This window comes from Sphingomonas sp. GW821-FHT09B04 (assembly GCF_059418285.1).
In genome coordinates this window covers 108,396-332,524 of record NZ_JBWKPO010000002.1, presented here as the reverse complement: position 1 = coordinate 332,524, position 224,129 = coordinate 108,396, and the positions used below count along the sequence as shown (strand labels likewise).

At 66.3% G+C, this 224,129-nt stretch carries 223 protein-coding genes, 1 tRNA gene, 1 pseudogene and 2 riboswitches (2 of these 227 cut by a window edge); of the genes and pseudogenes, 118 read left to right on the top strand and 107 right to left on the bottom strand.

Features of this window, described 5'->3' with window-relative positions; genetic code table 11:
- Positions 1–17 carry the 3' portion of a hypothetical protein gene (locus AC07NK_RS07525; protein ID WP_495169966.1) on the top strand. Its footprint begins 259 nt before the window's first position, so the window shows 17 of its 276 coding nt (coding positions 260–276); its start codon lies off the left edge, out of view; its stop codon occupies positions 15–17.
- Positions 18–176: 159 nt separating this feature from the next.
- Here the strand turns inward: AC07NK_RS07525 and AC07NK_RS07520 are convergent, their stop codons facing one another.
- The 21 genes from AC07NK_RS07520 to AC07NK_RS07420 all read right to left on the bottom strand — a co-directional run bounded on the left by AC07NK_RS07520 (position 177) and on the right by AC07NK_RS07420 (position 23,899).
- On the bottom strand, positions 177–1,343 hold the full coding sequence (locus AC07NK_RS07520) for a deoxyguanosinetriphosphate triphosphohydrolase (protein WP_495169965.1): 1,167 nt from the start codon (positions 1,341–1,343) through the stop codon (positions 177–179).
- 49 nt (positions 1,344–1,392) lie between these two features.
- Complete coding sequence (locus tag AC07NK_RS07515; RefSeq protein WP_495169964.1) at positions 1,393–3,435, bottom strand: SPOR domain-containing protein; 2,043 nt, start codon at positions 3,433–3,435, stop codon at positions 1,393–1,395.
- A gap of 103 nt (positions 3,436–3,538) precedes the next feature.
- Positions 3,539–5,026, bottom strand: coding sequence for a cell division protein FtsZ (gene ftsZ / locus AC07NK_RS07510; RefSeq protein WP_495169963.1), 1,488 nt, complete (start codon positions 5,024–5,026; stop codon positions 3,539–3,541).
- 115 nt (positions 5,027–5,141) lie between these two features.
- Positions 5,142–6,404, bottom strand: coding sequence for a cell division protein FtsA (ftsA, locus tag AC07NK_RS07505; RefSeq protein WP_495169962.1), 1,263 nt, complete (start codon positions 6,402–6,404; stop codon positions 5,142–5,144).
- A 12-nt stretch (positions 6,405–6,416) separates the two neighbouring features.
- Positions 6,417–7,313: a cell division protein FtsQ/DivIB gene (locus AC07NK_RS07500; RefSeq protein WP_495169961.1), complete on the bottom strand. Its 897-nt coding sequence runs from the start codon at positions 7,311–7,313 to the stop codon at positions 6,417–6,419.
- On the bottom strand, positions 7,310–8,296 hold the full coding sequence (locus AC07NK_RS07495; RefSeq protein WP_495169960.1) for a D-alanine--D-alanine ligase: 987 nt from the start codon (positions 8,294–8,296) through the stop codon (positions 7,310–7,312). The genes AC07NK_RS07500 and AC07NK_RS07495 overlap by 4 nt, the downstream gene beginning before the upstream one ends.
- The gene (gene murB, locus AC07NK_RS07490) at positions 8,263–9,159 is read right to left on the bottom strand and encodes a UDP-N-acetylmuramate dehydrogenase (RefSeq protein WP_495169959.1); all 897 of its coding nucleotides are present in this window, start codon (positions 9,157–9,159) and stop codon (positions 8,263–8,265) included. Before murB ends, AC07NK_RS07495 begins: the two co-directional genes overlap by 34 nt.
- Complete coding sequence (locus tag AC07NK_RS07485) at positions 9,156–9,350, bottom strand: hypothetical protein (protein WP_495169958.1); 195 nt, start codon at positions 9,348–9,350, stop codon at positions 9,156–9,158. Before AC07NK_RS07485 ends, murB begins: the two co-directional genes overlap by 4 nt.
- A complete protein-coding gene (murC, locus tag AC07NK_RS07480) occupies positions 9,347–10,777 on the bottom strand; it encodes a UDP-N-acetylmuramate--L-alanine ligase (RefSeq protein WP_495169957.1) in 1,431 nt (476 codons plus the stop codon). The genes AC07NK_RS07485 and murC overlap by 4 nt, the downstream gene beginning before the upstream one ends.
- A complete protein-coding gene (gene murG, locus AC07NK_RS07475; protein WP_495169956.1) occupies positions 10,774–11,931 on the bottom strand; it encodes an undecaprenyldiphospho-muramoylpentapeptide beta-N-acetylglucosaminyltransferase in 1,158 nt (385 codons plus the stop codon). Before murG ends, murC begins: the two co-directional genes overlap by 4 nt.
- Positions 11,931–13,163 (bottom strand): FtsW/RodA/SpoVE family cell cycle protein, encoded by a 1,233-nt coding sequence (locus tag AC07NK_RS07470; RefSeq protein ID WP_495169955.1) that lies wholly within the window; start codon positions 13,161–13,163, stop codon positions 11,931–11,933. Before AC07NK_RS07470 ends, murG begins: the two co-directional genes overlap by 1 nt.
- Positions 13,160–14,470 (bottom strand): UDP-N-acetylmuramoyl-L-alanine--D-glutamate ligase, encoded by a 1,311-nt coding sequence (gene murD / locus AC07NK_RS07465; protein WP_495169954.1) that lies wholly within the window; start codon positions 14,468–14,470, stop codon positions 13,160–13,162. The genes AC07NK_RS07470 and murD overlap by 4 nt, the downstream gene beginning before the upstream one ends.
- Complete coding sequence (gene mraY, locus AC07NK_RS07460) at positions 14,467–15,537, bottom strand: phospho-N-acetylmuramoyl-pentapeptide-transferase (protein ID WP_495169953.1); 1,071 nt, start codon at positions 15,535–15,537, stop codon at positions 14,467–14,469. Before mraY ends, murD begins: the two co-directional genes overlap by 4 nt.
- A gap of 3 nt (positions 15,538–15,540) precedes the next feature.
- On the bottom strand, positions 15,541–16,920 hold the full coding sequence (locus AC07NK_RS07455) for a UDP-N-acetylmuramoyl-tripeptide--D-alanyl-D-alanine ligase (protein WP_495169952.1): 1,380 nt from the start codon (positions 16,918–16,920) through the stop codon (positions 15,541–15,543).
- Positions 16,917–18,332, bottom strand: a complete 1,416-nt coding sequence (locus AC07NK_RS07450) for a UDP-N-acetylmuramoyl-L-alanyl-D-glutamate--2,6-diaminopimelate ligase (RefSeq protein ID WP_495169951.1) — start codon at positions 18,330–18,332, stop codon at positions 16,917–16,919. Before AC07NK_RS07450 ends, AC07NK_RS07455 begins: the two co-directional genes overlap by 4 nt.
- The gene (locus tag AC07NK_RS07445) at positions 18,329–20,080 is read right to left on the bottom strand and encodes a peptidoglycan D,D-transpeptidase FtsI family protein (RefSeq protein ID WP_495169950.1); all 1,752 of its coding nucleotides are present in this window, start codon (positions 20,078–20,080) and stop codon (positions 18,329–18,331) included. The genes AC07NK_RS07450 and AC07NK_RS07445 overlap by 4 nt, the downstream gene beginning before the upstream one ends.
- A complete protein-coding gene (locus tag AC07NK_RS07440; protein ID WP_495169949.1) occupies positions 20,077–20,724 on the bottom strand; it encodes a hypothetical protein in 648 nt (215 codons plus the stop codon). The genes AC07NK_RS07445 and AC07NK_RS07440 overlap by 4 nt, the downstream gene beginning before the upstream one ends.
- A gap of 10 nt (positions 20,725–20,734) precedes the next feature.
- A complete protein-coding gene (gene rsmH, locus AC07NK_RS07435) occupies positions 20,735–21,685 on the bottom strand; it encodes a 16S rRNA (cytosine(1402)-N(4))-methyltransferase RsmH (RefSeq protein ID WP_495169948.1) in 951 nt (316 codons plus the stop codon).
- A complete protein-coding gene (locus AC07NK_RS07430; protein WP_495169947.1) occupies positions 21,682–22,152 on the bottom strand; it encodes a division/cell wall cluster transcriptional repressor MraZ in 471 nt (156 codons plus the stop codon). The genes rsmH and AC07NK_RS07430 overlap by 4 nt, the downstream gene beginning before the upstream one ends.
- 385 nt (positions 22,153–22,537) lie before the next feature.
- Positions 22,538–22,843: a hypothetical protein gene (locus tag AC07NK_RS07425; RefSeq protein ID WP_495169946.1), complete on the bottom strand. Its 306-nt coding sequence runs from the start codon at positions 22,841–22,843 to the stop codon at positions 22,538–22,540.
- A 63-nt stretch (positions 22,844–22,906) separates the two neighbouring features.
- Positions 22,907–23,899, bottom strand: a complete 993-nt coding sequence (locus AC07NK_RS07420) for a cysteine synthase A (protein ID WP_495169945.1) — start codon at positions 23,897–23,899, stop codon at positions 22,907–22,909.
- A gap of 134 nt (positions 23,900–24,033) precedes the next feature.
- Between AC07NK_RS07420 and AC07NK_RS07415 the strand changes: the two genes are divergently transcribed.
- Positions 24,034–24,456, top strand: coding sequence for a hypothetical protein (locus tag AC07NK_RS07415; RefSeq protein ID WP_495169944.1), 423 nt, complete (start codon positions 24,034–24,036; stop codon positions 24,454–24,456).
- Here AC07NK_RS07415 and AC07NK_RS07410 read toward each other — a convergent pair.
- On the bottom strand, positions 24,453–24,779 hold the full coding sequence (locus tag AC07NK_RS07410) for an Mpo1-like protein (RefSeq protein WP_495169943.1): 327 nt from the start codon (positions 24,777–24,779) through the stop codon (positions 24,453–24,455). The genes AC07NK_RS07415 and AC07NK_RS07410 overlap by 4 nt on opposite strands.
- 22 nt (positions 24,780–24,801) lie before the next feature.
- Here AC07NK_RS07410 and AC07NK_RS07405 point away from each other — a divergent pair, with 22 nt between their 5' ends.
- From AC07NK_RS07405 to AC07NK_RS07380, 6 genes are all read left to right on the top strand, one after another.
- On the top strand, positions 24,802–25,305 hold the full coding sequence (locus AC07NK_RS07405; RefSeq protein WP_495169942.1) for a DNA-deoxyinosine glycosylase: 504 nt from the start codon (positions 24,802–24,804) through the stop codon (positions 25,303–25,305).
- A gap of 36 nt (positions 25,306–25,341) precedes the next feature.
- Positions 25,342–25,758 (top strand): VOC family protein, encoded by a 417-nt coding sequence (locus tag AC07NK_RS07400; protein ID WP_495169941.1) that lies wholly within the window; start codon positions 25,342–25,344, stop codon positions 25,756–25,758.
- 50 nt (positions 25,759–25,808) lie between these two features.
- A riboswitch (cobalamin riboswitch) is annotated at positions 25,809–26,023 on the top strand.
- A 112-nt stretch (positions 26,024–26,135) separates the two neighbouring features.
- Positions 26,136–28,436 carry a 5-methyltetrahydropteroyltriglutamate--homocysteine S-methyltransferase gene (metE, locus tag AC07NK_RS07395; protein ID WP_495169940.1) on the top strand — a complete coding sequence of 767 codons (2,301 nt, stop codon included), beginning with the start codon at positions 26,136–26,138 and terminating at the stop codon, positions 28,434–28,436.
- A gap of 133 nt (positions 28,437–28,569) precedes the next feature.
- On the top strand, positions 28,570–29,337 hold the full coding sequence (locus AC07NK_RS07390) for an acyl-CoA thioesterase (RefSeq protein WP_495169939.1): 768 nt from the start codon (positions 28,570–28,572) through the stop codon (positions 29,335–29,337).
- Between the two features lie 120 nt (positions 29,338–29,457).
- Entirely contained in the window at positions 29,458–31,962 is a 2,505-nt protein-coding gene (locus AC07NK_RS07385) for a TonB-dependent receptor (RefSeq protein WP_495169938.1), read from the top strand.
- A complete protein-coding gene (locus AC07NK_RS07380; protein WP_495169937.1) occupies positions 31,962–33,425 on the top strand; it encodes a CehA/McbA family metallohydrolase in 1,464 nt (487 codons plus the stop codon). Before AC07NK_RS07385 ends, AC07NK_RS07380 begins: the two co-directional genes overlap by 1 nt.
- A 22-nt stretch (positions 33,426–33,447) precedes the next feature.
- Here AC07NK_RS07380 and AC07NK_RS07375 read toward each other — a convergent pair whose 3' ends face one another.
- Positions 33,448–34,143 carry a DUF899 domain-containing protein gene (locus AC07NK_RS07375; protein WP_495169936.1) on the bottom strand — a complete coding sequence of 232 codons (696 nt, stop codon included), beginning with the start codon at positions 34,141–34,143 and terminating at the stop codon, positions 33,448–33,450.
- A 22-nt stretch (positions 34,144–34,165) separates the two neighbouring features.
- Positions 34,166–34,387, bottom strand: a complete 222-nt coding sequence (locus tag AC07NK_RS07370; RefSeq protein ID WP_495169935.1) for a hypothetical protein — start codon at positions 34,385–34,387, stop codon at positions 34,166–34,168.
- 76 nt (positions 34,388–34,463) lie between these two features.
- On the opposite strand from AC07NK_RS07370, the gene AC07NK_RS07365 reads away from it, so the two are divergent.
- The 9 genes from AC07NK_RS07365 (at position 34,464) to AC07NK_RS07325 (ending at position 41,765) form a co-directional block, all read left to right on the top strand.
- Positions 34,464–35,684 carry a helix-turn-helix domain-containing protein gene (locus AC07NK_RS07365; RefSeq protein ID WP_495169934.1) on the top strand — a complete coding sequence of 407 codons (1,221 nt, stop codon included), beginning with the start codon at positions 34,464–34,466 and terminating at the stop codon, positions 35,682–35,684.
- Between the two features lie 29 nt (positions 35,685–35,713).
- Entirely contained in the window at positions 35,714–36,157 is a 444-nt protein-coding gene (locus AC07NK_RS07360) for a GFA family protein (protein ID WP_495169933.1), read from the top strand.
- On the top strand, positions 36,154–36,795 hold the full coding sequence (locus AC07NK_RS07355; protein WP_495169932.1) for a Vgb family protein: 642 nt from the start codon (positions 36,154–36,156) through the stop codon (positions 36,793–36,795). The genes AC07NK_RS07360 and AC07NK_RS07355 overlap by 4 nt, the downstream gene beginning before the upstream one ends.
- A gap of 151 nt (positions 36,796–36,946) precedes the next feature.
- Positions 36,947–37,129, top strand: a complete 183-nt coding sequence (locus tag AC07NK_RS07350) for a hypothetical protein (RefSeq protein WP_495169931.1) — start codon at positions 36,947–36,949, stop codon at positions 37,127–37,129.
- Positions 37,130–37,201: 72 nt separating this feature from the next.
- Positions 37,202–38,149 (top strand): class I SAM-dependent methyltransferase, encoded by a 948-nt coding sequence (locus AC07NK_RS07345; RefSeq protein ID WP_495169930.1) that lies wholly within the window; start codon positions 37,202–37,204, stop codon positions 38,147–38,149.
- Between the two features lie 358 nt (positions 38,150–38,507).
- Complete coding sequence (locus AC07NK_RS07340; RefSeq protein WP_495169929.1) at positions 38,508–39,812, top strand: Y-family DNA polymerase; 1,305 nt, start codon at positions 38,508–38,510, stop codon at positions 39,810–39,812.
- Positions 39,813–39,909: 97 nt separating this feature from the next.
- Entirely contained in the window at positions 39,910–40,296 is a 387-nt protein-coding gene (locus AC07NK_RS07335) for a hypothetical protein (RefSeq protein ID WP_495169928.1), read from the top strand.
- Positions 40,297–40,440: 144 nt separating this feature from the next.
- Positions 40,441–40,911 carry a carboxymuconolactone decarboxylase family protein gene (locus AC07NK_RS07330; RefSeq protein WP_495169927.1) on the top strand — a complete coding sequence of 157 codons (471 nt, stop codon included), beginning with the start codon at positions 40,441–40,443 and terminating at the stop codon, positions 40,909–40,911.
- A gap of 2 nt (positions 40,912–40,913) precedes the next feature.
- Entirely contained in the window at positions 40,914–41,765 is an 852-nt protein-coding gene (locus tag AC07NK_RS07325; protein WP_495169926.1) for a sigma-70 family RNA polymerase sigma factor, read from the top strand.
- Between the two features lie 12 nt (positions 41,766–41,777).
- On the opposite strand, the gene AC07NK_RS07320 is transcribed toward AC07NK_RS07325, so the two are convergent.
- The 3 genes from AC07NK_RS07320 to AC07NK_RS07310 are packed head-to-tail and all read right to left on the bottom strand — an operon-like array spanning position 41,778 to position 43,052.
- The gene (locus AC07NK_RS07320; protein WP_495169925.1) at positions 41,778–42,167 is read right to left on the bottom strand and encodes a VOC family protein; all 390 of its coding nucleotides are present in this window, start codon (positions 42,165–42,167) and stop codon (positions 41,778–41,780) included.
- Positions 42,130–42,468, bottom strand: a complete 339-nt coding sequence (locus AC07NK_RS07315) for an ArsR/SmtB family transcription factor (RefSeq protein ID WP_495169924.1) — start codon at positions 42,466–42,468, stop codon at positions 42,130–42,132. Before AC07NK_RS07315 ends, AC07NK_RS07320 begins: the two co-directional genes overlap by 38 nt.
- 44 nt (positions 42,469–42,512) lie before the next feature.
- Positions 42,513–43,052: an AAA family ATPase gene (locus AC07NK_RS07310; RefSeq protein ID WP_495169923.1), complete on the bottom strand. Its 540-nt coding sequence runs from the start codon at positions 43,050–43,052 to the stop codon at positions 42,513–42,515.
- An 81-nt stretch (positions 43,053–43,133) separates the two neighbouring features.
- Between AC07NK_RS07310 and AC07NK_RS07305 the strand changes: the two genes are divergently transcribed.
- Both AC07NK_RS07305 and aat read left to right on the top strand, forming a co-directional pair.
- Positions 43,134–43,880 carry a ParA family protein gene (locus AC07NK_RS07305; protein ID WP_495169922.1) on the top strand — a complete coding sequence of 249 codons (747 nt, stop codon included), beginning with the start codon at positions 43,134–43,136 and terminating at the stop codon, positions 43,878–43,880.
- Positions 43,877–44,632 carry a leucyl/phenylalanyl-tRNA--protein transferase gene (gene aat, locus AC07NK_RS07300; protein WP_495169921.1) on the top strand — a complete coding sequence of 252 codons (756 nt, stop codon included), beginning with the start codon at positions 43,877–43,879 and terminating at the stop codon, positions 44,630–44,632. The genes AC07NK_RS07305 and aat overlap by 4 nt, the downstream gene beginning before the upstream one ends.
- Before the next feature lie 35 nt (positions 44,633–44,667).
- Here the strand turns inward: aat and AC07NK_RS07295 are convergent.
- Both AC07NK_RS07295 and AC07NK_RS07290 read right to left on the bottom strand, forming a co-directional pair.
- Positions 44,668–44,901, bottom strand: a pseudogene (locus AC07NK_RS07295) (DUF2155 domain-containing protein); the annotation flags it as partial.
- Between the two features lie 197 nt (positions 44,902–45,098).
- Positions 45,099–45,491: an NADH:ubiquinone oxidoreductase subunit NDUFA12 gene (locus AC07NK_RS07290; RefSeq protein ID WP_495169920.1), complete on the bottom strand. Its 393-nt coding sequence runs from the start codon at positions 45,489–45,491 to the stop codon at positions 45,099–45,101.
- 146 nt (positions 45,492–45,637) lie between these two features.
- On the opposite strand from AC07NK_RS07290, the gene AC07NK_RS07285 reads away from it, so the two are divergent.
- Entirely contained in the window at positions 45,638–46,177 is a 540-nt protein-coding gene (locus AC07NK_RS07285; RefSeq protein WP_495169919.1) for a DUF6959 family protein, read from the top strand.
- Positions 46,178–46,451: 274 nt separating this feature from the next.
- Here the strand turns inward: AC07NK_RS07285 and AC07NK_RS07280 are convergent, their stop codons facing one another.
- The 3 genes from AC07NK_RS07280 to AC07NK_RS07270 form a co-directional block, all read right to left on the bottom strand.
- A complete protein-coding gene (locus AC07NK_RS07280; RefSeq protein WP_495169918.1) occupies positions 46,452–46,973 on the bottom strand; it encodes a DUF192 domain-containing protein in 522 nt (173 codons plus the stop codon).
- Entirely contained in the window at positions 46,927–47,490 is a 564-nt protein-coding gene (locus AC07NK_RS07275; RefSeq protein WP_495170347.1) for a cold-shock protein, read from the bottom strand. Before AC07NK_RS07275 ends, AC07NK_RS07280 begins: the two co-directional genes overlap by 47 nt.
- A gap of 107 nt (positions 47,491–47,597) precedes the next feature.
- The gene (locus AC07NK_RS07270; RefSeq protein ID WP_495169917.1) at positions 47,598–48,131 is read right to left on the bottom strand and encodes a regulatory protein RecX; all 534 of its coding nucleotides are present in this window, start codon (positions 48,129–48,131) and stop codon (positions 47,598–47,600) included.
- Between the two features lie 133 nt (positions 48,132–48,264).
- On the opposite strand from AC07NK_RS07270, the gene AC07NK_RS07265 reads away from it, so the two are divergent.
- Together AC07NK_RS07265 and AC07NK_RS07260 are read left to right on the top strand one after the other, a co-directional pair.
- Complete coding sequence (locus AC07NK_RS07265) at positions 48,265–50,040, top strand: fatty acyl-AMP ligase (RefSeq protein ID WP_495169916.1); 1,776 nt, start codon at positions 48,265–48,267, stop codon at positions 50,038–50,040.
- Positions 50,041–50,135: 95 nt separating this feature from the next.
- Complete coding sequence (locus tag AC07NK_RS07260) at positions 50,136–52,499, top strand: putative bifunctional diguanylate cyclase/phosphodiesterase (RefSeq protein WP_495169915.1); 2,364 nt, start codon at positions 50,136–50,138, stop codon at positions 52,497–52,499.
- Positions 52,500–52,652: 153 nt separating this feature from the next.
- Here AC07NK_RS07260 and AC07NK_RS07255 read toward each other — a convergent pair whose 3' ends face one another.
- On the bottom strand, positions 52,653–55,034 hold the full coding sequence (locus AC07NK_RS07255) for a putative bifunctional diguanylate cyclase/phosphodiesterase (protein WP_495169914.1): 2,382 nt from the start codon (positions 55,032–55,034) through the stop codon (positions 52,653–52,655).
- Positions 55,035–55,414: 380 nt separating this feature from the next.
- Between AC07NK_RS07255 and AC07NK_RS07250 the strand changes: the two genes are divergently transcribed.
- Positions 55,415–57,478, top strand: a complete 2,064-nt coding sequence (locus AC07NK_RS07250; protein WP_495169913.1) for an amidohydrolase family protein — start codon at positions 55,415–55,417, stop codon at positions 57,476–57,478.
- A gap of 19 nt (positions 57,479–57,497) precedes the next feature.
- Here the strand turns inward: AC07NK_RS07250 and AC07NK_RS07245 are convergent, their stop codons facing one another.
- Both AC07NK_RS07245 and AC07NK_RS07240 read right to left on the bottom strand, forming a co-directional pair.
- Positions 57,498–58,223, bottom strand: a complete 726-nt coding sequence (locus AC07NK_RS07245) for a LytTR family DNA-binding domain-containing protein (RefSeq protein WP_495169912.1) — start codon at positions 58,221–58,223, stop codon at positions 57,498–57,500.
- Positions 58,224–58,267: 44 nt separating this feature from the next.
- Positions 58,268–60,226 carry a TonB-dependent receptor domain-containing protein gene (locus AC07NK_RS07240; protein ID WP_495169911.1) on the bottom strand — a complete coding sequence of 653 codons (1,959 nt, stop codon included), beginning with the start codon at positions 60,224–60,226 and terminating at the stop codon, positions 58,268–58,270.
- Positions 60,227–60,410: 184 nt separating this feature from the next.
- Here AC07NK_RS07240 and AC07NK_RS07235 point away from each other — a divergent pair, with 184 nt between their 5' ends.
- Positions 60,411–61,310 (top strand): hypothetical protein, encoded by a 900-nt coding sequence (locus AC07NK_RS07235; RefSeq protein ID WP_495169910.1) that lies wholly within the window; start codon positions 60,411–60,413, stop codon positions 61,308–61,310.
- 11 nt (positions 61,311–61,321) lie between these two features.
- Here the strand turns inward: AC07NK_RS07235 and AC07NK_RS07230 are convergent, their stop codons facing one another.
- Positions 61,322–62,812 (bottom strand): alpha/beta fold hydrolase, encoded by a 1,491-nt coding sequence (locus tag AC07NK_RS07230; protein WP_495169909.1) that lies wholly within the window; start codon positions 62,810–62,812, stop codon positions 61,322–61,324.
- Between the two features lie 291 nt (positions 62,813–63,103).
- Between AC07NK_RS07230 and AC07NK_RS07225 the strand changes: the two genes are divergently transcribed.
- On the top strand, positions 63,104–64,090 hold the full coding sequence (locus tag AC07NK_RS07225; RefSeq protein ID WP_495169908.1) for a HupA family protein: 987 nt from the start codon (positions 63,104–63,106) through the stop codon (positions 64,088–64,090).
- Between the two features lie 68 nt (positions 64,091–64,158).
- Here AC07NK_RS07225 and nusG read toward each other — a convergent pair whose 3' ends face one another.
- The 6 genes from nusG to AC07NK_RS07195 all read right to left on the bottom strand — a co-directional run bounded on the left by nusG (position 64,159) and on the right by AC07NK_RS07195 (position 66,729).
- The gene (gene nusG, locus AC07NK_RS07220) at positions 64,159–64,695 is read right to left on the bottom strand and encodes a transcription termination/antitermination protein NusG (RefSeq protein WP_066576721.1); all 537 of its coding nucleotides are present in this window, start codon (positions 64,693–64,695) and stop codon (positions 64,159–64,161) included.
- 23 nt (positions 64,696–64,718) lie between these two features.
- A complete protein-coding gene (gene secE, locus AC07NK_RS07215) occupies positions 64,719–64,916 on the bottom strand; it encodes a preprotein translocase subunit SecE (protein WP_495169907.1) in 198 nt (65 codons plus the stop codon).
- Positions 64,917–65,121: 205 nt separating this feature from the next.
- The gene (locus tag AC07NK_RS07210; RefSeq protein ID WP_495169906.1) at positions 65,122–65,376 is read right to left on the bottom strand and encodes a hypothetical protein; all 255 of its coding nucleotides are present in this window, start codon (positions 65,374–65,376) and stop codon (positions 65,122–65,124) included.
- Between the two features lie 240 nt (positions 65,377–65,616).
- Entirely contained in the window at positions 65,617–65,868 is a 252-nt protein-coding gene (locus AC07NK_RS07205) for a hypothetical protein (protein WP_495169905.1), read from the bottom strand.
- A gap of 188 nt (positions 65,869–66,056) precedes the next feature.
- Entirely contained in the window at positions 66,057–66,629 is a 573-nt protein-coding gene (locus tag AC07NK_RS07200; protein ID WP_495169904.1) for a YqaA family protein, read from the bottom strand.
- 23 nt (positions 66,630–66,652) lie between these two features.
- Positions 66,653–66,729 (bottom strand) — tRNA-Trp (locus tag AC07NK_RS07195).
- A gap of 256 nt (positions 66,730–66,985) precedes the next feature.
- Here AC07NK_RS07195 and rplK point away from each other — a divergent pair.
- Complete coding sequence (gene rplK, locus AC07NK_RS07190; protein WP_495169903.1) at positions 66,986–67,417, top strand: 50S ribosomal protein L11; 432 nt, start codon at positions 66,986–66,988, stop codon at positions 67,415–67,417.
- A gap of 4 nt (positions 67,418–67,421) precedes the next feature.
- Positions 67,422–68,120, top strand: a complete 699-nt coding sequence (gene rplA, locus AC07NK_RS07185) for a 50S ribosomal protein L1 (RefSeq protein WP_495169902.1) — start codon at positions 67,422–67,424, stop codon at positions 68,118–68,120.
- A gap of 93 nt (positions 68,121–68,213) precedes the next feature.
- On the opposite strand, the gene AC07NK_RS07180 is transcribed toward rplA, so the two are convergent.
- From AC07NK_RS07180 to AC07NK_RS07160, 5 genes are all read right to left on the bottom strand, one after another.
- A complete protein-coding gene (locus AC07NK_RS07180) occupies positions 68,214–68,930 on the bottom strand; it encodes an anti-sigma factor family protein (RefSeq protein ID WP_495169901.1) in 717 nt (238 codons plus the stop codon).
- Positions 68,923–69,435, bottom strand: coding sequence for a sigma-70 family RNA polymerase sigma factor (locus AC07NK_RS07175; protein ID WP_495169900.1), 513 nt, complete (start codon positions 69,433–69,435; stop codon positions 68,923–68,925). The genes AC07NK_RS07180 and AC07NK_RS07175 overlap by 8 nt, the downstream gene beginning before the upstream one ends.
- Entirely contained in the window at positions 69,432–70,604 is a 1,173-nt protein-coding gene (locus AC07NK_RS07170) for a glycosyltransferase family 4 protein (protein ID WP_495169899.1), read from the bottom strand. Before AC07NK_RS07170 ends, AC07NK_RS07175 begins: the two co-directional genes overlap by 4 nt.
- Before the next feature lie 111 nt (positions 70,605–70,715).
- Positions 70,716–71,870: a PepSY-associated TM helix domain-containing protein gene (locus AC07NK_RS07165; RefSeq protein ID WP_495169898.1), complete on the bottom strand. Its 1,155-nt coding sequence runs from the start codon at positions 71,868–71,870 to the stop codon at positions 70,716–70,718.
- Complete coding sequence (locus tag AC07NK_RS07160; protein WP_495169897.1) at positions 71,870–73,948, bottom strand: TonB-dependent receptor domain-containing protein; 2,079 nt, start codon at positions 73,946–73,948, stop codon at positions 71,870–71,872. The genes AC07NK_RS07165 and AC07NK_RS07160 overlap by 1 nt, the downstream gene beginning before the upstream one ends.
- Before the next feature lie 186 nt (positions 73,949–74,134).
- On the opposite strand from AC07NK_RS07160, the gene AC07NK_RS07155 reads away from it, so the two are divergent.
- The 12 genes from AC07NK_RS07155 (at position 74,135) to AC07NK_RS07100 (ending at position 83,855) form a co-directional block, all read left to right on the top strand.
- Complete coding sequence (locus AC07NK_RS07155) at positions 74,135–75,853, top strand: DEAD/DEAH box helicase (protein WP_495169896.1); 1,719 nt, start codon at positions 74,135–74,137, stop codon at positions 75,851–75,853.
- Positions 75,854–76,026: 173 nt separating this feature from the next.
- Entirely contained in the window at positions 76,027–76,482 is a 456-nt protein-coding gene (locus tag AC07NK_RS07150; RefSeq protein WP_495169895.1) for a YaiI/YqxD family protein, read from the top strand.
- Positions 76,483–76,556: 74 nt separating this feature from the next.
- A complete protein-coding gene (locus tag AC07NK_RS07145) occupies positions 76,557–77,378 on the top strand; it encodes an alpha/beta hydrolase (protein WP_495169894.1) in 822 nt (273 codons plus the stop codon).
- A 150-nt stretch (positions 77,379–77,528) separates the two neighbouring features.
- The gene (locus AC07NK_RS07140; RefSeq protein WP_495169893.1) at positions 77,529–77,849 is read left to right on the top strand and encodes a DMT family transporter; all 321 of its coding nucleotides are present in this window, start codon (positions 77,529–77,531) and stop codon (positions 77,847–77,849) included.
- A 78-nt stretch (positions 77,850–77,927) separates the two neighbouring features.
- Positions 77,928–79,421, top strand: a complete 1,494-nt coding sequence (locus AC07NK_RS07135; RefSeq protein WP_495169892.1) for a L,D-transpeptidase family protein — start codon at positions 77,928–77,930, stop codon at positions 79,419–79,421.
- Positions 79,422–79,443: 22 nt separating this feature from the next.
- The gene (locus AC07NK_RS07130) at positions 79,444–79,752 is read left to right on the top strand and encodes a hypothetical protein (protein WP_495169891.1); all 309 of its coding nucleotides are present in this window, start codon (positions 79,444–79,446) and stop codon (positions 79,750–79,752) included.
- Between the two features lie 103 nt (positions 79,753–79,855).
- Positions 79,856–80,386 (top strand): regulatory sequestration protein YfiR, encoded by a 531-nt coding sequence (yfiR, locus tag AC07NK_RS07125; RefSeq protein WP_495169890.1) that lies wholly within the window; start codon positions 79,856–79,858, stop codon positions 80,384–80,386.
- The gene (dgcN, locus tag AC07NK_RS07120; protein WP_495169889.1) at positions 80,383–81,603 is read left to right on the top strand and encodes a diguanylate cyclase DgcN/YfiN; all 1,221 of its coding nucleotides are present in this window, start codon (positions 80,383–80,385) and stop codon (positions 81,601–81,603) included. Before yfiR ends, dgcN begins: the two co-directional genes overlap by 4 nt.
- Positions 81,603–82,094: an outer membrane lipoprotein YfiB gene (gene yfiB, locus AC07NK_RS07115; RefSeq protein WP_495169888.1), complete on the top strand. Its 492-nt coding sequence runs from the start codon at positions 81,603–81,605 to the stop codon at positions 82,092–82,094. Before dgcN ends, yfiB begins: the two co-directional genes overlap by 1 nt.
- A 314-nt stretch (positions 82,095–82,408) precedes the next feature.
- Positions 82,409–82,924 (top strand): 50S ribosomal protein L10, encoded by a 516-nt coding sequence (gene rplJ / locus AC07NK_RS07110; protein WP_495169887.1) that lies wholly within the window; start codon positions 82,409–82,411, stop codon positions 82,922–82,924.
- 54 nt (positions 82,925–82,978) lie between these two features.
- A complete protein-coding gene (rplL, locus tag AC07NK_RS07105; protein WP_495169886.1) occupies positions 82,979–83,356 on the top strand; it encodes a 50S ribosomal protein L7/L12 in 378 nt (125 codons plus the stop codon).
- Positions 83,357–83,456: 100 nt separating this feature from the next.
- Positions 83,457–83,855: a hypothetical protein gene (locus AC07NK_RS07100; RefSeq protein ID WP_495169885.1), complete on the top strand. Its 399-nt coding sequence runs from the start codon at positions 83,457–83,459 to the stop codon at positions 83,853–83,855.
- On the opposite strand, the gene AC07NK_RS07095 is transcribed toward AC07NK_RS07100, so the two are convergent.
- The 5 genes from AC07NK_RS07095 to AC07NK_RS07075 all read right to left on the bottom strand — a co-directional run bounded on the left by AC07NK_RS07095 (position 83,852) and on the right by AC07NK_RS07075 (position 90,317).
- Positions 83,852–84,979: a hypothetical protein gene (locus AC07NK_RS07095; RefSeq protein WP_495169884.1), complete on the bottom strand. Its 1,128-nt coding sequence runs from the start codon at positions 84,977–84,979 to the stop codon at positions 83,852–83,854. The two genes, AC07NK_RS07100 and AC07NK_RS07095, sit on opposite strands and share 4 nt — an antisense overlap.
- 161 nt (positions 84,980–85,140) lie before the next feature.
- Positions 85,141–86,472, bottom strand: a complete 1,332-nt coding sequence (locus tag AC07NK_RS07090; RefSeq protein ID WP_495169883.1) for a hypothetical protein — start codon at positions 86,470–86,472, stop codon at positions 85,141–85,143.
- Between the two features lie 198 nt (positions 86,473–86,670).
- Positions 86,671–88,080, bottom strand: coding sequence for a M16 family metallopeptidase (locus tag AC07NK_RS07085; protein WP_495169882.1), 1,410 nt, complete (start codon positions 88,078–88,080; stop codon positions 86,671–86,673).
- A gap of 1 nt (position 88,081) precedes the next feature.
- Positions 88,082–89,500, bottom strand: a complete 1,419-nt coding sequence (locus AC07NK_RS07080) for a M16 family metallopeptidase (protein WP_495169881.1) — start codon at positions 89,498–89,500, stop codon at positions 88,082–88,084.
- Between the two features lie 61 nt (positions 89,501–89,561).
- On the bottom strand, positions 89,562–90,317 hold the full coding sequence (locus tag AC07NK_RS07075; RefSeq protein WP_495170346.1) for a competence/damage-inducible protein A: 756 nt from the start codon (positions 90,315–90,317) through the stop codon (positions 89,562–89,564).
- A 46-nt stretch (positions 90,318–90,363) separates the two neighbouring features.
- Between AC07NK_RS07075 and AC07NK_RS07070 the strand changes: the two genes are divergently transcribed.
- The 4 genes from AC07NK_RS07070 to AC07NK_RS07055 all read left to right on the top strand — a co-directional run bounded on the left by AC07NK_RS07070 (position 90,364) and on the right by AC07NK_RS07055 (position 93,569).
- Positions 90,364–91,305: an MBL fold metallo-hydrolase gene (locus tag AC07NK_RS07070; protein ID WP_495169880.1), complete on the top strand. Its 942-nt coding sequence runs from the start codon at positions 90,364–90,366 to the stop codon at positions 91,303–91,305.
- A complete protein-coding gene (gene map, locus AC07NK_RS07065; RefSeq protein ID WP_495169879.1) occupies positions 91,302–92,129 on the top strand; it encodes a type I methionyl aminopeptidase in 828 nt (275 codons plus the stop codon). Before AC07NK_RS07070 ends, map begins: the two co-directional genes overlap by 4 nt.
- Positions 92,129–92,311: a hypothetical protein gene (locus tag AC07NK_RS07060; protein ID WP_066576812.1), complete on the top strand. Its 183-nt coding sequence runs from the start codon at positions 92,129–92,131 to the stop codon at positions 92,309–92,311. Before map ends, AC07NK_RS07060 begins: the two co-directional genes overlap by 1 nt.
- Before the next feature lie 133 nt (positions 92,312–92,444).
- Positions 92,445–93,569 carry a BaiN/RdsA family NAD(P)/FAD-dependent oxidoreductase gene (locus AC07NK_RS07055; protein WP_495170345.1) on the top strand — a complete coding sequence of 375 codons (1,125 nt, stop codon included), beginning with the start codon at positions 92,445–92,447 and terminating at the stop codon, positions 93,567–93,569.
- A gap of 15 nt (positions 93,570–93,584) precedes the next feature.
- Here AC07NK_RS07055 and AC07NK_RS07050 read toward each other — a convergent pair whose 3' ends face one another.
- Positions 93,585–95,399 carry a DUF885 domain-containing protein gene (locus tag AC07NK_RS07050; RefSeq protein ID WP_495169878.1) on the bottom strand — a complete coding sequence of 605 codons (1,815 nt, stop codon included), beginning with the start codon at positions 95,397–95,399 and terminating at the stop codon, positions 93,585–93,587.
- A 306-nt stretch (positions 95,400–95,705) separates the two neighbouring features.
- On the opposite strand from AC07NK_RS07050, the gene AC07NK_RS07045 reads away from it, so the two are divergent.
- Both AC07NK_RS07045 and glnA read left to right on the top strand, forming a co-directional pair.
- Positions 95,706–96,044 carry a P-II family nitrogen regulator gene (locus AC07NK_RS07045; RefSeq protein WP_495161501.1) on the top strand — a complete coding sequence of 113 codons (339 nt, stop codon included), beginning with the start codon at positions 95,706–95,708 and terminating at the stop codon, positions 96,042–96,044.
- Positions 96,045–96,115: 71 nt separating this feature from the next.
- The gene (gene glnA / locus AC07NK_RS07040; RefSeq protein WP_495169877.1) at positions 96,116–97,528 is read left to right on the top strand and encodes a type I glutamate--ammonia ligase; all 1,413 of its coding nucleotides are present in this window, start codon (positions 96,116–96,118) and stop codon (positions 97,526–97,528) included.
- Positions 97,529–97,615: 87 nt separating this feature from the next.
- On the opposite strand, the gene AC07NK_RS07035 is transcribed toward glnA, so the two are convergent.
- The gene (locus tag AC07NK_RS07035; RefSeq protein ID WP_495169876.1) at positions 97,616–98,242 is read right to left on the bottom strand and encodes a TetR/AcrR family transcriptional regulator; all 627 of its coding nucleotides are present in this window, start codon (positions 98,240–98,242) and stop codon (positions 97,616–97,618) included.
- Positions 98,243–98,340: 98 nt separating this feature from the next.
- Between AC07NK_RS07035 and AC07NK_RS07030 the strand changes: the two genes are divergently transcribed.
- From AC07NK_RS07030 to AC07NK_RS07005, 6 genes are all read left to right on the top strand, one after another.
- A complete protein-coding gene (locus AC07NK_RS07030; RefSeq protein ID WP_495169875.1) occupies positions 98,341–99,078 on the top strand; it encodes a 3-oxoacyl-ACP reductase family protein in 738 nt (245 codons plus the stop codon).
- Positions 99,075–100,235, top strand: a complete 1,161-nt coding sequence (locus AC07NK_RS07025; protein WP_495169874.1) for an MFS transporter — start codon at positions 99,075–99,077, stop codon at positions 100,233–100,235. Before AC07NK_RS07030 ends, AC07NK_RS07025 begins: the two co-directional genes overlap by 4 nt.
- A 45-nt stretch (positions 100,236–100,280) precedes the next feature.
- The gene (locus tag AC07NK_RS07020) at positions 100,281–103,064 is read left to right on the top strand and encodes a TonB-dependent receptor (RefSeq protein ID WP_495169873.1); all 2,784 of its coding nucleotides are present in this window, start codon (positions 100,281–100,283) and stop codon (positions 103,062–103,064) included.
- On the top strand, positions 103,064–104,113 hold the full coding sequence (locus AC07NK_RS07015) for a phytase (protein ID WP_495169872.1): 1,050 nt from the start codon (positions 103,064–103,066) through the stop codon (positions 104,111–104,113). The genes AC07NK_RS07020 and AC07NK_RS07015 overlap by 1 nt, the downstream gene beginning before the upstream one ends.
- Before the next feature lie 72 nt (positions 104,114–104,185).
- Positions 104,186–105,649 carry a PQQ-dependent sugar dehydrogenase gene (locus tag AC07NK_RS07010; RefSeq protein ID WP_495169871.1) on the top strand — a complete coding sequence of 488 codons (1,464 nt, stop codon included), beginning with the start codon at positions 104,186–104,188 and terminating at the stop codon, positions 105,647–105,649.
- Positions 105,650–105,687: 38 nt separating this feature from the next.
- On the top strand, positions 105,688–106,980 hold the full coding sequence (locus AC07NK_RS07005) for a M20/M25/M40 family metallo-hydrolase (RefSeq protein ID WP_495169870.1): 1,293 nt from the start codon (positions 105,688–105,690) through the stop codon (positions 106,978–106,980).
- Here AC07NK_RS07005 and AC07NK_RS07000 read toward each other — a convergent pair.
- The gene (locus AC07NK_RS07000) at positions 106,977–107,951 is read right to left on the bottom strand and encodes a quinone oxidoreductase family protein (RefSeq protein ID WP_495169869.1); all 975 of its coding nucleotides are present in this window, start codon (positions 107,949–107,951) and stop codon (positions 106,977–106,979) included. The genes AC07NK_RS07005 and AC07NK_RS07000 overlap by 4 nt on opposite strands.
- 88 nt (positions 107,952–108,039) lie before the next feature.
- Between AC07NK_RS07000 and AC07NK_RS06995 the strand changes: the two genes are divergently transcribed.
- Positions 108,040–109,464 (top strand): aldehyde dehydrogenase family protein, encoded by a 1,425-nt coding sequence (locus AC07NK_RS06995; protein WP_495169868.1) that lies wholly within the window; start codon positions 108,040–108,042, stop codon positions 109,462–109,464.
- A gap of 39 nt (positions 109,465–109,503) precedes the next feature.
- Here AC07NK_RS06995 and AC07NK_RS06990 read toward each other — a convergent pair whose 3' ends face one another.
- The 3 genes from AC07NK_RS06990 to AC07NK_RS06980 are packed head-to-tail and all read right to left on the bottom strand — an operon-like array spanning position 109,504 to position 111,952.
- Positions 109,504–109,863 (bottom strand): TFIIB-type zinc ribbon-containing protein, encoded by a 360-nt coding sequence (locus tag AC07NK_RS06990; protein WP_495169867.1) that lies wholly within the window; start codon positions 109,861–109,863, stop codon positions 109,504–109,506.
- Positions 109,864–109,913: 50 nt separating this feature from the next.
- Positions 109,914–111,686, bottom strand: coding sequence for an SLC13 family permease (locus AC07NK_RS06985; protein ID WP_495169866.1), 1,773 nt, complete (start codon positions 111,684–111,686; stop codon positions 109,914–109,916).
- 53 nt (positions 111,687–111,739) lie between these two features.
- Complete coding sequence (locus AC07NK_RS06980; RefSeq protein ID WP_495169865.1) at positions 111,740–111,952, bottom strand: hypothetical protein; 213 nt, start codon at positions 111,950–111,952, stop codon at positions 111,740–111,742.
- Positions 111,953–112,145: 193 nt separating this feature from the next.
- On the opposite strand from AC07NK_RS06980, the gene AC07NK_RS06975 reads away from it, so the two are divergent.
- Complete coding sequence (locus AC07NK_RS06975; RefSeq protein ID WP_495169864.1) at positions 112,146–112,343, top strand: hypothetical protein; 198 nt, start codon at positions 112,146–112,148, stop codon at positions 112,341–112,343.
- Between the two features lie 7 nt (positions 112,344–112,350).
- On the opposite strand, the gene AC07NK_RS06970 is transcribed toward AC07NK_RS06975, so the two are convergent.
- Entirely contained in the window at positions 112,351–113,487 is a 1,137-nt protein-coding gene (locus tag AC07NK_RS06970) for an alpha/beta fold hydrolase (protein WP_495169863.1), read from the bottom strand.
- Between the two features lie 59 nt (positions 113,488–113,546).
- On the bottom strand, positions 113,547–114,167 hold the full coding sequence (locus AC07NK_RS06965) for a S24 family peptidase (protein WP_495169862.1): 621 nt from the start codon (positions 114,165–114,167) through the stop codon (positions 113,547–113,549).
- Positions 114,168–114,265: 98 nt separating this feature from the next.
- Here AC07NK_RS06965 and AC07NK_RS06960 point away from each other — a divergent pair, with 98 nt between their 5' ends.
- Both AC07NK_RS06960 and AC07NK_RS06955 read left to right on the top strand, forming a co-directional pair.
- Positions 114,266–114,460, top strand: a complete 195-nt coding sequence (locus AC07NK_RS06960) for a hypothetical protein (RefSeq protein WP_495169861.1) — start codon at positions 114,266–114,268, stop codon at positions 114,458–114,460.
- Positions 114,457–114,771, top strand: coding sequence for a hypothetical protein (locus tag AC07NK_RS06955; protein ID WP_495169860.1), 315 nt, complete (start codon positions 114,457–114,459; stop codon positions 114,769–114,771). Before AC07NK_RS06960 ends, AC07NK_RS06955 begins: the two co-directional genes overlap by 4 nt.
- Here the strand turns inward: AC07NK_RS06955 and AC07NK_RS06950 are convergent.
- A complete protein-coding gene (locus tag AC07NK_RS06950) occupies positions 114,768–115,760 on the bottom strand; it encodes a hypothetical protein (RefSeq protein ID WP_495169859.1) in 993 nt (330 codons plus the stop codon). The two genes, AC07NK_RS06955 and AC07NK_RS06950, sit on opposite strands and share 4 nt — an antisense overlap.
- A 62-nt stretch (positions 115,761–115,822) precedes the next feature.
- Entirely contained in the window at positions 115,823–117,040 is a 1,218-nt protein-coding gene (locus AC07NK_RS06945) for a TIGR04063 family PEP-CTERM/XrtA system glycosyltransferase (protein WP_495169858.1), read from the bottom strand.
- A gap of 92 nt (positions 117,041–117,132) precedes the next feature.
- Here AC07NK_RS06945 and AC07NK_RS06940 point away from each other — a divergent pair, with 92 nt between their 5' ends.
- Genes AC07NK_RS06940 through AC07NK_RS06930 form a run of 3 tightly spaced genes read left to right on the top strand, consistent with a single transcriptional unit; the run spans position 117,133 to position 120,405 of the window.
- Positions 117,133–117,279, top strand: coding sequence for a hypothetical protein (locus tag AC07NK_RS06940; protein ID WP_495169857.1), 147 nt, complete (start codon positions 117,133–117,135; stop codon positions 117,277–117,279).
- Positions 117,272–118,645, top strand: coding sequence for a DUF5935 domain-containing protein (locus tag AC07NK_RS06935; RefSeq protein ID WP_495169856.1), 1,374 nt, complete (start codon positions 117,272–117,274; stop codon positions 118,643–118,645). Before AC07NK_RS06940 ends, AC07NK_RS06935 begins: the two co-directional genes overlap by 8 nt.
- A gap of 17 nt (positions 118,646–118,662) precedes the next feature.
- Complete coding sequence (locus AC07NK_RS06930) at positions 118,663–120,405, top strand: asparagine synthetase B family protein (RefSeq protein WP_495169855.1); 1,743 nt, start codon at positions 118,663–118,665, stop codon at positions 120,403–120,405.
- Here AC07NK_RS06930 and AC07NK_RS06925 read toward each other — a convergent pair.
- From AC07NK_RS06925 to AC07NK_RS06915, 3 genes are all read right to left on the bottom strand, one after another.
- The gene (locus AC07NK_RS06925) at positions 120,397–121,266 is read right to left on the bottom strand and encodes a dienelactone hydrolase family protein (protein ID WP_495169854.1); all 870 of its coding nucleotides are present in this window, start codon (positions 121,264–121,266) and stop codon (positions 120,397–120,399) included. The two genes, AC07NK_RS06930 and AC07NK_RS06925, sit on opposite strands and share 9 nt — an antisense overlap.
- Positions 121,267–121,351: 85 nt before the next feature.
- A complete protein-coding gene (locus tag AC07NK_RS06920) occupies positions 121,352–122,446 on the bottom strand; it encodes an MBL fold metallo-hydrolase (RefSeq protein WP_495169853.1) in 1,095 nt (364 codons plus the stop codon).
- Between the two features lie 76 nt (positions 122,447–122,522).
- The gene (locus AC07NK_RS06915) at positions 122,523–123,176 is read right to left on the bottom strand and encodes a DUF1013 domain-containing protein (protein WP_495169852.1); all 654 of its coding nucleotides are present in this window, start codon (positions 123,174–123,176) and stop codon (positions 122,523–122,525) included.
- A gap of 216 nt (positions 123,177–123,392) precedes the next feature.
- On the opposite strand from AC07NK_RS06915, the gene AC07NK_RS06910 reads away from it, so the two are divergent.
- The 4 genes from AC07NK_RS06910 (at position 123,393) to AC07NK_RS06895 (ending at position 125,658) form a co-directional block, all read left to right on the top strand.
- Positions 123,393–123,668, top strand: a complete 276-nt coding sequence (locus AC07NK_RS06910; protein ID WP_495169851.1) for a hypothetical protein — start codon at positions 123,393–123,395, stop codon at positions 123,666–123,668.
- Positions 123,669–123,729: 61 nt separating this feature from the next.
- On the top strand, positions 123,730–123,894 hold the full coding sequence (locus AC07NK_RS06905; protein ID WP_495169850.1) for a hypothetical protein: 165 nt from the start codon (positions 123,730–123,732) through the stop codon (positions 123,892–123,894).
- 2 nt (positions 123,895–123,896) lie between these two features.
- Positions 123,897–124,832, top strand: coding sequence for an aldo/keto reductase (locus AC07NK_RS06900; RefSeq protein ID WP_495169849.1), 936 nt, complete (start codon positions 123,897–123,899; stop codon positions 124,830–124,832).
- A gap of 1 nt (position 124,833) precedes the next feature.
- A complete protein-coding gene (locus AC07NK_RS06895) occupies positions 124,834–125,658 on the top strand; it encodes a phytanoyl-CoA dioxygenase family protein (protein ID WP_495169848.1) in 825 nt (274 codons plus the stop codon).
- Positions 125,659–125,681: 23 nt separating this feature from the next.
- Here the strand turns inward: AC07NK_RS06895 and AC07NK_RS06890 are convergent, their stop codons facing one another.
- Positions 125,682–126,800 (bottom strand): GGDEF domain-containing protein, encoded by a 1,119-nt coding sequence (locus AC07NK_RS06890; RefSeq protein ID WP_495169847.1) that lies wholly within the window; start codon positions 126,798–126,800, stop codon positions 125,682–125,684.
- Between the two features lie 120 nt (positions 126,801–126,920).
- Here AC07NK_RS06890 and AC07NK_RS06885 point away from each other — a divergent pair, with 120 nt between their 5' ends.
- The 8 genes from AC07NK_RS06885 (at position 126,921) to AC07NK_RS06850 (ending at position 139,586) form a co-directional block, all read left to right on the top strand.
- The gene (locus AC07NK_RS06885; protein WP_495169846.1) at positions 126,921–127,817 is read left to right on the top strand and encodes a LysR family transcriptional regulator; all 897 of its coding nucleotides are present in this window, start codon (positions 126,921–126,923) and stop codon (positions 127,815–127,817) included.
- Positions 127,818–127,959: 142 nt separating this feature from the next.
- Positions 127,960–129,177, top strand: a complete 1,218-nt coding sequence (locus AC07NK_RS06880) for an FAD-dependent oxidoreductase (protein ID WP_495169845.1) — start codon at positions 127,960–127,962, stop codon at positions 129,175–129,177.
- Positions 129,178–129,224: 47 nt separating this feature from the next.
- Positions 129,225–132,275: a TonB-dependent receptor domain-containing protein gene (locus AC07NK_RS06875; protein ID WP_495169844.1), complete on the top strand. Its 3,051-nt coding sequence runs from the start codon at positions 129,225–129,227 to the stop codon at positions 132,273–132,275.
- A gap of 131 nt (positions 132,276–132,406) precedes the next feature.
- Complete coding sequence (locus tag AC07NK_RS06870; protein WP_495169843.1) at positions 132,407–133,717, top strand: dicarboxylate/amino acid:cation symporter; 1,311 nt, start codon at positions 132,407–132,409, stop codon at positions 133,715–133,717.
- 11 nt (positions 133,718–133,728) lie between these two features.
- Positions 133,729–135,447 carry a gamma-glutamyltransferase gene (gene ggt, locus AC07NK_RS06865; RefSeq protein WP_495169842.1) on the top strand — a complete coding sequence of 573 codons (1,719 nt, stop codon included), beginning with the start codon at positions 133,729–133,731 and terminating at the stop codon, positions 135,445–135,447.
- Positions 135,444–137,174: a gamma-glutamyltransferase family protein gene (locus AC07NK_RS06860; protein ID WP_495169841.1), complete on the top strand. Its 1,731-nt coding sequence runs from the start codon at positions 135,444–135,446 to the stop codon at positions 137,172–137,174. Before ggt ends, AC07NK_RS06860 begins: the two co-directional genes overlap by 4 nt.
- A gap of 2 nt (positions 137,175–137,176) precedes the next feature.
- Entirely contained in the window at positions 137,177–138,031 is an 855-nt protein-coding gene (locus tag AC07NK_RS06855) for a dienelactone hydrolase family protein (protein WP_495169840.1), read from the top strand.
- Positions 138,032–138,083: 52 nt separating this feature from the next.
- A complete protein-coding gene (locus tag AC07NK_RS06850; RefSeq protein WP_495169839.1) occupies positions 138,084–139,586 on the top strand; it encodes a helicase HerA domain-containing protein in 1,503 nt (500 codons plus the stop codon).
- Positions 139,587–139,636: 50 nt separating this feature from the next.
- Here AC07NK_RS06850 and AC07NK_RS06845 read toward each other — a convergent pair whose 3' ends face one another.
- Together AC07NK_RS06845 and AC07NK_RS06840 are read right to left on the bottom strand one after the other, a co-directional pair.
- Positions 139,637–139,783: a hypothetical protein gene (locus AC07NK_RS06845; RefSeq protein WP_495169838.1), complete on the bottom strand. Its 147-nt coding sequence runs from the start codon at positions 139,781–139,783 to the stop codon at positions 139,637–139,639.
- Positions 139,784–139,870: 87 nt separating this feature from the next.
- The gene (locus AC07NK_RS06840; RefSeq protein WP_495169837.1) at positions 139,871–140,632 is read right to left on the bottom strand and encodes a TlyA family RNA methyltransferase; all 762 of its coding nucleotides are present in this window, start codon (positions 140,630–140,632) and stop codon (positions 139,871–139,873) included.
- An 82-nt stretch (positions 140,633–140,714) separates the two neighbouring features.
- Here AC07NK_RS06840 and AC07NK_RS06835 point away from each other — a divergent pair, with 82 nt between their 5' ends.
- Positions 140,715–141,263: a glycoside hydrolase family 108 protein gene (locus AC07NK_RS06835; protein WP_495169836.1), complete on the top strand. Its 549-nt coding sequence runs from the start codon at positions 140,715–140,717 to the stop codon at positions 141,261–141,263.
- Between the two features lie 40 nt (positions 141,264–141,303).
- The gene (locus AC07NK_RS06830) at positions 141,304–141,717 is read left to right on the top strand and encodes a holin family protein (RefSeq protein ID WP_495169835.1); all 414 of its coding nucleotides are present in this window, start codon (positions 141,304–141,306) and stop codon (positions 141,715–141,717) included.
- Between the two features lie 75 nt (positions 141,718–141,792).
- On the opposite strand, the gene AC07NK_RS06825 is transcribed toward AC07NK_RS06830, so the two are convergent.
- On the bottom strand, positions 141,793–142,947 hold the full coding sequence (locus tag AC07NK_RS06825) for a Yip1 family protein (protein WP_495169834.1): 1,155 nt from the start codon (positions 142,945–142,947) through the stop codon (positions 141,793–141,795).
- 86 nt (positions 142,948–143,033) lie between these two features.
- Between AC07NK_RS06825 and hslV the strand changes: the two genes are divergently transcribed.
- The 7 genes from hslV to AC07NK_RS06790 are packed head-to-tail and all read left to right on the top strand — an operon-like array spanning position 143,034 to position 149,505.
- Positions 143,034–143,585 carry an ATP-dependent protease subunit HslV gene (gene hslV, locus AC07NK_RS06820; RefSeq protein ID WP_495169833.1) on the top strand — a complete coding sequence of 184 codons (552 nt, stop codon included), beginning with the start codon at positions 143,034–143,036 and terminating at the stop codon, positions 143,583–143,585.
- Positions 143,586–143,623: 38 nt separating this feature from the next.
- Positions 143,624–144,004, top strand: a complete 381-nt coding sequence (locus AC07NK_RS06815) for a hypothetical protein (RefSeq protein WP_495169832.1) — start codon at positions 143,624–143,626, stop codon at positions 144,002–144,004.
- Between the two features lie 10 nt (positions 144,005–144,014).
- Positions 144,015–145,064 carry an aldo/keto reductase gene (locus AC07NK_RS06810; RefSeq protein ID WP_495169831.1) on the top strand — a complete coding sequence of 350 codons (1,050 nt, stop codon included), beginning with the start codon at positions 144,015–144,017 and terminating at the stop codon, positions 145,062–145,064.
- 23 nt (positions 145,065–145,087) lie between these two features.
- A complete protein-coding gene (gene hslU, locus AC07NK_RS06805; protein WP_495169830.1) occupies positions 145,088–146,380 on the top strand; it encodes an ATP-dependent protease ATPase subunit HslU in 1,293 nt (430 codons plus the stop codon).
- A 41-nt stretch (positions 146,381–146,421) separates the two neighbouring features.
- A complete protein-coding gene (locus tag AC07NK_RS06800) occupies positions 146,422–147,450 on the top strand; it encodes a hypothetical protein (RefSeq protein WP_495169829.1) in 1,029 nt (342 codons plus the stop codon).
- 34 nt (positions 147,451–147,484) lie between these two features.
- Positions 147,485–149,008 carry a fumarate hydratase gene (locus AC07NK_RS06795; protein WP_495169828.1) on the top strand — a complete coding sequence of 508 codons (1,524 nt, stop codon included), beginning with the start codon at positions 147,485–147,487 and terminating at the stop codon, positions 149,006–149,008.
- A gap of 59 nt (positions 149,009–149,067) precedes the next feature.
- Positions 149,068–149,505 (top strand): hypothetical protein, encoded by a 438-nt coding sequence (locus AC07NK_RS06790; protein ID WP_495169827.1) that lies wholly within the window; start codon positions 149,068–149,070, stop codon positions 149,503–149,505.
- Positions 149,506–149,520: 15 nt separating this feature from the next.
- Here the strand turns inward: AC07NK_RS06790 and AC07NK_RS06785 are convergent, their stop codons facing one another.
- Positions 149,521–150,189 carry a TetR/AcrR family transcriptional regulator gene (locus AC07NK_RS06785; RefSeq protein ID WP_495169826.1) on the bottom strand — a complete coding sequence of 223 codons (669 nt, stop codon included), beginning with the start codon at positions 150,187–150,189 and terminating at the stop codon, positions 149,521–149,523.
- A 127-nt stretch (positions 150,190–150,316) separates the two neighbouring features.
- Here AC07NK_RS06785 and AC07NK_RS06780 point away from each other — a divergent pair, with 127 nt between their 5' ends.
- The 3 genes from AC07NK_RS06780 to AC07NK_RS06770 all read left to right on the top strand — a co-directional run bounded on the left by AC07NK_RS06780 (position 150,317) and on the right by AC07NK_RS06770 (position 153,392).
- Positions 150,317–151,039 carry a sterol desaturase family protein gene (locus AC07NK_RS06780; protein ID WP_495169825.1) on the top strand — a complete coding sequence of 241 codons (723 nt, stop codon included), beginning with the start codon at positions 150,317–150,319 and terminating at the stop codon, positions 151,037–151,039.
- Between the two features lie 208 nt (positions 151,040–151,247).
- Complete coding sequence (locus AC07NK_RS06775; protein ID WP_495169824.1) at positions 151,248–152,168, top strand: DMT family transporter; 921 nt, start codon at positions 151,248–151,250, stop codon at positions 152,166–152,168.
- 39 nt (positions 152,169–152,207) lie between these two features.
- Positions 152,208–153,392, top strand: a complete 1,185-nt coding sequence (locus tag AC07NK_RS06770; protein ID WP_495169823.1) for an MBL fold metallo-hydrolase — start codon at positions 152,208–152,210, stop codon at positions 153,390–153,392.
- 16 nt (positions 153,393–153,408) lie between these two features.
- Here AC07NK_RS06770 and AC07NK_RS06765 read toward each other — a convergent pair whose 3' ends face one another.
- The 11 genes from AC07NK_RS06765 to AC07NK_RS06715 form a co-directional block, all read right to left on the bottom strand.
- Complete coding sequence (locus AC07NK_RS06765) at positions 153,409–154,035, bottom strand: DUF4198 domain-containing protein (protein ID WP_495169822.1); 627 nt, start codon at positions 154,033–154,035, stop codon at positions 153,409–153,411.
- A 17-nt stretch (positions 154,036–154,052) separates the two neighbouring features.
- Entirely contained in the window at positions 154,053–154,334 is a 282-nt protein-coding gene (locus tag AC07NK_RS06760; RefSeq protein ID WP_495169821.1) for a DUF3325 family protein, read from the bottom strand.
- Positions 154,331–155,938, bottom strand: coding sequence for a PepSY-associated TM helix domain-containing protein (locus AC07NK_RS06755; protein ID WP_495169820.1), 1,608 nt, complete (start codon positions 155,936–155,938; stop codon positions 154,331–154,333). Before AC07NK_RS06755 ends, AC07NK_RS06760 begins: the two co-directional genes overlap by 4 nt.
- A complete protein-coding gene (locus AC07NK_RS06750) occupies positions 155,935–156,252 on the bottom strand; it encodes a hypothetical protein (protein ID WP_495169819.1) in 318 nt (105 codons plus the stop codon). The genes AC07NK_RS06755 and AC07NK_RS06750 overlap by 4 nt, the downstream gene beginning before the upstream one ends.
- The gene (locus AC07NK_RS06745; protein WP_495169818.1) at positions 156,249–158,549 is read right to left on the bottom strand and encodes a TonB-dependent siderophore receptor; all 2,301 of its coding nucleotides are present in this window, start codon (positions 158,547–158,549) and stop codon (positions 156,249–156,251) included. Before AC07NK_RS06745 ends, AC07NK_RS06750 begins: the two co-directional genes overlap by 4 nt.
- 212 nt (positions 158,550–158,761) lie before the next feature.
- On the bottom strand, positions 158,762–159,925 hold the full coding sequence (gene purT, locus AC07NK_RS06740; RefSeq protein WP_495169817.1) for a formate-dependent phosphoribosylglycinamide formyltransferase: 1,164 nt from the start codon (positions 159,923–159,925) through the stop codon (positions 158,762–158,764).
- A gap of 230 nt (positions 159,926–160,155) precedes the next feature.
- Positions 160,156–160,548 (bottom strand): DUF1801 domain-containing protein, encoded by a 393-nt coding sequence (locus AC07NK_RS06735; protein WP_495169816.1) that lies wholly within the window; start codon positions 160,546–160,548, stop codon positions 160,156–160,158.
- An 8-nt stretch (positions 160,549–160,556) separates the two neighbouring features.
- Complete coding sequence (locus tag AC07NK_RS06730; RefSeq protein WP_495169815.1) at positions 160,557–160,964, bottom strand: DUF1801 domain-containing protein; 408 nt, start codon at positions 160,962–160,964, stop codon at positions 160,557–160,559.
- A complete protein-coding gene (locus AC07NK_RS06725) occupies positions 160,961–161,167 on the bottom strand; it encodes a hypothetical protein (protein ID WP_495169814.1) in 207 nt (68 codons plus the stop codon). The genes AC07NK_RS06730 and AC07NK_RS06725 overlap by 4 nt, the downstream gene beginning before the upstream one ends.
- A gap of 12 nt (positions 161,168–161,179) precedes the next feature.
- Complete coding sequence (locus AC07NK_RS06720; RefSeq protein ID WP_495169813.1) at positions 161,180–161,587, bottom strand: SRPBCC family protein; 408 nt, start codon at positions 161,585–161,587, stop codon at positions 161,180–161,182.
- Complete coding sequence (locus AC07NK_RS06715) at positions 161,584–161,907, bottom strand: ArsR/SmtB family transcription factor (RefSeq protein WP_495169812.1); 324 nt, start codon at positions 161,905–161,907, stop codon at positions 161,584–161,586. Before AC07NK_RS06715 ends, AC07NK_RS06720 begins: the two co-directional genes overlap by 4 nt.
- Positions 161,908–162,143: 236 nt before the next feature.
- Between AC07NK_RS06715 and AC07NK_RS06710 the strand changes: the two genes are divergently transcribed.
- The 3 genes from AC07NK_RS06710 (at position 162,144) to AC07NK_RS06700 (ending at position 165,099) form a co-directional block, all read left to right on the top strand.
- Complete coding sequence (locus AC07NK_RS06710) at positions 162,144–163,217, top strand: GGDEF domain-containing protein (protein ID WP_495169811.1); 1,074 nt, start codon at positions 162,144–162,146, stop codon at positions 163,215–163,217.
- Between the two features lie 73 nt (positions 163,218–163,290).
- Complete coding sequence (locus tag AC07NK_RS06705; RefSeq protein ID WP_495169810.1) at positions 163,291–163,836, top strand: helix-turn-helix domain-containing protein; 546 nt, start codon at positions 163,291–163,293, stop codon at positions 163,834–163,836.
- A 54-nt stretch (positions 163,837–163,890) separates the two neighbouring features.
- The gene (locus AC07NK_RS06700; RefSeq protein WP_495169809.1) at positions 163,891–165,099 is read left to right on the top strand and encodes an MFS transporter; all 1,209 of its coding nucleotides are present in this window, start codon (positions 163,891–163,893) and stop codon (positions 165,097–165,099) included.
- 37 nt (positions 165,100–165,136) lie between these two features.
- Here the strand turns inward: AC07NK_RS06700 and AC07NK_RS06695 are convergent, their stop codons facing one another.
- Positions 165,137–167,509, bottom strand: a complete 2,373-nt coding sequence (locus tag AC07NK_RS06695) for a TonB-dependent receptor plug domain-containing protein (RefSeq protein WP_495169808.1) — start codon at positions 167,507–167,509, stop codon at positions 165,137–165,139.
- 455 nt (positions 167,510–167,964) lie between these two features.
- Here AC07NK_RS06695 and AC07NK_RS06690 point away from each other — a divergent pair, with 455 nt between their 5' ends.
- The 7 genes from AC07NK_RS06690 (at position 167,965) to AC07NK_RS06660 (ending at position 174,774) form a co-directional block, all read left to right on the top strand.
- Positions 167,965–168,468 carry a sigma-70 family RNA polymerase sigma factor gene (locus AC07NK_RS06690; RefSeq protein WP_495169807.1) on the top strand — a complete coding sequence of 168 codons (504 nt, stop codon included), beginning with the start codon at positions 167,965–167,967 and terminating at the stop codon, positions 168,466–168,468.
- The gene (locus tag AC07NK_RS06685) at positions 168,461–169,162 is read left to right on the top strand and encodes an anti-sigma factor (RefSeq protein ID WP_495169806.1); all 702 of its coding nucleotides are present in this window, start codon (positions 168,461–168,463) and stop codon (positions 169,160–169,162) included. The genes AC07NK_RS06690 and AC07NK_RS06685 overlap by 8 nt, the downstream gene beginning before the upstream one ends.
- A gap of 123 nt (positions 169,163–169,285) precedes the next feature.
- Positions 169,286–169,801, top strand: coding sequence for a fasciclin domain-containing protein (locus tag AC07NK_RS06680; protein ID WP_495170344.1), 516 nt, complete (start codon positions 169,286–169,288; stop codon positions 169,799–169,801).
- A gap of 70 nt (positions 169,802–169,871) precedes the next feature.
- Positions 169,872–170,690, top strand: a complete 819-nt coding sequence (locus AC07NK_RS06675) for an outer membrane protein (RefSeq protein ID WP_495169805.1) — start codon at positions 169,872–169,874, stop codon at positions 170,688–170,690.
- 90 nt (positions 170,691–170,780) lie between these two features.
- The gene (locus AC07NK_RS06670) at positions 170,781–171,533 is read left to right on the top strand and encodes an MOSC domain-containing protein (RefSeq protein WP_495169804.1); all 753 of its coding nucleotides are present in this window, start codon (positions 170,781–170,783) and stop codon (positions 171,531–171,533) included.
- Positions 171,534–171,718: 185 nt separating this feature from the next.
- Positions 171,719–174,391: an aconitate hydratase AcnA gene (gene acnA, locus AC07NK_RS06665; protein WP_495169803.1), complete on the top strand. Its 2,673-nt coding sequence runs from the start codon at positions 171,719–171,721 to the stop codon at positions 174,389–174,391.
- Between the two features lie 92 nt (positions 174,392–174,483).
- Positions 174,484–174,774, top strand: coding sequence for a putative quinol monooxygenase (locus AC07NK_RS06660; protein ID WP_495169802.1), 291 nt, complete (start codon positions 174,484–174,486; stop codon positions 174,772–174,774).
- A gap of 89 nt (positions 174,775–174,863) precedes the next feature.
- On the opposite strand, the gene AC07NK_RS06655 is transcribed toward AC07NK_RS06660, so the two are convergent.
- Together AC07NK_RS06655 and AC07NK_RS06650 are read right to left on the bottom strand one after the other, a co-directional pair.
- Entirely contained in the window at positions 174,864–175,583 is a 720-nt protein-coding gene (locus AC07NK_RS06655) for a hypothetical protein (RefSeq protein ID WP_495169801.1), read from the bottom strand.
- A 52-nt stretch (positions 175,584–175,635) separates the two neighbouring features.
- Complete coding sequence (locus AC07NK_RS06650) at positions 175,636–176,568, bottom strand: right-handed parallel beta-helix repeat-containing protein (RefSeq protein WP_495169800.1); 933 nt, start codon at positions 176,566–176,568, stop codon at positions 175,636–175,638.
- A gap of 119 nt (positions 176,569–176,687) precedes the next feature.
- Between AC07NK_RS06650 and AC07NK_RS06645 the strand changes: the two genes are divergently transcribed.
- The 5 genes from AC07NK_RS06645 (at position 176,688) to AC07NK_RS06625 (ending at position 181,401) form a co-directional block, all read left to right on the top strand.
- Positions 176,688–177,695: a DNA topoisomerase IB gene (locus AC07NK_RS06645; protein ID WP_495169799.1), complete on the top strand. Its 1,008-nt coding sequence runs from the start codon at positions 176,688–176,690 to the stop codon at positions 177,693–177,695.
- A 9-nt stretch (positions 177,696–177,704) separates the two neighbouring features.
- A complete protein-coding gene (locus tag AC07NK_RS06640; protein ID WP_495169798.1) occupies positions 177,705–178,904 on the top strand; it encodes a mechanosensitive ion channel family protein in 1,200 nt (399 codons plus the stop codon).
- Positions 178,905–179,047: 143 nt separating this feature from the next.
- The gene (locus tag AC07NK_RS06635; RefSeq protein WP_495169797.1) at positions 179,048–179,512 is read left to right on the top strand and encodes a MaoC family dehydratase; all 465 of its coding nucleotides are present in this window, start codon (positions 179,048–179,050) and stop codon (positions 179,510–179,512) included.
- Between the two features lie 27 nt (positions 179,513–179,539).
- Complete coding sequence (locus tag AC07NK_RS06630) at positions 179,540–180,715, top strand: acetyl-CoA C-acyltransferase (protein ID WP_495169796.1); 1,176 nt, start codon at positions 179,540–179,542, stop codon at positions 180,713–180,715.
- Positions 180,716–180,840: 125 nt separating this feature from the next.
- Positions 180,841–181,401 (top strand): hypothetical protein, encoded by a 561-nt coding sequence (locus AC07NK_RS06625; RefSeq protein WP_495169795.1) that lies wholly within the window; start codon positions 180,841–180,843, stop codon positions 181,399–181,401.
- Positions 181,402–181,534: 133 nt separating this feature from the next.
- On the opposite strand, the gene AC07NK_RS06620 is transcribed toward AC07NK_RS06625, so the two are convergent.
- From AC07NK_RS06620 to AC07NK_RS06610, 3 genes are all read right to left on the bottom strand, one after another.
- Positions 181,535–181,861 (bottom strand): UrcA family protein, encoded by a 327-nt coding sequence (locus AC07NK_RS06620; RefSeq protein WP_495169794.1) that lies wholly within the window; start codon positions 181,859–181,861, stop codon positions 181,535–181,537.
- A gap of 87 nt (positions 181,862–181,948) precedes the next feature.
- Positions 181,949–182,431 (bottom strand): hypothetical protein, encoded by a 483-nt coding sequence (locus AC07NK_RS06615; RefSeq protein WP_495169793.1) that lies wholly within the window; start codon positions 182,429–182,431, stop codon positions 181,949–181,951.
- Positions 182,432–182,545: 114 nt separating this feature from the next.
- Positions 182,546–183,013, bottom strand: a complete 468-nt coding sequence (locus tag AC07NK_RS06610; protein WP_495169792.1) for an Lrp/AsnC family transcriptional regulator — start codon at positions 183,011–183,013, stop codon at positions 182,546–182,548.
- A 120-nt stretch (positions 183,014–183,133) separates the two neighbouring features.
- Here AC07NK_RS06610 and AC07NK_RS06605 point away from each other — a divergent pair, with 120 nt between their 5' ends.
- Together AC07NK_RS06605 and AC07NK_RS06600 are read left to right on the top strand one after the other, a co-directional pair.
- Positions 183,134–183,493: a VOC family protein gene (locus AC07NK_RS06605; protein ID WP_495169791.1), complete on the top strand. Its 360-nt coding sequence runs from the start codon at positions 183,134–183,136 to the stop codon at positions 183,491–183,493.
- Positions 183,494–183,568: 75 nt separating this feature from the next.
- Positions 183,569–183,937 (top strand): YkvA family protein, encoded by a 369-nt coding sequence (locus AC07NK_RS06600; protein ID WP_495169790.1) that lies wholly within the window; start codon positions 183,569–183,571, stop codon positions 183,935–183,937.
- Here AC07NK_RS06600 and AC07NK_RS06595 read toward each other — a convergent pair.
- Both AC07NK_RS06595 and AC07NK_RS06590 read right to left on the bottom strand, forming a co-directional pair.
- Entirely contained in the window at positions 183,928–184,350 is a 423-nt protein-coding gene (locus AC07NK_RS06595) for a GFA family protein (protein ID WP_495169789.1), read from the bottom strand. The genes AC07NK_RS06600 and AC07NK_RS06595 overlap by 10 nt on opposite strands.
- The gene (locus AC07NK_RS06590) at positions 184,343–185,575 is read right to left on the bottom strand and encodes a polyhydroxyalkanoate depolymerase (protein WP_495169788.1); all 1,233 of its coding nucleotides are present in this window, start codon (positions 185,573–185,575) and stop codon (positions 184,343–184,345) included. The genes AC07NK_RS06595 and AC07NK_RS06590 overlap by 8 nt, the downstream gene beginning before the upstream one ends.
- Before the next feature lie 153 nt (positions 185,576–185,728).
- Here AC07NK_RS06590 and AC07NK_RS06585 point away from each other — a divergent pair, with 153 nt between their 5' ends.
- Together AC07NK_RS06585 and AC07NK_RS06580 are read left to right on the top strand one after the other, a co-directional pair.
- Positions 185,729–187,516 carry an ABC transporter transmembrane domain-containing protein gene (locus AC07NK_RS06585; RefSeq protein ID WP_495169787.1) on the top strand — a complete coding sequence of 596 codons (1,788 nt, stop codon included), beginning with the start codon at positions 185,729–185,731 and terminating at the stop codon, positions 187,514–187,516.
- 87 nt (positions 187,517–187,603) lie between these two features.
- Entirely contained in the window at positions 187,604–189,148 is a 1,545-nt protein-coding gene (locus tag AC07NK_RS06580; protein WP_495169786.1) for an N-acyl-D-amino-acid deacylase family protein, read from the top strand.
- On the opposite strand, the gene AC07NK_RS06575 is transcribed toward AC07NK_RS06580, so the two are convergent.
- The 3 genes from AC07NK_RS06575 to AC07NK_RS06565 all read right to left on the bottom strand — a co-directional run bounded on the left by AC07NK_RS06575 (position 189,145) and on the right by AC07NK_RS06565 (position 191,748).
- Positions 189,145–189,669 carry a GNAT family N-acetyltransferase gene (locus tag AC07NK_RS06575; RefSeq protein WP_495169785.1) on the bottom strand — a complete coding sequence of 175 codons (525 nt, stop codon included), beginning with the start codon at positions 189,667–189,669 and terminating at the stop codon, positions 189,145–189,147. The genes AC07NK_RS06580 and AC07NK_RS06575 overlap by 4 nt on opposite strands.
- Before the next feature lie 85 nt (positions 189,670–189,754).
- Entirely contained in the window at positions 189,755–191,326 is a 1,572-nt protein-coding gene (locus AC07NK_RS06570; RefSeq protein WP_495169784.1) for an ABC-F family ATP-binding cassette domain-containing protein, read from the bottom strand.
- 122 nt (positions 191,327–191,448) lie between these two features.
- Complete coding sequence (locus AC07NK_RS06565) at positions 191,449–191,748, bottom strand: hypothetical protein (protein WP_495169783.1); 300 nt, start codon at positions 191,746–191,748, stop codon at positions 191,449–191,451.
- A 151-nt stretch (positions 191,749–191,899) separates the two neighbouring features.
- Here AC07NK_RS06565 and AC07NK_RS06560 point away from each other — a divergent pair, with 151 nt between their 5' ends.
- Together AC07NK_RS06560 and AC07NK_RS06555 are read left to right on the top strand one after the other, a co-directional pair.
- Complete coding sequence (locus AC07NK_RS06560; RefSeq protein WP_495169782.1) at positions 191,900–192,574, top strand: HPP family protein; 675 nt, start codon at positions 191,900–191,902, stop codon at positions 192,572–192,574.
- Positions 192,575–192,711: 137 nt separating this feature from the next.
- Positions 192,712–193,878 (top strand): saccharopine dehydrogenase family protein, encoded by a 1,167-nt coding sequence (locus tag AC07NK_RS06555; protein ID WP_495169781.1) that lies wholly within the window; start codon positions 192,712–192,714, stop codon positions 193,876–193,878.
- Here AC07NK_RS06555 and AC07NK_RS06550 read toward each other — a convergent pair.
- Together AC07NK_RS06550 and rnr are read right to left on the bottom strand one after the other, a co-directional pair.
- Positions 193,875–194,183, bottom strand: coding sequence for a hypothetical protein (locus tag AC07NK_RS06550; protein ID WP_495169780.1), 309 nt, complete (start codon positions 194,181–194,183; stop codon positions 193,875–193,877). The genes AC07NK_RS06555 and AC07NK_RS06550 overlap by 4 nt on opposite strands.
- A gap of 122 nt (positions 194,184–194,305) precedes the next feature.
- Positions 194,306–196,603, bottom strand: a complete 2,298-nt coding sequence (gene rnr / locus AC07NK_RS06545) for a ribonuclease R (protein ID WP_495169779.1) — start codon at positions 196,601–196,603, stop codon at positions 194,306–194,308.
- Between the two features lie 54 nt (positions 196,604–196,657).
- On the opposite strand from rnr, the gene glpD reads away from it, so the two are divergent.
- Positions 196,658–197,791, top strand: coding sequence for a glycerol-3-phosphate dehydrogenase (gene glpD, locus AC07NK_RS06540; protein WP_495169778.1), 1,134 nt, complete (start codon positions 196,658–196,660; stop codon positions 197,789–197,791).
- Positions 197,792–197,931: 140 nt separating this feature from the next.
- Complete coding sequence (locus tag AC07NK_RS06535) at positions 197,932–198,111, top strand: hypothetical protein (RefSeq protein WP_495169777.1); 180 nt, start codon at positions 197,932–197,934, stop codon at positions 198,109–198,111.
- Between the two features lie 44 nt (positions 198,112–198,155).
- Here the strand turns inward: AC07NK_RS06535 and AC07NK_RS06530 are convergent, their stop codons facing one another.
- The gene (locus AC07NK_RS06530) at positions 198,156–199,691 is read right to left on the bottom strand and encodes an aminoacyl--tRNA ligase-related protein (RefSeq protein WP_495169776.1); all 1,536 of its coding nucleotides are present in this window, start codon (positions 199,689–199,691) and stop codon (positions 198,156–198,158) included.
- An 85-nt stretch (positions 199,692–199,776) separates the two neighbouring features.
- On the opposite strand from AC07NK_RS06530, the gene AC07NK_RS06525 reads away from it, so the two are divergent.
- Positions 199,777–200,673, top strand: a complete 897-nt coding sequence (locus AC07NK_RS06525; RefSeq protein WP_495169775.1) for a DMT family transporter — start codon at positions 199,777–199,779, stop codon at positions 200,671–200,673.
- On the opposite strand, the gene AC07NK_RS06520 is transcribed toward AC07NK_RS06525, so the two are convergent.
- From AC07NK_RS06520 to AC07NK_RS06490, 7 genes are all read right to left on the bottom strand, one after another.
- Positions 200,670–201,299, bottom strand: coding sequence for a DUF938 domain-containing protein (locus AC07NK_RS06520; RefSeq protein ID WP_495169774.1), 630 nt, complete (start codon positions 201,297–201,299; stop codon positions 200,670–200,672). The two genes, AC07NK_RS06525 and AC07NK_RS06520, sit on opposite strands and share 4 nt — an antisense overlap.
- Positions 201,299–202,411 (bottom strand): serine hydrolase domain-containing protein, encoded by a 1,113-nt coding sequence (locus tag AC07NK_RS06515; RefSeq protein ID WP_495169773.1) that lies wholly within the window; start codon positions 202,409–202,411, stop codon positions 201,299–201,301. The genes AC07NK_RS06520 and AC07NK_RS06515 overlap by 1 nt, the downstream gene beginning before the upstream one ends.
- Before the next feature lie 216 nt (positions 202,412–202,627).
- Positions 202,628–204,196, bottom strand: coding sequence for an aminomethyl-transferring glycine dehydrogenase subunit GcvPB (gcvPB, locus tag AC07NK_RS06510; RefSeq protein WP_495169772.1), 1,569 nt, complete (start codon positions 204,194–204,196; stop codon positions 202,628–202,630).
- Entirely contained in the window at positions 204,193–205,551 is a 1,359-nt protein-coding gene (gene gcvPA, locus AC07NK_RS06505; RefSeq protein WP_495169771.1) for an aminomethyl-transferring glycine dehydrogenase subunit GcvPA, read from the bottom strand. Before gcvPA ends, gcvPB begins: the two co-directional genes overlap by 4 nt.
- A gap of 148 nt (positions 205,552–205,699) precedes the next feature.
- Positions 205,700–206,071 (bottom strand): glycine cleavage system protein GcvH, encoded by a 372-nt coding sequence (gcvH, locus tag AC07NK_RS06500; RefSeq protein ID WP_495169770.1) that lies wholly within the window; start codon positions 206,069–206,071, stop codon positions 205,700–205,702.
- A complete protein-coding gene (gcvT, locus tag AC07NK_RS06495) occupies positions 206,068–207,237 on the bottom strand; it encodes a glycine cleavage system aminomethyltransferase GcvT (RefSeq protein ID WP_495169769.1) in 1,170 nt (389 codons plus the stop codon). The genes gcvH and gcvT overlap by 4 nt, the downstream gene beginning before the upstream one ends.
- A gap of 158 nt (positions 207,238–207,395) precedes the next feature.
- Positions 207,396–207,534: riboswitch (glycine riboswitch) on the bottom strand.
- Between the two features lie 64 nt (positions 207,535–207,598).
- Complete coding sequence (locus AC07NK_RS06490; RefSeq protein WP_495169768.1) at positions 207,599–208,237, bottom strand: hypothetical protein; 639 nt, start codon at positions 208,235–208,237, stop codon at positions 207,599–207,601.
- A gap of 114 nt (positions 208,238–208,351) precedes the next feature.
- Between AC07NK_RS06490 and ispH the strand changes: the two genes are divergently transcribed.
- The 4 genes from ispH (at position 208,352) to AC07NK_RS06470 (ending at position 211,720) form a co-directional block, all read left to right on the top strand.
- The gene (ispH, locus tag AC07NK_RS06485; protein WP_495169767.1) at positions 208,352–209,317 is read left to right on the top strand and encodes a 4-hydroxy-3-methylbut-2-enyl diphosphate reductase; all 966 of its coding nucleotides are present in this window, start codon (positions 208,352–208,354) and stop codon (positions 209,315–209,317) included.
- A 4-nt stretch (positions 209,318–209,321) separates the two neighbouring features.
- The gene (gene thrB, locus AC07NK_RS06480; RefSeq protein WP_495169766.1) at positions 209,322–210,281 is read left to right on the top strand and encodes a homoserine kinase; all 960 of its coding nucleotides are present in this window, start codon (positions 209,322–209,324) and stop codon (positions 210,279–210,281) included.
- Positions 210,278–210,721 (top strand): ribonuclease HI, encoded by a 444-nt coding sequence (rnhA, locus tag AC07NK_RS06475; protein ID WP_495169765.1) that lies wholly within the window; start codon positions 210,278–210,280, stop codon positions 210,719–210,721. The genes thrB and rnhA overlap by 4 nt, the downstream gene beginning before the upstream one ends.
- A 108-nt stretch (positions 210,722–210,829) precedes the next feature.
- Positions 210,830–211,720 carry a hypothetical protein gene (locus AC07NK_RS06470; protein ID WP_495169764.1) on the top strand — a complete coding sequence of 297 codons (891 nt, stop codon included), beginning with the start codon at positions 210,830–210,832 and terminating at the stop codon, positions 211,718–211,720.
- A 125-nt stretch (positions 211,721–211,845) separates the two neighbouring features.
- Here AC07NK_RS06470 and AC07NK_RS06465 read toward each other — a convergent pair whose 3' ends face one another.
- From AC07NK_RS06465 to AC07NK_RS06455, 3 genes are read right to left on the bottom strand one after another with little or no spacing between them, the layout of a single operon-like run.
- A complete protein-coding gene (locus AC07NK_RS06465) occupies positions 211,846–212,019 on the bottom strand; it encodes a YegP family protein (RefSeq protein ID WP_075153369.1) in 174 nt (57 codons plus the stop codon).
- 52 nt (positions 212,020–212,071) lie between these two features.
- Complete coding sequence (locus AC07NK_RS06460) at positions 212,072–213,175, bottom strand: NAD(P)/FAD-dependent oxidoreductase (RefSeq protein WP_495169763.1); 1,104 nt, start codon at positions 213,173–213,175, stop codon at positions 212,072–212,074.
- Positions 213,172–214,116: an alpha/beta fold hydrolase gene (locus tag AC07NK_RS06455; RefSeq protein WP_495169762.1), complete on the bottom strand. Its 945-nt coding sequence runs from the start codon at positions 214,114–214,116 to the stop codon at positions 213,172–213,174. The genes AC07NK_RS06460 and AC07NK_RS06455 overlap by 4 nt, the downstream gene beginning before the upstream one ends.
- 49 nt (positions 214,117–214,165) lie before the next feature.
- Here AC07NK_RS06455 and AC07NK_RS06450 point away from each other — a divergent pair, with 49 nt between their 5' ends.
- The 8 genes from AC07NK_RS06450 to AC07NK_RS06415 all read left to right on the top strand — a co-directional run bounded on the left by AC07NK_RS06450 (position 214,166) and on the right by AC07NK_RS06415 (position 221,614).
- A complete protein-coding gene (locus AC07NK_RS06450; protein ID WP_495169761.1) occupies positions 214,166–214,636 on the top strand; it encodes an A24 family peptidase in 471 nt (156 codons plus the stop codon).
- 52 nt (positions 214,637–214,688) lie between these two features.
- Positions 214,689–215,714, top strand: coding sequence for a Flp pilus assembly protein CpaB (gene cpaB / locus AC07NK_RS06445; protein WP_495169760.1), 1,026 nt, complete (start codon positions 214,689–214,691; stop codon positions 215,712–215,714).
- Positions 215,714–217,339, top strand: a complete 1,626-nt coding sequence (locus AC07NK_RS06440; protein ID WP_495169759.1) for a type II and III secretion system protein family protein — start codon at positions 215,714–215,716, stop codon at positions 217,337–217,339. The genes cpaB and AC07NK_RS06440 overlap by 1 nt, the downstream gene beginning before the upstream one ends.
- A 17-nt stretch (positions 217,340–217,356) precedes the next feature.
- Positions 217,357–217,995 carry a CpaD family pilus assembly protein gene (locus AC07NK_RS06435; protein ID WP_495169758.1) on the top strand — a complete coding sequence of 213 codons (639 nt, stop codon included), beginning with the start codon at positions 217,357–217,359 and terminating at the stop codon, positions 217,993–217,995.
- Entirely contained in the window at positions 217,992–219,287 is a 1,296-nt protein-coding gene (locus tag AC07NK_RS06430) for a CpaE/TadZ family protein (protein WP_495169757.1), read from the top strand. Before AC07NK_RS06435 ends, AC07NK_RS06430 begins: the two co-directional genes overlap by 4 nt.
- Positions 219,288–219,338: 51 nt before the next feature.
- Positions 219,339–220,316 carry a type II secretion system F family protein gene (locus tag AC07NK_RS06425; protein WP_495169756.1) on the top strand — a complete coding sequence of 326 codons (978 nt, stop codon included), beginning with the start codon at positions 219,339–219,341 and terminating at the stop codon, positions 220,314–220,316.
- A 4-nt stretch (positions 220,317–220,320) separates the two neighbouring features.
- On the top strand, positions 220,321–221,316 hold the full coding sequence (locus AC07NK_RS06420; RefSeq protein WP_495169755.1) for a type II secretion system F family protein: 996 nt from the start codon (positions 220,321–220,323) through the stop codon (positions 221,314–221,316).
- A gap of 61 nt (positions 221,317–221,377) precedes the next feature.
- Positions 221,378–221,614: a hypothetical protein gene (locus AC07NK_RS06415; protein WP_495169754.1), complete on the top strand. Its 237-nt coding sequence runs from the start codon at positions 221,378–221,380 to the stop codon at positions 221,612–221,614.
- Here AC07NK_RS06415 and AC07NK_RS06410 read toward each other — a convergent pair.
- Together AC07NK_RS06410 and ppdK are read right to left on the bottom strand one after the other, a co-directional pair.
- Positions 221,611–222,141 carry a chorismate--pyruvate lyase family protein gene (locus tag AC07NK_RS06410; protein ID WP_495170343.1) on the bottom strand — a complete coding sequence of 177 codons (531 nt, stop codon included), beginning with the start codon at positions 222,139–222,141 and terminating at the stop codon, positions 221,611–221,613. The two genes, AC07NK_RS06415 and AC07NK_RS06410, sit on opposite strands and share 4 nt — an antisense overlap.
- A gap of 14 nt (positions 222,142–222,155) precedes the next feature.
- A protein-coding gene (gene ppdK / locus AC07NK_RS06405) for a pyruvate, phosphate dikinase (protein ID WP_495169753.1) crosses the window boundary here: on the bottom strand, positions 222,156–224,129 show its 3' portion. Its footprint extends 693 nt past the window's final position; only the last 1,974 of its 2,667 coding nucleotides appear in the window; the start codon falls outside the window, past its right edge; it ends in the stop codon at positions 222,156–222,158.

Here is a 224,129-nt window from a genome sequence, read left to right as displayed (position 1 = left end):
AAACGGCGCTGCGCTGAGCCTGACGAACACCCATTACGTCGTCATTCCCGCGAAGGCGGGATCCATTGCGGCTGACGGTTCGGTTCGTGCGAGACTTCAGCCAGAATGGATCCCCGCCTTCGCGGGGATGACGATCGGGGTGAGCGGATTGGGCCGTCCGAAAGCAGGCCGGGTTCCTAGAATCCCTCGGGCAGGTCGATCGAGCCGACCGCTTCGCGATACCGTGTGATCGCATAGCGGTCGGTCATACCGGCGATAAAGTCGGCGATGTGGCGGCTGCGCCAGGGCTCCTCGGCGGGCAGGCAATCGCCCCAACCCTCGGGCATCAGCGCGGGATCGGCCGAATAGGCCGCGAACAGCCCCGCGACGACCACCTCCGCCGCATCCGCCGCCGCAATCTGACGCGGATGGTGGTAGAGATTGGCATACATGAAGCGCTTGAGCGCACGCTCCTCCTCGCGCATCGCGTCCGAGAAGGCGGCCAGCGCGCGGCCGGCGGCGCGAACATCCTCGACCGTTTCGACGCCGGCCCCGGCAATTCGGTGCTGCGTTTCGGCAAGCAGATCGTTGACCATCGTCCCGATCTGCGCGCGGACCAACTCGCGCATCAGCCTTTTGGTGTCGGCATCGGGGAAGCGCGCCCGCACCGCGTCCCAGCCGCGCGCGACCAGCGGCACCGCGAGCAACTGGTCGAGCGTCAACAGCCCGGCGCGCAGCCCATCGTCGATATCGTGATTGTCGTAAGCAATATCGTCGGCGATCGCCGCGACCTGTGCCTCCAGCGATGCATGGCTGCCAAGGTCGAGCGGAAACGCGGCATCCGCCGCCGCCAGCGCCCAGCCCGGATGGCGGACGGGGCCATTATGCTTGGCCAGCCCCTCGAGCGTCTCCCAGCTGAGGTTGAGCCCATCCCAGCCGGGATAGGGGCTGTCGATCACCATCAGCGCGCGCAGCGTGTTGCCATTATGGTCGAACCCGCCCTGCCCGGTCAGCGCGGCCTTGAGCGCATCCTCCCCGGCATGACCGAAGGGCGGGTGGCCGATATCATGCGCAAGGCACAATGCCTCGGTCAGGTCCTCGTTCAGGCCAAGCGTGCGCGCAACGGCGCGGCCGATTTGCGCGACTTCGAGGCTGTGGGTCAGCCGGACGCGGAAATGATCACCATCGGGCGCCATGAACACCTGAGTCTTATGGCGCAGTCGGCGGAAGCTGATCGAGTGGATGATCCGGTCGCGATCGCGCTGGAACGCGTCGCGCGGCCCGCGCGCGGTGCCCTTCCCCTCATCGTGCAGCCGGCCGCGGCTGCGCGACGGGTCGCTGGCATAGGGGGCCAAAGGCCTCATGCGCCGGGGCGCTGCGATACGGCTCGAATCGGCATTGCCGCGCGATAGATCATTTCGCGGCGAGTTTCTCGATCTTCTGCCCCGCCTCGCTGGTCCAGGCGAAGGCCGAAATCCCCTTTTTTCCGATCGTGTTGACGAAGGCCTGCGCTTCCGCCGAAGTCTTGAACGGCCCCACCAGCAGCCGGTTGGTGAAACGCAGCGGCGTGGTCCAGGTCTGCCGCCCCTTGAGCTCGGCCGGCGCCTTGGCGAGCAACGCGCGCCACGCCTTGGGCAGGTCACTGACATTGGCGCCGCCCGCGACCTGAACCCAGGTGCGCGCGGGGTCGGTCTTGGCGGGATCGGGCTTCACCGGCTCCTTGCCCTTGCCTTTGGCGGGTGGCTTGACCGCGCCCCTGGCGGCCGGGGCCTTGGGATCGCCGGGCTTGGCCGCTGCGGCCTTCGCATCGGCAGCCTTGGGATCGACCGGCTTGCCGCGCGTCCCAGCCTTAGCCGGTTCGGGTTTCGCCGGTTCAGGCTTCGGCTTCTCGACCACCGGGCGCGGTTTGGGCGTCTCGACCTTCGCGACTTCGACCGGAAGAGCTGGGGGCGGCGCGGGCTGGACGACAACCGGCTCGGGTTCGGACCGGCCGGGCATCGGCTCGACCCCAAGCTCGGACGCGGGAATGGTGATCCCGGCGATGATGCGTGCGATCACATTGTCCTCGCCGCCGATACGCGGCGCGGCCGCGGCGCGGACCGGGGTCGGGTCGACGGCAGGCGGCGGAGCAGGTTCGGGCGCGGTGACGCTCGCCACCGCAGGGACTTCGGACGCGGACGGCTGGATCGGAGCGGGCTGCGCCGCCGCCACACGCTGAGCTTCGGCCACGCGCTCGACCTCGGCCAAACGTTGAGCCTCCGCCAGCCGCTCAGCTTCGGCGACACGGCGGGCTTCGGTCTCGCGTGCGGCAAGCTCGGCCGCAGCGCGTTCGCGGGCCTGCACCTCAGCAACACGGCGAGCTTCCGCGTCCTGCGCCATGCGTTGCTCGGCAGCGACGCGTTCGGCTTCGCGCTGCTGTGCGGCGAGCGCATCGCGTTCCTGTTGCGCCTTGAGTCCGGCGAGACGCGCCGCCTCACGCTCTTCCGCCTGTCTCGCGACGGCGCGGCGGGCCTCGGCCTCGCGGTTCGCCTGCCAGCCAAGCGGCTCACGCTCGCCGCGCCGCGCGCTGCGGCGCCGGTTTGCGTTCGCCTCGGCACCCGCTTCGATCGGCGCGGGAACGACGCGGCGCGGCACGTCGGCCGCCGCCATCGCGACGCCCGCTTCATGCCCCAGCCGCGGCAGCGACGGCGCAAGTTGCGCGTCAGCGATCCGCGCGGCGGTGCGGCGCAGCTCGCCGAAATGCACCGCGAACGCCTTGTCGGAGGCGGAGAGTGTCGGCAGCCGCCGAAAGAACGGCGCCAGCGCGGACCCGACGCCGCCCATCATGCTCGCCGCGATCTTGTCCGCCCCCGGCGCGTCTCCGTTCATCGCCATGATGAAGGCGCGCGCGCGCCAGCCCGCACGGTCGCTGCGACGGAGCAGCGGATCGAGCACCCGCATCGCCTCGCTTTCCTTCCCGCTAATGCCGAGCGACAGCGCGTAGCGGCGGATCGTCTCGTCGTCGGGCTCGTTGCGCATCGCGACGCGATAGTCACGCTGCGCATGGCCCTGCGCGCCGACCAGATCATAGGCGAGCGCACGGTCCGAGGCATAGGCATCCATCGCCAGCCCGCGCCCCTCGGCCTCTCCGAACAGTCGCAGCGCCTCGCCCGGACGCTCCTGCCGCACCATCACCATCGCCTGACCGGCGAGCACGCGCGGGTTTGCGGGATCGAGCGATTGCGCCCGTGCGAAGAACCCCGCCGCGGCAGCCGCATCGTTGAGCCGCGCGCTCATCTCACCCGCCGAGAGCAGCGCGCGCACGTTGCGCGGGTCGCGCGCGAGCGTCCGCATCTCCTCGGCCAGCCGGTCGGCGTTGGGCGTGGGGGGCGGCGCGACCTCCTGTGCCGTCGCCGGGGCGGCGGCACAGAGGGTCAGCGCGATCAGGGCCGAGCGAAGGCGGGTATCACGTTTCATGCGATCTCGCCGCTACACACGCACGCGCCTGAACCCAAACTGTCGAACCGCGACGCCATCGCCCAGGCGAGGCGCCGCAGCGACGAGGCGCGCAGCGTTTCGCTTACTGGTTGTTCTGGCGGTTGAGGAAGCGCGGGATGTCGAGCGAGTCCTTGCTATCCTCGTCCTTCGATCCGTTGCGCGCCGCGGCCATCCGCTCGAACAAAGTGCCGCCCGTGCGCGCCTTGGGCTCCTCGGCCGGGGCCGGCTCATCGCCGCCACCCGTCAGCCAGCGGCGGCGGATCGTCGGCTCAGGCGGCAGATCGTCAGCGGCGGCCGGCGTTTCCGGCACCACCGAGTCCGAACCCAGCACCAGCTCGTCCGCAGCCGCTTCCGGAAGCGGCGCTTCGAGCGTCAGCTCGTCCTCGACCGCCGCGGGCGGCGGGGTGGAGAAGCCAGGCTCGGCAGCAACCGAGGGGTCCTCGAACCGCGTCACCGGCTCAGGCGCAGGCGCTTCGGCGACCGGCTCCGGCTCGAACGACGGGGCAAAATCGGCCGGCGGCGGCGCCAGCGGGCGACGCACGGAGCCGAAGGAGAAGCTGCGCGCCGTGTCGGCGGCAGGCGCTGCGACCGCGGGTTTCACGCCATCCGCCTCGATCCCGGTCGCAACGACCGAAACGCGAATCTTGCCCTCCAGATCGTTGTTGAACGCCGAACCCCAGATGATGTTGGCGTCGTCATCGACCAGTTCGCGGATATGGTTCGCGGCTTCGTCCACTTCGAGCAGGCGCATGTCCTCACCGCCGGTGATCGACACGATCACGCCCTTGGCTCCGTTCAGCGACACGCCGTCGAGCAGCGGGTTGGCGATCGCCTGCTGCGCAGCCTCGATCGCGCGGCTGTCGCCCGACGCTTCGCCGGTGCCCATCATCGCCTTGCCCATCTCGCTCATCACCGAACGGACGTCGGCGAAGTCGAGGTTGATCAGGCCGGGCATGACCATCAGGTCGGTGATGCCGCGCACGCCCTGCTGCAGCACTTCGTCCGCCATCTGGAACGCTTCCTTGAAGGTCGTGTTCGCATTGGCGACCAGGAAGAGATTCTGGTTGGGGATGACGATCAGCGTATCGACATATTTCTGAAGCTCTTCGATGCCGGCCTCGGCCGACTGAGCGCGCTTCTTGCCTTCAAAGGCGAAGGGCTTGGTGACGACGCCGACGGTCAGAATGCCCATGTCGCGCGCGGCCTTGGCGATGACCGGGGCTGCACCCGTTCCGGTGCCGCCGCCCATGCCGGCTGCGATGAACACCATGTGTGCGCCATTGAGCGATTCCTGCACATGCTCGATCGTCTCTTCCGCCGCGGCGCGGCCGATCTCGGGCCGGCTGCCTGCGCCAAGGCCCTGCGTGATCTTCGCGCCGAGCTGGATGCGGTGCCCTGCAGTCGACTGCTTCAGCGCCTGCGCGTCGGTGTTGGCGACGAGAAACTCGACCCCCTGCACCTCGGCAGCGATCATGTTGGCAATCGCGTTGCCTCCGGCTCCGCCTACGCCGATGACGGTGATCCGCGGCGTCAGCTCGTCGAGGTCGGGCGGGAGGAAATCGATGCTCATGTTACCTATTCTCCTCAGGCCCCACGCCCCACGAGTGGCGCCTGCTTAATCCCCGTTTCTGCACGATGCCGATGAGCGGTGCCAGCGTAATTCACCGGTCATCAACAACATTTATTCAGTAATTGGCCCGAAATGCGGCGATCATCCGGTGGAACATTGCTTTTGGTGTCGCACGCGTAACGAGTTGATGGTTCTGTTGCAGCGCGCGCAGGTCGACCGGATCGGCCGCAGCGAAGCTCGCAAGACCCGCCAGCGTCGCGAATGCCGGCCCGGCATGCGCCTCCGGAAGCGCCGTGAGCCCGCGTGGCCGCCCGACCCGCACCGACCGGCCCAGCGCCTGCTGCGCATAGTCGGCAATGCCCTTCAATTCCGCGCCGCCGCCGGTCAGCACGATCTGGCGACCGACGGGATCCTCGAAGTTGAGCTTGGCGAGCTCGTTGCGAATTTCGGCCATCAGCCGATCGAGCCGCAGGCGGATCACCGCGATCAGCTGCGCGCGGGTAATGCGCCCGCCCTCCGACGTTTCCTCATCGGTGGCGATCGGCGCGACGTCGATCATGTCGTGATTGTCGCGCGGCGTCATGTTGGCGCTGCCGTAGAAGCACTTCATCCGCTCGGCCTGCCCGCGACGGGTGCCGAAGGCGCTGGCGATGTCGTCGGTGATGTCGGCCGACCCGCTCGGGATCGACGACAGCCCGGTGAGCACGCCATCCTTATAGACCGACACGTTGGTCACGCCCGCGCCGATTTCGACCAGCGCGACGCCCAGTTCGCGCTCTTCCTCGGACAGGCAGGCAAGTCCGGTTGCGACCGGCGCGGCGATGATCGACTTGACCTCAAGATGCGCCGAGCGAACGCACAGATCGAGGTTGCGCACCGGCGCGCCCTCGGTCGAGACGACATGGATATCGACTCCCATCCGTTCGGCGTGCAGCCCCTTGGGCTGTTTGACCCCGGCAAGACCGTCGAGCGTGTAGCGCGTCGGCTGTGCGTGCAGCACCATCCGCCCGCCCGGATTGATCGACTCCCGGCCCGCGCGCAGCAGATCGTCGATGTCCGACTGTTCGACGCGATGCCCGCCCAGATCGACTTCGAGCCGCAGGATGTCGGATACCAGACCGCCTGCCGAGAAGCTGACCCAGACATCCTCGATATTGGTGCCGGCGATCCGTTCGGCCTGCTCGACCGCCTCGCGCACCGCGATCTCGGTCGCATGCATGTCAGCGACATAGCCGCGCTGGACGCCGCGGCTCTCGCGCTGGCCGGTGCCGAGCACCACCAGTTCGCCGCCGTCCCCCTTTTGAGCGATCAGCGCCGACACTTTGGACGAACCGATGTCCAGTGCGGTGATCAATCCCTCGGGCGCTGTCTTTGCCATGTTCCCTACCCCCTACTCACTCACACCGGCGGTTTCGATCTGCCTGGGCGCCGTTTGTCCCGGCATCCGCACCACCAACCGCGTCGGATCACGCATATCGAACTTCAGATATCCCCGGCCAAGCAACCGGTCCGCTCCGTCCAGCTCGGCAAACTTCTTCAGCGCCCTGGCCGCCGATGCCTCACCCTCAGGCAGCGCCAGCCGTTCCCCCGTGTTGAACGACAAATCCCAGCGCCGGTTCCCGATCCAGGTCGCCGCCTTGACCAGCGGCTTGAGCGCGGGCGCAGCGTCGAGCAGCTGCTGATAAGCCGGCTGCTGGGCATAGGCGCCGTCGCCGATCACCAGCGGCAGATCGGGCATCGCCTCCGCCGAGACCGGCTCGAGCAGCACGCCTTCGCTGTCGATCAGCATCAGCTGACCCTGATGCTGCCACACCGCGGCCGCCTTACGCTCGACGATCTGGACAATCACCGTATCAGGCATCCGGCGTGAGACGCGCGCGTCGGCGACCCAGCCGATCGTCATCAGCTTGCCGCGCACCTCGTCGAGATTGACCAGCGGCATCGGCTGCGATTTCGCGCCAAAGGCGTAGTCGAACACGGTTTCCTTGTCGGCGCGCTTGATGCCGCTCACTTCGACATTTTCGACGCGGAAGCCCGCGCGTCCGATCCCTTCAGCAACAGCGGTGCCGACGATACCGGGCACGCCGAACAAGGTCGCAACACCCAACGCCGCGGCGACCGCGACCCCGGTGATGCCCCAGACGGTGATCTTGTGCAGCGTCGCTTCGCTGACGGGCAGCGCCGCAACCGCGAGGTCGAGAACGTTCGCCTGCTTCTTCTTGGGCTGTTGCGCGCGCCGCTTCGGCTTGACCGCGGGACGCCTGGCCGGGCTGGGCTTGCGGCTCATCCGTCCACCTCGACGGGCGCATCCGCCATTGCCTCGTCAACAATCGCCTGCACCAGCTGCGCATAGCTCATGCCGAGCTTCTTCGCCTGTTCGGGGACAAGACTGAGCGGGGTCATTCCCGGCTGGGTATTCACCTCGAGCAGGAACAGTCCCTCGACGCCGAGATGGTCGTCCCAGCGGAAATCCGATCGCGACGCGCCTTTGCAGCCGAGCAGCCGATGCGCGTCGAGCGCAAGGCGCTTGCACGCTTCGGTGATCTCGTCGGGGATTTCAGCCGGACAGATATGCTCGGTCAGGCCATCGGTATATTTGGCGTCGAAATCATAGAAGCCGCTCTTGGGCTTCAATTCGGTCACCATCAGCGCCCGTCCGCCCAGCACCGCGGTGGTCAGTTCGCGTCCGCGAATGAACGGTTCGGCGAGCAGTTCGTCGAACTCTTGCCAGGGGCCCGTCGCCTGCGGCGAGATCGGGTTGCCGTAATTACCCTCGACGGTGACGATCGCAACGCCGACCGACGAGCCTTCGTTGACGGGCTTGAGCACATAGGGGCGCGGCAGCGGGTCGCGCGCGTACAGCGCTTCGGTACGGACAATATGGCCGCCCGGCATCGGAATGCCCTGCGGCACCAGCGCCTGCTTGGTCAGCTGCTTGTCGATCGCGATGACCGAGGTCACCATGCCCGAATGGGTGTATTTGACGCCCATCAGGTCGAGCATGCCCTGCACCGTCCCGTCCTCGCCCGGCGTCCCGTGCAGCGCATTGAAGACCAGATCGGGGTTGGCGGCGGCAAGCTTCGCCGCGACGTCGCGACCCATATCGATCCGCGTCACCGTGTGACCAAGCGACTCCAGCGCATCGGCGATGCCCGCGCCCGACATCAGCGACACCGGCCGCTCCGCCGACCAGCCGCCCATCAGCACGACGATATGAAGGGGCTTCACCGCTACGCTCACTTGCTCACTCCAACACGCTGGATTTCCCATTCCAGCTCAATCCCTGAACTCGCCTTGACCTTGGCCCGGACCTCTTCACCCAGCTCCTCGATATCCGCACTGGTGGCGTCACCGGTGTTGAGCAGGAAGTTGGTGTGCTTTTCGCTGACCTGTGCGCCGCCCTTGCGCAGGCCGCGGCAGCCCGCCGCATCGACCAGCCGCCACGCCTTGTCGCCGGGCGGGTTCTTGAAGGTCGACCCGCCGGTCTTGCTGCGCAGCGGCTGCGATTCCTCGCGCGCGGCGGCAATGCGGTCCATCTCAGCCTGAATGGCCGCAGGGTCTCCCGGCTCGCCGCGGAAGGTCGCGCTGACCACCACGGCCCCCTCGGGCAGTTCGGAGTGGCGATAGGTATAGCCCAGCGCATCAACCGCCAGCGTCTGCCGCTCGCCCGAACGCAGCACGATCTCGCACTCGACCAGCACGTCCGCGGTCTCGCGGCCATAGGCGCCACCGTTCATCCGCACGAAGCCACCGACCGTGCCGGGGATCGAACGCAGAAACTCGACGCCCGTGATTCCGGCATCGCGCGCCGAGGAGGAAACGAGGATCCCGCTCGCCCCGCCGCCGCATTTGAGCGTCGTCGCGTCGACCCGCTCGACCTTCGCAAAGGGCTTGCCCAGCCGCACCACCACGCCCGGTACCCCGCCGTCGCGCACGATCAGATTGGAGCCGAGCCCCAGCGCCATCACCGCCACATCTGCATCCAGCTCGCGCAGGAAATCGGCGAGATCGTCCTCATCCGCCGGCTCGAACAGCCATTGCGCGGTGCCGCCGCTCTTGAACCACACCAGCGGCGCCAGCGGCGCATCGGCGGTGAGCTTGCCGCGAACCTTGGGGAGCAGCGCGGCGTTCACTTCACCCCCCACAATTTTTCCCATTGTTTCCAATACTTAAGATTTGCTTCAGCGGCTCTTTGGCCAGCCTGCTGGAGGTCGTTCACCTGCCCGCCCGCATCGAGCAGCTTCTGCGCCGCGTCGAGATGCGTCTTCTGCGCGCGAAGGATCTCGCGCTGCATGTCGGTGGCGAGGGTGAACCAGTCGCTCATACGGCCTGCTTGCGCTGCGCGTTCACGGCGTCGGCAAGGCCCGCGGCCCATTTCGTGATGTCCCCTGCACCCAGGCACACGATCAGGTCGCCCGGCTGGGCGATGTTCGCCACTTTCTCAGCCAGCGCCGCGGCATCGGCGATGGTCGCCGCCGAGCGATGTCCGCGTTCGCTGGTGCGCGCGACCAGCGCGTCGGCGTCGACGCCCTCGACCGGCGCCTCGCCCGCGGCATAGACCGGGGTGACGAACACCATGTCGGCGTCGTTGAACGCCTGCGCGAAGTCGTCCATCAGATTGCCGAGGCGCGAATAGCGGTGCGGCTGGACGACCGCGATCACCCGGCCCTCAACGCTCTCGCGCGCCGCCGACAGCACCGCCCGGATCTCGACCGGATGGTGGCCGTAATCGTCGATCACGATCGCCGGATTGCCGCTGTCGAAGCCGATCTCGCCGACCTTGGTGAAGCGCCGCTTGACCCCGCCGAACTTGGCGAAGCCGTTCTGGATGGTCGCGTCGTCGATGCCCATCTCAAGCGCCACACCGATCGCAGCGAGCGCATTCTGGACATTGTGACGGCCGGGCATCGGCAGCTCGATCCCCTCGATCGAGCGCGTAGTGCCGTCGCGGCTGCGGATGATCGCCTCGAAGCGGTTGCCGCCCGCATGCGGCGTCACATTGACCCCGCGCACATCGGCGCTGGCGGCAAAGCCATAAGTGACGATGCGGCGGTCGCGGACGCGCGGAATGATCGCCTGCACCTCGGGATGGTCGAGGCAGAGCAGCGCCGCGCCGTAAAAGGGCACGTTCTCGACGAACTCGACATAGGCGTCCTTCGCCTTGTCGAACGAGCCATAATGATCGAGATGCTCGGGATCGATGTTGGTGACGACCGCGATCGTGCCGTCGAGGCGCAGGAAGCTGCCGTCGCTCTCGTCGGCCTCGACCACCATCCACTCGCTGTCGCCGAGACGCGCGTTCGAGCCGTATTGGTTGATAATGCCGCCGTTGATGACCGTGGGATCGACCCCGCCCGCGTCGAGCAGCGCTGCGATCATGCTGGTCGTCGTCGTCTTGCCGTGCGTCCCCGCCACCGCAACGGTGGACTTGAGGCGCATCAGCTCGGCCAGCATCTCGGCGCGGCGCACCACGGGGATGCGGTTCGCATAGGCGGCCTGAACCTCCGGGTTGTCGCGCTTGATCGCGGTCGAGGTAACCACGACCGCAGCGTCACCCAGATTGTCCGCCGACTGACCGATCGCGATCGAAATGCCGCGCTTGCGCAGCCCCTCGACGACATAACCCTCGGCGCTGTCGCTGCCCTGAACCTTATAGCCGAGATTGTGCATCACCTCGGCGATGCCGGACATGCCGATCCCGCCGATGCCGACGAAATGGATGGTGCCGATATCCTTGGCGACGCCCTTCATGCGTAAGCTGCTTTCTCAATGGTAACGGGTTTCGCGTGCCCCTGCCCCGCCGAAGCCCAGTCGGCATCGATCGACTCCACCAGATCGGCCAGATCGCGCACCGCATCGGGCCGGCCAACGCTGCGCGCGCACGCCGCAGCATTCGCGAGCGCGTCCGGCTCCAGCCCCAGTTTCTGCATCTGCTTGGCGAGTTCCTGCGCAGTGAAGGCACGCTGCGCGATGGTCCGTGCACCGCCCGCTTCGCTGATCTCGCGCGCATTGGCGGTCTGGTGATCGTCGGTCGAGGAAGGCAACGGCACGAGGATAGCGGGACGGCCCGCCGCGGTCAGCTCGGCGATGGTCGAGGCGCCGGCGCGCGCGATCACCAGATGCGCCCAGGCGAGCCGTTCGGGCAGATCGGGCAGATAGGTCGCGATCTCGGCCGGGATGCCATGCTCGGCGTACTTCCGGCGAACCTCGTCGATGTCCTCGAGCCGCGCCTGATGCGTCACCTGAAGCCGGCGGCGGAAATGGACGGGCAGCAGCGCGAGGCCATCGGGGACGACCTGCGACAGGATCGACGCGCCCTGGCTCCCGCCGGTCACCAGCACGCGGAAGATGCTGTCCTCGTCCAGCGCCGGGTACGGTTTGAGGCGCAAGTCGAGCACCGCCTGCCGCACCGGATTACCCACCAGATGCGTCTTGATCGCATAGCTTTCCTTGAGCCGTTCGACATCGGCATAGCTGGTCGCGATCGCCGCGACCTTGCCCGCGACCAGACGGTTGACCCGGCCGAGCACGGCATTCTGCTCGTGGATCACTGCCGGCACTTTGGCCGAGAACGCTGCCATCAACGCAGGAAGCGAAGCATAGCCGCCGAACGCGATCACCGCCGATGGGCGGAACTCGCGATAGAGAGCGCGCGCCTGCGCCCGCCCCTTGCGCATGGCATTGGCCGCCTTGAGCCAGCCGATCGGGCCGCCCGAGAAGCGCGAGGCTGGAACAACGCGCGTCTCGATCCCGTCGAACAGGTCGGGGAAACGCACGCCGCGCTCATCCGAAACCAGCGCGACCTTGTGCCCGCGCCGCATCAGTTCGGTCGCCAGCGCCGCCGCCGGGACCATGTGCCCGCCCGTGCCGCCAGCCGCTAATACGTAACGCTTTCCCGAACTCATCAACCGCTTCCTCGAACCGTGTAGGGCGAGCGCTTCAAATACGGATTCCGCCGCGTGAACGCGAGCAATAGTCCCATGCCGATCGACAGCGCGACCATCGACGAGCCGCCATAGGAAATGAAGGGCAAGGTCATGCCCTTGGAAGGCGCAAGGCCGGTGTTCACCGCCATATTGATCAGCGCCTGAATCCCGAATTGGGCCGCCAGCCCGGCCGCGGCGAGCAGACGGAAATTGTCCTCCTCGTCGAGCAGCCTGACCAGCACCCGCAGGATGATCGCGAGATAGAGGATCGCGATGCCGATGCACGCGATCAGCCCGAACTCCTCGCCCACGACCGAGAAGATATAGTCGGTATGCGCCTCAGGCAGCTTGAACTTGACGGTGCCGCCGCCCGGCCCGGTGCCGGTCGCGCCGCCGCCGGTGAGCACCGCATGCGCCATGTCGGTCTGGTAATGCTCGGCCGCCGCCTTTTCGGGATCGGGAAACAGGAAGCTGTCGATCCGCGTGCGCGCAGTGTCGTAGAACAGATAGGCCGCGACCACGCCCGCAATCGCGCCGCCGCCCAGCACACCCATCGCGCGGGTCGAGATGCCTGCGAGCATCAGCAAAACGATCCAGACAAGCCCGAACACCATCGTCTGCCCGAAATCGGGCTGCTTCATCAGCAGTGCCGCGACCACGGCGGTCATCATACCCGTGAGCGGGATCACCGGAAGGTCGGCATCCTTGGAGCGCATCGACAGCAGCCAGGCGGTGGTGACGATAAAGAAGGGCTTGAGGAACTCCGACGGCTGGACGCTCGCAAAACCGAACCCGATCCAGCGCCGCGCGCCGTTGATCTCTGCGCCGAAAAAGGCTGCAACCGCAACCAGCACAATGCTGACCGCAGTGCCGACGATCGCCATGCGCCGCGCGAAGCTGACCGGCAGCATCGACACGACCAGCAGCACCGGCACCGACAGGCCGACCCAGACCGCCTGCCGCCAGAAATAGTGCATCGAGGCGAACTGCGTGCTGCCGTCCGAATAGCGTACCGCCGAAGCCGGTGACGCCGCGGCGACCGCGACCAACCCGATCCCGATCAGCAACACCGCGAGCAGCAACAGGATGCGGTCGATTTCCCAGAACCACAGGCCGAAGCTGGAGTTGCTTCCGCGGCTCAGCTTGTCCTCGACCTTCGCGCGCCAGCCCTTGCTGCGCACGACGGGCAGGTTCCGCCTCACATCGGTCATTGCAGCGCCCCCACCGCTTCGCGGAACTGTGCCCCGCGGTCTTCGAAATCCCTGAACTGGTCAAACGACGCGCAGGCCGGCGACAGCAACACCGTCTCTCCCGGCTGGGCCTGTGCCGCCGCAGCCTTCACCGCCGCGCTCAGCGTCCCGCACTGCTCGACCGGAAACTCACCCGCGAGCAACTGGGCGAACCGCTCGGTCGCGTCGCCGATCGTGTAGGCACGCACGACATGGCCGAAGCCGGGGCGGCATGCGTCGAGATCGTCGGTCTTGGCCAGCCCGCCGAGAATCCAGTGGATGCGGTCGAACGCCTGCAGCGCGGGCGCCGTCGAGGTCGGGTTGGTCGCCTTGCTGTCGTTGACGAACAGTACGTCGTTCCGGATCGCGACACGCTCCATCCGGTGCGGCAGGCCGGGAAAGCTGCGTAGCCCGGCTTCGATCGCATCCTGCGAAACCCCAAGCGCCTCGCACGCGGCGATCGCGGCGAGCGCGTTCTGCGCATTGTGCGGCCCTTGCAACGCGGACCAATGCGACTGGTCCATGCACATGCCCGCTGCAATCTTAGTCAGATCCTCGGCACGCCCTGAGCGCGCAACCTGCTTCGCGATCGCCTGCGAGGCCTCGTCGCCGATGCCGATCACCGCGGCATGCCCGCTGGACTGCATCGCGAACAGCCGCGCCTTGGACGCTGCATAGCCGTCGAACCCGTCATAGCGGTCGAGATGGTCGGGGGTGATGTTGAGCAACACCGCGACATCACAGTCGAGGCTCTGGGTCAGGTCGATCTGGTAGCTCGACAATTCGAGCACATAGACGCCGCCCGCAGGCAACGGCTCCTGCCCGAGAATCGGCAGCCCGATATTGCCGCCGAGCCGCGCGGGCACACCCGCGGCTTCGAGGATATGGTGGATCAGCGCCGTCGTCGTCGACTTGCCGTTGGTGCCGGTGATGCCGACAACCTTGTGCGCCGGAAGCTCGGCGCGCGCCTGCGCGAACAGCTCGATATCGCCGATCAGCGGTACGCCCGCTTCGCGTGCCTTCGCGGCGATCGGGTGCTTGTTGATCGGCACACCGGGGGACACGATGATGCCCGCGAAACCGGTCAGATCGGCCTCGACGGGATCGGCGAGCGTCAATGTGCCCGGCGACGCGGGATCAGGATAGAAGCTCGAGCGGACCGCGTCCTTGGCATCCCATGCGGTCACCTGAGCACCAGCGCCCAGCAGTGCGCGCGCTGTCGCCAGCCCGGACCGCGCCAGTCCCAGCACCGCAAAGCGTTTGCCGCGCCAGGATGTGCTGACGATCACCGCAGTTTCAGCGTGGACAGGCCCGCAAGCGCGAGCACGAAGGCGATGATCCAGAAGCGGATGACGACGGTCGGCTCGCTCCAGCCCATCTGCTCGAAATGGTGGTGGATCGGCGCCATCTTGAACACACGCTTGCCGGTGCGCTTGTACCAGAACACCTGGATGATGACGCTCATCGCCTCGACCACGAACAGGCCGCCGATGATGCCGAGCACCAGCTCGTGGTGCGCGACCACCGCGATCGTGCCGAGCGCGCCGCCGAGCGCGAGGCTGCCGGTATCGCCCATGAACACCGCTGCGGGGGGTGCGTTGAACCACAGAAAGGCCAGGCCCGCGCCGACGATCGCGCCGCAGAAGATGGCGAGGTCACCCGCCCCGGGCACGTGCGGAATGCCGAGATAATTGGCGTAGATCGCGTTGCCGGCGAGATAGACGATCAGCAGGAACGCCATGCTGGCGATGATCACCGGCATGGTCGCGAGCCCGTCGAGCCCGTCGGTCAGGTTCACCGCATTGCCGAACGCCACGATCGTGAAGGCGGCAAAGGCGATGTAGAAATAGCCGAGATCGACGCTGAACTGGCTGAAGAAAGGCACGTAGAGCACGGTGCCGTTCTGCTGGGTGATGACCCAGGCCGCGGCGCCCGCGATCACGAACTCGCCGAGCAGGCGGACCCGGCCGGAGACGCCGGCAGTGCTCGCCTTCCGCACCTTGTCATAGTCGTCGAGGAACCCGATCATCCCGAAGCCGAGCGTCACGAACATGCACGCCCAGACATAGGGGTTGGAGAGGTCCATCCACAGAAAGACCGACAGCGCCAGGCTGGTGAGGATCATCAGCCCGCCCATCGTCGGCGTCCCACGCTTGGCGAGGTGGCTTTGCGGCCCGTCGCTGCGGATCGGCTGTCCCTTGCCCTGACGGACACGCAGCCAGCCGATGAAGCGCGGACCGATGATCAGGCCGATGATCAACGCCGTCGCAACAGCCGCGCCGATCCGGAACGACAAATAGCGGATCAGGTTGAGGACACTCGGAAAGCCCAGCCATTCGGCGATCTCGTACAGCACTTGCTATGCCCTTCCGGCCAGCGCCGCGACGACCCGCGACAGCCCGACCCCGTTCGAACCCTTGATGAGAACCACATCGCCGGGACGGAGCATCGTCTCGATGCGCTCGCGCGCGGCTGCGGCGTCGGGCACATGGACCAATTCGATCCGCCCCTCAAGCGCGCGTGCAAGCGGCGCCATCCCTTCACCGACAAGCAGCAACGTTTCGACGCCTGCCGCGGCGATCGGCTCCGCGAGATCGGCATGGAAGGCCGCCGACTGCTCGCCCAGCTCACGCATCTCGCCCAGCACCGCGAGCCGCCGGGTGGCAGGCGCCGCAGCGAGCACGGCGAGCGTCGCGCGCATTGATGCAGGGTTGGCGTTGTAGCTCTCGTCGATCACCAGCGCTTCGCCGTCGCCGACCGTCGTCTTGAACCGGGCACCGCGGCCGGCGAGCCCACCCATTTCGGCAAGCGCGAGGCCGGCCTGCTCCAGATCGCCCCCCGCCGCATCGACCGCCGCCAGCACCGCCATCGCATTGGCGACCCAATGGTCTCCCTGCTGCGACAGCGTGAATCCCAGTGTCCGCTCGGATCCGATCTGCGCGGTGACATAGGTGCCGCCCGGCTGGCCGCGCACGACCTCGATCGCACGAACGTCGGCGCCCTCGCCCAGGCCGAAGGTGACGATCTTGGCTGCGTGCGGCTCTGCGGCTGCAATCAGCCGATCGCGATGCGGGCTGTCGAACGGCACGATCGCGGTGCCACCCGGCTCAAGCCCCTGAAAGATCTCGCCCTTGGCGTCGGCGATGGCCTCTTCGCTCGCAAAGAATTCGGTGTGTGCGGGCGCTATCGTCGTCACCAGCGCGATATGCGGGCGGACCATATGCGTCAGCGCCAGCAATTCGCCGGCATGATTCATGCCCATCTCGAACACGCCGAACTTCGCCTCGCGCGGCATCCGGGCAAGGCTGAGCGGCACGCCGGTATGGTTGTTGTAGCTCTTGACCGAGCGGTGCGCGCGGCCGGGCGCGATCCGCTCGAGGCATTCGAACAGCGCCTCCTTGGTCCCGGTCTTGCCGACCGATCCGGTGACACCGATGACGACGCCCGCCATCCGCTTGCGGCTGGCACGGGCAAGGTTCTCGAGCGCGACGGTGGTGTCGCCGACCAGAATATGGGGGTGCTGCGTCTGAGAGGACACGACCGCACCCGCCGCCCCGCTCGCGAAGGCCTGATCGAGGAATTTATGCCCGTCAGTGGTCTCGCCCGAGAGCGCCACGAACAACGCGCCGGGCCCGACTTCGCGGCTGTCGAACGCGACTGCGTCGATCTCGAACTCTCCGGAAGCGGTGCCGCCCGTCGCGGCGGCGATTTCGGCTGCGGTCCAGAGCGCCTCGCTCACGCCGCGGCCTCCCGCGCTACGGTGACATCGTCGAAGGGCAGCACCATGTCGCCGACAATCTGGCCCTGTTCATGCCCCTTGCCTGCGATCAGCACGATGTCCTGCGGCTCAGCCTTACCGACGCCCAGGAAGATCGCGCCGCGCCGGTCGCCGACCTCGAGCGCGCCGGGGCAACCTTTCAATATCTCGGCACGGATCGTCGCCGGGTCTTCGCTGCGCGGATTGTCGTCGGTGACGATGATCAGGTCCGCCCCCGCCGCTGCCGCCTGCCCCATCGGTTCGCGCTTGCCCGGATCGCGGTCGCCGCCGGCGCCAAAGACGAGGATCAGTCTTCCTGCCGCATGGGGCTTCAGCGCCGCAATCGCCGCTTCAAGCGCATCGGGTGTGTGCGCATAGTCGATATAGATCGGCGCGCCGGTCCGGCTGATCGCCGCACGCTCGAGCCGGCCGCGCACCGGCTGCAGCCGCGCGAGATCGGCCAGCGTCGCCGCGGCATCGCCGCCCGTTGCGATCACCAGCCCCGCCGCGATCAGCGCGTTCGCGGCCTGATATCCGCCGATCAGCGGCAAGCTGACACGATGTTCCTGCCCGTCCACCGCGATCACCAGCTTCTGGTCGAGCAGAGTCGGCTCGCGCGAAACCAACCGGATCGTATCGCCATGCTCGCCCACCGTGATTACGCGGTTGCCACGCATCCGGGCGATGTCGATCACACGTTCGGAATGGGGATCGTCTGCCCAGACCACCGCGGTGCCACCGGGGTCCAGCACATCGGCGAACAGGCGCAGCTTGGCGGTGAAATAATCCGCCATGTCCTGATGATAATCGAGGTGGTCGCGCGACAGGTTGGTGAACGCCGCCGCCGCCACCGGCAGCCCTTCGGTGCGGTATTGCGACAGGCCGTGGCTCGACGCCTCGAACGCCAGATGCGTCACACCCTCGCGTGCAAGGCCCGCGACGTTGGAGAGGAAGGTCACCACATCGGGAGTGGTGAGGCCCGTCGACACCGCTTCGTCCGCAGTGGTCACACCCAGCGTTCCGATCGATGCGGCGCTGTGCCCCGCCATACGCCAGAGCTGACGGACCATCTCGACCGTCGATGTCTTGCCGTTGGTGCCCGTCACCGCCACCGCGGTCTCGGGGAAGGGCGCGAAGAACCGCGCCGCGATCCGCGCGAATTCAGTGCGCGGATGATCGGTCGCGATGTGGACCGCGCCCTCGACCTGCGCCTCGGGCCGCGCGATCACCGCGATCGCACCGCTCGCTACCGCGTCGGGGATGAAGTCCTCGCCGTTGAAGCGCGTCCCGCGAAACGCACCGAATACGGTGCCGGGCGCCACTTTGCGGTGGTCGATGGCGAACCCGGTGACGATCGTATCTTCGGCGCCGCCGGTCAGTTCACCCAGCCTCACTCGTCCGCTCCCGGTGCGATGACCGGCGTCGCAGCCGCACCCTTGGCCTTGTTCTTGGCTTCAGCCTTCCACAGCAACGGCATCAGATCGGCGACATCGACGTCGCGAGTTTCGTCGGGCACCACGCCCAGCATCGCGCCGGTACGCATGATGACGCGGTTGACAACGGGGGCGGCGGTCCAGCCCGCGGTCGAGAAACCGAAGGTCTGGGCATTTCCGACAGGCGAATCGAGCATCACCAGCACCACATAGCGCGGCGCGTCCATCGGGAAAGCCGCTGCGAAGGTCGAGACGTTCTGGTTGCGCTTGTAACCACCCGCGCCGGGCACCTCGGCGGTGCCGGTTTTGCCACCGACACGATAGCCGGGGGCATCGGCCTTACGCCCGGTGCCCTGAGTCACGACAAGTCGGAGAAGCTGGCGCATCCGCGCGCTCGTCGCTTCGGAGACGACGCGGCGGCCCTGCGGCGCCTTGCCCGGCTCGATCCGGCGCAGCGTCGCCGGGCGCCACACGCCACCATTGACCATCGCCGCATAGGCGCTGGCAAGGTGGAGCGGCGTCACCGCGATGCCGTGGCCATAGGCGGTGGTCATCACCGTCGTCCGCGCCCAATATTTGGGCCACAACGGTGCGGCCTTGCCGCCCAGTTCGATATCGGGACGTGTATCGAAGCCGAGCTTGCGGAACATGCTCTCCATCCGCTGCTGGCCGAGTTCATCGGCGATCCGCGCGGTGGCGATGTTGGACGAGTGAACCAGCGTCTCGGGGATGTTGAGCCAGCGCTTCTGAGCGTGGTCGTCGCGGATGCGGAAGCCCCCGACCTGAAGCGGCGCGGTCGCGTCATAGCGTTTGGCCATCGACGACGCGACGCCGCTCTCGATCGCGAACGCCATGGTCAGCGGCTTGAAGGTCGACCCCAGCTCATAGACGCTCTGCGTCATGTTGTTGCGGAAGCTCTCGGGGTTTGAGCCCTTGATATTGTTGGGGTTGAAGGTGGGAAGCGACGCCATCGCCACCACTTCGCCGGTGGCGACGTCGAGAATAACCCCCGCCGCGCCCTTCGCGGTGAACGACGTCATCGCCGCGCCCAGTTCGCTTTCCAGCGCCGCCTGCGCGCGCAAGTCGACCGAAAGCGCCACCGGCTTGCCGCGCATCGCCGGGTCGGTCAGCTGCTGGTTCAGCGCCAGCTCCATGCCGGTCACGCCCTTGCCGTCGAAATCGAGATAGCCAAGGATATGCGCGCCAAGGTTCGCCTGCGGATAGAGCCGCTGCGGCTCGCGCGCGAATTCGATCCCCGGCTCGCCCAGCGCGTGCACCGCCGCCACCAGCTCGGGCACCGCGCGCCGCTGGAGGTAGGTGAAGCGCGAGTCGCTGCCGAGCAGCTTCGCATAGTCCGCCGCGCTCTTGCCCGGCAGCGTCGCCGCCAGCATCCGCGCCAGCTCGCTCTTGTCGCCGATCACCTTGTCGGGACGCACACCGATCGACCAGGCATCGATCGTCCGCGCGAGCGGCGCGCCGTTACGGTCGACCAGATCGCCGCGCAGGGGCACCAGCATCGCGTTGACGCTGGTCGCCGCGGCCGGCTCTGCGAACAGCGCGAGCAGTGCCAGCCTCCCGACGATCACCGAAACGCCCGCAGCGAACAGCAGCGCCAGGATCATCAACCGCACATGCGCGACAGCCATCGACGCCTGCCGGGTTCCCGGCCGCGTGCGATTGCGGGGCGCAGGGGCGACGAGAACGGTCACCGGGCGCGGCGTGCCTCGGCCCGGACGCCCTGCATCAGGTCGCCGAAGCTCGAATCCTTGAGCAAGCTGCGGTCGAGCATCGCCACGGCCTGTTCACGCTGAGTCTTCACCACGGGCTTGACGGGCTTGAGCGCGGCAACCTGCTGCGGCTTGCTCGTAGCGGCGGCGGAGGGAGTCTTCACCACTACGGCGGCGGCGACTTTGCCTGCGACCACCTTCTCCGCGACGGCCTTGACCGGTGCGGTCGCCACTGCAGGCGAAGCGCTCGCCGTCTGCACGGGTTCGGCGGTGGCGTCGGGCACGCCCTCGGGCACAACCATCGCCGCATAGCGTTCGGCCATGCCATCGCCTTCGAGCGCACGGAGCGAGGTCAGCGCGCTGTCGCTCGCGAGGAACTGATGCGGCGTCGGCGCGGTGTAGCGCATGACCTCACCATTCCAGCGTTCGAGCTGGGCAAGGTTGGCGCGCGTGTCGAACTCGGTTTCGAGCTGGCGGATGTCCTTGTGCGCCTTGGCGATGGCGCGCTCGACCGCTTCGACATGCGTGCGCTCGGCCGCAACCATCGACGACACGAGGTAGCAGCCCGGCGCGACGATCAGCCCCGCGGCATACCAGCCCAGTCCATTGAGTGCCTTGATTGCCATGTCCGCCTCCTCAACTCACCCACGCTTCCGCCGCGGTGCGCCGGGCGACGCGAAGCGTCGCGGACCGTGCACGCGGGTTCGCCGCAATTTCTTCTTCACTCGCGCGTACCGCCTTGGCCGGCGTCTCGAAGCTCGGCGCACGTCCCGCTGCCGCCATCGGACGATGCCGCGAACCGGCCGGCTCGCTGCCCGAGCGTTCGCGCAGGAACTTCTTGACCATCCGGTCTTCGAGGCTGTGGAAGGTCACCACCGCCAGCCGCCCGCCGGGCTTGAGCACCCGCTCCGCCGCCGCCAGCCCCTCGGCCAGTTCGTCGAGCTCGCGGTTCACATGGATGCGAATCGCCTGGAAGGTCCGCGTCGCCGGATCCTTCTTGTCGTGCGGCTTATAGCCCAACGCCTTGCGCACGACGTTCGCCAGCTCGCCGGTGCGCGTCAGCGGTCGTGCCGCCACGATCGCCTTGGCCACGCGGCGCGAACGCGGCTCCTCACCATAATGGAAGAGCACGTCGGCGATCTCCGCCTCGTCAGCCTCGTTGACGAAATCGGCGGCGGTCATCCCCTCGCCCGCCATGCGCATCGACAGCGGCCCGTCCTGCTGGAAGCTGAACCCGCGCTCGGCCCGGTCGAGCTGCATCGACGACACGCCGATATCCATGGCAACGCCATCGACCGGCGCCAGACCGCGTGCTTCCAATTCGCTGTCCAGCGCCGAGAAGGGCGCCTCGATCAGCACCAGCCGGCCTTCGCTGGCCGCGATAATGGATTGGCCGCCTTCGATCGCGTCCGGATCGCGGTCAAAGGCGGCCACCTCGGCTCCCCGCTCGAGGAACGCCAAACTATAGCCACCGGCACCAAAGGTGGCGTCGACGATACGCGAACCGGGCTCGATCGCGAGCGCGTCGACGGTTTCATCGAGAAGCACGGAGACGTGCGGGCGCGTGCCGGGCAGAGCGGCGCTCACAGCGACACCTTCTTCTCTTCGAGGTGATAGCGGCACGCCGCCTTCATGCTTTCGGGCAGCGACGGGTGCGCCAGCAGCGTGGCCGGGTCCCAGATCTCGACCACGGGCCCGACGCCATAGAAAAAGGCATAGCCCGACTTGCGGATGCCGGCGTGCTGACAGAGCATCCCCGGCATGACGAACCGGCCCGAAGGGTCGAAGGCGATATTCTCGCTCGGGCCCACGCCCTCGCGCCAGATGTTCGAATCCGCACGCCCGCGATCGCCGGCATATTCCAGCGAACGCGTGTTGAGCCGCTCCATCAGGGCATCGAAATAGGGCTCGTCATAGGCAATCAGACAGCGGTCGCTCTCATGGCTGGAGAGGATGGCGACGCGGGCGTCCTTGGTATCGGCGGGGAAGCCGCTGTTCTTCTCGAGCGTGGCGCGCAAAGTCGAGGGGATGGCGACACGACCCTTGTCGTCCACCAGCTGCAGCCCCACGCCTCTGTAACCCGTTCGGTTCACTCCCGCCCTCGCTTACGGCAGGCAAACCTTTCCCGTCCCCGGAAGCGCACGTCGCCGCGCGCCCCGGACCCGATTCCGGTTGACGATAAGGTTGCCCTGTTAACCAGCGGCGTATCTTAAGCGCCAATGGTTTTCAATGCCTGAACGCGGGAATCCACGGTACTTGGCCCCACTTTCTGCCTGAAACGGGACGTGTTTCAGCAATATTCGTCAGTTGATCTCGCTTTGTTCAACGCGACAACAGCACCATGCCCCGGCCGAATCTCCGCGCGCAGCATCGATCAACGGGGTTCGGGCGGATTGTGGGGCAATTTCCCGCCGTGCCGGTATCCGGCAGGCCCGCCCGTCACTTGGCGGGAATGGGATAGGGCGTGATTGCAGGCGCCGGGGTTTCCGCAGTGCGCGGCGCGATACCGAGCTCGGCGATCGGCTCGTCCTTTTCGAGGCTGGCATCGTTAGCGATGACGCCATCGGTCATGTTGGCGACCACCTCAGGCTTGGAGCCGCCTTCCGCCACCACCGGATCCTCCTTGTTCGCCAAAGAGAAGATCGCGCTCGCCACGCCGATCAGCAGCAGCACGGTCGCGAGACCGGTCACGCCGACAAGGACGCGCAACATGCTTTGTTTGGGATCGGTCGGGAGCGACTTCATAACGGTGTGGCATAAATGTAACGCCTTCGCCGCCGAATGTCGAACCCTTGTTTTACGCTTGCGTCAGGCGCGGTCGAGCCAGGCGGGCACCGGCAGTCCCTTGGACCGCAGCCAGTCGCCATTGTATAGCGTTGAAAGATAACGGAATCCGGTGTCGCACAGAATCGTCGCGATCCGCTTTCCCGGCCCCAGTTCGCGCGCCAGTCGCACTGCGCCAGCAACGTTGATGCCCGACGACAGGCCCAGGCACAGCCCCTCTTCAGCCAGCAGCCGCTCGACCCATTCCAGCCCCTCCTCGTCGGAGATGCGGAACTGGGTGTCGATCGGCGCGCCTTCGAGGTTGGCGGTAATTCGCCCCTGCCCGATGCCTTCAGCGACCGAACTGCCTTCGGCCTTCAGCTCGCCATGCGCATAATATTCGTAGAGTGCCGCGCCATGCGGGTCGGACAGCGCGATCGTCACGCGCTCGTCCTTTTCCTTAAGGCCCAGCCCCACCCCCGCGATCGTCCCGCCGGTGCCCGCAGCGCAGGTGAAGCCGTCGATCCGGCCCTCCATCTGCGTCCAGATCTCCTCAGCAGTCGAGACGATATGCGCCTTGCGGTTGGCGATATTGTCGAACTGGTTGGCCCAGACCGCGTTCGGCGTTTCCTCAGCGATGCGGCGGCTGGTGTGCACGAAATGGCCGGGGTTGGAATAGGGCGCGGCGGGCACGAGCACGAGCTCGGCACCCAGTGCGCGCAACGTGTCCATCTTCTCGCGGCTCTGCGTCTCGGGCATGACGATGATCGTCTTGTAGCCCTTGGCATTGCCGACCAGCGCGAGGCCGATGCCGGTATTGCCCGCAGTCCCCTCAACGATCGTCCCGCCCGGCGCGATCAGCCCGCGCGCCTCAGCGTCCTGGACGATGAACAGCGCGGCGCGATCCTTCACGCTCGCGCCCGGATTGGCGAACTCGCACTTACCGAAGATGTCGCAGCCTGTGGCCTCGCTCGGCCCCTTCAGCCGCACCAGCGGAGTGTTGCCGATCAGTGCGATGGTATCGTTTGCGACGTGCATAGGCCGACCATTTGCATGCCCTGCCCGGCGCGGCAAGCAAGCGATGCTTGGCGCGTGGCAACATCCGGACGCGCCTGCTTGACCCGATACCAGCCATTGACTACAACTGTAGTCACAAGATTGGGAGAAGGCGAATGACTCGTTTTGCGTATCTGGCGATCACCTCCGTCGCGGTGTTTGCCGCCATCCCGGGCAGCGCGCGCGAGACCGCGGACACGCGACTCTCCACAGCAGTCGAACGCGAGATGGCTGCGCAAGGGCCGATCGTTACCGCCGAGGACCGGGCGTTGATTGCGCGGAAATGCGGGTACGGCGCGAACGAGGCCAGGAACGACAACGTCAACATCGGCAACGACATGATGCATTGCGCCAATGGCAAGCGCATCCCGATGGACAGCGAACTCCGCGCGATGTCGAAGCGCGTGTCGGACCGGGCGAACCGGCACGTCGATCGCGCTTTGAAGAGCGCATCGGTCGCGCTCGCCATGGCCGAGGTCACGCAGGAAGCGACGGAACGCGCCATGAAGGAAGCGCGCCGGTCGCTGAAGGATCGCTAGACGACGCCTGCCTGCCTGAGATGCGGCCCCAGCCGCCCGCTCAGCCACAGGAAAAACATGCGATAGTCGCTGACCAGCGACCAGAGCGGATACGTGAAGGTCGCCGGCCGGTTCTTCTCCACCCCGAAATGCGCGGCCCAGGCAAAGCCGTAGCCCGCCATCGGGATGGCGAGGAACCACCAGCTGTTGAGCCAGATCCCCGCCGCCAGCGCGGCGAAGGTCAGAATCGTCCCGGCATAGTGCAGTGCCCGCGTCTCAGCCTTCGCATGTTCGCGAAGATAATAGGGCCAGAAGTCGGCATAGCGGGTGATCGCGCGCGCCATGGAGCGATGCTAGGACGGCGGCGTGGCGCAATCAACTCCCCGCAAATCGAGCTTCCCACCCGTCATCGACCGCGGTGTCCGCGTGCTGATCTGCGGCAGCCTGCCCGGTGATCGCTCGCTCGCCGCCCAGCAATATTACGCGCATCCGCAGAACCAGTTCTGGCGGCTGATGTCGGCGGTGGTCGACCACGACCTCACCGCTCTCGCCTATCCCGATCGACTCGCCGCATTGCTCGAGGCGCATGTCGGACTCTGGGACGTTGTCGCGACCGCGCACCGCCCGGGCAGCACCGATGCCGCGCTCAGCGGGATCGCGCCGAACGACATCGCCGCGCTTGCCGCGACGCTGCCTGATCTGCGCGCCATCGCGTTCAACGGCGGCACCGCGCTCAAACACGGGCTGAAGCACCTCGGCGCCACCGGCTACGCGACCGTCGCCCTCCCCTCGTCCAGCCCACTCCACACTATCGGTTTCGACGCCAAGCTGCCGGGCTGGCTGGAACTGCGCGACCATCTCCGTCATTGAGCGCGAGCGGCGCCCGCCGCACAATAGGAGAGAGCCATGACCCCACCCTTCACGATGCGCGGCATCGACCATATCGTGCTGCGCGTCGTCGACCTGCCCAAGATTCTGGCCTTCTATCACGACGTGCTCGGCTGCACCGACGAGCGTGAGCAGGCGGATATCGGCCTCTACCAGCTCCGCGCGGGCGCCTCGCTGATCGACATCGTCCCGATCGACGGCAAGCTGGGTGCGAAGGGCGGCGCGGCGCCCGGCGCGGAAGGCCGCAACCTCGATCATTTCGCGCTCGCGATCGAGCCGTTCGACCGCGAGGCGCTCGGCGCGCACCTCGCCGCCCACGGCGTCGAGATCCTCGAGGAAGGGCCGCGCTACGGCGCCGAGGGTGAAGGCCCGTCAGTCTATATCCGCGACCCCGAAGGCAATATCGTCGAGTTGAAAGGCCCTTCCAACAATTAAAGATATAAAGAAGTCTTTATATCATACTTGACACCCGGCCCCGTCGGCGCGATGCTGATGGGGTCGAAGGTGCTCCGGTCGGCTTGTCCGCGCCGGAGCTAAGATGGGAAGCCGGTGCCAGTCTTCGGGCTGAATTCCGGCGCTGCCCCCGCAACTGTAAGCGGCGAGCGGCGGTCGATACGTGTCACTGGGGTTCGCCCCGGGAAGGCCAGACCGTTCGCGTTGACCCGTGAGCCAGAAGACCTGCCCGCGACACGATAACGTCCACCGGCGGGGTGCCCGGTCTGGCCGCATGCGCAATGCGCGGCCGGTCCCTACCGTCCGCTCAAGCCCGCACGCGTCCGGCTTCTCCCCGCCTTCTTCGGGGTAGAAGATCAATGACCGTCACCATCGCCACACTCGGCTTTCCGCGCATCGGCCCGCGCCGTGAGCTCAAGCACGCACTCGAATCCTTCTGGTCGGGCAAGTCCGACGAAGCCACGCTGCTCGAATCCGCGGCAGGCCTGCGCACCGCTGCCTGGGCACGCCAGACCGCGCTCGGCGCCGACTGGCTGCCGTCGAACGACTTCTCGCTCTACGACCATGTCCTTGATCTCAGCGTAATGCTCGGCGCGATCCCCGCCCGCTACGGCGCGGCGGACGGCGAGGCGACGCTCGCCACCTATTTCGCCATGGCCCGCGGCACCACCGGTTCGCACGAAGGCTGCGCCCATTCGCACAGCCTCACCGCATGCGAGATGACCAAGTGGTTCGACACCAACTATCATTACATCGTCCCCGAGCTGTCCGCCGGGCAGAAGCTCGCGCTCGGTCGGCTCAAGGTGGTCGAGGAATATCGCGAGGCGAAGGCACAGGGCTATGAGACCCGCCCCGTCCTGCTCGGCCCGGTCAGCTGGCTCAGCCTGGTGAAAGCCACCGGCGTCGATCCGTTCGACTATCTCGACGAAGTGCTCGGCCTGTACGGCGTGATCCTCAACCACCTCGCCCATGCCGGCGCCGAATGGGTCCAGATCGACGAGCCGGTCCTCGTCACCGACCTGACCGAGCAGCAGCGCCGCGCCTTCACCCGCGCCTATGCCCGACTCGCGCGCTCGACGCCGCAGATCATGCTGACCACCTATTTCGGCGGGCTCGGCGACAATCTCGGCCTCGCCACTTCGTTGCCGGTCGCGGGCCTGCACGTCGACCTCGTCCGCGCGCCCGAGCAACTCGACGCGGTGCTCAAGGCCGCGCCGAAGACGCTGACACTCTCGCTCGGCGTGATCGACGGCCGCAACATCTGGCGCGCCGACCTTGCCGCTTTGCTCGACCGGATCGAGCCGTTGGCGGCGGAGCGTGACCTGATCCTCGCCCCGTCCTGCTCGCTGCTCCACGTGCCCGTCGACCTCGCGCTCGAAACCAAACTCGACGAAGAGGTTCGTCAATGGCTCGCCTTCGCCGTGCAGAAGGTCGAGGAACTCAACACCCTCAAGCGCGCACTCAACGAGGGGCGCGCCGCCGTCACCGCCGAACTCGCGATCGCCTCGCAAGCGGCTGCCAATCGCCGCACCTCACCGCGTATCCATGACGCCGCCGTCGCTGCGCGCATCGCCGCGGTTACGCCCGACATGCGCGAGCGCCGCTCGGATCACCCGACCCGCATCGCCGCGCAGGCAGCGGTACTCGACCTCCCCCTCTTCCCCACCACCACGATCGGCTCGTTCCCGCAGACCGCCGAGGTCCGTCGCGCGCGCGCCGAGTATAACCGCGGCAATCTCGATGCCGCGGCTTATGACGCGTTCCTGCGCGCCGAAACGCTGCGCACGATCCGCTGGCAGGAGGAAGCCGGACTCGACATGCTCGTCCATGGCGAGTTCGAGCGGAACGACATGGTCCAGTATTTCGGCGAACAGCTCGCCGGCTTCGCCTTCACGGTGAATGGCTGGGTCCAGAGTTACGGCTCGCGCTGCGTCCGCCCGCCGGTCCTGTACGGCGACGTTTCACGCCCGACGGCGATGACGGTCGAATGGTGGCGCTACGCCCAGAGCGTGACCGACAAGCCGGTCAAGGGGATGCTCACCGGCCCGGTGACGATCCTCAACTGGAGCTTCGTCCGCGACGACCAGCCGCGCGAAGCATCGTGCCGCCAGATCGCGCTCGCGATCCGCGACGAGGTGCAGGATCTCGAAGCCGCCGGCTGTCAGGCGATCCAGATCGACGAAGCAGCGCTGCGCGAAGGCCTGCCGCTGCGCTGCAAGGACTGGCAGCATTATCTCGACTGGTCGGTTGACTGCTTCCGCCTCTCCGCCGCCGGGGTTGCCGACGCCACCCAGATCCACACGCATATGTGCTATTCGGAGTTCAACGACATCCTGCCCTCGATCGGCGCGATGGACACCGACGTGATCTCGATCGAGACCGCGCGCTCGCAGATGGAGCTGCTCGAGGGCTTCGCGGCCTATGATTATCCCGCCGCGATCGGGCCGGGCGTGTACGATATCCACGCCCCGCGCGTCCCCGGCGAGGAAGAGATGGTCGCGCTGATGCGCCTCGCCCAGGCCCACCTCAGCCCGTCGCAACTGTGGGTGAACCCCGATTGCGGCCTCAAAACCCGCAAATGGGAAGAGGTGCGCCCCGCGATCGACGCGATGGTCGCCGCCGCCCGCACCCTGCGCGCCGAAGTGACGGTGGAGGCGTAAGCCTCTCCCCCTTCCCCTCGTCATTCCCGCGAAGGCGGGAATCCATTCAGGCTGACCGATCGGATCGAGCCGCGACGTCAGCCCCAATGGATCCCCGCCTTCGCGGGGATGACGGCGGGATTTAGGAGTACGAATGACAACCGCCCCCACCGACGAACCCATCGTCCGCCTGATCGACATGGTCTTTCCGGGCGACACCAATCACCATGGCACGCTCTTCGGCGGGGTGGCGCTCGCGCATATGGACAAGGTCGCGTTCCTCGCCGCCAGCCTCCATGGCCGCGCGCCCTTCGTTACCGCCGCCTCCGACCGGATCGACTTTGCCGCCCCGGCGCGCGCGGGCGAGATGGTCGAGGCATCGGGCCGCATCGTCCGCGTCGGCACCAGCGCGCTCGATGTCGAGATCACCCTGGTCGCTGAAGCGCCGGTCAGCGGCGAGCGACGGTTGTGCACGTGCGGCGTCTTCACCCTCGTCGCGGTCAAGGGGCCGGATACCCGCCTGCCCCTCCCCCCGCTCGCAGCGGGACCGGCCCCGGAACCCGGGGTGCTGCGCATGGCCGAGATGGTCTTCCCGCCCCAGACCAACCATTACGGCACGCTCTATGGCGGCGACGCGCTCAAGATGATGGGCAAGGCCGCCTTCATTGCCGCCACCCGCCACGCGCGCGCCGTCATGGTCATGGCCGCGTCCGACCGCATCGACTTCACTTCGCCGATCCGCGCGGGGGAAATGGTCGAGCTGGTCTCGCGCATCCGCATGCAGGGCCGCAGTTCGGTCGCGGTCGCCGTGGAACTCTGGGCGGAAGACCTGCTCACTGGCGAGCGCCGCCAGTCCGCCGCCGCAACCTTCACCATGGTTGCGGTCGGGCCGGATGGCCGTTCGACGCCGATCCCCGCCTGACGTCGCCAACCGGTCACGCGTCTGTAACCGCGCGGTCATCGCCCCGCCGCCAATGTGAAACCGGTTACCCCTAGGGCGCACCGGCAGCCACGCTGCCCGTAACATCCAAAGGGGACGACCATGACCATCCGCAAGGCGCTTGCCCGCGCCAGCGTTTCCGCGCTTCTGCTCTCCGTCAGCCTGCCCGCTTTGGCACAGGATCAGGCGACCGACGCCGCGCCCGAAGCCCAGGATGGCGAGATCATCGTCACCGGCCGCGCCGGCGCCGGCAATCGCACCAAGCTCGACACCAGCTATGCGGTCACCACGCTCTCGAACGACATGCTGCGCTCGCGTGCGCCGTCGAGCGTGACCGAGACGCTGAAGTCGGTCCCCGGCTTCTGGGTCGAGGCATCGGGCGGCGAAGGCTCGGGCAACGTCCGCGCCCGCGGCATCCCGGTCGACGGCTTCGGCTCGATCAACCTGCTCGAGGACGGCCTGCCCGTTCAGCACGACCCGGCGCTTGGCTATCTCAACGCCGATCAGGCCTTCCGCATCGACGAATCGATCGACCGGATCGAGGTCGTCCGCGGCGGCCCGTCGTCGGTCTTCTATTCCAACGCGCCGGGCGGCGTGGTCAACTACATCACGCGCCGCGCGATGACCGAGACGACCGGAAACGCCCGCCTGCTCTACGGCCCGACCGCGGACCTCTATCGTTTCGACGGCTGGGTCGGCACGCCGATCGCCGAGGGATGGTCGGTCGATGTCGGCGGCTTTTACCGCAGCGAGCGCGGCGTGCGCGATCCCGGCTATATCGGCAACAAGGGCGGCCAGATCCGTGCCGCGGTGCATGGCGAATTCGCCGGCGGCCGCACCTCGATCAGCTACAAGCACCTCGCCGATAACGCGATCTTCTACACCGGCATCCCGCTGTCCAAGGATTCCGAGGGCAAGATCGTCGGCCTGCCGGGCTTCGACCCGCATTACGGCACCACCGCCAGCGTCCAGACCCGCCGCCTGACGCTCAAGAGCGCCACCGGCCCGGTCGATTTCCGTCAGGAGAACGGCACGCGCATCCGCCTCGACCAGCTGAGCTGGATCACCGATTGGGAGTTCGGCGATGGCTGGAAGCTCAGCCACAAGCTGCGCTACCGCGACTCGAACACGGTGCGGAACGGCGTCTATCCCGCCTCGATCAGCACCGCGACGGCGTTCCTCAACACCTATCGCCCGCAGGTCCTGGCGGCCTTCCCGGGCGCCGCCAGCGTCCAGCTGCGCTATGTCGATAATGGCGAGGCGTTCAACGTCACCGGCCAGAACGGCAATGGCGACGTGTTCATCAACGCCGCCCGCCCGGTGACGATCGAGGAAAGCGAACTGCTCAACGACGTGCGCATCGCGCGCCGATTCGAAGCGGCGGGCACGCACGACGTCGCGGTCGGCGTCTATTACGCGCATATCGACGAGACCTTCCGCCGCTACTCGGCCTCGACGGTGCAGGACGTGTCGAACAACAGCCGCCTGCTCAACCTCGTCGCGCTCAACGCCGCGGGTCAGGTGGTCGGCTCGCTGACCGAGAATGGCGTCGCGCGCTACGGCTCGGAATTCGCCAATGGCTATGGCTCGCAGAGCACCTTTGCCGTCTATGCCTCGGACGAATGGCAGATCACCCCGGCGCTGCGCATCGACGGCGGCCTGCGCTACGAGGAAGTGACCACCCGCGGCGCGCAGGAAGGCAGCCGCACCGTCAATCTCGGCAACGCCGCGACGCTCGCCGACGACAGCGTGCTCACCGGCAACGGCGTGTTCACCCCCTTCGACCGCAAGTTCGACAAGCTCGGCTGGACGCTCGGCGTCGACTGGAAGTTCATGGACAATGCCGGCGTCTTCGCGCGCTACACCTCGGCCTTCCGCCTGCCCAGCGTCGGCAGCTTCATCACCAGCGCCACCGCCCAGCCGGTGACGCAGGGGATCGACATGTGGGAAGCGGGCCTCAAATATAATTCGCGTTTCCTCAGTCTCTACGCGACCGCCTTCCTCACCGACTTCGACTCCTACGGCATCGGCAACACGCGCTTCGACACGGCGACCAACGGCTATATCAGCCAGACCGTCTATACCGACACGCGCGCCTATGGCGTCGAGTTCGAAGGCGTCGTGCGCCCCGCGCCGTGGTTCGACTTCACGCTCAACGCGACCTGGCAGGAACCGACCTTCCGCAACCTGCGCTATGCCGAACTCGGCACCGCCAATGGTCAGCCGACGCTGATCAATCGCGACTATTCGGGCAACCAGCTGCTCCGCGTGCCGCGGCTCGCGCTGCGCGCCACCCCGGCGTTGACCCTGTTCGGCGACCGCCTGCGCGCGCAAGCCGATGTCGAATACTACGCCAAGCGCTATGCCGATGCCGCCAACATCTCGACGCTGCCGGCCTATACCGTGGTCAACGCCAGCGTCCGGCTGAAGGTCACCGAGAATATCCAGCTCTGGGCCTATGGCGACAATCTCACCAACACCATTGGTCTCACCGAAGGCAACCCGCGCGCGGGTGAGCTGACCAGCGGCCAGGCCAACGACCTGTTGTTCATCGGCCGCCCGATCCTCGGCCGCAACTTCCGCTTTGCCGTGGACTTCAAGTTCTGATGCGTCGGTTCCGTCTCCTGCTCGCGGCAATTGCGTGCCTCGCCATACCCGTCGCGGCGCAGGAGGCGGACCGCACCGTCACCGGCGAGATCACCGGTGCCGACCATCAGACCTACAAGGCGATCCCGTTCGACGTCCCCGCGGGCGTCGAACGGATCACCGTCCGCCTGACCTATGACAAGGCCAACAAGACCGTCGTCGATCTCGGCCTGTTCGACCCTGAGCGCTTCCGCGGCTGGAGCGGCGGCACGCGCGACCGCTTCACCCTGAGCGAGAGCGACGCCACCCCCGGCTATCTCCCCGGCTCGCTCCCGGCCGGGCGCTGGCAGGTCCAGTTCGGCATTCCCAACGCGCGCAAGGACGCCCGCAGCGCCTATCGCGTCGAGATCTTCTTCGACCGCGGCGCGGTCCGCAACGCCAGCGCCGCGATCGCCGACGCGCCGCTCAGGACCGGCCCCGGCTGGTATCGCGGCGACCTGCACATGCATAACGCCCATTCGGACGGCAGCTGCGACAGCCAGAGCGGCAAGCGCGTCCCCTGCCCGCTCTACCGCACCGTCGAGGCCGCGGCGCAAGCGGGCCTCGATTTCATCGCGGTCACCGATCACAATACCAGCTCGCATTTCTCCGCGCTGCGCGAGCTTCAGCCTTTCCATGACAAGCTGCTGCTGATCCCCGGCGCGGAGATCACCACCTTTGGCGGTCACGCCAACATTTTCGGCCAGTCGCGCTGGGTCGATTTCCGCGTCGGCAGCCCGACCGTGCCCGACATCGCCACGCTCCAGAAGGATGTCGCCGCGGCGGGGGCGATCCTCTCGGTCAACCACCCAGCCCTCCCTTCGGGCGAGGCGTGCATGGGCTGCGGCTGGGTCTGGCCCGACACCGATTGGAGCAAGGTCACGGCGATCGAGGCGATCAACGGCCTCACCACCCAGCCCCCACTCGCCGGGCTCGACTTCTGGTACGACAAGCTCAACCGCGGCTTCCGCATCACCGGCATCGGCAGCAGCGACAATCACGATCCCGACGCCGCGCGTCCCGGCAGTGCACCGATCGGTCGCCCGGCCACCGTGGTCCATGCCCGCGACCTCTCTCAACCCGCGATCCTCGACGGCATCCGCGCGGGCAACGTCTTCATCGACGTCGAGGGCAGCCGCAACCGCATGCTCGAGGTCGCCGTCATCTCGGGCAAGACGCGTGCAGCGATGGGCGAGACCGTCACCGACCCGGCCGCCACGCTCTCCGTCGAAGCGCGGATTACCGGCATACCCACAAGCACGGCGCAACTGATCGCCAACGGCAAGGAACAGGCCCGTGCGCCCTCGGCACCGACCGTTAGCTTCAGCATCCCCCGCACCGCCGCCTGCGGATGGATCGCAGTCAATGTCCTCGGCCCCGACGACCGCAAGCTGCTGATCGGCAACCCGGTCTATATCGACTGCAAGGCGGCGCCCCGGCGCTGAGAGCCGGAGCGCCGCCGCACCCTCAATATTCGTCGTGCAACCGCACCCAGCTCATCGTGCCGCCGGTCTCGTTGCGGCCCTTGGGGGCGAGGTCGAGCCAGTTCATCGCGCCCATCAGCAGCTCGGTGCCGCGGTGATACGTCGAGTAGCTGTGGAAGATCTCGCCCGCCTCGTTCTTCGCGAACACGCTGACCCCGAACATGTCGGCGCTGCGCTGGATCGTCGTCAGCCCGTAATTGTAGCGCGCGGTGCCCGCCTCGCGCTCCTCGGCGGTGAACGAGACGCAGAAGTCGTAGTTGAAGTCGTTCTCGCCCGACGACACCCAGGGGAAGCTCCACCCCATCCGCGCCTTCGCCGCCTCGATCTGCCCGACCGGCGCGCGTGACACCGCGGCAAAGGCAAGATCCGCCTGCTCGAAATGCTGCCGCGCCGGATCGACATGGTCCATCGTGTACGAGCAGCCCGCGCAGAGGTGATCCGACCCCGGCGTCAGCATGAAGTGATAGACGGCAAGCTGGCTGCGATCCCCGAACAGATCGCTGAGCGAGCGCGGCCCGTCCGGTCCCTCGAACACATAGTCCTTCTCGATCCTGACCCACGGCAGTCCGCGCCGCTCGACGCGCAGTTCGTCGAGCGCGTGGGTCATCGCGCGTTCCTTGTCGAACAGCGCCTTGCGCGCGGACATCCATTCCTCGCGCGTTACGATCTCATGGTGCATCGTCTTGCTCCTTCTTGGGGGATCAGCCGCGCCGGTTCAGCCAGGGCGGCAGGTGAAACAGGCTCATCAGCAGGTACATCGCGGTCATGCCGTCGACCGGCAGCAGCGTGGCGCCCGCCGCGCACATCGAAACCGGCGGCGCATCGGTCGCGCAGATCAGCGCCATCGCCGCGAACACCGGCGCCGCCGCCAGCCGCAGCCAATCGGTCGGCGTCTGCTTGTCTGCGGTTGCTGGCCTTGCCATGTTCGCGTCTCCGTCGGTTCGATCTGAACCTAGGTCCACGCGGCGCCGGGGTGAGAGTTACAAGTGTGACGCGATTATGGACTCGCTGATCAACGCCGCCGCCCGCGCGCTCGCCAGCGGCAATCCGCTCGCCGCCCTCGACCGCGTCGCATTGCGCGAGGATCCGTCCGCGCTGGCGCTGCGCGGCATCGCGATGGCGCAGCTCGGCGACCTCGCCCGCGCCCGCGACCTGCTGCGCCGCGCCGCCCGCGCCTTTGGTACCCGCGAACCCGTCGCCCGCGCCCGCTGCATTGTTGCCGAGGCCGAAATCGCGCTGGTCTCGCGCGATCTCGGCGAGCCCATGCAGCGGCTGGACGATGCGCGAGCAACGCTCGAAGCCCATGGCGACCGCGCCAATGCGGGCCATGCCGGCTATCTCAAGGCACGGCGGCTGCTGCTGGTCGGTCAGCTCGACGCAGCCGCGCGCACGCTCGAGGCGATCGATCCGGCCGCGCTTCCGCCTGCTTCGCGCGCCGCCGCATGGCTCGTCGCCGCGGGCATCGCCATGCGCCGGATCGAGGCCGCCCCCGCACGCGCCGCGCTCGATCGCGCGACAGCAGCGGCGGAGCAGGCCGGCATCCCCGCGCTCACCGTCGAAGTCCGCCACGCCGCCGACCGCTTCGCCGCGCCTGCTGCCCGGCTGCATACCCCCCAGGGGGAAGTGCTGGCCGATCTCGCCACTGTCGAGGCGCTCCTCGCCTCGGACGCGCTCGTCGTCGATGCCTGCCGCAATGCCGTTCGCACTGGCGCCATCACCGTCCCGCTCGCCAGCCGCCCGGTGCTCTTCACCCTCGCCCGCACCCTCGCCGAAGCCTGGCCCCGCGACGTCACGCGCCTCGCCCTGCTCCAGCGCGCATTCGGCGCGCGTGAGGCCGATGAGTCGCACCGCGCGCGGCTGCGGGTCGAGATCGGGCGACTGCGTGCCGAGCTCGAGCCGCTGGCCGAGATCAGTGCCACCGAAGACGGCTTTATCCTGCAACCCCGCGACAAGCGCCCCGTCGCCATCCTGATGCCGCCGCAAGAGGAAGCGCATGCCGAGATCCTCGCGCTGCTCGCCGATGGCGAGGCGTGGTCGAGCTCCGCGCTCGCGCTCGCGCTCGACGTCAGCCCGCGAACCGTCCAGCGCGGGCTCGAGGCGCTGGCGGCTTCGGGCAAGACCGACAGTTTCGGCCGCGGCCGCGCGTGCCGCTGGATGGCGCGACAGGTGCCGGGTTTCCCGACAAGCTTGTTACTCCCGGCGGTTTCGGGCGGCAGCTAATCCTCGTTCCGCACTCATGGAGCGACGACATGACCAATCCCTATACCGGCGGCTGCGCGTGTGGCGCGATCCGCTATTCGATCACGGGCGAGCCCGCGGCGATGAACCTCTGCCAGTGCCGCAGCTGCCAGCGCGAAAGCGGCACCGGGCATGGCGCGCATTTGACCTTCGCCGGCGCGGCGGTGACGCTCACCGGCACGGCGACGCTGTGGGAAACCACGGGTGTCGACGGCACGCGCAAGCAGCGCGGCTTCTGCCCGACTTGCGGCGCACCCGTCTTCATCGCGCTGCCCGACATGCCCCAGATCTTCATCGCCAGCGCAGCCAGCCTCGACGATCCGTCGCGCTACAAGCCTGAAGTGGTGTACTGGACCCGCAGCGGCCATGCTTGGGATGCGCTCGATCCCGCACTGAGGCGATTCGACAGATTGCCGCCCGAACTCACCCCGGCGTCGACAGGAGACGATGCATGAAGCACGCAGCAGCCGAAATCCTCCGCGAGTACGGGCCATTCCCCGGCGACGTCGGCGGCGTCAGCTTCGACGGCGCAACGGTATGGTTCGCCGCCGATGGACGGATCAACGCGCTCGATCCCGACAGCGGCGCGATCACCGGCGCGCTCGATGTCCCCGCCGACGCTGGCACCGCATTCGACGGCAAGCACCTGTTCCAGATCGCGGAGTCGGTGATCCGCAAGATCGACCCCGCGACGGGCGCGGTGCTCGCCACCATCCCCGCACCCGGCAATGGCGGCGATTCGGGTCTGACCTGGGCCGAGGGATCGTTATGGGTCGGCGAATATCGCGCCGGTCGCATCCACCGGATCGATCCGGAGACGGGCGCCATCCAGCGCACGATCCAGTCAGACCGGTTCGTCACCGGTGTCACCTGGGTCGATGGCGAGCTGTGGCATGCCACCTGGCAGGACGATGTAAGTGACCTCCGTCGCATCGACCCGGAATCAGGCAAGGTTCTCGAACAGCTCGACATGCCCGTCGGCACCGGCATCTCGGGCCTCGAGTCCGATGGCGCCGGGCAATTCTTCTGCGGCGGCGGCGGAAGCGGCAGGGTGCGCGCGGTGCGCCGGCCGGGCTATGCCGAGGCCGCCTGAGGCCGTCTTCCTGCTTTGCTAATGCCCGGGCGCCGCAATCGCCGTCGAAACCTAATGGCGCTGCCCGCTATCTGAAGCGGGCGGCGCACGGTGCGTTCGCGCCACGCGGCCGGTCTCGTGCCGCAGGACTCCAACCCCATGAGCGACGACCATGAATGTCGCACTCCTCCAGTTCGGGCTGCTCGTATTGGGCATCCTCAACCTCGCGTTATTGCTCCGGCTCGGCCGGCGGCAGCGCCGCCAGGCGCGGACCCACGCCGCGCTGGTCGAACGGCTGCTGCGCCGCCGGTCGCGGCTGGCCCGCGACGACGCATTTCCGGGCCGCTTTCGCTGACCAGCTTCTGGCGCGCCGTCGAGGGCGACGCGACTCCCCACTCCTGAATCTATCTCCATCGGAGTCACATCCATGTCGTACCGTTTCACCCCGCCGCTTGCCGGTATGGGATCCGCAGATCCGCGCCCTGCCAGCGCACGCCACGCCGCTGATGCCTATGACGCCACCGGCGCGCGCTACCTCCGCTATGCCGACGGCGCCAACAATCAGCCGCTCGAATTCTCCAGCCGCTACGCCTTTGCCGACCGCACCTTGTGGAGCCGGATCGAGGCGAGCCTGATCGCACTCCACGCCAGCGGCCGCCGCGCGATCCGCGTCCTCGATATCGGCTGCGGGCCGGGCACCTGGACGATGCGCACCGCGCGCCGCGCTGCGCAGCTCGGCTTCACTGCAATCGAGTGCCGCGGCATCGACCCCTCGCCCGGCATGATCGCGCTCGCGAAGCAGGCCGCGGCCGGGGTGGAGAGTTCGGCGATCGGCCTCACCTTCGAGGTCACGGACCTGCATTCCGCGCTGGCGTCCGAGGACGATCATAGCGCCGATCTGGTCCTGTGCCTCTATGGCGTCTTCAACCACCTTGCCGCCCCACTCCGTTCATCGGCGGCGCAGGCGCTGGCGCGGGTCAATGGCGGCACGCTGATCGTAACCGCGCGCAGCGTCGGCAGCCTGCCCACCATCTATGTCGCGGGCATCGAGCAGGCCGCGCATTATGTGCAGGATAATGACGCCGACCGGATGGAGGTCGACCTCACCGACGGCACCCACCTCGCCTTCGACTCGCACCTGTTCCGGGCGCGCGAGCTGGCGGCGCTGTTCGCGCCACACTGCCCGGTGCGCGAGTTGACCGGATTGGACCTGTTTCACAGCCGCTTCGCCTGCAATCCGGCATGGAACCCGGCGGGCGCCAACGGCGACGAGACCGCCGACCGGCTGGCACAGCTCGAACGGCTCTGGGCTGCGGACGCGGTCCTGATCGACAGCGCCGCACACATCATGCTCGTGGCGGAGCCGCACCTCTAGTCCATCACCCATGCTGCCCCCGGGCCGGTCGTGCGAGCGGCCGGCCCACCCCGAATCCGTCATCCCGGCCTTGTGCCGGGATCCACCGGGAGACAGGCGTAGGACTAGAGCTTCATGCCCAGCCCTTGCGGCACCGTGGACCCCGGCACAAGGCCGGGGTGACGGGTGGAGAGCGGCGAGCGGACCTCCTCAAACGACTTTCCTACACGCTCGGGATGCGCCTATTCTCGCTGCCGGCCCCGGTCCGCTCTTTGACAGCTTGAAACCCGATCTGCCTCGCGCACGCGTGGCAGTGTGCTTTTGGGACGTTTCGCGCGCCGCGCGTGACTCCTTCCCAATGTTCTATTATTGTTCCGCTATGGCGACGGCCCCGCTTCTCGACCTGCCTCCGCGGCCGCTGCGCTGGCTGTATCTCGACCTCAACAGCTTCTTCGCCGCGGTCGAGCAACAGCTGAACCCGGACCTGCGCGGCAAGCCGATCATCGTCGCCCCGGTCAGCAGCGACACCACCGTCGCGATCGCCGCCTCGGTCGAGGCGAAGAAGTTCGGCATCGGCACCGGCACGCCTGTGTGGGAAGCGAAGCGCCTGTGCCGCGACCTGATCGTCACGCCGGGCCAGCATGAGAAATATGTCGAGTTCCACAACCTGATCGTCGACGAGATCTGGAAGCACATCCCGGTCACTTCGATCGGCTCGATCGATGAAGTCGCCTGCCGCCTGCTCGACAACGAGAATGACCCCGAGACCGCGATCGCACTGGCGAGGCGGATCAAGGCCGGCATTCAGGCAAATGTCGGCGATTGCCTCACCTCCTCGGTCGGCATCGCTCCCAACCGCCTGCTCGCCAAGCTCGCCAGCGATATGCAGAAGCCCGACGGCCTCACCGTGCTGACTCAGGACATGCTCCCGCACCGGCTGTTCTCGCTCAAGCTGCGCGACATCGCCGGGATCGGCGCAAAGATGGAGAAGCGCCTCGCCCAGCAGGGCATCCTCGATATCGGCCAGCTATGCGAACGGCGCCCGCGTGACGCCGGCTCGGCCTGGGGCGGGGTCAATGGCGACCGGCTCTGGTATCTGCTCCACGGCTTCGACCTGCCCCAGAAGCCGACGCAGAGCCGCACCATCGGCCACAGCCACGTCCTGTCCCCCCGAAAGCGTGGCCTCGAGCCGACCCGCCTCACCGCCCGCCGCCTTGCGCTCAAATCCGCCAGCCGGTTGCGGCGCAAGGGCTATGTCAGCCGGCTGCTCGTCCTCCACGCGCGGTTCGAGGACGACAAGTCGACCTGGCGCACCTCGATCAAGCTGCCCTCGACGCAGGACAGCTTCACCGTCCTCCACGCCCTCGACTCGATTTTCCCGCGGCTGGCGGATGCGGGCCGCACCCGCGCCCATGGTTTTGCGATCCGGATGATCGGCGTGACGCTGGCGGAAATCGCGCCGCTTGAGGGCGAACAGGAATCGCTGTTCGCCGCACTCGACCCCAACGATCCGCTGGCCCGCGAGACCCGCACGCTCTCGCTCAGCAAGGCGATGGACAGAATCAACGAGAAGTTCGGGCGGCACGCGGTGTCGGTCGGACCGATGGACGGGAGCCGGGTCGATCGGGTCGGAACCAAAATTGCGTTCGGCCGCATCCCCGATCTCGACGAATTTCACGAGTGAATCCGGAAGCTTCCCGATTGCACCCAGAAACGCTTTCAACCGCGATACGACGTATCCCTTGACGTTAATTGGCGCATAAGCAAAAGCAGCGCCCGCTATGAAACTGCGCCCCCTCCCCGCCGCCATCGCGATCGTGCTGCTGCCGCTCGCGGCCTGCAAACCCGAGCCCGAAGTCGTAACCGACCGCGCGCCCGACCCCATGGAAACCGCGCTCAAGAACGCTCCGGCGGTCGAGCTGCCGCCGTCGATCAAGGCGTCGGTCTCGATGCGCTGCCAGCCGGGCAATGCGCTCGTGTTCGCCGAGTTCTTCCAGGGCGACAAGCTGGTCAAGGTCCGCACCGACAAGGCCGCGCCCTGGACCGACCTCAAGGCGCCCGAAGCCGGCCAGCCCTTCACCGCCGAGGGTGGCTACAAGCTCACCGGCAACGAGAAGTCGGCCACGGTCGAGCTTCCCGGCAAGGGCTCGCTCAGCTGCAAGGGCTGACCTTCCGGTCTTTCTCCAGTTCCAGGGGCCGGCGGCACAAACCGCCGGCCCTTTTTACATTCTGATCCGGTTTTTTTGCGGCCAATGTCACATCCGCCGCGCCCCGCTCGTCATGACAGTGCAACCCAATAAGGAGCACATGCCATGACGACCCCCAAGCTCAACCCGTTCGCCGCCGCCCCCAGTGTCATGAAGTCCTGGTTCGCGGCCTCCAACGCCATCCAGAGCAGCCTCGAGCCGTCGCTGATCGAACTGGTCAAGATCCGCGCCTCGCAGATCAACCAGTGCGCCAACTGCATCAACATGCACACCGAGGAAGCCCGCGCGCTGGGCGAGACCGAAAAGCGCATCTACCTGCTCTCCGCGTGGCGCGAGGCACCGGGCTACACCCCGCGTGAGCGCGCTGCGCTGGGCTGGGTCGATGCCTTGACTCGGCTCTCGGAAGGCCACACCCACCACGCAGCCTACGAGGCGCTTGCCGCCGAATTCAGCGAGGAGGAACAGGTGAAGCTGACCCTGATGATCAACATCATCAACGGCTGGAACCGCCTTGCGGTCGGTTTCGACCTGTGGGCCGAGCCCGCCGCCATCAAGGCCACGCAGGCCGCCGCGTGAGAATGAGCGACCATGAGGGCGCAGCGGCGAGTTTCGACCCGCTGCGCCCGAAGCTCATCCGCGTCGCCTACCGCATGCTCGGCTCGGTCGCCGATGCCGAGGATGCGGTGCAGGAGGCGTTCGTCCGCTGGATGGGCACCGATCGCTCGGCGGTACGTGAACCGGAAGCCTTTCTGCGCCGTACGGTCACCCGCCTGTGCCTCGACCAGCTCAAGTCCGCGCGCCACCAGCGCGAAACCTATATCGGCCCCTGGCTCCCCGATCCGGTGGTCGAGGAAGAGCCCGAGGAGGATGTTACCCTCCCCCTTATGCTCGCACTCGAACGCCTGTCCCCGCTCGAACGCGCCGCCTTCCTGCTTCATGACGTGTTCGGCGTCGAGTTCGACGAGATCGCCAGGACACTCGACCGCGACGCCGCCGCCTGCCGCCAGCTCGCCGCCCGCGCCCGGGCGCATGTCCGCGCGGGACGCCCGCGCTTTCAGGTCGAGCAGACCCGCGGGCTGGAGATCGCCGAAGCCTTCTTCAACGCCTCACGCACCGGCGACATGACCGCGCTCGGCGCGATGCTCGCGGCGGATGTTACCATGCATTCGGACGGCGGCGGAAAACGTCCGGCAGCGCGCATGGTGATCCTGGGCTTCAACCACGTCATGAAGCTGCACAAGTCGCTCGCGGTACTGTTCGGCAAATACGGCTCGAAGCTGGTGCGCACCTGCTTCGTCAACGGGCTGCCCGGCTTCGTCACGCTCGAAGCCGACGGTATGGTCCAGACCACCGCGCTGGAGATCGAGGACGGCATCGTCATCGGCATCTACCAGATGCGCAACCCGGACAAGCTGCGCCACCTGCATTAGGCGGCGAGGCGATCAATGCTGCTGGGCAATCTGGATCAGGTTGCCGCAGCTATCGTCGAACACCGCGACCGTCACCGGCCCGACGGTCGCCGGCGGCCGCACAAAGCGCACGCCGGCTGCTTCGAGCCGCGCGTGTTCGGCATGCACGTCCTCGACCCCGAATGAGGTCAACGGAATGCCGTCCTCAACCAGCGCGTCCTTCCACGGCCTCGCCGCCGGATGCGCATCGGGTTCGAGCAACAACTCGACGCCGTTCTCATCCCCCGGCGCGGTCAGCGTCAGCCAGCGATGCTCACCCATCGGGATATCGTGCTTGAGCACGAACCCCAATATATCGCGATAGAAGGCCAGCGCCTTGTCCTGATCATCCACCAATATGCTCGTCACGACGATCTTCAGCATTCTCGTTCTCCATGCCGCGCCCGGCAAGCGGACCGAGCCAGGTTCGCCACATCCGCCGCAGCGGTTTGCGTTCGAGGAAATGGTGCTTGGAGCGCCACTGCCATTCGACGCGGATCAGCCCCGCTTCCTCCAGCACCATGAGGTGCTTCGAGAGCGCCTGCCGCGAGATCGCGAGCCCATCCCAGCTCACCAGCCGCACATGGAGATCGAACAGCGTCTGGCCATCCAACTCGTCGAGTTCGGCAAGCAAGCGCCGGCGCGTCGGGTCGGCCAGCGCCTTGAAGAGCGGGTCAAGATCCACCCCTGACCTTCTGCAGGGCCAGATCGAATCATGCAACTGTTTAGTTACATGATATTTGCGAGAATGAACTCTACCCGCGATGAGACTGCGACAGCCGGCAGCTCTACGGGCCGATATCCCAGCTCCGCATAGACCCGTGCCATCATGTCGTGGGTGGCCATTGCTTCGGCCTCGTCCTGCTTGCGCTCGGCATCCTGCGCGTAGATCGCCGGCCAGTGCGGCGCGATGAACACGGTGCGGTTGTAACGAAACTCTGCCGCCGCGCGCTCGGCATGTCCCGGAACCGGCAACCCACACAACCGCAGATAGCCGATCACATCGGGGATGCCGCGATCCAGCACCACCGGGCCCGTCAGGCCCTGCGCCGCGCGGTGCGACCGCAACTCCCAATCCAGCATCCGCTCGGCAAATGCCTCCCGATCCGCCCAGGGCAGCGCGTCGCCACGGCTCGCAACCTGCTCCTGAATGATCGCCCGGCCCGCCTCGGGCATCGTCGCGGTCCCCTGAGCGGCAAGCGCCGCGATCAGACTCGACTTGCCCGACCCCGGCCCGCCCGTGATCACGAAGAGATGGTCTGTCGTCATCTTGTTATCTCCATCGGGAAGATTGATGATGGCCATGCCGAACGTCTTCGGCGTGTTGAGTATTTCGGGCGGAGGCAGGGCTTGGCGACGATCGCGATCTACAGCCTGAAGGGCGGCGTCGGCAAAACCACGCTCGCGGTCAATCTCGCATGGTGCGCGGCGACACTGTCGGCGCGTCGGACCTTGCTGTGGGATCTCGATCCGCAGGCGGCCTCCACCTTCCTGCTTGGCGGTGCAAGGGGCAAGGTTCAGGCGCAGTCGGTATTCACCAAAGACGTCGAGCCGTCAAAGCTTGCCCACACCACCGCAATCGATCGGCTCGACCTGATCGGCGCCGACGCGTCATTGCGCGGTCTCGACCTGTTGTTCCACGAGCTCGACAAGAAGAAGCGCCTCGCCAAGCTGCTTGGCCAGCTCGACAAGGCCTATGACCGGATGCTGCTCGACTGCCCGCCGGGTCTCACCGAAACCAGCGAACAGGTGATGCGCGCCGCCGACCTGATCGTCGTCCCCGTCATCCCTTCCCCCCTCTCCGAACGCGCGCTGGCTGAGGTCGAGGCGCATCTCGGCGGCAAGGGCAAAGTGCCGCTGATGCCCGTTCATTCGATGGTCGACCGCCGTCGCAAGCTCCACGCCGAAGCGCTGGAGCGGCATCCGAACTGGCCTGTCATCCCGATGGCAAGCGTGGTCGAGACCATGGCCGCACGCCGCTCACCGATCGGCGCCTTCGCGGGGCGCACGACAGGCGGCAAGGCCTTTGCCGATCTGTGGCAGGCGATCGAAAAGCGCCTCGCCAAACCGCCGAAATCGGCGTCAAAGAAGGCATGACCCGCCCCACGCCCCGTTCGTCAGATCTCGATCCCGATCTGGTGCTGCGTGCCTATGCGATGGGCGTGTTCCCGATGGCCGAGCATCGCGACGAAGCCAGCGTCTTCTGGGTCGAGCCGCGCCAGCGCGCGATCATGCCGCTCGACGGCTTCCACCTCTCGCGCTCGCTGCGCAAGACGATCGCGGGCGATCGGTTCCGCGTCACCGCCGATGCCGCGTTCGAGCAGGTGATCGCGCTGTGCGCCGAATCCGCACCCGACCGGCCCGATACCTGGATCAATCCGGCGATCGAAAAGGTGTTCGGGGAGCTCTATCGCCGTGGCTTCGCGCATTCGATCGAAACCTGGGACGGCGACCGGCTGGTCGGCGGCCTCTACGGCCTCGCGCTCGGCCGTGTATTTTTCGGCGAATCGATGTTCAGCCGCACGCGCGATGCGTCCAAGGTCGCGATCGCTGCGCTGGTCGCCCGGCTGCGGATCGGCGAGTTCGAGTTACTCGATTGCCAGTTCATGACCGACCACCTCGCCTCGCTCGGCGCAGTGGAAGTGCCGCGCGAGACCTATCTCTCGATGCTGTCCGTCGCGCTCGGCGAAGGTGCTGCCGGGCTCGCCTCGGGCGTTGCCGGGGTCTCGGCCGATTTCGGCGCGCTCGATGCCTTGGGCGAGCCGCCGCTGCCCGGCGCACCCGCGCTCACCTCTTCGCCACCCGTTTCGGGGAAGGTCATCGCGCAGCTCTTGACCCAGACGTCATAGACGGGGTGCTGCACGACGTTGAGCGCCGGGCGCTCCTTGTAGAGCCAGCCGGAAAAGGCGCGCTTCCACTTGCCGTCGCTCTCGCGCACATCGACCTGCGCAAAGGCGCCGGTATAGGGCTCGCCTTCCCACGGCGCGGTCTTCTCGCACGCGCGCAGCCGCAGGATCACATCGCCCGCGCGCACTGCCTGTCCGGGCTTGAGGGTGATGTCGCGCGCTTGTCCGTTACGCTTGTTGAGCAGGCCCAGCACCGCCACCCGCTCCGCCATCGGCGTCGCGCCGGCGGTCAGCGCAGCACTGTTCGCGGCATCGACAGTCACCACTTCCTCGCCGGGCCCTGCCTTGGGCGCGACGTCGACCGTGTCGGCAGCGGCAGTCTTGTTCTGCGGCGCGTCCCCGCCAAACCAGCCGCATCCCGCCAGCGCGAGCGGCGCCAGCGCCAAAACGGCGGGACGGAGCGAGGCCATCAGGCGCCGGGCGTCCAGGCTTCGTAGTCGCCGGTCGCGCCGATCCGTTTGCCGCCCGCTTCCAGCGCCCCTGCGGGGCGATAGGCCTGAGCGGTGCCGGTCAGATTGGGGACAGCGGGCTTCTCCCACTGGCGCACCGGAGGCAGCGCACGATCGGGCACGTCGTCGATCTGGTGGTGCAGCCAGCTGAACCACTCGGGCGGCACGCGGCTCGAATCGTTCGATCCCTTGTAGATCACCCAGCGCCGGGTCATCCCGTGCATGTTGGTGCCGCCCTGGTAATAGACGTTGCCGAGCGCGTCTTCGCCGACCTTGTCCTTGCCGCGCAGCCCCATCCAGGTGCCGAAGGTGGAGCCGTTCCACCAGGTGAAAATATTCGCCAGGATTCCCATGCCCCGCGCTTTACGCGGCAACAGCGGCGGCGGCAACGGGGGATGGTGGGGTTGAGTAGCTGAAGGCACTGATCGCTGCATGGGTCGTCGACGCCCATTTGCGGACATCGCTTCGATCTGCAAACCTCGCCGCAAAGGGCGATGCTATGAACGAACCGAAGCTTCTATATGAATCAACGAACTACGCTGTAGTCCAATTGCCGGGACGTGCATTTCCCGGGGTGGTGTTTCAAGGTGATAGCCTGCACGCGCTGATCGCCGATCTCCGCGCCGCTTCTGTTGAGTCCGATCCGGATGAAAGAGATTTCGCCTTTCGCGACATGATCGAGCGATTGAGCGGTGTGCAGAACAACTATGAGAGAGTGCTGGTCCAGGCGGGGATGCCACTCCCTTACAAGGCTCAGCGCGAGAAGTCCGCACCGGTCGCTCAGATCGTCGCTTCAGGTGTCCGCTATTATGGTCAGAATGACGAACGCGCGTTCTTCGAATGGCTTGAGCGCATGCCCTTCGTCCAAGCCTATCACGGCGTCGTTCGAGATCTCTTTATCGAGTTCAACCGCCTACCGAACGAGGCCGATTTATGGGAGATTATCGGGTTCTGCAGGCGATATGGGATCAACCTGAAACAACTTGAAAAATTTCTGACGGACGAGAATCGAGACTGGCTGTCCGGTGCGATTGAATGACAGCAAACCGCCAATAGCCAATAGCCCCACCTTGCAATGTTGGAATTGGTTTGCTTGCATCGACGGGCCGCATCGCGGCCGCTCTTTGATTTCGTCGATCCACGCGGTTGAACCGCACCGGTTGACACCCGTCCGACAAGGACGACGAAGTTGACAGAATAAATCGCGTTCCGCGTAACTTCGTCAACTTCGCGGCAGCGTCGGAAACCCACCGGATACCGATCGTTCCGAAGCCACCGTCAGCCGATGCCGGAGCCAGATATTCGGCACACCGTCACCGCCAGCTCACCTTGTCCCCCGGCGAAATCCCCAGCTCCGCGGCCTTGCCGCCCAGCACCTCCAGCACCGCCGCAACCGGTTCACCTGATCGAACCTGCTCCTCCGACAGCGGCACCGTATTCTCGCCGATATGCGCGATCGTGCCGTCGGCGCGGATGAAGATGATATCGAGCGAGGTCGGCGTGTTCTTCATCCAGAAGCTCGCCTCACGCGGCGCCCCGCCACCGGCCGGATAAGGCGCGAACAACATCCCCCCGTCGGCGGGGATGTCGGTGCGGTACATCAGCCCTTGCTGCTGTTCAGCCGGGGTCCGCGCGACATCGACTCTGAAGACGTGCTTCGCACTGCCGCTCTCAATGGTGACGACCGCCTTCGCCGCCGGCTGCTCGGAAGCGGTAGCGTTGCCCGCCTCGCCGCCCTTGCACCCCGGAACCAGTGCCAGCGCGCTCAGCGCCAGCAGCAGCGGAGCCCTACTCCGGCGCTTCCACCACGACCGCGAGCGGCCCCTTGTCGCCATCGACGATACGGGCACGAAGCGGCTGATCCGGTTCAACGTCATAAATCTCCGCCCGGCGCAGGGTTTCCATGTGCACGAATATATCCGCCGAATCGCCTTCGCGCACCAGAAAGCCATAGCCCTTGAGCCGGTTGAACCATTTGACCGTCACCGGCTCGAACGGACCCGCGGATTCGATCAGTTGAGTCCGGTCGCCCCGATCTCCAACGCCGTTGCGCGGTTTGGGCGGCTCGACCGCGTCGGTCAGGTCGATCGACAGGATTTCGAGCGCCTGCAACCCGCGCTCGCGGCGCAAGACGGTGCACTCGACTCGCGCGCCCTCGGGCAGGCTGCGGCGGCCATGCGGCTGAAGCACGGAGAAGTGAATCAGGATATCACCTGCCACCGGATCATCGGCGACGAGGAAGCCGAAGCCACGCGTGACGTCGAACCATTTGACCGTGCCCGAATATTGCTCCCCCGAGCTATGTTCATCGTCTGAGCGATCAGCAATCGGCAACACCGCGCCGGCCGGCACGGGCACAAATTCCCTCGACGCTCGTTGCGGGTCGATACGCATCCAGATACTTCCCCCTGACCCGCAACATTAACACAGCATTTCCAACAGATGCGAATCCTTTGTTACTAATCCTCGTCCAGCAACAACTCGACGCTTTCGCCGGGATTCATGCGGGCGATTTTCCAGGCCAGATCGGGTGAATGGCCGGCACGCACCATCGCTGCGACCTGCTTGACGACCTTGTCCCGCTCCACCTGCCCCTCTGCAAAGGGTCCGATCCGCCGTTTGCGCGCAAAGGCGAGTGCCGTTTCGTTCGCGCGACCTGCAACTTGTGGCGCAACCGCTTCGGCATCCCGTTCCCCCACCCCCGCATGGCGTAAGGCGTCATTCACGCGCCGCGCGCCCAGCCCGCGGCGCGCCATCGACGAAGCCTTTGATTCGGCGTAGATTCGATCGTTGACGTATCCCAATTCGGCGAAACGTTCCGCAATCGCGACGGGGTCCGCCGCGTCGCCTTCCCACCCCCGCTCACGCACCTTCCGCGCGAGGTAAACCGCCAGTTTTCCGCGGGTCGTCGCGAAGCGCTCGACATAGCGAAGCGCCAGCCGGTTCAGCGCGGCGGTGTCGAGCGGGGGCAGAGGGCGGTGTCGATGGGCCATTCGCCTTGTTTGTGCCACAGTGCCAACCGAATTTGAACGACAGTGCGTAGCAGAGCCGCCTGCATTTCTGATGTGGGGCCAATGTCATCAAGACGATGGGCGGCCGCCACGGTCAGGGGCACGGATTTAGGATATGACTTTGGACGTTAAAGATATGGTCGATGGGAATGGCGCGGTGCTGCTGCCGACCCCGACCGACGACGCGCTTCCCCGCCGTCTCGCGGATTTCGCGACGCTGGGCGATGCGCTGGACTATGCCGCGCAGGGACTCCGCGGGCTGAACTTCCACGATGCGCGCGGTGCACTCATGCGCGCCTATCCGTTTACCGAAATGCGCGCGGATGCGCTGTTGCAGGCGCGCCGCCTGATCGCCGCGGGCGTGAAGCCCGAAGACCGGATCGCGCTGATTGCTGAGACGGGTGCCGATTTTGCCGCGCTGTTCTTCGGCGTGATCTATGCCGGCGCCTGGCCCGTACCGCTGCCCCTGCCCACCAGCTTTGGCGGCAGCCAGCATTATATCGACCAGCTCTCGGTCCAGCTCGACAGCTGCGACCCCACGATGCTGTTCTACCCGGCCGAACTCGCCACGATGGCGGGCGAGGCCGCGCGCCTTAAGGGCGTCGAGGGAATCGATTGGGAGAGCTTCGCGACCCGCGCCGCGCCTGAGGCGGAACTGCCGCAGGCCAGGACCGATGACATCGCCTATCTTCAATACTCCAGCGGCTCGACACGCTTCCCGCATGGCGTCGCGATCACGCACCACGCGCTGCTCAACAATCTGTCGGCGCACAGCCACGGAATGAATATCCAGGACAGCGACCGCTGCGTCTCGTGGCTGCCCTGGTACCACGACATGGGGCTGGTCGGCTGCTTCCTCTCGGTCGTCGCCAATCAGGTTTCGACCGACTATCTCAAGACCGAGGATTTTGCCCGCCGACCGCTCGCGTGGCTCGATCTCGTCACCCGCAATCAGGGCACGACTCTCTCCTATTCGCCGACATTCGGCTACGATATCTGTGCGCGCCGCATGTCGAGCCAAACCAAGGCGTCGGAGCGGTTCGACCTCTCGCGCTGGCGCGTTGCCGGCAATGGCGCGGACATGATCCGGCCTGACGTGATGCAAGCGTTCGTCGACGCTTTTGCCGATGCTGGCTTCAAGGCTTCGGCCTTCCTGCCCAGCTACGGGCTTGCCGAAGCGACGCTGGCAGTCTCGATCATGCCTCCGGGCGAGGGCATCGTCGTCGAGCTGGTCGAGGAAACCCAGCTTTCGGGCGGCAGCCATGACGCCGCCGGTTCGTCGCGCCGCCCCCAGCGCTTCCGCGCCATCGTCAATTGCGGCAAGGCCGCGAAGGACATGAAGATCGAGATCCGCGAGGAAGACGGCACCCCGCTCCCCGAACGCGCGATCGGCAAGGTCTGGTGCAGCGGCCCCAGCCTGATGGTCGGCTATTTCCGCGATCCCGAATCGACCGCCGCCTGCCTCCAGGACGGTTGGCTCGACACCGGCGACATGGGCTATCTCTCGGACGGTTATATCTACATCGTCGGCCGGGCGAAGGACATGATCATCGTCAACGGCCGCAACCACTGGCCGCAGGATATCGAATGGGCGGTCGAGCAGCTTCCCGGCTTCAAGCAGGGCGACATCGCGGCCTTCGCGATCACCACGCCGGGCGGTGAGGAAACACCCGCGGTCCTCGTCCAGTGCCGCACCAGCGACGAGGCGGAGCGCGTCAAGCTGCGCGAGGAAATCCGCGAGCGTGTCCGCACCGTCACCGGCATGAACTGTGTGATCGAACTGATCCCGCCGCGCACGCTCCCGCGCACCAGCTCGGGCAAGCTCAGCCGTGCCAAGGCGCGCAATCTCTACCTCAACGGCGAGATCAAGCCCTACAGCATCGCCGCCTGAACGCGGTTGCCCCAAATCCGGAACGGCGGAAAAATTTCGCCGTTCCGCCTCGCACCTAACCACTCGCTAACCTGATCCGGGTTATTCGAGAGGGTGTGACGAGCCAGACAACCTCTCAATTCGCGCGACCGCGCATCGATGTGCGTGCGTTGCTCGGCCTGTACGACCCCGCGGACACCACCGACTGGGGCCCGATTCGCGCCGCCCAGATGAACGCCGGCAGCCAGCTCGCGCTGTTCATGCTGGCCGCTAATGTGATGGGGGCGGCGCTCATCACGCTCAATTTCGCGCCCAACTTCGCGTTTTGGAAGCTCGCAAGCTGGAGCGCGCTGGTCGCAGCGGTCGGCGTTACCGTCGCCTTTCGCCGCCTCGCGGTGCGGCACCGCACCGAACGGACCGCAACGCTAAAGGACGTGCGCGAAACCGTGCTCGACGGCATCTCGCTGGGAGCGGTCTGGTCAATCGCGCCGCTCTTCTTCGGGCCATCCGCCAATGCCGAGCAAGCCGCGGCAATGTGGATCGTGCTGTCGATCCTGATGGCCGCCTCCGCGGTCGCCATGGCCGCATTGCCGCTTGCGACAATCTCCTTCCTCGTCGTGCTGGGCGGATCCGCAGCGATTTCGCTCGCAGTCTCTACCGCGCCCGCGCTGGGCGCCGCCTCGCTCCTGTTCACCGCGTTGCTGATCATCGCCTGCTTCTCGCGCGGCAAGGCGCTGGTCGTGATTCGCGCTAACGAGATCGCACTCGCCGAGCGAGACGAGACCGTCAGCCTGTTGCTGCGCGAATTCGAAGACAAGTCCGCCGACTGGCTCTGGGAAACCGACGCGCAGCGCCGCGTGGTGCGCGCCAATCCGCGCTTCGCCGTTTCGCTTGGCGTCGATCCGATGGCGATCAACGGCATGCCGTTCCTTCAGGTGCTCGCGGGCACCGCGTGGGAAAGCGGCAATTTCTCGCAGGGGCTGCGCGAGATGGCCGAACGGATCAAGCTGCGCGAACCGTTCCGTGACCTGCTGCTCCCCGTCTATGTCGATGGTGTCGAGCGCTGGTGGGAAATGACCGGGTCGCCTCGCTTCAACGAGGAAGGCGGCTATGTCGGTTTTCGCGGGGTCGGGTCCGATGTCACAGAAGCCCGCGAATCCGCGAACAAGATCAGCCGCATGGCGCGCTACGATCCGCTGACTGCCCTGCCCAACCGGCTGCTGATCAACGAAGCGCTGAGCCTTGCCATGGCCGAGGCCGAGAAATGGGGCTCGCGCTGCGCCTTCATGATGATCGACCTCGACCGGTTCAAGGCGGTCAACGACACGCTCGGGCACCCGGTCGGCGACCGGCTGCTGACCCGCGTATCGGAACGGCTCAAGCAGTTGATGACCGCCAATGACGTGATCGGGCGGCTCGGCGGTGACGAGTTCGCCGTGGTCGTGCGCGACGCTACCGACAGCGCCGCAGTCGAACGGCTCGCGCACTCGATCATCAGCGTGCTCTCGCAGCCCTATGAAGTCGATCAGCACACGCTGTTCATCGGTGCCAGCGTCGGCCTCGCAGTCGGCCCGCGCGACGGGCGGACCGCGGAGATGCTGATCCGCTCGGCCGATCTCGCGCTCTACCGATCCAAGGATGCGGGCGGCGGCGTCTTCCACGCCTATGAACCCGAACTCCACGTCCAGGCCGAGGAACGCCGTGTGCTCGAAATGGCGCTGCGCGCCGCACTCGAGAATGACGAGTTCCATCTTCTCTATCAGCCGGTGGTGCAGGCCGGCAGCGGCAAGCTCACGGGGTTCGAGGCGCTGCTGCGCTGGACGCATCCCGAGTTGGGCAACATCTCCCCCGTCAAGTTCGTGCCGCTGGCCGAAGAAGCACGCCTGATCGCGCCGATCGGCGAATGGGTGCTGCGCGCGGCATGCATGGAAGCCGCGACATGGGACGACCCGATCCGCGTCGCGGTCAACGTCAGCCCCGATCAGCTCCACAATCCGGCCTTTGCCTCGTTTGTCGCCGCGGCGCTGCGCGACAGCGGTCTGCGACCCCAACGGCTCGAACTCGAAGTGACCGAAAGCGTCTTCATGCGCGAAGGTACCGCCGCGGTCCGCACGCTTGAGGCAATCCTCGACATGGGCGTCCACCTCAGCCTCGACGACTTCGGCACCGGCTATTCGTCGCTCGGCTACCTAAGCCGCACGCGCTTCTCGTCGATCAAGGTCGACCGCAGCTTCGTCCAGGGTGCGTCCAAGGGGAGCAAGGAGGCGATCGCGATCATCCGTGCCGTTGTCGCGCTTGCCGACAGCCTTGGCATGGCCACGACCGCGGAAGGGGTGGAGACCGAAGACGAGCACCGGCTGGTCCAGGCGCTGGGCTGCACCAAGGTCCAGGGCTATTATTTCGGTCGCCCGTTGCCGGTCGTCGAAGCCCGCGACCTCGCTATTCGCGACGCAAGCGGCGGCGCCAGCGTCGCCGCCTGACTGCCGGGCGATCCACGAGAGCATCAACCCGCCGCCACCCTCGTCTTGTATTGGGGTATCTGGTGCCACCAGCAACGGATCGGAAGCTAAGACCACGCGATGGCCCCGGGACGAGGCCGGGGTGACGGCGTTCCGCGCCTTCCGCGCGCGCGCCTAAGCCGCGGCCGAGCGCGCCGTCAGCGCCGCGTTCCGTCCCGGCATCTCCGGGGAGATCAGCCGCGCCCATTCCTCGACCCAGCCTGCGGGATCAGTGCACGGCGCTGGCCTGCGCGCCAGCACACCGCGCCTGTAGCGGCCGATCGATGCGGGTTTTCCGACCAGATAGCCCTGGATCTTGTCGCAGCCTTCGGCGAGCAGCAACTGCATCTGCGCCTCGGTCTCCACCCCTTCAGCGATGATCGACATGCCCAGCCCCTTGCCCAGCCCGATTACCGCGCGGACGATCGCAAGCGATTCCCGGCTGGTCGTCAGATGCTCGATGAACGAGCGGTCGATCTTTACCTCGTCGAACGGGAAGGCGCGGAAATAGGCGAGCGACGAATAGCCGGTGCCGAAATCGTCCATCGCGATGCCGACACCCAGCGCCTTGACCCGGCGAAGCGCCATCAGCGTCCCGTCGGGATCGCCGACCAGCAACCCTTCGGTCACCTCCAGATCAAGCCGGCGCGGACTTAGCTTCGCGTCGGACAGTGCCGACGCGATCACATCGGTAATGTCGGTCTGCGCGATCTGGGCGGGTGAGAGGTTGACGGAGATCTTGAGCGGCTGCCGCCAGCGCCCCGCCTCGCGGCACGCGGTGCGCAGCACCCATTCGCCGATCGGCACGATCATCCCGCCATCCTCGGCAAGCGGAATGAACTCAGCCGGCGGGACTTCGCCATGTTCTGGATGAGTCCAGCGCAGCAGCGCCTCGAACCCGATGACCGCGCCCGTCACCAGGCACGCGATCGGCTGATAGACGAGGCTGAGTTCCCCGCGTTGGAGCGCGAACTGAAGATCGTGCTGAAGCTCAAGCCGCCGGACCAGTTGCGCGTCCATGTTTGCGTCGAAGAAGCGCATCGCGCCGCGCCCCTGCGCCTTGGCACGATAGAGAGCGAGGTCGGCCTTGGTATGCAGTTCTTCCGCGGTCGCGGCGTTGTCGGGGTGGATCGCGATGCCGATGCTCGCGCCGGTGCGGATCGATCGTCCCGCAACCCGCATCGGCACCGCCAGCGCGTCCAGAATTTCGCGGGCGAGCGAGGCCGCACGATGCGGTTGATCGCCCCCGGGCTGGACGATCGCGAACTCGTCGCCGCCCAGCCGCGCCAGCGCCTCATGCCCGGTCATGCACTCGCGGATACGCCGGGTCACCTCAACCAGCAGCGCGTCACCCGTCGCATGGCCATGAACGTCGTTGACCGCCTTGAACCGGTCGAGGTCGAGGCAGAGCAGCGCGACCGGAGCCTCCTCGCTCGACCGCGTCAGCGCATCGGCAAGCAAATGGTTGAGGCTCAGCCGGTTGGCGGCGCCAGTCAGCGGGTCGTGCGCGGCAAGGTGCGCAACACGCGCCGCCGCCGCCGTCTGTTCGGATACGTCGCGCAACACCACCAGGTCGCGCTCGACTCCCAGCAACTGTCCTCGCCGGAACGCCATCTCCACATCGATCTGCTCGCCGTCGCGCGCGCGCAACTGCGTGTTGAAGAAACCGGGCCCGCGCCGCTGCGGCGCGTCGCTCGGCACCTCAGGCAGCAGTTCGGACAGGCTGAGCCCTTCGGGCGGGTGCACCGGATCATATCCCGCCAGCCCCCAGAAGGTGGTGTTGGCGTCCACAATCACGTCGTTCTCCAGAATCGCTAGCGCCTCCAGTGCGCTTTCGCTGAAGCTCTTGAGCCGCTCTGCCTCGTGCTGTGCGTGCCGCGCGATCCGCGCTTCGGCTAGCGCGGTGACTAGTCCAACCGCCAAAATCGCCGCCGCCAGCGTCGCGATCAATAGCGCCAGCGTTTCGGATTCGATCGTGCTCGGATCGATCATCAGCCCCGATTCCGGGTAGATCGTCACCGCAGCCATTGATCCGAAATGAATCGAGACGATCGCCAGCACCAGCCCGAGCGCGGGAAGCGCGGGAATCCGCCGCCAGCGTCGCTGCGCCCAATGGAACCCGGCATAGCTAAGCACAATCCCGACCCCGACCGATCCGGCGATCATCGAGGTGTCATAGGTGATCCGCCCGGTCGTCTGAAGCGCCGTCATGCCGGTCTTGTGCATTGCCGCCACCCCGACAGCGAAAATTGCCGGGGCCGCCAGACGCCAAACCATGCTCTTCGCAAAGAAGGCGCGCCATGCCGCAGTCGATGCCGCTACGCCGACCGCGATCGACAGGATCGTACGCAGCGGGTCATAGGCAGTGGGCAGATGCGGCTGATAGGCGAGCATTGCGATGAAGTGGGTCGCCCAGATGCCCCCTCCGGAAACGAAACCAAGCGCCGCAAGCCAGCGCAGCCGCCGCTGGGCGCGCATCTCGCCGATCTGGGCCGCAAGCATGAAGGCAGTCAGCATCGAGAGCAGGCAGACGACTGCCGCTACAACGACAAGTCCGAAGTCATGCTCCGTCGTCAAACAGGAAAGCACGCGCAGCACGGCCCCTCCCTAAAGAAGATCAAACTAGTATCAGGTTATTATCAACCAATGAAGACTTGACTGCATTAGAACTCAATCCATCGACTCGCGCTATTCCGGTATATGGATAGTAAAGATCGACGAAACCAATCTTGTCGGTAAGCATGTCCGCCGACGCAGCACGGACGAACCGGCCCACACCCCTGCAATGCTGCGACGCGTTCCGGAATTCGCCAAATGGAAGAATGTCGCCGGTCGAAGGCACGTTGCTTTTGCGGCACGAGCTTGTCACGCTCGTCTTCCCCGCCTCTGGAGATGTTATGCGCCTTGCCCTGATCGCCGCACTGCTCGTGTCCGCCGCCCCCGTTCTGGCACATGACGCGCCGGCGCCCGCCCAGGCATCGAAACCCGTCCCCAAGGAACAGTTGCTGCCCCCGCCGGCGGACGCGGTTCACTATGTGGTGGTGTCCGAAGCCGGCAAGCATGGCGACCAGTGGCGCTGGCAGCTTCCCGATGGCCGTACCGCCTATCGCTGGTCGCAAGAGCTGCGCGGCTGGATCACCGAGATGGATCAGGTGAGCAGCATCGCGCCCGACGGCACGATCACCGCGCTTACCGTTCGCGGCGTCACCATGTCGGGAGACGCCGCCGAGACCTTCCGGGTCGAGAATGGCCGCGCGATCTGGAAGACCGCAACCGATTCGGGCGAAGCGCCCGCGGGCGCCTGGTACATCCCCGCCGGTGGCGTCGACATTGCAGGCGCGCCGATGATCGACAAATTGGCGGCCGCGGGCGATGCCGGCATCGACTTCCTGCCAAGCGGCAAGGGCCGCATGACATTCGGCCAGACGCTGACCATCACCGGTCCTGGCGGCCCCAAAAAGGTCCAGCTCGCCTTCATGAAGGGTATCCTACCCTCGCCGGTTCCCGTCTGGCTCGACGCGGACAAGCGATTCTTCGCCAATATCGGCCATATCTCAGTCATTCCGGCTGGCTATGAAGGCGCGCTCAAGCAGCTTCGCGACGCGCAGGACGCGGCGACCGCGGCGGAGGTCAGGCGGATCGCACAACGCTTCCTCACCCCGGCCGCCAAAGCGCCGGTGCTGTTCGACAATGTCCGCCTGTTCGATGCCGACAAGGGCGCTTTCCTCGCCGATCGCGCCGTGCTTGCTCGCGATGGCAAGATCGTCGCGATCGGTGCCGCCGGCTCGGTAAGGGCACCCGCCGGCACGCGCACGATCGACGGCCGCGGCAAGACGCTGGTCCCGGGCATCTGGGACAGCCATCTGCATATTGGCGACGACTGGAATGTCCTCGCCAATGTCGCCAACGGCATCACCAGCTTCCGCAGCCCCGGCACCACCTTCGACCGCGCGGTCGATGCGACCAAGCGTCGCGCCGCGGGCACATTGCTGATGGGCGAACCCTTCATCTCGGCGATCATCGACAAAAAGGATCCCCTCGCAGCGCAGGGTGCCGAGGTGGTCAGCAGCGAAGCCGAAGCGATCGCCGCGGTCCGCCGGATCAAGGGTGCCGGCCTCTGGGGCGTCAAATTCTACACATCGATGAACCCGGCCTGGATCGCCCCGGCGGCGGCGGAAGCGCATCGCCTCGGCCTGCATGTCCATGGCCATGTCCCGGCGACGATGAAACCGAGCGAAGCCGTCGCTGCAGGCTATGACGAGCTGACTCACCTCAATTTCGTCGTGATGGAATCGATGCCGCGTGCGGTAATCGACAAGGCCAATACCCGCCAGCGGATGGAGGGTCCGGCGCGCTACTTCAAGGACGTCGACCTCGACGCCCCGCTGATGACGGGCTTCGTCGCCGATCTTGCGAAGCGCAAGACCATCGTCGATCCGACGATCGTCATTTTCGAGGGCTTCCTGACCCAGGACGGCGGCAAGCCGCATCCGGCCTACGCCCCCTATATGGGCATCATCTCCCCCGTGGTCGAACGCTCGGCCTTCACCAGCAGCGGCTATCCGCTCGTTGAAGGGCTGACCCGCGATGATTATCGCAAGAGCTATGCGAAGATGGTCCAGCTGGTCGGCAAGCTGCATAAGGCCGGCGTTCCGATCGTCGCCGGGACCGACGGCTGGGGGATCGAATTGATCCGCGAGCTCGAAATCTACCAGCAGGCCGGCTTCACCCCGGCACAGGCGTTGCAAAGCGCAACCATCCTCCCCGCCCGCGTGGTCGGCGCCGATAAGCGCACCGGATCGATCGCGGTCGGCAAGGAAGCCGATATGGTGCTGGTGGACGGCGACCCCTCGACCGAAATCGGCGCGCTCCGCCGCGTCGTCACAGTGGTCAGCGACGGCTATGTCATGGACGGCGACGCATTGCGCGAAGCGGCGGGCTACACCGGCCGGCCCAAATAGGGGGCGGCCACGGACGGGGCTATTGCAGCGTCTGCTGTGCCAGACTGTTCGCGTAACGGCTGGAAACCGGAAGCCGGCGGCCGTTGAGAAGTGCGACCTCGACGACGCCCTTCCGGTCACGCACCAGCAGGTCGATGTTGCGCCACGGCACCAGATAGGAGCGGTGGACTCGCACAAAGCCTGCCTTGCGCAACACGCGTTCGGCATTCCGCATCGTCTGCCGCCAGACGACGGTTCGTGTCTCGGTATAGAGCTCGACATAGTTTCCGGCCGCGGACGCGAACAGAATATCCGCCGGTTCGACCGGTGGATTGTCACCGCTGGGCGCGAGGTCGTGAAGCGACTCAGCCGACACCCGTACCGGGTACAGCGCCGCCCCGAGCAGCGCGACGCCCAGCAACGGCAGCCGGCTGAAGAACGCCCGTTCCGCGCCGGTGCCAAGCCACAGCGCCATGCCGCCGCTCGCCGCATAGGCAACACCGGCAAGGCCTAATCCCAGCGCGATCAGCTGCGATCGCTTCCGCGCTGGTCGGGCGAAGTGCTCAAAGGCCATCGCTCCGACGACCCACGGCCCCAGCGTCGCGATCGCCCAGACAAAGCTCCCGAGCAGCCCGGACCGCTCGTCGCTGAAGAACAGCTCGGAAAGCGTGCAATAGACGGCCCCCGCCGGGATCAGCGCCAGCGGAGCAAGACGCCGGGCCCCGGCGCGCCAGGATCGCGCGAAACGACCAACTATCTCTGTCATCGTCGTAACGTCCCTTTCGAGGCCTCATTCAACGGCATAGCATTTCAGAGCCGCGTCGTGAGCAGCAAGCGCCAATGCTGCCCCGTCACCGGTACAAGCGGGCCGTAGGGCGTTGCATAATAGCCCTTTCGGTCGAACATGTTCACCACCTGCGCCCTTAGCGAAACCTCGGCCCCGCCAAGTTTCACATCATATCGCGTCCCGAGATAGCCGAAGGGCACGGCGGAGACCTCAACCGCGCTCCGGCTGTCGCGGCGGCGCGACCCTTCGTACAGGATGTAGGTATCGATGCTCCAGCGATCCGTGAGCTTCTGCTCGAACGCGATCGTGGCGTTGAAGCTCGAGACGCCGGGCGCCTCGCGATTCACCAGCCCAGCATCGACCTGTTCGCCGGAAATCCGGGCGTGGACGATGTTGGCGCCGAGCACGACCGTCGTCGTCGGGGTCAGCTGGCCGGTCAGCGATGCCTCGATGCCGCGGTGGCGGACGGTGCCGACCGGGGCATAGATCGAATCCGATCGCAGGCCATAGATCGGCTTGCGGATGTCGAAGCCCGCGAGGATGAAGCCAAGCCGCGACGTCAGGTCGAACCGCGCACCGACTTCGTACTGCCGCGCTTCCACGGGCGGCAGCACCGCACCGCGATTCAGCGCAGCGTCGGGCGCAATCCCCGATTCCTCAAGGCCCGCGACATAGCTGGCGAAGAGATGCAGGCGCGACGTCGGATTCCACAGCGCCGACGCGCTGAAGAGCACCGATTTGTCGAGCTGCTCCGACTGCTCCCCGCGCGTATCGCGGAAAATCTTCTCATAGCGATTGCGATGCGCGCCCAGCCGCAGCTCGAAATCATCGCGGACCGACAGCTCATAGGTGGCACTCAGGATGCTCTGATTGACCTCGTCGCGGCTCAACGGCGCGTTCGTCGGGAAGTTCGGCTGCGGAACGGCAACCGGGTCGTCCCAGATGTCGAAGCTTCCCGCGGCAACCGCGATCGCATCTGCACGACGGCTGACCGAATTGCGCTGCCGGTACGCCAGCCCGACGCGATGGGTCGCTCCGGCAAAGTTGAAGGTCCGGAATGCCTTTACCTCGGTCGAGTCCGATCGGGCATCGGCTTCGGGCGTGTGATACAGCGTGCTGCTCACCCGCCCCGCCCCGTCGATCGACAGCACCGTCGTATCCGCGCGCGAGGAATCGCGGGTCGAGCGCACCGCGGAGGCCCCGAGCAACCAGTCCCCCGTCCGGTGCTCGATCAGCGCGCCATAATTGCCGCTGGTGGACCGCGACCTTGCCCATTCCGGGCTGTAATTATGCCGCGTCCGCAGCGGCGGTGGCGTCACCGCACCATCGGGCAGAATCGCAAGATCGCCATTGTTCGTCTGCCGGCTGAGACCACCGAAGACGCGCACCCGCGTCCCGGGCGCCGGCGACCAGCGCGCGACGGTGCCAACCTCGTACCGCGCCCCTTCCTGCCCGGTCGACCAATTCTCCTCCGGACTGATGAAGGTGTGCGCGACAATGCCGAGCTTGCCATCATCGCTCACCAGACTCCCAAGCGCCTCGACGCTGGGCGAACCGAACCCGCGCGTTCCCGCAGTGACGGACAGCGCGCTCTTCTGGCCCGGATCGCGCAGCTGATACCCGACCACCCCCGTCGGCAAGGGCAGGTCGAGCGCCGTCGCTGCAATGCCCACATTGATCGACGATCCAGACACCAGCGACTCCGACGGAAGCGCGTCGGGGTGAAAATAGAAGCCATCGATCCGGAATGCCCCGCCGGTCGAGATCAGGTTGAAGCCACGCGTCTGATAGGGGCTGTACAAGCCGACCTGATTGATCCCGACGGTCGCGCCAAACGCGTCTTCAGCCGATGTCGCCGCGCTGTCCCCGCTCTCACGGGTTTCACCGGGAGCCTCCGCCTCCTGCGCCGCCGCGGGGGCTGATGCGGCGGCGAACAGGGTGAAGGCAATCCCGGTGAAACAAGCCTGGATGGAAGATGACATGGGTGAAACGCCTCATTGGATCTGGTGCCGGGCAGCGCTGGCGCAACCGGCTCCCGGACCGCAATCGCGCAGGTGCGGTGGGACGAATCTTGTGACGAAGGGACGAATTCACGGTCACGCGAACCGCTATCCGCGCGCCAAATCAGAGCTTGCAATGTTGGAATGCGTTTCGGAACACTGGCAGATGGGCCGTCCGTTCAACCGACGCCAGGCGCAGGAGAATGACGCCTTCCTCGCCGCGCTGCGCCGCACCGGCAATGTGCGGGAGGCGGCACGCACCCTCGGCTTCCGCCACCCGACGATGATCAGGCGCCGCAACTGCGACGCCGCCTTCGCGGCGGAATGGGACGCGGCGCTCGCGCTGGCCCATGCCCACCTCAACGCTGCCAGGCCGGTGGAGAATCCGGAGCGCGAACCGTGCATCTTCCGTACCGCCGCGGGCCGTCTTCAGCTGCGTCGCGCCCGGCGGCGGCGGCTGGACCGGGAGGCGGAACAGACTTTCCTTGCCGCGCTCAGCGCCACCGCCAACGTCCGCCTGTCGGCCGCGGCGGCAGGGTTCACCCATTCGGCCTTCTACCACCGCCGCAAAGAGAGTCCCGCCTTCGCCCGCGAAATGCGGCTGGCGCTGGAGATGGGCTATGAACGGCTGGAGCTGGCGATGCTCGAAGCCGCCGATCCCGAAAGCTATCGCGACGACGCCTGGCGCCACAACGAACCGCCACCGATCCCGCAGCTCACCCCGAGCGAGGCCCTCCAGCTCCTCCACCTCCATCAAAAGGAAGTGCGCCTTCAGGCCGAACCCGATCACATCAAACGCCGCCGTGGAGAGAGCAGCGAAGCGCGGAGCTTCCGCCTCGGCGCGATGTACGAGGCGCAACAGCAGCGCGCCCGGGAAGCGTTCAACATCGCCGAAGCCGAACGCCGTGCGCGGGGGATACCCCATCTCTTCGGCCCCAAGATCCTTCCCCCGCCCGCACTCGATCAGGTCAAGGGTTGGAGCAAGGCCGATCCGGCAAAACGACCGCAGGATCGCGAGCTGCCGATGTTCGGCGGCTGGCGGATCGGGGACTGGAAGGGGAAATGAACCGGCTGGATTCAGTCCGGCAGGACAAAGGGCGGCAGTGTTGTCGCGGCCGCGCAGTTCCCGTCCAGCCCGCGCGTGGCCCCCGTGAGAAACAGCTTCCGTGCCAGGTCGTTCACGCAGTCGTTGGTCGGGGTATGGGTGCCCGGAAGCACGATATGGATGCCGTTCGGGAAATAGCGCAACGCGATCTCCCCCCAGCTCGGCGGCGTCACCGGATCGAGATTGCCCGAGACGAGTATCGCGGGGACTTGCGATCGAAGCGGACGATAATAGTCTTTCGGCACATCCCCCTTCGGCCACACCGAGCATGCGGCCATCTGGTTGCGCACACGCTGGGCGCTGATGAAGCTCCCCGCCGTCTCCTTTGCGACCTCCTCAGGCCGAATTCTCGAGACATCCTCTGTGCAGGTGAAGGAAAGCAGCAGGCCGGCGCGGATGCTCTGCGTGAACCCCCTGCTGCTCCGTAGTGCCGCCTCGGCGAACGGAACAAGGTCGCCTGCGCGCGCGCGTTTGAGGAGCAACGGCACGCGCCGCCCCGAATCGACCGAATAGAGCATCACGCGCAGCGCATCCGCGAAACCGGAAGCACCGAGGCGAACCTCGGTCGGGACCGCGGTCACCGGGTGGGGCACACGTACTCGGGCCGGTTCGGCGCGTAGCCGTTCGAGCACGGCCCGAAGGTCGCCGGCGATGTCGGGATAGGCAGCGCGGCACTGCGCGTCCGCCTGGCATTGCGCGACGAGCACGTCGAAGGCCCGCTGTGCCGCCGCGGCATGGTAAAGCGGCGCGCGGTTCTCGATCGGCACCAGACTGAAGAGCAGCGCCGCATGGACGCGCTTTGGGAACATCCGGATATAGGTGATCGCCGCGCGCGTCCCGTAGGAACCGCCCTCCAGATTTATCCTGCGATAGCCGAGCGCCTGCCGCAGCTCATCCAGATCCTTCATCGCGCTCATGGTCGTGTACTGGCGCAAGTCGGCACGCCGCTGGAGCGCATCACGGCAAGCGGCATAGCCCGCACCATCCGCCAGATAGCCGTTGAGATACCCCTGAAGATCTTCGTCCGAGCCGCCAAGGTTGCAATTGAGCGCCGTTCCCTCGCCGGTCCCCCGCAGGTCCAGCAGCACCACATCATGATTCTCGGATTGCCACCCGCCATGATAATATTGAGCCTGTTCGGTCGCCGGCTGGCCCGGCCCTCCGGAGAGAATGAAGACCGGCTCGCGCGGGCGGCTCGACCGCGAGGGCAGGATCACTACCCGCAGCGGGAGCATGCGCGATCGCGCGAGGCTGCGGTTCTCGGGTACCCGGAACGTGCCGCAGCGCGCATCCACATCCACCCGCTTACCCGCCCCCCCGTTCGCTTCCCTGGAGATGCGGCAAGGCGCGAGCGTCAGCCGGTCGTTGAGCGCAGGCGCCTTGCGTGGCGGAGGCGACGCCGCCGCCTGCGCCGTGCCGACGACCAGAAGGCTGACGATCCAAACCAGCAGGTGCCGTCGCATACGCCTCTCCCATCGATTCGAAGGGTCTCGCTTGAACATGCCACAACTTCGCGGTGGCCGCGCCCGCGCAAACACCTCGCGCCTCCAGCCCCTGGTCAGGTCACAGGTTGGACAAGGTCAAGCCGGAAATCGGCCTCAGGATCGCGCAGATCACCTTCCCCAAAATGTGATCGATTCAGCCATGATCGTGGCGATCGATTGAAGCTGACGCCCATTCACTTTCGCTATATCCGTGCCGAGCGATCGGCGGTTCCGGGGGGAACTCGCAGTCTTCTGAGAAGAGGGGGAGGAATGAGTAGGCTTAAGATTGTCGCGTGTGCGTTAGGCGTTGCAACCACGGCCTGTGGTGGCGGCGGCTCCCAGAACGGGAGCGGAACAATTATCGTCGCGAGCACCCCGACGCCAACGCCTGTATCGACAGTCCCCTATTTCCAGCTCGATTTATCCCGCTCGTTCCGGATGCCAACGATCGCGGCCGAGTTCCGGATGCTAAACCGCTACACTCAGAACACATCGCCTTATTACACATTCGAATCCGGCGAGGCCGTGATCACGGATATGAACGCCACGGTACTGAGCTGGGATCCCGAGAGTGGTGAACTGGGATTTTCAGGAAGAACAACAGAAATACTCAAGCGGCCTGAGCTATATCCGATCCACCCAGACAACGGCCTTAAATTTGCGAATTACTTCAGGACGACATCCGGGCACGCGACCCTATACGACTTCAATAGCCAGATCACTGCGCGCTTTGGATCTTATTCGAATCCCAAGTACATCTTCTCAGCGGTTGTCGAAGAATCATCTTCCTATTTCGAAAATCCGGCTAGGGCTAAGGTCAGTTCCAGCACGTACAAAACATTCATGATCGGCACCACCACGGTGCCCGGCGAGCTTCCAACAACGGGGACGGTTCGTTTCAACACCTCCTGGAACGCCAGGCTCGTTTCCCAGCACAGGGTGATGCCGATTGGCTGGACCTCCCAGCCGGTCCACGTCGACTTTGCCGCCCGCACTGTTCGCGGCAACATCCTGGCTGAGCAAACAGCGTATATCACCGGCACGGAGCCGCTTAAGATCCAGCTCGCTCTGGAAGCGAGTTACGATGCCTCTACGGGAAGGATCAGCGGCACGTTGCGCAATGCGGACGGTGCATTTTCAGGCCGCGTGCTTGGCTATTTCTATGGCCCCTTTGCCGCCGAGCTGGGACTGGCGATGCAAATGACCTGGGATAATGGAAAACAGCCGATCGCCGGTAGCCTGGTCGGGTGGCGCTAGCCGATCACCAAAACAAGAAGGCCGGAGCTTTCGCCCCGGCCTTCCGTAACTCTGCGATGTCGCGGTGATTACTTCGAGCGTTCGACCTGATCGAAGTCCAGCTCGACCGGGGTCGCGCGGCCGAAGATCGATACGCTGACCTTGACCTTGGACTTGTCGAAGTCGAGTTCCTCGACCACGCCATTGAAGCTCGCGAACGGGCCTTCCAGCACCTTGACTGCATCGCCGATCTCGTAATCGACCTTGATCTGCGTCTTCGGCGCGGCGGCGGCTTCCTCCTTGGTGTTGAGGATGCGTGCGGCCTCGGCCTCGCTGATCGGCTGGGGCTTGCCCGAGCTGCCGAGGAAGCCGGTCACCTTGGGCGTGTTCTTGACGAGGTGGTAGACGTCGTCGTTCATCGCCAGCTTGGCTAGGACGTAGCCGGGGAAGAATTTCCGCTCCGACTGGACCTTCTTGCCGCGGCGAACCTCGGTCACGGTCTCGACCGGAACCTCGACCGCCTCAACCAGCGCGTCGAGGCCAAGCCGCGTCGCGTCGGACAGGATCTGGTCCCGAACCTTGTTCTCGAAGCCCGAATAGGCGTGAATGATGTACCAGCGCGCCATGGATTATCCCGTTATTGGCTCAGTTATGCAGCCAGGCTGAGCAGGAAGTTGACGAGCGCGCCGAACGCGCGGTCAACGCCGAAGAAGAACAGGCCGAGCAGAGTCGCCATGATGAGCACCATCACGGCGGTCATCACGGTTTCCTTGCGGGTCGGCCAGACGACCTTCTTGGTCTCTGCCTGTACCTGACGCATGAATTCGAGCGGACTGGTCTTGGCCACCTGTTGCCTCGCAAATTGGTTGCCCGGCTTCGGGACAGGTTCCTCCGCCCGGCCCCTCTTGAGAGACCCGGCGAACACCCATCACGCTGTCGGATTGGGGCTGGTATCTAGCGAGTCGGGCGCGGCGGGGCAAGGCCTGTGTGCACGGACGAAAACGGGCGCCCGTATCAGGGCGCCCGCTGAGAGCCTTCACTGAATACCGGGTCTATGGGCTGTCGGGATCGTCGTCACCGCTCGCCAGCTCGACAATGCCCCAGACCATCAATCCTGCGACGATCGCGCCAATGACATAGATACCGGCTCCGACCTCGCTTTGCGCATTGCTGGCGCCGGACGCGGTCGATGCGCGGCTGGACTGCGGCGCGTTGGCGAGGCTGAGCGATTGCGCGGGCGATGCCTGCACCGCCGCTGCCGTAAACAGCGCCAGCGATGCGAACAACGCCGAGAGAAATTTGAGCATGTCCTTCCTCCTTCTTGGATCCGCGAAGACTCCGGACGCCGGATTGTCTTCAGACGCGATCTGACAGGAGGAGGCTCAACCTGCCGGCTACGCGCGCGTTCCGGCTGGTCGCTCGAAACGGGGCGAATGGCAGGCTGTGCAGGGCAAACCGTTCGCTAATGCAGCACGGTCATCTCGCGAGAACAAAAAAAATGGCGGCCTGAGCCGCCATTTTTCCCGACCATGATGATCGACAGCAGCTTAGTTGCTGTCCGAATCGCCACCGAAGATGTTGATCGCGCCGGTCAGCTCGAGCACTGCAACCACAGCGACGATGCCGCCGATGATGAACAGCGGGCTGATGCCTTCGCCCTGAGCGTTCGACTTCTTCGCGTCGGTCGCAGCGCGAACCGGCACGTTCTTCAGGCTGAGCGACTGCGCTGCCGAAGCGTGAGCGATACCGCTCATCGCCATCGTCGATGCTGCCACTGCAAGAGCAATCTTCTTAAACACGTTACTTCCCCTTCATGTGCACAAAGGCATGGCGCAGATAGCCGCGCTCGCCTAATTTCGCAAGCGCAATATTTCCGAAACAAACGGTGTAAGTGCGCAACTCATAACGCAATATTCATAATATTGGCTAACCCGATTCGCGAGCCTACCCGTTTTGACTGCACGGTCGGCAGTCACGGCATGAAAAACTAGATCAGCGCCACCACCGCGAATCCACCGATTAGCGCCGCCAGGACGATCCAACCAATCAGATTCAGCCGCTCCTCGAGCACCTTCTGCACAGGTTCTCCATATTTCTTGAGCAGGAACGCGACGAGGAAGAAACGCGCGCCGCGAGTGATGGTGCAGAGCAGGATGAACATGCCCAGCGGGTAATGCGAAAGACCGCTGGCGATCGTCACCAGCTTGAACGGGATCGGGGTCAGCCCCTTCACCAGAATCAGCGCCGCGCCGTACTTCTGATAGGCGGCGGTGAAGTCCTCGAACGCGCCGTGGCGGAAGAATTCGAGGACCTGATGCGCAAAGCCCGTCAGGAAATAGCCGATGGCATAGCCGAACAGGCCGCCCAGCACCGAGGCGATCGTGCAGATCGTCGCGATGCGGTACGCCTGATCGCGCCGCGCCAGCACCATCGGCACGAGCATTACATCGGGCGGAATCGGGAAGAAGCTCGATTCGGCGAAGGAGATTGTCGCAAGATAGCGGTTGGCGTGGCGATGGCCGGCAAGCCCCATCGTCCAGTCATACAGCGCGCGGAACATGTAGGGGAGATCCTCGGAAAGGATGGCAGGGGAGCTCGGACTCGAACCGAGGGCCTTCGGTTTTGGAGACCGACGCTCTAACCAACTGAGCTACACCCCTGTGCGGCCACCGCCCCTAAAGTTTGCTGTGCGGGAAGGCAAGAGGCGTGCGATCGAATCGCGACCACATCCTTCATGTCCGCTCAAATCCAACATGTATCCAACAATCAGCCGCGCTTGCCTTTGAGGCGCACTGGCGCTATGCGCGCCGCCTTCCAGAGCGACAGCATTGGAATTTGCGGGAGAGCGCCTCGGCACTCGCCTGTACCGCTAAACTTGAACCGGCCGGGGCGACCCGGCCAGCTAGAGAGTGAAACATGGCTAAGAAAATCACGGGCTATATCAAGCTCCAGGTGCCTGCGGGCTCCGCCAATCCCTCGCCGCCGATCGGCCCTGCCCTGGGTCAGCGCGGCGTGAACATCATGGAATTCTGCAAGGCGTTCAACGCGGCGACCGGCGAAGTGGAAAAGGGCACGCCCCTCCCCACCGTCATCACCGTCTATGCCGACCGCAGCTTCAGCTTCGAGACCAAGCAGCCGCCCGCGACCTACCTGATCAAGAAGGCCGTTGGCCTCAAGTCGGGCTCGAAGGAGCCGGGCAAGATCTCTGCAGGCAAGATCAAGCGCTCGCAGCTCGCCGACATCGCGACCGCGAAGATGAAGGATCTGAACGCGAACGATCTCGACGCGGCAACGAAGATCATCGAAGGCTCCGCTCGCGCGATGGGCCTCGAAGTGGTGGAGGGCTGATCACATGGCAAAGCTGACGAAGAAGGCCAAGGTCATGGCCACCGCAGTCGACCGCGAGAAGCTGTACGGCGTCGACGAAGCGATCGCGCTGGCGCAGAAGAACGCCACCGCCAAGTTCGACGAGACGATCGAAGTCGCGCTGAACCTGGGCGTCGACCCGCGTCACGCCGACCAGATGGTCCGTGGCGTCGTCACCCTGCCCGCAGGCACCGGCAAGACCGTGCGCGTGGGCGTGTTCGCCAAGGGCGCAAAGGCTGACGAAGCCCGCGAAGCCGGTGCGGACGTGGTTGGCGCGGAAGACCTGCTCGAGATCGTGCAGGGCGGCAAGATCGAGTTCGATCGCTGCATCGCGACCCCGGACATGATGGGCCTGGTCGGCCGTCTCGGTAAGGTGCTCGGCCCCAAGGGCCTGATGCCGAACCCGAAGCTCGGCACCGTCACCATGAATGTCGCCGAAGCCGTCAAGGCCGCCAAGGGCGGTCAGGTCGAGTATCGCGTCGAAAAGGCCGGCATCATCCATTCGGGCATCGGCAAGGCGTCGTTCTCGGCCGCCGACCTGCGTTCGAACTTCGATGCGCTGGTCGATGCGGTGGTCAAGGCCAAGCCGTCGGGCGCCAAGGGCAAGTATCTGCGCAAGGTCGCGGTCTCGTCCTCGATGGGCCCGGGCGTGAAGATCGACGTCGCCGAGGTTTCGGCGGTCTGATCCTCGCGACAGCGAAAAGAAGAAAGGGCCGGGAGCGATCCCGGCCCTTTCTGTTTGAGAAGCGCGCGACGCTCCGCCTCGGGGCCGTCGCGGTCAGCTTCGAACCAGTGTTTCCGCACGCGCGTCCATCGCGCCGGGTTCGCCGTCGCCGGTCAGCGCGTAAGACATGTCGTTGCGCCGCCAATAGGCCACCGATTGCAGCCCTTCACGCACCGCACTGGGGCGTTTGGGCGCATCGCTGCGCGACTTGAGCGCGAAGAGCGACAAACGCAGGCCGTCGCCCGTGGTCACCGCGACCTGAAGCGCCGGCCCCTCATCCGTGGGGAAGAGCTGGACATCGGTTACGCGCCAGTCGACGGGCAGCACGGGCAGGTCGATGCTGGTGCGACTCTCGATCTCCCGAGCGTCGAGCGTCGGCGCTTCGATCTGCGAGGGCATGTTGGCACGCATCATCGCGATCCGGTGCGAGCTGACGGCATAGTCGACATAGCCGGGCGTCCCCGCCGGCCATGCCAGCACCATCGACGCGGCGGCCGCCAGCGAGAGTCCGCCGAAGATCGCACCACGGCGGATGAACCGCTTCGACGATGCCATGCCCAGCCGCGACACCTGCGCGATCGCCGCGGGCGCGACCGGGCGCGGATCGTCAGCGAGCAGCTGTAGTGCAGTGCGATTACTCAGCTCCCCCATCACCCAAGCCGCACGATCGGGATCCTGCGCCAGCCGCGATTCGACCGCGAAACGCCGCGTGGGGTCGAGTTGGCCGTCGACATAGGCGTGGAGTTCGAACTCCGAAGACTGCTCAGCCATTTCCCCCTCCCACGATACGCAAGGGAGACGGCCCCTGTTCCAGTTGCTTCAATGAGTCGCGCGCACGCGACAGCCGCGACATCACCGTGCCGACCGGCACCTCAAGCACGTCGGCCACTTCCTGATAGGTCAGCCCCTCCACGGCGGTCAGGTGAAGCACCGTGCGGTGATGCTCGGGCAGGCTGGCATAGGCGCTGGCAATCCGCGACAGCCGAACGCGCTGCTCCTGCTCGAGGTCGGGATTGCGCTCCAGCGCTTCGGCGAGCCGGTCGTTACGGCGCGCCTCCGCCGCCTCGCGGCGCTTGCTCGAGATGAAGACATTATGGACGATCGCGAGCAGCCAGCCGCGGCGGCTGAATTCGGGCTTGAAGCTCTTCTTGCGCTCAATCGCACGCAGGATCGCGTCCTGCACGACATCGTCGGCATCCTGATCGTCGCGAGTCAGCGCGCGCGCATAGCGGCGCATCGCGATCAGTTCGCCGGGGATGTCGGCATCCGGGTTCACGCCGCGAGTTCCTGCAGCAACCGCGGTGCTGCGTCCACCCTGGCACGTCTGCGGGACAGGCAGCGGCGATAGTCCATCGCGACCCCGGCCAGTATGTCATCCCAGCGATAGCGCTCCGCTTCCTTGCTCGCCGCGGCACCCATTAGACGGCGCAACGACGCTTCCTGCATCAGCATCCGTGCCGCGCGCGCATAGGCAGCGGACGCGTGGGGAGCGACCAGCCATCCTGTGCGGCCGTCCGCGATCAGCGCCGCCGCGCTCGGCACATCGGCGGAAACGACCGCAAGCCCGCTCGCCATCGCCTCAAGATTCACGTTGCCGAACGCTTCGGTCACGCTGGGGTTGATCAGGATGTCGGCGCTTGCCACCGCGCGGCCCAGCGCCACGCCTTCCAGATGCCCCGCGAACACCGCATCGGGCAACCGCTTCTCGAGCCAGCCGCGCGCGGGTCCATGGCCGACGATGAGCGGCCTGACGGATTGATCCGAAGCCCGCAACGCATCGATCGTATCCGCGAACACGCCCAGCCCCTTCTCCTGCACCAGCCGCCCGAAAAAGAGCGGCACGACATCCTCAGGCATATAGCCGAAGGCCGCGCGAGTCGCTTCGTCGCGCAGCCCGGGGTGGAAGGCGGCGGGATCGATACCCCGACCCCAGACCGAGACACGGCCGGCACCGTGCTTGGCGGCAAGCTCCTCTGCGATCGGCAGGGTCGGCGCGAGGATGCGGTCGCAATCGCCATAGAAGCGGTCGAGATAGCGTTCGATCACCGGACGCAGGAAGCCCATGCCATAATAGGCGGGATAGGTTTCAAACCGGGTGTGCAGGCTCGCGACCACCGGGATACCCTGAGCTCGTGCCCATTTCTGCGCCTGTCGGCCGAGCAGGTCAGGCGCCGAAAGATGGACGATATCGGGCGCAAAGGCCTCAAGCTCCGCCCGTGTCGCGCGGGTCAGGCCAAGCGCCAGCCGGTATTCGGGGCGCCCCGGCAGCGCGAGCGAACGAACGGCGCGCACATCGCCCATGGATTCGAACGCCGGTGTCGGCGCGCGCGGGGAGAAGACGCGTACCTCCATCCCTTCCTTGCCGATCAGATGCGCCACCAGCCGGTTGAGCGCGCGGTTCGCGCCGTCGCGCACGCAGTCATAATTGCCGGAGAACAAGGCCACGCGGATCGGGCGGGCGGAGGCCCGGGCACGCGCTGTGCCGGTGGGAAAAAGCGGGGACGCGGAGACAGACATGCCCGGCATACGCGCGCCGGGGCAGGTTTATTCCCTTTGCTATCCAGTCACCCGGACAGAACGGTGTTGCCGTCGCCTGCGCAGCCACAGCATCCAGCCGGTGATGACGAGTGCTGTCGTGACGATTCCCGATACGAACACGAGCCAGCGCCCGACCGCACCGAACGCCTTCCCCGAATGCAGCGGATACTGCCAGGCGAAGAACTGGTCGCCCGCGCTCTCCCCATTGTCATGCCGCGTCGCGAGGACGCGGCCATCGGTCATCGCGACATAGGTCCACAGCCGCCCCTGATCGTCGCGATCGCGCGGGTCGAAGGTGCGCACGGCATAGGCGGCATGATCGGGCAGGACCCGCAAACTGTGCACCTGCGAGCGATCGGGCGTTACGGCTGCCATCGCCGCCTCGAGTCCGACCGGGCGCGCGGGCGGCTCGACATCGGGCCAATGTTCGTGAAGCCGCTCGTTGATCGGTGACATCAGCGCCACCGCGCTGCGGCTGTCGTCGGGCCAAGCCAGCGTCACGCCAGTCAGCGCAAGCACGAAGGTGACCGGCCACGCCCACATGCCCGGCGCACGGTGCCAGTCGAACAACCGGCGCAGGCTGCCCGGCTTGCCGGCGACCGCGAAGGCGCTGCGCCACTTCGCCAGCGCCGGCACCGCCAGCCACAGCGCGATGGCGTGATCGATCAGCCAGGCGAGCGACACCAGCCCGAAGAACCAGGTCATCCACGCGCCCGCGAGCAGATCGACATGCAGCCCGTAGAGGACATCCATCACATGCCGCCGGTCGAGCGATACCCTGCCGCTTTCGCGCCAGCCGAGCACGCGCCCGTCGCGCGGGTCGGCGAAGAGCTGGACGGGGCGCGGTTTCCCCTCCCCCACCGGCGCGCGGCCGAGCATCCAGATCGTGCCGCGCGGATGCGACGGCATCAGGATGTTGTTGGGCGCGAACCCCGGCAGCGCCGCCTGTGCCCGGGTGACGGCAAGGTCGATCGAGGCGTGCTGCACCGCCGCTGCGGGGATCGTCCGCAGATCCGGGTTCAGCCAGCTGTCGAGCTCGTCATAGAAGGTCACCGCCGATCCGGTGACGGCCAGCAGCAACAGCCACAGCCCGCCGAGAATTCCGAACCAGCGGTGCCAGATTCGCGCGAACGGCCGCCACCGGCGCGTTGCGGCAGGTGGCGGCAAGGTCATCAGTAGCGGAACGAGACGCTGAGGCGGATGTTGCGGCCCGGCTCGGGCAGACCGCGCACGATCTCATATCCAGCCACGTTGATCTGGCTGTAGTCGCCGACGCTGGCATGCGCGCGATATTGCTTGTCGAGCAGATTGTAGACCGCCGCTTGCAGCTCGATCATGTCGGTGCCGAACGGACGCCAGGTGCCCGAGATATCGACCACCGCATAACCCGGCTTGTCGATGAAATAGGTCTTGTTGACGAAGCCGAGCTGCTTCTCGCGGAACAGCACCTCGATGTCGTTGAGATCCTCATAGCGGGTCACGGTGGCGCGCAGGCTCAGATCCGACGAGGGTTCGAACGCGGCGGTCACCGCCCAGTTGTCGCCCACCGAATTGCCGAGCGCAATCTGCTCATACCCCTCGATCCGCTTGTCGTTGAGGCGCGAATCATAATGGTTGTAATAGCCCTCGATCGAGAACGGGCCGGTGCGATAGCCGGCGCGCAGTTCGAAGCCTTCGGCTTTGAAACTGCCGACATTCTCGTAATAGACTGCGTCCTGAATCGTACCGGGCGTGCGGATCGCACCGAGCTGGTCGAGTACGACGTCACGGATTTTGGTGCGGTAATAGACTGCGGAGGCGGTGATGCCGTTGCGGTCGTACTTCACACCGCCTTCGATATTCTCGACCCGCTCTGGCTTGAGACCGGGCGCAAGCGAGATGCGGCCGGGCCGCTTCTCGAGCGTGAAGCCGTCGCCGATCTCCTTGCCGCGAAACGCTTCGGCATAGCCGGCGTTGAGCGACAGGCCCGGCAGCACGTCGAGCGTCGCGCCCGCATTGAAGCTGACACCATCGCTGTCGATGCCATTGCGATAGGTCACCTGATCGAGGTCATAGGCATCATAGCGCGCGCCGAAGCTCAGCAGCAGCGGCTCAACCACGCGCCAGCGATCCTGGATATAGACGCCCATCAGCGCGCCCTTCTCCTCGAACCGGCTGACCGCCGGGTTCCACGCCCAGGGCTGCCACTTGGCGGGCGCGCCGAGATACTGGCCGACGACCCGGTCCGAGCGATGCTCGAACCCGACCGTCACGTCATGCCCGCCGCGGCGGATGCGCGCGCGGGCGTCGAAGCCCCAGCTTTCGATATCCGCGCCATAGAGACCCCAGCGGTCGGACCGGTCCTGCGTAAATTCGGTGCGCGTCCAATAGCCGCTTGCCTCAAGGTTGATACCAGCGCCGGTTTCAAAGCCGTAATTGGCGATCGCGGTCTTGCGCGTGCCCTCGACCCGAAACAGCCGGTCGGCCGCCAGCACCGGCCAATTGGGGCGCATACCGAATTCGCCCTCTTCCTCGCGCTGCTCATAGCTCAGCGTCAGGCGATGCCCGGCGCCGAGGTCGCCGCCGATCTTGACGAAGCCGAGCTGCTGCTTCGCCGCGGTACCGCGCAATGTGGTGCCGTTGCCATCCTTGAAGTCCTCACGATCGACATGCACGTACGAAGCGAGGATGCCGATATCGCCGGTCAGCCGCGCAAACGCGGTGCCCGACAGCTTGTAGCCGTCATTGCTGAACCAGCCGCCCTTGGCGATCACGCCGAAGTCGCGCCCCGCGCGCAATAAGTCGGTGGGATCGACGGTGCGGAAACGGATCGCGCCGCCGATCGCGCCGAAGCCCGAATCCGCCTCACCCGCGCCGGCCTGAACCTGTACCGTCTTGAGCAGTTCCGGCTCGATGCTGACGCGGCCGACATGGTGGAACAAGGTGCCGCGCTGCGGAGCCCCATCGATCGTCACATTGAGCATCGAATCCTCGAGTCCGCGGACATAGATCTTCTGCGCGATGCCGAGCGAACCGCCGACCGCGACCGAGGGGACATTGCGGAACAGATCGCTCAGGTCGTTCGCCTGCATCGCCTGAATGGCCTTGCGGTCCAGATCGACATCGGTCAGCGCGCCGACCACAACCACCACTTCATCGCTCTCCTCCGCCGCGGAAGAAGCCTGCGGCGCATCTTGCGCGCGGGCCTGCGGGATGATCGCGATCATGGCGGCGCTGAGCAGCAGCGCCGCGTAAGCGGTTTCAGTCTTCATGCTGGTTTCCCTGATTATTTCCCGGCGCGGTTAAGTGTTATTGCAACTCAAAGTCAATAAGACATGACCCTAAATTGCGTATCGCGCGACGCTCCGTCTCCGCCCCTCGCCAAACGCTCCATAATAGGCTAGGGGGCAGCACTTACCCGCGCCGTGCCCAATGGCCGCGCGACGATTGTGAGCTGCATGACCTTTACCCATCTCCCCACCAGCCTCGCCGAGGCGCTGGCCGCACGCGGCTATACCGACCTCACTCCGGTGCAGGCCGCCGTCACCGAAGAGACCGCCAAGGGCCGCGATCTCCTCGTCTCGGCGCAGACCGGCTCGGGCAAGACCGTCGCCTTCGGCCTCGCCATGGCCGACGATCTGCTCGACGACGGCAGCCTTCCCGCCCCGGGCCTGCCGCTGGCGCTGGTGATCGCGCCGACGCGCGAACTCGCACTTCAGGTCGCGAAGGAGCTGACCTGGCTCTACGCCTCGGCCGGCGGACGTATCGCCACCTGTGTCGGCGGCATGGACGCCTCGCGCGAGCGCCGCACGCTTTCCTATGGCACGCACATCGTCGTCGGCACGCCGGGACGTCTGCGCGACCATGTCGAACGCGGTGCGCTCGACCTCAGCAAGGCGCGCGTCGCCGTGCTCGACGAGGCCGACGAGATGCTCGACATGGGCTTCCGTGAAGAGCTTGAGGCGCTGCTCGACGCGACTCCGCCCGAGCGCCGCACGTTCCTCTTCTCCGCGACGCTGCCCAAGCCGATCGTCGCGCTCGCCCGCCGCTATCAGCGTGACGCGCACCGCATCTCGACCGTGGGCGAGGATCGCGGCCATGGCGACATCACCTATCAGGCGATCGCCGTCGCACCCGCCGATATCGAGCATGCCGTGATCAACCTGCTCCGCTTCCACGAGGCGGAGACGGCAATGCTGTTCTGCGCAACGCGCGACAATGTCCGGCACCTTCATGCCGGGCTGACCGAGCGCGGCTTCGCGGCGGTGGCGCTGTCGGGCGAGCATAGCCAGAATGAGCGTAACGCCGCGCTTCAGGCGCTGCGCGACCGCCGCGCACGCGTTTGCGTCGCCACCGACGTCGCTGCCCGCGGGATCGATCTGCCAACGCTCAGCCTGGTCGTCCATGTCGAGCTGCCGCGCGATGCCGAAACGCTTCAGCACCGTTCGGGCCGCACCGGCCGCGCGGGCAAGAAGGGCACCGCGATCCTGATCGTCCCCTATCCGCGCCGCCGCCGCGTCGAGATGACGCTCAAGCAGGCCAAGATCAACGCCGAGTGGCTCCCCGTCCCCGGCGCGGAAGATATCCGCGCCAAGGATCGCGAGCGGCTGATGACCAAGCTCATTGCCCCGATCGAGATCGAGGATGAGGACCGCGAGATCGCCGAGGCATTGCTGGCGGAGAAGACCCCGCTCGAAATCGCCGCAGCGCTGGTTCAGGCGCATCGCGCGTCGATGCCTGCGCCCGAAGAGCTGATCGACCGCTCGCCCGCCGAACGGGGCGCACCGGTCCATCGCCCGGGCTTCGACGACGTCGCATGGTTCCGTATGAACATCGGTCGCCGTCAGAACGCCGATCCGCGCTGGATCCTGCCGCTGATCTGCCGCCGCGGCCACATCACCAAGTCCGAAATCGGCGCAATCCGGATCGGTGCGGGGGAGACCCGCTTCCAGATCCCGAGCAAGCTTGCCGATCGCTTTGCCAAGGAGGTCGCCAAGACCGCCGGACAGGACGAGGACGGCGTGCTGATCGAGATGGCCGACGGCCCGCCCCCGCCGGGGACGCGTGGCGATCATGCTCCTCGCCACCACAAACCGCGTGACCATAGCCGGCCGGTCCATCGCGCGCGTCCCTCGGGACCGCCAAAGCCGCACCGCGGGAAGCCGCCCAAGAAGTAGCGCGATCCCTCTGCTCTTTCTCTCGTCATCCCGGCCTTGTGCCAGGATCCACCGCACCGCGTGGTAGTGGGCTTGCGGCTCTCGCCAGGCGCCATCCAAGAGCGACATGGGCCGCTGCACCCTGGACCCCGGCACAAGGCCGGGGTGACGAAGGGGGATTAGAGGAGCAGTTGATGGCCCACCCCCTCCACATCCTCGTCGACGCCGACGCCTGCCCGGTGAAGGACGAGGTATACAAGGTCGCGTGGCGGCGCGCGGTGTCGGTGACGATTGTCGCCAACGCCTTCATCCGCATCCCCGACCACCCGCTGATCGGGCGTGAGGTCGTGTCCGACGGGTTCGACGCGGCGGACGACTGGATCGCCGAACGGGCCGGGCCGAAGACCGTGGTGGTGACGGCCGACATTCTGCTCGCCGACCGCTGCCTCAAGGCCGGGGCGACCGTGCTCGCGCCTAGCGGCAAGCCGTTCACGACCAGCTCGATCGGCGCTGCGATCGCGACCCGAGCGATCATGGCCGATCTGCGCGCGGGCGGCGACCAGATCGGCGGACCGCCGCCGTTCCGCAAGGAGGACCGGTCGCGCTTCCTCTCCGCACTCGATGAGGCGCTGGTCCGGCTCGCCCGCTGACGCGTACCCATAGTGGATTCGCGTTCGTTACGGGTGCGTGATAGCCTCCGCGCTTCCTTTCCCCGGAGGCGCGCATGTCCGAAGAGCGGATCACTCACCCCGATGGCACCGGTATCAATCTGCATAGCTGGCCCGCGAGCGGCGCGCCCAAAGCGGTGGTCTTGCTCCAGCACGGCTTCAACGCGCACGGTGCGCATCTGAGCTGGGCTGCCGAGCAGCTGAATGCCGCCGGCTATGCCTGTTATGCGGTCGATCTGCGCGGGCGCGGTAAATCGGATGGGGAACGCTTCTTCGTCGATGATTTCGACAAATACCTCTCCGACCTCCAGCTCGCGTTCGATCGCGCGCGCGCCGAGCATCCCGGCCTGCCGATCTTCCTGATGGGCCACAGCGCCGGCGGGGTGATCGCCACCCGCTATGCGCTGCGCCACCAAAGCGAGCTCAAAGGGCTGATCTGCCACAGCTTCGCGTTCCGCGTGCCCGCGCCGCGCTTCCTGCTCAACCTGCTGCAATGGCTCAGCAGCCCGTTCCCGCGGCTCAAGGTACTCAAGCTCAAGAATGCGGATTTCTCGCGCGATCCGGCGTGGGTCGCGATGATGAACGCCGATCCGCTGATTGCCGACGAGAACCAGCCGGCCAAGACGGTGGGCGAGATGTGGAAGGCCGACAAGGTGCTGGAGGCCTCCTTCCCGAAGATCACCCTGCCGGTCCTGATCATCCACGGGACGCAGGATCACGCGACCCTGCCTGCCGGCAGCCAGATGTTCTTCGACAATGCCGGATCGGCGGACAAGACGCTCAAACTCTATGACGGCCATTATCACGACCTGCTCGCCGATACCGGCAAGGAAGGGGTGATGGCGGACATTCGCGGCTGGATCGACGCGCGGGTCTGAACCCGACGGTTAGCGCTAACCCTTGACTGACGGATATTGCGCCGCCAAATGCGCCGCACAACGCCGGTCGCTGACCGGCTCCATGCGCCGCCTCTTTCGGGTTTCCGGCCTGCGCGTGATGATACGAGCCCGCGACAGACTGGAAGTCTTATGGCGTGGGTCATCCTCGGCATTGCCGTTGTTACGGAAATCATCTGGGCGCTCAGCCTCAAATGGGCGGCGGGCGCCTCGACTTGGCACGCGTCGCTCGTTCCGGTGACGCTCAGCTTCGTCAACATGGCGCTGCTCGGCCTCGCGATGCGCGATCTGCCCGCGGGCACCGCTTATGCGATCTGGACCGGATTGGGCGCGGTCGGCGTGATCCTGATGGGGATCATGTTGTTCGGCGACCGCGTGTCGCTGGTGCAGGCCGGGTTCATGGCGTTGATTGTTATCGGAGTCGCGGGAACAAAAGCTTTCGCTCCGGCTTGAGCATCCCGGGCTGGGGACGGGTGACTTTCACGTGCGCGGCCTCTATCATTGGGCTTCGGTGAAAGGATAATGCTTTAGATGTTCGGACGATCGCGGTCGCATGGTGTTGCGGCGCTGCCCCTGCTCGGTCTTGCCCTCGGTGCGCCTGCGCTTGCGCAGCAGGTGCCCGTACCCCGGGCCACAGCCACGACGGCCCCGGCATCCCCGCAAGTCGCTCCCCCGCCGGTCCAGATCACCCCGGTCCAGATCCCGCTGCCGGTCCTCAGCCCGGAGCAGGCGCAGCAGGTCCGCCGCCTGATCGTGCAGGGCCGGATCGCGCAGGGGCTGCGTTATTCGACCGCCGAGGCCGAAGTGCTGCCCGCCGACGATCAGGGTCTGGTGCGCGCCGCGCTCGACTATGCCCGCGCGATCCATATCGGCCGCCTCGACACCGCCGACTTCCAGGAGGATTGGGCGCTGCGCCCCGCTGCCTGGGATCCGCTCCCCGGTTTTGCCAAGGCGGTCGCCGACAACAAGCTGTCGCAATGGTTCGCTGGTCTGACGCCGCAGTACGAAGGCTATGACAACCTTCGCAAGGGCCTCGCCCGCTATCGCCGGATCGAAACCACGGGCGGCTGGACCAGCATCGCCGCCGGCCCGGATCTGACCGTCGGGTCGAGCGGTCCGCGCGTCGCAGCGCTCCGCACGCGCCTCGCGGTCGAGGACAGCGAAATCACGGGCGCCGGCGACAAGTTCGACGCCGCGCTCAAGGAAGCCGTGGTCCGCGCCCAGCGCCGCTACGGTCTTGCCCCCACCGGCACCGTCTCCACCGGCACGCTTGCCGGGCTCAACGTCCCCGTCTCAAGCCGCATCCGCCAGATCATGGCGAATATGGAGCGGTGGCGCTGGATGCCCAAGGAGATGCCGGTCGACCGCATTCAGGTGAACATCGCCGCGGCACAGGTCGCGGTGTTCGAGGGCGATCGTCCGGTGATGTCGATGCGTGGCGTAACCGGCAAGCCCGGCGGCGGCGAGACGCCGATGCTCCAGTCGAGCATTCATTCGGTCGTGCTCAATCCGCCGTGGAACGTCCCCGCGGGCATCGCCCAGCGCGAATTGTTCCCCAAGGGCGCGGCCTATCTGGCGCGCAACGGGTTCAAGGTGATCGGCACCGGCGCCAGCCGCCGCCTGCAGCAGTCGCCGGCGCAATCGGCGCTCGGCCGGTACAAGTTCGACTTCAACAACCCGTTCGCGGTCTATCTCCACGATACGCCGAGCAAGGGCACCTTCTCGCGCTTCGACCGGCTCGCCTCGCATGGCTGCATCCGGCTCGAACGCCCGGATGACCTGGCGCGCCTGCTGCTCGAGGGCAGCACGCAATGGACCTCCGAAGCGATCGACGGGGCGCTGGCCAAGGGCGACACGGTACGCGCTGCGCTGCCCAACCAGGTCGCGGTGTACCTGCTCTACTGGACCGCCTATGCGAGCGGCACCGGCACGATGAACTTCCGCGGCGACCCCTATGGCTGGGACAAGACGCTCGCGACCAAGATCGAGAAGCGCTCCGCCGCCCAGGCGCTGGCTGCGCGCTGAACCTGTTTTCACGGAGAACCCAATGACCCGCCGCCTTCCGCTTGCCGCCGCCCTCCTCGCCGCCACCGCGCTCGCCGCATGCTCGGGCGGTTCGGACGCGCCCGATACGCCGGTGAACAACGGCGATAATGAGGTCGAGGTAATCGACGAGGCGCCGACACAGAATGTCGTGGAGCCCGAGCCCACGCCCACCCCCTCGCCGACGCCCGCACCGATCGTCCAGGACGACCGTGCGACCGACGAGCAGGTGCAGGACGATGCCGACGCGGTCGGCATGACCGCACGTCTGCCGCGCGATCAGAGTGGCAACGAAACCGCTCCGGTGGAGTGACGTTACCCGCTCTGGTTAACGGGAATCTGGTCAATCCGGGTTTGATACGCTAACGACACGCTATTGAGTGGAGCGGGTATCCGAACCGCTCGGGGGAAGTGGTGTGACGTTGACGGTGGCGCTCATTGCGATGGGCGCGAGTGTATCGATCGGTTTGAACGGCCTGATTGCCGAAACGCGCGTTCCGCCCGGCCAGCAAGACGTTATCGTCGCGCGTACCGTCGGTGGCATGATCAGCTATACCCGCTGGCCCGAGCCGCGCCCTGTGGTACGGCTCTGCGTCAGCGGCGCCACGACGTATACAAAGGGCTTTGGCCGCATTGGTCAGAGTAGCGGCCGGCAGGTGGTCACCCAGGTCGTCGCGCCCGGCGGCGCCACACAGGGCTGCGACGTTCTCTATTTTGGGACGCTCGCCGACGCGGACCGCCAGCGGATGCTGCGCTCGATACGCGACCTGCCTGTACTGTCGATCGCCGAAACCGATCCTGCATGCCGCGGCGGCACCATCTTCTGCCTGCGCATCCTTCCCGACCGGGTCGGCTTCCGGATGAGCATCGATGCGGTTTCACGCAGCGCAGTGCGGATCGACCCGCGCGTCCTGCGGATTGCCCTGCCCGATGGAGGCGCGTCATGAGCGAGGTCGCCGGCCTCCCCTCGCTGCGCCGTGTGCTCGCGCGGATGCACCTGCGCGTGACGCTGTTCGCGGTGGGTCTTACCGGCCTGACCGTGCTGCTCGCTGGTTTCGCCGCGATCGGCGCCTATGCAAGCCAGAACCTCCACCTGATCGGGCGTTCGGCGGGCTATACCGCCGCGCCTGCTATCGTGTTCGACGACCCGGTCGCGGCGCGGCAGAGCATCACCCCGCTTCTCGAAGCCGGCGTGGCCGGGATCGCCCTGCTCAAGCCCGACGGGACCGTCCTCGCCGCGGTTGAGCGCGAGGGCGAGGACAGCTCCATCGCCCGCTGGATCGCCGACCGGCTGTTCTTCTCCGCGCCGATCGAAGAACCGGTCATCCATCTCGGCACCCGGATCGGATCGGTGCGCGTGCATGGCGAAGGCAGCGCCGTCGCCAGCTACATCCGCGATGGCATTCTTGGCACATTGGTCTGTCTGGTACTGACCGGCCTCGCCGCATGGCTGCTCTCGCGGCGGCTGCGCGCCGACATCGTCGAGCCGCTCAATGCGATCGCCGACGCCGCGCATCTGTTCCGCCGCGACGAGACGCTCGACGCGCGCGTGCCACCGGCATCGATCCGCGAGGTCGAAGCGCTGCGCACGGACTTCAACGCCTTGATCGCCGAGCTTGGCGACTGGCGCCAGCATTTGCGCCGCGAGAACGAGACGCTGAACCACAAGGCGAGCCACGACGCGCTGACCAGCCTTCCCAATCGCGCGCAGTTCGAGCGGCGGGCGGCGGAGATGATGGCGGAAGCGCGCGCCGGCGACGCGAGCTTCGTCCTGCTCTACGCCGATGCCGACGGCTTCAAGCCGATCAATGATCGCCACGGCCATGCCGCAGGTGATCTGGTACTGGTCGAGACTGCCGCGCGTATCCGCAGCTGCCTGCGCGCGCGCGACGTCGCGGCACGGCTGGGCGGCGACGAATTTGCAGTGTTGCTCGCAGCACCCAGCGGCGCGGACGCTGCCGAACGCGTGACCAGCGAGATCGCCGCTCGCCTGGCGCAACCCATCCGGCTGCCTTCGGGCGCAGCGGTGACGATGACGCTGAGCATCGGCGCCGCAATCTATCCGGGCGACGGTCAGGATATGACCACGCTCATCAACCGGGCGGATGCGGCGATGTATGCCGCCAAGGGAAGCCTCCGCGCCCGTGAACAGGGAGTTTCGTGATGCCGTCGTTCGTGCGTACCAGTCTGCTCCTCGCGCTCGCAGCGCTCGTCCTTGGCGGCTGCCAGATGTCGAAGGACAAATCCCCCTGGACCCGTGCCCAGCGCGCAGTGTTCGTTGAGGAGGGCTTTGCGCAGACCGATCGTGGCTGGGAATTCAGCATCAACGACCGCTTGTTGTTCGAGACCGACGACAGCACCGTGCTTCCCCAACAGGTCGGATCGATCCGCCGCATTTCCGGCCGCCTGCTCGGTGTCGGGATCCGCCATGCCGCGGTCGAGGGTCACGCCGACGGCTCCGGCGGTGCCGAACACAACCAGCGCCTGTCCGAACGCCGTGCCGCCGCGGTGGCAGAGGTGCTGGTCGGGAGCGGCTTCGCGCAGTCCGCGGTCTCCACCGCGGGCCTTGGCGACCGCTTTCCGGTCGAAAGCAACGCCACCGTCGAGGGCCGCCGCGAAAATCGCCGCGTCGTCATCCTGATCGCCACGCCCTGATCCGGGCAACCTCCCGCCCCTCCGGTTGACTTTCACGCCATAGCCGCTATTGGCGCGCCTTCGCGTGGCCGGCTTGCCGGTCGTGCGTACCGTCCGAGACAGTGGGTGACCGGGTTTGCCGGTCTTAATTTCCCGCCAAGACGGGGACAGAGATTTATACCGGGTCCTTCCGTGCGATGGAGTGTCCGGGTCAGCCCGCCGGAGCAGTCCGGCCCTGACGATCATGCCCCTCGGACGAGGGGGTTGGGCATCCGCCCTGCCCTCGGCGTAACCGGCTCCAGCCCTTTGGGTTGGGGTATTTTGAGGAGACCGGCATGGATCGTGCTCAGAAGACCGAAGCCGTTGCCGAGCTGAACCGTACCTTCAACGAGGTCGGCGTGGTGGTCATCACCCGCAACCTCGGGATGACCGTCAAGCAATCGACGGACCTCCGCAACAAGGCACGCGAAGCCGGTGCGAGCTACAAGGTCGCAAAGAACCGCCTTGCCAAAATCGCGCTCGACGGCACCGATTATTCGGTGCTTTCGGACCTGCTCGTAGGTCCGACTGCGCTTGCCACGTCGAACGACCCCGTTGCTGCTGCAAAGGTCGTCGTCGATTTCGCCAAGACCAACGATCGTATCGAGATCGTCGGCGGCGCGATGGGAAGCCAGCTGCTCGACGCGGAAGGCGTGAAGGCACTCGCCTCGCTGCCCTCGCTGGATGCACTGCGTGCCAAGCTCGTTGGTCTTATCGTCGCCCCGGCGACCAAGATCGCGACCATCACCCAGGCTCCCGCGGCGCAGATCGCGCGCGTGCTCTCGGCATATGCGGAGAAGGAAGCCGCCTGAGGCGGCGTTCTTTCGCGACGTTATTTCGAACCAATCTGACTGAAGGAATTATACATGGCTGACCTGAACAAGCTCGTCGACGCTCTCTCGGAGCTGACCGTCCTCGAAGCCGCTGAGCTGTCGAAGCTGCTCGAAGAGAAGTGGGGCGTTTCGGCTGCTGCTGCGGTTGCAGCTGCTCCGGCCGCTGGCGGCGGCGCCGCTGCCCCGGCTGCTGAAGAGCAGACCGAGTTCGACGTGATCCTCACCGGCGACGGTGGCAAGAAGATCAACGTCATTAAGGAAGTCCGCGCCATCACCGCGCTCGGCCTGACCGAAGCGAAGGCTCTCGTCGAGGGCGCGCCGAAGGCCGTCAAGGAAGGCGTGTCGAAGGACGAAGCCGAGAAGCTCAAGAAGCAGCTCGAGGAAGCCGGCGCGACCGTCGAGATCAAGTAATCTCGAACGGCTGCACCCGCAGTCTTCAAGAAGGGGCGGTCCGGCAACGGGCCGCCCTTTTCTGTTGGCCCGACGGCGACCGCGGCCTAGGCATCGAAGCATGACCGAGGCCGCAACCGATCCAGCTCCCTTCCCCGCCAGCGTGGGACTTGGCGGAGATAGCGACGAGATCGCCGCGATCGAGGAGATCGAAGCCGAGTTCGGTGTGATGCTGGACTATGCCGATGCGCCGCAATGGCACACGGCGGGCGACGTGTTCCGCTCGCTGCTTGCGCAACTTCCTGCCGAACAATCGGACAACCCCGATACCTGGGACCGTTTCGTCCGCGCGCTTACCGATCAGAGCGGTATCGATCCTGCGGAGATTACACCGGACAGCCCGCTGATCGAAGAAGGGCAGATCTGGCGCGGCCTTGGCGCGGTGTCACGCATGCTGCTTCTGTTGGCAATCGGTATGGCGCTGGTCGTCATCCTCGGCGCCGTCATGCTCGCGCGCTAGACCTTGGGTACGTAGCGCTTCGCGGCGAGCCGCCCGAACCCCTCGCCCGCACGCTCGACCCAGAGCGGTCCCAGCCGGTCGCTCCCCGCCGCCGGCGCGGTGCCGACCATGAAGGAGTCGCGCAGCGTGCGGATGCTCAGCCCTGCATACCATTTGAGCGATATCGGCACGATCGGCACGAACATCGGCTTGCCCTGCACGGTCACCACCTTCATCTGGTCGCCGGGCAGAGTGACCTGAGCGTTGACCATCTGCACGGTGCCGGGGGCGACGCTGAACGGCTCCGATCCCGCCGCAATCCGCGCCGCGCCGTGGAAGTTGGCGATCTGCGCGTCCTGCTCCGCATTGGCGCCGAGCAGCCCAAGTACGGCGCGGATATTGTCCGCAGGCTCGGCCCCGCGATTCTGGATGAACAACTCAAGGTCCAGCGTCACCATTCCATCGCTGATCGCTGCGCGCACCGGACGAATTTCGGTCACCAGCGGCCCGTCCGGCGGCGGGACCGGCGGTACGGCGGACGCTGCCGGAGCAGGAGCCGCTGCCGGAGCCACCGGTGCAGCTGGCCGGACGGGCACCGTCGGCATCTTGTGACCAAGAGGTGGCGGACCGGGCGTCGGCGGCGAAACCGCGATCACCTCGTGAGCGGCCTCTCCGTCAGCCTCCGCATCGTCGCGGCGGCGGCGGCGGAGCAGCGCGAGCGTGCCCACGCCGATTACCAATAGCAGCGCGCCGCCCAGCGCTGGCCAGAGCCAGGCGGGACGACCTGACACGGGCGCGGGCTGTACGGTGTCGATCGGCGTCTGCGCTTGTGCGGGAGTTCCCGAAGCCAGGGGTAGCGGCGACGCAGGCAGCGGGGTCGCTTCTGGAGCGCGCGGCACGGCGGTTGCCGAAGGATCAGGCGCCTCGACCGGCGCGCGAACCGGCCGCGGCGTTGCAGCACGGGTCGCTGTCGGCGACGGAATCGGGATCGGCTGGACAATCGGCACCGGAGACGGAGCCGGCGTCGGCGCCGCGGTGGGACGTGGCGTCGGGGTCTGACCCGACGGCGGCAGATCGAAGTCCGGAACCGGCGGCGTGATGACGGTCGGCGCCGTCTGCGCGGCGGCCGGCGCGGCGAGAAGCATCAAGGGGATCAGCGCGGTCGTCGCGCGAAGAGAAAACGCAGTCACGCGCCGCCCGTTAGCATGATGCGCATGAACCGGGGCACCAAAAAATGCGTACAACCGGGCGTAAAACAGGCCCGCTCCACCGCGCCGGGGCGGTGGAGCGGGCCGCAGCTCCTGCCTCAAACCTTGGCCGGGACGCTGTGCAGGCGGGCCTCGATGTCGGCATACATCGCCGGATCGTCCTGCAGCGCGATCGGGACGAGATGCTCGCCGCCATTGACGCGGCCGATGGTAAAGGCGGCGGCCGTACGCCCCTCGCTTCCATCCGGCAGACGATAGCGCGCATCTGCGATCAATACGGGCGTGAAGCCCTTATCGCCCTCGCGCGTGTCGGCGTCGACCTGCTCGCGCGGCAGGGTCACCGCGGCATTGAGGCGCGTACCGTCGCCCGGCTCGATTCGCTCGGCGGGAACGACCTGGTCCGCGGGCGGATGCATGAGCAACTGCTCGATCTCGGCCGGCGCTGCATGGTTGCCGCCCAGCATGAATGCGCCGATGCGCACATCTTCAGCGGGCACGCCGCCCGCATTGGCGACAGTCAGCTCGAACTCGACCATCGCACCGCGGCGGCTCATCCCCGCACGCGTCGGACGCATCGCAAGCTCGAGTTGCGGACGCCCGCCCTGCGGCTTCGCACCACCCAGCACCGCGTTGATATCGGCCGCATCCGGTGCGACGAGTTCCGCATTCTCAAGCGCGGGCTGCGGCTCGTCGCTGTTCGCATCGGGCGCGGCCGGTTCGGCGCGCCTGATTTCGGGCTCAAGACGCGGCGCGACGAAGATCGGGGCAGCCGCAACCGGATCGGCAGCACGCGGCAGCGGCGCAGGCGCGCGTTCCGGTATGGGCTGCACAGCGACCGGTTCGGCCTGATAAGCGACCTCAACCTCGTCGTCGCCACGGCGGCGGAGGAGCAGGAATGCGGCGATCGCGGCAGCGGCAAGGCCGACTGCAGCCAGAATGAGCCACAGCGTACCGCCCCCGGTATCATTTGCGGGTTCGGGGGCAACCGCAGTCTCGGCGGGGGCTTCAACCGGAGCGATCGTCTCTGCAGGCGGCGGCGCAAGCTCGGCCGGAGCGGGCGTGCTGGGCACCGCCGCGACGGGCGCTGCGGCTTCGGGCGCGGTCACCGGGAGAGGTGCTGCAGCGGGACGTGCCGGAGCCTCGGCACGCGGTGCAGGCCGGGCAGCGCGAGGCTGGGCACGGGTCGCAGTCCGTTCGGTCCTTGCGACCGCGGCACGCTCGCGCGCTTCCTGCTGCGCCGCCTCGGCGACACCGGGCGCAATCCGGGTACGCGATTCGCCCGGTGCAGTCTGTGCCACCGGAGCCGATACCGGCGCCACCGGAGCAGGTGCCGGAGCGGGTGCCTGCTGGGCGGGCACTAGCACGGTCGGCGGGGTCACCGTCTCCTGCGCCAGCGCGGTTGCGGGAAGGGCAGTGGCCGCAAGAAACACGGCGATTGCCCGGCGGTGCGCATGACGCGCTCGGTTGATGTGTTGGGTCATAACGGGAGTTCAATGAATGGAACCCGCGATTCGCCGCGCCCCCGGCTCACAATTGCGGCGAGCCGTTGATTGACGCCGCTCAAATGAAAAACGGGAGCGGTATCGTACCGCCCCCGTTTCATTTCACTTCAATATCTGAATATTTGTTCAGGGAACGGTCACTGTCTTGAACTCGACACCCTTCAACTCCGGAAGTTCCTGAAGCTGTGGCGTAACGACCTTCAGGTCACCCACAACCACCAGCGTCAACTTATCGATCGGCAAGTTCTTCGCCGCATCGCTGATCTGCGCCGGGGTCACCGCGAGCGTTGCGGGGACATATTTGTCCATCCAGTCGCGCGGCAGGCCAAGCGAGTCCCGCGTCGCGAGCGAGTTGACCAGCGCGCCCGGGGTCGAGTTCTGAATCACGAACAGGCCCGCCATATACTGGCGCATGCCGGCCGCTTCCTCGTCGCCCGGTGGGGTCGCCTGCAGCGTGCGGATCTCGTGGAACACTTCCTTGAGCGCCGGACCGGTCACCGTGGTCGTCACGTCGGCGTTGAACGTCCACACCGCGTTGGTCGGATAGAAAGCGAGGCTCGATCCCGGCGAATAGGTATAGCCCTTCGCCTCGCGGATGTTGCGGGTGATGCGCGAGCTGAACGCCCCGCCCAGCAGCGCGTTGGAGACCCGCATCGGGATATCGCCCTGCGTCCCTGCGTTCGGTGCGGGATAGGCGATGCTGAACGTCGATTGCGGCGCGCCCGGTCGGTCGATCAGCAGCACCTGCGGACCCGGCTTCGGGCTCGGTGGCAGCGACAGCCGATCCGGACCCGCGGCCCAGCCGCCAAACGCCTTCTGGACCGCCGCCTTCACCGCCGCCGCATCGAACTTGCCGGCGATATAGAGATGCGAACGCTTCGCCCCGAAATTCGCCGCGTGCCACGCCTTGACCTGCGCAGTGGTGTACGCGCCGAACTGCTGCGGCGTCGGCAGCACCCGGCCATAGGGATGGCCGGTGCCATAATAAGCCCGGTCGAGCGCTGCATCAGCGAGCGTCCCCGGCTGGCTCAGCGCCACCGCAAGGCGGCGGTTCCAGTTCGCCTTGACCCGCGCCAGTTCGCTATCGGGATAGCCCGGCTTCTGCGCGACATCGGCGACCAGCGCGATCGCGTCCGCCGCACGCTCGGACAGCACGTTGAGCGTCACCGACGAGCTTTCGAGCGTCGAATTGGTGGCGAGCCCGCCGCCCATGTCGGCGGCCTTCTGCGCGATCTGCGCGCCGGTCATCCCGGCCGCGCCTTCCTTCATCATGTCGACGGCGAGCAGCGCCAGCCAGGTATTCTCGCCCTCGTTGAGCGACCCGGCATAGGTCTGCAGCGACACCACCACCTTCGGCGCGACGCCATAGGGGACCAACGTCACCTTCATGCCGTTGGCCAGCGTGAAGGTCTCCGAAGCCGGAACCGTGAACGCCTTTGGCGCCGGGATCGGCGGGGGCGTGGTCGGAAGCTCCTGCGCCAACGCGGGGCCAGCGAGCAGCGTTGCAGCCATCAGGCTTGCGATCATGCGGCGCATCTTACTTGGCTCCCGCGGGCTTGGGCGCAGCGGCGGGCGCCGCACCGGGATCGATCGCATAGATCGAACGGTTGGTGGAACGCAGATACTCCTGCGCGGTCTTCTGGATCAGCGCCGGCGTCACCTTGGCAAAGCCGTCCTCGATCGTGTTGACCTTCTTCGGGTCGTTGTCGAACAGCGCGTACACCGCGAGCAGGTCAATGAGGCCGATGCGTCCGGTCCCGTCGATCGTCGAATAGAGGGACGAACGCATCTTGGTCCGCGCGCGCGCCAGTTCCTCGGCGGAGACCGGCTTGGTACGCAGATCCTCGATCACGCTGTCCACCGCTGCCTTGATCTCGTCGCGGCTGCGATTGGCGTCATGCGTGAAGTTGAAGCTCCACAGCATCGGCCCCTGATAGTTGAACATCGTGCCCAGCGGGAAATTGATGCCCCCGCCCACCTCGCCGGCGATGCCGGTCTCGGCGACCAGCTTGCGATAGAGGCGGCTGTCCTGCCCCTTGACCAGCATCTGGTCGATCAGGCCCATCGCATACCATTCGGGCGTGCCGCGCGCGGGGACGTGATAGCCCGCCGCCCAGCCCGGCTTGGGCGCAAGGCGATCGACGCGGCTCTTGAACTTCTCCGCGGTCTGGCGCGGCTCGCTGATGTCGGGCAGCTTGACCGGCGCCGACTTGGCCATCCAGCCGAAATATTTGTCGACCATCGCGCGCGTCGCCGCATAGTCGATGTCGCCCGCGACGACGAGCACGGCGTTGGACGGCTTATAGAAGGCGTCGTGGAACTGGGTGGCATCGGCCACCGTCGCCGCCTCGATCTCCTTCAGGTCGCCGTAGAAGTTATGGCTGTTGTACCAGTTGGTGTTCGCCAGCATCGGCAGGTCGATCCACGGCCAGGTCGAATAGGGCTGATTGAGGACGTTGACCTTAACCTCATTGCCGACGACGCCCTGCTGGTTCTTCAGCACCTCGTCGTTGATCACCGGGCTCGCCATGCGATCCGCCTCGAGCCACAGCATCCGCTCGAGCGCGTTCGACGGGACTACCTCGAAATAATTGGTGAAGTCGAAGCGCGTCGATCCGTTGAGGATGCCGCCGGCATTGCTGATCGTGCCGATATGCACGCCCTTGGGCGCGTTCTTCGAACCCTGGAACAACAGATGCTCGAACAGATGGGCAAAGCCGGTGCGCTCGCGCGGCTCGATGCGGAAGCCGATGCCGTAATAGACCCCGACCGTGACGGTGGGCGAGATCGTGTCCTTCGCCAGCACCACGCGCAGCCCGTTGGGCAGCGTGTAATATTGCATCTCGACCGACAGCTTCTGCGGCGCCTGACGCGCCGCCGCGGGCGCTGCCGTCAGGCCGAGCGGCAATGCCGCCCCAGCCAGCGCAAGCGCCGCCACCCATCGCTTCGTCTTCATGAGAACCCCCTAACTGATACCGTGTGTTACGATATCAGCACAGCACGTCACGTAAAGGGGGCTAGATACCCCCTTTGACGACTTCGTATCCCGCTGCGGAGAGCCGCGCGCCAAGCTCGGCAGTGCAGGCATCGACCAGCGCCGCATCGGTCGCGCGGACGACGAAATTCGCACCTGTCCGGCCTTCGCGGAAAAAGGGATAGCTGCCGATCGCGACGCCCTCGAACGCCCGTTCGGTGTCGCCGAGCAGTCCGGCGATCTCGCTTTCCGCGGCCCAACTGCCGATCGTCGCGCTCACCACGGGCCGCCCGCCCTCAAGCGTGCCGGTCAGCGCGTCGAGCATCCCCGCCGTGATGTGCGGCACCCCAGCCAGGATGAAGAGGTTGCCGACGCGGATGCCCGGCGCGCCCGACATGCGGTTGGGGATCAGGTCGGCGCCGTCGGGCACGCGCGCCATGCGCAGCCGCGCCTCGGTCAGCCCGCCGCGCGTCTCGTAATAACGCTCCATCAGCGCGCGCGCCTCCGGATGAACCACCACCGGCACCCCCAGCGCTGCGGCGATCGCATCGACGGTAATGTCATCATGCGTCGGCCCGATTCCGCCGGTGGTGAAGCAATAGTCGTAGCCCGCACGGATCGCGTTCACCGCGTCGACGATGCGTTCCTGCACATCGGGCACGACGCGCACTTCGGCCAGCTGGATGCCCTGAACGTTGAGCCACACCGCGACTTGCGCGACGTTCTTATCCTGCGTGCGACCCGAGAGAATCTCATCGCCGATCACCACCAGTCCCGCGGTCCAGATACGCTCGCTCATGGCGGTGGCATAGACGGATGCAGCCTCCCCGCCTAGCGTCGCCGTCATGCTATCCGCCCTCGCCGCACTCGCGCTCGCCGTCACCAATTGTCAGACCGAGCTGGTCGTGCTCGGCACCTCGCAGGATGCGGGCACACCCCAGATCGGCCGCAATACCGATCCCGCCTGGCGCGATCCGAAGCTTCGCGCCTGGGCCGCCTCGCTCGCGCTGATCGATCACACGAGCGGCCGCCGCTATCTGTTCGATGCGACGCCGAACCTGACCGATCAGCTCCACTGGCTCGACACGCATCAGCCGAAACGAACGCCGGGCCTCGGCATCGATGGCATCTTCCTGACGCACGCGCACATGGGTCACTATACCGGCCTGATGTTCCTCGGCCGGGAAGCCGCGAACGCGCGTGGCGTTCCCGTCTATGCGATGCCGCGCATGGCCGGGTTCCTCAGGGAGAACGGCCCGTGGAGCCAGCTCGTCGCACTCGACAATATCGCGCTACGCCCGCTCGCCGCGAATACCGCAACACAGCTGCCCGGCGGAATCTCGGTCACACCCTATCTCGTCCCCCATCGCGACGAATATTCGGAGACGGTCGGCTTCGTCATCAAGGGCGGCGGGCGCAGCGCGCTCTATCTTCCCGATCTCGACAGCTGGGATAAATGGGACCGGCGGCTTGAGGATGTGCTGGCGGAGGTCGACGTCGCCTATGTCGACGGCACCTTCTTCGACGATAATGAGCTTGGCGATCCGGCGCGGATGAAGAGCGTGCCGCACCCGCGCGTTGCCGACACCGCCGCACGCCTCGCCAAACTCCGCCCCGATCTCGCCGCCAAGGTCCGCTTCATCCATCTCAACCACAGCAACCCGGCCCGCTTTACAGGCTCGAAGCAGCGCCGCGGGATCGAGCGCGACGGTCTCGGCTTTGCGCGGCTGGGCGAGCGCTACTGCCTCTCGCAACCGCGCGCCAAAACGCCTATATCGCGCCGATGACCGAATATGTTGCCGTAACCGAAGACACGAATTTCGCCCGCGACGGGTCGATCAAGCTCTATGGTCCCGACGGGTTCGCCGGGATGCGCGCCGCCGGCCGCCTCGCCGCGGATATTCTTGACGCGCTGGTGCCGCATGTCGTGCCCGGCGTGACGACGCAGGAGCTGGACGACATCGTCCGCAAGATGACGATCGACGGCGGCGCGGTGCCCGCGACGCTGGGCTATCGCGGCTACACGCATAGCTGCTGCATCAGCATCAACCATGTCGTCTGCCACGGCATCCCAAGCCCGAAGACGCTCAAGGACGGCGATATCGTCAATATCGACGTGACCCCGTTGCTCAACGGCTGGCACGGCGACACCAGCCGCATGTATCTTGTCGGCGACGTGCCGCTCAAAGCAAAGCGCCTCGTCGACGTCACCTATGAATGCCTGATGCTCGGGATCGAGATGGCCCGGCCCGGCAACACGATGGGCGATGTTGGTCACGTTATCCAGAAATATGCCGAGAAGCACCGCTACGGCGTGGTCCGTGATTTCTGCGGACACGGCCTCGGCCGCGTGTTCCATGACGCCCCCGAGGTCGTTCATGTCGGCCGCCCCGGCACCGGCCCGGAACTCCGCCCCGGCATGTTCTTCACGATCGAACCGATGATCAATATCGGCCGTCCCGATGTGAAGCTGCTCGACGACGGCTGGACGGCGGTGACGCGCGACCGCTCGCTTTCCGCGCAGTTCGAGCATTCGATCGGCATCACCGAGGACGGGTGCGAGATCTTCACGCAGAGCCAGCGCGGCCTGCACCAGCCCCCGTACGCGTAATGGCCGAGGGTAAATTCGAGCGTCACCGCCAACCCTGGCGTACCGACGAGGTGCAGAAGCTGCACACGCTCGCCAAGAAGGGCATGGCGCTGAAGGCGATCGCCAAGGCGCTGACCCGCAGCGAGGAATCGGTCAAGGACCGCGCCAAGGCCGACGGCCTGTCAATCGCGAAGCTGCGCTAGGTCCCTCCCCCACACGCACCCCGAGCCGTCACCCCGGCCTTGTGCCGGGGTGACGGTTAGTCTGGAGGCTCCACTGACTTCTTCACCCAACACCTACGACGCGGTCATCCTCGGCGCGGGCGCCGCGGGCCTGATGTGCGCCCTCACCGCCGGTCAGCGCGGTCGCCGCGTGCTGCTGATCGACCATGCCGATCAGGTCGGAAAGAAGATCCTGATATCGGGCGGTGGACGGTGCAACTTCACCAATCTCGGCATCGCGCCCGATCGCTATCTCTCCGCCAACCCGCATTTCGCCAAGTCGGCGCTGCGCCGCTACACCCAGCATGACTTCATCGCCTTGGTCGATCGCTACGGCATCGCCTGGCACGAGAAGACGCTGGGCCAGCTCTTCTGCGACGGTAGCGCGAAGCAGATCGTCGCGATGCTGCTCGCCGAATGCGAGGCGAGCGGGGTCGAGATCGCGCTCGGCCACGCGGTCCGCGACGTGTCGCATACCGCTGGCCAGTATCGCGTGACGGTCGGCGAGCGCGCAGCCACCGCCCCTGCCCTCGTCCTTGCTACCGGCGGGCCTTCGATCCCGAAGATGGGCGCCACCGGCTTCGCCTATGACCTCGCGCGCAAATTCGGGCTCAAGGTGGTCGAGCCGCGCCCGGCGCTGGTGCCGCTGACGCTCGGCGGAGACGAAGTGCTGTTCCGCGAGCTCTCCGGCGTCGCCGCCCCGGTCGAGGCGCGCGCGGGCAAGGCGAAGTTTCGCGAGGCGGCCTTGTTCACGCATCGCGGCCTCTCCGGCCCGGCAATCCTCCAGGTCAGTTCCTATTGGCGGCACGGCGAGCCGGTCGAGATCGACTTCCTGCCCGGACGCGGCTCCAGCTGGCTCACCGATGCCAAGCGCGCCCAGCCGCGCGCCACCTTGCGCAAGCTGCTCGGCGAGGTCCTGCCTAACCGCCTCGCCGACACGCTCGCCGACCAGCTGGCTCTCGACACCGAGCTCGCGAACACCGCCGACAAGAAGCTGGACGAGGCCGAGCGCCGCCTCGCCGCGTGGCGCTTCCACCCCAACGGCACCGAAGGCTATGCCAAGGCCGAGGTGACGATCGGCGGCATCAGCACCGCGGGCCTGTCATCCCAGACGATGGAAGCGCGCGACGTCCCCGGCCTCTACGCGATCGGCGAAGCGGTCGATGTCACCGGCTGGCTCGGCGGCTACAACTTCCAATGGGCCTGGGCGAGCGGTTGGGCGGCGGGTCAGGCGCTCTAACCCGCCCACTACGCATCACTTCGCCGACTCGATCCAGTCGTCGACCTTCTTCTCCAGCACCGGCATCGGCAGCGCGCCGGTGTCGAGCACCACGGCATGGAAGGCGCGGGGATCGAACTTGGCGCCCAGCGCCGCCTTCGCCTTGGCCTTCGCTTTGAGGATCGTCAGCTGGCCGACCTTGTACGCCAGCGCCTGTCCCGGCATCGCGATGTAGCGCTCGACCTCGGCGATCGCGTCGGTCTTCGGCATCGGCGAGTTGGCGAGCATATAGTCGATCGCCTGTTCGCGGCTCCAGTTCTTGGCGTGGAGGCCGCTGTCGACCACCAGCCGCATCGCGCGCAGCATCTCGTCGCTGAGGCCGCCCATCCGCTGGTACGGCTCCACCGCGACGTCGAGTTCCTTGTACAGCGTCTCGGCATAGAGCGCCCAGCCTTCAACGAACGCGGTATTCCCGCCGAAGCGCATGAACGCCGGCAGCTTGTCGTTCTCCTGCGCCAGGCTGATCTGGAAGTGATGCCCCGGCACCGCTTCGTGCAGGTAGAGCGTCTCCATGCCCCAAGTGTAGCGCACCGGCAGGTCGTGGGTGTTGTAAAAGAACACGCCGGGCCGCGACCCGTCCGGAGTGCCCTGGACATAGCTGCCGGCCGCATCGCCCTCGGCGCGATAGTCGGGCACCGGCCGGATCTCGAGCGGGGTCTTGGGGATCAACGAGAATTGCTCGCGCACGCGCAGGTCCACGCGCTTACCGATCGCCTCATAGCCCTCGCGCAGCGCTTCGGCGCTCTTGGGCTGGAAGCGCGTGTCGGTGCGCAGGAAGGTGAAGAATTCGGGCAGCGTGCCGGTAAAGCCGACCGCCTTCTTCTGCGCCTCCATCTCCGCCAAGATGCGTTTCACCTCGGACAGGCCGAGATTGTGGACATAGTCCGCGGTCAGCGGCAACGTCGTGTTGCTCTCGATCGCGTAATTGTACACCGCCGCGCCGCCGGGCAGCGCCGAGGTGCCGACGCTGTCGCGCGCGGCCGGAAGGTATTCGTTGGCGAGGAAGTCGCGCATCTTCTTGTGCGCCGGGATGATCACGTCCCGGATCTGCGCGGCATAGGCGGCGCGCAGCCGCGTCTGGTCGGCTTCGCTCACGCCTTCGGGGAACTTCTTGACCGGCGCGTAGAACACCGACTCCTCGACGCCCTGAGCGATCAGCTTGTCGAACTGTCCGATCATGTTGCGCACGACCAGCTTGGGCTGGACAATCTTGCGCTTCATCCCTTCGCGGAACAGCCCGATCACCCGGTCATAGGTCGCGGCATATTCGACGTTGCGCTTCAGGTTGTTGTCATAGTCGACAACGCTCTTGAACGGCGCGGCGCCCTGCCCCGATGCAAAGTCCGGATAGAAGGTCTGGAAACCGGTGAAATGGTCCATCGGCAGATATTTGCTCACGCCCATGATCGCGGGCGCGAAACCCTTGAGGCTGCGCTCCTGATCCACCTTGAATACGTCATAGGCGATCTTGCTGACGGCGCTGAGCTTGGTGCGGTCGATCCGCTTGAGCGCGGCCAGATCCTGCTCAGTCGCGGCTTTCTCCGCCGCGGTATAGGCATCGGTATAATAGTTGCCGAGCCTGTCGGCGTAGCGCAAATCGCCGCGGAAGATCGCCATCAGTGGCTGGCGCTTGAGCATCGCCTCGTCGCTGGCATGGAACAGCGCCTTGAGCCTGGCGTCCTCGGCGCTTTCGCCCGGCTGGGCGGCCGGGGCGTGCTGCGCAAGCGCGGGGGCGGAGAGAACGGCGCTGCCAGCAAGCAGGCCGGCAAGCATCAGGCGGGCGTAAAGCATATGGAGAAGTCCCCCGAACAGGTGTGATAGCAAACCGCTACACCCGGCCCATTCGGCCCGCAAGACTGCCCCGCAATCGCGCAGAATTCGGCGGCATCTGCTCATTTATCGGGCAGCTCAGGAGGCCCATTGCATCGCAGCCCAGCGGAATCGCGAGGCGGAGATTCTGGCACGCCTCGTGCAACCCGCGCGGTAAGGGGCGTTTCGCTTGATCCCACTGCCTGCCTTCGCCAGCATCGGCGCAGGACCGGGCGGAGTCGGGGCGAAGCAGAACAAGCCCCGCTTGAAACGAAGGAATGACAGGCCGTGAAAAAGATCGAAGCCATCATCAAGCCGTTCAAGCTGGATGAGGTGAAAGAGGCGCTGCACGAGGTCGGAGTTTCCGGCATCACCGTAACCGAAGCCAAAGGCTTCGGGCGCCAGAAGGGCCACACCGAGCTTTACCGCGGCGCCGAGTATGTCGTCGACTTCCTGCCCAAGGTGAAGCTGGAGGTTGTGGTCGAGGACGCGCTGACCGACCGTGTGGTCGAGGCGATCGCCACCGCCGCACAAACCGGCCGCATCGGCGACGGCAAGATATTCGTCACCGCGATCGAAACCGCGCTGCGCATCCGCACCGGGGAGCGCGACGACAACGCGATTTGAGTCACGTCATCGCAAGGTGACGCACCACCGTTATTTTCAAGAGATTTGAGTAAGAAAGGGGCTTGGTTCCAATGGCTAATACCGCCGCCGACATTCTGAAGATGGTCAAGGATCAGGAGATCGAGTGGATCGACCTGCGCTTCACCGACCCCAAGGGCAAGTGGCAGCATTTGACCATGGTGGCGAGCATCCTGGGCGAGGACGAGCTGACCGACGGCCTGATGTTCGACGGTTCGTCGATCGAGGGCTGGAAGGCGATCAACGAGTCCGACATGATCCTCAAGCCGGATCTCGACGCCGTCTGGACCGATCCGTTCAGCGCGACCCCGATGCTGATTCTGGTGTGCGACGTCGTCGAGCCTTCGACCGGTGAGCTCTATACCCGCGACCCGCGTTCGACCGCCAAGCGCTCGGAGGCGTATCTCCAGTCGCTCGGCATCGGCGACACCGTCTATGTCGGCCCCGAAGCCGAATTCTTCATGTTCGACGATGTCCGCTTCGAGAACACCTATTCCTCGAGCTACTATCAGCTCGACGATATCGAACTGCCGGGTAACTCGTCCAAGCAGTATGAGAGCGGCAATATGGGCCACCGCCCGCGCGCCAAGGGGGGCTATTTCCCCGTCGCGCCGGTCGACAGCGCCGTCGATATCCGTGGCGAGATGGTCTCGACCATGCTCGAAATGGGCCTGCCCTGCGACAAGCATCACCATGAAGTCGCCGCGGCGCAGCATGAGCTGGGCCTGACCTATGGCACGCTGGTCCAGACCGCCGACCGCATGCAGATCTACAAGTATGTCGTGCATCAGGTCGCGCATGCCTATGGCAAGACCGCGACCTTCATGCCCAAGCCGATCAAGGAAGATAACGGCTCGGGCATGCACACCCACTTCTCGATCTGGGATGGCGGCAAGCCGCTGTTCGCGGGCAACGGCTATGCCGGCCTGTCCGAGATGTGCCTCTACTTCATCGGCGGCGTGATCAAGCACGCCAAGGCGTTGAACGCCTTCACCAACCCGTCGACCAACAGCTACAAGCGTCTGGTCCCGGGGTATGAGGCACCGGTGCTGCTCGCCTATTCGTCGCGCAACCGCTCGGCGTCGTGCCGCATTCCGTACGGCACGGGCACCAAGGCGAAGCGCGTCGAGTTCCGCTTCCCCGACGCGCTGGCCAACCCGTATCTCTGCTACGCGGCGCTGCTGATGGCCGGCCTCGACGGCATCCAGAACAAGATCCATCCGGGCGACCCGATGGATAAGAACCTCTACGACCTTCCGCCCGAGGAACTGGCCGAAGTGCCGACCGTATGCGGTTCGCTCCGCGAGGCGCTCGACAGCCTCGAGGCGGATATGGACTTCCTGCTCAAGGGTGATGTGTTCAGCAAGGATCAGATCGAGGCCTATGTCGAGATCAAGCGTGCCGACGTCGCGCGCTGGGAAATGACTCCCAGCCCCGTCGAGTTCGACATGTATTATTCGTCATAAGACGAACCTGTTCCCAGGCGCCGCCTCTTCACGAAAGCGGCACCGGACAGCGAGACGCCCGGACCGAAAGGTCCGGGCGTTTTCGTGTCAGCTGTCCAGACGTCCGAAGCCACGCCAGCCGAGTACGCCACCCCGCGCTGCGGCTTCCAGTGCAGCGCGGCCCGCGCCGTCGCGCGCCAGCACCGACATCCCCGTCTGCACGCTCAACAGGAACGCCGCGGCGCCACGGACATCGAAGCCCGCCGGCAATTCGCCGTTCGCGACTGCGCGCGACATGCGGTCCGCAATCTCGTCCAGATTGGCGCGGCGGCGCTTGCGCAGCTCACCGTGTGCAGGATCGGTTTCATCCGCTCCATATTGAGTACCGAGCACGATCAGGCAGCCCGGCGGATCGCCGGGCGTCGAATAGGATTGCGCGGTCGCGAACAGGAACCCTGCCACCGCGGCATCGATCGTCGGTGCTTCATGCAGCGTGCGCCAGATCTCAGTGCCATGATGATCGGCATAATGCGCCACGGCTTCGCGGAACAACGCATGCTTGCTCCCGAATGCGGCATACAGGCTCGGCGCATTGATCCCCATCGCGCCGGTCAGGTCGGCGATCGAGGTGCCCTCATAGGTCTTGCGCCAGAACAGCAGCATCGCCTGCTCGAGCGCAGCAGTGCGGTCGAATCCGCGCGGTCGGCCGCGCTCCGCTCGTTCAATCTTCGCCACGCCGCCTCCTTTCTGTAGCGATCGATATAGAAAGTGGTTGACGGAGGAGCAAGCCGCTCCATATTTGTATCAACCACTACAGAAATGGAGATATGACGATGCGATTGGAAGGAAAGCGCGCGCTCGTGACCGGGGGCAGCCGTGGCATCGGCGCAGCGATCGCGCGGCGGCTGGCCGCGGACGGCGCGGATGTCGCGATCACCTACGCCGCCTCCGTCGATGCCGCCGGGGCGGTGGTCCGTGAGATCGAAGCGCTTAGCCGCAAGGCAATCGCAATCGCTGCAGACAATCGCAATGCCGCCGCGGTCGAGGCGGCGGTGAACGAAGCCGCGGCAGCGCTGGGCGGCATCGATATCCTCGTCAACAACGCCGGTATCTTCATCGCTGCACCGGTCGACGAGCTCAGCCTCGACGATTGGGATGCGACGATGGCGGTCAATCTGCGTGCCGCCTTTGTCGCGGTACGCGCGGTGCTGCCGCATATGGGCGAAGGCGGACGTATCATCGCGATCGGTAGCAACCTCGCGCTTCAGGCTCCCTCGCCCGGCCTTGCTGCCTATAGCGCCAGCAAGGCCGGAATCGCGATGTTGCATCAGGCGCTCGCCCGCGATCTTGCCCCGCGCGGGATCACGGTGAACACGGTCAATCCGGGATCGACCGATACCGACATGAACCCGGCCGATGGCGAACACGCGGCAGACCAGATCGCACTCACCGCGCTCGGCCGCTTCGGCACTGCGCAGGACATCGCCTCCGCCGTCACCTACCTCGCCTCTCCCGAAGCGCGATCGGTGACCGGAACTTCCCTGCTCGTCGATAGCGGCGCCAACGCATGAGCCGCATCACGGCTGCGCCGCTGATCTTCGGCGCAGCCGTGGTGGTCGCGGCCGAGTTCGTCGTGATCGGACTCATCCCTGCCCTGACTGGTGCGTTCGAGATTTCGCCTGCGCGAGTGGGTTGGCTGATCACTGGCTTCGCGCTGGCCTCCGCACTGTTTGGCCCACTCCTCACTGCCGCTACCGCCCGATTTCCAGCCACACCCGTGCTCGCACTGGCGCTGTTGCCGTTCGCGGCGAACCTGCTTCTGCTGGCATACCCAAGCTTTGCCCTCGCGCTGACGCTGCGCGTGCTACAGGGCGCGACGCTGCCGCTGTTCATGAGCGTCGCCGGCGCGCTGATCGGGCTTGAGCGCGGCGCTGGGCCGGGAATCGCGCTTCTCTATATCGGCGTCACCGTCGGCGGCACGCTTGCACCGACGGCAGGCAGTTTCGTTGCCGCCTATCTCGGATGGCAGGCCCCAATGGCGCTCATCGGCGCGCTGGCCCTGCTCGGCACAATGCTCTGCTTGAAGAGTGTGCCCCGGACATACGCCGATACAGCTGTCGCTCCGTGGCGTTTGCTCGCCCGCGCCCGGATTCAGAGCCACCTGCTGCTCTCCACGCTGGCATTTGCCGCGATGTTCACCGGGTTCAGCTACATCGCCATATTGCTCAGCCGCGCAGCGCTCACGCCCGAAGGCGTCGCGCTCGCCCTGCTCGGTTTCGGCGCCGCCGGTCTCGCCGGCAACTGGATCGCGGGGAGGCTTGAATCGTTCGTCCTCGCGGGAACCGTCGTCGCAGCGTTACTCACCGCAGCGATGGCGGGAATGATTTCCGCAGACATGAGTGTGTTCGCGACCGGCCTCGCAATCCTGCTCTGGGGCGCCGCACACGCAGCCGGATTCGTCTTCTGTCAGGTACGCGTGATGCAGGCTGCACCCGATGCGCCGGGCTTTGCCGGATCACTCAACATCTCTGCCGCCAATATCGGCATTGCGATCGGCAGCATCGCCGGTGGCCTGGCGCTGGAGCTGGGCGATACCCGCGGCGTCGCCATCACAGCTGGCATCCTCGCGCTTCTCGCCAGCGGCGCCGCGGGAGCGTGTCGTTCGCGCAACGTCACGCAATCGTCATCATATCGCAACCAAAGCGACACCGATATCGCGCCTGAGTGACATGCGGCCAGCCTAGGCGCGCCCTCGACTCAACCGGGGGACCTCATGAACCGCAACTCGATCATCGCCGCCCTTGCGAGCGCCAGCCTCGCGTCCGTCGCCATCGCGACCGCCACCCCCGCCGCAGCGAGGGAAACGCCCGAGACAACGGAAGGCGAGGAAGTCGTCGTCACCGGTAGCCGCCCGATCGCCGAATCGGAAGCCGCTGCGCTCGAAACGCAGAAGAACTCGGATTCGCTCGTTACCGTCGCCGCGGCGGACGGCGTCGGCCGCCTGCCCGACCAGAATATCGCTCAGGCAACCGGCCGCCTGCCCGGTCTCGCTGTCGAGCGTGACCAGGGTCAGGCCCGCTACGTCTCGATCCGCGGCGCGCCCAACTACTGGACCACGCTGTCGTTCGACGGGATCAACGTGGTCAGCCCCGAGGGCCGCGACGCGCGCTTCGATTCGATCCCCTCGGCGATCGCTTCCAAGATCATCGTGTCCAAGGCCGTGACCCCCGACATGCCGGGCGAGACCGTCGCCGGTAACGTCAACATCATTACCCGCTCCGCCTTCGACTATTCGGGCTTCCACTTCGCGGGCAAGCTCGGCGCCGGCCATGCCGAACTCGGCAGCCGCGGCGAGTATGAAGGGTCGGCGGTCGTCTCGAACCGGTTCGACACCGGCATGGGCGAGATCGGGGTGCTGGTGTCGGGCAGCTTCTATCAGCGTGACATGATCACCGACAATTTCGAGACCGATTACGAGCGCGTCTCGCAGGACCAGCGTCCCGGCAGCGGCACGCGCTTCTGGGCGCATGAGACCGAGAACAAGCTCTATCGCCTGACACGCAAGAACTGGTCGGTGTCGGGCCGTCTCGACTGGCGCCTCAATGATACGAACCGCATTTCGCTGCGGTCGATCTACACGACCTTCACCGACGACGAGAAGCGCGACAATTATCGCTTCGACCTCGACGATCGCCAGAGCGATCTGGTCGGGAACACTGCCGCCTGCTCGACCGCGGCCAACCCGACGCCAACCACCAGCGGCTATGCCGATGTCTGCATCGGCAACACCCCGCTCAAGGGCACGGTCTATGGCATCGACATCCGGCAGCGCTCGACCCTGCGCGCCTTCCGCCAGTCGATCTTCACCAACACGCTGGAGGGCGATCACGAATTCGGCGACGGCTGGAAGCTCAACTGGCTGGGCAACTATACCGAATCGAAGGATGACCGGTCGGTCGTCGGCGAGGCGAGCTGGGACAGCCCCAGCACGCGCACGCTGCGCCCGACCGTCGCCTATGACTTCACCAATCCCGACCGCGGCAACCTGACGCTGTTCACGACCCAGCAGCTCAGCAGCCCCACGCGTTACCAGGCGGGAAGCCAGGTGACGGCGATCGACAGCTTCACCAAGCCGCTGTCGTCGCTGACCATCCTCGACGCGATCGACACGACCAAGGCCTATACCGGCCGCATCTCGCTCGCGCGTGAGACCCGCTTCCTCGGCGCCGACGCGGTCTTCAAGGCCGGGTTCCAGTTCGACCAGCGCACCAAGACGGTCGACGAGAATCAGCTGACGCTCAACACCGCCGCCCAGTTCGCCGCGATCGGCATGCCGATCGACTATGCGAACTTCTCGCTCAGCGAGCCGTTCCAGGGCAAGATCCCGATGGGCTACACCTTCCGCTATTTCGACGCGGACAAGATGCGCGCCGCCTCGAACAGCGCGCGCAGCCAGTTCACCTTCGCGCCGGCCACCGCCAACATCTACGACGTGCGCGAGCAGGTCTATGCCGGCTATGCGATGGGCACGCTGCGCTACGACTGGGGTTCGGTGGTCGGCGGCGTGCGCGTCGAGCATATCACCAACCGCGGCATCGCGGTGGCGACGGTGGGCGCGACGACCGGCCCGGTCACTGCGGAATCGAGCCAGACGCTCGCCTTCCCCAGCTTCCACTTCAACTATAATCTCGACGACACCAAGAAGCTGCGCCTGTCGTTCAACAGCGGCGCCGCGCGCGCCGACTATGATCAGATGCGCCCGAACGTCGTGGTCAACGACCCCAACGGCACCATCTCCGGCGGCAATCCATCGGTGAAGCCCGAACGCGCCTATGGCGTCGACGGCTATTTCGAATGGTATCTGCGTCCGCAGGGCTATCTGATGGTCGGCGCCTTCTACAAGAAGGTCGAGGACGTGCTGTATCGCCAGACCCGCACCTTCAACTCCGATGCGCTGAACAGCGGCGGGGTCGATCGTTCGGGCTACATCTTCACGGGCATCACCAATGGCGGCGGCGGGCGCGTGTTCGGCGTCGAAGCCGCTGCGCAGCTTCAGCTCGAGCCCTGGACGGACTCGCTTGGCCTGCCCGACTGGATGGGCGGCTTCGGCATCTCGGCCAACATCACGCTCAACGACAGCGAAGTGACCAAGCCCGCGATCGGCACCGTTCCGGCGCGCAAGGTCCGCCTGCCCGGCACGTCGGACGTCGTCTACAATGTCGGCGGCTATTACGAGAAATACGGCCTGTCGGTCCGCCTTCAGTATCAGCGCCGCAGCACTTGGCTGGACGGCATCGCCGACGACCTCACCGATGCCGGCGACACCTATTGGGCGGCCGACGACGAGCTCGACTTCTCGGCGCGCTACGCGATCAACCGCAACTTCGAGATCTATGTCGACGCGTCGAACCTGCTCAACAATCCGGGCCGCCGCTATGCCGAGCCAGGCAATCTGTTGACCGCCACTGGCACGAAGACCCCGCATACCGACTATCAGACCATCGAGTGGGAGCGGTTCGGTCGCCGCTTCAGCGGCGGCGTGCGGATCAACTTCTGATGATCCGGCGTAGCATCATCCTCAGCCTGCTGCCGCTCGCGGCGGCAGGTTGCGCCTCGACCAGGAACGCGGTTCCGGTCGTCCCCACCACTCCGGCGGCCAGCGTTCAGGCGCGCGGCCAGACCGAGGCGGTGGGTACGGCCAATGCCGACGCCGCGGACGATCCCGCGATCTGGCGCAATTCGGCGAACCCAGCCGCCAGCCTGATCGTCGGCACCGACAAAAAGGCCGGGCTGCACGTCTATGACCTGTCCGGCAAGGACCGGTTCTTCATCGACGCTGGCCGGGTCAACAATGTCGACCTCAAGGACATGGGCGAGGCCGGCGTGATCGTCGCCGCGAGCGACCGCAACGATCCGCGCAATGCCAAGCTCGCGCTGTTCCGGCTCGACACCGCGACCGCAAGGCTCGTCCCGCTCGGCACTGTACCGGTCGGCGCGGGCGAGGCCTATGGAGTCTGCCTCTATCGTACGGGCGGCAAGCTCCATGCCTTCAACGTGATCAAGGACGGTACGATCCGACAGGTCGAGCTCGACCTGTCGGGCGCCGCTCCGGCCGGCAAGCTGCTGCGCACGATGAAGCTCGCGACCCAGTCCGAAGGCTGCGTCGCGGATGAGCGCACGCATCGGCTCTATGTCGGCGAGGAGGATGTCGGCGTCTGGCGCTTCGACGCGCGTGCCGAAGGCGCGGTCGCGGGGACGAAGGTCGTCGCCGCGGACACCGAAAAGCTCGTCGCGGATGTCGAAGGCGTCGCGCTTGCCACCGAGGGTGACGGCAATGGCGGCTATCTGCTCGTCTCCAGCCAGGGCGACCATGCCTATGCCGTCTACCGCCTCTCCGACGAAGCCTTTGTCGGCCGCTTCCGCATCACTCAGGGCAAATTCGGCTCTACCGAAGAAACCGACGGGATCGAACTGATCACCGGTGACTTCGGTGCCGACTATCCCGGCGGTTTGTTCATCGCACAGGACGGCTATAACCCGCCCAACGCGCAGAACTTCAAGTTCGCCGCCTGGGCCGACATCAAGGCCGCGTTGAGGCTCGACTGAGAAACTGCGGGCGCGGCGGCGGGAACAAAGCCGCGCTCGCGCGTTTCGCTCCTGTCACGACAGGAGAGAATGATGCGGGTCCTCGTCTTTGGCGCAGCGATGCTCACCGCCGGATGCAGCGGCGGTGACGGCACCCCTGGCCCAACGCCAACGCCTGCACCGAATAACCGTGCGCCTTCCTTTACGTCCGCCGCCACTGCGTCGGTAGCCGAGAACGTCGCCGCGGCTCTCACCGCGACAGCGAGCGATCCGGACAGCAACCCGCTCAGCTTCTCGATCGCGGGCGGAGCCGACGCGGCGCGCTTCGCCATTACTTCAGCGGGCGCTCTCACCTTCGCGCCCGCGCCCAATTTCGATCTTCCGGCCGACGCCGACAGCGACAATGTCTATCAGGTGCAGCTACGCGTCAGCGACGGCAGCCTCTCCGCCACACAGGATGTCTCGATCACCGTCACCAACAGCCGCGAGGGGATCGCGGTGCGCCGTGTCGGTACCGGCTTTACTCAGCCACTCTACGTCGCGCCGATCCCGGGCGACACGCGCGTCTATGTCGTGGAGAAGGGCGGCGGTATCTGGCGGCTTGATCCGGCGACGGGCGCGAAGACATTGATCCGAACTATCGGAAACCTGTCGACCGATGGCGAGCGCGGACTCCTGGGCCTTGCTGTCAACACCAATGCCCCCGGCACCTATGGCGAGGCGCTGGTGATGGCGACCGCACCGGACGGCGCGGTGGAAATCCGTTCGCTTTCGCTGAGCAGCCCGGCAACCCCCTACACCATCGTCCTGAGTACACCGCATTCGGCCAACAGCAATCACAATGGCGGCTGGCTCGGTTTCGGCCCAGACGGGCATCTCTATGCGGGGATCGGCGACGGCGGCGGCGGAGGCGATCCCTCCAACAATGCACAGAACACCAATATCCGCCTCGGCAAGATTCTGCGGCTGACCCAAAGCGGAGGCAGCTATGTCGCCGCACCCGGCAATCCCTATGCCGCCGGCGGAGGCGATCCATGGATATTCGCGATCGGTCTGCGCAATCCGTTCCGCGCGTCCTTCGCACCCGATGGCCGCCTTATCCTCGCCGATGTCGGCCAGAACGCGCGCGAGGAGATCAATATCGTTCGCCCCGACCAGCCCGGCCTCAATTTCGGCTGGCGCTTCCTTGAGGGCACCCAGCCGTTCAGCGGCACCGCTCCCGCTGGTCTCACCCCGCCCGTCACCGAATACAGCCACGGCACCGGCCCGCGTCAGGGGCGGTCAGTGACTGGCGGTTATGTCTATCGAGGCCCGATCGCCTCGCTGGCGGGGTCCTATGTCTTCGGCGACTATATCAGCGGCAATATCTGGAGCGTCCCCTATGCCTCGCTGGTCGCGGGTAGCACGCTGGCGTCGACCAACTATGAGCGCCGCAACCAGGACCTCACCCCCGATACGGGGACGATCAACCAACTCGCCTCCTTCGGGGAGGATGCGGCGGGCAACCTCTTCATCATCGACCTGGACGGCGAGATCTTCATGGTGACGCCCGGCTAAGGGTTGCGGGGTGCGCGGCCAGCCGCTTTAACGTGCGCATGCTCCGCGCCCTCACCCCGCTCGCCCTGATCCTCGCCCTCCCCGCCGTCGCCCAGAACGGCGCCGAGCGGAAGATGGCGGCCACCGTCAAGGCGGAGACCGAACGCCACGTCGCGCTGCTGGAAAAGCTGGTCAACCAAAATAGCGGCTCGCTCAACATCGACGGCGTGACCAAGGTGGGCGCCATGGTCCGCGCCGAGCTGGAGCCGCTCGGCTTCAAGGTCGAGTGGGTCGACATGAAGGAAACTGGCCGTGCCGGGCACCTGATCGCGACCCATATGGGCAACGGCAAGGGCGAGCGCCTGTTGCTGATCGGCCATCTCGACACGGTGTTCGAGCCGGAATCGCCCTTCCAGAGGTTCGTCCGCACCGGCGACCGCGCTTCCGGGCCCGGCATCGGCGACGACAAAGGCGGGATCGTGGTGATCGTCGCGGCGCTACGCGCGATGCAGGCCGCCGGCACGCTCAAGGGCGCAGACATCAAGATCGTGCTGACCGGGGACGAAGAGCGCACCGGCAAGCCGCTGGCGATCGCGCGACGCGACCTGATCGCTGCAGGCAAATGGGCCGACGTCGCGCTGGAATATGAGAATCTCGCGCGCGACAATGGCGGCGACATGGGCACGATTGCCCGGCGCAGCTCGGCGAGCTGGACCCTGACCACGACGGGCAAGACCGGCCATAGCAGCGGCGTGTTCGGCGCCTCGCTCGGTTATGGCGCGGCCTATGAGCTGGTGCGCATCCTCGACGAATTCCGACGCACGCTGCCTGAGCAGAACCTGACCTTCAACATCGGCACGATGGCGGCAGGGACGCCTGCGACGCTGGCGCCGAACAACTATCAGGTCAGCGCCAGCGGCAAGACCAACATTGTCGCGGAGCAGGCGGTCGCACGCGGCGATCTGCGCGCGCTCACACCCGAGCAGGATGCGAAGACCCGCGCTGCAATGCAGGCGATCGTCGCGAAGAGCCTGCCCGGCACCAGCGCGAAGATCGCGTTCGAGGAGTCCTATCCGCCGATGGCGCCGACCGCGGGCAATCGCGCGCTGCTGACCAAGCTCAACACGGTCAACCGCGACATGAAGCTCCCCCAGATGACCGAGATGGACCCGGCCAAGCGCGGCGCGGCCGACAGCGCGTTCGTCGCGGCGGACGTCGATACGCTGGCCGGGCTCGGCGTTGCGGGCGGTGGTGCGCATGCCGAAGGCGAATGGATCGACTTGACCTCGATCCCGCTCCAGGCGCTGCGCAACGCGGTATTTCTGACCCGGCTCAGCCGCGAGGCGCGCTAGGGGATCAACAGCGTCGCACCGATCGTCTCGCCCGCCTCGATCGCGCGGTGGGCGGCGGTGGCGTCCTCCAGCGCAAACCGTTGCCCGATCTCGACGCTCAGCACCCCGCTCGCGATCAGCTCGAACACGCGCGCCACGCCCGCCGCGCGCTCCGCGGGGCTCGTATAATAATCGTACAACGTCGGCCGGGTGACGAACAGCGAACCGTGACGGCTCAGCACGCCCAAATTGACCCCTTCCACGGGGCCACCGGCATTGCCAAAGCTCACGATCAACCCGCGCCGCGCCGCCGACTTGAGCGACGCTTCCCAGGTCGATCCGCCAACGCCGTCGAACACGATGGGCACACCCTCACCGCCGGTGATCTCGCGCACCCGCTCGGCGATATCCTCACGCTTATATTCGATGACATGATCTGCCCCGAGCGCACGCGCACGCTCCGCCTTGTCGGGCGAACCAACGGTAGCGATCACCGTAGCGCCAAGATGCTTGAGCCACTGCACCAGCAATTGCCCGGTACCGCCCGCTGCGGCATGGACCAGCACCGTCATCCCCGCCTTCACCCTTGCCACGCGCTCGACCAGATATTCTGCGGTGCAGCCCTTGAGCATCACCGCCGCCGCAACCTCGTCCGAAATTGCGTCGGGCAGCTTCGAAAGGATCTCCGCCGGGACGTTGCGCTCGCTCGCATAGGCGCCGAGCCCCGGCCCATAGGTCGCGACCCGGTCACCGACCGCCAGCGCGGTCACACCTTCGCCAAGCGCCTCGACCACACCGGCGGCCTCGCTGCCAAGGCCGCTGGGCAGCGGTACCGGGTACAGGCCCGAGCGGTGATAGGTGTCGATGAAGTTGAGCCCCACGGCGGTGTGCCGCACGCGGACTTCGCCCGGTCCGGGCGGCGGCAGGTCACGGGTGGTCCATTGAATCACCTCGGGCCCGCCGGTCTTCTCGATCACTGCCACACGCGCCATACACTCGCCTCCAGTTTCAGGTTGCAACCCGTCGGCTCCGTCGCCATCTAATCCACCATACCCGATCTTGGAAAACCCGGAGGCGAGCATGCGGAGCTATCTCAAGCAATATATTGGTGGCGCCTGGGTCGAAAGCGAGGGGGGCACGCGCCACGACGTGATCAATCCCGCGACCGAAGCAGCCGTCGCGGAAATCACCCTGGGGTCCGAGGCGGATGCCGACAAGGCGGTCGCCGCAGCCAAGGCCGCGTTCGACAGCTTCTCGCGCACCAGCGTCGAGGAGCGGATCGCGCTGCTCGAGGCGATCCTCACCGAATACAAGAACCGCGCGGGCGACCTCGCCGATGCCATCGCCGCCGAAATGGGCGCACCGATCAGCCTCGCGAAGACCGCACAGGTCGGCAGCGGCATCGGCCACCTGATGTCGACGATCAACGCGCTCAGGAATTTCGAGTTCAGCGAGCAGATCGGCACCAGCCTTGTGGTGCATGAACCGATCGGCGTGGTCGCACTGATCACGCCCTGGAACTGGCCGCTCAATCAGATCGTCGCCAAGGTCGCGCCCGCGCTCGCCGCCGGCAACACGATGGTGCTCAAGCCGAGCGAGGAAGCGCCGTCCTGCGCTGCGATCTTCGCCGAGATCATGGACAAGGCCGGCGTCCCCGCGGGCGTGTTCAACCTCGTCCAGGGCGACGGCCCCGGGGTCGGCACCGCGCTCAGCCGCCACAAAGACGTCGACATGGTGAGCTTCACCGGATCGACCCGTGCCGGCGTTCAGGTCGCGAAGAACGCCGCCGACACGGTCAAGCGCGTGCATCAGGAACTGGGCGGCAAGTCGCCCAACGTCATCCTCCCCGGCGCCGATCTGCCGCGCGCGGTCCAGACCGGCCTGTTCAGCGTCATCATGAACTCCGGACAAAGCTGCATCGCCCCCGCACGTATGCTGGTGCACGAGAGCCAGGCAGCCGAAGCCGCGCAGATCGCGAGCGGCGTGATGAAGGCGGTTGAGACAGGTGATCCTGCGCAGGAAGGCCGCCATATCGGTCCCGTGGTCAACAAGGCGCAGTGGGAGAAGATCCAGGGCCTGATCCGCAAGGGGCTGGAGGAAGGCGCCAAGCTCGAGACCGGCGGCCCCGGCCGCCCCGACGGCGTCGAAACCGGCTATTTCGTCAAGCCGACCCTGTTCTCAGGCGTGCGCAACGACATGACCATCGCGCGTGAAGAGATCTTCGGCCCGGTGGTGACGATCATCCCGTACAAGGATGAGGAAGAAGCAGTCCGCATTGCCAACGACACGGAATATGGCCTGTCCGCGGTCCTCTTCGGCACGCCCGAAGAAGTGAAGCGCGTCGCGCCCCGACTGCGTGCCGGGATGGTCTATATCAATGGCGGCCAGCCCGACCCCGGCCTGCCCTTCGGCGGCTACAAGCAATCGGGCAACGGCCGTGAGCACGGCAAGTTCGGCCTCGCCGAGTTCATGGAGGTGAAGGCGATGGTGGGGGCGCTGGCCTGATCGAAAAAACCCTCCCCGGTTTCGGGGAGGGTTTCAAGCTCAGTCGAACAGCTCTTCGAGAAAGCTCTTCTTGCGCTTGTGCTTGTAGCGCGGATCGTAGCCGTGCCCGTAGCCCTGCTGCCCATAGCCCTGCTGCTGCGGCGGATAACCTCCACCCTGCTGCCATGGGCTGCCCTGCTGCGGTGGCGGCGGTGCGTGCGGTGTTGGAGGAGCGGCAGGTGCCGCGGGTGCTTCCGCAACACCGCTACGCTCGACGATCTTGTCGAGTTCGCCGCGATCGAGCCAGATGCCGCGACATTGCGGGCAGTAATCGATCTCGATCCCCTGCCGATCGCTCATATGGAGGCCCACCTTGCACACGGGGCACAACATTCCGGCAACGGCTTCAGCGGTTCGCATCGAATACTCCTGTGGTGATCGGTCCTCTCAACCTAGGTAGCCTCTGCACTTCACGCAACCGGCCAGACCCACAGGATCAACGGTGTTCCGACGATCAGCACCAACAGCGATAACGGCGCACCCAGCCGCGCATAGTCGCTGAACCTGTAACCGCCCGGTCCCATCACCAGCGTGTTGCACTGGTGCCCGATCGGCGTCAGGAAATCGCACCCCGCGCCCACTGCGGTCGCCATCAGGAACGCTTCGGGCCTGAGCCCCAGATCGCCCGCAAAGGTCGCGGCGATCGGCGCCATCACCAGCACCGTCGCAGCGTTGTTCAGGAAGGGTGTCACCGCCATCGCCGCCGCCATAATCAGCGCCACCGCTCCCCACGGTGGCAGCGATGCTGCGGTCACCGACAGCCAGTTGCCAATCAGTTCGGTCACGCCGGTGGAACGCAGCGAGTCGCTCACTGGGATCAGTGCGCCCAGCATGATCAGGATCGGCCATTCGACATGCTCATACGCGTCGCGTACCGGCAGCGCGCCTGCGATCACCACCGCGGCGGCCGCGGCAAAGAAGGCGACCGTCACCGGGACCAGGCCGGTCGCGGTCGCCGCCATCGCGATTGCGAGGATCGCGATCGGCAGCAGCCCCTTGCGCGTGCTGCCCAGTCGCAGTTCGCGCTCTGCCAGCGGCAGCGCGCCCAGTTCATTCAATGTTTGCGGCAGACCGCCGAGCGGCCCTTGCAGCACGATCACATCGCCCGCCTGAAAAACGACATTGGGCATGCGCCGAACGATCCGCTCACCCTGCCGCGACACCGCGATCAGGTTGATGCCGAAGCGCTGGCGCAGCATCAGCGATCCCGCGGTTCCGCCCACCAGCGGCGACCCGGTCGAGACCACCGCTTCGATCACCCCGATCTCGTCGCCCTCCTCGCTTTCCGGCGCTTCGCTGGTGCCGACGAAATCGAGTTTGTCCCGCGCGATCGCGCGTTCGAGGCTGTCGGGCGCGCCGCCCAGGATCAGGATGTCGCCCTCGCGCAGGATCGTGGAGGGTGCCGGGGTCGCGCGGATGCCGTCGCGCAGGAACATGGTGATCGTCACCTCCTGCTCGTGTCGGGCGATGAAGTCCTCGACCCGTTCACCCGCCGCCGCCGATTGCTCGACGATCTTCGCCTCGGTCGCATAGTCGTGGATGTCGAGTGCCTCACCCATCGTCGGCGCGGCGCGCCGGTCGAGCGGGAGCAGGCGGTAGCCGAAGCGCAGAAACACCAGCCCGACCAGCGTCAGGCCAAGTCCGACCGGCGCATAGTCGAACATGTGGAAGGGCTGCCCCGTCATCTCCTCGCGCACGCGGCTGACGATAATGTTGGGCGACGTGCCGATCAGTGTGATCAGCCCGCCGAGCAGCGAGGCGAACGCCATCGGCATCAGGAAGGCGGAGGGCGAGGTGTCTGATTTCTTCGCCATCTGGAACGCGGCGGGCATCATCATCGCCAGCGCGCCGATATTCTTGACCAGCGCCGATCCGAATCCGACGCTCGCGGCGAGCAACAGCAATTGCGACCGCACCGTCGTCACATGCTTCTGCAGGCGGCGCATCACCCGCTCGATCACGCCCGATCGCTGCACTGCGCCGGAGAGTACCAGCGCGGATCCGACAATGATGACGATATCGTCGGAGAAACCGTGAAAGGCGTCAGCTGGCTTGACGATGCCTGCGACGAGCGCGGCGAGCAGCGCCATCACCGCGACGACGTCGTACCGGAACTTGCCCCACAGGAACATCGCCATCATGCCGATCAGCACGGTGACGGACAGGAATTGCGGTAATGTCATGCGGCCCCCATGCGTCCTAAACGCGGGGAAGCGGACAGGTTTCCGTCAGACGATCAGTGGACGGTACCCACTGCACGCTGGACGCTCATCAGCACGATCAGCCGCTCGATCTGGCGCCAGCGGCAGAAATGGATGTGGTTGCCCAGATCGCGATAACGGTCGGCGCGTGCCGCCGCCTCGAACCCCGCATCGTCGCCGAACATCGCAATCAGTTCAGCAGCGTCGGTCACATGCGCGCGATCGGCCAGATAGGGAATGGTGGACATTGCAGGCGGCATAAGCGGGGGGCGCTCCAATCGATACGGTGTGAACACGCATCGCCTGTGCCATGACAGACAGAGTCTTACATTCACGCGCACCACAAAGGTAAACCACCGGAAACCATAAGCTTTTCTACAGTACCACGCGTTCATTATCGGGACGGTGGCGTCCCGGCGCGGGACGTGGCAAGGGGACGAGATGGACCGCACGCCCTCCCCCGCCCCGCGCGGCAGCACCCCCATTGCGGGCGGCGCGTTGCTCGCACTTGCCCTGATCGTCGGCACAGTGACCGGCATTCTCAACGGCCAGCCTTCGCTCGGCTTCATCGTCGGGCTTGGCGCTGGCCTCGTGCTGATGCTGATCGTCGCGTTGATCGATCGCGTCCGGCGGACCTGAGCGGCCGCTAGATCCTCCCGCAGTCGCTGGGCGCGCGCTGACCCGCGAACCGCGCATCGATCCAGTCGAGCGTCGGCTTCGCTTCGGTCCGCGCGACCGTCGCATGCTCCCCGCCGGGGATCGAGATGTAGCGGACGGTCTTGCCCGCCCGGCACGCGCGCTGCGCGAAATCGCGCACTACCGCGGGCGCCACGATCACATCACCGCTTCCGGTGGCGACCAGCAGCGGCGACGGGACGGCGGCGGGCGAGACGCTGTTCTGGCGGATCAACCGCGCCCATTGCGGGTGCTTGGTCAAATCGAGGTTACGGGTCGCACGCTCCGCGATCGCGATCCCCAGTATCTGGCCCAGTTTGGGCTTGGCGAACGATGAGATGCAGTTGTTGTCGGCGAGCCGCAGCATCACATTCTGCGTCGACCGGTTGCCGAACGTCGCCATCGGCGCACCATAGAGGCGCGACCAGCTCGCGGCGGTGAATGCGGTCAGGATCGTCCGCGCGCGCTTGTCGCTCCCCTCGGCCATGTTGCGGGCAAGGTCGGTGGGTGGCACGATCGCCGCGATCCCGACGAGGTTCAACTCGGGCGCATAGCTCCGCGCCAATTGCCCGGTCCACAGCGCCGCGAACCCGCCCTGCGATTCACCCCAAACCGCAAAGCGCAACCCGGCATTCACGCCCCGGATGTCCCGCGCTGCCCGCACCGCGTCGAGTACGGATCGCCCGGTTGGCACCCCGGCAAGAAACGGGTGCATCATGTCCGAGCCAAGGCCCGGATAGTCCGGCGCCACCACGGTATAGCCCCGCGCGATCACGTCCGTGAGCGACGGTATGACCTTGAAATTACTGTCGTCCAGCGACGGTGCACACCGCTGTGCGACCCCGATCGCGCCGTGCGTCCATGCGATTACCCGCCCGGGTCCCGGTGCGGGCCGCGCCGGCGCGATCACCATGCCGCTCACTTCGATCGGTTGGTTGCTGTCGCTCGTCGTCCGGTAGACCACCCGCCAGGCGCGCATCCCCTCCGGCGCGCTGTTGACCGGTTCGGCAGAGACCAAAGTCCCGGCACGTTGAGCGGAGGCGGTGGCCGGCATGGTGAGCAGGGCCGCCGCAACGATGCTGGCCAGACTGGCGCGTGCATGATGCATGGCGTTGAAATACCACAACCGTCGCCGAAACGAAAAGCGCGGCAAAGGGTGTACGCCGCTTATACCAGCGCCCGGTGGAGCCACACCACCCGCCCGACGACATCGATCGCCTGCACCGGGATCACCTCGCGCCCGAAGGCAGGGTTATCGCTCACCACCTCGACCTCGGCGCCCATTGTGCGCAGCCTTTTGACCGCCACCAGTCCCTCGCGCCGGAAGACATAGATCGCCGGTCGCGCGCCCAACGCCCGCCGTGCGCCGTCGACCAGGATCTCGTCCCCATCACACAGGTTCGGCTCCATCGACGCACCTTCGACCCGGATCGTCGACGCCATGTCCGCGCGCACCCCCAGCCGCCGCAGCAGCGCGGGGTCGAGCAGCAACTCGCTGCGCAACTCGGTCTCGACCAGCCGCCCGCGCCCAGCCGCGGCGCCGGCATCCACCCGTGCAACGGGCACCAGCCCCTCGACCGCCGGTCCACCCAGCGCCGCGTCGCTCAACCCAAGGTAGCGCGCCAGCTTGCGCCGGTCGGACTCTGCCAGCAACCGCGGCGAACCGCGCGCCACAAACTGCTGAAGATAAGCCGCATTCCGCCCGATCAGGCGCGACAGTGCCGCCAGCGACTCCCCCCGCGCCATGGCCGCACGCTCCAGTGCTTCGCGTTGTTCGATGGACTCCATGTTTCGAACATAGTCGTAGGATTTTTCCTAGACAAGTTGGAAATGAGAACATTTAATGAACATTAGAGACGCACGAGTCGGGAGAGCAGGAGTGATCGATGGCAATTTTGGGCAAGGTGGAACGGTATCTGCGCAAGCACGGTATGCCGGCCACCAAATTCGGGAGGCTGGCGGTGCGCGACCCGCGGCTGGTGGGCGATCTGCGCAATGGCCGCGAGTTGCGCATCCGGACTCTGGCGCGGGTCGAGGCGTTCCTCTCTGCGCCGCCGCCGACACCGGAAACGCAGCTGTGAGCCGCTGGCTCGACCCGGGCACGCAGCTCGAGCGCGCGCTGGTCCGCAGTGCGGCGGAAGCCGGAGTGGTTCTAAGCCCTACCGTGGCGACCGCTACGCCATGGGCGAGCGTAACCTTCACCGGCGCGCGTCACAGGCTGACGATGGTCGCGGCACGTTCTTCTGCGCTGGATGCCTGGCTCGCTGGTATTTCCGAAGCCGAGTTACACCTGCGCGGCCATCTGGTCGCGGATCTCATCGTGGCCGGGACGACCGACGCGACCGACTCGACCAAGGTCACGCTCGAAGCGCTGACCGTCGAGGATTGCTAGGCGCGAACCGCCATCTTGCGCAGCGCGGCAAGCGCGCCTTCCAACCCCGGCGGCAGGGGCTCGCGAACGGGCTCGGGAGCCGGTGAAGCGGGGACAGGAACCGGCTCGGCTTGCGGGACCGGAGGCAGGACAACCGGGGTCGCCGCTGCCGGTTCGGGCGCCTGATGCGTGCGCCGGGCAATGCCGCGCTCCAGCCGATCGAGCAGCGCGTTGACGCTGGCATCGGTCTCGGGCGCGGCGAGGTTGTCGGGCTGCGGCAAGGGGACAGCGACGGGAGCCGCCGCAGGGCGCACCGGCGGCCTCAATTCGAACGTCTCGAGCCGTTCGCCCTGGGCGAGTGCCGGCGCACGGGTAAGCGGTGCCAGCGGCGGCGGCGGCGCACGCGGAAGATCGGGAATGGCACCGGGATCGAACGCCGATAGCGGCTGATCCAGGTCGGCGGGCAGTGGTTGCGGCGTCGGTGGCGGCGGAGTCGTCACCTCAAGGGGTGCAAGCACGACGGACGGGATCGTCTCCGCAGGCGGCGCGGGTGTGCCCATCGCGATGACCGGCTCGGGCGGAAGCTTCGGAAGATCGAGGTCATAGGCCTCCGCCTCGTCATCCGGCGCAGCCAGGTGGACCTCAGCGGCGACCGTCTCAGGCTCAACCTCGGCAATCACGCCCCTGGCGCGGAACGGCATGCCGAGATCGCGAGTCGCGAGCAGCGGCGCGCGCGGCGGTGCGTCGGGATGGGCATCGGCACGGCGCACCGCGGGAGGGCGCTCGCCAACCTCAGCCTCGCCCCGCGAATCGCGCCACATCAACAGCCCCGAAAGTACGAACCAGGCAATCAGCGCCGCGGCTCCGCCTGCAAACACGCCGATACAGATTCGAGCGGTGGCGCCCAGCGGCGGCTCGGCGGCGGGAATGAACGCGGCAACGCCACTCGTCACTACGATATCCTGAAGCGCCCCATAGGGAATCGCCAGTGTCGCCAGCGCGACGAGCACACCAGCAGCCCCGGCGCCAGCGAGCGCAAGATTAGGAGTCAGACGTTGAGCGATGCTGTACGCTACCATTTTCCGGACCGTTCGCGCGCCTCAATGAGCTTTTGGTAAACAGGTTCGTAGCGTGAAATGTTTGACGACCAGTTACGGTCTTTCTCAACGAACGCCCGTCCGCGCTCGCGCTGCGTCTCCCAGCCATCGCGATTTTCGAAGACCTTCGCCACCGCCTGCGCCAGCGCTGCGGGATCGTCGGGCGGAAACAATGTGCCGGTGTCGCCGTCGCGAATCAGTTCGCGATGCCCGCCCACATCCGACGCCGCGACCAGCCGCCGCTGCGCCATCGCCTCGATCGGTTTGAGCGGCGTGACCAGGTCCGTAAGCCGCATATGCTTGCGCGGATAGACCAGCAGATCGATCAGTGAATAATAGCGCTCGACCTGCTCGTGCGGCACGCGCCCGACGAAATGGATCGCCTCCGCCGCACTCGACGTCTTGGCCTGCGCGCGCAGTTTCTCCTCCATCGGTCCACCGCCGACCATCAGCAGCCGTATTTTGGGGCGCGCGGCGACCAGCGCCGGCATCGCCGCGATCAGGTCGTCCAGCCCCTCATAGTCATAGAAGCTGCCGATGAAGCCGATCACCTCGGCGTCATCCAATCCCCATTCGGTCGAAAGCGCCGCGTCGCGCGCAGGCGGCTCGCCGAACAGATGCAGGTCGACGCCATTGGGCGAGACCATGATCTTGTCGCCGTCGATCCCGCGCGCCATCAGGTCGCGCCTGAGGCCCTCGCAGATCACCGCCACCGCATCTGCGCGCTTGCACGCATAGGTTTCGAGTCCGCGCGTCGCCCGATATTTGAGCGACCCTTCGGTTCCGGTGCCGTTGCCAACCGCCGCATCCTCCCAAAAGGCACGGATCTCGTAGAGCAGCGGAATCCCGTATTTCTTCGACGCGCGCATCGCTGCGAGCGGATCGATGACTGGCGAATGCGCATGCAGGATATCGGGCCGGAAACGCTCCACCACCTGACAAATCCGTCGTGCAAACGTCGCGATCTCGGCCGCCTCGCCCAACACCGGGGGCAGCCGCCGCATTTGTTTCGTCCGGTGGAAATCGATTCCGTCGAGCGTCTCGAACGGCGCATCACCCGTGTGGTATCGTGGCCCTGTAACCCCGGCGACGGTCCAGCCGCGCTCCATCTGCGCCTTCAGAATCGCGCGGGTACGAAAGGTGTAGCCGCTATGGAGCGGAAGCGAATGATCGAGGACGTGCAAGATGCGCATGATGAACGCCCTCTGGCATGCCAGCACTTAACGCCGCGTCAACCTCGCTGCGCTAGGAAAAGTGCGGGTGAGCGCGTGAAGGGACGGCAAGGATGATCGACAGTCTGGTGCTGGGCCTGACGCATGGCTTGCTGCTGCTCACCGCCTGGCGACTGATCAACAGCCCCGCGCTCGACGACGAAAATGCCCCGCCTCCGGGCGAAACGCCGCGCAACCGCTGGGGCCGCAAGCGTGCGTGACCTGGCCTTTATCGCATTCCTCGCGGCGATCTTCGGCCTCGGCTTCCGGCGGCCGTTCATCTTCGTGCTGGCGTATGTGTATATCGACGTCGTCTCGCCCCAGCGGATGAGCTATTTCCTGCTCAACGCCTTCCCGATCTCGGCGATGGCGGTGGGCTTCGCGGTGCTCTCGTGGCTCGCCTTCGACGACAAGAAGGATACCCGCGTCGCCCCGCGGCAGGGGCTGATGCTGGCGCTGCTCGTCTACTGCTACTGGACGACGACCAAAGCTGATTTCCCGATCGATGCTGCGTTCAAATGGGATTGGGTGTGGAAGGCGCTGGCCTTCGCGATCTTCCTGCCCCTCACCTTGCGCACCAAGCTGCGAATCGAAGCGCTGTTGCTGTTCATGCTGCTCTCGGTCGCGACGATCATCATCAACGGCGGGCTCAAGACCGCGCTCGGCGGCGGCGGCTATGGCCAGCTCAAGCTCTATGTCGACAATAATTCCGGCCTGTTCGAAGGCAGCATCATCTCCGCCGTCTCCATCTGCGTGATCCCGCTGATCCTGTGGTTCACCCGCCATGGCACGATCTTCCCGCCCGACTGGCGCGTGAAGACCTTTGGCTATCTGCTCATCTTCGCCTGCCTGCTGATGCCGATCGGCACCCAGGCGCGCACCGGGCTGCTGTGCGTCGGCCTGCTCGCGATCCTGATGCTGCGCGACGTCAAGCGGCGCATGGTCTATATCGGAGGCGCGGCGGCGCTCGCGCTGGTCGCCATCCCCTTCCTCCCAACAGCGTTCAGCGAGCGGATGGGCACGATTCGTACCTATCAGGCCGACGCCTCCGCCTCGACCCGGATCGCGGTGTGGCAATGGACGCTCGATTATGTGAAGGAGCACCCGTTCGGCGGCGGGTTCGAGGCGTATCGCCAGAACGAGATCAAGTACGACAAAATCGAGATGGTCGGCGAAGGCGCCAGTGTCACCGTCGTCCGCACACCCGAAATCGACAAGTCGCGCGCCTATCATTCGGCCTATTTCGAGATGCTGGGCGAGCAGGGCTGGCCCGGCTTCGCGCTCTGGTTGATGATCCATCTCGGCGGCATCGTGCGCATGGAAGTGCTGCGCCGCCGCTACTGGAAGGCCCAACACGATCCCGCCTCCGATCAGGCGTGGATCTCGCCGCTAGCTACCGCGCTCCAGCATGCGCATTTGATCTATCTGTTCGGCGCGACCTTTGTCGGCATCGCGCTCAATCCCTTCGTCTACATGCTGGTCGGCGCGCAGATCGGGCTCGACACCTATCTCGCCCGCAAGCGCGCCGAGGAAGGGATGAAGCCGATGCACAAGCGGCGCGATTCTCCCGCGCCAGCGCCGGTATGATGGGCTAAGACGCAGAAATGTCCGGCCTGTTTCTTGCCCGCAACGATGATCCCGACTTCACCGCCGCCGCACTCGCAGCGGCACGCGAAGCGTTTGCAGCGCAGGGATTTCGCGCTCCCGCCGAGCACGCCCTGCCCGGCTGGTCGTTGCTCCATTTCCCCTACATCATCGGCGGCCCCGATGGCCTGCTGGTGCGCGGCGAAGATTTCGCAGCCGCCGCCGGAACGCCCGTCATCGATGGCAAGTTCGGCCGCGCCGCGCTCGAAGCCTTGCTCGGCATGGACCCGCTCGCGCTCGACTGGAGCCGGATCGGCGGGCAGTTCGTCGTACTGATCCGCCGCAGCGGGCGCACCTTCCTGTTCGGCGACTATTTCTCGGCCTTTCAGCTCTTCTGCGACACCGGCGACCGGATCTTCTCGACCTCGCTTCTCGCCGCGGCGCAGGCGATGCCAAGGCTCAGCTTCGATGCGCAGGGCGTGTACGAACTCGCCTTCAACGTCATGCCGATCGGCGACGACACGGTGTTCACGGAGCTGAAGACGCTTTCTCCCTTTACGGTGATCGAGCTGACCCGGCAGGGCGTAGTCCACCATCGCGTCGAAAAGCCGCTCCCCGCCGCTCCCTCGCGCCTGTCGCTTGCCGAACAGATCGAGCGTCACCGCGCCCCGCTTGCGGCGATCGTCGGCGCGCATGTCGCGCAGTTCGGAAATCATGTCCGCAGCCCGTTGTCGGGCGGGCTCGATTCGCGTCTCGTCCTCGCCGCGCTGCGTCAGGCCGGATGCCAGCCCGAGCTCTATGTCTATGGTCTGCCCGGCGACGAGGATGTCGAAATTGCGCAGGCGATGGGCAAGGCCTGCGGGTTCGAAGTCGAGTGGACGGACAAATATGCCGAGACTCCGCCCCCGGACGCCTTTCCCGAGCTGGTCGCACGCAACTTCCACCAGTTCGACGGGCTGCCCACCTTCGGCAATATCTTCGACAATGGCGCACATGGTGAGGCCCAGATCGCACGCCACGCAGGCGGCGCGCTCGCGGTTTCGGGCGGGTGCGGCGAGATCTACCGCAACTTCTTCTACCTCCCCGACCGCCGCTTCAGCGCGCACGACGTCGCCCGCACCTTCTTCGCGCGCTTCACGCCGGGCGACGCGACCGAGCGTTTCGATTCGCGCAGCTTCATCGACGGCATCGCCACGCGCATAGGCGCTGCGATCGAGCCGCCCGTAGCCACCGGCCGCCTCGACCGCACCCGCATCGAGCAGATCTATCCACGCATCCGCTGCCGCGCGCTGTTCGGGCGCGAGATCAGTCTCGAAGGGCGCTACAGCCCCTATCTCATGCCCTTCCTCGACCATCAGGTGGTGGCGCAGGCGATGACGATCCCGCTCGGCCTCAAGCACGCCGGCCGGTTCGAGGCGGCGCTGCTCAACGCGATCGACCCGCAGCTCGCCGCCCAGCCCTCGGCCTATGGCCATGATTTCACCGCAGGACCGGACCGAAAGCATCGCTTTACCGAATGGTCGACGCGGATCCGTCCGGTCTGGGTGCGCCAGCATACCTATGCGCTGCGCCGCCGCATGGGGCCAATGGGCGACGAGCATGGCGGGCTGTTGTCACCCGGCTACATGCATCGCGTGATCGACCCGGAATTCCCGGCGATGCGCCGCTTCTTCCGCATGGATGCAATCACAGACAGCGGCCTGTGGCGCCGTATCGCCAACCTCGAATATCTGGCGGCAGAATTGGGATCGAAGCTAGCCTAGGCTCTTCCCGAACAACGCCAGCAGCCGGCCCCAGGCCTTCTCGGCCTGCACCTGATTGTACACCGGGCTGTCGGGTGGGCACCAGCCGTGCATGGCGCCGGCATAGACCTCGATCTCGGCGGGCAGCTTCGCCTCGGCGAACGCCGTGCGCAGCGTTTCCTTCTCCTGCGGGAAGCGCTTGTCGTCATTCTCGGCGACCGCGATCAGGAAATTCGCCTTCATCTTGGGGATCAGCAGATGCGGGCTGTCGGGCTTGTCGGTGGCAAGCCCACCGCCATGAAACGACGCCGCCGCGCGGATGCGACCTGGCAAGGCCGCGGCGGTCTGCATGATGATCGGGCCGCCCATGCAATAGCCGGTGGTTCCGGCACCGCGCTTCGGATCGACCTCGGGCTGCTTGTCGAGAAAGGCAAGGAACGCGCCCGCATCGCGCGCGATCGCGTCGGCGGTCAGCGCCTGCCGCCACGGCATGATCCGCCCGCGCACTTCCGGCTGATCCCAGGATTCGCCTTCCTTGAAGATCGGCAGCCCGCTGTTGCGGTAGAATTGGTTGACCGTCAGCACGGCATAGCCCGATTGCGCCAGCCGCTCGCCCATCTTGCGGAACGCGGGGCGCAGCCCGAATACGTCGGGCCACACCAGCACCGCTGGATGCCTGCCCTTGGCGGGCGCGGTGAAATAGGCCTGCGCGACGCCATCCGGCGTCTTGATCGTGATGTCGCGATGCTTCAGCGTCTGGGCATTGGCAGGCGCGGGCAGCAGCGCCGCAAGCGCCGCCGCGCCGGTCATCCCCGCAAAATCGCGCCGCGACACCTTGCCGAAGGCGCGCTCGTTGTCGGCGTCGGTCAGATCATCACACATCGCGCAGCTCTCCCTGAATCGGCTCGGCGCCTATCCTAGGCGGCCTTCCTCGCGGCACAAACCCGGTTCGACGAACGTCACGCGGTCAAGGCGCGCGATACCACCAGACGCCGTCGCGTTCCTCGCGCATTGCCCGCCCCTCGACCTCCAGCCGCCGCAGATGCGCCAGCGTCTCGCCGGTGGCGAGGCCGATCATGCTGCCGTCGATCTTGCGCCGGAACATCCGCCCGAAACAGTCGACCGCGCGCCGCGGTTCGGTGAGGTGCGCTTCGAGGATATCGAGCCGCTTCAAATGCTCGTCACGCAGCGCCGCCAGTCGCGGATGCAGCCCCGTGAACGGCTCGCCATGCGCGGGCAGCACCAGCAGGTCGCCGGGCAGCCCCATCAGCTTGTTGATCGATGCCAGCCATTCACCCAGCGGATCGGCCTCCGGCTCCGTCAGCCCGAGCGACACGTTCGAACTGATCCGCGGTAATATCTGGTCCCCCGCGATCAGCACCCCCTCGCCCTCGTTCCACAGGCAGGCATGTTCGGGGCAATGGCCCGATGCGGTCACCACGCGCCAGTCCGTGCCCCCGATTGCGATGCGCTCGCCATCGACGATGCGCCGGTACGACAGCGGCAGCGGCGCGACCATCCTGCTCATCCGCCCGAACCCGCCAGCCGAGGCTTCGGCGATCTGCGCGTCGTCCCATCCCGCCGCGCGCCAGAAGGCGACCTGTTCGTCCGGCACGACATCGCGCGCGTCGGCGGTGAGCACCCGCAACGTCAGCCATTCGCCGCGGGTCATCCACAGCCGTGTCCGGAACTTGCGGCACAACCAGCCGGCGAGCCCGGCATGATCGGGGTGGAAGTGCGTGCAGATCACCCGCCCCACCGGCCGCTCCGCCAGCGGTGCCGCCGCGAACAGCGCACGCCACGCCTCGACCGCCCCGGCGATGTTCAGCCCGGTATCGACCGCGGTGGTCGTCTCGCCGTCATCGAGCAGCCAGCAATTGATATGGTTGAGCGGTCCCGGCACCGGCAGCCGGATCCAGCGCACGCCACGGGCGATCTCGACCGCTTCGCCGATACCCGGCACGCGCTCGCCGAACGGATAGGTCAGCCCGCGATGGCTGGTCGCGACGAAGCGCTCGTCCTGCGTCAGCGAAACATCGGGGGAAATGGTCAGGCGATCCATACCCAAAACATTGACGGCGCAGGACTCGCTTGTCGAGTCGCCGCGCCGTCACAATACCGGAAAATGGAAAATCAGCTCAGCTGCGGAAGAGGTTCTCCGCGGTCGGCTCAGGCGCGCCCGGCTCGCGCGAAGCCGCTTCGCGCTCGGCGCGGAGCTGCTCGAGCAGCGCCTCGCGGTCGCCCTCCAGACGGGTGTCGACCGGTGCCTCGATCCCCGCGGCCTTCGCCGCCTTGGCGACCGCCGAGTCCAGCTCGCGCTGACTGGTCAGACCCAGCGTCACCGGATCCTTGGGGGTGATGTTGGCGATGTTCCAGTGGCTGCGGTCGCGGATCGCAGCGATGGTGTTGCGCGTAGTTCCGATCAGCTTGCCGATCGCACCGTCCGAAATCTCGGGGTGATTACGGATGATCCAGGCAATGCCGTCGGGCTTGTCCGCGCGCTTCGACACCGGCGTATAGCGGGGGCCCTTGGTGCGGCGAATCTGCTCGGGACCCTTCAGCATCTTCAGGCGATAGTCGGGATCGGCCTGGCCCTTCTCGATCTCGTCCATCGTCAGTTCGTGCGCGCGCACAGGGTCGCGGCCGGTCAGCTTGGTCGCGGCGGTGTCGTCGGCGATCGCCTGCACTTCCAGGATGTGGAGGCCGCAAAAGTCGGCAATCTGCTCGAACGAGAGCGCGGTGTTGTCGACCAGCCAGGAAGCGGTCGCGTGCGGCATGAGCGGCTGGGCCACGTCAAAGTCTCCAGAAACAATAAGGGCCGCCCTCACCGGGCGGCCGTTCACACTGTCCGATTTACGCGCATGGGGCGTCAGAGGCAAGCGTCTTGGGGCATTTCGCCTCACCGGCGGGTTCGAAACTTGCTCCGGGCGGCGCAGGGACATAGGTTTGCGTCCGGGCGCCTCGCGGCGCCCCCGCCACTTCAAGAGCCACGTCAGAGAGGAATCCGCATGAAACGAGTCCTTCTTCCCCTCGCCGCCGTCGCGGCGCTCGGCCTCGCTGCGTGCAGCGACAAGGCGAAGAACGAAGCCGCCGAAGCCGCCAATGCGATCGGCGCCGACATGAACGCCACCGCGTCTGAAGCCGAAGCCGACATCAAGGCTGCGACCGAAGGCGCGCTCGGCGATGCCCAGAACACCGCCGACAGTGTCGGCAACACGATCAGCGAGGGCGCAGACAAGGTCGGCAACGCCGTCGAGGCCGCGCACGGCGAGCTCAAAAAGTAAGCGTAACGGGGCTGCCGTCGCGGCGGCCCCGCCTGTTTTCCTCGCCGATTGAGGTGTCGTGATGCGTGCCCTTTTGCTGCTCCCGCTTGTCCTGCTTGCGGCATGCAATTCGACCGACGAAGCCACCGGCGTCACCGCCGACGAGGCCGCGCAGCTCAATGCCGCCGCGGACATGCTCGACATCAACGCGACCGAACCCAAGGCCGCACCCGCGGAGGAGAAGTGAGCATGCGGCGGCTCGGCATCACCGATATCGAAACGCCGCCGATGGTGTTCGGCGGCAACGTCTTTGGCTGGACCGCGGATCGCGATACCAGCTTCGCGCTGCTCGACCGGTTCGCCGGGGCGGGCGGGACGCTGGTCGATACCGCCGACGTCTATTCGGCCTGGGTTTCGGGTCACAAGGGCGGCGAGTCAGAAGCGCTGATCGGCGAATGGATGCGCGCGCGCGGCAGGCGTATCGGCATCGCGACCAAGGTCGGGATGCTTCCCGGTGAGGGTGGCGAGAAGCTGGCGCCGGCCCGCATCGCTGCGGCCTGCGATGCCTCGCTCAAGCGGCTCGGGGTCGAGGCGATCGACCTGTATTATGCGCACCAGGATGACGAGAATGTCCCGCAGGAGGACGTGCTCGCGGCCTTCCAGACGCTGATCGACGCGGGCAAAGTGCGCCATATCGCCGCCTCGAACTTCTCCGCGGCACGGCTCAAGTCCGCGCTCGACATCGCCGCACGCGACGGTTTGCCGCATTATCGTGCGCTCCAGCCAGAATATAATCTCGTCAGCCGCCACCGCTTTGAGGGGGAACTGCAAGATCTGTGCGTCGCGCATAATATCGGCGTGCTGCCCTATTACGGCCTCGCCTCGGGCTTCCTCACCGGCAAATATCGCAGCGAAGCCGATTTCGGGAAGAGCGTGCGCGGCGGACGGATGGCCGCGTTCTTGGAAGCCAAAGGCCGCCCTGTCCTCGAAGCAATGGACGCCGTTGCCGCAGAAACCGGCGCCAGCCTCTCGCACATCGCGCTCGCCTGGCTCGCCGCACAGCCCGGCGTCACCGCGCCGATCGCCAGCGCCACCAGCGTCGCCCAGCTCGACGAACTCATCGCCGGCTGGGACCTTGCCCTCTCAAGGGACCAGCTCGACCGTCTTACCGCCGCAGGAGTGTAGAATGGATCATGTCGCCGCGTATCGGGACCAGGGCTATGCCATCGTCCGTGGCGTGTTTTCCCCAAGCGAAGTCGCGGCGATCAGCGCTGCGGTCGACCAGATCCATGAAGAGGGCGTCGCGCATGGCCGCAGCTTCCGCCACGGCAACCTCTTCTACAATATCGCGTCCGATGCCGATGACGCGCCGCTCGTCCGCATGGTCCAGTGGCCGTCCTATCATAACGCGGTGCTCGACGCGGTCCGGCTCGACCCGCGCTATCTCGATATCCTCGCGCCGCTGATCGGCCCGGATCTCAAACAGATCATCAACCAGCTCCACTGGAAGGCGCCGGGTTCACTCGGCGATTTCGCCTGGCATCAGGATTCGCGTTTCCGCAAACCCGATGCCGCCTATCGCAACCTCGGCACCTCCTACATCCAGACCGGCCTCGCCATCGACCCGCACACGCCGCAAAGCGGGGCGATGCGCTTCATCCCGCGCAGCCACGTCGCCGGGCCGCTCGAACTCGACACCTCGACCGAAGTGCTGGGAACCGAGATGAACGACGACGCGCTGATCGCTGCAGGGATCGATCCCGCAAATGTTGTCGATCTCGTCCTCGATCCCGGTGACCTCGCGATCTGGAATCCCTATCTGGTTCACGGATCGGGCCGGAACCGGGCGGATCACCAGCGCCGCCTCTACATCAACGGCTATGTCGCGGCGGTGGATTGCGACCGCGGCGAATGGGCATTCCGCGACGGCCAGCCGGTGCCGCTCGGCCCCGAAGCGGCGATCGTCCATTACGAGGAGCTGCGCGAGAATCCGTACCCCCATTATGTTTAGGCAAATGCGTCTAAGCTGACCGTTCAGGCCGCAAGCCGCACGCGTCCCCCGCCCCGCGTCTTGGCGCCATAAAGCGCCATATCGGCACGCCGCAGCGCCGCGTCGATCGCGTCGTCCTCACCCATCGCCGCCGCGCCCACGCTAACCCCGATCCGGGCCGTGGCATCGTCGAGCATATAGGGCGCATCGGCGACCCGCTCGACGACCCGTTCACCCAGCCGCTCGATCGCGCCCGGACTCAACACCGGCGCCAGCAGGACGAACTCGTCGCCGCCCAGCCTTGCGACATGGCCGTGCCGCCCGGCGAGCCGGACGAGCCGCTGCGCCACCTCGCACAGCACCTGGTCGCCCGCGTCATGCCCGTGACGATCATTGACCTGCTTGAACCCGTCGAGATCGATATAGAAGAGCGTGCCGCCCACCCCGCACCGCTGCGCGGCTGCGTGCATGAACCCCGAACGATTGAGCAACCCCGTGAGCGGGTCGTGCGCCGCGCGATGGGCATGCGCATGTTCGGCCTCCATCGTCGCGATCATCATGCCGTTGAGCCGCTTTGCCGCCTGCGACATGCTGAACAGCGCCAGCGGCGCCTGGATCGTGGTGACCAGCAAGACCGGATCGTCCGCAAAGGCGGCGCTTACCGCCATCGGCCCCAGCGTCGCGGTGCAAACCAACAGCACGAAGCGCGGCGCGCCGAAATAGCGGATGCTCATGCCCCCCGCGATGCACGCGGTGGCGATATTGACCACGATCGCCGCAGCATAGTCGCCGCTCAGCGTCGTGATCGCCGCGCCATAGCCAAGCGTCCCCGCCCACAGCAATGTCATCAGCAGATAGAGGTCAGTCCCGGTCACCGCGCCGCGCTTCGCCGCGCTCCGGTCGCGATTGAGCAGCACGATCCTTACCCCGATCGTCGCCAGTTCCAGCACCAGCCAGATCGCGAACAACAGCGTCTGGTGCCGCCACCAGATTGCCGCGGCGCAGAGCAATGTCGCGAGTGCGGCCGAATAAAAGATCGCCAGCGAGCTGTAGAGCGTACTCACCTGCGCGACGTGAATCGCCCGACTGACCGGACGGCGCGTCCGGGTCAGCCATTGCGTCGCGCGCCAGCGCGGCAAGCTGTACTTCAGATCGCCGTCCAAACCGTCCTCCGGTGAATTCCGTTCCACTGCAGTAACGACACGGAGTTAACGTAGCGTTCGCCAGACTGGCTTTGCGTCAAGGTCATTGCTCCCGCCGCGCCCGCCCCTAAGATGGCGGTCATGCGTTTCCGTCAGCTCGAAGTCTTCCACGCCGTCTATCTTCACGGCTCGATCAGCGCGGCGGCCCGCGCGCTCGGCGTTTCCCAGCCCTCGGTCTCGAAAACGCTCCACCATGCCGAGGACAGTCTCGGCATTCCTCTCTTCCAGCTCTCACGCGGCCGCCTGATCCCGACCGATGAAGCGCATGCGCTGATGCGTGAGGCCGGCGACCTGTTCGAACGGCTCGACACGCTTCAGCAGACCGCACGTAACCTTGCCCAGGCCGGCGGCGGGCATATCCGGCTCGGCATCGTTCCCAGCCTCGCGCTCGACATCGTGCCGCAGGCGATGGCGCAATTCCGCCGCGAATGGCCACGCGTGACGTTCGAGGTCCATACCCACCATCATGACGATCTGGTCCGTTCGCTGATCGGTCGCGAGATCGACCTCGCCATCGCCTACACCCCGCCCCCGCATCCCCGCCTGACCCGGCAGGTGCTGGCCGAGGGCGAGCTGGTGGTGATGTTCCCTGACGGCATGTTCGCGCCGACCGGTCCGCGCTTCCCGCTCGATCTGCTCGCCGATCGCGACGTGATCGGCGTCGCCGCCACCGGCCCGATTGGCGACGTTCTGACTCAGGCGGCACGCGAACGCGGCCTCGTTTTCCGCGAGACCGTGTCAGTCCAGACCTTCTTCATCGCCGCGCGCCTCGCCCAGCTCGAAGGCGGCGTCACCGTCGTCGATGAATTCACCGCGCGCGCCTGGGCCGCGCCGGGCTTCAAATGGCTGCCCACCGATCCGCCGCTGCGCTTCACCATCTCCTGGACCACGCTCGAGGAACGCCAGCCATCGCGCGTCGCACGGCTCTTCCTTCGCACGCTTGAGGGCATCCTCGTCGAGAGCCGCGTCCAGCCATAACCTGTGGCTATGATCTGCTGATCGATTCCGGACTTCGCACGCGCGGGCGGAGCGGCCATCCTCTCCTCGCGTAACCACTGGGACGGTTGCGCGGGGGAGTGCGCATCCTGATCCGACCGACCGCCTTGAATCCGTGCGCCCGATGAGCCGCGGCGAGGAGATCATCGTGCTGGGCGCGGGCGTGGTCGGCATGGCCACTGCGCTGACGCTGGCCGATCGCGGGCACCGCGTGACCGTGGTCGATGCCGCGCGCGGCCCCGGCCTCGGCACCTCCTTCGCCAATGGCGCACAGCTCAGCTTCGCCTATACCGACGCGCTCGCCAGTCCTTCGGTGCTCGGCCAGATTCCACGCATCCTGCTCGGCCTCGATCCGGCTCTGCGCTTCCAGCTCCATCTCGATCCCGATTTCCTGCGCTGGAGTCTTGCCTTCCTGCGCAACTGCAGCACCGGCGCTTTTCGCCGCAACACGCTGGCCGGCCTCACCCTCGCCGCAGAATCACGCCGTGCGCTCCGGGCGCTCACCGAACGTCACGCGCTCGATTATGGTCACAGCGTCCCCGGAAAGATCCACCTCTATCGCTCTGAGGAATCGTTCGCGGGCGCACAGGCAATGGTCGCGCTCAAGCAGGCAGGCGGCATCACGCAGACATTGCTCGATCCTGACGCCGCGGTCGCGCTCGAACCGATGCTGGCGCCAGTCCGCAACGAGATCGCCGGCGCGCTCTACACCGCGGACGAGGAGGTCGGCGATCCCCACCGGTTCTGCACCGCTGCGCACGAGGCGCTGATCCGCGGCGGCGGAAGTTCGATGTTCAGCCTGCCGGTTGCGCGGATCGATGCGACTGGCGGCGTGCCCGCGATCGTCACCCAATGCGGAAGCCGGGTCCCCGCCGACCGCATCATCCTCGCCGCCGGACCCGGCGCACCCAGGCTCGCCCGCACCCTCGGCGTGCGGCTCCCCGTCCAGCCAATGAAGGGCTATTCGATCACCGCGCCCACCGGCGCCGCGGCGCCCGCCGCCAGCATCACCGACGTTGCCAATCGCGTCGTCTTCGCCCGGCTCGGCAACCGGATGCGGATCGCCGGGCTGGCTGAGCTGGGCAAGCGCGACACAAGGGTCGAGCCCAGACGAGTCCGCGCGCTCATCGACAGCGCGCGCGCCGCGCTGCCCAACGCCGCGGATTACGACCATATCGAATCGAGTTGGGCCGGGCTTCGCCCGATGACCCCCGATTCGCTGCCGGTCACCCGGACCATCGCGCCCGGGGTGATCGCCAATACCGGGCATGGCGGGCTCGGCTGGACCTATGCTGCAGGGTCGGCCGAACGCGTCGCGCAACTTATCGAGGGGACGGCCTGACGGCGCGCCAAAGACGCCGCAGGCAAATAATCAGGGAAGGGAAACCCATGAAGACTGCAATCCGTATCGCGGGACTGATGGGCGGCATCTCGCTGCTCGCCACCGCCAGCGCCGCCATGGCGCAGGACACGCCCGAAACGCCCCAAGCCGAGCCCGAGGCTCAGGAAGTCGTCGTCATCGGCTCGCAGATCAAGGGGGCCGATGTCGCCGGCGCACTGCCGGTCACCGTGCTCAACGAAGATGATATCGCTGCCATCGCCGCCACCAACGGGGACGATCTGTTCCGTTCGATCCCGCAGGCGGGCGACGTCGCCTTCAACGAAAGCCGCGACGCCGGCGGCATCAACGACGCGCGCGGTGACACCGCCTCGATCAACCTGCGCGCGCTTGGCACCGGCAACACGCTGGTCCTGCTCAACGGCCGCCGCATGGTCCTCCACCCGGGCACCCAGAGCGAGAACCTCGTCCCGGTGCAGAGTGTCAATACCAACACCATCCCGGTGATGGGCGTCAGCCGGGTCGAGGTGCTTCTCGACGGCGCCGCCGCCATCTACGGCTCGGACGCGGTCGCCGGCGTGATCAACACCGTGCTCAAAAGCAACTTCAAGGGCATTCGCGCCACCGCCGAGGTCGGCTTCACCGAGAATTCGGGTCAGGTCGAGAGCGAGTTCGCATTCGAAGCCGGCCACAGCTTCAACGGCGGCAAGACCAACATCTCGCTATTCGGTTCGTTTAACCATCGCGACCCGCTCTACGCCCGCGAACGCCGTAATTCGCGCTCGGCCGACTTGCGGCCATTGGTCGCGGGCACGCCCTTTGCCAATGACACCGATTTCGACAACACGTCGACCGACAGCATCTGGGGCGAGTTCCAGCGGCTGACCAACAGCTATGTCGCGTCGACCACCGCGGCGCAGGTCAACGGTACCACGCTCACCACCAGCGGTATCTTCCATATTCAGCCCAACACCAATGAAGGCTGCATCGCGGCGACCTCCTATGCTGGCACCTGCTGGGACAACAGCTCGCTCTCGACCGCCTCGACCGACAACAACCTCAAATACGACATCAACAACGTCCGCACGCTGATGGGCCGCAACGACCGCATCAACCTGTTCGGCTTCTTCAACCACGAATTCGACAGCGGGCTCGAATTCTTCGCCGAGGCGGGGTGGTATCGCGCCGATTTCCAGTCGCAGCGCGAACAGGATACGTCGCTGGCCAGCCAGCGGCTGATCATCCCCGCCAACGGCTATTACAATCCGTTCGGCCCGGTCGGCAGCGCCTATCGCATCCCTGGCCTCACCGGGGTCGCCACCACCGGCGTACCGATCGAACTGATCGACTATCGCCCCGTCGATGCCGGCCCGCTCGTCGTCAACGTCCGCAACGACACGATGCGTTTCCTCGGCGGCTTCCGCGGCAAGCTGCTTGGCTTCGATTTCGACAGCGCGGCACTCTACTCGCGTGCCCGCACCCGCGATTCGATGCACACGGTCAGCCTGACCCGGTTCCAGGAAGCGCTGAGCCGAACCGATGCGAGTGCCTATAACCCCTTCAACGGTGGCGACCCGCTCAACCCCGGCCGCCTCGATTCCACGCCCAATCCACAGAGCGTGATCGACAGCTTCATGGTCGACATTTACCGCATCAGCACGACCGAGCTGGCGATGGCCGACTTCAAGATCAGCAAGAATGATCTGCTCAACCTGCCTGCCGGACGGGTCGGGATGGCGGCGGGCGTCGAGTTCCGCCACGAAACCTTCGCCGACGACCGCGATCCGCGGCTCGACGGCACCATCCGCTTCACCGCGCTCGACGGCTCGTCCAACGGCAGCGACACGCTGGGCGCCAGCCCGACGCCTGACAGCGGCGGCTCGCGCGATACCATTTCCGGCTTCCTCGAATTCGCGGTGCCGATCGTCGGACCGGACATGAACGTGCCGCTGATCCGCTCGCTCGATCTGCAGCTCGCGGGGCGCGTCGAGTCCTATCAGGGCTTCAACACCGTCGCGAAGCCCAAGGTCGCCGTGTCGTGGTACCCCTTCGCCAACCTTCAGCTGCGCGGCTCCTGGTCGCAAGGCTTCCGCGCGCCCAACCTGCCCCAGTTGTTCGAAAACGGCATCCAGCGCTCGAACACCCGCACCGATTGGGTGAAGTGCGAGGCGGATCGCCGCGCCGGCCGGATCGCCAATTTCGATGCCTGTACGCGCAGCCAGGGCGTCGTCAGCAATCGTTCGGGCAGCCAGGATCTGATCCCCGAGGAATCCGACAGCCTTTCGCTGGGCGGCACCTTCCAGCTCAAGATGGGCCGCGCCGGCCGCCTCACTTTCACCGCCGACTATTGGGAAATCCGGCAGAAGAACGTGATCGGCCTGTTCGGGGATTCGAACGCGCTCGTCCTCGACTATTTCCTGCGTCTGTCCGGTTCATCGAACCCGAACGTCCAGCGAGCAGACCCGACCCCGCAGGAGATTCTGGACTTCGCCGGCACCGGCGTCGCACCGGTCGGCCGGGTGATCCAGGTGATCGACAACTACGCCAACCTCACGCCCCGCAGCGTGCGCGGGTATGATCTCGGCGTGTACTATCAGGTCAAGGACACCGGCATCGGCGATTTCAGCGCCCGGGTGAACGCCGCCCGACTGCTCGAATTCTACCAGGTGCCCGGACCCGCGGCGCAAGCGCTGATCGCGGCCCAAGCTTCGGGGAAGATCGATCCGACGATCAACATCACCGGCGCACAAAGCCTGATCGAAGAGAATGGCCGCCCGAAATGGCGCGGTTCGGCCAGCGTCACCTGGCGCTATGAGGGCTTCGGCATCGGCTATTATGCCAATTATGTCGGGTCAGTCGTCGACACGTCCGCCTCGCTCGCCGATGGCACCCGGTTCAAGGTCAAGGACTACCTCACCCACAGCCTGTACGCGCAATACACCGTCGATGGCGGGCCGATGGACAGCCTTCGCCTGCGCGTGGGCGCGCGCAACCTGTTCAACACGCTAGCGCCGATCGCCGATCAGCCGACGGGCTATATCGGCGATCTCTACGGCAATCGCGGCCGCCAGATCTATTTCTCGGTCAGCAAGCGCTTCTAGGGGCACCCCGCTCCCGCGCCGCCAGTCACGGCGGCGCGGGAGCAACCCGGCGGGATGCATCCAGTTTCCCCCGTCCTCGTTGATGATCCAGGCTTGGCCTCAAGCCGCACCAACAAGACCGGAGCTGCGCGATGACCGAGACGACACCTCCTGAGCCGATCGCCCCCGCGGCACAGTTGCGCCCGTTCAGCCGCGCGCTGCATTGGTGGTTCGGGGTCGCGCTGTGGAAGCGTATTCTCGGCGCGCTTGTCCTCGGCGCGATCGTCGGCGTCATCTGGGGGCCGGGCGCCACTTCGATCACCTGGATCGGCGAGCTGTTCGTGCGCCTGATCCGCATGCTCGTCGTCCCCCTTGTCTTCCTCACCATCGCCGCAGGTGTCGCTGCGCTCGCCGATCCCAAGCGGCTGGGCAGCATCGGCGTGAAGACGCTCGCCATGTACGTGTTCACCACCGCGCTCGCCGTCACCACCGGGCTTACCGTTGCGACGCTGATTGGCCCCGGTATCGGCGCTACCTTCGCCGACGCGGTGCCCAAAGCGATGGGAACCCCGCCCGATACCGCGCGGATGTTCATGGAGATCATCCCCGACAATCCCGTCGGCGCGATGGCCGAGGGCAAGACGCTGTCTGTGATCTTCTTCGCCATCCTCGTCGGCGCCGGCGTGATCGCCGCGGGCAAGGGTGCCGAACCGATCCGCGCCTTTCTCAACGGCGCGTCGGATGTGATGCTCAAGATCGTCGGCTTCGTGATGGAGACCGCGCCGTTTGGCGTCTTCGCGCTGATCGCCGTAGTGATGGGCACCAGCGGCCCGGCGAGCTTCCTGGCCGTGCTCAAGCTCGCCATCTGCGTTGTCATCGGCTCGGCGGTCGTCACACTGCTGATCCACGGCCTCATCGTCGTGCGGCTGATGGCGTGGCTGTCGCCGCTCCCCTTCTTCCGCGGCATCGCCGACGCGATCATGGTCGGCTTCTCGACCTCGTCCAGCTCGGCGACGCTCCCCGTCGCGATCCGCGTCGCGCAGAACAATCTCGGCGTGTCCAAGCCCGTCGCCTCGACCGTGCTCCCGCTCGGCGCGACGATCGGCATGGACGGGGCGGCGATGTATGTCGCAATGCTCACCCTGTTCGCCGCGCAGGCGTTCGGCGTGCCGCTCGACTGGGCCGATTATCTGGTGATCGCTGCGACCACCACCATCGTCGCAATGGGTGTGGCGCCGGTGCCTTCGGGCTCGCTATTCGTCCTCGCCGCAGTGCTCCACGCGATTGGCATCACGCCCGAGCAGACCGCGCTCGTCGTCGGCTTCATCCTGCCCTTCGACCGCATCCTCGACATGACCCGCACCGTTCCCAACGTCACCTCCGATCTCGCCATCGCCACCGCCGTCGCGCGGTGGGAGGGCGAGATGGATGTGAACGTCTATAATTCCGCCAACGACGTTTGAGGCTGGCCCATATGATCCTCCGAAAGTTCGTCCTCGCCGTATCGGCGCTCGCCCTCGCGCTCCCCCTCCCGGTCGCGGCACAGAGCCGCCACCTCCTCGAATACCCCTCGATCCATTCGCCCGTCGTCGGCACGCGCGGGATGATCGTGTCGCAGAATGCGATCGCGAGCGAGGTCGGCGCGCAGATCCTGCGCGACGGCGGCAATGCGATCGATGCCGCGGTCGCGATCGGCTTCGCGCTCGCCGTCACCTTGCCCCGCGCCGGCAATATCGGCGGCGACGGCTTCATGACCGTCTATGACGCAAAGTCGAAACAGGTCCGCGTTCTCGACTTTCGCGGCATCGCCCCGCGCGCAGCGACTCCCGCGATGTTCGTCGACAATCAGGGCAAGGAGCGGAACATCGCCTCCTATGGCTATATGGCCCCCTCCGTCCCCGGCACCGTCGCCGGCCTCGAGCATGCCCACAAGCAATGGGGTAAGCTCCCTTGGGCCAGGGTGGTCAAACCCGCGATCCGCCTCGCCCGCGACGGGGTCAAGCTCACCGCCGACGAAGCCTTCGTGTTCGGCTGGGGCCGTCAGCGCCTGTCGAACAGTGCGTCGGGCAAGGCGGCCTTCTACAAACCCGACGGCACCCTCTACGCCAAGGACGAGGTGCTCAAACAGCCCGACCTCGCCTGGACGCTGAGCGAGATCGCGAAGGGCGGCGCGAGGGCCTTCTACACGGGTGAGATCGCCCGCCGGATCGAAGCGGACATGAAGGCCAATGGCGGCATCATCACCCGCGCCGATCTCGCCGCCTACAAACCGGTCGAGCGCGATCCGCTGGTCGGCACCTACCGCGGCTATCAGGTCTATACCCCGCCCCCTGCCAGCGCGGGCGGCGCGACGCTGCTCAACATGCTCAACATCCTTGAGCATTTCGACCTGAAGGCGATGGGGGCCGGCTCCGCCGCCTCGCTGCATGTGATGGCCGAGACAATGAAGCTCGCCTATCTCGACCGCTATCAGGCGCTCGGCGATCCCGCCTTTGTCACCGCACCCGTCCGCGGCTTCATCTCGAAGGACTATGCCGCCGAGCGCGCGAAACTGATCGACCTCTCAAAGGCCACTCCGGTCCGCGACCTCGCTCCGGGCGACCCGCTCAGGTTCGAAAGTCCCTCGACCACGCATTTCTCGGTCGCCGATGCCGAGGGCAATGCCGTCTCGACCACCTACACGCTCGGCTCGGACTTCGGCTCGGGTGTGATGATCGCGGGCACCGGCATCCTGCTCAACAACCAGATGAACAATTTCAGCCATGAGCAGGCGTGGGAAGCTCAGCGCAAGGGCACGCCGCCCCCGCTCAATGCGATGGCGCCAGGCAAGCGGATGCTCTCCACCATGATGCCGACTCTGGTATTCAAGGACGGCAAGCCCTGGCTGATCGTCGGCACCCCCGGCGGCAGCACGATCATCACGACGATGCTTCAGATCGTCGTCAACACCGTCGACCACGGCCTCAATGTCGAAGAGGCGACTCACCAGCCCCGAATCTATCAGGGCACCACCGCAGCGCTCCGCGTCGAGCCGAATTTCAACCCGGATACGGTTGCGGCGCTCAAGGCAAAGGGCCATCGGATCGATATGGATGAGACGATGGGCAGCGCCCAGTCGATCATGCTGACCAACAACCTGTTCCTCGGCGCGGCGGATCCTCGCCGTCCCGGTGCAAAGGCAATTGAACCATGAAGTTGCAGATGAAACCCCTCCTCGCCGCCTTCGCACTGACCGGCCTCGCCGCCTGCGCCCCGCGCGCCGCGCTCCCCCCGACGGCGGCTCCGGCCCCGGTCGCACCGGTCGCGCCGGCCAAGGAACGTCAGGCCTTCGTCGCCGCCGCGCATCCGCTGGCGGTCGAGGCCGGGCTTGAAGTGCTGCGCAAGGGTGGTTCGGCAGTCGACGCCGCGGTCGCGGTGCAAGCGATGCTCAGTCTGGTCGAGCCGCAGAGCAGCGGGCTTGGCGGCGGCGCCTTCATGGTCCGCTACGACGCGAAGACCAAGGGGATCACCGTCTATAACGGTCGTGAAACCGCCCCTGCCGGCGCCACCCCCGACATGCTGCTCGGCCCCGACCGTCAGCCGCTTCCCTTCGGCACCGCAGTCGTCTCGGGCCGCGCTACCGGCGTCCCCGGCGTCGTCCGCATGCTCGCGCTGGCGCAGTCGCAGCACGGCACTCTCGCCTGGAAGGATCTGTTCGGCGATGTGGTCCGCACCGCCGAACAGGGCTTCCCCGTCACCGAACGGCTCGCCAGCCTGATCGACAGCCGCGCCCCGCAAGCACGCGGCGCCGACGCCACCGCCTATTTCCGCAACGCCGAAGGCACGCAGATCAAGAGCGGCGACACGCTGCGCAACCCTGCCTATGCCGCGTTCGTCCGCCGCCTCGCCGCGCAAGGCCCCGACGCGATGTACAAGGGCGAGACCGCCCGCCGCATCGTCGAGCGCCTGCGTCAGGGCGATCTCGCCAGCACGATGACCGAAGCGGACATCGCCGGCTACAAGCCCGAGGTGCGCGACGCGGTGTGCAACCCCTATCGCGTCTACATCCTCTGCGCCCCGCCCCCGCCGTCCTCGGGCGTCGGTCTGCTCCAGCTGATGGCGATGATCGAGCGCACCGATATCGGCGCGCGCGGCCCCAATGATCCCATCGCCTGGGTCAAATATGCCGAAGCAAGCCGCGTCATGTATGCCGATCGCGACGCCTATGTCGGCGACGTCGCGACCGTCCCGGTCAAGGGCATGCTCGACCCGACCTACGTCGCCAGCCGCGCCGCGCTAATCGGCGACCGCGCCGGCCCCGCCCCGCAGCCGGGGACGCCCCCGGGCGCCGTCACCGCGCGCATCGACGCCACCAACGAAGTCGCCGGCACCTCGCACTTCATCATCATCGACGGCGAGGGCAACGCCGTGTCGATGACCACCACGGTCGAAAGCCTGTTCGGCAGCGGCCGCATGGTCGACGGCTTCTTCCTCAACAACCAGATGACCGACTTCTCCTTCATCCCCGAAGGCCCCAACGCCATCGCCCCCGGCAAGCGCCCGCGATCGTCGATGGTCCCGACGATCATCCTCAACCCCGACCGCAGCCTCGCCGGCGCGATCGGCTCGCCCGGCGGCAACGCGATCCTCGCTTATGTGTCCAAGGCGCTGCTCGGCATCGTCGAGTGGAACATGCCGGTCGCCGACGCCATCGCCCTCCCCAACCTCGTCGCCCGCGGCTCCAGCTTCAACGGCGAGGCGAGCAAGTTCGCGCCCCCGATCCTCGCTGCCATGGCCGAGCGCGGAGTCGTGGTCCGCGGCGGTTCGGGCGAGAATTCGGGCCTGCACGGCGTGATGCTCCGCAATGGCGGGTTCGACGGCGGCGCCGATCCGCGCCGCGACGGCGTCGCCCGCTCGATCACCCTCCCGTCAAGGAAATGACCATGCGCCGCCTGCTTCCCGCCGTTGCGATCGTCGCCTTCGCTCTTCCCGCCGCCGCGCAGGAGGTGAAGGTCGAGGAAGTCAGCTTCCTCAGCCGCGACGGCAAGACGCAGGTGAAGGGTTATCTGTTCAAGCCCGCCAATACGCTGGCCAAGCTCCCCGCGGTCGTGATGCTCCACGGCCGCGGCGGCGCCTATTCCAGCCTCGCCAAGGGCAAATACGACACCTCCACGCTCTCCAGCCGCCACAAGGCGTGGGGCGAACTGCTCGCGAAGAACGGCTATGCCGCGCTCATGGTCGATGATTTCGGCGCGGTCGGCTTTCCCGCGGGCTTCGCCGCCGGCACCTACAAGGACCGGCCGGACGCGGTGGACGAGGTCGATTTTCGCCCGCTCCACGCCTATGGCGCACTCCGCTTTCTCCAGTCGCGCGCGGACGTGATTCCCAACCGCATCGCCCTGCTCGGCTGGTCCAACGGCGCCAGCGCCACGCTCGCCGCAATGGCCGACGACAAGCCCGGCGACATGCGCAAGATCGGCTTCGCCGCCGCCGTCGCGCTCTATCCCGGCTGCGGCCTCAAGAAGCGGTTCGAGAAGGATGGCTACAAGCCTTACCATCCCGTCCGCGTGTTCATGGGCACCGCCGACGAGGAGGTCTCGCCCAAACTCTGCCAAGCCTTTGTCGAGCGCAGCAAGGCGAAAGGCAACGACGTCGAGCTACGCATGTTCGAGGGCGCGACCCACAGTTACGACACACCGACAAAGTCGCGCCAGTCGCTCGAAGCCAACGCCACCGCCAGGGCCACGACCGAAGCCGACATCCTCGCTTTCCTTGCCACGAAACTGAAAGCGCGCTGACCGGCGCAATCCGCTTGCCCCCATCCCCCCCGATGCGCCAAAGCAGCCGACAATGACTGCCCGCATCGATATGGGACTCGACGGCGGCGGCAACCCGGTTGCCGTCGATCTGGAAGAGCTGCTTGCGACCCGTCTGCTCGTTCAGGGCAATTCGGGCTCGGGAAAGTCGCATCTGCTGCGCCGTCTGCTCGAGGGCAGCGCGAACCATGTCCAGCAGGTGGTGGTCGATCCCGAGGGCGACTTCGTCAGCCTCGCCGATGCCTTTGGCCATATCGCGGTCGATGCGGCCGAATACAGCCTGACCGAGCTCGCCCGCCTCGCCATGCGCGTTCGCGAGCATCGTGCTTCCGTCGTCCTCAACCTCGAAGGACTCGAGATCGACGGCCAGATGCGCGCTGCCGCCGCCTTCCTCGCCGCGCTGTTCGACGCCCCCCGCGAACATTGGTACCCGATCCTCACCGTCGTCGACGAAGCCCAGCTCTTCGCCCCCGCCGCTGCTGGCGAAGTCTCGGAGGAAGCGCGCCGCACCTCGCTCGCCGCGATGACCAACCTCATGTGTCGCGGCCGCAAGCGCGGCCTTGCCGGGGTCATTGCCACCCAGCGCCTCGCCAAGCTCGCCAAGAACGTTGCCGCGGAAGCCAGCAACTTCCTGATGGGCCGCACCTTCCTCGACATCGACATGGCGCGCGCCGCCGATCTGCTCGGCATGGAGCGGCGCCAGGCCGATACGATCCGCGACCTCGCGCGCGGCGAATTCCTCGCGCTCGGCCCCGCCATCACCCGCCGGCCGATTTCGGTGAGGATCGGCGAAGTGAAGACCGGCTCGAAGGCCGTCAGCCCCAAGCTGATGCCGCTCCCGACCGCCGCGACCGAGGATATGCGCGACATGCTGTTCGCGCCGGGCGCGGAGGACGAGGTTCCGCCCCCGCCGCCGCCCGCCCCGGTGCCGATATCCGACCTGATGCGCAGTATCGCCACCCCCGCGCCCGCGCCCGTCCCCGACATGCCGGTGCTGGAAGAAGGCGAACAGGCCGATGTCCGCCGCGCGATCCTCGCCGAGATTGCGGGCGAGGAGAGCCGCCAGCCGCTCCCGACCGTGTTCCAGGACTATACCGTCCGCTGCCGGATGCGCGGCGTCGAACCGGGGAAGGACCTTGCGGCCTTCCGCTCCGCGCTCGCACTCGCGCGTGCGGGCATCGCTGACGCCGAGGGCTGGGACGAAGTCCTGACCCTCGCTGCCTCGCTGCCCGAGGAGATGCTCACCCCCTTCCTCGGCATCGCCCGCGCCGCGCGCACGAACGAAGCCTGCCCGTCCGACGCACAGCTCGCCGCACTCTACGGCACCAGCTCACTGGGTCGCGCCAAGCGGATGATGGCGCATATCGAGGAAAAGGGCCTGATCGTCGCCCGCACCGATCTGTCGGGCAAGCGCAGCGTCAGCCTTCCCCATCTCGGCTGGACCACCGCCCCCTCCTGGCCCGATCCGGCCAAGCCGCCGCCCGTGGGGCGCGCGGTTGTCAGGGCAGCGGAGCGCGCCCGGAACGGCTATGGGTGACTAGGAGGCATATCGGTCGCACCCGGGACCGATGCACGTCCGTGCCGGCCTCAGGCCCCGATCAGGCACATGCCCACGAGGATCAACAGACCGCAGGCGCCAATCGCTTCGACATAGGCGAACAGCCGGATCGGCGCTTGCGGCTGCTCCGCGTCGCGGGGCGGGTCGGTCGCTGTGGCATTCGGTACAGTTCGCATATTCACTCCCCCAGAGTGGGGCGATGCTGCGCCTGACCGTCGCGTATGTCGAGTCCCTGCTTCACCCCGCGACACCGGCGGTGCCGTTTAAGGATGCCCCGCCAAATTCCCCGCCTTCCCGGCTCGCGCAGCGACCAGGAATTCGACATTCCCCTCGGGACCGGTGATCGGACTGCGCGTCACGCCTTCGACGGTCCAGCCCGCGCCCTCCAGCCACGCCACCACCTCTTCGCAGACGCGTTCGTGCACCGCCGGGTCGCGCACCACGCCGCCCTTGCCCACTTCTTCACGACCGGCTTCGAACTGCGGCTTGATCAGCGCGACCGCCCACGCACCTTCGCGCACAAAGGCAAAGGGCCGTTCGAGCACCTTGGCGAGGCCGATGAAGCTCGCGTCGCACACCACGATATCGACCGGTTCGGGAATATGCGCCGCGGTTAGCACCCGCGCGCTGGTCTGCTCGTGCACCACGACGCGTTCGTCCTGCCGCAGCTTCCAGGCGAGCTGGTTGGTCCCGCTGTCGACCGCATAGACCCGCGTCGCCCCACGCGTCAGCAGCACGTCGGTAAAGCCGCCGGTCGACGATCCCACATCGATCGCCACCATTCCCGTGGGATCGATCCCGAAATGGTCGAGCCCATGCGCAAGCTTGACCCCGCCGCGCGAGACCCAGGGGTGATCGCGGCCCTTCACTTCCAGCGGCGCGTCGGGCGCGATCGGCTGGCCGGGCTTGTCGACACGCTTGTCGCCGCTGAACACCAGCCCGGCCAGGATCAGCGCCTGCGCGCGCGTCCGGCTTTCGGCCAGCCCGCGTTCGACGAGCAGTTGATCGGGGCGGGTCTTTGCCATGCGCCGCGCACTATCACAGAAAGCATTTTCCTACAACGAACCATATAGGTTATCTTGAGTCGTTCAACAGGAGCGATTTGAAATGACCATCGAGGATTTGATCGAAGAGGCGATCGCCCGCGAGGGCGGCTATTCCAACCACCCCGCCGACCGCGGCGGACCCACGCGCTGGGGCATCACCCAGGCAGTCGCGCGTCAGCATGGCTTCGCCGGCGACATGCGCGTCTTCCCGCGCGAGGAGGCAGCGGCGATCTACCGGCGCCTCTACTGGCTGCGGCCGCGCATCGCCGATGTCGCGGAACGCGCACCGGCACTCGCTGCCGAGCTGTTTGACACTGGAATCAACATGGGGCCGGCGGTTGCCTCACGCTTCCTCCAGCGCGCGCTCAACGCGCTCAACCGCAATGGCAGGGACTATGCCGACATGGCGGTCGACGGCGCGATCGGTCCCACTACGCTCACCGCGCTCACCGCCTTTCTCGGCCATCGCGGCCCGCCGGGTGAAGCGGTGCTGATCAAGGCAGTCGAGGCCCTTCAGGGCGAACGCTATCTCGACCTGGCCGAACGCCGCCCCGCCAACGAAGCCTTTCTCTATGGCTGGCTGGCAAACCGTATCGGTTCGCAAAGTTGAAAAATGAACCACGCATCCGGCAACTTTGGAGATTGACCCAATGAGCATCATCGCAGGCATCATCGGCCCCATTGCGGGCCTGATCGACAAGATCATCCCCGACCCCAAGGCACGCGACGCGGCCAAGCTTGAGCTGCTCAAGCTCGAAGGCACGCAGGAGATGGAGTCGGTCCGTACCCAGCTCTCGGCGATCGTCGCCGAAGCGCAGTCGTCCGATCCGTGGACGAGCCGCGCACGGCCAAGCTTCCTCTACGTCATGTACGCGCTGCTGCTCTGGGCGATCCCGATGGGGCTGATCGGCGCAGTCGAGCCGGAGATGGCGAAGGGCATCGCCAATGGCATGAACGCCTATCTCGCTGGCATCCCCGAGCCGCTCTACGCGCTCTTCGGGACCGGCTATCTCGGCTACACCGCCGCGCGCCAATGGGGAAAGATCAGGGGCGTCGAAAAGTGACAGGATGAAGTGCGTTCCGCGTAACTTCGTCAACTTTGTCGGGGAGCGTGAAGCGGCTCCCCGACATCGTCCGGGTCACTTCGCCAGCGCTTCGAGCTTGCCCAGATCGATCGCGCCGACCAGCGCCTTCAGCGTGCCGATATCGGGGGCATTGCCCTCGGCCTCGACTAGGAAGCGGTCGGACAGCAGCACGCCGTAGCTGCCGCGCCCTTCCTTATTCCATTTTTCCATCGTGTAGCGGCCGTCGATCAGGCCCGATTTCTCATAGCCCTGATCGTTCTCGCTGCTGGTCTCGACCTTGAACGCGCTCGCCATCGCCGCGAACGCACCGGCGGCGGCAAGGTCGGCGACCTTGAGCCGCACATTCTGTCCGTTCGCCTCGTAGCGCGCTTCGGCCTGCGATCCGCCCATACCGCCCGCGCTGGCGGTCGAGCTTTCGAGCGCGGTGCGCGTCCATCCGCCCGCAGACGCCGGCAGCAGCGCTGCCAGCGCCTGACGGTCGACCGGGGTTGCGGTCTCGGCGCGCTTGACCGCGGCTTCCATCTTGGCGGAGGCTTCCTCGATCTTGTTCAGGTCGACCTTGCCGACGCCGGGCAGTTCGACGCTGCCCGCGGCGGAACCATAGGTCAGCGCGCGCGGTGCCAGCGCGCTGGTCAGCGCTCCGGTCACTGCCGCCACGACGATGAACAGCACGATCGCGACCACCACGGTCACGACCGTATAGCTCACCGCCTTGTCCTCCGGCGCCTTCATCAGCCGCGGCAAGCCGAGGTAGAGGAGGTAGAGGCCGTAAAGGCTCAATAACGAGCCGAGAATCGCGAGAGTGGGAAGAAGGTTGAAGATACCGGCCAGATAGCCAGCGGTGCTGCTATATGCTGCGACCTTCATCGCCTGCACCGGGTTCTTCTGCCCGCCAAAATTGGGGGCCAGCGCGTCGATGATCTTGGCCAGCAGGAACACGCTGACCAGCATCAGCACATAGCTGATGATCGCTTGGGTCACCGCGCCCATTACGCTCGGACGATAGGTGATCCCCCACCCGCCATAGCCGAACACCAGTCCACCGATCAGTCCGGCGACCGGCCCGATCGCCGCGAGCGGGACGACCCAGCCGGTCATCAGCCCGCCTACGGTCGCGGGCTCGGCGTCGATCCGCTCCCATTCTTCCTTGGGTTTCAAAAGGATGTTCTTGCAACGCTCGATCAGACTGTTTGAAGTCTCGCCAGTCATACGGGGGCCCTCCCTGTTCGTGCTGACCCGCTATACACGAAAAATCCCGATTGAACCCGCGGGACACGCACCCGATATGCGCGGCCATGAGCGACAAAATGACGTGGCACGGCACGACCATCCTTTCCGTGCGCCGCAACGGCCGCGTAGTCATCGCCGGCGATGGCCAGGTGAGCCAGGGCAGCACCGTGATGAAACCCAATGCGCGCAAGGTCCGCCCGATCGGCGATGGCAGCGTGATCGCGGGTTTCGCCGGCGCAACCGCCGACGCCTTCACCCTGTTCGAACGGCTCGAAGCCAAGCTCGAACGGCATCAGGGCCAGTTGATGCGCGCCGCAGTCGAGCTCGCCAAGGACTGGCGCACCGACAAGTACCTCCGCAACCTCGAGGCGATGCTGATCGTCGCCGACAAGGAAGTGACGCTGATCATCACCGGCAATGGCGATGTGCTCGAACCCGAAGCCGGCGTCGCCGCAATCGGGTCGGGCGGCAATTTCGCGCTGGCCGCCGCGCGCGCGCTGGTAGACTATGAGCAGGATGCCGAAACAATCTGCCGCAAGGCGATGAAGATCGCCGGCGAACTGTGCGTCTACACCAACGACCGGCTGACGGTGGAGACGCTGGACAGCGTGAATTGAACGCCACCGCCCTCCGGCCGGAAGTACGGGATCGTACGGTGTTCAGGGTCGACTACCGGCCGCACACCAATCGGATCGTGATCCATGTCCGTGATTTCTGGACCGCGGACATGATCCCCGGCTTCGCCGCGGCAGTGGGCGCGAAAATCCAGGAAGTCCGCGCGATCCGCGACGACTTCGACGTGCTCGTTGAATCGCTCGACTTCCCGGTGCAGGCAAACGACGTTGCCGACCTGCTTCCGAACATCATGCGCGGCGGCATGGCCCTCACCTCGGGCCGCTCGGCGGTGATCGTCGGGAGCCAGCTCAGCAAGCTGCAGGCCGAACGCACGCTGACGCATCCCCGGGTAAAGGTCTTCCTGACCCGGGCGGAGGCCGAAGCCTGGCTCGCCGAAGACCCCGTCACCGCCGCCGCATAGGAGACCCGCAATGCTCTACTCCCGTCTCGGCGACAGCGGCCTGATCGTCTCGCGCCTGTCGCTCGGCACCATGACCTTCACGCGTGGCGGCGGCCTTAAGGCCATCGCCAAGACCGACCTCAAAGACGCGGCCGCGCTGGTCGATCACGCGCTCGCGGCCGGAATCAACTTCATCGACACCGCCGACGTCTATTCGGACTTCGAGTCGGAAGAGATGCTGGGCAAGATCGTCGCGGGCCGCCGCGACGAACTGGTGATCGCGACCAAGGCGGGCTGGCGCACCGGCCAGCCGCTCAACCGCTCAGGCCTCTCTGCCGCGCATCTCCACTGGTCGATCGACCACAGCCTCAAGCGGCTCGGCACCGATTATGTCGACGTCTATATCGCCCATCGCGACGACCGGAACACCCCGCTCGAGGAGACGCTTCAGGCGCTCGACGCGATCGTCCGGGCGGGCAAGGCGCGCTATCTCGGCGTGTCCAACTGGCCGGCGTGGAAGGTCGCTGCGGCGATGGAACTACAGCGCGCCAATGGCTGGGCGCCCTTCACCCATGCCCAGATGCTCTATTCGCTGATGCACCGCGATATCGAGCAGGAATTCCTGCCGATGGCGCGCCGCTACGGCCTCGGCATCACCCCATGGAGCCCGCTCGGCGGCGGCTTCCTGACCGGAAAGTACACGCGCGACAATGCCGGCGGTGCCGACGACCGGCTCGCCAGCCATGACGACATCCCGCTCGACCGGGAGATGGGCTTTCGCCTGATCGACACGATGCGCGGCATCGCCGACGGCCATGGCGTCAGCATCGCGCAGATCGCGCTCGCCTGGTTGCTGAGCAAGGATCAGGTGTCGAGCATCCTGCTCGGCGCGACCAAACTGCACCAGCTCGACGACAATCTCGCCGCGGTGAACGTCAAGCTCAGCGAGGACGAGATTGCCGCGATGGAAAGCGTCAGCGCACAGGCCCGCGCCTACCCCGGCTTCTTCATCGACCGCATCGACCAGCCGATCGCCCATGCACTGGCCGCCCGCCCCGGCGCTCCCTATCTCCCCGAATAACCCTGAGAAACGAACCCCCGAGAATGAACGACAATCTGACTCCCAAGACCATCGTCGCCGCGCTCGACGCGCACATCATCGGCCAGAAGGAAGCCAAGCGCGCCGTCGCCGTCGCGATGCGCAACCGCTGGCGCCGCCAGCAGCTCAAGGCCGATCTGCGCGATGAGGTGACGCCCAAGAACATCCTGATGATCGGGCCGACCGGCTGCGGCAAGACCGAGATCAGCCGCCGCCTCGCCAAGCTCGCCGACGCGCCGTTCGTGAAGGTCGAAGCGACCAAGTTCACCGAGGTCGGCTATGTCGGCCGCGACGTCGAGCAAATCGCCCGTGATCTGGTCGAGGAAGCGATCCGGCTGGAGCGGGAACGCCGCCGCACCGCGGTCAAGGACAAGGCCGAAGCCGCGGCGATGACCCGCCTGCTCGATGCGCTCACCGGCAAGGACAGCAGCCAGGCGACGCGCGAAGCATTCCGCGAACGGCTCAATTCCGGCCATCTCGACAATAGCGAGATCGAGATCGAGGTCGAAGCCAGCGGCGGCATGCCGTTCGAGATCCCCGGCGCCGGTCCCCAGATGATCAACCTCGGCGAGATGATGAAGGGCTTTGGCGGCCCACAATTGAAGCGCCGCAAGATGAACGTTCACGCTGCCTGGGCCAAGCTGGTCGAGGAAGAGGCCGACAAGCGCCTCGATCAGGACGATGTCGCGCGCGTCGCGCTCGCTGATGCCGAGGCCAACGGCATCGTCTTCCTCGACGAGATCGACAAGATCGCGGTCAGCGATGTGCGCGGCGGTTCGGTCAGCCGCGAAGGCGTGCAGCGCGACCTGCTGCCGCTGATCGAGGGTACGACGGTCTCGACCAAATACGGGCCGATGAAGACCGACCATATTCTGTTCATCGCCTCGGGTGCGTTCCACGTCGCCAAGCCGAGCGACCTGCTGCCCGAGCTTCAAGGCCGCCTCCCCATCCGCGTCGAGCTCAAGGGCCTGACCGAGGACGATTTCGTTTCGATCCTGTCGGACACCAAGGCCTCGCTGCCCGAACAGTATAAGGCGCTGATCGGGACCGAGGGTGTGACGATCGACTTCACCGACGACGGCATCCGCGCCATCGCCCGTATCGCCGCCGAGGTGAATGCGGAGATCGAGAATATCGGCGCCCGTCGTCTCCAGACGGTGATGGAGAAGCTGCTCGAGGACGTCAGCTTCGACGCCGAAGACCGCGACGGCACGTCGCTGGTCGTCGACGCCGCCTATGTCGACGGCCAGCTCGCCAGCATCGCGCGGAACACAGACTTGAGCCGCTACGTGCTCTGACCTCGCTTGCCGCCGCCCCGCCCACGCGGCAGGGTGGCGGCATGCACAGGGGGATCATCGTACTCGCGGCGCTATTGCTCGGCTGGATGGGCACCGCCGCCGCGCAGGATCGCCCGCCCTGCCGCGAAGTCGGCGATCTGCCCCATATCGCCATCGACCCGCAGGCCGCCACCCAGCTCGCCCAGATCGGCCTCGACCGCGCCGAGATCTTCCAGCGAATGCGGGGGACTTCGATCCCCGAGACGATGGGCTGCTGGGCGATGCCGGTCGGCAATTTCGACAGCCAGCTGGTCTCGGTCGGCATGTCACAATGGAATTACGGCACCGGCAGCCTCCAGCCGGTGCTCAAGGCATGGCGCGACAGCTTCCGCAGCCGCGGGCGCTTCAAGCGCGAACTGAAGACGCTCGCCCCGACCTACGGCAAGCTGTTCTTCTCGAAGGACTGCCTCGAAACCCCGGTCCGCGACAAATGCCGCGCCGCAATCCTCGCCGCGCACGGTCCGGACGGGAAGCTAAACCCGACCGCGCTCACCGAACTCACCCGCATCTTCGAGCATGACGCGATGCTCCAGGTACAGACCGACGCCTATGTCGCCCTCCTCCTCGAAGTCCGTGGCGAACTGTTTCGCCTATGGCCGAACGGCCCGATCACCCCGCGCAAGGTGCGCTGGGCGATCGACACCCGCGTCCAGCAGAAAAACCTGCCCAATGACGAGGACGCCGCGCGCCTGCGCCGCAAGCTCGCCGCGCTCCCCGCCGCCGAGCGCCCCGCCCGGCTCAAGGCGATGTTCGCCTGGTACAAGGGGCTGAGCGAAGCGGTCGATCAGGACGGAGTCAGCCGCGACTATCAGTGGAACATCGATCAATGGACCTGCCTGATCGATACCGGCCGGATCGACGACGAGCAGTTCGAGCTGCTCCACCTCACCTACCTACGCAGCCGCACCGCCACCGGAAATTCCGGCCGGTGGCAGGCACTGACCTTCTCGCGCCGCGCCAAGATCATCCTCGGCACAGGCAGCGTCAGCGGGGTCAGGGACGGAAGTTGCGCTGCGCCCCCACCCCGCTAAAGGGTCCCGCAAAACAGACATGCAGGGACATGCTATGACCATCACGATCAAGGCCGCCGATTTGATCGACAGCGTCGCCGACGCGCTTCAGTTCATCAGCTACTATCACCCGATGGACTATATCCGCGCGCTGGGCACGGCCTATGAAGCCGAACAGTCGCCCGCTGCCAAGGACGCGATCGCGCAGATCCTGACCAACAGCCGCATGTGCGCCGAGGGGCATCGCCCGATCTGCCAGGACACCGGCATCGTCAACGTGTTCGTGAAATGGGGCATGGACTGCCGCCTCGACGATACCTCACGCAGCCTGCAGGAGGTGATCGATGAGGGCGTGCGCCGCGCCTATCTCCACCCCGAGAACAAGCTGCGCGCCTCGGTCCTCGCCGACCCCGCCTTCACCCGCCGCAACACTCGCGACAACACCCCATGCGTGCTGCATGTCGAGATGGTTGCGGGCGACCATGTTCATGTCGACGTCGCGGCCAAGGGCGGCGGGTCGGAGAACAAGTCCAAGTTCAAGATGATGAACCCGTCGGACTCGATCGTCGACTGGGTGATCGAGATGCTGCCCCAGATGGGCGCGGGCTGGTGCCCGCCCGGCATGCTCGGCATCGGTATCGGCGGCACCGCCGAGCATTGCGTCCTCCTCGCCAAAAAGGCGCTGATGGAACAGATCGACATGGCGAGCCTCAAGCAGCGCGGGCCGCAGACCGATCTCGAAGCGCTGCGCATCGAGATCTTCGACAAGGTCAACGCGCTCGGCATCGGCGCACAGGGGCTGGGCGGCCTCGCCACCATCCTCGACGTCAAGATCATGGACGCGCCGTGCCACGCCGCAGGCAAGCCCGTCGCGATGATCCCCAATTGCGCCGCCACCCGCCACGCGCATTTCAGCCTCGACGGCTCCGGCCCGGCCTATCTCGAGGCGCCAAAGCTCGACGAATGGCCCGACGTCAACTGGACCCCGGACAAGGCGGAGATCCGCGTCGATCTCGACGCGCTGACGCCCGAAGTGGTGCAGAGCTGGAAGCAGGGCGACCGCCTGCTTCTCAACGGCAAGATGCTCACCGGCCGCGACGCCGCGCACAAGCGCATCGCCGACATGCTCGCGGCCGGTCAGGAGCTCCCCGTCGAGTTCAAGGGCCGCGTCATCTATTACGTCGGCCCGGTCGATCCCGTCGGTGAGGAAGTCGTCGGCCCGGCCGGCCCCACCACCGCGACGCGCATGGACAAGTTCACCCGTATGATGCTCGACCAGGGCCTGCTCGCGATGGTCGGCAAGGCCGAGCGCGGCCCGGCGGCGACCGATGCGATCCGCGACGCGAAGAGCGCCTACCTGATGGCGGTCGGCGGCGCCGCCTATCTCGTCGCGCGCGCGATCAAGGGCAGCAAGGTCGTCGGGTTCGAGGATCTGGGCATGGAAGCGATCTACGAATTCGAGGTGCAGGACTTCCCCGTCACCGTCGCGGTGGATGCCGAGGGCAACAACGTCCACCAGCTCGCCCCGCTGGTGTGGAAAGAGAAGATCGCCCGGGAAAAGCTGCTCGAAGGCGCCTGAACCCGTTGGACAATCCTCCCCGGACGGTTAGCATCGCGCGACACTCCGGGGGGATGGCCATGATCGGACTTCGTTTGACGCTCGCCGCGCTCATACTCGGCGCGCCGGGCCTTGCCGTTGCGCAGGACGGCGCCGCTGCGCGCCGGATGATGAAGGAACTGGGTGCCGATACCCTGTCGGGAAAGAAGCTCGATCAAGCGGTCGAAAAGGCGAAGGAACACCCGTTCGGCAGCGTCCAGAACCCCGTCCGCGCCGATGGACCGCAAGGACAGCGCGCTTATCTGCAGCGCCTGCGTTGCGAAGATGGCACAGCACCCCGGTTTGAGCGGAGGGGCAGCGCGGGCACCGGCCCCTATGGCACGATCTTGGACATCTACTCGGTCGTGTGCGCCGGCGCTGGGATGGTGCCGGTCCATCTGGTCTATATAGACATGTACCACGACTATATCGAGGCGGCGCCGATCCCCGGTTTCACCATCGTCCCACCCGAAGGCTAGCGGCTCGCTTAGGGTTCACGCCGCGAACGCGGCCTTGATCATCTCGCGATAGAGCCGGACCTGCCGCCCCAGCAGCGCCGGTTCGCCGAGCGCGCGGGCGAGGATGATCGCGCCCTCGACCATCACCGTGAAGCCGTCGGCCAGCGCCTCACGGTCGATGGGACGCGGCGGCACGCGGCTCGCCTCGATCTCCTCCAGCCACGCCGTGAAGCGCCCGCGCCATTCGCGCACCGCATCGGCATTCATCCGCCGCACTTCGGCGTCGAACATCTGGTCCTGATAGGTGATCGCCGCGACCAGACAGCCGGGATGCTGGTCGGGCATTTCGTCGAGCATCTCGGCATAGAGGTTGAGGAAGATCAGCAGGCTGTGCAGCGGGTCGTCGCTCAGCTTACGGGCGCGCGCGGTCATCGCATCCATGATCTCGCGGTCCTCGGCCACGAAGCGGTCGAGCAGCGTACGTGCGAGTTCGTTCTTGTCGCGGAAATGGTAGAAGAAGCCGCTCTTGGTGATCTGCGCCGCCTCGACCAGCTCCTCGATCGAGGTGCTGGCAAAGCCCTTCCGCACGATCGAGTCATAGGCGATGTCGAGCAGCCGCTCGCGGGTCCGCGCGCCCTTGCCCGCCGCCTCCGGCTTCGCCGACTGTACCGCCGGTACGGTTTTCTCCGTCCTCACTTCGGCCATGGCCTGCCTTTCCAGCGCTCAACTCCACGAAAATATTGGCGAAATATCGAATCGCCAAAAAAGACTGCAATCCCGCTATAGTGAAGCCATCCGGAACCGTAGCAATATGCCGCACAGAGGAGCGCATATGATCGGGGTCTATCACTATATCGCCTTCGCAATGTTCATCGTCTTTTGCGTGCTCGACGGGCTCGCCCATGCCCGCGCCTTCCCGAAGATCGATCGCTGGAAGATCAAGGGCGCCGCCTTCACCGCGCTCTATTTCGCCATCGCGACCTATGCGCCGCTGATGTGGGATGAATTCCTCGGCCAGTACCAGCTCTTCAACGCCGCCGCCCTGCCCTATTGGGCGCAGGTCGTCATCGGCTTCTTCGTGATCGAGGCGCTGATCTACGCCTGGCACCGCACGATGCACAATATCCAGCCGCTATGGCGCTGGTTCCACCAGATGCACCACAGCGCCGAACGCGTGGACATCTGGGGCGCCTTCTACTTCCACCCGTTCGACATGATCGGCTGGGCACTGCTCGGCAGCTTTGCGCTGGTGCTCGGCGTCGGCCTGACGCCGGAGGCGGCGATCGCGGTGGCGGTGCTGTCGACCTTCTGCACCATGTTCCAGCACACCAATATCCGCACGCCGCAATGGCTCGGCTATCTCATCACCCGCCCCGAAAGCCATTCGGTGCATCATGAGCGGGGGCACCACGCCAGCAACTATGGCGACATCCCGATCTTCGACATCCTGCTCGGCACCTTCCGCAACCCGAAAGGCTGGCAGGGTCAGGCGGGCTTCTTCGACGGCAGCTCGAAGCAGATCGGTCCGATGCTGATCGGCCGCGAGATCGTCTGACGGTCGGCGACAATCGTCACCCTAGCCGCCGCCATCCCCGCGCAGGCGGGGATCCATTCTTCCCGCCGTTAGGCTCGAGCCGCATCGTCACAGCGAATGGATTCCCGCCTGCGCGGGAATGACGAACTTTTGCCTAGCGAACCTGCTTGCGGTCAGACGAACGCGCAAACTTGCATTCCCCTCCGCCATCCCGGATGGGGCGAAACGCATGATCACCTCCCCCATCTGGCTTCCCGCCACGCTGATCGCCGCGGTGTTCCAGCCGTGGCGCACCGCGGTGCAGCGGCGGGTGAGCAAGGATCTGTCGATCAACGCCGCCGGACTGGTCCGCTATCTCTACGGCCTGCCCTTCGCACTCGCGATGATGGCGACGTATCAATTCGTCGTGTTCCCCGCCGCCTTCCCCGCGCTCGGCAACTGGTTCCTGATCTACTGCCTCGCCGGGGGCCTCGCCCAGATCGTCGCGACAAACCTGCTGCTGATGGCGTTCGACCATCGCAACTTCGTCGTCGGCACCGCCTATTCGAAGACCGAAGCGGTTCAGGGCGCGCTCCTCTCGATCGCCCTGCTCGGCGAGCGGCTCAACCTGTTGAGCTGGGTCGGCATCGCGCTCGGCGTCGCCGGGGTGATGATCCTCTCGGCCGACAACAAGCGCATGAGCCCCGGCGAGTTGATCCGCGCGCTCGGCCAGCCCGGAGCGCGCTATGGCATCGCCTCGGGCTTCTTCTTTGCGCTCACTGCCATCGCGATCCGCAGCGCCACGGTTCAGGTGGAAACGAACGACCCCATCCGCGCCGCGCTGATCGTCCTCGCGGTCACCGTCGCGCTGCAGACGCTGATGCAGGGCGGGCTCCTCGTCCTGCGCGAACGCGATCAGGTCGCCGCCGTATTCCGCACCTGGCGCGTCTCGGGGCAGGTCGGGCTGCTCTCCGCGCTCGGCTCGGCCTGCTGGTTCACCGGCTTCGCCACCGCTCCGGTCGCGCTCGTTCGCGTCGTCGGCCAGATCGAGGTCGCCTTCACCATGGCCTTCGGCCATTTCTACCTTGGCGAGCGGGTGTCGCGCGGCGAGATCGCCGGACTCATCCTCGTCACCGCGGGCGTGGTCGCCGCGCTCGCCGGCAATCTCTGACCTTGAGTTAGGCCCCGGCAATCCGCATTTAGGATCGCGATGTCATTCGTCCGCCCGGTCCTGCGCTGGACCTCAATCCTCCTGCTCTGGACCGTTGCCGCCGCCTGTCTCGCGGTGACGATCGTCCCGCGCTACCTCGACCGCATCTACTATCATGGCCCCGACAGTGGCCATTATGACGGCGAACGCTTCTTCAACCCCGATGGCGAGGACACGGTGCGCGTGCCCGGCAACCGCCGTGGCGGCCGCGCGGGATTCCTGTGGCGTCAGGCGACCGGCGCCGATGGCCGCCCCGCCTGGCCCGACCGTATCGCGGTGAACAAGGACACACCCCCTGCCCGCGTCGATGGCGGTGCGATGCGCGCCACATGGGTCGGCCATGCCACCGTGCTGGTGCAGGCGAATGGTCTCAACATCCTGACCGATCCGATGTGGAGCGAGGTCGCCGGTCCCTTCGGCCTCGCCGGCCCGCGCCGCACGACCGCGCCCGCAATCGATTTCGACAAGCTCCCGAAGATCGACCTCGTCGTCGTCAGCCACAATCACTACGACCATCTCGACCTGCCCACGCTCGAGAAGCTGGCGGCGCGCGACAAGCCGCTGATCGTCACCAGCCTCGGCAACGACACCATCTTGCGCTCGGCGGGGATCGCGGCGCGCGGGCTCGACTGGGGCGAGCGCGTCACGCTGCGTCCTGGCGTCGATGTCATCGTCAACCGCAACCATCATTGGGGCAGCCGCTGGTTCACCGACCGCAACCGCGCACTCTGGTCCAGTTTCGTGGTCACCCTGCCCGGCGGAAACCTGTTCTTCGCGGGCGACACCGGCGCGGGCGATTACAAATGGGCGGATCAGGCCGCGTCCTACGGCCCCATCCGCCTCGCGATCATGCCGATCGGCGCCTTCCGCTTTCAGGAAGGCGAGATGCGCACCGGCAGCCATATCGGCCCGGGTGAAGCGATCAAATTATGGAACCGCATGGGCCGCCCGGTGACGCTCCCGGTCCACTGGGGCACCTTCCGCCTGTCCTGGGAAGGTTACTGGACCCCGCCGCGCATGTTGCGCGCGATTCAGGCCTGCGCAGGCGAGAGCTCGGGCCGCTTCGCCCCGCAATCGCTCGGTCGTCCGTGGGACATTCCTGCACTCGCCGCCGCGCCGCCACCGGTCAACGACACCCGCGTCGATGCCTGCATGAAGGACCCCGCCGTCACCGCATTACGCTGACGGCGGGGCGCTTGGGTCAGTTGACGAAGCTGGTCGTGGTCACACGGCTCAGCACCGCGACCTTGCCGGCCGGCAGCGTGAAGTCGCCCTCGTCCTTGATCGACGCCTTGAGGATGTAGCGGCCCTTCTCGAGCAACGTCGGCAGCGCGACCTCGCCCTTGTCGTCGGTCTTGAGCGCCAGCTGCCAGCGGCCCGGCGACACCAGCGTTACGTCTTCCTTCGCCAGCGGCTTGCCATCGCGGGTCAGCACGAAGCGGTTGCCGTTTGCGCTCACCGGCGCCAGTTCGAACGGCATCGCCGCCTTGGCATCGCTGCGGCCCGAGCGCGCGTAGTAGATCACCCCGGCCTTCTTGCCGTCCTCGTCCCACGGCTTGAACACATCGTCGTCCCACGCGCGCACGTCGCCTGCGGGCAGCGCGACCTCGATATAGCCCGGCCCCCGTGTCTGCGTGCCCGTCGCGCCGATCAGCTTGGGCGCCTTTAGCGAGGGAAAGGCGGGATCGCCCCCGACCGGAAGCGGCAGTTCGGGCTCGCCCAGCCAGATCTGCGCCGCGCCGTTCGCGCCGCGCTCGATCCACACTTCATGCGCCTGTGCGAGGCTCGCGGTCCCCAGCGCCAGCGCGGCAATCAGCAGCTTCTTCATCGTCTAGTCTCCCGGTTCTATTTACGGCCCGCGGGTGCGGGGATCAGGTTGAGCGCGAGGAACACAAGGCCCGCGCCGAGCATCAGCAGGGCGACCCACAGGATCGGCCCGAACACCCATCCCTGCGCGGCGATCGCGAAGGGAAAGGCGGCGGCGACGGCAGCCCATGCGCCGCCGCGCATCCGCAGCACCGTCACCGCATCGGGCCGATTGCCCAGCCGCTTGCGGTGATGCTCGTCGGTCGAAAGCCCGAACAGCGCGAAGGCGAGCGTCGCAAGGATGAAGGCGAGCGCGGTCATTCGGCAGGCTCCAACTGTGCCTCGGCAGGCGCGGCCGCCGCGGGGGCGACCGGCTTGCGGCGGACCCGCGGCGCAGCCGGCTTGTGACGCGCCACCCGCCGCGCGAGCGCGAGGAAGGCGGCGGCGAACACCAGCAGCGCGATGTCGATGCCGGCCAGCATCATGTCCCCGCTCGACAGGCTCGCGATAAGCCCGCGCTGCGTCCCGAACAGATTGTAGACGGGCAGCGCCGCGAGCAGTGCGCCGGTCAGCCCGAGCAGCGCCACCCAGTTATGCTGCGGCTTGCGCACGATCGACAGGATCAATGCCGCGCCCCAGGCGAGGAACAGGCAATGCACTTCCCACGCCGCGCGCCCGGCCATCTCGACCGGCAGCAGCCGGTTGGCCCAGAACATCACCGCGACCCCCAGCGGAAAGCCCCCGATCGCCGCGACATTGAGCCGTTCGACCAGTTTGAACCCGAAATGCGGCCGCGTCGGATCGGGCAGCTTCTCGCGCCGCTTCACGGTCCACAACACCATCCCGCTCGCCACCATCACCGACCCGGCGACGCCGCACAGGAAATAGAGGAAGCGCAGCCAGTCGCTCGAATAGCGGCCCGCATGCAGCCCGATCATGCTGCCCGCGGTCACCACCGCTGCGCCAGTCTCGGGCGAGCGCCGGAGCACTTTCCCGGTTACGCCGTCATACGTGATGTGCGGGGTGCGCGACGACAGCATCGACGATCCCGATCGGATCACGGTCACCCGCGCCGCCGCGTCGCCCGGATCGGCCACCTCGACATAGCCGGCCTTGCCGCCCAGCCGGGCTTCGCCATCGCGGACGATCGCCGTCAGATCGACCAGCGGCGCCGGCCGCCCGGTGCGCTCGACCGCTTCGCCTTCGGGGTAAAGCGCCTCGAAGAACGCGCCTTCCTTGGGAAACGTGGCGATCGTCGCCCACGGAAGCAGCATCACCGCCAGCGTGACCAGCCCGGTATAGGTGATCATCAAATGGAACGGCAGCGCCAGCACCGCGGTGGCGTTATGCCCGTCGAGCCATGAGCGCTGGCTCTTCCCGCGGCGTAACGTAAAGAAATCACGGAATATTTTCTTGTGCGTGACGATGCCCGACAAGATCGCGACCAGCATCAGCAGCGCCGCGACGCTCACCAGCCAGCGCGCGTAGATCACCGGCATGTAGTAAAGGTCGAAATGGAAGCGGTAGAAGAATTCGCCGCCGCGCGTCTCGCGCACTTTGGCGGGTTCGCCATTGGCGTCGATCGTCGCCTGATTGTCGCGGCGACGCGCGCGCGGCGCGCCCTCCTTGACCTGTGGCACCCATGACGCCTGCGCCCCGTAGGAGGTCGCGCCGGGCATGGTGATGAACCAGCTCTTCGCGTCGGGCGCCTTGCCTTCAAGGAAGCGTTGCGCGCCCGCGAGCACCTTCTCCGGCTGCTCGACCCGCGCCAGTTCGGGCCGCATCCAGCGGTTCAGCCCCTCGCGATAATAAGCAATCGTCCCCGCCGCGAACACCGCGAACAGCACCCAGCCGAGCAACAGCCCCGACCAAGTGTGCAGGAATGCCTGCGACTGCCGAAAGCCCTTGTCGCCCAAATCGCTCATGCCACGCCTCCCCCGCGCGTCATTATCCCGGCGAGCGCCGCGGCCACGCCGCCCGCCACCGCCAATACCCAGACGGCACGCCAGCCGCTCTTCGCGGCGAACGCCCACATCGCCGCGACCGCGCAGATCGCGAAGGCGACCAGCATCCCGACCGTCGTCGCCTGTTCCGGACGCATCGGCAACGTCACCGACAGTGCGATCGCCCACAGCGTCGCCACCGCATAGCCGAGCGGCAACGCGGCGAGGATGCGCAGGACCATGTCCCCCCGCTTCCGCCACGGCGATGCCGCCGCCGCATTGCCGCGCGCGCTCACGGGTAGCTCACCCGCAGCGTCGCGAACACGCTCCGCGGCGTGCCGTAATAATTGCCGCGGCCGGTGGACGAGATGCGCGAATAATAGGTACGGTCGAGCAGGTTATTGACATTGACCGACAGCGAGATCTGGTCGTTGACCTTATATCCGGCGCGCAGGTCGACCACGGCATAGCTGCCCTGGCGCACGATGGTCGAAAGCGTCGTCACCGCGCCAGCCGCGTTGCGCACCGCCGGGTTGCCGCCGTACGTCTCACTGAACCAGGTCAGCCCCCCGCCGATGCTCGCGCCCTTGAGGAAGCCTTCGGGCGCCTCATAGTTGGTGAACAGCTTGACCATATGCTCGGGGATGATCGGCACCAGCGGCAGCCCCTCGAACGACGCGTTCTGGTCTTCGAGATACTTGGTCTTGGTGTAGCTGTAGCCGCCATTGACGCGCCAGCCGGGCAGCACTTCGCCCGCCACCTCGGCCTCGACGCCGCGCGCGCGGACCTTGCCGATCTGGAGCACGATCAGCGGATCCTCGGCGTTGAACAGCCGCCCGCTCTGTTCGATCTGGTATCCGGCGAGCGACAGCAGCAGCTTGTCTCCGGCGAGCGACAGTTTGGTCCCCGCCTCGAACTGCTTGCCCGTCATCGGGGCAACCGGCTGACCGTCCGGACGGCGGCGCCCGGTCGGCGCGCTCTGCGGCGTGAAGCTGTCGGCATAGCTGGCGTAGAGATTGAGGTTGCCGGTCACGTCCCACACGATGCCGGCATAGGGGGTGAAGCGCCCGTCCACCGATTGCGGTACCTTGGGGCCCAGCGCCGGCACGAGCGTCTGGTTGGTGCTCTCCCACCAGGTCAGACGCCCGCCGCCCACCAAAGTCAGGCCTTCGAGCGGGGAGAGGCGCATCTGACCATAGATGCCATATTGCTCGGTCTTGGTGCTCGACGCGCTCCGGCTTTGCAGCACGCAATTGGGCGGCGGCGGCGTGATCGGCGTGCTGGTGTTCGGGCAGATCGCGCCCGATCCCTGCACTGGATAATAGACCGACGGCGCATAGGGGTTCAGCGGCGGTTCGCTCGGCGAGCGCGGGTTGAACACGTCGATCTTGGCATAGTTCGACAGACGCGTGGCGTAGCTGTCGGAATCCATCGCCTGATAATCGACGCCGACGATCAGCGTCTGATCGCGTCCGAACAGCGGGAAGGTGCCAACGCCGTTAAAGTCGAACGCCCTGGTCTTGGCGAAGCTGTCGCCGCGATAGGCGATATGGTTGGTCACGCCGTTGTTCGGCGCCCCGGTCAACGGCGGGTTGGCGGCGGTCGTCACCGCCTGATTGCCGATATAGCTGTAGATGTCGACGCGCTCGACATCGGTGTAGAGGCCGCTCGCGCGCAGCGTCCAGCGATCGCTGATCTTGTGCGACAGCTCGGCCCATGCACTCCAGGTCTCGGACCTGAAGCGATTCCAGTCGGCACCCAGATAGGTCGAGCGGTCGACGGTCAGCAGCCGGCCCTCGCTGCCGTCGGCCTTGCCGAGATAGCCGGGCAGGCCCGACTGGATCGCAGGCTTGAACCGGTCGTAGCTGCCGCCGAACGTCAGTGTCGTATTGTCGCCGATCTCAACCTTCGCGGTCGCGAACCCGGCGATACGGTTGCGGTGCCCGACGTCGAAGAACTGGTCCTGATCCTGCACCATCGCGCCGACGCGCAGCGCGACGCCATTCGCGACCGGCGCCGACACGTCGATCTCGCCGCGGACATTCTGCCAGCTGCCATAGCCGATAGAAGCCTTGGCCTTGAACACATCCAGCGGCCGCTTGCGCACCAGATTGATGCTGCCCGCGGGGTTGCCCGATCCGCTGAACAGCCCGGCCGGGCCGCGCAGCACCTCAAGCCGGTCGTAGAAGAACAGGTCCGGCACCACCGACGGGAAGGCGAACGCCATCGTCGCGACGCCATCGACCAGATAATTGTTGATCGTGAAGCCGCGCGACATGAACGACGGGTCTTCGCTGCCCACGCCGGTGACGGTGATGCCCGGCGTCGCGGTGATCGCATCCTCGAGCGTGAACAGCCCCTGCGCCTCGATCTGCGCGGCGTCGATCACGGTGATGGTGTTGGGAACGTCTTTCAGCGGAGTGACAGTCTTGCCGACTTCCTGTCCGGCGCTCTTGCCCAGGATCACGACCTCGTCGTTGCTCGCGGCGGGGTCGCCTTCGGCGGTGCCGACAGTGTCATTCGCGCGCGCCGCTGCGGGAATCCACAAACCGGCCGCCGCCGCACTCACCAGCAGCACTCCGAACTTACGCATGTTTCACAACCCCTTCGATGATTCGGGGGCGCGATAGCGTCTGGCTTGTTGCGAGTCACTAGCATTAGCGGCTTTTTATTGAGAATGACCCGCAATGCATAGTCAATTCCCCGCAATTGCGATAGCCGCAACAACCTCCGGGCATGGACGCAATTTACCCGCCCCTCCCCTTGAGGAGAGAGGCTGGTCAGGCATCCCGCCATCCGTTCGTGTCAGTAGGTGATCCGCACCTTGCCCGCCGCTTCCGCCGCCAGCGCGCGCGCGGCATCGGTGTCGCCCGCCAGCGCCAGCGCCACGCCCATTCGGCGATAAGGCCGCGTCGTCGGCTTGCCGAAGATACGCAGGTCGATCTCGCCGCCCGGTACCGCCAGCGCCTCGGCCACGCCTTCATAGCCCGGTGCATCGCCCTCGCGATCGGCGAGGATCACCGCTGACGCCGACGGCCCGTACAAACGCACCTGCGGCACCGGCAGCCCCAGCACCGCGCGTGCATGCAGATCGAATTCGCTCAAATTCTGCGAGATCAGCGTCACCATCCCGGTGTCGTGCGGCCGCGGCGACAGTTCGGAGAAGATCACTTCTTCACCCTTCACGAAGAATTCGACCCCGAAAATGCCATAGCCGCCGAGATCGTCGACGACCTTGCGCGCCATGTCCTGCGCGTCGGCGATCGCCTGCGCCGACATCGCCGCCGGCTGCCAGCTTTCCTGATAGTCGCCGCGCTCCTGCCGATGGCCGATCGGCGGGCAAAAGCTCACGCCCTCGCGCGAGCGCACCGTCAGCAGCGTGATCTCGTAATCGAAGTCGACGAACTCCTCGACGATCACCCGCGCCCGGTCCCCGCGCATATTGGCAACGGCATAGTCCCATGCCGCCTCCAGCGCATCGGCGTCGCGGACCGTGCTCTGCCCTTTGCCCGACGAGGACATGACCGGCTTGATCACGCAGGGTAGCCCGGTGTGCCCGGCGCCCGCCAGCACCTCCGCCAGGCTCTCGGCATAGCGATAGCGCGACGTGCGCAGCCCGAGTTCGACCGCCGCAACCTCGCGGATGCCGTCGCGGTTCATCGTCATCTGCGCCGCGCGGGCCGACGGCACCACCGTCACCCCCTCGGCCTCGACTGCGGCCAGCACTTCGGTGCGGATCGCCTCGACCTCGGGCACGACATAATCGGGTGCATGCTTCGCGATCGCCGCGCGCAGCGCCTCGCCGTCGAGCATTGAGAACACCTCATGCCCGTCCGCGACCTGCATCGCCGGGGCGTTGGCATAGGAATCGCACGCGATGACCTGCGCGCCGAGCCGCTTGGCCGAGATCACGAACTCGCGCCCCAGCTCGCCCGATCCGAGCAGCAGAATCTTCGCGGTGAATGTCATGGGTGCCCGTTCCTTCTCGCCAGCGGTCCAATCACGCCACTGGCCCGAACCGACCGCCTTGTCACCCCCTTGGCGCGGCACAGACTCGCTGCAATCCGCTATTCCGTCATCCCCGCTCTCTACTCCGTCATCCCCGCGCAGGCGGGGATCCATTGTGGCTGACCGAGCGGCTCGATCCGCACCACCTGCGCCAATGGATTCCCGCCTTCGCGGAAATGACGCCAATCCGGTCACCCCTTCGCGTTGGCCTTCACCGCCGCCTGTACCAGCGCCTTCAGCGCCTCGGCATCGACGCCATCATCCTCGCGGAAATCTATCGCGCGCCGCGTCCCCCCGTCGAGGCTGGCATTGAACAGCCCCTTCGGGTCATCCAACTGCGCGCCCTTGGCAAAGGTCAGCTTGACCTTGTCCTTGTACGTCTCGCCGGTGATCAGGATGCCGTCCTTTGACCAGGTCGGCACGCCCGAGGGGTTGGACGGTTTGCGCCACTTCACCGCTTCGACAATGTCCGCGTCCGCCGCCTTCACCAGCGCACGCAGCTTGCCCAGCATCGGCCCGCGCCACCCGCCCATCGCTGCGATCTTCGCGTCGATCTCGTCCGACGCGTTCGGTTCGTCCGCCATATGCTCTCCTAGGGTTTCCAGCCGGGCAACGCGGCAGCCTGCCGCACCCAATCCATGATCTGCGCTTCGTCCCAGTCATCCGTCTCGTGGATGTGGAAATAGCGCGTGTCCTTGTCCTTCGACTCTACCGGCGGCTTCGGCTCCAGCCCGCCGCCCTTGAAGAACGCGACCTTGATGTATTTGTTGAAGCAGTGGACGCCGAGGAAGAAGGTCCCGTCCCCGGCACCATAGAGCGGCGAGTTCCACTTCATCGCCTTGGCCACGCCCGGCACCGCCGCCTCGATCAGTCGGTCGAGCCGCTCGCCCGCCGCGCGCTTCCACGCCGGCATCGCCGCAATATAGGCCTGCACCGGCGCATCACCGTCGCCCTTTGCAATCTGCGGATTGCCGCCGGAGAGGAGTTTGGGTTCGGTCACGCCGCACCCTGCCGGAAATAGGGCCGGAAGAACATGTACAGCCCGGTCACCAGCAGGAAGGCGAGCGGCGGCAGCGGCAAATAATAGACCCACTCGACCGGCTGATGCCCCAGCCCCAGCATCGCGAAGATCGCGATCACGATCAGTGCGAACAGCAGCGACACCCAGCGATGTACGACCCGGATCGGCTTGCTCAATCCCATTACACTCTCCCCTTATTCCAGCCCCGCCAGCACCGTCTCAAGCCGGTCGAGGAAGCGCGGCCAGCCGGCGCGCGCGCCGTGATAGGCGAGCTTCTGCTCGGGCAGGAAACCGGTCTGCACCATCGTCAGCCGCGTGCCGCCCGCAACCGGAGTCAGCGTCCAGGTCACCACGCTGTCCAGCCCGAGCCCTGCCCAGCGATAAGCGAGCGTCCGCTCGGCCTCGATCTCGAGCACCTCGCAATTCAGGTCGCCCCATTCGGCCTTGAACCCGAAGCGATGCCCGACCTGCGGTACGAAATCATTCGCCATCAGCCATTCGGCGATCAGATGTGGCTGGGTCAGCGCGCGCCAGATGCGCTCGGGCGGATGCGCGATCTCGCGCTCGACCGTCACCGTCCGGGTCTCAACTTCACCGTTCATTGATCCATCCTGTTCAGCAAATCCTCGAGCCCGTCGATGCGGCGCTCCCAAAAGCCCTTCATCTCCGCCGCCCAGTCGCCGAGCGGGTCGAGCGCGCGCAGTTCGGCGCGGTAATGCGTCTGCCGCCCCGCCTGCCGGTCGTGCACCAGCCCCGCGCGCTTGAGCACGCCCAGATGCTTCGACACCGCCGGCTGCGACACGCCCGCGCCTGCGGTGAGCACAGCGACCGTCTGCTCGCCCTCGCGGCACAGCCGCTCGAACAACCCGCGCCGCGTCGGGTCGGCAAGCGTGCGGAACAGCAGGTCGGGATTCGGCGTCATGCGCAACTCATAACTACAGGGTTATGAGTTAGTCAAACCCCGCCCGATTCAACGATCATACCCATTATGAATAAAGCGCTGCTGACATTGGTTTTATTTTAAAGTTTCCAGCTCATTCATTCCGCTGTCGAAACGGGGAAGGTGATGTCGGCACGCATTCGGATCAGTCGCAAAAATTGCAGGTTCGCCGACAGGCGCGCGCGCCCTCGGCCGCGTGCCGCGGGGGAGACCATGGCATGAAGACGTCCGCGATCCTCACTGCGCCGGTGGACCGGCTCGCCGGGTGGCTCCGCCGCCCCGGCCCGGCCGCACCCGATGCGCGCCCGGAGCGCCGCGCTCAGCTCGAGGCAATGTGCAGCTTCCTGCTCGACCATGACCTCGAGCCGAATGCCGATCATCTCGCCTTTGCCTGGTCCTATGTCGTCAACGACGATCCCCGTATCCGCCTCACCGCCAACGCGATCCTGCGCCAGCACGGCACCATCTCCGCGCGCGACATCGACCGCATCATCGCGGCCAAGGCGCGCACCGAGCCCGGCGTCGGCATGCTCAACGAGCTTGCACGCGAGCTTGAGGCCAAGGTCAGCGAGTGCATCGGCGCGATCAGCGACTCCTTCGCCTCGACCAGCGAATATTCGAACGCGCTGGATGTCGCCGCGGCCGATCTGACCACCTCGCCCGAACAGGCCTTCAACCGCCTGATCGCGCTCACCCGCGACGTCACCGAAACCACGCGCAAGATCTCGCGCCGGCTCGAATCCGCGCAGGAGGATACGCGCCGTCTGCACGCCGATCTCGAACGCGCCGTGCGCGCTGCCGAGGAGGACGACCTTACCGGCCTGCTCAACCGGCGCGGCTTCATGGAGCGGATCGAGGCTGCCGTCGCCGAGCCCGAGCGGGTGCGCACCGTCGCGCTCTGCGACATCGACAATTTCAAGGTGGTCAACGACCGCCACGGCCACGACGCCGGCGATCGCGTGCTGCGCTATGTCGCCCGTCAGCTGCGCGACAATCTCGATCCGGAGGTCGTCGTCGCACGCTATGGCGGCGAGGAGTTCGCGTGCCTGTTCGAGGATCTCGCCCCCGCCGATGCCGCAGCGATGCTCGACGCTGTCCGCGCCGCGCTCAGCAGCCGCACGCTGCGCAGCCAGGAGACCGGCGCCGCGATCGGCTCGATCACCTTCTCCGCCGGAGTCGCGCGGCTCGCCGACGATCCGGTCTATGCGCTGCGCTCCGCCGACGCCGCGCTCTACGCCGCCAAGCATGAGGGCAAGGATCGCGTCGTCGCCGCCCCGGAAGACACGCCCTGACCTTTGCGCGCCATTCAGGAAATTGCGACGGACAACCATTGGATCGATCGCCTCGCCGCGATATGAGGGCGACATGCTCCACGATCTGCCTGTGGGAAGGGCGCTGCGCCGCTTTCGCCGGTTGAACGGCATCAAGCAGGGGCATATCGCCGAGCTGCTCGCGGTCTCGCAGGCCGCGGTCTCGCGTTGGGAAAGCGGTATCCATGAGCCCGAAGCGCATCAGCGCGATCGTATCCTCGACCTGATCGCCGCCAACGCCAGCAACGATGCCGACGCCACGTTGAAGCGGCTGATCGAGACGTCGACCCTCCCCGTCCACCTCGTCTGCGACGCCACTCACAATCTGCTCGCCGCCTCACCAGAGCGGGCCCGGTCGTGGCGCGGCGAGACCGAGGCGTTCCGCGGCCGCTCGCTGTGGCGCTTCGCCAGCCCGGAAATCATCGCCGCGCAGGACGGGCTCGGGGATCGCGGCTGGTTCGAACGCCCCTTCCAGCAGCTGCAGTTCGACACTGGCCCTAACGACAGCGACATCGTCACGGTGTTGCCCGGCACCCTGCTGTGGGAAACCATCCCCCTCGCCGACGGCCGCACGGGGCGTATCGCCACCACCCTCGCCTGACCGCGTATATCTTTTACGTGGCCCGGGCCGCCGCGCGCGGCTAGCGGGCAGCGCATGCATCGCGCCTGGCCCCCCATCGTTGCACTCTGGCTGCTCGGCGTCCTCGCCGCGGCCCAGTTCGCCAAGATGTCGGTGATCGCGCCGATCCTGCGCGGCGGGTTCGGCCTGTCGCTGCCCCAGCTCGGCTGGCTGATTTCACTGATGGAGGTCGGCGGCGCGGTATTCGGACTGGTCTCCGGCCTCGCCCTCGCCCGTTTCGGGATGCGCCGCTTCCTGCTCTGGGGCCTCGCGATCCTCTCCGCCGCCAGCGTCGCGCAAGCCTTCGCCGCCACCGCCTTCCTGCTGTTCGCCGCCCGCGCGATCGAGGGCATCGGCTATGTCCTGGTCGTCATCGCCGCACCGACCGCGATCGCCGCCACCGCCGACAACCAGCTGCGCCCCCGCGCGCTGGCGCTGTGGAGCACCTTCGTCCCCGTCGGCATCGCCGCGGGCGGCGCGATCACTGGGCTCGCCGCGGGCATCCTGGGGATGCGCGGCGTGATGCTGCTCTGGGCAGTGATGATCGCCGCGGCGGTGCCGGTCGCCCTGCGCCTGCCGCTCGCCGACCTCCCCCCGGCGCGGATCCGCTTCCCTGCCCCGGCCGCGTGGATCTCGACCTTCGGCTTCGGCCTCTACACCATCTTCATCAGCGCCGTGACGATGTTGCTGCCGAGCTTCCTGATCGAGCGCTGCGGCGCGTCGATGGGACAAGCCGCCCTCGTCGCGGGCATCGCCTCACTCGCCGTGCTGCCGGGCGCCGCCATCGCGATGTGGCTGATGCGCGCAGGCGATATCGGCATGCGCCGAACCCTCGCCTTCTCCGCCGTCGCGCTCATCCCAACGGTGCCGCTGGTCCTGCTGCTCTATGGCGACGCGAGTACCGAACTGCTGCACATCGGCACCATCGCCGTGCTCGCAGTGGCGATCAGCGGCCTCGTCTCCCCGCTCGTCTTCGCCCGCCTGCCGCTCCTCGCCGGCGCGTCGAGCCCCGAGGATCCGCGCATCGCCACCGCCAACGGCCTCGTCACGCAGTTCGGCGCGGGCGGAGCGCTGATCGGCCCGCCCGCGGGCGGCGTCATCGTCAGCCTGTGGGGCTGGCAAGGCCTCGGCACTGCCGCGGGCGCGCTGGTCGTCGCAATCCTGGCAGCGGTAGTCGCGTCCGAATATGCCGGGCGGCGGAAATCCGGCACTTCGACCAACGCGGCCCCTACCCGCTTCGAATAGAGGCCGGCATGCCGCTCGCCGGTTTCGACGCCCTTTATCAGCCCCCGAAGCGCTTGGTGAAGACAAGGCTGACGGTGCGTGGGGTCGGCGGGTTGTTATAGGGATCATATCCCAGAACCGCGTCCGGCAGGAAGTTCGGCCGCTGGTTGAACACATTCGCCACGACGAGCTGCAGCTCCCCGCCCTTCGCCCCCGGCGCGGAGATCAGACGCTCAAGGTCGAGCCCCATGAACAACGAAGCGGTCGTGAACGAGGCTACCTTGCGCGGCGGCTGGCCAGCGCGGTTATCGGTGAACCCGTCGACATAATTCACCACCGTTCCGACCGAATAGCCGTCTCGGCCCCAGATCATCGAACCGTTGAAGCGCAGGTCGGCGGGCTGGGCATAGCCGCCGAGCCGGGACGCACCACTCCCCGATCCGGCCTTCAAGCTCAGGCCCAGAATATACTGACCCGTCAGCTTGAAGCGCGCCTCACCGCCGAACAGGCGTGTGCGGTACGCCAGATCGAAGTCGATGCCATCGGTCGATTCCACCGCGAAATTCTGGGGGCGGATATCGGCGACCAGTTGCACCTGCGACAACAGGGCCGCCGGGATCTGGCTTGCGCTGTTATAGACCACCGTGTCGCCGCCATTGACGAACGGCACCTCCGTCACGAACCAGCGGAACGTCGTCGGGTTGTTGACGATGCGGTTCACCAGCGCCCGATCGGGATTGGCGGTGTTGAAGATCTGCAGGTCCCGCACGCTCACGCTGTCGTCCTGCGAAGGCGTCACCACCCGGCCCGAAATCTTGATGCGATAATAGCCCGCCTTGATCGTCAGATTGGGAATGAACGCGGGGGTCAGGTCGACACCGATCGTGAAGGTATCGGCCTTCTGCGTCTTGAGATCGGGGTTGGCGCCGGCCCGGAACATGACCAGCGCATTGCCGGCGGGCAGTGCAGGATTCTGGCTGCCCGGGTTGAGAAAGGCATAGGGATAGTTCCAGAACGACACCTGCTCGGCGATGCCGATCGTGTCGCGGAACCGCGGGACAAGGAACGACCGGGCATAGGTGCCGCGCAGCGCGATCGAGCGGTCGATCTGCCAGCGCACGCCGGCCTTGGGCGCAAGCGCGTTGTCGAACCCAAGGTCTTCGTACCGCGCCGCCGCCGACAGCGTGAGCGAGCGGATCAGCGGAATGCCCATATCCGCGCCGACGATCGGCACGTTCACCTCGCCGAACACCGACTTCACCTCACGCTCGCCGCCGTTGAGGTTGAAGAAGATCCTGGCCGTCGTGTGAAGGGTCTCGCGCCGATATTGTGCGCCGCCGGCAATCAGGACCGGTCCGGCCGGCAACCTGCCGAGCATGGTCTGGCCGGTCAGCTCCGCCACGAACAACCGGTTCTTGTGCGTCAATGCCCTGCCGGGCACCACGTCCGGCCGCTCGCCATAGAACAGCGCGCTCGAGGTCCGGTTCGATCCCCAATCGAGATTGAGGTCGAACGAGGTCGCCGCGCTCGCCTGCCAATGCACGTTGCCATTGACCGAATAGCCCGACGCTTCATTGTCATAGAAGCGGTTGTCCTCGGCATGTCCGATATAGTTGATGCTGGCGTCGCGCTTGCGGTGGAAGTGCGCGGCATCGACCGAGAATTTGACATCGCCGAAATTCTGCTCGGCGCCGGCATAGAGCCCGCTCACTTCCTCATTGGGCAGCTGGCTGATCTGCAACAGCGTGTTCGAGACCAGGATCGGGTCCTCGATATAGGCTGAACGCTTCTGGTACATCGCGGCGCCATAGATGCTGCCGCTGCTCCAGCTGTGCCCGGCCAGCGCACTGAGTTCGGCATTGTTCGCGCCCGTCTGCGTCGCGGTCGATGCCCGCAGCCGAAGCTCGCCTCCCTCCTTGATCTTGCGCGTCACGATGTTGACCACCCCCGCGACCGCATCCGCGCCATAGGTCGCCGAAGCGCCATCCGCGATGATGTCGATCCGCTCGATCAGCGCCGAGGGGATCACCGACACGGTCGGCGCCTCGATCATGCCGATGCTCGCCATGCGCCGGCCGTTGATCAGGGTCAGCGTGGCGTCCGAAGCGAGTCCGCGCAGCGCGAAGGCAGCGAAGCCGTCATATTGGTTGAACGTTGTCCCCTCGCCCAGCGTCGATCCGATACTCGACGCCGAGGTTCCGAAGTCGCTGAGGTCGCCTGCGAAATTCTGCGGGATGGTCAACATATATTCCGACAGCGAGCCTGACCCCGCCTTCTCGACATCGTCGAGGCCATAGGTCTGGATCGGGCTGGCGATATATTCGCGCGGCAGGTTGCGGATGAGCGATCCGGTGACGACGATGTCTCCGCCGGCATCGCTGCCCTCGCGCTTCGCCGGCGCCCCCTCCGGCGGCGAAGTTTCCTGCGCCACAACCGGCGAAACGGGCACGCAGACCAGCATAGCGGCAACCAACGGACCCGATTTACGCATAACACCCCCGATAATTAGATACGTTACATCATCTCATTTCGTCGCCGCCTAGATGCGCCGACCCTCCCCGTCAAGGCAGTAGGGCTGCAGCGCGCGTTGCGTGCCTGTCCCGTCGCCTCGAGCGCCATCAGGAACGCAATCTGCGTATCCGCCGTCCATCGTGTGAAAGGTTTGTGCATCCCCCCTCGCCCCGTATCTGCACCGAGGGGAATCCAGTTATACAAAACGGCGCGTGCAAGAAGGAACATTTCAGGAACAAACGACAGCGTCTTAATTCAGGAAGCTTGCTCGCAGCTTGTTAGCTGAAGGACTTGCGCTATTCTGTCGAAATGGCGCGCGATCAAAACGGAATGTCGGATCGAGAGCGCCTGACTGCGGCATTGTCGCGAGTCGCCATGCAAGACCGCACCGCACTTCGAGAAGTCTATGATCGCACCGCCCCGAAACTTTTCGGCGTGTGCCTCCGTATCTCCGGAAACCGTGAAGCCGCCGAGGATATCTTGCAGGACGTGTATCTCAAGGTCTGGAACCGGGCAGGGCGCTTCGATGCGACGCGCGCCAGCCCGATCACCTGGCTCTGCGCGATCGCGCGCAACGCGGCGATCGACTGGCGCCGCGCCAATGGCGGCCCGGTGCTGGTGAGCGAGGACCATGCGGCCGAAATTCCCGATACACGCAAAACCGCCCCTGAGCGGATCGAGGCCGCGCAGGATCGCGCGCGCATCTTCCACTGCCTTGAAGTGCTCGAGGTCAAACAGGGCAACGCGATCCGTTTGGCCTTTTTCGACGGCTTCACCTACGCCCAGATCGCCGATCGCATGAAGGTGCCGCTCGGCACGATGAAGAGTTGGGTCCGGCGTGGCCTGCTGCAACTGCGCGAGTGCCTTGGCGATGGCTGAACCGCTCTCCCCTGAACAGGATCTGCTTGCGGCCGAGCTGGCACTTGGCGTGCTCGAGGGCGAGGAACGGGCACAGGCGATGCGCCTGTCGCTCGCCGACCCCGCCTTCGCCGCAGCGGTCGATGCGTGGCGCGCACGGCTCGAAGCGCTGGGTGAGGATTTCACAGAAGCCGCGCCGCCCGATTTGTGGCCGGCGATCGACGCTCGCCTCGGCGATCGCGGCCCCAGCATAGGCCAGCTGCGCTTCTGGCGATGGAGCGCGATCGGCTCGGGCGCGCTCGCCGCCTCGCTCGCCGCATTACTGATCTTCGCACCCGCGCCGGAGCCGGTCACCGTGGTGCGCGAAGTCGTCCGCGCGCCCGAGACGATGGCGGTGGCGCAACTCGGCGGCCAAGACGGCGCGTCGCTCGCCGCCAATTACGATCCCGGGCAGGGCGCGCTGCGCATCCGCGCGATCGCCATGCCGCAAAGCGAGCTAGCGCCGGAACTCTGGGTCATCCCGGCCGATGGCGTGCCCCGCTCGCTCGGCCTCGTCAGCGCCAGCGGCACCACGAATGTCGCGGTCCCCGCCCGCCTGCGCGCGCTGATCGTCGACGGCGCCACGCTCGCGATCACGATGGAGCCGGTCGACGGCGCGCCGCATGCCGCGCCCAGCAGCGCGCCGGTCGCCGCCGGAAAAATCTCGAAAATCTGATAGCTGCCGCATCCGCGACGCGATCCGCTCCGTAGCTTGGCCAGCACCTCCCCCGGGGTGCCATCCAAGAGGAGCAGATCGATGACGCGCACTCTTTCCAAACTGGCCTTCGGCCTCGCTGGCATGGCGCTGGTCGCCACCGGCGCACTCGCCGCGCAGAAGAACCCGATGGTCGGCGGCGCCGCGATGTACCCGACGAAGAACATCGTCCAGAACGCGGTCAATTCAAAGGATCACACCACGCTCGTCGCCGCGGTCAAGGCTGCCGGGCTGGTCGACACCCTGTCCGGCCCCGGCCCGTTCACCGTGTTCGCGCCGACCAACGCCGCCTTCGCCAAGCTGCCTGCCGGCACCGTCGACACGCTGGTGAAGCCCGAGAACAAGGCGACGCTCACCGGCATCCTCACCTATCATGTCGTACCCGGCCGCATCACTGCCCAGGATATCGCGGCCAAGGCGATGAAGAACGGCGGCAAGGCGATGTACAAGACCGTCGCCGGCGGCACGCTGACCTTCGCCAGGAAGGGCAAGGGCTGGCAGGTATGGGACGCCAAGGGCGGCCACGCCAACATCACCATTGCCAATGTCATGCAGTCGAACGGCGTGATCCACGTCATCGACACCGTCCTCATGCCCTGAGCTTCCCGGGGGCGGCCCGTGCATCGCGCGGGCCGCTTCGGAAGGCACAACACAACCCGGGAGGTTTCACATGCTTAGGTTTCTTGCAGCGGGCATCGCGGTGCTCACGATCGCCACGCCCGCCTTCGCCCAGGACGGCACGGCCGAGTTCGACGGTTTCTATATCGGTGGCTCGGTCGGCTATGCCGTCCAGAACAATGATGTCGGCGAGACGATCCTGTTCGATCGCGGCTCGAACGGCAGCTTCGGCGAGACGATCACCACCGGCGCGGGCGCCAATGCCTTCTCACCCGGCTTCTGCAACGGCGCGGCGACCTCGAACCTCAACACCGCCTGCACCAACGACAAGGACGGGATCGACTACCACCTCCGCCTCGGCGGCGACCGCCAATATGGCCGGTTCGTCGTCGGCTTCGTGGTGGAGGGCGGCAAGTCCGAGGTGCGCGACAGCGTGTCGGCGTTCAGCACCACGCCCGCTTTCTACACGATGACGCGCGAGATCGAGTGGAATGCCGCGCTCCGTGCCCGCGCCGGCTACACATTGGGACCCAGAACCCTCGCCTATGCCACCTTTGGCGGCGCCTATGCCAAGCTCGACCACAGCTTCACCACCGGCAACACCGCCAACGCGTTCGCGGTGACGGGCAGCGACGATGTCTGGGGCTGGCAGGCCGGCGGCGGCATCGAGCAGAAGCTCGGCAAAAATTTCTCGATCGGGGTCGAATATCTCTACAGCCGCTACAATGACGACGATGCCCGCATCCGCGTGACTCAGGGAACCGCCGGCGCGACCAACCCCTTCGTGCTGGCGGGCGGGGCTGACTTCCGCCGCAACTCGAACAGGTTCGATTTCCACGCGATCCGGGCCACCGCCGCCTTCCGCTTCTGACCGCGCCGAGGCCCCCGGACAGCCCGGCACCATGCCGGCGAGGCAGCCACTTCCCAAACGCCTCGCCGGCCTTTTCTGCTTCCTTTTCCCTTGCTATCGGCCGGTCGATCCTTCGTATCCACGCGAAGATACGGGATCGACAAGGAGTCCCACACCTTCCCCCACCCCGTCATCCTCTCGCTCAACACCGCCCCGGTCCGCCCGCTCGGCCCGAAGTCCATCCCCAGCGCGATCGCCAAGCAGCCTGCCGGCGGCCCGCTCCGTCTCACCAGTCTCGGCCTGGCCGGCGACGAACAGGGCGATACCCGCGTCCATGGCGGGGTCGACAAGGCGGTGCATCACTATCCCCGCGATCATTACGCCGCCTGGCGCGCCGATCTCGGCGATCATCCGCTGCTCGATACCCATGGCGCCTTTGGGGAGAATATCTCCACCCTCGGCCTGACCGAGAGCGACGTCGCGATCGGTGACCGCTTCCGCATCGGCACGGCGCTGGTCGAGGTGTCGCAGGGCCGCCAGCCCTGTTTCCGCCTCAACCTGCGCTTCGAGACGCCCGGCGTCGCGCTGCGCATGCAGGACAGCGGCCGCACCGGCTGGTATTATCGCGTGATCGAGGAAGGCGTGGTCGCCCCCGGCGACACCGTCAAGCTGACCGACCGCCTCGCCCCCGACTGGACGGTCGAGCGCATCCGCCGCGTCTTCTATGTTGACATGCTCGACCGCGACGCGCTGCGCGCCATCGCCGCGCTGACCCTGCTGCCCGAACGCTGGCGCCAGCTCGCCGAGAAACGGCTGGCGTCGGGCGCCGTCGAGGATTGGAGCCCTCGCCTCAAGGGCGGATAGCCGCCGCAACGTTGCCTTCCGCGCAACCAATCACCGCTCCCCTTCCCCCCGGTGCCCTGCCCTGCTATCGGCCCTCGCGAATCTTCGCATTCGCTTCTCACCGGCGCGCCCGTGCGGCTCTTCATTGCAGCCGCCTCCCCCACGCCGCTCCGGTGGCACATAGATAGGGAAAGGGACCCGCACCAATGACAGCCATCGGCCAGGACAGCCTCGGAACGCGTGAAACGCTCACCGTCGGCGGCAAGAGCTACAGCTATTACAGCCTTGCAAAGGCCGCCGCGAAGCTCGGCGACGTCAGCCGCCTGCCCTTCTCGATGAAGGTGCTGCTGGAGAATATGCTCCGCTTCGAAGACGGCGTCACCGTGACCCCCGAGGATGCCCAGGCGATCGTCGACTGGCAGAAGAACCCGGTCGCGCCCGAGCGTGAGATCCAGTACCGCCCGGCGCGCGTGCTGATGCAGGACTTCACCGGCGTGCCCTGCGTGGTCGACCTCGCCGCGATGCGCGATGCGATCACCAAGCTCGGCGGCAACCCCGCCAAGATCAACCCGCAGGTCCCCGTCCATCTCGTCATCGACCACTCGGTGATGGTCGACGAATTCGGCACGCCCAAGGCGTTCACCGATAACGTCGAGCTCGAATATCAGCGCAACATGGAGCGCTACGACTTCCTCAAATGGGGTTCGAAGTCGCTCGACAATTTCTCGGTCGTCCCTCCCGGCACCGGCATCTGCCATCAGGTGAACCTCGAATATATCGCCGACGCGATCTGGAGCTCGCAGGCTTCGGACGGCACGACGATCGCCTATCCCGACACGCTCGTCGGCACCGACAGCCACACCACGATGGTCAACGGCCTCGGCGTGCTCGGCTGGGGCGTGGGCGGCATCGAGGCGGAGGCCGCGATGCTCGGTCAGCCGGTGTCGATGCTCATCCCCGAAGTGATTGGCTTCAAGCTCACCGGCAAGCTCCAGGAAGGCATCACCGCCACCGATCTGGTGCTCACCGTCACCCAGATGCTGCGCGCCAAGGGCGTGGTCGGCCGCTTCGTCGAGTTCTTCGGCCCCGGCCTTGCGACGATGACGCTCGCCGATCGCGCGACCATCGCCAACATGGCGCCCGAATATGGCGCAACCTGCGGCTTCTTCGGCATCGACGACAAGACGCTCGACTATATGCGCCTCACCGGCCGCGACGACGAGACCGTCGCGCTGGTCGAAGCTTACTGCAAGGCGCAGGGCATGTGGCGCCATGACGACATGGCCGATCCCGTGTTCACCGACACGCTCGAGCTCGACATGGCGACCGTCACCGCCAGCCTCGCCGGCCCCAAGCGCCCGCAGGACCGCGTCAGCCTCAACAAGGTCGACGAAGTGTTCAACGGCGACCTGTTCAAGGTCTATGGCAAGGAGAACGGCCACCGCGTACCGGTCGAGGGCCGGGACCACGACATCGGCGACGGCGACGTCGTGATCGCCGCGATCACCAGCTGCACCAACACCTCCAACCCCTCGGTGCTGATCGCCGCCGGCCTTGTCGCGCGGAAAGCGCGTGCCAAGGGCCTGACGCGCAAGCCATGGGTCAAGACCTCGCTCGCCCCGGGGTCGCAGGTCGTCACCGACTATCTCAACAAGGCGGGCCTCAGCGAAGATCTCGACGCGATCGGGTTCAACCTTGTCGGCTATGGCTGCACCACCTGCATCGGCAATTCGGGCCCGCTGGCCCAGCCGATCTCGGACGCGATCAACGGCAACGACATCGTCGCCGCCTCGGTCCTGTCGGGCAACCGCAACTTCGAAGGGCGCGTGTCGCCTGACGTCCGCGCCAACTTCCTCGCCTCTCCGCCGCTGGTCGTCGCCTATGCCATCAAGGGCACGGTGACCGAGGACATGATCGAGACCCCGCTCGGCGAAGGCACCGACGGCCCCGTGTACCTCAAGGACATCTGGCCCACCAACGACGAGATCGCCTCGGTCATGGCGTCCAACATCGACTCCGGCATGTTCAAGGCGCGCTACGGCAACGTCTATCTCGGCGACACCCATTGGCAGAAGATCGCCGTCGAAGGCTCGGACACCTACAGCTGGCCGGCCGCTTCGACCTACATCGCCAACCCGCCCTATTTCGAGGGCATGACGATGACCCCGGCGCCGGTCGCCGATATCGTCGAGGCGAAGCCGCTCGCGATCCTCGGCGATTCGATCACCACCGACCACATCTCGCCGGCCGGCTCGATCAAGGCCGACAGCCCCGCGGGCAAGTGGCTGATGGAGCGTCAGGTCTCGAAGTCCGACTTCAACAGCTACGGCGCGCGCCGCGGCAACGACAATGTCATGGTCCGCGGTACCTTCGCCAATATTCGTATCCGCAACGAGATGGTGCCGGGCGTCGAGGGCGGCATGACCCGCTATAATGGCGAGACGATGCCGATCTACGACGCCGCGATGCGTCACAAGGCCGACGGCACCGCGCTCGTGATCGTCGCGGGCAAGGAATATGGCACCGGTTCGTCGCGCGACTGGGCTGCAAAGGGCACCAACCTGCTCGGCGTCCGCGCCGTCATCACCGAAAGCTTCGAGCGCATCCATCGCTCGAACCTCGTCGGCATGGGCGTCCTCCCGCTGCAGTTCGCCGAGGGCGTGACGCGTGAGACGCTCAAGCTCGACGGCTCGGAAACCTTCACCATCACCGGCGTGGCGGGTCTGCGCCCGCGTCAGGATGTCGAGGTCAAGCTGACCCGCGCCGACGGCTCGAGCGAGACCTTCCTCACGCGCTGCCGCATCGATACCGTCAACGAGCTTGAGTATTTCCTCAACGGCGGCATCCTGCAGTACGTGCTGCGGAATCTGGCCAAGTAAGCCGGATGAACATCGGGCGCAGGCACGCGATCGCCGGGGGACTGGCCATCGCGTTGCTTGCGCCTCGTGTGCACGCGACGGAGAGGAACGGCATGTACGGACTGCTCGGCAAGATGCGTGCGCAACCCGGCAAGCGGGCCGAACTGATCGCGATCCTGCTCGAGGGCACCGACGCGATGCCCGGCTGCAAGGCCTATATCGTCGCCGAGGACGTGAAGGAGCCCGACGCGATCTGGATCACCGAGGTTTGGGACCGCGCGGAGAGCCACAAGGCCTCGCTCCAGCTCCCCGCCGTTCAGGCCGCGATCGCCAGGGGCCGTCCGCTGATCGCCGGCTTCGACAGCCAGGTCGAACTCAACGTCGCCGGCGGCATGGGGCTGTAACGCCGGTCGTTTCCGGCATCCGCCGCCAGCTCATCTCCACCGTAAACCCGGGCAGGTGACGCTTTATAAGCCAGCCCGGTTTCGACGGCTCATCGAATCGCGCCGGGAGCTACCTTGAACTTCTCCGGCACGAAGCTCGTCGACAGTGACGCTTCATCGAACATATTCGATTCTGGAAGGCTACGGGCAATTTCGACAGCTTCGTTCTCGAGTACGACTTGGCGCTTGGCCTCGTTTGTTTCGAAGATAGTGCGCAAGATGATCCCATCGTCGGAAATATCGTATGTCCTGACGAGTTCGGAATCCGTAATGCGAACACGATCTGCATCGGCCAAATGAGTTTTGATGCGCCCCAGTGACTCCAATGCCAGAAACTTCTGATTCGTACTGATTCCACATGCGACGCCGGCAACCTGAGGGCCGGTGATTAGCTTTCCAGTGGTCAGGGACAGATAAACTCCAGTCCGTGCGGCGCAATCCGCGATCAGGCGATCACGCGGCGTCTCGCCCCTGTGAAGGCTGCCCGAGTGAAACTCCGCAGACCATTCCTCAACTGCTTTCTCTCCCGGACGCTGTATCCTGTTCCAAAAATAGACCGCGTATGTCGTTTGCGTGAGTTTGCTGCGAGCGATGATCGTCTCGACCCTGGCGACATCGCTTTGGGTATCGGGAACAGGCATCATCCCAGCCAAGCCACCGAGCATGATACCAGCTGCCGCGAACCGCCAAGATAGTCGCATCCATTGTCCTTCGAGGCTTTCTCTCGCCTGAGCGATTCCAGCAATTATGAACGACTGCAATAGCGTCACTTGCCGAATAGTCCGGCTTTTCGGTTCCGGCTCCGCTATCCGATAACGAACCCTAACGCTGCGCGATCGGCGCGATCCGGTCGGCGAGTTCGTTGCCCCGCAGAACCACCGCATCGCGCGACCAGTTGCCGACGAACGTCGTCCGCTCCTTGAATGCGGGCGAGAGCCACGCCTTGTTGTTCTCGATCACCAGCCCGCCCGAGCTGTGCTTGGCCCCTTCCGGCGCCACCGCGATCATCGTCGAGTAATTGTCCTTGTTCGGCCCCTGCTCGAACGAATTGCCCGCGATCCGCCCGGTCGCGCCGTTCGAGATGTCGATCGAGTAATTGGTGTTGCGGCCCTGACTGTCATCGAAGCTCGAATCGAGGATCTCGATCCGCGGCGCACGCACCTTCACATAATGCCCGCCCGTCCCGCGCTCGAACCGCGACTGGACAATGCGCAGGCTGCCATAGTCGCCGATATACAGCGCGTGCGCGCCATTACCCGTCGGGTCCTTGCCGAGGCCCGCGAAGGTCGAGCGCTCGATCGTGATCTTCCCCTGCGGAAAACTCGCGCTCAGGATGCCGCACTGGCCGTCGATGAACATCGCGTTGGTGACGTGAAGGTCGCCGGTCTCGAGCCGGATGCCCGCGCCGTTGCCGTCCTCGACCAGCGTCCGCATGAACACGATGCCGTCGACCTTCGCCCCGCGCCCGCGCAGCACAAGCGTCGCCTTGCCCTCGCAGATCGCGCGGTCGAAGATCGCCTTGCCCGGCACTTCGGAGACGAAATTGATCTCGCCAGCCTCTTGCACCGCGCAGTCGCTATAGCGGCCCGGCGCGATGCGGATCGTCCCGCGCCCTTCGCCGATCGCCGAGACGGCTTCCTGCAGCGAGGCATAGCCGCGCCCGCTCTCCTGCACGGTGAACGGCCCACTCCGGTCTTGCGGCAGCGCAGGGGCGGTGGTGGCAAGCAGGGCGGCGATGGCAATGGCGATGCGCATGGAGCGACTCCGATGGTTTCGCGGCGTTATGCCCGAACAGAGATGACCGCGCCCCTAATTGGAGCGGAACACCCTGTCCCGCTTCGGAACGATGCGCCGGGACGTGCATTTTCAAGCACATGAAGCGCGGCCTGCGATATTGCGACGACAGCCGGCCGGGCATTACGCGGCGCAAGATGCGGCATGGCTGGGGCTATTGGGATGCCGACGGCAAGCGCATCGCCGACCGCGACGAAATCGACCGGCTGAACGCCGTCGGCCTGCCCCCGGCCTATACCGATGGCTGGTACTGCCCCCATCCCAATGGCCACCTTCAGGCGACCGGCATCGATGATCGCGGCCGCAAGCAATATCGCTACCACCCCGAATTCCGGGCCGCACAGGAGGCCGCGAAATACGATCGTTGCGCTGGTTTCGGTCACCTGCTTCCCAAACTCCGAGCCCGGATCGAAGCCGATCTGCGCAAGCGATCGCTGTCGAAGGAGCGCGCCGTCGCGGCGGTGGTCCGCCTGCTCGACCACGGCCATGTCCGCGTGGGGAATGAGGGCTATGCCAAAGCGAACAAGAGCTTCGGGGCCACCACGCTGCGCAAGCGCCATGCCAAGCTCGCCGGCGGCGCGCTCCGGCTCCAGTATCGCGCCAAATCGGGCAAGCTGCGCACGCTGACCCTTACCGACGCCAGCCTGCGCAATTTCGTCAAGCGCTGCCAGGACCTGCCCGGCCAGCATCTGTTCGGCTGGCTCGACGACGCGGGCGAGGCGCGTCCGGTGACCTCGACCGACGTCAACGACTATATCCGCGACGCGATGGGCGACGATTTCACTGCCAAGCATTTCCGCACCTGGGGAGCCAGCGTGATCGCGTTCGCGGCGCTGGCCGACGCAGACGGCCCTATCGGCCTCAACACGATGCTCGAACCGGTGACTCAGGTACTCGGCAACACCCCGGCCATCGCCCGCAAATCCTATGTCCACCCCCAGTTGATCGATCTCGCCAAGGATCGCGATGCGCAGCAGGCGTTTCGCGATGCTCTCGCCCTGCCCCGCGCGACGCGCTATCTCAGCCGCGCCGAACGCGGGCTGATCGCCTTTCTCGAAAGCGCCGGCATTGCCGCCAAAGCCGCCTGAAGGATTTCAATGACTGTCAGCAACACCGCAGCCACGGCGCAGAAGGCCGCCGTCGACAAGGGCGAGCTCGTCGAGGCGCAGGCGCGTGCCTTCTTCGCCGACGGGATCGCCTGGATCCAGAGCCATTGGCTGCAGATCCTGATCGCCGCCGGCATCGCCGCGCTGATCGTGGTCGTGCTGCACCTGCTGCGCCGTTGGGGGATGAAGCTGTGCGAGAAGTCGGTCGGCCCGGCCGGCTGGGGCACGATCCTCGGCCGCACCGTCGCCAAGACTGGCCATTTCTTCATCATCATGGTCGCCGCCAAGCTGGTCAGCGGCTACGCCAATCCGCCCGAGATGATCTGGAAGACGATCAACTTCCTCTTCACCCTCGCCGCGGTGTTCCAGGCCGCGATCTGGGCGCGCGAGCTGATCCTCGGTGCGATCGAGAAGCGTACCGAGAGCGACGGTTATCAGGGCGAGGCGCTGCTCTCGGCACTCGGCCTGATCCGCCTGCTCGTCACCTTCGCGCTGTTTGCGATCGCCTTCGTCGTGGTGCTCGACAATCTCGGGGTCAACGTCACTGGCCTGGTTGCCGGTCTCGGGGTCGGCGGCATCGCCATCGGCCTTGCCGCGCAGGGCATCTTCGCCGACCTGTTCGCCGCGCTCGCGATCATCTTCGACAAGCCGTTCCGCCGTGGCGACAGCATCGCCTATGACCAGACCAAGGGCACGATCGAGGCGATCGGCCTCAAGTCCACCCGCATCCGCGCTTTCACCGGCGAAGAGCGGATCATCGCCAACAAGCAGCTGCTGGACAAGGAAATCCAGAACACCAGCCTGCGCGATCATATCCGCATCAGCCTGCCGATCGGGATCGCCTATGAGACCCCGCCCGAGACGCTCGAACGCATCCCGGCGATGCTGCGCGAGATCGTCGAGGCGGCCGGGGCGACCGTCGCCCGCGCCAGCTACAACGCCTTCAGCGCCAGCGCGGTCGACCTGCTGCTCGAATTCGACCTGCGCGGCAACGACTGGGACACCGCGCACGCCACACGAGACCGCGTGATGATCGGCATCCTGCGCAAGTTCGCGGCCGAGAAGATCACCATCCCCTACCCCACCCAGACCGCCTACACCGCCGCGCCCGACGGCACGCTGATCTACCCCTGGCCCGAGGGCGAGCGGCGGCCAAAGGCTTCCCGCCCCACCGAAAACGACTCGGCCTAGAGTTTTTAGAAGATACGGTTTGGACTCAATCACGCAGATTTACGTTACGTAAGCTCCTGTTTTCGCGTTTGCAGTAGGGACCCCCTTGCCGTGCACGTCAAGTTGCGCCTACATGCCGCGCAAGGATGCCAACAGGAGCCGACATGGCCGATGCGGAGACCGTAACGATCCAGCAACTCGCCGCCCGCACGGGCGAGGAGCGCGTGTCCGGCTGGGTCGAAGTGACTCAAGCGATGATCGACAAGTTCGCCGAGGCGACCGGCGATCACCAGTTCATCCATGTCGATCCCGCGGCAGCCGCGATGACCCCGTTCGGCGGCACCATCGCGCACGGATTCCTGACGCTCTCGCTGATGCCGTTACTCAACTCGCTCACCCCGCAGCCGCGGATCGAAGGGGTGAAGATGGGCGTCAATTACGGCGGCAACAAAGTCCGCTTCCTGACCCCCGTCCGCTCGGGCAAGCGCGTGCGCGGCCGTTTCAAAACGCTTGAGCTGGCCGAGAAGCGTCCCGGCCAGTGGCAGCAGACCGTCGAGTTCACCGTCGAGATCGAGGGCGAGACCAAGCCCGCGATGATCGCCGAATGGATCAGCCAGATTTTCGTCTAACGATCATAAGAAAAGGATAGCCACCCCATGCGTTCCGCCGTCATCGTCTCCACCGCCCGCACTCCGATCGGACGCGCCTATCGCGGCGCGTTCAACGCGCTTCCGGCCCAGACGCTCGCCGCGAAATCGATCGAGGCCGCCGTCCAGCGCGCCGGGATCGAGGGTGGCGAAGTGCAGGACGTCGTCTTCGGCGCCGCGCTCCAGCAGGGACATCAGGCCGGCAACATCGCCCGCCAGGCACTGCTGCGCGCGGGCCTGCCGGTCAGCGTCGCGGGCATGTCGATCGACCGCCAGTGCGCCAGCGGCCTGATGGCGATCGCCACCGCCGCCAAGCAGATCATCGTCGACAATATGGACATCACCATCGGCGGCGGCGTCGAGAGCATCAGCCTCGTCCAGACCCCGCAGATGCGCATCGCCGCCGATCCCGAGCTGCTGGCGATGCACAACGACGTCTATATGCCGATGCTCCAGACCGCCGAGGTCGTCGCCGCGCGCTACAACATCAGCCGCGAGGTACAGGACGAATACGGCCTCCAGTCGCAGCAGCGCACCGCCGCCGCTCAGGCCGCGGGCAAGTTCGACGACGAGATCATCCCGGTCACCGCGACGATGAACGTCGTCAACAAGGAGACCAAGGAAGTCACCCAGAAGGAAGTGACCCTTACCAGGGATGAGGGCAACCGCGCCGACACCACGATCGAGGGTCTGCGCGCGCTCCAGCCGGTGGTACCGAACGGCGTCATCACCGCGGGCAATGCCAGCCAGCTCTCCGACGGTTCGTCCTCCTCGGTACTGATGGAAGAGAAGGTCGCCGAGAAGCGCGGCCTCACCCCGCTCGGCCGTTATGTCGGCATGGCGGTCGCCGGCACCAAGCCCGACGAAATGGGCATCGGACCGGTCTTTGCGATCCCGGCTTTGCTCGAGCGCTTCAACCTCAAGATGGACGATATCGGCCTGTGGGAGCTCAATGAAGCGTTCGCGGTGCAGGTCCTCTATTGCCGCGACAAGCTCGGCATCCCCAACGAACTGCTCAACGTCAATGGCGGCTCGATCTCGATCGGCCACCCCTATGGCATGACCGGCGCACGCTGCACCGGCCACGCGCTGATCGAGGGCAAGCGCCGCGGGGCGAAGTATGTCGTCGTGACGATGTGCGTCGGTGGTGGCATGGGCGCGGCGGGACTGTTCGAAGTCCTCTGAGTCTGTTCGACTGAACAAGCGAAGGGCCGGCGGAGCAATCCGTCGGCCCTTCTCATTCTGGCAATTGTTATGGTGATGTAATAATGCATCATCATGCGAGATCGAGAGGCTTTTGGAGGGTCGTGATGGCCATGAGGATCGGGCCGGCGGTCGCGCTGAGTGTTGCGGCTCTCGCCTCGCCTCAGGCTTGGGCCTGCGCCAGGGTCCCGACGCCGCCGCGCCTGTCAGGCGAAAGCACCGAAGCCTATGCGGCCAGGATCGGCGAGCTGGACTACAAGCGGGAACTCGAGTCGGCGCGCATGCGACAGGCCGAAGGGCTACGCGGCGCCGATCTCATTTTCATCGCGCGCGATACGGCCGCGCGCAACCGCATCTCGACCACCTATCGGCCGACCGGGGCACGCGCCGCGCCGGCCCCCGCCTATTACAGGCCGATCGACTGGTTCAGGGGCCAGCGGTCGACGGCATCGTTCCGCGTCCAGCGCTCGATGACCATGTGCGGTATCCTGAGCTTCGGTGACACCAGCCCCAGCGAGCCCGGAAACCTCTACCTCTTCTTCGCCCGCAAGGGTCCGCTTTCGGAGAAGACGCTGATCGACGCGATCGCACTCGACAAGATCGACGATCCCGCACTGACCGCGTTCGTGGCTAAATATCGCAGCAAACCATCCGCAAGCGTCCGATAGCGCGCAGGCCGAGGGGACCGGCATGGCCGTGGAGTGGGGATTTCCCACGCCCAAGCCGGTCGGATCGGGGCGGCACCCCCTCCACCACCGAGTCGCGGTGGCCCCTCTCTCCTCCGGGGAGGAACCCGGAAAGCTAGGGCGCGCGTCCCTTCACCCCAGCCTCGCGCCGCGCGAGGAAATAGGCGCGCCGCACCTGCGGCCGCATCTCGCCGACGATCCACGACCGCGTCATGTCCGGGCAATAATAGGGGTCGGCGCGCGACGCGTAGGGCGTCATCTCCGCGCCGTAGAGCGCACAGTAGCGCTGCGCCGCCTCGGTCACCCGCTGGCGCAGCACCGCCCGCCCCTCGCGGCTGTCGAGCTGCAGATCCCCGAACACCACCCGCGCCTGCATCGCGTCCGCCGCGGCCGCAAAGCTGGCGCACACCAGCAGCAGCGCGGGCAACATGGTTGCGCGCATTCGATTTCTCCCTGTCAGAAGTCGCCAGGCACGTCGCTCCCGTGGCACGAAACGCGCAGCTTCACGGCGATGTCGGCTGGTTGGCGGTTAGTTGACGCGCTTGAAGTAGCTCGTCCGCAGCACCGGCTTGCCTTCCTTGGTGAAGTAGGCCGTCGTCTCGGTCATCGTCGAGCCATCGGCCGATACGCTATACACCCGTGTCGAAACCGGCTCCTTGCCCTTGGCGAGCTGAAGGACCATCACATTGGGCTCAGGCCGCTTCACCACCGCAATGTCGGCATAGATTTCACCCGTCACCGGGATCGGCGTGCCGTCAAAGATGTAGGTGCCGGTCGAGCTGCGCTTCGACCCGTCCGGCGCAAGGATCTCGACATGGGCATCCCATTTGCCGCCGCCCGCATCCTTGTAGGTGACCGTGACGCCCTTGGGCCTGTGATCAGCCGGTATTTCCAACCGTGTGACGTCGAGCGCCCAGTTGCCCAGCAGCGGCGAGGGCGATGCGGTCTGCGCCGAAACCGGGGTCGCCATCGCGGTACCGGCGAGCAGCAGGGTTGCCACAAACGCGTTCATATGCTCTCTCCTTGGTGACTCGACTCGATGATATATTATATCATCACCCCAGTCAATGGATCGGATGTGGCTGTATGCGATTCCCCGATCCACCCGAGTTCGAGCCTCCGGAAATCACTCGATCGGCAGCGTCAGGCCCACTTTGGTCCGCCCCATCACCACCGATGTTCGAAAGCGCCGGACATTCTCGTCGCCAAAGAACAGCCGCCGCGTCAGTTCCTCGAATTCGACCATGTCGCGCGTCACGCAGATCAGCACGAAATCGGCCTCCCCCGTCACATAATAGCATTGCTGGACATGCGGCTCGCGCGACACCTTGCGGCGGAACGCGTCGAGTTGATCGATCCGCTCGCGCTCGAGTTCGACCATGATGACGAAGCTCATGCCCATCCCGACCGCCACCGGATCGACCACCGCGATCTCGCGCGCGATCACCCCGTTCTCGCGCAGCCGCCGCAACCGCCGCTGCACCGAAGCCGGGGAAAGCCCCGCCTCATCCGCCAGCGCGTTGATCGCGATGCTGCCGTCCACCTGAAGCAGCGCCAGCAATTTGCGGTCGGCAGGGTCGAGATCAATGGCCATGATCGTTTCCAGTCAAGATTCTCTAATTTCTGATCGATATCAGTCAAATTTGGTTTCAGAATGCCCATCCTGCGCGGGCAGTGGCCATTATCTGCATGTCACCACGCAAGGAGACAAGCATTGCTCGACCATCTCGAGATCAAGACCCCCGACCTCCCCCGCACACTGCATTTCTACACAACGCTGCTTGCCCCGCTTGGCTATCAGCTCACGGTGGATGGCGCTGCCAAGGGATTCGGTGACGGCAAGTCACTCGACTTCTTTCTGGTCGAGGGCGAGGCATCGGCGCAGGTCCATTACGCGTTCAACGCGCCCGACCGATCCGCGGTCGACGCGATCTACGCGATCGGACGCGACGCGGGATTCACGCTCGACCGCGAACCCGCGCTCGCCCCGCATATCCATCCTAATTACTATGCCGGCTATCTGCGCGACCCCGACGACCGGCTGGTCGAATTCGTGTGCCACGCCCCGACCTGACGGCAGGAGGCAACCGCAGTCGTCCGTGCCGACGCCGTGCTTGACCCGCGCGGCGCCGGGGGCGAAGCACGGGTCATGGGTCAGTCACTCGCGCATCGCATCCGCGTCGAATCGCACACCGTCTGGCTCGCCGCACGCGATCCGCGCACACCGCTCTTCGCCAAGCTGGTGGGGCTGCTCATTGCCGCCTATGCGCTCTCGCCGATCGACCTGATCCCCGACTTCATCCCGGTGCTTGGGTTGCTCGACGACGCGATCCTGATCCCGGCGGGGGTGTGGCTGTTCGCTCGCCTCGTCCCGCCCGCCGTGCTCGCCGAGCATCGCGCCACCGCGGAAGCCGCCGCCGCGCGCCCGGTGAGCAAATGGGGCATCGCCATCGTCATCGCGATCTGGGCGCTGATTGCCCTGCTCACCTATGAATTCGTGATGCTCGGCTATGACTGAGCCCGCGGCCCCGGCCATTCGGGGCGCGGATCGGCGCATTCGACGGTCATGCTCTCGCCTTCGGTCGCGCGGACCGGCAGCCGTGACCGATCGAAGCCGTCGAGGCAGAAGACATTGACCCCGAAATGGTCCGGCGCCGCGCGCTTGCGATGAAAGACATAGATGCCGCAGCGGCCACAGGAATAGTGCTTCGCCCGGCGGGTATTCCACTCATACAGCGTCAGATGCTCGGCGCCTGCGTCAATCCGCAGGTCGGCCTGCGGCACCTTGGTCATCACCGCGTTGCGCTTGATGCAGAGCGAGCAGTCGCAGGTCGTGAGTTCAACCGGATCGCTCAGCAGCGTGAAGCGGACCGCGCCGCAATGGCAGGATCCGGGATGCGCGGCTTCGCCCACCCCGCGTCCCTCAGACACTGTGCTTGGCGATCCACTCTTCCAGCACCGGCGCGATCTTCGTGCGCCACTTGCTGCCATTGAAGATGCCGTAATGGCCCACCGCAGGCGCCATATGATATTTCTTCATCCTGGCGGGCAGATTGGTCGCAATCGTCAGCGCGGCCTTGGTCTGACCCAGGCCCGAAATGTCGTCACGCTCGCCCTCGACGGCCAGCAATGCGGTGTCGGTGATCGCGGCGGGATCGACCCGGCGCCCGCGATGCATCATCTCGCCCTTGGGCAGCGAATGCGCCTGAAACACGACATCGATGGTCTGAAGGTAGAATTCGGCGGTCATGTCGCAGACCGAGCGATATTCCTCATAAAAGGCCATCGTCGAATCAGCGCTTTCACCATCGCCCTTCACCAGATGCTTGAACATCTCCCAGTGCGAATTCATGTGGCTGCCCAGATTCATCGTCATGAATCCGGCAAGCTGCAGGAAGCCGGGATAGACCCGCCGTCCGGCGCCCGGATAGGTTGCCGGCACCGTCGCGATGACGTTCTGCGCGAACCAGGCGTGCGGGCGCTCGGTCGCCAGCGTGTTGACCGCGGTCGGCGCCTCGCGCGTGTCGATCGGCCCGCCCATCATCGTCAGCGTGCGCGGACGGTTGGGATGCTTGTCGGCGTTCATCAGCGCGGTCGCGGCATAGACTGGCACCGAGGGCTGGCACACCGCGAGGACATGCGCGCGCGCGTCCCCTTCCGCCCCGATCGTCTGCAGGAATTCGACCACATAGTCGACATAGTCGTCGAGATCGAAGCGCCCGTCAGCCTGCGGCACCTGCCGCGCGTCGCGCCAATCGGTGATGTAGACGTCCGCGCTCGGAAGCATCCGCTCGACCGTGCCGCGCAGCAGCGTCGCGAAATGGCCGCTCATCGGCGCGACGATCAGCAGCTTGGGGCCGCCCTCGACGCCTTCACGGACAAAGCGCTTGAGCTGGCCGAACGGCTTGCGCAGCACGATCTCTTCATGGACCGCGATTCGCTTGCCGTCGATCGTCGTGAAATCCAGTCCGAAATCGGGCTTGCCGCGCGGCGCGGCGGCGTGGGCGAACACCTCCAGCGCGGACGCCAGGATCGGCCCGCCGCCGAAATAAGCAAAGGGATTTGCAGGATTGTTCAGCAGCCCGGCGCTGAAATTGGCCAGCGCGCTCGCGCCCGCGAGCATGGAGCGCTGCATCTCGTAAGCATCGTACAACATCGGTCGTTACAGTCCCCGCCCCACGCATTCCGTCTGACAACGGTGGCAGGGGGTTATAACGCCGGCTTGCTGCGGTGCAATGTGCATAACATACCGAACTTTCGATCACTCTAATCGGTTCCCATTGGCGCGGCTTGGCGCTAGTCGCCACCCATGGCCGAGCCTGACCAGAAGCCCGCGACTCCTCCGGCACCCCGCAAGCTGACCAGCCTGCGGATCGTGTGGCACTATGCGACCCGCTACCCACTCCAGCTTGGCCTCGCGATCGTCGCGCTGGTCCTTGCGGCGGGCGCCACATTGTGGATCCCGCGCACCTTCAAGGAAGTGGTCGACAAGGGCTTCGGCCCCGGCGCCGACCCGTCGCAGATCGGCGCCTATTTCCAGGGGTTGCTGCTGGTCGTCGTCGTGCTCGCCTTCGCGACCGCGATGCGCTTCTACTTCGTGTCGTGGCTGGGCGAGCGCACCGTTGCCGACCTGCGCGCCGCGGTCCACCGCAACCTTCTGCGACTTCCGCCGAAATGGTTCGAGGAGAACCGCCCGTCGGAAATCGCCAGCCGCCTCACCGCCGACACCGCTGTGGTCGAGCAGATCGTCGGCACCACTGTTTCGGTCGCACTGCGCAACCTGCTGATCGCGATCGGCGGCACCGCCTATCTCTTCGTGCTGGCGCCCAAGATCGCCGCCTATCTGATCGTCGGTATCCCGGTGATCGTGCTGCCGATCATGTGGCTCGGCGGCAAGGTACGCCGCTTCTCGCGCACCAGCCAGGATCGCGTCGCCGATATCGGCGCAATCGCGTCGGAAACGCTCGGCGCGATGCGTATCGTTCAGGCCTTTGGGCAGGAAAAGCGCGAGGGCGAGCGCTTCCAGACTGCGGTCGATGCCGGCTTCGCCACCGCGCGCAAGCGCTTCGCTACCCGCGCGGTGATGACTGCGCTCGTCATCTTCGCGCTGTTCACCGCGATCACCCTCATCATGTGGGACGCGGTCTATGGCGTGGCCGAGGGGCGGATCTCAGGCGGCTCGATCACCGCCTTCGTCATCACCGCGGGCCTCGTCACCGGCGCATTCGGCGCGCTGACCGAAGTCTATGGCGACCTGCTCCGCGCCTCGGGCGCCGCCAGCCGCCTCGCCGAACTGCTCGCGCAGGAGCCGGACATCGCCGCCCCAGCCAACCCGGTGCCGCTGCCCGTCCCGCCGCTGGGCGCGATCGAGTTCGAGAACGTCACCTTCCGCTACCCCACCCGCCCCGAAGTCTCGGCGCTCCACCAGTTCACCCTTTCGGTCGCACCGGGCGAAACCGTAGCGGTCGTAGGCCCCTCAGGCGCCGGCAAGTCGACCCTGTTCCAGCTGGTCCAGCGTTTCTACGACCCCGAGGGCGGCGAAGTCCGTGTCGACGGCGTCCCGGTCCGCTCCGCCGATCCGGGCGAGGTCCGCGCGCGCATGGCGATGGTTCCGCAGGAGACGGTGATGTTCGCCGCGACCGCGCGCGACAATCTGCGCTACGGTCGCTGGGACGCCACGGAAGAACAGATCTGGCAAGCCGCCGAGGCCGCCAACGCCGCCGAGTTCCTGCGCGAACTCCCCGAAGGTCTCGAAACCTTCCTTGGTGAGGATGGCGCACGCCTGTCGGGCGGCCAGCGCCAGCGCCTCGCCATTGCCCGCGCACTGCTGCGCGATGCGCCGATCCTGCTGCTCGACGAAGCGACCAGCGCACTCGATGCGGAGAGCGAACGGCTGGTACAGGACGCGCTCGAGCATCTCATGCAGGGCCGCACCACCCTCGTCATCGCCCACCGCCTCGCAACCGTCCGCGCCGCGAAGCGCATCATCGTGATGGACGAGGGCCGCATCGTCGAAACCGGCACGCATGCCGAACTGGTCGCGCAGGGTGGCCTCTACGCCAAGCTCGCCTCGCTCCAGTTCAACGACGCGCCCTAACCTCAGTCTATAGGCTCAGAACCTCTCGCGCGTTGCCGGGAAGCTTTTCCCCCGCCTAGTCTCCGTCAAGTTTTGGCGGGGATATCCATGAACCAGCATCTGTCGCGGCGGCAGCTCATCGGCGGCGCACTCGCAAGTAGCGTCGCCCTCCGCGCCGCATCGGCCGCGACCGCTCCCGCCACGCTGTTCCGCGAAGTCACCCTCGTCGACGGCACCGGCGCGACCCCGCGCCTCGCTGACGTCCTCGTCACCGGCGACCGCGTTGCCGCGATCTCCGCGCCCGCCACCCGCGCGCGCGTTACCGCCGCACGCGTCATCGCGGGCGAGGGTCGCGTGCTCGCCCCCGGCTTCATCGACACCCACACCCATGGCGACCCGCTGACCGATTCCTTCGACGGTTTCCTTGCCATGGGCGTCACCACGATCACACTCGGCGTCGACGGCGGCGGCCCGCGGATCAAGGGTGACCTCGACCTGCGCGGCTGGATGCGCGCCGCCGACCGCTCGCCGCTCGATATCAACGTCGTCACGCTCGCCAGCCACGGCACGTTGCGCCGCGCCGCGAAAATCCCCGACTCCGTCCGCCGCCCGGATGCCGCCGGCCTTGCCCGGCTCGAGGCCCAGCTCGACGCCGAGCTGCGCGCGGGCGCCTTCGGCCTGACCTACGGTCTCGAATACGTCCCCGGCATCTATTCCGAGACCCCTGAGCTGACCGCACTCGGCCGCGTCGTCGCGCGCCATGACGGGGTCGTGATGAGCCATATGCGATCGGAGAATGACGACGAGATCGAAGCGTCGATCGACGAGCTGATCGTCTCGGCCGGCCCGGCACGCCCGCACATCTCCCACCTGAAAGTCGTCTTCGGCAAAGGCGAGGCCCGGGCGCGCCAGCTCCTCGACTTCCTCGCCGCCAAACGCCGAGCCGGAATCGACCTCACCGCCGACGCCTATCCCTATAATGCCGGCTTTACCGGCATCGCGATCCTGTTCCCGCAATGGGCGCTGCCGCCAACCGATTACGCCGCCGTCCTCGCCACCCGCCGCGCAGAGCTGCGCGACTATCTCGAAAAGCGCATGATCCGCCGCGGCGGGCCGGAGATGCTGTTGCTCGGCACCGGCAAATATGCCGGAAAGACCGTTGCTCAGGCTTCACAGGAAGCCGGCCTCGCCTTCCCCGATTTCCTGATCCAGCTCGGCCCCAATGGCGGATCGGGCGCGCATTTCACGATGGATCAGGCGCTGCAGGATGTGCTGCTGCTTGATCCGCTGGTCGCGATCTCCACCGACGGCGGCCCCGGCATGCGCCACCCGCGCGCGACCGGCACCTATGCCAAGCTGATCGAGGACTATGTCGTGAAGAACAAGCGCATCGCGATCGAGGAAGCCGTGCGCAAGGCCACAAGCTTCCCCGCCCGCATCCTGCGCCTGCCCGACCGCGGCACGATCCGCCCCGGCGCCAAGGCCGACCTGATCCTGTTCGATCCGGCCGGGGTCCATGCCCGCTCGACCTATGTCGATCCCTTCGCACGCGCGCAGGGCTTCGACCTTGTCATGGTCAACGGTCAGGCCGCGTTCGAGAAGGGCGAGCGCGTCGCCCGACCTGGCCGCCTGCTGCGCGCGGTACGGAGCTAGAGTCGCCGCCGCCAGATACGGTCATCGTCGATCCGGTCGCCAAGCTGGAAGGTGCAGTTGCCGACCTCTTCGAACCCGTGACGGGTGTAGAAGCGCTTGGCGCGCTCGTTGTGGTCGAAGACGGTCAGATAGACTTCCGGCGCACCGGACGCGCGGGCTTCCGCCAGTCCCCATTGCATCAGCCGCTCGGCGACGCCCGAGCCGTGCCAGTCCGCCAGCACATAGATTTGCTGCAGCTCCAGCGCGCCGGGGACAGCATCGGGCGCGGGCGCGCGCAGCGGCGTCAGCTTGGCATATCCGATCGGCTGACCGTCGACGATCGCCACCTGCCACCGCACCTCTGGCACACCGAAGTCGCGCGACATCGCGCCGCCCGGCGAATAGGTCACGTCGCAGAACCGCTCAAACGCCGCCGCGTCATAGTTGCCGGCAAAGGTCGCGGTGAAGATTCGCCGCGCCACCGGCAGCAACTGCTCCAGCATCGCCGCATCCGGCGAACGAAACTCCACCACCTGAATCACCCTCGCCTCCGTCGCAGAATCCAGATTGATATAAAGACATAAAGATATCTTTATATCAATCTGGATTCTGCTCTTGAGACCAGCCCTACACGCTGAACTCGCGCTCGATCCCGATCGCATCCAGGAACGCTCGGTCGTGGCTCACCGCCATCAGCGCCCCGTCATACGCCTGCAGCGCCGCCTCCAGCAGCGCGATCGAATCGATGTCGAGGTGATTGGTCGGCTCGTCGAGGATCAGCAGCCAGGGCGGTGTCCCGCCCGCCAGCGTGCACGCCAGCCCCGCGCGCAGCCGCTCGCCACCCGACAGCGTGCCGACCAGCTTCAACGCATCGCGGTTGCGAAACGCAAAACGCGCGCACGCGGCATGCGCGTCCTGTTCGTTCAGATCGGGGTTAAGCCGCCGGAAATTGGCGAGGATGCTGGCTTCTGGATCGAGCAGCGCGACATGCTGGTCGAGCATCGCGACCCGCCCCTCGATCCGGCGCACGCTCCCGCGCGACGGCGCGACACTCCCCGCCGCAAGGGCGAGCAGGGTCGTCTTGCCTGTGCCGTTCGCCCCGGTCACCGCGATTCGCTCCGGCCCGCGCAGGTTGAGCGTCCATGGCCCCAGCATGCGCCCGCCGCGCTCGATACAGACCGCGTCGAGCGCCAGCAGCTGCGCGCCGCTGGGAAGGCCGCTCGGCGGGATCGCGATCGTCAGCGGGGTCAGCACCTCGACCCGCGCGCGCGCCGCCTCGGCCTTCGCCGCCGCCTCGCCAACCAGCCGTTCGCCCAGCACATTCGCCCGCGCACCGCTATTCTCCGCACGCTCGGCTTGCCTCCCCAGCAGGATCTTGGGTTCCGACCGGCGCGCGGCAAAGGCGCGTCCCGCCTTGTCGCGTTGCACCTTGCCTTCGCGCTGTCGCTGCACATTGCGCTCGACGCCGCGCAGCGCAGTCTCCGACTGTTCGAGCTCGCTCGCAGCGCGATCCAGCTCGGCATCGCGTTGCGCGGCGAACGCCGACCATCCGCCGCCGACGATGCGCACCCCAATCGGAGTCAGCTCAACGATGCGATCCATCGCCTCGAGCAGTTCGCGGTCGTGGCTCGCAATCAGCACCCCGCCGCGCCAGCCGCGGATCAGGTCGTCGATCGCCGCGCGCCCGGCGGCGTCGAGATTGTTGGTCGGTTCGTCGAGCAGCAACAGGTCGGGCTTCTCAATCAGCACCCGCGCGATCCCCGCGCGCATCCGCTCGCCACCCGACAGCGATCCGATCTGCCGGTCGAGTGCCATTCCGGCCAGCCCGGCCTCGGCCAGCGCTTCCGCGACACGCGCGTCCAGCGTCCAGTCCGCCGCCTCCAGATCGGCGGCATCGCCATATCCTTCCAGCACGCGCTCGAGCCGCTCCAGCGCCTCGCTGACGCCCAATGCCTGTGCCAGCGTCAGGCCGGGCGGCCAGTCCTGCGCCAGCATCCGGACCGATCCGGTGCGGTGGACCGCGCCCGACGCCGCACCGCTGTCGCCCGCGGCGATGCGCAACAATGTCGATTTGCCGCTGCCGTTGCGGCCGACGAGTCCGACCCGCTCACGCGTCAGCGCGAGGGTCAGCCCCTCGAACAGCAGCCGGTGATCAGGCGTGCGTGCGGAAACGGAGTCGAAGGTGAGAAGTGCGGACATGGGAACCCTGAAGAACGGATGTTGCAAAACGGATCGCTTTGTTCATCCGGTCGTTCACGCCACATACTCCTGCACTAACAAATTGAATTTAGGGGCCTCGCCTCGCGCCCGCAAGGCGTCCGCTAGCCGCGATAGAGCATATAGGCCAGAGCGGCGAGGATGATCCCCAGCAGGATCATCGCCACCCGCTTCGGGTTGCGCTTGCGCTCCCGGCTCCGGCCCATGCGGTCGAGGTCGAACCAATATTGGGCGGGCGCCGTCTGCCGGATCACCCCCGAAGCGAGCAGACGGTCAAAGGCGCGGCGCTCCACCGGGCCCGACGGGACATATTCGATCGCATCGCCAGGCGCGACGGCCCGATGATCGGCGAAATGGCGCTGAACGCGAAACTGCGCCAGATCTGGCGACCCACCGAACGACACGTCCGCACTCCCTGAAATGATGCTGCCAATAGTCGGGGGCTGATCCGGTCGTTTCAAGAGCGCAATCGCCGGATCGGAGTATTCACCAGCTTCACGCACCCAAAGAATCTTCTACTCCCCCGTATCTCTTCTCTGTAGCAAAGCGCTCCACATGCCATTTCGCTTCTTTCGCCCGATCCTTGCCGGCGCGCGGCTGCCCGACCGCATCGTCGCGTGTATCGGCGCGGCGATCTGTCTTGCGCTGACCGTGTTCATCTGCGCCCAGTTTCCGCTCGAAGCGTCGGATCTGCCGCTGATCGTCGCGCCGATGGGCGCTTCGGCCGTCCTGATCTTCGCCGTCCCCGCCAGCCCGCTGGCCCAGCCATGGCCGATGATCGGCGGCAACACGATCTCGGCGCTGGTCGGGGTCGCGGTGTTCCAGCACGTTCCCGAGCCGACGATCGCTGCGGGGCTTTCGGTCGGGCTTGCGATCCTCGTCATGTCGCTGTGCCGCTGCCTCCACCCGCCGGGCGGCGCGGCGGCGCTCACCGCAGTGATCGGCAGTCAGGGCATTCATGCCGCGGGCTATGCCTTTGCGTTCGCTCCGGTCGCGATCAACTCGATCGCGCTGGTCGCGCTCGGAATGATCTTCCACCGTATCTCGGGCCACAGCTACCCGCACATCCCCATCCCGGCTGACACCAGCGCGCAGGCAGCGGGTCTGCATCTCGAGGATATCGACAGTGCGCTCGCCGAACTACCCGACAGCTTCGATATCAGCCGCGAGGATCTCGACGTGCTGCTGTCCAAGGCAGAAGCCCATGCCATCGCCCGCCGCAAGCGCTAGCGGGTCTTGCAATGTTGGAGCGCGTCTGCTCCGCTAGCGATTACAGTATGCTTCGGGGTTTGGAGGACTCGCGCGTGTAGGAGCGTGACCTTTGGGACCTTTGGAGGTTTCGGTATGGCGATAGCGGGAGAGGAATGATGGCACGCGAGCTCGATCTGGTGGTCTATGGCGCCACCGGCTTCACCGGCCGTCTCGTCGCCGAATATCTTGCGCAGCGCTATGCTGACGGCAGCGTCAAATGGGCGATGGCCGGCCGCTCGCTGACCAAGCTTGAGCAGGTCCGCGACGCGATCGGCGCGCCCGCCTCCACCCCGCTTATCGCCGCCAATGCCGACGATCCGTCCGCGCTCCGGGCAATGACCGAGCGGGCGAAGGTCGTGATCTCGACCGTCGGCCCCTATCAGCTCTACGGCAACGATCTCGTCGCCGCCTGTGTCGAGACCGGCACCGGCTATGTCGACCTGTGTGGCGAGCCCAACTGGATGCACGACATCATCGCCCGGCACGATACCGCAGCGAAGGCGAGCGGCGCGCGCATCGTCCTGTCATGCGGCTTCGACTCGATCCCCTTCGACCTCGGCGTGTGGACCGTGCAGCAGGCGGCGAAGGCGAAGTTCGGCGAACCTGCCCCCCGCGTGAAGGGCCGCGTGCGGAAAATGCAGGGCACCTTCTCGGGCGGCACCTTCGCCAGCGGCAAGGCGACCGCCGCCGCAGCGGCGAAGAACCCCGCCGTGTTCAAGATACTGCTCGATCCCTTCGCGCTGACCCCCGGCTTCACCGGTCCCGATCAGCCCAAAGGGATCATGCCCGAATATGACGAGGCGGTCGGCGGGTGGGTCGCGCCGTTCATGATGGCGGTGATCAACACCAAGAATATCCACCGCACCAATTTCCTCGCTCACCACCCCTATGGCCGCGACTTCCGCTATGATGAGATGATGGTCGCGCCCGGCCTCGGCGATCTTGGCAAGGCCGCCGCCGATGCGATCGCAAAGATGAACCCGATGAACGCGGACAAGGGGCCCGCTCCCGGCGAAGGCCCGTCAAAGGAAGAGCGCGAGGCCGGCTTCTACGAGATCGACTTCATCGCCGAAATGCCGTCGGGCGAGCGCCTGACCGCGACCGTTACCGGCGACCGCGACCCCGGCTATGGCTCAACCAGCAAGATGATCGCGGAGGCCGCGCTCTGCCTGCTGCGGGATGTCGATGGCGGGGGCGGCGTCTGGACCCCCGGCGCGCTGATGGCCGAGCCGCTCAAGGCCCGGCTCGAGGCCAATGCGGGGCTGACGTTCCGGGTCGCCTAACCGGCGTAGAACAGCATCGCGACCACCGCGAGCAGCACCGAAACGGCAATCGCTACCGGCACCAGCTTGCCCCGATTCCGCTCAACCGCCGCCTCATAGGCACGCAGGTCGAGCCAGTAATAGGCATGGCCCTCCTTACGGATCAGCCGCTCGGCCAGCAGCCCGTCAAACGCCGCTTTGAGCTCGGCCGGCGGTGTATAGAGAATCGTGTCGTAAGGCGTGATCGCATGCGCCGCACAGAAATGGTCGACCAGCCTTCGCCGTGCCCGTCCCATCCTGGTAATCGCGACCGACTCAACCGCCATACCACCCCCGTCACCCCGGCCCTGTGCCGGGGTCCACCGCGAAACAGGCGATGCGCGCCAGCCGCTTCTCCATCGCTAGCCGCACCGCGGTCCCCGGAGCAAGTCCCGGGTGACGAAGAGTCTTAGCGCTTCTTGCCTTGATGCCTGATGTTTGCCGGGCGTCCGCGGTGCTTGATCACCCGCTTGGGTGGTCCGCCGCGCCGGGCCTCACCCGATCCGCTGCCCTTGCCGTCGGGCAATTCAAAGCGCAACGCGCCCGACACCGGATTGGCCTCGACCAGCCGCAACGACAGCCTTTGTCCCAGCGCAAATTCCTCACCGGTCTCCTCGCCGACCAGCTTCTGTGCCGCCTCGTCGTAGCGGAAATATTCACGGCCCAGATCGCGCGCCGGCACCAGGCCATCGCCGCCGACGCCATCCACCGTCGCGAAGAAGCCGAAATTCTGCACACCGGTGATCCGCGCCTCCATCACCTCGCCGACATGCGCCGAGAGATAGGCGGCGACATAGCGGTCGACCGTCTCGCGCTCAGCCTCCATCGCGCGCCGCTCGAGCTGGCTGATGACCTCGCCTGTCTTTGCCATCTCGGCATCGGTGGGCAGTTCGCCGCCCGGCCCCAGCTTGTTCGATTCGACCAGCGCGCGGTGCACCACCAGATCGGCATAGCGCCGGATCGGTGAGGTGAAGTGCGCGTAGCTGCCCAGCGCAAGACCAAAATGCCCCGCATTCTGCGGCCCATAATAGGCCTGGGTCTGCGTGCGCAGCACCTGGATCATCACCTCTTCGCGGAACTCGGCCTCGCCCACCCGCGCGATGACATGGTTGAACGTCGCCGGCTTGATCACCTGCCCCAGCGTGAACTCGACCTCGAGCGTCTTGAGATACTCCTTGAGCGCGGCCAGTTTCTCGCGGCTCGGCGGCTCGTGGACGCGGTACATCACCGGCGCCTTGCGCGCTTCCAGCGCCTTCGCCGCCGCGACGTTGGCGGCGATCATGTAGTCCTCGATCAGCTTGTGCGCATCGAGCCGCTCGCGCGGCGCGACCGAAAGGATGCGCCCCTTCTCGTCGAGCATGATCCGCCGCTCGGGCAGATCCAAATCCAGCGGCTCGCGCTTCTCACGCGCCTTATTGAGCGCGCGCCAGCATGCCCAAAGCGGGCGCAGCGTGCTGTCGACCAGCTTGGGATCGACCCCGGCCAGTTCCTCCGCGCTCATCCCGCATGGAGAGGAAGCCACTTCGACCTTCTCGCCCGCTGCGTCGATCGCCGCCTGCGCGTCCTCATAGGCGATGTTCGCCGCGAGCCGCACCACGGCGCGGGTGAAACGCCAGCCCGTGATCTCGCCTCTGGCCGAGATCTGCAGGTGGCACGCGAGCGCCGCACGATCGACATTCTGCTTGAGCGAGCAAACGTCCGCCGACAGTATTTCGGGCAGCATCGGCACGACCCGGTCGGGGAAGTATACCGAATTACCCCGCTTCCGCGCCTCGCGGTCGAGCAGCGATCCGGGGCGGACATAGAAGCTGACATCGGCGATCGCGACGATCGCCTTCCACCCGCCTTCGTTCTTGGGGTCGTCGTCGGGCGCCGCCCATACTGCATCGTCATGATCGCGGGCGTCAGACGGATCGATCGCGACGATCGGGATGTCGCGCAGATCCTCGCGACCCTTGCCCAGATCCTGCTTCGCGACCCGCTCCGCCTCCTGAAGCAGTTCCTCCGAAAACACGTTCGGGATGCTGTGTTTGTGGATCGCGATCAGGCTGAAGCTGCGCGGCGCGAACGGATCGCCCAGCACTTCGGTCACCTTGGCAAAGATGCGCGGCCCTTTGCCGCTCTTGTCCGCCATCACCAGATCGCCCGGCTCGGCGCCGTTGCGCTCGGAAATGACGAAGCTGTTGCGCTCCTTCTTCTCCAGACCGTGCAGATAGAGCCGTCCGCCCTCCTCCTTGACCACGCCGAGCATCGCCTCCTCGCCGCGAGCGAGCTTCTTCATCGGATGCGCGATCAGGCCGTTTCCGGCTTCTTCGGTGCGCGCGAGGATGCGATCGCCGACGGCCAGCGCACTGTGCTTGCCGCGCTCGCGTACGCGCAACCGCGGCACCGGGACGCCCTCGGCCTCCCAGCGCTCGGGCACTGCCCATACGGTATCGCCATCCGCGTCCGTCACCCGCAGCACGGTCACCTTGGGCACGCCGCCCATTTTGTGGAAGGCGCGGCCAGGCGCGCTGTCGATCAGGCCTTCATCGGCCATGTCGCGCAGCAGCGCCTTGAGCGTGATCTTTTCCTGACCCGAAAGCCCGAAGGCGCGCGCGATCTCGCGCTTGCCCGCGGGCGTGTCGGAGGATGTGATGAAATCGAGAATCTGTTGCCGCGTCGGCATGCCGGGCGCAGGCTTCTTTGCTTTGTTCTGTTTTGCCATTGGCCCTCAATATAGGGGCTGTGCGCCCGATTCCCAACCGAATAGGCTGATGCAGTGACGTACGACCTTCTCATCGCCGGCGGCGGCATCAACGGCTGCGCCATTGCGCGCGAAGCTTCGCTGCTCGGCCTCTCGGTCCTGCTGGTCGAGAAGGACGATCTCGCCGCGCATACCTCATCGGCGTCGAGCAAGCTGATCCATGGCGGCCTGCGCTATCTCGAAACCTATGAGTTCCGGCTGGTGCGTGAAGCGCTGCACGAACGCGAGCGGATGCTCGCCGCCGCGCCGCACCTGATCCACCCCATGCCGTTCGTCCTGCCGCATGCGCACAGCGTCCGCCCATGGTGGATGGTCCGCGCCGGCCTCTATCTCTACGATCTGCTCGGCCTGGGCTCGTCGCTGCCTCGCTCGCGCACGCTGCGCCGCGACGATCCCCGCCTCGCCCCGATCGCCCAGAATGTCGGCGGCTTCCTCTACTGGGACGCACAGGTCGATGACGCCGCGCTGGTCCGCGCCAACGCCGCCGACGCGGTCGCCAATGGCGCAAGGGTCGAGACCGGAATCGCCGTCACCGGCGCCGAACGCAGCGGCACCGGCTGGACCGTCTCATTTAGCGACGGTCGCACGATCGACGCCCGCGCCATCGTCAACGCCACCGGGCCGTGGGTGAAGGCCTTTCTCGACACGATCCATATCCGCACCGCCAGCGGCCTGCGGCTGATCAAGGGCAGCCACATCGTTGTTCCTGCCCTATGGGAGGGCGACCACGCCTATATCCTGCAACAGCCCGACCGGCGCGTGGTCTTCGCGACGCCATGGCGCGGCGGCACGATGATCGGCACCACCGACGTGCCGGTGGAGCGGCCCGAGGATGCCGGGATCACCCCGGCCGAAATCGACTATCTCTGCGCCGCCGCCAACCGCTATTTCCGGCAGCAGATCGCGCCCGCCGACATCACCGCCACCTGGTCGGGCATCCGCGCGCTCTATGACGATGGCCGTGACGAAGCGCGCACGATTACGCGCGATTATGTGCTCGAGCTCGATTCAAGCGCCGCGCCGGTGCTGTCGGTGTTCGGCGGAAAAATCACCACGGCCCGCGCCCTTGCCGAGCATGCGATGACGAATCTGGCGCCCGCAATGGCGTTCACGGCACGGCCGGTAACACGCGACCGGCAGCTCCCTTGACGAGCGTCTGGAAGGCATGCGCTCAACGGCTGCCGTCGCACGCGGATCTCAGTTGATCGCGCCGGACCGGTAGCGCACGGACCCTTTCCTTGCCTCAACCGCTTTGATTACCGTCACTTACGGCAATCAGGAGAAATCGCATGAGCGTCGAAGGAAAGCTCAAGGAGGCCGCCGGCTTCGTGAAGGAAGAGCTGAACGAGCACGGCAAATCGCCCGAAGCCCAGCAGCGCGCGCAGGAAGGCCGCGACCTGCGCAACGAAGGCCGGATCGAGGACGGCAAACCGCCCAAAACGTCCGAGCCGGGCGCCGGAGCCAAATGATCGAATGTTGCCCCCGCCTCGCGCGGGGGCAATCCGCTTAGACCTCAATAGGCGCGCGCGACCAGAATCCGCTCGATGGCAGGACGACCGGTGAACATGCAGGTCCCGTCCGCGGGCACAGCGTCAAGCGGCACGTTGCGGAAGGTGAGCTTGAGCGCCTTGATCTTCTCGACCGCCGCATCCAGCTCCGCACCACTCGGCTTCGCCCATTGCACCTCGACCCAGCCCGGATACTTCCCCGAGCCTTCGAAATGCGCCTTGAGCGCGTCAAAGCTCTCCACTCCGCGAACGATGTTGGCGTCCAGCTTGGCACGCGCCTGCGTGTGCAGCGCGGTCTGGATCTCCTCCAGCAGCCCCGCCGCCTGCGCGACGAAGTCGCCCTGCGCCAGGATCGCGCTGTCGAGTTTGCCGTCCTCGCGGTACAGCCGGTCGCGGCGGATTACCGAGACATTGCCGCCCGCCATGTCGCGGCCACCGACCTCGATCACCACCGGCGCGCCCTTCTTGACCCAGCCCCAGCGTTTGTTCGCCGCCTTGGCGGCGCGGGTGTCGAGCAGCACGCGCACCGGCTCGCCGAACGCACTCTGCTTGACCAGCTCGGCCTTCAACGCCTCGCAATAGTCGAGCAGCGGCGCATCCTCGTCGCTGTCGCGCAGCATCGGCACGATCACCACCTGCCACGGCGCCAGCCGCGGTGGCACGCGCAGGCCGTCGTCGTCTCCGTGCACCATGATGATGCCGCCGATCATGCGGGTCGACATGCCCCAGCTGATCGTGTTGGCCAGCTCGAATTCGCCATTCGCATTCTGGAAGCGGATATTCTGCGCCGACGCGAAATTGGTGCCCAGGAAATGGCTGGTGCCGGCCTGCAGCGCCTTGCCGTCCTGCATCATCGCTTCGATCGAAAAGGTCGAGACCGCGCCGGGGAAGCGCTCATTCTCCGGCTTCTCGCCCGCGATCACCGGCATCGCCGCGACGTCCTCGGCAAAGCTGCGATAGACTTCTAGCCCCACCATCGTCTGCTCGCGCGCCTGTTCGGCGCTGGCATAAGCAGCGTGCGCCTCCTGCCACAGGAATTCGGCGGTGCGCAGGAACATGCGCGTGCGCATTTCCCAGCGCACGACGTTCGCCCACTGGTTCACCTGAACCGGCAGGTCGCGCCACGACTGAACCCAGCGCGAGAACGCCGTACCGATCACCGTCTCCGACGTCGGGCGCACGACCAGCGGCTCCTCGAGCTTCGCCTCGGGATCGGGGGTCAGCCCGCCCTTGCCGTCGCCGATCAGCCGGTGATGCGTGACGACCGCCATCTCCTTGGCGAAGCCGTCGACATGCTCGGCTTCCTTCTCGAAGTAGGACAGCGGGATGAACAGCGGGAAATAGGCATTGTCATAGCCGACGCCCTTGATGCGGTCGTCGAGCAGGCGCTGGATGCGCTCCCAGATGCCATAGCCCCATGGCCGCATGATCATGCAGCCGCGCACCCCCGATTCCTCGGCCAGATCGGCTTCCGAGATGACGGCCTGGTACCAGGCGGCGAAGTCCGCTTCGCGGGTGACGTTGAGCGCATGCTTGATCATGGCCGCGCGGATAACCTGTCTAGCGGCGTTCGTCACCCCGCTTCACGGCTTGCCCCCTGCCCTGTGCGCTCCTAGGCGGAATACCATGTCGTCGGATCGCATCATGCTCGGCCTCGGCCTGCGCCTGCTTGCAATCCTGATGCTCTCGACGATGGGCGCGCTGATCAAGCTGGTCGAGACCCGCGGCGCGCATCTGGTCGAGATCATGCTCTTCCGCCAGTTCTTCGCCATCCCCTTCATCCTCGCCTGGGTGATGATGGGGCCCGGCCTTGCCTCGCTGAAGACACGGCATTTCGGGCTGCACGTCAGCCGCTCGGCGATCGGCCTCACCGGCATGGTGTTCAACTTCGGCGCGGTGCTGCTGCTCCCGCTGGCCGAGGCGACCACCTTCGGCTTCACCGTGCCGATCTTCGCCACGATCCTGGGGGCGCTGGTGCTCAAGGAGCCGACCGGCTGGCATCGCTGGGGCGCCGTGCTCGCGGGGTTCGTCGGGGTATTGATCGTCGCCCAGCCCGGCGGCAGCCACATTCCGCTGGACGGTGCACTGGTCGGGCTCACTGCGGCGCTGTTCGTCGCCATCGTCGCGATCCAGCTGCGCCAGTTGGGCCGCACCGAAAACCCGGCCACCACCGTCTTCTGGTTCTCGTCCCTGTCGGTGCCGCCGCTGCTGATCGGCTACGCCTTCGTCGCTGCGCCGCACGACTGGCAGACCTTCGCGCTGCTGATCCTGATCGGCTTCGTCGGCGGCGGCGCGCAGCTCGCGCTCACCGCCTCGCTACGCTTCGCCCCGGTCTCCGCAGTGGTGCCGATGGACTATTCCAGCCTGATCTGGGCGACGCTCTACGGCTATCTGCTGTTCGGCGTCCTCCCCGGCCCGTGGACCTGGGTCGGCGCGCCGGTGATCATCGCCAGCGGCCTCTATATCGTCTGGCGCGAGCGCCGGCGCGGCCTCCCGATCGCCGATGCCGAACCCGCATCCTAGGCCCGATAGACCAGCATGATGTTGTTCGCCGGCATCTCCACCAGCTGCTCGAACGCCAGCCCGCGCGCCGCAGCAGCCGCCGTCACATCGGCCACGTCACGCAGCCCCCAGCGCGGATCGCGCGCCTTGAGCGACGCGTCGAACGCCGCGTTCGACGGCGCCGTCTCAACCTCCGCGCGGCGATAGGGGCCGTAAAGGATCAGCGGCGCGTCTTCCGGCAACACCCGCACCGCGCCGTCGAGCAGCCCCAACGTCGCCTCCCACGGGCTGATATGCACCATGTTGATGCACAGCAGCGCATCGGCGCGCTTGACTGGCCAGTCTGCTGCCGAAGCGTCGATCGCCAGCGGCGGCGCGACATTGTCCAGCCCCGCGCACCACGACGCGATCGAATTCAGCGCCGACGGCTCGGGATCGCTCGGCTGCCAGCGCAGCGCCGCAAAGCGTTCAGCGAAGAAGGCGCAATGCTCCCCGCTCCCGCTCGCCACCTCCAGCACCAGCCCCGTTTCCGGCAACACCTCCGCCAGCACCGCCGCGATAGCCTCACGGTTGCGCAGCGTCGCCGGCGCATGCTTGCGCGCCGCGCCGCTATCCTCGGCGGCGATCCACGGCGTCGGGTCGGCCATCAGTCCGCCGCGAACAGTTCGAGAAACTTGAGCGCCAGCGGGCTCTTCTCGATCTCGGCCACCTGCGTGCGGTTGCCCCAGTGCAGCCCGTCGGTATTGCCCAGTGCTACCAAGGTCAGCCCCTTGCCCGGCACCTTGAGCAGGAAGCCAGCATAGGCTTCGGGCCACCAGCCGCCGTGCCACACCAGCTTCTGCCCGCGCCAGCTCTGCGTCCACCAGCCATAGGCGTATCCCGCGGACTTGCCGTCGGGATCGATCGGCGGCGTCCACATGGTCGTGCGCAGCGCGGGTGACAGGATCCGCCCCTGATCGAGCGCCAGTGAATATTGCGCCAAGCTGCGCGCACTCGCGATGATCCCGCTCGACGCGTTCATCTCGGGATTCGGCAGCGGAGTGGGCGCCAGGCTGTCCCAGCCATTCTTGCCGCTGGTGAACGGCGGCGCGAGGTTGAGCAAGGCCGCGCCGCCCCTGGGATCGCGCCAGCCGGCGGCGATGTCCTTCAACCCCGCCTTGTCGAGAACATACAGCCGCACCCAATGCTCCAGCGGCTTGCCGGTCTTTTCCTCGACCCAGTTGGCCAGCCGCCCGAACACCACCGGATTGTACATGAAGTTGGTGCCCGGCGTGCCCAGCACGCGCATCTGCAGCACCTGCCGTACGCTGATCTTCGCGGCACAGTCGAGCTTGGGCGGGACATAGCCGTCTTCCAGCTTCACCCCGCCGCCGAACATGTTGCCGCTCTTGGTCAGCCGTTCGCAGCGTTCCTTCCAGTCGGACAGCGTCGTGAACTCGTCGTCCAGGCGGATCACCTTATCCGCGTCCATCTGCAGCAGCGTCGCGCCGACAAAGGTCTTGGTCATCGATGCGACCAAGTAGCTGGTGTCCCCCGTCGTGCGTTCCTCGGCATCATGATCCTGCCAGCCGATCCCCTCGGCCGCGACGATCTTGCCGTCCTTGACGATGGCGTAGGACAGGCTGAGCACCGCACGCTCCTTGCGGAACGCGGTCGCGAACGCCTTGAACTCGGCGAGCTTCGCGGTGTCGTCGGCGGATTGTGCGTGGGACGGCGCGGCAAACAGCAGCGCAGCAAGGGTCAGGACTCGGCGAATCATGCGATACTCCCCCGTTTCGCTTAAAGGCTAGGCGAAACAGAGTGGATGTCACGCATGAGGCATGTGCATGCCTCCCCCTTCGTCATCCCCGCGCAGGCGGGGATCCATTCTGGCTGACCGGTCGGCTCCTGCCGCTACATCAGCGCCAATGGATTCCCGCCTGCGCGGGAATGACGAGAAAGGTCGGGTTTGCCCACGCCTTGCAGCGCGTTCACCCTATTCCGCGGCTTCCGCCTGCGACGGTTCCTTCCATACCAGCACCGGCTTGCGCGCGGCCTGGGTCTCGTCGAGGCGGCGGCGCGGTGCGAAATGCGGCGCCGACTTGAGTGCGGCGTCGCCTGCCTTGGCGCGCTCGGCGACCGAACGGAACGCGCCGATGAACTGGTCCAGCGCCGCCTTGCTCTCGGTCTCGGTCGGCTCGACCAGCATCGCGCCATGCACCACCAGCGGGAAATAGACCGTCATCGGGTGGAAGCCCTCGTCGATCAGCCCCTTGGCGATATCGAGCGTCGAGAAGCCCTCGGGCAGTCCCTTGTCGCTGAAGATCGCCTCATGCATGCACGGCCCGCTCTTGGCGAACGGCGCGTCGAGCACATCCTCCAGCGCACGCAGCACATAGTTGGCGTTGAGCACCGAATCCTCGGAAACCTGCTTCAGCCCGTCCGCGCCATGCGACAGGATATAGGTCAGCGCGCGCGTGAACATGCCCATCTGGCCATGGAACGACACCATCCGGCCGAAGCTCTCGGCATGATGCTCGTCCGCGGTCTCTTCCTCGATCAGCTCGAAGCGGTCGCCCTGCTTCTCGACGAAGGGCAAAGGCGCATAGGGCGCCAGCGCCGCCGACAGCACCACCGGGCCCGAGCCCGGCCCGCCGCCGCCATGCGGGGTCGAGAAGGTCTTGTGCAGGTTGATGTGCATCGCGTCGATGCCCAGGTCGCCCGGGCGGACCCGCCCGACGATCGCGTTGAAGTTGGCGCCGTCGCAATAGACATAGCCGCCCGCGGCGTGGACCGCGTCGCTGATCGCCTTCATGTCCGGCTCGAACAAGCCGCAGGTGTTCGGGTTGGTGATCATCACCCCCGCCACGTCCGGCCCCAGCCGCGCCTTGAGCGCCTCAAGATCGACGCGGCCCGCTTCGGTCGCCGGGATATCCTCGACGGTGAAGCCCGCGAACGCCGCGGTCGCCGGGTTGGTGCCGTGTGCGCTCTCGGGCACCAGCAGCACCTTGCGCGCCTGCTCGCCCTTGGCGTCGAGCGCCGCGCGGATCGCCAGCACGCCGCACAGCTCGCCATGCGCACCGGCCTTGGGCGACATCGCGACCGAATGCATGCCGGTCAGCGTCGTCAGCCAGTGGGCCAGCTGGTGGATCACCTCGAACGCGCCCTGCACGGTATCGACCGGCTGCAGCGGGTGGACGTCGGCGAAGCCGGGAAGCCGCGCCATCCGCTCGTTGAGGCGCGGATTGTGTTTCATCGTGCAGCTGCCGAGCGGGAACAGGCCCAGATCGATCGCATAATTCTGGCGGCTGAGGCGGGTGTAATGGCGCACCGCCTCCGGCTCGGACAGGCCGGGCAGGCCGATATCCTTGTTGCGCGCGAGGCCGCCGATCCGCGACGTCGCCTTGGGCGCCTCGGCGAAATCGACGCCGGTGGTGTCGAGCGAGCCGATCTCGAAGATCAGCGCCTCGTCGAGCATCAGCGCGCGGTTGCCGGTATGGGTCGCGCCGTCGCTACGCTCGCCGGCGTTCATTTCGGGGCGCCAGCCGGACTGGTTGATGCTCATGCCAGCACCTCCTGAAGCGCGGCGGCAAGCGTCTCGACGTCCTCCGCGGTGGTGGTTTCGGTGACCGCGACGACCAGGCCGTTCTCCAACGTCCCCTCGCCCGGATAGAGGCGGCCCAGCGATACGCCCGCGAGGATGCCCTTGTCGGCCAGCTCACGAACGATCGGACGCGCTTCCTTCGACAGCTTCAGCGTGAATTCGTTGAAGAAGGTCGGCGTCACCAGTTCGACCCCCGGCACCTTGGCCAGACGATCCGCCGCGGCGCTCGCGCCGGCATGGTTGAGCGCGGCAAGTTGCCGCAGCCCCTTCTCGCCCAGCAGCGTCATATGGATCGACCACGCCAGCGCGCACAGCACCGAGCTGGTGCAGATGTTCGACGTCGCCTTTTCGCGGCGGATATGCTGCTCGCGGGTGGACAGCGTCAGCACGAAGCCGCGCTTGCCCTCGGCATCGACCGTCTCGCCGGTCAGGCGGCCCGGCATCTGGCGGACATACTTTTCCTTGCAGCCGAACAGGCCGACATAGGGCCCGCCGAACTGCAGGCCGACGCCGATCGACTGGCCTTCGCCGACGACGATGTCCGCGCCCATCTCACCCGGAGACTTGATCGCGCCCAGCGCCACCGGCTCGGTGACGACGGCAACGAGCAGCGCCTTCTTCGCCTGGCAGGCGGCGGCAAGGTCGGACAGGTCCGAAATGCGACCGAGAATGTCGGGATATTGCACCACGACGCACGACGTCTCGTCGTCGATCATGCCGATCAGCGCGTCGGTGTCGGGCTCGGCGGTCAGTTCGGGCAGCGCCGTGACCAGCTGGTCGCCGGTATATTTCGCCATCGTGTTGGCGACCGAGACGTAGTGCGGGTGCAGCCCGCCCGACAGGATCGCCTTGGCGCGCTTGGTGATGCGCCGCGCCATGCCGATCGCCTCCCAGCACGCGGTCGATCCGTCATACATCGACGCATTGGCGACGTCGGTGCCCAGCAGGCGCGCGACCTGAGTCTGGAACTCGAACATCACCTGCAGCGTGCCCTGCGCGATCTCGGGCTGGTACGGCGTATAGGCGGTCAGGAACTCGCCGCGCTGGATGATGTGATCGACGCTCGCCGGCACATGATGGCGATAGGCGCCACAGCCGAGGAAGAAGGGCGCTTCCCCCGCCGACAGGTTCTTGCGCGCCAGCGCGGTCATGTGCCGCTCGACCGCCAGTTCGCTGGCATGCGGCGGCAGCCCCGCGATCGGGCCACTCAGACGGGCGCTCTCGGGCACATCGACGAACAGATCGTCGATCGCCGCCGCGCCGACCGCGGCGAGCATCGCCTGCCGGTCGTTGGGAGTCAGAGGAAGATAGCGCAATTGAGTTCTCCGGCCGCTGGCCACTAATCAAAACCGTCACCCCGGCTTCATGCCGGGGTCCACCGTGCCGCGCGGAACGCCCTTGAGCCTCTTGCCCATCGCCCGCCGCGCCGTGGATGCCGGCACGGGGCCGGCATGACGGCGAAAATCAAAGCTTCGAGACGAAGTCCTGATACTTGCCCTCGTCCATCAGGCCGTCGAGCTCGCTGGTGTCGGACAGGGTCATCTTGAAGAACCAGCCCTCGCCTTCGGGGTCCTCGTTCACCAGCGCCGGCTCGTCGGCCAGCGCGGGATTGCCCTCGATGATCGTGCCCGAAACCGGGGCATAGACGTCGCTTGCCGCCTTGACGCTCTCGACCACGGCGGCGTCATCGCCCTTGCTCACCTGCTTGCCCTCATCGGGCACTTCGACGAACACGATGTCGCCCAGCTGGCTCTGCGCATAGTCGGTGATGCCGACGGTCGCGGTGTCGCCGTCGAGTTCGATCCATTCATGATCTTCGGTGAAATAACGGCTCATTTGGGTCCTCCCTCACGGACGTAATTATGCGGGACGAAGGGCATGGGGACCACTTCGCCATGGTGAATCTTGCCGCGCTGGCTCAGCGTCACGCGGGTGCCGGCCACGGCCATCGCGGTCGGGACATAGGCCATCGCGATCGGCTTCTGCACCGTCGGGGCAAAGCCGCCGCTGGTGACGCGGCCGACCTCATTGCCCTCGTCGTCGAGCACCAGCGCGCCCTCGCGCACCGGCTGGCGCCCTTCGACGATCAGGCCGACGCGGCGCTGGATCGCGCCATTCTCACGCTCGAGCAGGATGCGCTCGGCGCCCGGGAAATTGGCTTCCTCGCGCCGGCGCTTACTCGCGACGGCGAAGTTCAGCGCCGCCATGATCGGCGTCGTGTCGGTGTCGAGGTCATGGCCATAGAGCGGCAGATCCGCCTCTAGCCGCAGCGAATCGCGCGCGCCCAGGCCGATCGGCTTCACTTCAGGCTGCGCGGTCAGCGCGTCGGCCAGCGCCTCCGCCTTCTCGCCCTCGACCGAGATCTCGAAGCCGTCCTCGCCGGTATAGCCCGAACGGCTGATCCACAGGCTGGTGCCGTTCCAGTCGAACCGCCCGCCGCGCATGAAGATCAGGGCTTCGACGCCCGGCACCACGCGGCTCAGCGCATCGATCGCCTTCGGCCCCTGCAGCGCGAGCAGCGCATACTCGTCCATGTGGTTGATCTCGATCTCATCGGGCAGGTGCTCGCGCAGATGGGCGATATCGTCCCATTTGCACGCGCCGTTGACGACCATGTAGAGGCCAGCTGCGCCCGGATGGGCGCCATTGTCGGCGTCCCAGCGGGTGAACATGAGGTCGTCGAGGATCCCGCCATTCTCGGCGAGCAGCAGCGAATATTTCTGACCGTTGACCTTCACGCCGGTGACGTCGGCGGGGATCAGCGCCTCAAGCGCCGCGTCGAGCCCTTCGCCCGACAGGAACAGCTGACCCATGTGGGAAACATCGAACAGGCCCGCACTCTCGCGCACCCACAGATGTTCGGCCATGATGCCTTCATACTGGACCGGCATCTCATAGCCCGCGAACGGCACCATCCGGCCGCCCTTGCCGCGATGCCAGGCATCCAGCGGAAGCAGCGCCAGCTCTTCGACGATTTCGGGTTCTTGCGTGGCGTCGCTCATGTCCATCTCCAAAGGAATCGACGGAATCGCCGCAAGATGCGGCCATTCACCGTCGCCCCCTCTGTCACGGAACCTGAGAGCTTTCGCCTATCCTTGCGACGGACAGGCTTACCCCTTCGGTGGCCCGGGCCTTCGCCCGTGCGCTTTCCAGAGTGTCGTGGCCCCGCGCGGTCCTGGGTGCCTGAGAGATTCCGGGGCGGTTGCTCCTTCGGCGGAGGTGTTTGTCACCCAAATCGGACCGCCGGCAAACCAGCTACGATTTGGGTGCGCCCACCCCAACTCTCCCGCGCGTGCCTTCAACGGTTGCCCGCTGCTGACCCGCCCCCATCTGCTGCGGCGGGCCAGACGAGTCAATCGCGATTCAGCGCGTCGCGTTATACTTCAGCTGCTCGTCGGTCAGCTGGAAGCCGACCAGCGCCTCGAAGGTCGCGCGCAACACGGCCTGGCGCACTTCCGGGCGCGCCAGCGGATCGACCGCCGCGGTCTCGTCACCCGCCTTGCGCTTGGCCAGGATCTGGCGGCGGATATCCTCGGGCAAAGTCGCCGCCGAACGCGAAACGATGGCATAGCTGGTGCCGGTCGCCGACGCGCGGGCCTGCCCCTCGGCGAAGTTCAGCGTCACCTGCCCCAGCCGTTTCGACACGACCGAGCTGCCGCCCTGCACCACCGCGACATAATAAGGCAGCGTCACCTGACGTGCCTCGCTGCCGAAGCGGCGGCTGCCCAGCACTTCGAAGCTGATCGTGGTCTGGATATTCTCGGCCGCATCATCGCAGACCGAGGTGACGTTGGTCAGTACCGCGGTGACGTCGATCGCATTGGCGTCGCGGCTGGTCGGCGAGTTGAACAGGGTGACGTCCCCGGTATGCGCCGCCACACCGACGCGGGGGCAGGCCGAACGGACCTGAGTGATGCCGCCCTCGGCGATGTCGCCCGTTTTCGCGCAGCCCGCGAGTGCCAACATCGTCGTCGCGGCGAGAGCCAGATTGCGGATACGCAAGGGGGACACCTTTCCTGAAACCTTGATAGGGCCGCCTTCACTTCGGAAACCGGCGCGGCCCGTCATAGGAACCGCCTTTCGCCCGCGCAAGCAATCGCGTAGAGCCGCCTCGACATGAGCGAAGCAATTAACTCCGGCGAAAAGCCCGTCCTTGAGCTCCTGATCGCCGCGCCGCGTGGTTTCTGCGCCGGCGTCGACCGCGCGATCCAGATCGTCGAGCGCGCGATCGAGAAACATGGCGCCCCGGTCTATGTCCGGCATGAGATCGTCCACAACAAGTTCGTGGTGGATTCGCTCAAGGCCAAGGGCGCGGTGTTCGTCGACGAGCTGGACGAGGTGCCCGACGGCGTTCCCGTCGTCTTCTCCGCGCATGGCGTGCCCAAGTCGGTCCCGGCCGAGGCGCAGGATCGCGGCCTCTCCTATCTCGACGCCACTTGTCCATTGGTGTCCAAGGTCCATCGCCAGGCCGAACGGCTGGTCGCTGCCGACCGCCACATCCTGTTCATCGGCCATGCCCGCCATCCCGAGGTGGTCGGCACCTTCGGCCAGGTGCCCGAGGGCAGCATGACGCTGATCGAGACCGAGGCCGATGCCGAAACGGTCGCGATCGACGATCCCGACAACCTCGCCTTCCTCACCCAGACGACGCTGTCGGTGGACGATACCGCCTCGATCCTCAGCATCCTCCAGCGCCGCTTCCCCGATATCGTCGCGCCCAAGGCCGACGACATCTGCTACGCCACCTCGAACCGTCAGGCCGCGGTGCGCGCGATCGCGCAGTCGTGCGACCTGGTTCTGGTGATCGGCGCACCCAACTCGTCCAATTCGGTGCGGCTGGTCGAAGTCGCCGAGCGCGAAGGCACCACGGCAAAGCTGATCCAGCGCGCCGACGAGCTCGATTTCGACTGGTTGTGGGGCGTCGGCACGCTCGGCATCACCGCGGGCGCCTCCGCGCCCGAGCTGCTGGTGCGCGAAGTGGTCGACAAGCTCGCCACCCGCTTCGAGATCAGCGAGCGCCAGGTCGAGACGGCACAGGAAACCATCGTCTTCAAGCTGCCCCGCGACCTCGAAGCGGCCTGATCCCATGGCAGTCTATACGCAGGTATCGGCCGAGGCGCTGACGGCCTTCCTCGCACGCTATGACGTCGGCGATCTGGTCTCGGCCAAGGGCATCGCCGAGGGAGTGGAGAATTCCAACTATCTCGTCGAAACGACGCGCGACCGCTTTATCCTGACGCTGTACGAAAAGCGCGTCGAGGCCGGCGACCTGCCCTATTTCATGGGGCTGCTCGATCATCTCGCGGCCAAGAGCCTGCCCGTCCCGCCCGCGATCAAGGACCGCAACGGCGTCGAGATCCAGGAACTCAACGGCCGCCCGGCGTGCCTCATCAAGTTCCTGTCGGGCATCTCACTCTCGCACCCCACCGCCAGCCAGGCGCACGCCGCGGGCGAAGCGATGGGCCGGATGCACCGCGCCGTCACCGACTTCCCGCTCGACCGGCCCAATTCGATGGGTGTCGAAACCTGGCGCCCGCTGTTCGAACGCTGCGGCGACAGCCTCGACCGTATCGAGCCGGGGCTCCACGCCGATCTCGGTTTCGCGCTCAACGCGACGCTCGCGAACTGGCCGGGCGCAGAACTGGATCGCTGCGCCATCCACGCTGACCTCTTCCCCGACAATGTCCTGATGCTAGGCGAGTCCGTATCGGGGCTGATCGACTTCTACTTCGCCTGCACCGACATCCGCGTCTACGACCTCGCGGTGATGCACAGCGCGTGGAGCTTCGACGCGGACGGTCGCAACTATGACGCAGCTGTCGGTGACGCACTGATCGCCGGCTACGAGGCTAGCTTCCCGCTCACCGCGACCGAGCGTGCGGCCTTTGCGACGCTGGCGGCAGGCGCCTGCATCCGCTTTTCGCTGTCGCGCGCATGGGACTGGCTCAACACCCCGGCCGATGCGCTGGTGATGCGCAAGGATCCGCTCGCCTATGTCCGGCGGCTCAAGCATTACGCCCCCGATCTGGTGAAGCACGTCGCATGACCGTTGAGATGCCGCTGGTCGAGATCGCCACCGATGGCGCGTGCAAGGGCAATCCCGGCCGCGGCGGCTGGGGCGTGCTGCTGCGCATGGGCACGACCGAGAAGGAACTCTCGGGCAATGAACCGCACACCACCAATAACCGCATGGAACTGATGGCGGCGATCGAGGGGCTGAACGCGCTCAAGAAGCCGTGCCGCGTCAAGCTGTCGACCGACAGCCGCTATGTCATGGACGGCCTGACCAAGTGGATCAAAGGCTGGCAGAAGAATGGCTGGAAGACCGCAGACAAGAAACCGGTCAAGAACGCCGATCTGTGGCAGCAGCTGCTCGACGCCGCCAGGCCGCACCGCATCGACTGGGTCTGGGTCAAGGGCCATGCCGGCCACCCCGACAACGAACGCGCCGACCAGCTAGCGAGCGATGCTGCGCTAAGGGCCTGAGGGCGGACAACGTCTTGTCCATCGCAGATCAGAACACCTGTCTGGCTGCGGCCATTCGCGAACCGGCGCGGTAACTCGCTGGCAATCTTGCCATGCTCACTATCCCGCATGGACAGGATCGATCGTCACCATATGGCTGCAGCGGGCGCAGCCAGCAGGCGCAGCAATCTCGCCGTGATCGGATTTTCTCGCCGAATCATCCGCGGATGCGCCTTGGGGGTGGGATTTGGGGGACTTTTCCTGAGCGCCGCCCATGTCCGCGCAAGCGATCGAAAACCGACACTGATCAACTACGCCCCGGCGTCATGCGCGGCCGGACGGCTTGCTGCACTTCCGAAGATCGGTTCCGACGGCATCGCCGTCCGGTATCACTTCGCGGCGAAGGATACTCAAACAAGAGCCGCTCCCCTTGCGAAGCGCATCGAAAAGAAACTGGGGCTCCCAATTCGCTATCAGGACAGTCTTTTCGGAAAGAGTGCCCTGATAACGCAAAGATATCATCTTTCGACGGACAACAGCACATCGATCAACGCATATTTCGATTACTTGTGCTCGATCATGACCGAATTCGGCTTCGACATCAATCTCGTCTACATTACGCCGGCCCGAGAATTCGACAGGCTCGAACGCCGTGAGGCTGAAGAACGCCGCAAGCTTCACCGCACATACGGGACGGTGATCGAGGAACCCGACGAGAAGGAAATCGGCGAACTGCTTCGCAGCGACTGGCAGGATGGATTCCGTCACCTCTTCTTCAGGGACGACAGCGTCCAATTCTCCAGGGTTCGGGAAGACGACGTGAAATGCCACTATGTCGAAAGCCGCCTTGGTCCGATGGAGGATCATATCGGCTGCGAGGTCGGCGTCCTGGGTACCTCATTCCGCGGCCCCGAATATGGCAAGGGAACGCTCACGCTGATCCGCAGCGAGAATTACGAAGCCGGCAAGACCAACAAGCTCCTCGTCTACCAGGAAAAACTGGAGATCATTGTCAACTGATCGCTACGAATGTCGGGATGCCGACACGTACGGAAAAGCGCGGAGAATCACTCCGCGCTTCCCTTTACGAGCCTGATCGGCCGTTATCGAACCCCGCCGGCAGGCGGGGTGCGACGTGGAATCGATCAACCTTCCTCGACCGGCGCGCCCGGGCCATTCTTCAGGATCGATTCGATCGCGTTCTTCGCCGAGGCCTTGCTGGTATAGCCTTCGGTCCAGAAGATGATTTCGCTATTGTATTTGAACTTGGCGACATATTCGCCAGCCTTGTTCTGCTCGATCACAAACTTGTGCGCCATACCGGCCTCCATCGTTGCGGCCTGCCAACGATAGCCGTTCCGCCGGTCGCGTCTAGTCGCGGAATCGCCGGATCGAATAGGCTGCGGGGTCGATATGCGCGATCATGGGATCCGGCGCGGTACTGAGCAGCATCGACGCAGCGAGCGCGGACGCGGCGGGCGAGGTCTGGATCCCGAACCCGCCCTGCCCGGCGCACCAGAACAGCCCCGGCACCAGCGGATCGAAACCGTAGACCGGCTTGCGATCGGGCGCGAAGCTGCGCAGCCCCGCCCATTTGCGCTCGACCGCCTCGATCTTCCAGTCGACCGCGCTCTGCAGCTTGTCGATCGCGACCGCGACGTCGAGTTCCTCGGGGGCGGCGTCACACGGATCGCTCGCGATCTCGTCATGCGGCGACAGCCAGAGCCGCCCTGCCTCGGGCTTGAAATAGAAACGGTAGCGCGCGTCAGTCACCAGCGGCAGGCTCGCCTGCGCCGGTGGATCGACTCTCAGCTGGACCATCGTGCGGCGCAGCGGAGTGATGCCGATCGCCGGCGCGCCCGCCAATCCTGCCACCGGATCGGCCCAGGCGCCCGCAGCATTGACCAGTATCTCGCCCTCGAACACGCCCGCGCGCGTCTCGATCCGCCAATGACCGTTGCGGCTCGCCCCGACCACATTTGCGGCGCAGACCAGTTCGGCGCCGGCGCGGCGCGCAGCCGCGAGCCAGGCCGCGTGCAGTCGCGCGACATCGATGTCCGAGCATGTCGGATCCCACAGCCCCTCAGTCCATTCGGGACGCAGACCGGGGCAGCGCGCCGAAGGCTCAGCCTCGGCAAGCGTCACTCCCGCGGCGGCGAACTCCGCCGCAAACCCGTCGAGCACATACCGGTCGGCGCGGGTCGCGATGAACAGCTGTCCGCGTGGCGACAGGAAGCTCGCGGCCTCCATATCGCGCGGCGGCGCGCGCAGGAACGGCTCCGATGCTATCGACAGCGGCTGAATGTCGGGCCCGCCATAGGTTTCCGACCAGAAGGCAGCCGAGCGCCCAGTCGCATGATAACCGGGCTGCCCCTCCGCCTCGATCATCAGCACGCGCGCATGGGGCGCGACCCGCGCGGCAAGGCTGGCGCCGGCAATCCCGGCGCCGATGATCACAACGTCGTAACGGCTCATTTCTTCGGCGCCCGCGCCTCCAGAAACCCGTCGATCTCACCTATTGCGCGCGTCCGCACCGCATCGACCTCCCGCAGGATCTCATGCGCGCTTTCCGGCCCGAAGCGCACGACGCGCGCATCGGGGAGTTTTGCCAGCGTGGCAAGCCCTGCCCTTGCGTCGACCAGCCCGTCCTCCTCCGCGACTAGCGCGAGTAGCGGCACGTTCATCGCCGCCAGCGCAGGGCTCTCGCGCAATTCGCGGGTCGATCGGAACGCCTCGATCAGCCAGTTCCAGCTCGGCGGGCCGGTGACGTTGGCGGGGTTCGCCGTCTGCCACCACAGTTCGTCCTGATAACGGTCGCGGTCGTGCGTCAGCAGCGACTGGCGCGACTCGATCGTGTAGGGCCGCTCATTGGCTTTCCACGCAGACCGCGCCGGGTTGCCAAGGCCGCCCATGAATCGCGCGAACCGCTCGCCCACCGACGCCAGCCCCAGCGGCGACTTGAGGCCGAGCATCGGCGCGACCAGCACCGCCGCATCGGGCCGGATCGCGCGCTCGACCAGCGCGCGCAGCACCAGATGCCCGCCCATCGAATGCCCCATCACCACGTGCGGTCCCGGCATCGACGCCTGCCATTCACGCGCGAAGGATCGGTAATCCGCGATATAGTCAGCGAAGTCCCGGATGTGTCCGCTCTTTGCACCGTCGACGCGGCCCGAGCCGGCCTGCCCGCGCCAGTCGAACCAGACGATGTTCCAGCCCTGCGCATGCCAGTGCGCCAGAGTCTCGAGATACTTCTCGACCATGTCGCCGCGCCCGCCCTGAAACAGGATCGATCCGCGCGGCGTGCCGGTTGCGGGCCAGTCGAAGCGGCGCAGCGGCCAGCCGTCCTCGGCAATCCAGTTGCCGATGGTCGCACCCGCGGGAATCGCCCGGCGATCAAATGGTGAAGACGCCATTTGGGTTGGTTACGTTTTAGAAAGCCCGCTCGTCTAGGGATTAGTCGATATGGGGGCGATAACATCTGCGATTCTGCTGGTCGTACTCGGCCTGATCCTGGTCTCCGCCGGGATCGAGGATGCGCGCAAGCGTGAGATCGCCAACTGGAAGAACGCCGCAATCGCGCTGCTTGCGCTGCCCTGGTGGATCGCCAGCGGCCTGCCGCTCTGGCCCGGTATCGTCATCCAGATCGGCCTCGCACTCGCCGTTTTCGCGGTGTTCGCGGCAGCCTTCCATTTCGGAATGATGGGCGGCGGCGACGTCAAAATGATCGGCGCGCTCGCGCTCTGGTTCCCGTTCCAGCCGCTGCTGACGATGCTGATCATCATGTCGCTGGCCGGCGGCGCCATCACACTGCTGATGCTGATCGACAAATGGGTGCGGCGCCAAAGCGCTCAGCCCGAGGTGCCGTACGGCATCGCGATCGCCATCGCAGCCCTTCTCACAATTCGCGAACCGATTCTTAACCAGTTCTCGTGAATGCTTAACGCCGGTGAAACCCGGTCCTGAAGACTGAAAGGCCTGAAACGTCATGGATGGACGGAAGATCATTTTGCTGGTGGGTGCGCTGATCATCGCCGCCGTCACCGCATTCATGGCCCGGACCCTGATTGTCGGGACCGCTGCGCCTGTCGCCGGTGCGGCACCTACCGCGGGCGGCCCTGCGCCGATCCAAGGGGTCGAAGTTCTGGTCGCGACCAAGGCGTTGCCGGTCGGCACGATCCTGGGCCCGGAATCGACCAAATTCGTTCCCTGGCCGGCCGAACTGGTCGAGGGCGCCTATTATCGAAAGGCCGACACCGACCTCAAATCGCTGCAGGGCACGGTGGTCCGCTTCGCGATCCCCGCCGGGCAGCCGATCACGCAGGGCGGACTGGTCAAGCCTGGCGACCGCGGCTTCCTCGCCGCTGCGCTCGGCGCCGGCATGCGCGCGGTGACGGTTCCTGTTTCCGCTCAGAGCGCGGTTGCGGGCTTCGTATTCCCGGGCGACCGGGTCGACCTCCTGCTGACCCAGACCGTCGCGGGCGGCGGCGACGGGCCTCCGCTCAAGGCGTCGGAAACCGTGCTGCGTAACCTGCGTGTGCTCGCCACCGACCAGAAGACCGACAAGCAGTCCGACGAGAGCGGCAACACCGTCGTCACCACCTATTCGACCGTCACGGTCGAGGCGACGCCGCGCATTGCCGAGAAGATCGCGGTCGCACAGACGCTCGGCTCGCTCTCGCTGTCGCTGCGCTCGATCGCCGACAATAGTGGCGAACTCGAGGAAGCGATCGCCGCGGGCGATGTTTCGGTGCCCGACGGCAACGATCCCAAGGCCGAAAAGGCAATGCTTGCCCGCGTCGCCGCGCGCCCGGTGGAAGGTCGTTCGACCTTCTCGACCGGCGCCGATGTGTCGCGCTTCCAGCGCAGCACCGTGCCGGGCAAGCCGGTCGAACGCATCGATGCAGCGTCCGGGGGGACGGTTGCGGGTGCGATGCCGAGGATTGAAGGGCAGGTCGTCAAGGTTTCACGGGGCAACAGCGTCACTGTTGTTCCCGTTGGGGGGAATAGATAATGCGTTTCGCAACGATCCTGCGTCGCTCGCTCGCGGCAACGGTGGCAACTGCCCTGGTCATGACCGGGCCGGTGACGTCCAGCTTCGCCCAGTCGAAAAGACAGGGTGCGCGCGTCGGTGAACCCGCCGGAAGCCAGCGCCCGACCCGCGATGTGTGGCTCTCGATCGGCGAGGGTGAGCGCATCACGCTGCCTGGCAATGTCGCCGAGGTCTGGACCTCCAACCCGGATGTTGCCGACGTCTATGTGAGCAACCCGCGGCAGATCAACCTGTTCGGCAAGTCGTTCGGCGAGGCGACGATCTTCGCCACCTCGGCCGGCGGCGCGGTCGTCTACTCGGCGCGCGTTCGGGTCAACCAGAACGTCACCTCGGTCGATCGCGTGCTGAAGGTTGCGATGCCGGACTCGGACATCACCGTCACCACGGTGGGCCAGGTCGCGGTGCTGACCGGGACGGTCGGTTCGCCCGACGACGTTGCCTCGGCGAACCGGCTGGTCGCCTCGCTGCTCAATCCGGGCGTCGATGTGTCCGCGCCGGGTGCGCAGCTCAAGATGGCGGTGATCAACCATCTCAAGACCGCGACGCCGCTTCAGGTCAATCTGCAGGTCCGCATCGCCGAGGTGAGCCGCAGCTTCTCAAAGAGCTTCGGCGTCAACCTCACATCGCGCGATGGTAGCGGCGGTTTCCTGTTCGGGCTCGGCCAGGGCCGCCAGGGCTCGATCACCTCGGGCGCCAATGGCACGACCTTCAATTTCCCGACCGCACCTCCGCCAAGGGGTGGCACGATGTTCGGCGCAGCGGGCAAGATCCTTGGCCTCGACATCCTCGGTTCGCTCGATCTGGGGGAACAGATCGGCCAGGTCACCACGCTCGCCAACCCGAACCTGACCGCGCTTTCGGGCGAAACCGGCTCATTCCTCGCGGGCGGAGAGATCCCGATCCCGATCAGCCAGGGGCTGGGCGCGGTTTCAGTCGAGTACAAGCAATATGGCGTTAGCCTCGCCTACACGCCGACGGTGCTGTCCGACGGCCGCATCTCGCTCCGCGTCCGCCCGGAGGTGTCGCAGCTTTCAGCGGCAGGTGCCGTGACCATCGGCGGCACGCAGGTGCCCGCGCTCACCACGCGCCGCGCCGAAACCACGGTCGAACTCGGATCGGGCCAGAGCCTGATGATCGGCGGATTGTTGCAGAACACGCATGATAATTCGATCGATCAGGCCCCGGGCCTGGGGCATATCCCGATCCTGGGCGCATTGTTCCGCTCGAACGGCTTCAAGCGCAACGAAACCGAACTGGTGATCGTCATCACCCCGTATCTGGTGAAGCCGGTCAACGCGAACGAGATTCGCCTGCCGACCGACGGCTATCGCGCACCGAACGATGCCGGCCGGGTGTTCATGGGCGAGATCAGCCGGGGCAACAGTGGCGCGCAGCGGCCGATGCCGCAGATGGCGCCCTCCGGCGCAGCGCCGTCGCTCGGCGCCGCGAACCCGATGCCGACCGACCCGATGCCGCAGCCGCAACAGCCGCTCGCCACACCCGCGCAGCCCGCGCTGGTCATGGGCAAGCAGCCCAAGCGCAAAAAGGGGTCCGACACCCCCGCTCCCGGCTTCGGCTTCAATTGATTGCAGGAGGAACGCCCATGTTGACGCGTAACACGATCCTGCTGCTGACCGGCGCTGCCGCCGTGCTCACAGCGTGCGGCCCGAGCTCGACGCCGAAGAATCTCGGTGTGGAGTCGATCAACCAGCCGGTGGTCGCCCGCACCGACTATGTCTTCGATGCCGCCACCGACGGCGCCGGCTTTGCCCCGGGCGAGCGCGCGCGCGTCGCCGGCTGGCTCGCCTCGCTGCGCCTCGCCTATGGCGACCGCGTCTATGTCGACGATCCCGGCGGTGCCGGCGTTCGGAACGAGGTCGCGGCCGAAGCCAATCGCTATGGTATCCTGCTGTCCGAAAATGCTCCCGTCACAACCGGCGCGATCGCGCCGGGAACCGCGCGCGTGATCGTCAGCCGGATGCGCGCGAGCGTCCCGAACTGCCCGAACTGGGCGCGTGACGGCCAGCCCGAAACCGACAATGCCGCCCATTCCAACTATGGCTGCTCGGTCAACAGCAACCTTGCCGCAATGCTCGCACGGCCGGAGGATCTGGTCCGCGGTCAGCCGGGTGCTGAGACTGCCGATCCGGCCACCAACATCAAGGCGATCGAGACGCTGCGCAAGGCAACGCCGTCCGGCGCGAGTGGGTTGAAGGCCGAAACGTCGGGAGGCGGCAAGTGAACGCTCCCTTTAGTGCCGCACGCGCTGCGCATCGCGAACCGTTCGTCGCCTTTGTCTGCGACGAGGCGACGGCTGAAGCGCTCCGCCCAATCGCGATCGAGCAGGGCTGGAACCCCGAAAAGGTCAACAAGGGCGGGCTGCGCAACGCTGTGCAGACGCTCTCGGTCTCGGCCAGCCCGAATATCTTGTTCGTCGACCTGTCGGAAAGCGGCGACCCGCTCAACGACATCAACGCTTTGGCCGAGGTCTGCGAACCCGGTACGGTGGTGATCGCCGCGGGTCAGGTGAACGATGTTCGCCTGTATCGTGACCTCGTCGCATCGGGCATCCAGGATTATCTGCTCAAGCCGCTCAACCCGGACGTGCTGCGCGAGACCTTCGTCCAGGCGCAGGCAGCGCTGAGCGCGCCCAAGCAGAGTGACGCGCCGACCGACCGGCCGCATTGCGCGGTGGCGGTGATCGGCACGCGCGGCGGCGTCGGCGCCTCGACGATCGCAACGTCGATTTCGTGGCTGCTCAGCGAAAAGGGCAACCGCTCGACCGCGCTGCTCGACCTCGACGTGCATTTCGGCACCGGCGCACTCTCGCTCGATCTTGAACCGGGCCGCGGCCTCACCGACGCGATCGAGAATCCCAGCCGCATCGACGGGTTGTTCATCGAACGCGCGATGGTGAAGGCGTCGGACAAGCTTGCCGTCCTCTCGGCAGAAGCGCCGATCAACTCGCCGGTAATGACCGACGGCGCGGCCTTCTTCCAGCTACAGGAAGAGATCCGCAGCGCGTTCGAGTGCACCGTGGTCGATCTGCCGCGCGCGATGCTGGTCAACTATCCGCATCTGATCACCGACGTTCAGGTCGCGGTGCTGGTGACCGAGCTGACGCTGGCGGCAGCGCGCGACGCAATCCGCATCCTGTCGTGGTTCAAGTCCAACGCGCCGCACACCCAAATGATCGTCGTCGCCAACCGCGTTCCAGCCGGCGGCCAGCTCGAGATCAGCCGCAAGGACTTCGAGGGGTCGATCGAACGCAAGATCGATTACCTCATCCCCTACGACCCCAAGACCGCGGTGCAGGCCGCTAAACTCGGCAAGCCGCTTGCCGAGGCAGGTAAGGGCGTGAAGGGCCTCAACCCCCTCGCCGAGATCGCCGAACGCGTCGTCGCCTATACCGACAGCGCCGAGGACGTGAAAGACGCGAAGGGCAAGGGCGCCAAGGGTGACGCGGGCAAGGACCGCTCGCTGCTGGGCAAGCTGTCCAGCCTGTCGATCAAGCTGCCCGGCAAGAAGAAGTAAGGCCAGCCGGCACGGGGCCGGTTCGCCAACGGTTTGGAGTCGTCGCAAGGCATGGACATGCTGCCGATCATGCTGCTCGCAGGAGGCACCTTCATGGTGCTGCTGCTGCTCGTTCTCGCCTTTGCCGGACCATCGGCACAAAAGGCGGGTGCACGGCGGCTGACCTCGCTGCGCGACCGTCATGCCGGCGTCATCGGCTCAGGTGCGGTCGAGGCGCAGATGCGCAAGATCTCGACCGCGCGCGCGACCAATATGGACAAGGCGGCGGCGCGCTTCCTGCCCAACCCGGCGCTGCTCGGCAAACGACTGGAGATGACCGGCAAGGGCTGGAGCGTCGGTCAATACGGCCTCGTCACGCTCTGCTTGACACTGGTCGTCACTGCCGCAATCGCTGTCCAGGGTCTGCCGATCCTGCTCGCGCTGCTGATCGGACTCGTGGTCGGCGTCGGCCTGCCGCATTTCATGGTCGGTTTCTTCATCAAGCGGCGCATCGACAAATTCACCGCCAAATTCCCCGACGCGATTGAGCTGCTCGTGCGCGGCCTGCGTTCGGGCCTGCCGATCACCGAGACGATCGGCGTCGTCGGCGCGGAGGTCGACGGCCCGGTCGGGGAGGAATTCCGTTCGATCTCGGACAAGATGAAGATCGGCCGCACGCTCGATCAGGCGCTGCAGGAGACCGCCGACCGGCTCGGCACGCCCGAATTCCAGTTCTTCTGCATCACCATCGCGATCCAGCGCGAGACCGGCGGCAACCTGGCCGAAACGCTCGCCAACCTCGCCGACGTGCTGCGCAAGCGCGCGCAGATGAAGCTCAAGATCCGCGCCATGTCGTCGGAATCGAAGGCGTCGGCCTATATCATCGGCTCGCTGCCGTTCATCGTCTTCCTGCTGATCTGGTTCATCAGCGGCGAATATATGCAGAAATTCTTCATCGACGAGCGGCTGATGATCGCCGGCGGTGGCGGCATTGTGTGGATGGGCATCGGTGCGCTCATCATGGCCAAGATGATCAGTTTCGAGATTTGATGCGATGAGCAACCCCGACGGACTCACACTCCTTGGCATCGACGTGATCTACGTCGCGACGTTGCTCGCGGGCGTGGCTGCGTTCTGCGTGCTCCTCGCAATCTATGCCGCGACCACCGTCCGCGATCCGATGGCGAAGCGCGTAAAGGCGCTCAACGAACGCCGCGAACAGCTCAAGGCCGGCATCACCGCATCGACCAGCAAGCGCCGCGCGAAGCTGGTCCGCCAGAACGACACCACCGACCGCCTCCGCTCGCTCCTGTCTTCGCTCAAGGTGCTGCAGGACGAACAGGTCCAGGTCGCGCAGACCAAACTGCTCCAGGCAGGCATCCGGTCCAAGGACTATGCTTATGCCGTGATTTTCGGCCGGATGGTGCTCCCGATCGTGATCGGCGGCATCATGCTGTTCATCGTCTATGGCACGGACATGTTCGCCGACTGGACCCCAATCAAATCCTATGGCCTCGTCGCGGGCAGCTTCATCCTCGCCTACAAGGGCCCGGACATCTATCTCAAGAACAAGATCCAGAAGCGCAGTTCGGCGATCCGCAAGGGTATTCCCGACGCGCTCGATCTGCTGGTGATCTGCGCCGAGGCGGGTCTGACCGTCGACGCCGCCTTCGGCCGCGTCTCGCGCGAGCTGGGCAAGGCCTATCCCGAGCTGGGCGAGGAATTCTCGCTCACCGCGATCGAGCTGGGCTTCCTCACCGACCGCCGCATGGCGTTCGAGAATCTGGCCAAGCGCATCGATCTCGATTCGGTGCGCGGTGTGGTCACGACGATGATCCAGACGGAGAAATACGGCACCCCGCTCGCCTCTGCCCTTCGCGTGCTGTCGAGCGAGTTCCGCAACGAGCGGATGATGCGCGCCGAGGAAAAGGCCGCGCGCCTGCCCGCGATCATGACCGTTCCGCTGATCCTGTTCATCCTTCCGGTGCTGTTCGTCGTGATCCTCGGCCCCGCGGCCTGTTCGATCAACGATGCGCTGATGAGTGGCTAGGGCGCGACTGGTGTCCGCTTACCGCTGGTCACACCGCCCGCGTTGCAGCTAGGGAAGTTTGATGCCGTTCACCTCTCCCTTCGGATGGGTCCTGCTCGCCGCGGCGCTAGCGGCGGGCTGGGTGATCGGCGCGGCGACCAGCCCCGCGGTGCGCAAATGGCAGAAGCGCTATCGCGAGCGCGAGGTCATCATCGCCAAATACCGGCGCGAGATGGAGAAGGCGCTGGTCAAGGCGCGTGAGCGCGTCCGCAAGCTCGAACGCGAACGCGCGCCCGGCGAAACCCCGCCCGAAGACTAGATTCCGGTGACCAGTACGGCTCGGTAATTCTCGATCACTTCGGCCAGCGGGCGCCCCTGCGCGTCCACCACCAGCGCGCGATGCCGCAGGATCGTCACGGGCGCCGTGCCCTCCCCGTCCCACAGGATTCGCGTCGAGACCGTGCGGCGGCTGGGGCCGAGCGGCAGGATCACGCGGCCGAACGGCACGTCGCCGGTCTCCAGCGCATCGTTCATCGCAGGGGTGAGACGGCTGGCGACGTACCAGTTGACCGCTTCGGACAGGATATGCGCGCCGCACATCAGGTGAACGCGGCGATAGCCGAGCCGCTCGCCCTCCGCATTGAGACGACGGCGCGCGGCCGCCTCCCCCGCGACCAGCCGGTCGCGGCGCACCTGCGCATGCACGCGCGGCGCGCCGGCAAGCCCCAGCGCCACGCAGCGCTCTTCGAGCACTTCGGTGGCGGTACGGCCATTCAGCAATTCGGCGTTGAGGCGTTCGACAGGATTCATTTCTGGGCGCGGCTTGAGGATCACCGCGCCACCCATCGCCGCCACCCGCGTCAGCCCCCCTTGAGCGCCGCCTGCGCAGCGGCGAGCCGCGCGATCGGCACGCGATAGGGCGAGGCGGAGACATAGTCGAGGCCTGTCTGCTCACAGAAGGCGATCGATGCCGGATCGCCGCCATGCTCGCCACAGATGCCGAGCTTGATTCCGGGTCGCGCCTTGCGTCCGCGCTCCGCCGCGATCTCGATCAGCTCCCCGACGCCCTCGACGTCGATCGAGACGAACGGGTCGCGGGCATAGATGCCCTTCTCGACATAGGTGGTCAGGAACCGGCCGGCATCGTCGCGGCTGACGCCCAACGTGGTCTGGGTCAGGTCGTTGGTGCCGAAGCTGAAGAACTCCCCCACCTCGGCTATGTCGCCAGCGCGCAGCGCGGCGCGCGGCAGCTCGATCATCGTGCCGACGAGATACTCAATCGTGCGGCCCTTTTCGGCGAACACCGCCTGCGCGGCCCTGTCGACCACCGCCTTCATCAGCTCAAGCTCACGCCGGGTCGCGACCAGCGGGATCATCACCTCGGGCACCGGTGCAGCGCCAGACTTCTCCGCCACCTCGCATGCCGCCTCGAAGATCGCGCGCGCCTGCATCTCGTAGATTTCGGGATAGGTGACGCCGAGGCGGCAGCCGCGATGGCCGAGCATCGGGTTGAACTCGTGCAACTCGGCAGCACGGCGGCGCAGCGTCTCGACGTCGAGACCCGCAGCGGCGGCGACCTCGGCGAACTCGCTCTCCTCGTGCGGCAGGAACTCGTGCAGCGGCGGATCGAGCAGGCGGATCGTGCAGGGCAGCCCGGCCATTACCTCGAAGATCGCGGCGAAATCGCTGCGCTGCTCGGGCAGGAGCTTGTCGAGCGCAGCGCGACGGCCCTTCTCGTCCGCCGCCAGGATCATCTGGCGCACTGCGGTGATCCGCGCCGCGTCGAAGAACATATGCTCGGTCCGGCACAGCCCGATGCCCTCCGCACCGAACTCGCGCGCGGTGCGGCAGTCGAGCGGGGTCTCGGCGTTGGTGCGCACCTTGAGGCGGCGGACCTTGTCGGCCCATTCCATCAGGATGCCGAAGTCGCCGGCCAGCTCGGGCTGGATCGTGGGGACTTCGCCCAGCATCACTTCGCCGGTCGAACCGTCGATGGTGATGAGGTCGCCCTCCTTCACCTCGCGCGTGCCGACACGCATGATGCCGTCGCTCGCCTTGATCGACAGCGTACCGGCGCCCGAGACGCAGGGGCGGCCCATGCCGCGCGCCACGACCGCAGCGTGGCTGGTCATGCCGCCGCGCGCCGTCAGGATGCCCTTCGCCGCGTGCATCCCGTGAATGTCCTCGGGGCTGGTCTCGACGCGGATCAGGATCACCGCGTCGCCGTTATTGGCGCGCTTCTCGGCGGTGTCGCTGTCGAACACGGCGAAGCCCGATGCGGCGCCGGGGCTGGCGGGCAGCCCCTTGGTCAGCACGTCGCGCGGCGCGTCGGGGTCGAGCGTCGGGTGGAGCAGCTGGTCGAGCGCCGCCGGATCGACGCGGGCAATCGCCTCCTCGCGGGTAATCAGGCCCTCTTCAGCCATGTCGACCGCGATCTTGAGCGCGGCCTTGGCGGTGCGCTTGCCCGAGCGGGTCTGGAGCATCCACAGCTTACCGCGCTCGACGGTGAACTCGATGTCCTGCATGTCGCGATAATGGCGCTCGAGCTGGTCGAACACCCGCGCCAGCTCGCCATAGGCCTCCGGCATCGCCTCTTCCATCGACGCCGGCTTCGCGCCCGCGGTCTCGCGCGCCCGCTTGGTGAGGTATTGCGGGGTGCGGATGCCCGCGACCACGTCCTCGCCCTGCGCGTTGATCAGGAACTCGCCATAGTACGCGTTCTCGCCGGTCGCCGGATCGCGCGTGAACGCCACGCCCGTCGCCGAGGTGTCGCCCATATTGCCGAACACCATCGCCTGGACGTTGACCGCGGTGCCCCAGTCGCCGGGAATGTC

What these genes read in the sequence shown, in the direction of transcription:
- AC07NK_RS07520 (WP_495169965.1), bottom strand. Translation starts at nt 1,343, where the DNA reads ATGAGGCCTTTGGCCCCCTATGCCAGCGACCCGTCGCGCAGCCGCGGC.
- AC07NK_RS07515 (WP_495169964.1), bottom strand. Translation starts at nt 3,435, where the DNA reads ATGAAACGTGATACCCGCCTTCGCTCGGCCCTGATCGCGCTGACCCTC.
- ftsZ (WP_495169963.1), bottom strand. Translation starts at nt 5,026, where the DNA reads ATGAGCATCGATTTCCTCCCGCCCGACCTCGACGAGCTGACGCCGCGG.
- ftsA (WP_495169962.1), bottom strand. Translation starts at nt 6,404, where the DNA reads ATGGCAAAGACAGCGCCCGAGGGATTGATCACCGCACTGGACATCGGT.
- AC07NK_RS07500 (WP_495169961.1), bottom strand. Translation starts at nt 7,313, where the DNA reads ATGAGCCGCAAGCCCAGCCCGGCCAGGCGTCCCGCGGTCAAGCCGAAG.
- AC07NK_RS07495 (WP_495169960.1), bottom strand. Translation starts at nt 8,296, where the DNA reads ATGGGAAATCCAGCGTGTTGGAGTGAGCAAGTGAGCGTAGCGGTGAAG.
- AC07NK_RS07485 (WP_495169958.1), bottom strand. Translation starts at nt 9,350, where the DNA reads ATGAGCGACTGGTTCACCCTCGCCACCGACATGCAGCGCGAGATCCTT.
- murC (WP_495169957.1), bottom strand. Translation starts at nt 10,777, where the DNA reads ATGAAGGGCGTCGCCAAGGATATCGGCACCATCCATTTCGTCGGCATC.
- murG (WP_495169956.1), bottom strand. Translation starts at nt 11,931, where the DNA reads ATGAGTTCGGGAAAGCGTTACGTATTAGCGGCTGGCGGCACGGGCGGG.
- AC07NK_RS07470 (WP_495169955.1), bottom strand. Translation starts at nt 13,163, where the DNA reads ATGACCGATGTGAGGCGGAACCTGCCCGTCGTGCGCAGCAAGGGCTGG.
- AC07NK_RS07440 (WP_495169949.1), bottom strand. Translation starts at nt 20,724, where the DNA reads ATGGCAATCAAGGCACTCAATGGACTGGGCTGGTATGCCGCGGGGCTG.
- AC07NK_RS07425 (WP_495169946.1), bottom strand. Translation starts at nt 22,843, where the DNA reads ATGAAGTCGCTCCCGACCGATCCCAAACAAAGCATGTTGCGCGTCCTT.
- AC07NK_RS07420 (WP_495169945.1), bottom strand. Translation starts at nt 23,899, where the DNA reads ATGCACGTCGCAAACGATACCATCGCACTGATCGGCAACACTCCGCTG.
- AC07NK_RS07415 (WP_495169944.1), top strand. Translation starts at nt 24,034, where the DNA reads ATGACTCGTTTTGCGTATCTGGCGATCACCTCCGTCGCGGTGTTTGCC.
- AC07NK_RS07410 (WP_495169943.1), bottom strand. Translation starts at nt 24,779, where the DNA reads ATGGCGCGCGCGATCACCCGCTATGCCGACTTCTGGCCCTATTATCTT.
- AC07NK_RS07400 (WP_495169941.1), top strand. Translation starts at nt 25,342, where the DNA reads ATGACCCCACCCTTCACGATGCGCGGCATCGACCATATCGTGCTGCGC.
- metE (WP_495169940.1), top strand. Translation starts at nt 26,136, where the DNA reads ATGACCGTCACCATCGCCACACTCGGCTTTCCGCGCATCGGCCCGCGC.
- AC07NK_RS07390 (WP_495169939.1), top strand. Translation starts at nt 28,570, where the DNA reads ATGACAACCGCCCCCACCGACGAACCCATCGTCCGCCTGATCGACATG.
- AC07NK_RS07385 (WP_495169938.1), top strand. Translation starts at nt 29,458, where the DNA reads ATGACCATCCGCAAGGCGCTTGCCCGCGCCAGCGTTTCCGCGCTTCTG.
- AC07NK_RS07380 (WP_495169937.1), top strand. Translation starts at nt 31,962, where the DNA reads ATGCGTCGGTTCCGTCTCCTGCTCGCGGCAATTGCGTGCCTCGCCATA.
- AC07NK_RS07375 (WP_495169936.1), bottom strand. Translation starts at nt 34,143, where the DNA reads ATGCACCATGAGATCGTAACGCGCGAGGAATGGATGTCCGCGCGCAAG.
- AC07NK_RS07370 (WP_495169935.1), bottom strand. Translation starts at nt 34,387, where the DNA reads ATGGCAAGGCCAGCAACCGCAGACAAGCAGACGCCGACCGATTGGCTG.
- AC07NK_RS07365 (WP_495169934.1), top strand. Translation starts at nt 34,464, where the DNA reads ATGGACTCGCTGATCAACGCCGCCGCCCGCGCGCTCGCCAGCGGCAAT.
- AC07NK_RS07360 (WP_495169933.1), top strand. Translation starts at nt 35,714, where the DNA reads ATGACCAATCCCTATACCGGCGGCTGCGCGTGTGGCGCGATCCGCTAT.
- AC07NK_RS07355 (WP_495169932.1), top strand. Translation starts at nt 36,154, where the DNA reads ATGAAGCACGCAGCAGCCGAAATCCTCCGCGAGTACGGGCCATTCCCC.
- AC07NK_RS07350 (WP_495169931.1), top strand. Translation starts at nt 36,947, where the DNA reads ATGAATGTCGCACTCCTCCAGTTCGGGCTGCTCGTATTGGGCATCCTC.
- AC07NK_RS07345 (WP_495169930.1), top strand. Translation starts at nt 37,202, where the DNA reads ATGTCGTACCGTTTCACCCCGCCGCTTGCCGGTATGGGATCCGCAGAT.
- AC07NK_RS07340 (WP_495169929.1), top strand. Translation starts at nt 38,508, where the DNA reads ATGGCGACGGCCCCGCTTCTCGACCTGCCTCCGCGGCCGCTGCGCTGG.
- AC07NK_RS07335 (WP_495169928.1), top strand. Translation starts at nt 39,910, where the DNA reads ATGAAACTGCGCCCCCTCCCCGCCGCCATCGCGATCGTGCTGCTGCCG.
- AC07NK_RS07330 (WP_495169927.1), top strand. Translation starts at nt 40,441, where the DNA reads ATGACGACCCCCAAGCTCAACCCGTTCGCCGCCGCCCCCAGTGTCATG.
- AC07NK_RS07325 (WP_495169926.1), top strand. Translation starts at nt 40,914, where the DNA reads ATGAGCGACCATGAGGGCGCAGCGGCGAGTTTCGACCCGCTGCGCCCG.
- AC07NK_RS07320 (WP_495169925.1), bottom strand. Translation starts at nt 42,167, where the DNA reads ATGCTGAAGATCGTCGTGACGAGCATATTGGTGGATGATCAGGACAAG.
- AC07NK_RS07310 (WP_495169923.1), bottom strand. Translation starts at nt 43,052, where the DNA reads ATGACGACAGACCATCTCTTCGTGATCACGGGCGGGCCGGGGTCGGGC.
- aat (WP_495169921.1), top strand. Translation starts at nt 43,877, where the DNA reads ATGACCCGCCCCACGCCCCGTTCGTCAGATCTCGATCCCGATCTGGTG.
- AC07NK_RS07290 (WP_495169920.1), bottom strand. Translation starts at nt 45,491, where the DNA reads ATGGGAATCCTGGCGAATATTTTCACCTGGTGGAACGGCTCCACCTTC.
- AC07NK_RS07285 (WP_495169919.1), top strand. Translation starts at nt 45,638, where the DNA reads ATGAACGAACCGAAGCTTCTATATGAATCAACGAACTACGCTGTAGTC.
- AC07NK_RS07280 (WP_495169918.1), bottom strand. Translation starts at nt 46,973, where the DNA reads ATGGCGACAAGGGGCCGCTCGCGGTCGTGGTGGAAGCGCCGGAGTAGG.
- AC07NK_RS07270 (WP_495169917.1), bottom strand. Translation starts at nt 48,131, where the DNA reads ATGGCCCATCGACACCGCCCTCTGCCCCCGCTCGACACCGCCGCGCTG.
- AC07NK_RS07265 (WP_495169916.1), top strand. Translation starts at nt 48,265, where the DNA reads ATGACTTTGGACGTTAAAGATATGGTCGATGGGAATGGCGCGGTGCTG.
- AC07NK_RS07255 (WP_495169914.1), bottom strand. Translation starts at nt 55,034, where the DNA reads ATGCTGACTGCCTTCATGCTTGCGGCCCAGATCGGCGAGATGCGCGCC.
- AC07NK_RS07250 (WP_495169913.1), top strand. Translation starts at nt 55,415, where the DNA reads ATGCGCCTTGCCCTGATCGCCGCACTGCTCGTGTCCGCCGCCCCCGTT.
- AC07NK_RS07245 (WP_495169912.1), bottom strand. Translation starts at nt 58,223, where the DNA reads ATGACAGAGATAGTTGGTCGTTTCGCGCGATCCTGGCGCGCCGGGGCC.
- AC07NK_RS07240 (WP_495169911.1), bottom strand. Translation starts at nt 60,226, where the DNA reads ATGTCATCTTCCATCCAGGCTTGTTTCACCGGGATTGCCTTCACCCTG.
- AC07NK_RS07235 (WP_495169910.1), top strand. Translation starts at nt 60,411, where the DNA reads ATGGGCCGTCCGTTCAACCGACGCCAGGCGCAGGAGAATGACGCCTTC.
- AC07NK_RS07230 (WP_495169909.1), bottom strand. Translation starts at nt 62,812, where the DNA reads ATGCGACGGCACCTGCTGGTTTGGATCGTCAGCCTTCTGGTCGTCGGC.
- AC07NK_RS07225 (WP_495169908.1), top strand. Translation starts at nt 63,104, where the DNA reads ATGAGTAGGCTTAAGATTGTCGCGTGTGCGTTAGGCGTTGCAACCACG.
- nusG (WP_066576721.1), bottom strand. Translation starts at nt 64,695, where the DNA reads ATGGCGCGCTGGTACATCATTCACGCCTATTCGGGCTTCGAGAACAAG.
- AC07NK_RS07210 (WP_495169906.1), bottom strand. Translation starts at nt 65,376, where the DNA reads ATGCTCAAATTTCTCTCGGCGTTGTTCGCATCGCTGGCGCTGTTTACG.
- AC07NK_RS07200 (WP_495169904.1), bottom strand. Translation starts at nt 66,629, where the DNA reads ATGTTCCGCGCGCTGTATGACTGGACGATGGGGCTTGCCGGCCATCGC.
- rplK (WP_495169903.1), top strand. Translation starts at nt 66,986, where the DNA reads ATGGCTAAGAAAATCACGGGCTATATCAAGCTCCAGGTGCCTGCGGGC.
- rplA (WP_495169902.1), top strand. Translation starts at nt 67,422, where the DNA reads ATGGCAAAGCTGACGAAGAAGGCCAAGGTCATGGCCACCGCAGTCGAC.
- AC07NK_RS07180 (WP_495169901.1), bottom strand. Translation starts at nt 68,930, where the DNA reads ATGGCTGAGCAGTCTTCGGAGTTCGAACTCCACGCCTATGTCGACGGC.
- AC07NK_RS07165 (WP_495169898.1), bottom strand. Translation starts at nt 71,870, where the DNA reads ATGACCTTGCCGCCACCTGCCGCAACGCGCCGGTGGCGGCCGTTCGCG.
- AC07NK_RS07160 (WP_495169897.1), bottom strand. Translation starts at nt 73,948, where the DNA reads ATGAAGACTGAAACCGCTTACGCGGCGCTGCTGCTCAGCGCCGCCATG.
- AC07NK_RS07155 (WP_495169896.1), top strand. Translation starts at nt 74,135, where the DNA reads ATGACCTTTACCCATCTCCCCACCAGCCTCGCCGAGGCGCTGGCCGCA.
- AC07NK_RS07150 (WP_495169895.1), top strand. Translation starts at nt 76,027, where the DNA reads ATGGCCCACCCCCTCCACATCCTCGTCGACGCCGACGCCTGCCCGGTG.
- AC07NK_RS07145 (WP_495169894.1), top strand. Translation starts at nt 76,557, where the DNA reads ATGTCCGAAGAGCGGATCACTCACCCCGATGGCACCGGTATCAATCTG.
- AC07NK_RS07140 (WP_495169893.1), top strand. Translation starts at nt 77,529, where the DNA reads ATGGCGTGGGTCATCCTCGGCATTGCCGTTGTTACGGAAATCATCTGG.
- AC07NK_RS07135 (WP_495169892.1), top strand. Translation starts at nt 77,928, where the DNA reads ATGTTCGGACGATCGCGGTCGCATGGTGTTGCGGCGCTGCCCCTGCTC.
- AC07NK_RS07130 (WP_495169891.1), top strand. Translation starts at nt 79,444, where the DNA reads ATGACCCGCCGCCTTCCGCTTGCCGCCGCCCTCCTCGCCGCCACCGCG.
- dgcN (WP_495169889.1), top strand. Translation starts at nt 80,383, where the DNA reads ATGAGCGAGGTCGCCGGCCTCCCCTCGCTGCGCCGTGTGCTCGCGCGG.
- yfiB (WP_495169888.1), top strand. Translation starts at nt 81,603, where the DNA reads ATGCCGTCGTTCGTGCGTACCAGTCTGCTCCTCGCGCTCGCAGCGCTC.
- rplJ (WP_495169887.1), top strand. Translation starts at nt 82,409, where the DNA reads ATGGATCGTGCTCAGAAGACCGAAGCCGTTGCCGAGCTGAACCGTACC.
- rplL (WP_495169886.1), top strand. Translation starts at nt 82,979, where the DNA reads ATGGCTGACCTGAACAAGCTCGTCGACGCTCTCTCGGAGCTGACCGTC.
- AC07NK_RS07100 (WP_495169885.1), top strand. Translation starts at nt 83,457, where the DNA reads ATGACCGAGGCCGCAACCGATCCAGCTCCCTTCCCCGCCAGCGTGGGA.
- AC07NK_RS07095 (WP_495169884.1), bottom strand. Translation starts at nt 84,979, where the DNA reads ATGCTTCTCGCCGCGCCGGCCGCCGCGCAGACGGCGCCGACCGTCATC.
- AC07NK_RS07085 (WP_495169882.1), bottom strand. Translation starts at nt 88,080, where the DNA reads ATGCGCCGCATGATCGCAAGCCTGATGGCTGCAACGCTGCTCGCTGGC.
- AC07NK_RS07080 (WP_495169881.1), bottom strand. Translation starts at nt 89,500, where the DNA reads ATGAAGACGAAGCGATGGGTGGCGGCGCTTGCGCTGGCTGGGGCGGCA.
- AC07NK_RS07075 (WP_495170346.1), bottom strand. Translation starts at nt 90,317, where the DNA reads ATGAGCGAGCGTATCTGGACCGCGGGACTGGTGGTGATCGGCGATGAG.
- AC07NK_RS07070 (WP_495169880.1), top strand. Translation starts at nt 90,364, where the DNA reads ATGCTATCCGCCCTCGCCGCACTCGCGCTCGCCGTCACCAATTGTCAG.
- map (WP_495169879.1), top strand. Translation starts at nt 91,302, where the DNA reads ATGACCGAATATGTTGCCGTAACCGAAGACACGAATTTCGCCCGCGAC.
- AC07NK_RS07060 (WP_066576812.1), top strand. Translation starts at nt 92,129, where the DNA reads ATGGCCGAGGGTAAATTCGAGCGTCACCGCCAACCCTGGCGTACCGAC.
- AC07NK_RS07055 (WP_495170345.1), top strand. Translation starts at nt 92,445, where the DNA reads ATGTGCGCCCTCACCGCCGGTCAGCGCGGTCGCCGCGTGCTGCTGATC.
- AC07NK_RS07050 (WP_495169878.1), bottom strand. Translation starts at nt 95,399, where the DNA reads ATGCTTTACGCCCGCCTGATGCTTGCCGGCCTGCTTGCTGGCAGCGCC.
- glnA (WP_495169877.1), top strand. Translation starts at nt 96,116, where the DNA reads ATGGCTAATACCGCCGCCGACATTCTGAAGATGGTCAAGGATCAGGAG.
- AC07NK_RS07030 (WP_495169875.1), top strand. Translation starts at nt 98,341, where the DNA reads ATGCGATTGGAAGGAAAGCGCGCGCTCGTGACCGGGGGCAGCCGTGGC.
- AC07NK_RS07025 (WP_495169874.1), top strand. Translation starts at nt 99,075, where the DNA reads ATGAGCCGCATCACGGCTGCGCCGCTGATCTTCGGCGCAGCCGTGGTG.
- AC07NK_RS07020 (WP_495169873.1), top strand. Translation starts at nt 100,281, where the DNA reads ATGAACCGCAACTCGATCATCGCCGCCCTTGCGAGCGCCAGCCTCGCG.
- AC07NK_RS07015 (WP_495169872.1), top strand. Translation starts at nt 103,064, where the DNA reads ATGATCCGGCGTAGCATCATCCTCAGCCTGCTGCCGCTCGCGGCGGCA.
- AC07NK_RS07010 (WP_495169871.1), top strand. Translation starts at nt 104,186, where the DNA reads ATGCGGGTCCTCGTCTTTGGCGCAGCGATGCTCACCGCCGGATGCAGC.
- AC07NK_RS07005 (WP_495169870.1), top strand. Translation starts at nt 105,688, where the DNA reads ATGCTCCGCGCCCTCACCCCGCTCGCCCTGATCCTCGCCCTCCCCGCC.
- AC07NK_RS07000 (WP_495169869.1), bottom strand. Translation starts at nt 107,951, where the DNA reads ATGGCGCGTGTGGCAGTGATCGAGAAGACCGGCGGGCCCGAGGTGATT.
- AC07NK_RS06995 (WP_495169868.1), top strand. Translation starts at nt 108,040, where the DNA reads ATGCGGAGCTATCTCAAGCAATATATTGGTGGCGCCTGGGTCGAAAGC.
- AC07NK_RS06990 (WP_495169867.1), bottom strand. Translation starts at nt 109,863, where the DNA reads ATGCGAACCGCTGAAGCCGTTGCCGGAATGTTGTGCCCCGTGTGCAAG.
- AC07NK_RS06985 (WP_495169866.1), bottom strand. Translation starts at nt 111,686, where the DNA reads ATGACATTACCGCAATTCCTGTCCGTCACCGTGCTGATCGGCATGATG.
- AC07NK_RS06980 (WP_495169865.1), bottom strand. Translation starts at nt 111,952, where the DNA reads ATGTCCACCATTCCCTATCTGGCCGATCGCGCGCATGTGACCGACGCT.
- AC07NK_RS06975 (WP_495169864.1), top strand. Translation starts at nt 112,146, where the DNA reads ATGGACCGCACGCCCTCCCCCGCCCCGCGCGGCAGCACCCCCATTGCG.
- AC07NK_RS06970 (WP_495169863.1), bottom strand. Translation starts at nt 113,487, where the DNA reads ATGCATCATGCACGCGCCAGTCTGGCCAGCATCGTTGCGGCGGCCCTG.
- AC07NK_RS06965 (WP_495169862.1), bottom strand. Translation starts at nt 114,167, where the DNA reads ATGGAGTCCATCGAACAACGCGAAGCACTGGAGCGTGCGGCCATGGCG.
- AC07NK_RS06960 (WP_495169861.1), top strand. Translation starts at nt 114,266, where the DNA reads ATGGCAATTTTGGGCAAGGTGGAACGGTATCTGCGCAAGCACGGTATG.
- AC07NK_RS06945 (WP_495169858.1), bottom strand. Translation starts at nt 117,040, where the DNA reads ATGCGCATCTTGCACGTCCTCGATCATTCGCTTCCGCTCCATAGCGGC.
- AC07NK_RS06940 (WP_495169857.1), top strand. Translation starts at nt 117,133, where the DNA reads ATGATCGACAGTCTGGTGCTGGGCCTGACGCATGGCTTGCTGCTGCTC.
- AC07NK_RS06930 (WP_495169855.1), top strand. Translation starts at nt 118,663, where the DNA reads ATGTCCGGCCTGTTTCTTGCCCGCAACGATGATCCCGACTTCACCGCC.
- AC07NK_RS06925 (WP_495169854.1), bottom strand. Translation starts at nt 121,266, where the DNA reads ATGTGTGATGATCTGACCGACGCCGACAACGAGCGCGCCTTCGGCAAG.
- AC07NK_RS06920 (WP_495169853.1), bottom strand. Translation starts at nt 122,446, where the DNA reads ATGGATCGCCTGACCATTTCCCCCGATGTTTCGCTGACGCAGGACGAG.
- AC07NK_RS06910 (WP_495169851.1), top strand. Translation starts at nt 123,393, where the DNA reads ATGAAACGAGTCCTTCTTCCCCTCGCCGCCGTCGCGGCGCTCGGCCTC.
- AC07NK_RS06905 (WP_495169850.1), top strand. Translation starts at nt 123,730, where the DNA reads ATGCGTGCCCTTTTGCTGCTCCCGCTTGTCCTGCTTGCGGCATGCAAT.
- AC07NK_RS06900 (WP_495169849.1), top strand. Translation starts at nt 123,897, where the DNA reads ATGCGGCGGCTCGGCATCACCGATATCGAAACGCCGCCGATGGTGTTC.
- AC07NK_RS06895 (WP_495169848.1), top strand. Translation starts at nt 124,834, where the DNA reads ATGGATCATGTCGCCGCGTATCGGGACCAGGGCTATGCCATCGTCCGT.
- AC07NK_RS06885 (WP_495169846.1), top strand. Translation starts at nt 126,921, where the DNA reads ATGCGTTTCCGTCAGCTCGAAGTCTTCCACGCCGTCTATCTTCACGGC.
- AC07NK_RS06880 (WP_495169845.1), top strand. Translation starts at nt 127,960, where the DNA reads ATGAGCCGCGGCGAGGAGATCATCGTGCTGGGCGCGGGCGTGGTCGGC.
- AC07NK_RS06875 (WP_495169844.1), top strand. Translation starts at nt 129,225, where the DNA reads ATGAAGACTGCAATCCGTATCGCGGGACTGATGGGCGGCATCTCGCTG.
- AC07NK_RS06870 (WP_495169843.1), top strand. Translation starts at nt 132,407, where the DNA reads ATGACCGAGACGACACCTCCTGAGCCGATCGCCCCCGCGGCACAGTTG.
- ggt (WP_495169842.1), top strand. Translation starts at nt 133,729, where the DNA reads ATGATCCTCCGAAAGTTCGTCCTCGCCGTATCGGCGCTCGCCCTCGCG.
- AC07NK_RS06860 (WP_495169841.1), top strand. Translation starts at nt 135,444, where the DNA reads ATGAAGTTGCAGATGAAACCCCTCCTCGCCGCCTTCGCACTGACCGGC.
- AC07NK_RS06855 (WP_495169840.1), top strand. Translation starts at nt 137,177, where the DNA reads ATGCGCCGCCTGCTTCCCGCCGTTGCGATCGTCGCCTTCGCTCTTCCC.
- AC07NK_RS06850 (WP_495169839.1), top strand. Translation starts at nt 138,084, where the DNA reads ATGACTGCCCGCATCGATATGGGACTCGACGGCGGCGGCAACCCGGTT.
- AC07NK_RS06845 (WP_495169838.1), bottom strand. Translation starts at nt 139,783, where the DNA reads ATGCGAACTGTACCGAATGCCACAGCGACCGACCCGCCCCGCGACGCG.
- AC07NK_RS06840 (WP_495169837.1), bottom strand. Translation starts at nt 140,632, where the DNA reads ATGGCAAAGACCCGCCCCGATCAACTGCTCGTCGAACGCGGGCTGGCC.
- AC07NK_RS06835 (WP_495169836.1), top strand. Translation starts at nt 140,715, where the DNA reads ATGACCATCGAGGATTTGATCGAAGAGGCGATCGCCCGCGAGGGCGGC.
- AC07NK_RS06830 (WP_495169835.1), top strand. Translation starts at nt 141,304, where the DNA reads ATGAGCATCATCGCAGGCATCATCGGCCCCATTGCGGGCCTGATCGAC.
- AC07NK_RS06825 (WP_495169834.1), bottom strand. Translation starts at nt 142,947, where the DNA reads ATGACTGGCGAGACTTCAAACAGTCTGATCGAGCGTTGCAAGAACATC.
- hslV (WP_495169833.1), top strand. Translation starts at nt 143,034, where the DNA reads ATGAGCGACAAAATGACGTGGCACGGCACGACCATCCTTTCCGTGCGC.
- AC07NK_RS06810 (WP_495169831.1), top strand. Translation starts at nt 144,015, where the DNA reads ATGCTCTACTCCCGTCTCGGCGACAGCGGCCTGATCGTCTCGCGCCTG.
- hslU (WP_495169830.1), top strand. Translation starts at nt 145,088, where the DNA reads ATGAACGACAATCTGACTCCCAAGACCATCGTCGCCGCGCTCGACGCG.
- AC07NK_RS06800 (WP_495169829.1), top strand. Translation starts at nt 146,422, where the DNA reads ATGCACAGGGGGATCATCGTACTCGCGGCGCTATTGCTCGGCTGGATG.
- AC07NK_RS06795 (WP_495169828.1), top strand. Translation starts at nt 147,485, where the DNA reads ATGACCATCACGATCAAGGCCGCCGATTTGATCGACAGCGTCGCCGAC.
- AC07NK_RS06790 (WP_495169827.1), top strand. Translation starts at nt 149,068, where the DNA reads ATGATCGGACTTCGTTTGACGCTCGCCGCGCTCATACTCGGCGCGCCG.
- AC07NK_RS06785 (WP_495169826.1), bottom strand. Translation starts at nt 150,189, where the DNA reads ATGGCCGAAGTGAGGACGGAGAAAACCGTACCGGCGGTACAGTCGGCG.
- AC07NK_RS06780 (WP_495169825.1), top strand. Translation starts at nt 150,317, where the DNA reads ATGATCGGGGTCTATCACTATATCGCCTTCGCAATGTTCATCGTCTTT.
- AC07NK_RS06775 (WP_495169824.1), top strand. Translation starts at nt 151,248, where the DNA reads ATGATCACCTCCCCCATCTGGCTTCCCGCCACGCTGATCGCCGCGGTG.
- AC07NK_RS06770 (WP_495169823.1), top strand. Translation starts at nt 152,208, where the DNA reads ATGTCATTCGTCCGCCCGGTCCTGCGCTGGACCTCAATCCTCCTGCTC.
- AC07NK_RS06765 (WP_495169822.1), bottom strand. Translation starts at nt 154,035, where the DNA reads ATGAAGAAGCTGCTGATTGCCGCGCTGGCGCTGGGGACCGCGAGCCTC.
- AC07NK_RS06760 (WP_495169821.1), bottom strand. Translation starts at nt 154,334, where the DNA reads ATGACCGCGCTCGCCTTCATCCTTGCGACGCTCGCCTTCGCGCTGTTC.
- AC07NK_RS06755 (WP_495169820.1), bottom strand. Translation starts at nt 155,938, where the DNA reads ATGAGCGATTTGGGCGACAAGGGCTTTCGGCAGTCGCAGGCATTCCTG.
- AC07NK_RS06745 (WP_495169818.1), bottom strand. Translation starts at nt 158,549, where the DNA reads ATGCGTAAGTTCGGAGTGCTGCTGGTGAGTGCGGCGGCGGCCGGTTTG.
- purT (WP_495169817.1), bottom strand. Translation starts at nt 159,925, where the DNA reads ATGACATTCACCGCGAAGATTCTGCTGCTCGGATCGGGCGAGCTGGGG.
- AC07NK_RS06735 (WP_495169816.1), bottom strand. Translation starts at nt 160,548, where the DNA reads ATGGCGGACGAACCGAACGCGTCGGACGAGATCGACGCGAAGATCGCA.
- AC07NK_RS06725 (WP_495169814.1), bottom strand. Translation starts at nt 161,167, where the DNA reads ATGGGATTGAGCAAGCCGATCCGGGTCGTACATCGCTGGGTGTCGCTG.
- AC07NK_RS06720 (WP_495169813.1), bottom strand. Translation starts at nt 161,587, where the DNA reads ATGAACGGTGAAGTTGAGACCCGGACGGTGACGGTCGAGCGCGAGATC.
- AC07NK_RS06715 (WP_495169812.1), bottom strand. Translation starts at nt 161,907, where the DNA reads ATGACGCCGAATCCCGACCTGCTGTTCCGCACGCTTGCCGACCCGACG.
- AC07NK_RS06710 (WP_495169811.1), top strand. Translation starts at nt 162,144, where the DNA reads ATGAAGACGTCCGCGATCCTCACTGCGCCGGTGGACCGGCTCGCCGGG.
- AC07NK_RS06705 (WP_495169810.1), top strand. Translation starts at nt 163,291, where the DNA reads ATGCTCCACGATCTGCCTGTGGGAAGGGCGCTGCGCCGCTTTCGCCGG.
- AC07NK_RS06700 (WP_495169809.1), top strand. Translation starts at nt 163,891, where the DNA reads ATGCATCGCGCCTGGCCCCCCATCGTTGCACTCTGGCTGCTCGGCGTC.
- AC07NK_RS06690 (WP_495169807.1), top strand. Translation starts at nt 167,965, where the DNA reads ATGCAAGACCGCACCGCACTTCGAGAAGTCTATGATCGCACCGCCCCG.
- AC07NK_RS06685 (WP_495169806.1), top strand. Translation starts at nt 168,461, where the DNA reads ATGGCTGAACCGCTCTCCCCTGAACAGGATCTGCTTGCGGCCGAGCTG.
- AC07NK_RS06680 (WP_495170344.1), top strand. Translation starts at nt 169,286, where the DNA reads ATGGCGCTGGTCGCCACCGGCGCACTCGCCGCGCAGAAGAACCCGATG.
- AC07NK_RS06675 (WP_495169805.1), top strand. Translation starts at nt 169,872, where the DNA reads ATGCTTAGGTTTCTTGCAGCGGGCATCGCGGTGCTCACGATCGCCACG.
- acnA (WP_495169803.1), top strand. Translation starts at nt 171,719, where the DNA reads ATGACAGCCATCGGCCAGGACAGCCTCGGAACGCGTGAAACGCTCACC.
- AC07NK_RS06660 (WP_495169802.1), top strand. Translation starts at nt 174,484, where the DNA reads ATGTACGGACTGCTCGGCAAGATGCGTGCGCAACCCGGCAAGCGGGCC.
- AC07NK_RS06650 (WP_495169800.1), bottom strand. Translation starts at nt 176,568, where the DNA reads ATGCGCATCGCCATTGCCATCGCCGCCCTGCTTGCCACCACCGCCCCT.
- AC07NK_RS06645 (WP_495169799.1), top strand. Translation starts at nt 176,688, where the DNA reads ATGAAGCGCGGCCTGCGATATTGCGACGACAGCCGGCCGGGCATTACG.
- AC07NK_RS06640 (WP_495169798.1), top strand. Translation starts at nt 177,705, where the DNA reads ATGACTGTCAGCAACACCGCAGCCACGGCGCAGAAGGCCGCCGTCGAC.
- AC07NK_RS06635 (WP_495169797.1), top strand. Translation starts at nt 179,048, where the DNA reads ATGGCCGATGCGGAGACCGTAACGATCCAGCAACTCGCCGCCCGCACG.
- AC07NK_RS06630 (WP_495169796.1), top strand. Translation starts at nt 179,540, where the DNA reads ATGCGTTCCGCCGTCATCGTCTCCACCGCCCGCACTCCGATCGGACGC.
- AC07NK_RS06625 (WP_495169795.1), top strand. Translation starts at nt 180,841, where the DNA reads ATGGCCATGAGGATCGGGCCGGCGGTCGCGCTGAGTGTTGCGGCTCTC.
- AC07NK_RS06620 (WP_495169794.1), bottom strand. Translation starts at nt 181,861, where the DNA reads ATGCGCGCAACCATGTTGCCCGCGCTGCTGCTGGTGTGCGCCAGCTTT.
- AC07NK_RS06615 (WP_495169793.1), bottom strand. Translation starts at nt 182,431, where the DNA reads ATGAACGCGTTTGTGGCAACCCTGCTGCTCGCCGGTACCGCGATGGCG.
- AC07NK_RS06610 (WP_495169792.1), bottom strand. Translation starts at nt 183,013, where the DNA reads ATGGCCATTGATCTCGACCCTGCCGACCGCAAATTGCTGGCGCTGCTT.
- AC07NK_RS06600 (WP_495169790.1), top strand. Translation starts at nt 183,569, where the DNA reads ATGGGTCAGTCACTCGCGCATCGCATCCGCGTCGAATCGCACACCGTC.
- AC07NK_RS06590 (WP_495169788.1), bottom strand. Translation starts at nt 185,575, where the DNA reads ATGTTGTACGATGCTTACGAGATGCAGCGCTCCATGCTCGCGGGCGCG.
- AC07NK_RS06585 (WP_495169787.1), top strand. Translation starts at nt 185,729, where the DNA reads ATGGCCGAGCCTGACCAGAAGCCCGCGACTCCTCCGGCACCCCGCAAG.
- AC07NK_RS06580 (WP_495169786.1), top strand. Translation starts at nt 187,604, where the DNA reads ATGAACCAGCATCTGTCGCGGCGGCAGCTCATCGGCGGCGCACTCGCA.
- AC07NK_RS06570 (WP_495169784.1), bottom strand. Translation starts at nt 191,326, where the DNA reads ATGTCCGCACTTCTCACCTTCGACTCCGTTTCCGCACGCACGCCTGAT.
- AC07NK_RS06560 (WP_495169782.1), top strand. Translation starts at nt 191,900, where the DNA reads ATGCCATTTCGCTTCTTTCGCCCGATCCTTGCCGGCGCGCGGCTGCCC.
- AC07NK_RS06555 (WP_495169781.1), top strand. Translation starts at nt 192,712, where the DNA reads ATGGCACGCGAGCTCGATCTGGTGGTCTATGGCGCCACCGGCTTCACC.
- AC07NK_RS06550 (WP_495169780.1), bottom strand. Translation starts at nt 194,183, where the DNA reads ATGGCGGTTGAGTCGGTCGCGATTACCAGGATGGGACGGGCACGGCGA.
- rnr (WP_495169779.1), bottom strand. Translation starts at nt 196,603, where the DNA reads ATGGCAAAACAGAACAAAGCAAAGAAGCCTGCGCCCGGCATGCCGACG.
- AC07NK_RS06535 (WP_495169777.1), top strand. Translation starts at nt 197,932, where the DNA reads ATGAGCGTCGAAGGAAAGCTCAAGGAGGCCGCCGGCTTCGTGAAGGAA.
- AC07NK_RS06530 (WP_495169776.1), bottom strand. Translation starts at nt 199,691, where the DNA reads ATGATCAAGCATGCGCTCAACGTCACCCGCGAAGCGGACTTCGCCGCC.
- AC07NK_RS06525 (WP_495169775.1), top strand. Translation starts at nt 199,777, where the DNA reads ATGTCGTCGGATCGCATCATGCTCGGCCTCGGCCTGCGCCTGCTTGCA.
- AC07NK_RS06520 (WP_495169774.1), bottom strand. Translation starts at nt 201,299, where the DNA reads ATGGCCGACCCGACGCCGTGGATCGCCGCCGAGGATAGCGGCGCGGCG.
- AC07NK_RS06515 (WP_495169773.1), bottom strand. Translation starts at nt 202,411, where the DNA reads ATGATTCGCCGAGTCCTGACCCTTGCTGCGCTGCTGTTTGCCGCGCCG.
- gcvPB (WP_495169772.1), bottom strand. Translation starts at nt 204,196, where the DNA reads ATGAGCATCAACCAGTCCGGCTGGCGCCCCGAAATGAACGCCGGCGAG.
- gcvH (WP_495169770.1), bottom strand. Translation starts at nt 206,071, where the DNA reads ATGAGCCGTTATTTCACCGAAGATCATGAATGGATCGAACTCGACGGC.
- gcvT (WP_495169769.1), bottom strand. Translation starts at nt 207,237, where the DNA reads ATGAGCGACGCCACGCAAGAACCCGAAATCGTCGAAGAGCTGGCGCTG.
- ispH (WP_495169767.1), top strand. Translation starts at nt 208,352, where the DNA reads ATGAGCGAAGCAATTAACTCCGGCGAAAAGCCCGTCCTTGAGCTCCTG.
- thrB (WP_495169766.1), top strand. Translation starts at nt 209,322, where the DNA reads ATGGCAGTCTATACGCAGGTATCGGCCGAGGCGCTGACGGCCTTCCTC.
- rnhA (WP_495169765.1), top strand. Translation starts at nt 210,278, where the DNA reads ATGACCGTTGAGATGCCGCTGGTCGAGATCGCCACCGATGGCGCGTGC.
- AC07NK_RS06470 (WP_495169764.1), top strand. Translation starts at nt 210,830, where the DNA reads ATGGACAGGATCGATCGTCACCATATGGCTGCAGCGGGCGCAGCCAGC.
- AC07NK_RS06465 (WP_075153369.1), bottom strand. Translation starts at nt 212,019, where the DNA reads ATGGCGCACAAGTTTGTGATCGAGCAGAACAAGGCTGGCGAATATGTC.
- AC07NK_RS06460 (WP_495169763.1), bottom strand. Translation starts at nt 213,175, where the DNA reads ATGAGCCGTTACGACGTTGTGATCATCGGCGCCGGGATTGCCGGCGCC.
- AC07NK_RS06455 (WP_495169762.1), bottom strand. Translation starts at nt 214,116, where the DNA reads ATGGCGTCTTCACCATTTGATCGCCGGGCGATTCCCGCGGGTGCGACC.
- AC07NK_RS06450 (WP_495169761.1), top strand. Translation starts at nt 214,166, where the DNA reads ATGGGGGCGATAACATCTGCGATTCTGCTGGTCGTACTCGGCCTGATC.
- cpaB (WP_495169760.1), top strand. Translation starts at nt 214,689, where the DNA reads ATGGATGGACGGAAGATCATTTTGCTGGTGGGTGCGCTGATCATCGCC.
- AC07NK_RS06440 (WP_495169759.1), top strand. Translation starts at nt 215,714, where the DNA reads ATGCGTTTCGCAACGATCCTGCGTCGCTCGCTCGCGGCAACGGTGGCA.
- AC07NK_RS06435 (WP_495169758.1), top strand. Translation starts at nt 217,357, where the DNA reads ATGTTGACGCGTAACACGATCCTGCTGCTGACCGGCGCTGCCGCCGTG.
- AC07NK_RS06425 (WP_495169756.1), top strand. Translation starts at nt 219,339, where the DNA reads ATGGACATGCTGCCGATCATGCTGCTCGCAGGAGGCACCTTCATGGTG.
- AC07NK_RS06420 (WP_495169755.1), top strand. Translation starts at nt 220,321, where the DNA reads ATGAGCAACCCCGACGGACTCACACTCCTTGGCATCGACGTGATCTAC.
- AC07NK_RS06415 (WP_495169754.1), top strand. Translation starts at nt 221,378, where the DNA reads ATGCCGTTCACCTCTCCCTTCGGATGGGTCCTGCTCGCCGCGGCGCTA.
- AC07NK_RS06410 (WP_495170343.1), bottom strand. Translation starts at nt 222,141, where the DNA reads ATGGGTGGCGCGGTGATCCTCAAGCCGCGCCCAGAAATGAATCCTGTC.